This is a genomic window from Streptomyces sp. MJM8645 (genome assembly GCF_001625365.1).
Lineage (GTDB): Bacteria > Actinomycetota > Actinomycetes > Streptomycetales > Streptomycetaceae > Kitasatospora.
In genome coordinates this window covers 170,995-401,680 of sequence record NZ_LJJF01000002.1, presented here as the reverse complement: position 1 = coordinate 401,680, position 230,686 = coordinate 170,995, and the positions used below count along the sequence as shown (strand labels likewise).

158 protein-coding genes and 5 pseudogenes (2 of these 163 running past the window's edge) are annotated in these 230,686 nt (G+C 71.7%); 87 read left to right on the top strand and 76 right to left on the bottom strand.

The genetic code is table 11. From position 1 onward, the window contains the following. Positions 1-658: the 3' portion of a hypothetical protein gene (locus A6F73_RS32550; protein ID WP_079136459.1), read on the top strand. 467 nt of this gene lie to the left of the window's left edge; the window shows 658 of its 1,125 coding nt (coding positions 468-1,125); its start codon lies beyond the left edge, outside the window; its stop codon occupies positions 656-658. Between the two features lie 212 nt (positions 659-870). After that, positions 871-1,797, top strand: coding sequence for a CAP domain-containing protein (locus A6F73_RS32545; RefSeq protein WP_063351964.1), 927 nt, complete (start codon positions 871-873; stop codon positions 1,795-1,797). A 261-nt stretch (positions 1,798-2,058) separates the two neighbouring features. On the opposite strand, the gene A6F73_RS32540 is transcribed toward A6F73_RS32545, so the two are convergent. Next, positions 2,059-3,342 (bottom strand): amidohydrolase family protein, encoded by a 1,284-nt coding sequence (locus A6F73_RS32540; RefSeq protein WP_063351963.1) that lies wholly within the window; start codon positions 3,340-3,342, stop codon positions 2,059-2,061. A 518-nt stretch (positions 3,343-3,860) separates the two neighbouring features. On the opposite strand from A6F73_RS32540, the gene A6F73_RS32535 reads away from it, so the two are divergent. After that, entirely contained in the window at positions 3,861-5,078 is a 1,218-nt protein-coding gene (locus A6F73_RS32535; RefSeq protein WP_063352707.1) for a type III PLP-dependent enzyme, read from the top strand. Beyond that, entirely contained in the window at positions 5,075-5,635 is a 561-nt protein-coding gene (locus tag A6F73_RS32530; protein ID WP_063351962.1) for a GNAT family N-acetyltransferase, read from the top strand. Before A6F73_RS32535 ends, A6F73_RS32530 begins: the two co-directional genes overlap by 4 nt. 143 nt (positions 5,636-5,778) lie before the next feature. Here A6F73_RS32530 and A6F73_RS32525 read toward each other — a convergent pair whose 3' ends face one another. Further along, on the bottom strand, positions 5,779-7,119 hold the full coding sequence (locus A6F73_RS32525) for a glutamine synthetase family protein (RefSeq protein ID WP_063351961.1): 1,341 nt from the start codon (positions 7,117-7,119) through the stop codon (positions 5,779-5,781). Between the two features lie 526 nt (positions 7,120-7,645). Between A6F73_RS32525 and A6F73_RS32520 the strand changes: the two genes are divergently transcribed. From A6F73_RS32520 to A6F73_RS32490, 7 genes and pseudogenes are all read left to right on the top strand, one after another. Next, positions 7,646-7,981, top strand: a complete 336-nt coding sequence (locus A6F73_RS32520; RefSeq protein WP_063351960.1) for a DUF5132 domain-containing protein — start codon at positions 7,646-7,648, stop codon at positions 7,979-7,981. A gap of 355 nt (positions 7,982-8,336) precedes the next feature. Then, positions 8,337-8,852 (top strand): annotated as a pseudogene (locus tag A6F73_RS39840) (ATP-binding cassette domain-containing protein); the annotation flags it as partial. Between the two features lie 103 nt (positions 8,853-8,955). Beyond that, positions 8,956-33,051 (top strand): non-ribosomal peptide synthetase, encoded by a 24,096-nt coding sequence (locus tag A6F73_RS32510; RefSeq protein ID WP_063351958.1) that lies wholly within the window; start codon positions 8,956-8,958, stop codon positions 33,049-33,051. Between the two features lie 3 nt (positions 33,052-33,054). Beyond that, complete coding sequence (locus tag A6F73_RS32505) at positions 33,055-33,270, top strand: MbtH family protein (RefSeq protein ID WP_063351957.1); 216 nt, start codon at positions 33,055-33,057, stop codon at positions 33,268-33,270. Positions 33,271-33,281: 11 nt separating this feature from the next. Next, positions 33,282-34,529 (top strand): cytochrome P450, encoded by a 1,248-nt coding sequence (locus tag A6F73_RS32500; RefSeq protein WP_063351956.1) that lies wholly within the window; start codon positions 33,282-33,284, stop codon positions 34,527-34,529. Between the two features lie 30 nt (positions 34,530-34,559). Continuing rightward, positions 34,560-35,309, top strand: a complete 750-nt coding sequence (locus A6F73_RS32495) for an SRPBCC family protein (protein ID WP_063351955.1) — start codon at positions 34,560-34,562, stop codon at positions 35,307-35,309. 12 nt (positions 35,310-35,321) lie between these two features. Further along, complete coding sequence (locus A6F73_RS32490) at positions 35,322-35,522, top strand: hypothetical protein (protein ID WP_063351954.1); 201 nt, start codon at positions 35,322-35,324, stop codon at positions 35,520-35,522. Positions 35,523-35,972: 450 nt separating this feature from the next. Here A6F73_RS32490 and A6F73_RS32485 read toward each other — a convergent pair whose 3' ends face one another. Together A6F73_RS32485 and A6F73_RS43615 are read right to left on the bottom strand one after the other, a co-directional pair. Further along, the gene (locus A6F73_RS32485) at positions 35,973-36,329 is read right to left on the bottom strand and encodes a beta/gamma crystallin domain-containing protein (RefSeq protein ID WP_063351953.1); all 357 of its coding nucleotides are present in this window, start codon (positions 36,327-36,329) and stop codon (positions 35,973-35,975) included. 505 nt (positions 36,330-36,834) lie between these two features. Next, positions 36,835-36,987 (bottom strand): annotated as a pseudogene (locus A6F73_RS43615) (pirin family protein); the annotation flags it as partial. A 21-nt stretch (positions 36,988-37,008) separates the two neighbouring features. On the opposite strand from A6F73_RS43615, the gene A6F73_RS32480 reads away from it, so the two are divergent. Both A6F73_RS32480 and A6F73_RS32475 read left to right on the top strand, forming a co-directional pair. Beyond that, on the top strand, positions 37,009-37,416 hold the full coding sequence (locus tag A6F73_RS32480) for a hypothetical protein (protein ID WP_347878571.1): 408 nt from the start codon (positions 37,009-37,011) through the stop codon (positions 37,414-37,416). Between the two features lie 78 nt (positions 37,417-37,494). Further along, positions 37,495-37,989, top strand: a complete 495-nt coding sequence (locus A6F73_RS32475) for a hypothetical protein (protein WP_063351951.1) — start codon at positions 37,495-37,497, stop codon at positions 37,987-37,989. On the opposite strand, the gene A6F73_RS32470 is transcribed toward A6F73_RS32475, so the two are convergent. The 5 genes and pseudogenes from A6F73_RS32470 to A6F73_RS43610 all read right to left on the bottom strand — a co-directional run. Continuing rightward, positions 37,955-39,319, bottom strand: a complete 1,365-nt coding sequence (locus tag A6F73_RS32470) for a nitrate/sulfonate/bicarbonate ABC transporter ATP-binding protein (RefSeq protein WP_063351950.1) — start codon at positions 39,317-39,319, stop codon at positions 37,955-37,957. The two genes, A6F73_RS32475 and A6F73_RS32470, sit on opposite strands and share 35 nt — an antisense overlap. Positions 39,320-39,349: 30 nt before the next feature. Next, positions 39,350-41,026 (bottom strand): ABC transporter permease subunit, encoded by a 1,677-nt coding sequence (locus A6F73_RS32465; protein WP_244293785.1) that lies wholly within the window; start codon positions 41,024-41,026, stop codon positions 39,350-39,352. A 494-nt stretch (positions 41,027-41,520) separates the two neighbouring features. Next, entirely contained in the window at positions 41,521-42,129 is a 609-nt protein-coding gene (locus A6F73_RS41855) for a hypothetical protein (protein ID WP_159398649.1), read from the bottom strand. A 121-nt stretch (positions 42,130-42,250) separates the two neighbouring features. Continuing rightward, positions 42,251-42,778, bottom strand: a complete 528-nt coding sequence (locus tag A6F73_RS41850) for a transposase (RefSeq protein ID WP_279634981.1) — start codon at positions 42,776-42,778, stop codon at positions 42,251-42,253. Between the two features lie 292 nt (positions 42,779-43,070). Continuing rightward, positions 43,071-43,250 (bottom strand): annotated as a pseudogene (locus A6F73_RS43610) (pirin family protein); the annotation flags it as partial. Here A6F73_RS43610 and A6F73_RS41845 point away from each other — a divergent pair. Further along, a complete protein-coding gene (locus tag A6F73_RS41845) occupies positions 43,228-43,440 on the top strand; it encodes a hypothetical protein (RefSeq protein WP_063351947.1) in 213 nt (70 codons plus the stop codon). The pseudogene A6F73_RS43610 and the gene A6F73_RS41845 overlap by 23 nt on opposite strands. A gap of 49 nt (positions 43,441-43,489) precedes the next feature. On the opposite strand, the gene A6F73_RS40925 is transcribed toward A6F73_RS41845, so the two are convergent. After that, positions 43,490-44,377: a serine hydrolase gene (locus tag A6F73_RS40925; protein WP_063352706.1), complete on the bottom strand. Its 888-nt coding sequence runs from the start codon at positions 44,375-44,377 to the stop codon at positions 43,490-43,492. Between the two features lie 71 nt (positions 44,378-44,448). Then, positions 44,449-45,396 carry a LysR family transcriptional regulator gene (locus A6F73_RS40920; protein ID WP_063351946.1) on the bottom strand — a complete coding sequence of 316 codons (948 nt, stop codon included), beginning with the start codon at positions 45,394-45,396 and terminating at the stop codon, positions 44,449-44,451. 115 nt (positions 45,397-45,511) lie between these two features. On the opposite strand from A6F73_RS40920, the gene bla reads away from it, so the two are divergent. Next, on the top strand, positions 45,512-46,447 hold the full coding sequence (gene bla / locus A6F73_RS32435; protein ID WP_063351945.1) for a class A beta-lactamase: 936 nt from the start codon (positions 45,512-45,514) through the stop codon (positions 46,445-46,447). Between the two features lie 111 nt (positions 46,448-46,558). Next, complete coding sequence (locus A6F73_RS32430; protein WP_208869229.1) at positions 46,559-47,626, top strand: MBL fold metallo-hydrolase; 1,068 nt, start codon at positions 46,559-46,561, stop codon at positions 47,624-47,626. Positions 47,627-47,635: 9 nt separating this feature from the next. Here A6F73_RS32430 and A6F73_RS32425 read toward each other — a convergent pair whose 3' ends face one another. After that, positions 47,636-48,196: a MarR family transcriptional regulator gene (locus A6F73_RS32425; RefSeq protein WP_063351944.1), complete on the bottom strand. Its 561-nt coding sequence runs from the start codon at positions 48,194-48,196 to the stop codon at positions 47,636-47,638. Positions 48,197-48,311: 115 nt separating this feature from the next. Here A6F73_RS32425 and A6F73_RS32420 point away from each other — a divergent pair, with 115 nt between their 5' ends. After that, on the top strand, positions 48,312-49,808 hold the full coding sequence (locus tag A6F73_RS32420; RefSeq protein WP_063351943.1) for an MFS transporter: 1,497 nt from the start codon (positions 48,312-48,314) through the stop codon (positions 49,806-49,808). A gap of 190 nt (positions 49,809-49,998) precedes the next feature. On the opposite strand, the gene A6F73_RS32415 is transcribed toward A6F73_RS32420, so the two are convergent. Continuing rightward, positions 49,999-51,441 carry a DUF2079 domain-containing protein gene (locus A6F73_RS32415; protein ID WP_244293784.1) on the bottom strand — a complete coding sequence of 481 codons (1,443 nt, stop codon included), beginning with the start codon at positions 51,439-51,441 and terminating at the stop codon, positions 49,999-50,001. 130 nt (positions 51,442-51,571) lie between these two features. Between A6F73_RS32415 and A6F73_RS32410 the strand changes: the two genes are divergently transcribed. The 3 genes from A6F73_RS32410 to A6F73_RS32400 all read left to right on the top strand — a co-directional run bounded on the left by A6F73_RS32410 (position 51,572) and on the right by A6F73_RS32400 (position 54,700). Next, positions 51,572-52,246, top strand: coding sequence for a response regulator transcription factor (locus tag A6F73_RS32410; protein WP_063351942.1), 675 nt, complete (start codon positions 51,572-51,574; stop codon positions 52,244-52,246). Further along, positions 52,239-53,726, top strand: a complete 1,488-nt coding sequence (locus tag A6F73_RS32405; protein WP_079136456.1) for a HAMP domain-containing sensor histidine kinase — start codon at positions 52,239-52,241, stop codon at positions 53,724-53,726. Before A6F73_RS32410 ends, A6F73_RS32405 begins: the two co-directional genes overlap by 8 nt. 179 nt (positions 53,727-53,905) lie before the next feature. Then, on the top strand, positions 53,906-54,700 hold the full coding sequence (locus A6F73_RS32400) for a hypothetical protein (RefSeq protein ID WP_063351941.1): 795 nt from the start codon (positions 53,906-53,908) through the stop codon (positions 54,698-54,700). A 6-nt stretch (positions 54,701-54,706) separates the two neighbouring features. Here A6F73_RS32400 and A6F73_RS32395 read toward each other — a convergent pair whose 3' ends face one another. Beyond that, positions 54,707-57,349 carry a BTAD domain-containing putative transcriptional regulator gene (locus A6F73_RS32395; RefSeq protein WP_079136455.1) on the bottom strand — a complete coding sequence of 881 codons (2,643 nt, stop codon included), beginning with the start codon at positions 57,347-57,349 and terminating at the stop codon, positions 54,707-54,709. A gap of 225 nt (positions 57,350-57,574) precedes the next feature. Here A6F73_RS32395 and A6F73_RS32390 point away from each other — a divergent pair, with 225 nt between their 5' ends. The 3 genes from A6F73_RS32390 to A6F73_RS44215 all read left to right on the top strand — a co-directional run bounded on the left by A6F73_RS32390 (position 57,575) and on the right by A6F73_RS44215 (position 61,939). After that, positions 57,575-58,147, top strand: a complete 573-nt coding sequence (locus A6F73_RS32390; RefSeq protein WP_063351939.1) for a hypothetical protein — start codon at positions 57,575-57,577, stop codon at positions 58,145-58,147. Between the two features lie 515 nt (positions 58,148-58,662). Then, positions 58,663-60,330, top strand: coding sequence for a hypothetical protein (locus tag A6F73_RS32385; RefSeq protein WP_063351938.1), 1,668 nt, complete (start codon positions 58,663-58,665; stop codon positions 60,328-60,330). Positions 60,331-60,439: 109 nt separating this feature from the next. Continuing rightward, entirely contained in the window at positions 60,440-61,939 is a 1,500-nt protein-coding gene (locus A6F73_RS44215) for a transglycosylase family protein (protein ID WP_063351937.1), read from the top strand. A gap of 218 nt (positions 61,940-62,157) precedes the next feature. Here the strand turns inward: A6F73_RS44215 and A6F73_RS32375 are convergent, their stop codons facing one another. Then, positions 62,158-62,826 carry a TetR/AcrR family transcriptional regulator gene (locus tag A6F73_RS32375; protein WP_063351936.1) on the bottom strand — a complete coding sequence of 223 codons (669 nt, stop codon included), beginning with the start codon at positions 62,824-62,826 and terminating at the stop codon, positions 62,158-62,160. 89 nt (positions 62,827-62,915) lie between these two features. On the opposite strand from A6F73_RS32375, the gene A6F73_RS32370 reads away from it, so the two are divergent. Further along, positions 62,916-65,198: a DPP IV N-terminal domain-containing protein gene (locus A6F73_RS32370; RefSeq protein WP_079136453.1), complete on the top strand. Its 2,283-nt coding sequence runs from the start codon at positions 62,916-62,918 to the stop codon at positions 65,196-65,198. 459 nt (positions 65,199-65,657) lie between these two features. Beyond that, positions 65,658-65,828, top strand: coding sequence for a hypothetical protein (locus A6F73_RS41840; RefSeq protein WP_159398647.1), 171 nt, complete (start codon positions 65,658-65,660; stop codon positions 65,826-65,828). A 759-nt stretch (positions 65,829-66,587) separates the two neighbouring features. Here A6F73_RS41840 and A6F73_RS32360 read toward each other — a convergent pair. The 7 genes from A6F73_RS32360 to A6F73_RS39820 all read right to left on the bottom strand — a co-directional run bounded on the left by A6F73_RS32360 (position 66,588) and on the right by A6F73_RS39820 (position 77,300). Then, positions 66,588-67,844 (bottom strand): MFS transporter, encoded by a 1,257-nt coding sequence (locus tag A6F73_RS32360; RefSeq protein WP_063351934.1) that lies wholly within the window; start codon positions 67,842-67,844, stop codon positions 66,588-66,590. Positions 67,845-67,979: 135 nt separating this feature from the next. Continuing rightward, the gene (locus A6F73_RS32355; RefSeq protein ID WP_063351933.1) at positions 67,980-68,222 is read right to left on the bottom strand and encodes an acyl carrier protein; all 243 of its coding nucleotides are present in this window, start codon (positions 68,220-68,222) and stop codon (positions 67,980-67,982) included. Between the two features lie 102 nt (positions 68,223-68,324). After that, positions 68,325-69,572 (bottom strand): aminotransferase class I/II-fold pyridoxal phosphate-dependent enzyme, encoded by a 1,248-nt coding sequence (locus A6F73_RS32350; RefSeq protein WP_063351932.1) that lies wholly within the window; start codon positions 69,570-69,572, stop codon positions 68,325-68,327. Then, positions 69,569-71,572, bottom strand: a complete 2,004-nt coding sequence (locus tag A6F73_RS32345) for a condensation domain-containing protein (protein ID WP_063351931.1) — start codon at positions 71,570-71,572, stop codon at positions 69,569-69,571. The genes A6F73_RS32350 and A6F73_RS32345 overlap by 4 nt, the downstream gene beginning before the upstream one ends. A 10-nt stretch (positions 71,573-71,582) precedes the next feature. Beyond that, entirely contained in the window at positions 71,583-72,860 is a 1,278-nt protein-coding gene (fabF, locus tag A6F73_RS32340) for a beta-ketoacyl-ACP synthase II (RefSeq protein ID WP_208869228.1), read from the bottom strand. A 25-nt stretch (positions 72,861-72,885) separates the two neighbouring features. Continuing rightward, positions 72,886-74,574 carry a thiamine pyrophosphate-binding protein gene (locus A6F73_RS32335; protein WP_063352701.1) on the bottom strand — a complete coding sequence of 563 codons (1,689 nt, stop codon included), beginning with the start codon at positions 74,572-74,574 and terminating at the stop codon, positions 72,886-72,888. Between the two features lie 32 nt (positions 74,575-74,606). After that, on the bottom strand, positions 74,607-77,300 hold the full coding sequence (locus A6F73_RS39820; protein ID WP_079136451.1) for an aldehyde dehydrogenase family protein: 2,694 nt from the start codon (positions 77,298-77,300) through the stop codon (positions 74,607-74,609). A 162-nt stretch (positions 77,301-77,462) separates the two neighbouring features. On the opposite strand from A6F73_RS39820, the gene A6F73_RS41835 reads away from it, so the two are divergent. After that, a complete protein-coding gene (locus tag A6F73_RS41835; protein ID WP_159398646.1) occupies positions 77,463-77,768 on the top strand; it encodes a hypothetical protein in 306 nt (101 codons plus the stop codon). 4 nt (positions 77,769-77,772) lie between these two features. Here the strand turns inward: A6F73_RS41835 and A6F73_RS32325 are convergent, their stop codons facing one another. Both A6F73_RS32325 and A6F73_RS32320 read right to left on the bottom strand, forming a co-directional pair. Further along, a complete protein-coding gene (locus tag A6F73_RS32325) occupies positions 77,773-78,438 on the bottom strand; it encodes a response regulator transcription factor (protein ID WP_063351929.1) in 666 nt (221 codons plus the stop codon). 36 nt (positions 78,439-78,474) lie between these two features. Further along, positions 78,475-79,485 (bottom strand): sensor histidine kinase, encoded by a 1,011-nt coding sequence (locus A6F73_RS32320; RefSeq protein ID WP_079136450.1) that lies wholly within the window; start codon positions 79,483-79,485, stop codon positions 78,475-78,477. Between the two features lie 267 nt (positions 79,486-79,752). On the opposite strand from A6F73_RS32320, the gene A6F73_RS32315 reads away from it, so the two are divergent. The 4 genes from A6F73_RS32315 to dacB all read left to right on the top strand — a co-directional run bounded on the left by A6F73_RS32315 (position 79,753) and on the right by dacB (position 84,416). Further along, positions 79,753-80,532 (top strand): ABC transporter ATP-binding protein, encoded by a 780-nt coding sequence (locus A6F73_RS32315; RefSeq protein ID WP_244293782.1) that lies wholly within the window; start codon positions 79,753-79,755, stop codon positions 80,530-80,532. Then, positions 80,529-81,869: an ABC transporter permease gene (locus A6F73_RS32310; protein WP_063351927.1), complete on the top strand. Its 1,341-nt coding sequence runs from the start codon at positions 80,529-80,531 to the stop codon at positions 81,867-81,869. Before A6F73_RS32315 ends, A6F73_RS32310 begins: the two co-directional genes overlap by 4 nt. Positions 81,870-81,895: 26 nt before the next feature. Next, on the top strand, positions 81,896-82,690 hold the full coding sequence (locus tag A6F73_RS32305; RefSeq protein WP_244293780.1) for a DUF4097 family beta strand repeat-containing protein: 795 nt from the start codon (positions 81,896-81,898) through the stop codon (positions 82,688-82,690). A gap of 64 nt (positions 82,691-82,754) precedes the next feature. Continuing rightward, positions 82,755-84,416, top strand: coding sequence for a D-alanyl-D-alanine carboxypeptidase/D-alanyl-D-alanine-endopeptidase (dacB, locus tag A6F73_RS32300; protein ID WP_079136448.1), 1,662 nt, complete (start codon positions 82,755-82,757; stop codon positions 84,414-84,416). 189 nt (positions 84,417-84,605) lie between these two features. Here the strand turns inward: dacB and A6F73_RS32295 are convergent, their stop codons facing one another. Beyond that, positions 84,606-85,874: a phosphatidylserine decarboxylase family protein gene (locus A6F73_RS32295; RefSeq protein WP_079136447.1), complete on the bottom strand. Its 1,269-nt coding sequence runs from the start codon at positions 85,872-85,874 to the stop codon at positions 84,606-84,608. A gap of 475 nt (positions 85,875-86,349) precedes the next feature. On the opposite strand from A6F73_RS32295, the gene A6F73_RS42660 reads away from it, so the two are divergent. The 3 genes from A6F73_RS42660 (at position 86,350) to A6F73_RS44210 (ending at position 90,202) form a co-directional block, all read left to right on the top strand. Further along, complete coding sequence (locus A6F73_RS42660) at positions 86,350-86,949, top strand: hypothetical protein (protein ID WP_244293779.1); 600 nt, start codon at positions 86,350-86,352, stop codon at positions 86,947-86,949. A 136-nt stretch (positions 86,950-87,085) separates the two neighbouring features. Beyond that, positions 87,086-89,986, top strand: a complete 2,901-nt coding sequence (locus A6F73_RS32285) for a M48 family metalloprotease (protein ID WP_063351924.1) — start codon at positions 87,086-87,088, stop codon at positions 89,984-89,986. 87 nt (positions 89,987-90,073) lie between these two features. Then, the gene (locus A6F73_RS44210) at positions 90,074-90,202 is read left to right on the top strand and encodes a hypothetical protein (RefSeq protein WP_279634965.1); all 129 of its coding nucleotides are present in this window, start codon (positions 90,074-90,076) and stop codon (positions 90,200-90,202) included. An 80-nt stretch (positions 90,203-90,282) separates the two neighbouring features. Here the strand turns inward: A6F73_RS44210 and A6F73_RS32280 are convergent, their stop codons facing one another. Both A6F73_RS32280 and A6F73_RS32275 read right to left on the bottom strand, forming a co-directional pair. Next, positions 90,283-91,245, bottom strand: coding sequence for a phosphotransferase (locus tag A6F73_RS32280; protein ID WP_063351923.1), 963 nt, complete (start codon positions 91,243-91,245; stop codon positions 90,283-90,285). Positions 91,246-91,302: 57 nt separating this feature from the next. After that, entirely contained in the window at positions 91,303-92,355 is a 1,053-nt protein-coding gene (locus tag A6F73_RS32275) for a TetR/AcrR family transcriptional regulator C-terminal domain-containing protein (RefSeq protein WP_079136446.1), read from the bottom strand. 166 nt (positions 92,356-92,521) lie between these two features. On the opposite strand from A6F73_RS32275, the gene A6F73_RS32270 reads away from it, so the two are divergent. Then, positions 92,522-93,631, top strand: a complete 1,110-nt coding sequence (locus A6F73_RS32270; RefSeq protein WP_063351922.1) for an FAD-dependent monooxygenase — start codon at positions 92,522-92,524, stop codon at positions 93,629-93,631. A gap of 453 nt (positions 93,632-94,084) precedes the next feature. Here A6F73_RS32270 and A6F73_RS32265 read toward each other — a convergent pair whose 3' ends face one another. Next, complete coding sequence (locus A6F73_RS32265) at positions 94,085-94,582, bottom strand: MarR family transcriptional regulator (RefSeq protein ID WP_063351921.1); 498 nt, start codon at positions 94,580-94,582, stop codon at positions 94,085-94,087. A gap of 18 nt (positions 94,583-94,600) precedes the next feature. Between A6F73_RS32265 and A6F73_RS32260 the strand changes: the two genes are divergently transcribed. Together A6F73_RS32260 and A6F73_RS32255 are read left to right on the top strand one after the other, a co-directional pair. Beyond that, positions 94,601-95,503, top strand: coding sequence for an alpha/beta hydrolase (locus A6F73_RS32260; protein WP_063351920.1), 903 nt, complete (start codon positions 94,601-94,603; stop codon positions 95,501-95,503). Positions 95,504-95,642: 139 nt separating this feature from the next. Then, positions 95,643-96,191 carry a histidine phosphatase family protein gene (locus tag A6F73_RS32255; RefSeq protein WP_063351919.1) on the top strand — a complete coding sequence of 183 codons (549 nt, stop codon included), beginning with the start codon at positions 95,643-95,645 and terminating at the stop codon, positions 96,189-96,191. Between the two features lie 60 nt (positions 96,192-96,251). Here A6F73_RS32255 and A6F73_RS32250 read toward each other — a convergent pair whose 3' ends face one another. After that, the gene (locus tag A6F73_RS32250) at positions 96,252-96,947 is read right to left on the bottom strand and encodes an alpha/beta hydrolase (protein ID WP_063352698.1); all 696 of its coding nucleotides are present in this window, start codon (positions 96,945-96,947) and stop codon (positions 96,252-96,254) included. A 360-nt stretch (positions 96,948-97,307) separates the two neighbouring features. Then, positions 97,308-97,451 carry a hypothetical protein gene (locus tag A6F73_RS41830; protein WP_159398645.1) on the bottom strand — a complete coding sequence of 48 codons (144 nt, stop codon included), beginning with the start codon at positions 97,449-97,451 and terminating at the stop codon, positions 97,308-97,310. A 413-nt stretch (positions 97,452-97,864) separates the two neighbouring features. Between A6F73_RS41830 and A6F73_RS32245 the strand changes: the two genes are divergently transcribed. After that, entirely contained in the window at positions 97,865-98,284 is a 420-nt protein-coding gene (locus A6F73_RS32245; protein ID WP_063352697.1) for a hypothetical protein, read from the top strand. Between the two features lie 560 nt (positions 98,285-98,844). Here the strand turns inward: A6F73_RS32245 and A6F73_RS32240 are convergent. Then, on the bottom strand, positions 98,845-99,186 hold the full coding sequence (locus A6F73_RS32240) for an SDR family oxidoreductase (protein WP_208869227.1): 342 nt from the start codon (positions 99,184-99,186) through the stop codon (positions 98,845-98,847). Here A6F73_RS32240 and A6F73_RS32235 point away from each other — a divergent pair. Further along, complete coding sequence (locus A6F73_RS32235) at positions 99,167-99,706, top strand: MarR family transcriptional regulator (RefSeq protein ID WP_063351917.1); 540 nt, start codon at positions 99,167-99,169, stop codon at positions 99,704-99,706. The genes A6F73_RS32240 and A6F73_RS32235 overlap by 20 nt on opposite strands. 61 nt (positions 99,707-99,767) lie before the next feature. On the opposite strand, the gene A6F73_RS32230 is transcribed toward A6F73_RS32235, so the two are convergent. The 3 genes from A6F73_RS32230 to A6F73_RS32220 form a co-directional block, all read right to left on the bottom strand. Next, positions 99,768-101,162: a DJ-1/PfpI family protein gene (locus A6F73_RS32230; protein WP_159398644.1), complete on the bottom strand. Its 1,395-nt coding sequence runs from the start codon at positions 101,160-101,162 to the stop codon at positions 99,768-99,770. 165 nt (positions 101,163-101,327) lie between these two features. Continuing rightward, complete coding sequence (locus tag A6F73_RS32225) at positions 101,328-102,308, bottom strand: DJ-1/PfpI family protein (RefSeq protein ID WP_063352695.1); 981 nt, start codon at positions 102,306-102,308, stop codon at positions 101,328-101,330. A gap of 96 nt (positions 102,309-102,404) precedes the next feature. After that, positions 102,405-103,286: an amidohydrolase family protein gene (locus A6F73_RS32220; protein ID WP_063351916.1), complete on the bottom strand. Its 882-nt coding sequence runs from the start codon at positions 103,284-103,286 to the stop codon at positions 102,405-102,407. 200 nt (positions 103,287-103,486) lie between these two features. On the opposite strand from A6F73_RS32220, the gene A6F73_RS32215 reads away from it, so the two are divergent. Further along, positions 103,487-103,843 (top strand): hypothetical protein, encoded by a 357-nt coding sequence (locus A6F73_RS32215; RefSeq protein ID WP_063351915.1) that lies wholly within the window; start codon positions 103,487-103,489, stop codon positions 103,841-103,843. 138 nt (positions 103,844-103,981) lie between these two features. Here the strand turns inward: A6F73_RS32215 and A6F73_RS32210 are convergent, their stop codons facing one another. Next, positions 103,982-104,467 (bottom strand): hypothetical protein, encoded by a 486-nt coding sequence (locus tag A6F73_RS32210; protein WP_063351914.1) that lies wholly within the window; start codon positions 104,465-104,467, stop codon positions 103,982-103,984. A 273-nt stretch (positions 104,468-104,740) separates the two neighbouring features. Here A6F73_RS32210 and A6F73_RS32205 point away from each other — a divergent pair, with 273 nt between their 5' ends. The 3 genes from A6F73_RS32205 (at position 104,741) to A6F73_RS32195 (ending at position 106,839) form a co-directional block, all read left to right on the top strand. Then, positions 104,741-105,106, top strand: coding sequence for a hypothetical protein (locus A6F73_RS32205; RefSeq protein WP_063351913.1), 366 nt, complete (start codon positions 104,741-104,743; stop codon positions 105,104-105,106). 521 nt (positions 105,107-105,627) lie between these two features. After that, a complete protein-coding gene (locus tag A6F73_RS32200) occupies positions 105,628-106,044 on the top strand; it encodes a hypothetical protein (RefSeq protein ID WP_159398643.1) in 417 nt (138 codons plus the stop codon). A 114-nt stretch (positions 106,045-106,158) separates the two neighbouring features. Continuing rightward, complete coding sequence (locus tag A6F73_RS32195) at positions 106,159-106,839, top strand: hypothetical protein (RefSeq protein WP_063351911.1); 681 nt, start codon at positions 106,159-106,161, stop codon at positions 106,837-106,839. A gap of 49 nt (positions 106,840-106,888) precedes the next feature. On the opposite strand, the gene A6F73_RS32190 is transcribed toward A6F73_RS32195, so the two are convergent. Next, positions 106,889-107,374 (bottom strand): FBP domain-containing protein, encoded by a 486-nt coding sequence (locus A6F73_RS32190; protein WP_063351910.1) that lies wholly within the window; start codon positions 107,372-107,374, stop codon positions 106,889-106,891. A gap of 71 nt (positions 107,375-107,445) precedes the next feature. Here A6F73_RS32190 and A6F73_RS32185 point away from each other — a divergent pair, with 71 nt between their 5' ends. Next, positions 107,446-108,015: a TetR/AcrR family transcriptional regulator gene (locus tag A6F73_RS32185; protein ID WP_063351909.1), complete on the top strand. Its 570-nt coding sequence runs from the start codon at positions 107,446-107,448 to the stop codon at positions 108,013-108,015. Positions 108,016-108,184: 169 nt separating this feature from the next. Continuing rightward, positions 108,185-108,838, top strand: a complete 654-nt coding sequence (locus tag A6F73_RS32180) for a GAP family protein (protein WP_063351908.1) — start codon at positions 108,185-108,187, stop codon at positions 108,836-108,838. 58 nt (positions 108,839-108,896) lie between these two features. On the opposite strand, the gene A6F73_RS41825 is transcribed toward A6F73_RS32180, so the two are convergent. The 4 genes from A6F73_RS41825 to A6F73_RS32160 all read right to left on the bottom strand — a co-directional run bounded on the left by A6F73_RS41825 (position 108,897) and on the right by A6F73_RS32160 (position 113,865). Beyond that, on the bottom strand, positions 108,897-109,769 hold the full coding sequence (locus A6F73_RS41825; protein ID WP_159398642.1) for a universal stress protein: 873 nt from the start codon (positions 109,767-109,769) through the stop codon (positions 108,897-108,899). A 212-nt stretch (positions 109,770-109,981) separates the two neighbouring features. After that, positions 109,982-110,728, bottom strand: coding sequence for a hypothetical protein (locus A6F73_RS32170; RefSeq protein ID WP_159398641.1), 747 nt, complete (start codon positions 110,726-110,728; stop codon positions 109,982-109,984). An 18-nt stretch (positions 110,729-110,746) separates the two neighbouring features. Then, a complete protein-coding gene (locus tag A6F73_RS32165; RefSeq protein ID WP_063351906.1) occupies positions 110,747-111,895 on the bottom strand; it encodes a tryptophan 7-halogenase in 1,149 nt (382 codons plus the stop codon). Further along, positions 111,895-113,865, bottom strand: a complete 1,971-nt coding sequence (locus A6F73_RS32160) for a LodA/GoxA family CTQ-dependent oxidase (protein WP_063351905.1) — start codon at positions 113,863-113,865, stop codon at positions 111,895-111,897. The genes A6F73_RS32165 and A6F73_RS32160 overlap by 1 nt, the downstream gene beginning before the upstream one ends. On the opposite strand from A6F73_RS32160, the gene A6F73_RS32155 reads away from it, so the two are divergent. From A6F73_RS32155 to A6F73_RS32145, 3 genes are read left to right on the top strand one after another with little or no spacing between them, the layout of a single operon-like run. After that, entirely contained in the window at positions 113,788-115,737 is a 1,950-nt protein-coding gene (locus A6F73_RS32155; protein WP_159398640.1) for a hypothetical protein, read from the top strand. The genes A6F73_RS32160 and A6F73_RS32155 overlap by 78 nt on opposite strands. Positions 115,738-115,754: 17 nt before the next feature. Then, a complete protein-coding gene (locus A6F73_RS32150) occupies positions 115,755-117,356 on the top strand; it encodes a hypothetical protein (RefSeq protein ID WP_063351903.1) in 1,602 nt (533 codons plus the stop codon). Beyond that, the gene (locus A6F73_RS32145) at positions 117,353-120,154 is read left to right on the top strand and encodes a hypothetical protein (protein WP_063351902.1); all 2,802 of its coding nucleotides are present in this window, start codon (positions 117,353-117,355) and stop codon (positions 120,152-120,154) included. Before A6F73_RS32150 ends, A6F73_RS32145 begins: the two co-directional genes overlap by 4 nt. Before the next feature lie 179 nt (positions 120,155-120,333). On the opposite strand, the gene A6F73_RS32140 is transcribed toward A6F73_RS32145, so the two are convergent. After that, complete coding sequence (locus tag A6F73_RS32140) at positions 120,334-120,990, bottom strand: hypothetical protein (RefSeq protein ID WP_063351901.1); 657 nt, start codon at positions 120,988-120,990, stop codon at positions 120,334-120,336. A 357-nt stretch (positions 120,991-121,347) separates the two neighbouring features. On the opposite strand from A6F73_RS32140, the gene A6F73_RS32135 reads away from it, so the two are divergent. From A6F73_RS32135 to A6F73_RS32125, 3 genes are all read left to right on the top strand, one after another. Beyond that, the gene (locus tag A6F73_RS32135) at positions 121,348-122,622 is read left to right on the top strand and encodes an MFS transporter (protein ID WP_063351900.1); all 1,275 of its coding nucleotides are present in this window, start codon (positions 121,348-121,350) and stop codon (positions 122,620-122,622) included. Positions 122,623-122,781: 159 nt separating this feature from the next. After that, entirely contained in the window at positions 122,782-136,221 is a 13,440-nt protein-coding gene (locus tag A6F73_RS42655; RefSeq protein ID WP_208869226.1) for a non-ribosomal peptide synthetase/type I polyketide synthase, read from the top strand. Continuing rightward, on the top strand, positions 136,218-137,687 hold the full coding sequence (locus A6F73_RS32125; protein WP_063351898.1) for a condensation domain-containing protein: 1,470 nt from the start codon (positions 136,218-136,220) through the stop codon (positions 137,685-137,687). The genes A6F73_RS42655 and A6F73_RS32125 overlap by 4 nt, the downstream gene beginning before the upstream one ends. Before the next feature lie 106 nt (positions 137,688-137,793). Here the strand turns inward: A6F73_RS32125 and A6F73_RS32120 are convergent, their stop codons facing one another. Continuing rightward, positions 137,794-138,720, bottom strand: coding sequence for a DUF4232 domain-containing protein (locus tag A6F73_RS32120; RefSeq protein ID WP_079136443.1), 927 nt, complete (start codon positions 138,718-138,720; stop codon positions 137,794-137,796). Between the two features lie 267 nt (positions 138,721-138,987). Here A6F73_RS32120 and A6F73_RS32115 point away from each other — a divergent pair, with 267 nt between their 5' ends. Then, the gene (locus A6F73_RS32115) at positions 138,988-139,893 is read left to right on the top strand and encodes a hypothetical protein (RefSeq protein WP_063351896.1); all 906 of its coding nucleotides are present in this window, start codon (positions 138,988-138,990) and stop codon (positions 139,891-139,893) included. An 84-nt stretch (positions 139,894-139,977) separates the two neighbouring features. Here A6F73_RS32115 and A6F73_RS32110 read toward each other — a convergent pair whose 3' ends face one another. The 3 genes from A6F73_RS32110 to A6F73_RS32100 form a co-directional block, all read right to left on the bottom strand. Beyond that, positions 139,978-141,102, bottom strand: coding sequence for a catalase family protein (locus A6F73_RS32110; protein WP_063351895.1), 1,125 nt, complete (start codon positions 141,100-141,102; stop codon positions 139,978-139,980). A 55-nt stretch (positions 141,103-141,157) separates the two neighbouring features. Then, positions 141,158-142,513 carry a Dyp-type peroxidase gene (locus tag A6F73_RS32105; RefSeq protein ID WP_063351894.1) on the bottom strand — a complete coding sequence of 452 codons (1,356 nt, stop codon included), beginning with the start codon at positions 142,511-142,513 and terminating at the stop codon, positions 141,158-141,160. A 321-nt stretch (positions 142,514-142,834) separates the two neighbouring features. Continuing rightward, positions 142,835-143,425: a hypothetical protein gene (locus A6F73_RS32100; protein ID WP_244293777.1), complete on the bottom strand. Its 591-nt coding sequence runs from the start codon at positions 143,423-143,425 to the stop codon at positions 142,835-142,837. A gap of 180 nt (positions 143,426-143,605) precedes the next feature. Here A6F73_RS32100 and A6F73_RS32095 point away from each other — a divergent pair, with 180 nt between their 5' ends. Both A6F73_RS32095 and A6F73_RS32090 read left to right on the top strand, forming a co-directional pair. Next, on the top strand, positions 143,606-144,352 hold the full coding sequence (locus A6F73_RS32095) for a GAP family protein (protein ID WP_244293776.1): 747 nt from the start codon (positions 143,606-143,608) through the stop codon (positions 144,350-144,352). Between the two features lie 100 nt (positions 144,353-144,452). Next, positions 144,453-146,027, top strand: a complete 1,575-nt coding sequence (locus A6F73_RS32090; RefSeq protein WP_079136442.1) for an IS1182 family transposase — start codon at positions 144,453-144,455, stop codon at positions 146,025-146,027. A gap of 201 nt (positions 146,028-146,228) precedes the next feature. Here the strand turns inward: A6F73_RS32090 and A6F73_RS32085 are convergent, their stop codons facing one another. Continuing rightward, a complete protein-coding gene (locus tag A6F73_RS32085; RefSeq protein ID WP_063351892.1) occupies positions 146,229-146,684 on the bottom strand; it encodes a MarR family transcriptional regulator in 456 nt (151 codons plus the stop codon). Between the two features lie 239 nt (positions 146,685-146,923). Between A6F73_RS32085 and A6F73_RS32080 the strand changes: the two genes are divergently transcribed. Together A6F73_RS32080 and A6F73_RS44450 are read left to right on the top strand one after the other, a co-directional pair. After that, positions 146,924-147,553 carry an isochorismatase family protein gene (locus A6F73_RS32080; RefSeq protein WP_063351891.1) on the top strand — a complete coding sequence of 210 codons (630 nt, stop codon included), beginning with the start codon at positions 146,924-146,926 and terminating at the stop codon, positions 147,551-147,553. 137 nt (positions 147,554-147,690) lie between these two features. After that, entirely contained in the window at positions 147,691-148,599 is a 909-nt protein-coding gene (locus tag A6F73_RS44450) for a DUF4240 domain-containing protein (RefSeq protein ID WP_347878568.1), read from the top strand. Between the two features lie 111 nt (positions 148,600-148,710). Here the strand turns inward: A6F73_RS44450 and A6F73_RS32070 are convergent, their stop codons facing one another. After that, positions 148,711-149,592: an SDR family oxidoreductase gene (locus A6F73_RS32070; RefSeq protein ID WP_063351890.1), complete on the bottom strand. Its 882-nt coding sequence runs from the start codon at positions 149,590-149,592 to the stop codon at positions 148,711-148,713. 84 nt (positions 149,593-149,676) lie between these two features. Between A6F73_RS32070 and A6F73_RS32065 the strand changes: the two genes are divergently transcribed. Then, a complete protein-coding gene (locus A6F73_RS32065; protein ID WP_063351889.1) occupies positions 149,677-150,258 on the top strand; it encodes a TetR/AcrR family transcriptional regulator in 582 nt (193 codons plus the stop codon). 292 nt (positions 150,259-150,550) lie between these two features. Beyond that, positions 150,551-151,114 (top strand): DoxX family protein, encoded by a 564-nt coding sequence (locus A6F73_RS32060; protein ID WP_079136441.1) that lies wholly within the window; start codon positions 150,551-150,553, stop codon positions 151,112-151,114. A 137-nt stretch (positions 151,115-151,251) separates the two neighbouring features. Here the strand turns inward: A6F73_RS32060 and A6F73_RS32055 are convergent, their stop codons facing one another. Continuing rightward, the gene (locus tag A6F73_RS32055; protein WP_063351888.1) at positions 151,252-152,451 is read right to left on the bottom strand and encodes an FAD-dependent monooxygenase; all 1,200 of its coding nucleotides are present in this window, start codon (positions 152,449-152,451) and stop codon (positions 151,252-151,254) included. Positions 152,452-152,619: 168 nt separating this feature from the next. Here A6F73_RS32055 and A6F73_RS32050 point away from each other — a divergent pair, with 168 nt between their 5' ends. Both A6F73_RS32050 and A6F73_RS32045 read left to right on the top strand, forming a co-directional pair. Then, complete coding sequence (locus A6F73_RS32050) at positions 152,620-153,147, top strand: MarR family transcriptional regulator (RefSeq protein ID WP_063351887.1); 528 nt, start codon at positions 152,620-152,622, stop codon at positions 153,145-153,147. A gap of 195 nt (positions 153,148-153,342) precedes the next feature. Further along, positions 153,343-153,897, top strand: a complete 555-nt coding sequence (locus A6F73_RS32045; protein ID WP_063351886.1) for a hypothetical protein — start codon at positions 153,343-153,345, stop codon at positions 153,895-153,897. 1,580 nt (positions 153,898-155,477) lie between these two features. Here A6F73_RS32045 and A6F73_RS32040 read toward each other — a convergent pair. Continuing rightward, positions 155,478-156,176, bottom strand: a complete 699-nt coding sequence (locus A6F73_RS32040) for a C1 family peptidase (protein WP_079136440.1) — start codon at positions 156,174-156,176, stop codon at positions 155,478-155,480. 2,250 nt (positions 156,177-158,426) lie between these two features. Here A6F73_RS32040 and A6F73_RS32035 point away from each other — a divergent pair. Together A6F73_RS32035 and A6F73_RS32030 are read left to right on the top strand one after the other, a co-directional pair. Next, a complete protein-coding gene (locus tag A6F73_RS32035; RefSeq protein WP_063351884.1) occupies positions 158,427-158,873 on the top strand; it encodes a nitroreductase family deazaflavin-dependent oxidoreductase in 447 nt (148 codons plus the stop codon). 297 nt (positions 158,874-159,170) lie between these two features. Further along, positions 159,171-160,121: a MerR family transcriptional regulator gene (locus tag A6F73_RS32030; protein WP_063351883.1), complete on the top strand. Its 951-nt coding sequence runs from the start codon at positions 159,171-159,173 to the stop codon at positions 160,119-160,121. Positions 160,122-160,149: 28 nt separating this feature from the next. Here the strand turns inward: A6F73_RS32030 and A6F73_RS42650 are convergent. After that, positions 160,150-160,296 (bottom strand): annotated as a pseudogene (locus tag A6F73_RS42650) (IS256 family transposase); the annotation flags it as partial. A 337-nt stretch (positions 160,297-160,633) separates the two neighbouring features. Here A6F73_RS42650 and A6F73_RS41820 point away from each other — a divergent pair. The 3 genes from A6F73_RS41820 (at position 160,634) to A6F73_RS32015 (ending at position 163,765) form a co-directional block, all read left to right on the top strand. Continuing rightward, entirely contained in the window at positions 160,634-160,771 is a 138-nt protein-coding gene (locus tag A6F73_RS41820; protein WP_159398639.1) for a hypothetical protein, read from the top strand. A gap of 252 nt (positions 160,772-161,023) precedes the next feature. Beyond that, positions 161,024-162,367, top strand: coding sequence for a VCBS repeat-containing protein (locus A6F73_RS32020; RefSeq protein ID WP_079136439.1), 1,344 nt, complete (start codon positions 161,024-161,026; stop codon positions 162,365-162,367). A 57-nt stretch (positions 162,368-162,424) separates the two neighbouring features. Continuing rightward, positions 162,425-163,765 (top strand): VCBS repeat-containing protein, encoded by a 1,341-nt coding sequence (locus A6F73_RS32015; RefSeq protein ID WP_063351880.1) that lies wholly within the window; start codon positions 162,425-162,427, stop codon positions 163,763-163,765. A gap of 272 nt (positions 163,766-164,037) precedes the next feature. On the opposite strand, the gene A6F73_RS32010 is transcribed toward A6F73_RS32015, so the two are convergent. Continuing rightward, positions 164,038-164,649: a hypothetical protein gene (locus A6F73_RS32010; protein WP_063351879.1), complete on the bottom strand. Its 612-nt coding sequence runs from the start codon at positions 164,647-164,649 to the stop codon at positions 164,038-164,040. Between the two features lie 470 nt (positions 164,650-165,119). Here A6F73_RS32010 and A6F73_RS32005 point away from each other — a divergent pair, with 470 nt between their 5' ends. Next, a complete protein-coding gene (locus tag A6F73_RS32005; RefSeq protein WP_159398638.1) occupies positions 165,120-168,008 on the top strand; it encodes a trypsin-like serine protease in 2,889 nt (962 codons plus the stop codon). Between the two features lie 567 nt (positions 168,009-168,575). Here A6F73_RS32005 and A6F73_RS32000 read toward each other — a convergent pair. After that, on the bottom strand, positions 168,576-169,166 hold the full coding sequence (locus tag A6F73_RS32000; protein WP_063351877.1) for a hypothetical protein: 591 nt from the start codon (positions 169,164-169,166) through the stop codon (positions 168,576-168,578). Between the two features lie 85 nt (positions 169,167-169,251). Here A6F73_RS32000 and A6F73_RS42645 point away from each other — a divergent pair, with 85 nt between their 5' ends. Both A6F73_RS42645 and A6F73_RS31995 read left to right on the top strand, forming a co-directional pair. Continuing rightward, a complete protein-coding gene (locus A6F73_RS42645) occupies positions 169,252-169,800 on the top strand; it encodes a hypothetical protein (RefSeq protein ID WP_159398637.1) in 549 nt (182 codons plus the stop codon). A gap of 97 nt (positions 169,801-169,897) precedes the next feature. Further along, positions 169,898-170,803 (top strand): alpha/beta fold hydrolase, encoded by a 906-nt coding sequence (locus tag A6F73_RS31995; protein WP_063352689.1) that lies wholly within the window; start codon positions 169,898-169,900, stop codon positions 170,801-170,803. 26 nt (positions 170,804-170,829) lie between these two features. On the opposite strand, the gene A6F73_RS31990 is transcribed toward A6F73_RS31995, so the two are convergent. The 3 genes from A6F73_RS31990 to A6F73_RS31980 all read right to left on the bottom strand — a co-directional run bounded on the left by A6F73_RS31990 (position 170,830) and on the right by A6F73_RS31980 (position 173,709). Next, entirely contained in the window at positions 170,830-171,741 is a 912-nt protein-coding gene (locus A6F73_RS31990; protein ID WP_079136438.1) for an MBL fold metallo-hydrolase, read from the bottom strand. A gap of 217 nt (positions 171,742-171,958) precedes the next feature. Next, positions 171,959-172,885 (bottom strand): LysR family transcriptional regulator, encoded by a 927-nt coding sequence (locus tag A6F73_RS31985; RefSeq protein WP_063351876.1) that lies wholly within the window; start codon positions 172,883-172,885, stop codon positions 171,959-171,961. Positions 172,886-172,977: 92 nt separating this feature from the next. Continuing rightward, positions 172,978-173,709 carry an SDR family oxidoreductase gene (locus A6F73_RS31980; protein WP_063351875.1) on the bottom strand — a complete coding sequence of 244 codons (732 nt, stop codon included), beginning with the start codon at positions 173,707-173,709 and terminating at the stop codon, positions 172,978-172,980. Positions 173,710-173,904: 195 nt separating this feature from the next. Here A6F73_RS31980 and A6F73_RS31975 point away from each other — a divergent pair, with 195 nt between their 5' ends. After that, positions 173,905-174,495, top strand: a complete 591-nt coding sequence (locus A6F73_RS31975) for a TetR/AcrR family transcriptional regulator (RefSeq protein WP_063351874.1) — start codon at positions 173,905-173,907, stop codon at positions 174,493-174,495. 1,637 nt (positions 174,496-176,132) lie between these two features. Beyond that, positions 176,133-181,430 (top strand): glycosyl hydrolase family 18 protein, encoded by a 5,298-nt coding sequence (locus A6F73_RS42640; protein WP_159398636.1) that lies wholly within the window; start codon positions 176,133-176,135, stop codon positions 181,428-181,430. Between the two features lie 335 nt (positions 181,431-181,765). On the opposite strand, the gene A6F73_RS31965 is transcribed toward A6F73_RS42640, so the two are convergent. Further along, positions 181,766-182,137, bottom strand: a complete 372-nt coding sequence (locus A6F73_RS31965; protein WP_063351872.1) for a hypothetical protein — start codon at positions 182,135-182,137, stop codon at positions 181,766-181,768. A gap of 608 nt (positions 182,138-182,745) precedes the next feature. Between A6F73_RS31965 and A6F73_RS31960 the strand changes: the two genes are divergently transcribed. After that, on the top strand, positions 182,746-183,114 hold the full coding sequence (locus A6F73_RS31960; protein WP_063351871.1) for a hypothetical protein: 369 nt from the start codon (positions 182,746-182,748) through the stop codon (positions 183,112-183,114). A gap of 368 nt (positions 183,115-183,482) precedes the next feature. On the opposite strand, the gene A6F73_RS31955 is transcribed toward A6F73_RS31960, so the two are convergent. The 5 genes from A6F73_RS31955 to A6F73_RS31940 form a co-directional block, all read right to left on the bottom strand. Further along, complete coding sequence (locus A6F73_RS31955) at positions 183,483-184,961, bottom strand: cytosine permease (RefSeq protein WP_063351870.1); 1,479 nt, start codon at positions 184,959-184,961, stop codon at positions 183,483-183,485. Positions 184,962-185,326: 365 nt separating this feature from the next. Further along, positions 185,327-186,148, bottom strand: a complete 822-nt coding sequence (locus A6F73_RS31950; protein ID WP_063351869.1) for a hypothetical protein — start codon at positions 186,146-186,148, stop codon at positions 185,327-185,329. Further along, the gene (locus A6F73_RS31945; RefSeq protein WP_063351868.1) at positions 186,145-186,777 is read right to left on the bottom strand and encodes an RNA polymerase sigma factor; all 633 of its coding nucleotides are present in this window, start codon (positions 186,775-186,777) and stop codon (positions 186,145-186,147) included. The genes A6F73_RS31950 and A6F73_RS31945 overlap by 4 nt, the downstream gene beginning before the upstream one ends. A gap of 92 nt (positions 186,778-186,869) precedes the next feature. Then, positions 186,870-187,007 (bottom strand): hypothetical protein, encoded by a 138-nt coding sequence (locus A6F73_RS41810; protein WP_159398635.1) that lies wholly within the window; start codon positions 187,005-187,007, stop codon positions 186,870-186,872. A 61-nt stretch (positions 187,008-187,068) separates the two neighbouring features. Beyond that, positions 187,069-188,298 (bottom strand): FAD-dependent monooxygenase, encoded by a 1,230-nt coding sequence (locus A6F73_RS31940; RefSeq protein WP_063351867.1) that lies wholly within the window; start codon positions 188,296-188,298, stop codon positions 187,069-187,071. 150 nt (positions 188,299-188,448) lie between these two features. Here A6F73_RS31940 and A6F73_RS31935 point away from each other — a divergent pair, with 150 nt between their 5' ends. Next, the gene (locus tag A6F73_RS31935) at positions 188,449-189,033 is read left to right on the top strand and encodes a TetR family transcriptional regulator (protein ID WP_063351866.1); all 585 of its coding nucleotides are present in this window, start codon (positions 188,449-188,451) and stop codon (positions 189,031-189,033) included. A 78-nt stretch (positions 189,034-189,111) separates the two neighbouring features. Here the strand turns inward: A6F73_RS31935 and A6F73_RS31930 are convergent, their stop codons facing one another. Then, positions 189,112-189,822 (bottom strand): hypothetical protein, encoded by a 711-nt coding sequence (locus A6F73_RS31930; RefSeq protein ID WP_208869225.1) that lies wholly within the window; start codon positions 189,820-189,822, stop codon positions 189,112-189,114. 380 nt (positions 189,823-190,202) lie between these two features. On the opposite strand from A6F73_RS31930, the gene A6F73_RS31925 reads away from it, so the two are divergent. Both A6F73_RS31925 and A6F73_RS44445 read left to right on the top strand, forming a co-directional pair. Further along, a complete protein-coding gene (locus A6F73_RS31925; protein WP_063351865.1) occupies positions 190,203-191,252 on the top strand; it encodes a hypothetical protein in 1,050 nt (349 codons plus the stop codon). A gap of 71 nt (positions 191,253-191,323) precedes the next feature. Then, positions 191,324-191,548 carry a helix-turn-helix domain-containing protein gene (locus tag A6F73_RS44445; RefSeq protein ID WP_347878567.1) on the top strand — a complete coding sequence of 75 codons (225 nt, stop codon included), beginning with the start codon at positions 191,324-191,326 and terminating at the stop codon, positions 191,546-191,548. Positions 191,549-192,176: 628 nt separating this feature from the next. Here the strand turns inward: A6F73_RS44445 and A6F73_RS31915 are convergent. The 3 genes from A6F73_RS31915 to A6F73_RS31905 all read right to left on the bottom strand — a co-directional run bounded on the left by A6F73_RS31915 (position 192,177) and on the right by A6F73_RS31905 (position 197,156). Then, a complete protein-coding gene (locus A6F73_RS31915) occupies positions 192,177-194,993 on the bottom strand; it encodes a hypothetical protein (protein WP_063351863.1) in 2,817 nt (938 codons plus the stop codon). A gap of 324 nt (positions 194,994-195,317) precedes the next feature. Beyond that, complete coding sequence (locus A6F73_RS31910) at positions 195,318-195,866, bottom strand: hypothetical protein (protein ID WP_063352686.1); 549 nt, start codon at positions 195,864-195,866, stop codon at positions 195,318-195,320. 51 nt (positions 195,867-195,917) lie between these two features. Further along, a complete protein-coding gene (locus A6F73_RS31905) occupies positions 195,918-197,156 on the bottom strand; it encodes a methyltransferase domain-containing protein (protein ID WP_063351862.1) in 1,239 nt (412 codons plus the stop codon). Positions 197,157-197,680: 524 nt separating this feature from the next. On the opposite strand from A6F73_RS31905, the gene A6F73_RS31900 reads away from it, so the two are divergent. From A6F73_RS31900 to A6F73_RS31890, 4 genes and pseudogenes are all read left to right on the top strand, one after another. Then, positions 197,681-198,334 (top strand): hypothetical protein, encoded by a 654-nt coding sequence (locus A6F73_RS31900; RefSeq protein ID WP_159398634.1) that lies wholly within the window; start codon positions 197,681-197,683, stop codon positions 198,332-198,334. A 33-nt stretch (positions 198,335-198,367) separates the two neighbouring features. Next, positions 198,368-198,552, top strand: a pseudogene (locus A6F73_RS43590) (DUF1768 domain-containing protein); the annotation flags it as partial. Between the two features lie 471 nt (positions 198,553-199,023). Further along, the gene (locus A6F73_RS31895; protein ID WP_063351860.1) at positions 199,024-199,518 is read left to right on the top strand and encodes a hypothetical protein; all 495 of its coding nucleotides are present in this window, start codon (positions 199,024-199,026) and stop codon (positions 199,516-199,518) included. Positions 199,519-199,891: 373 nt separating this feature from the next. Then, on the top strand, positions 199,892-200,749 hold the full coding sequence (locus A6F73_RS31890) for a siderophore-interacting protein (protein WP_063351859.1): 858 nt from the start codon (positions 199,892-199,894) through the stop codon (positions 200,747-200,749). Positions 200,750-201,176: 427 nt separating this feature from the next. Here the strand turns inward: A6F73_RS31890 and A6F73_RS31885 are convergent, their stop codons facing one another. From A6F73_RS31885 to A6F73_RS31875, 3 genes are all read right to left on the bottom strand, one after another. Next, positions 201,177-203,099: a hypothetical protein gene (locus A6F73_RS31885; protein ID WP_063351858.1), complete on the bottom strand. Its 1,923-nt coding sequence runs from the start codon at positions 203,097-203,099 to the stop codon at positions 201,177-201,179. Between the two features lie 32 nt (positions 203,100-203,131). Next, complete coding sequence (locus A6F73_RS31880; protein WP_279634964.1) at positions 203,132-204,217, bottom strand: tryptophan 7-halogenase; 1,086 nt, start codon at positions 204,215-204,217, stop codon at positions 203,132-203,134. Between the two features lie 194 nt (positions 204,218-204,411). Next, on the bottom strand, positions 204,412-207,453 hold the full coding sequence (locus A6F73_RS31875; protein WP_063351856.1) for a LodA/GoxA family CTQ-dependent oxidase: 3,042 nt from the start codon (positions 207,451-207,453) through the stop codon (positions 204,412-204,414). Positions 207,454-207,736: 283 nt separating this feature from the next. Here A6F73_RS31875 and A6F73_RS31870 point away from each other — a divergent pair, with 283 nt between their 5' ends. Beyond that, positions 207,737-207,964 carry a hypothetical protein gene (locus A6F73_RS31870; RefSeq protein WP_063351855.1) on the top strand — a complete coding sequence of 76 codons (228 nt, stop codon included), beginning with the start codon at positions 207,737-207,739 and terminating at the stop codon, positions 207,962-207,964. Between the two features lie 741 nt (positions 207,965-208,705). Then, the gene (locus A6F73_RS31865) at positions 208,706-210,859 is read left to right on the top strand and encodes a DUF11 domain-containing protein (protein WP_063351854.1); all 2,154 of its coding nucleotides are present in this window, start codon (positions 208,706-208,708) and stop codon (positions 210,857-210,859) included. Positions 210,860-210,922: 63 nt separating this feature from the next. On the opposite strand, the gene A6F73_RS31860 is transcribed toward A6F73_RS31865, so the two are convergent. After that, positions 210,923-211,216: a hypothetical protein gene (locus A6F73_RS31860; RefSeq protein ID WP_347878566.1), complete on the bottom strand. Its 294-nt coding sequence runs from the start codon at positions 211,214-211,216 to the stop codon at positions 210,923-210,925. Between the two features lie 190 nt (positions 211,217-211,406). Between A6F73_RS31860 and A6F73_RS31855 the strand changes: the two genes are divergently transcribed. From A6F73_RS31855 to A6F73_RS31845, 4 genes are all read left to right on the top strand, one after another. Continuing rightward, a complete protein-coding gene (locus A6F73_RS31855; RefSeq protein WP_063351853.1) occupies positions 211,407-211,718 on the top strand; it encodes a hypothetical protein in 312 nt (103 codons plus the stop codon). Continuing rightward, complete coding sequence (locus A6F73_RS39785; protein WP_208869224.1) at positions 211,715-212,140, top strand: hypothetical protein; 426 nt, start codon at positions 211,715-211,717, stop codon at positions 212,138-212,140. The genes A6F73_RS31855 and A6F73_RS39785 overlap by 4 nt, the downstream gene beginning before the upstream one ends. 1,048 nt (positions 212,141-213,188) lie before the next feature. Further along, complete coding sequence (locus A6F73_RS31850; RefSeq protein ID WP_063351852.1) at positions 213,189-213,728, top strand: GNAT family N-acetyltransferase; 540 nt, start codon at positions 213,189-213,191, stop codon at positions 213,726-213,728. Positions 213,729-214,139: 411 nt separating this feature from the next. After that, a complete protein-coding gene (locus A6F73_RS31845) occupies positions 214,140-214,892 on the top strand; it encodes a hypothetical protein (RefSeq protein ID WP_079136433.1) in 753 nt (250 codons plus the stop codon). Positions 214,893-215,318: 426 nt separating this feature from the next. Here the strand turns inward: A6F73_RS31845 and A6F73_RS31840 are convergent, their stop codons facing one another. Then, positions 215,319-216,059 carry a winged helix-turn-helix domain-containing protein gene (locus tag A6F73_RS31840; protein WP_063351851.1) on the bottom strand — a complete coding sequence of 247 codons (741 nt, stop codon included), beginning with the start codon at positions 216,057-216,059 and terminating at the stop codon, positions 215,319-215,321. 131 nt (positions 216,060-216,190) lie between these two features. Here A6F73_RS31840 and A6F73_RS31835 point away from each other — a divergent pair, with 131 nt between their 5' ends. Continuing rightward, entirely contained in the window at positions 216,191-216,667 is a 477-nt protein-coding gene (locus A6F73_RS31835; protein WP_063351850.1) for a GNAT family N-acetyltransferase, read from the top strand. A 246-nt stretch (positions 216,668-216,913) separates the two neighbouring features. Here the strand turns inward: A6F73_RS31835 and A6F73_RS40855 are convergent, their stop codons facing one another. Beyond that, positions 216,914-217,609: a DUF4241 domain-containing protein gene (locus A6F73_RS40855; RefSeq protein ID WP_063351849.1), complete on the bottom strand. Its 696-nt coding sequence runs from the start codon at positions 217,607-217,609 to the stop codon at positions 216,914-216,916. Positions 217,610-218,117: 508 nt separating this feature from the next. Here A6F73_RS40855 and A6F73_RS31825 point away from each other — a divergent pair. Next, positions 218,118-220,418, top strand: coding sequence for a hypothetical protein (locus tag A6F73_RS31825; RefSeq protein WP_159398633.1), 2,301 nt, complete (start codon positions 218,118-218,120; stop codon positions 220,416-220,418). A gap of 84 nt (positions 220,419-220,502) precedes the next feature. Here A6F73_RS31825 and A6F73_RS31820 read toward each other — a convergent pair whose 3' ends face one another. Both A6F73_RS31820 and A6F73_RS31815 read right to left on the bottom strand, forming a co-directional pair. Continuing rightward, positions 220,503-220,910, bottom strand: a complete 408-nt coding sequence (locus tag A6F73_RS31820) for a hypothetical protein (RefSeq protein ID WP_159398632.1) — start codon at positions 220,908-220,910, stop codon at positions 220,503-220,505. Between the two features lie 398 nt (positions 220,911-221,308). Next, complete coding sequence (locus A6F73_RS31815; protein ID WP_063351846.1) at positions 221,309-221,701, bottom strand: ribosomal protein L7/L12; 393 nt, start codon at positions 221,699-221,701, stop codon at positions 221,309-221,311. A 325-nt stretch (positions 221,702-222,026) separates the two neighbouring features. Between A6F73_RS31815 and A6F73_RS31810 the strand changes: the two genes are divergently transcribed. Further along, positions 222,027-222,689 carry a hypothetical protein gene (locus A6F73_RS31810; RefSeq protein ID WP_159398631.1) on the top strand — a complete coding sequence of 221 codons (663 nt, stop codon included), beginning with the start codon at positions 222,027-222,029 and terminating at the stop codon, positions 222,687-222,689. 93 nt (positions 222,690-222,782) lie between these two features. Here the strand turns inward: A6F73_RS31810 and A6F73_RS31805 are convergent, their stop codons facing one another. The 3 genes from A6F73_RS31805 to A6F73_RS42635 all read right to left on the bottom strand — a co-directional run bounded on the left by A6F73_RS31805 (position 222,783) and on the right by A6F73_RS42635 (position 226,798). After that, positions 222,783-224,273, bottom strand: a complete 1,491-nt coding sequence (locus A6F73_RS31805; protein WP_063351844.1) for a trypsin-like serine protease — start codon at positions 224,271-224,273, stop codon at positions 222,783-222,785. Positions 224,274-224,375: 102 nt separating this feature from the next. Beyond that, positions 224,376-226,190, bottom strand: a complete 1,815-nt coding sequence (locus A6F73_RS31800) for a trypsin-like serine protease (RefSeq protein WP_063351843.1) — start codon at positions 226,188-226,190, stop codon at positions 224,376-224,378. 89 nt (positions 226,191-226,279) lie between these two features. Then, on the bottom strand, positions 226,280-226,798 hold the full coding sequence (locus A6F73_RS42635) for a hypothetical protein (protein WP_063351842.1): 519 nt from the start codon (positions 226,796-226,798) through the stop codon (positions 226,280-226,282). Between the two features lie 502 nt (positions 226,799-227,300). Here A6F73_RS42635 and A6F73_RS44205 point away from each other — a divergent pair. Further along, positions 227,301-230,686: the 5' portion of a polymorphic toxin-type HINT domain-containing protein gene (locus tag A6F73_RS44205; protein ID WP_079136431.1), read on the top strand. It continues 592 nt past the right edge of the window; the window shows 3,386 of its 3,978 coding nt (coding positions 1-3,386); the start codon lies at positions 227,301-227,303; the stop codon falls past the right edge of the window.

Sequence of the window (230,686 nt, the reverse complement as noted above, 5' to 3'; positions counted from 1 at the left end):
GGCGCTGCGCGCGGACGGCACCGTGTGGGCCTGGGGCCACAACATCAACGGCCAGCTCGGGGACGGAACTTCGGCGAGCCGCAACGTGCCGTCCTTGGTGAACAACCTGGCCGGTGTGGCCCGGATCGCCGCCGGCGCCGACCACAACCTGGCCCTGATCGGCCCGCCGAGCAGCTCCACCAAGCCCACCAGCGGCAACGCGGTGAAGGCGTGGGGCTACAACGCCACCGGCCAGCTCGGCGACAACACCACCATCAGCCGCTTCACCCCGGTCGACACCCAGGGCAGCTGGTTCGGTGGGGTCTCCGGGATCGCGGCCGGAGCCCACCACAGCCTGGCCGTCACCGACAGCGGCAACCAGCTCAAGGCCTGGGGCCGGAACACCTCCGGCCAGATCGGCGACGGCACCACCGACTACCGGAGCACCCCCGTCGCGGTCCCCGGCCTCACCGGCATCCAGCTGATCGCCGGCGGCCGCGAACACACCATCGCCCTGCTCGGCGACAACACCGTCCGCGCCTGGGGCAACAACGGCTCCGGCCAACTCGGCAACGGCACCACCACGGACAGCAGCACCCCCGTCACCTCGCTCACCGCGTTGACCGGTGTCGACAAGATCGCCGCACCCCTCGGCGGCGACTTCAGCCTGGCCAACTGAACCCGGCGCGCGGCCCCGGCTCCCCGCCGAGGCCGCGCACGGCAGCACGATCCGGCTGACACACGTGTGGGCCTGAGATCCGCGCAGCCTCCATGGGCAGCGCACATCCAGTTCGTCAACGCGCTGCTGATCAATTGTCAATCCAGCCCTGGTGTCCTGACCGCGTTCCGCAGTCTCATCCGCACGCGGTCCATTGACAACAGGAGATTCCCGTGTCCCACCCGTCCACCCCCACTCCCACCCCCACCCTCCGCCCGAGCACCGGCACCCGCCGCCGCACCCGGCTGGCAGGCCTGGCGCTCGCCGTCTCCGCGATATCCGCGAGCAGCGTCACGCTGCTCGCCGCGCCGGCGAACGCCGCCGTGGTCGAGCAGATGATCACGATCCAGGACCACCAGAACCACAACTCGCTGGCCAGCTCCGACGGCGAGGGCTCCCGGATCGTCGCCCGCAACTACCAGAACGCCTCCACCTCGTTCTGGATCTCCAACAAGCCCGGCGACCGGGTCGACTTCGCCCGCAACGTCAACGGCACCGAACGCGTGCTGGAGATGGACACCAACGACGGCCGGTCCACCCAGTTCATCCACTGGTGGGCGGGCGACAACCAGCAGTGGACCCTGGAGCCCGCCGCCGGCGGCGGCACCTACCTCCACAACGCCCGCGACAACCGCTGTCTGACCTACCACGGCCTCGACCGGGAGGTCACCGTCGAGAACTGCGACGGCAGCATGGCCCAGCGGTTCGACCTGATCGGGTCGGGCACCGGCCCGGGCCCGGGCACCTCCGTCGAGCAGCGCTTCCTGGACCGGCTCAACACCGTGCGCGCCCAGAACGGCAGGCCGGCGGTGCGCCTCAACCAGACGCTCTCCCAGGCCGCCAAGTGCAACGCCGACCAGATGGACCAGCGCCGCGTCTCCGGCCACTTCTGCGACTCGGGCAGCATCGCGCGGGGCCTCGGCTACACCGGGAGGGGATTCGGCGAGATCGCCTTCTACGGCCCCACCGACATCGACGCCGCCGTCGACGGCTGGATCAAGTCGCCCGGCCACCTGGGGATCATGCTCGGCGACTACAACGAGGTCGGCCTGGCCCGCACCGGCAACGCCTCCTGGAACGCGGACTTCAGCACCCGCTGACCCCCGCCGCGACCGCTCCGCCGGGGCCGCTCCACCCGCGACCGCCCACCCCGGCGGAGCGGCCCCGGCCAGAACCTCCGCCAGGGATGGCACTTCCGGGAGGCCGGCCAGCGCACCGAGGTGCTCCCGGGGAACACCCACGTGCTGTCCGGGATCGGTGCGGGATTCCAGTGGGGGAACCCGCTGTCTCCGGCATGCCTGACCGGGCCACAGGGCGGTGATGGACCGCCCGAGCCGGGGGCAGGCGGAGGCCGGTGCGGGTCAGTCGAGTTCGTTCTTGTGGACGACGCCGTCCTTGACGATCAGCTTCAGATTGCGTTCGGGGTCTGCGAGGACGGAGAGGTCGGTGGTCGGGTCGCCGTCGACGACCAGGAGGTCGGCCCATGCTCCCGGCGCGATGACGCCGAGCGGCGCGGCGCGGTAGGGGTCTCGGCGGCCGGACAGGCGGAAGAGTTCGGCGTTGCCGGAGGTGGCCGTCCGCAGGGCCTCGACCGGGCTGAGGTAGCTGCCGAGCCGGACGAGCATCTCGTTCTGCCGGTGGGCCTTCCCGGGGTCGAACACCAGGTCGGTGCCGAAGGCCAGCCGCACACCGTGCTTCACCGCCCAGCCGATGGTGCGGGCGACGCCTTCACAGACCTCGTGGTTCTTGCGGTTGCTGTCCGGAAATGCGTAGTGGTGGTCGTCGACCGCGAACGGCTGGGTGCTCAGCCACACGTCCTGCTCCGCGAGGTAGCGGATGGTGTCCTCGTCGACGAGGTGCCCGTGCTCGATGCAGCGCACCCCGGCCCGCACCGCGCGGCGGACGCCTTCGGAGGTGTAGACGTGCACGGTCACGTAGGTGCCCCAGTCGGAGGCTGCGGCGACGGCGGCCTCCAGTTCGGCCGTGGTGAACTGCAGGACGTCCAGCGGGTCGAACTCGGAGCTGACGCCGCCGCCGGCCATCAGCTTGATCTGGGTGGCGCCCTTCTTGAGCTGCTCGCGCACCGCGGCGAGCACCCGTTCCGGCCCGTCGGCCACCCGGGTGAACCCGATCTGTTCGGTCCGGGCCGGTGGCCCGCCCAGGGCGGTCGGGGCGTCGTGGACCGTCCCGAAGTCGCCGTGGCCGGCGGTTTGGGAGACGGCCGCCTGGCTCGGGTAGATCCGCGGGCCCGGGAACAGCCCGCGGTCCAGCACGCGCCGGAGCGGCTCGGTGTCTCCGGCCATGTCCCGCACGGTGGTGAAGCCGCGCATCAGCATGTCGCGGGCCGCGGCCAGGGCCTGGTAGTGGAGGGTGCCGGTCGGTGCGAGCTGGAGCTCCGCCATGGTGCCGCCGATCGCGAACAGGTGGACGTGCGCGTCGGTGAGGCCGGGGAGGAGGGTGCGGCCTCCGCCGTCGATCACCGTCGCGCCTCCGGGGAGGCCGGGCGGGAGGGTGCGGCCCAGCACCACCTCTGCGATCCTGTCCCGTTGGACCCGGACGTGCCCCGGCACCGCTTCCCCTCCGATCCCGTCGAAGACGCGCACGTTCGTCACCAGCAGCCCGGCACCCGGGTCGTCGACACCCATGCCGTCATCTTCGGCTGGTCACGGGACCGGGACCAGCGGGACGGGCCGATCCGCCGAGGCGTCGCTCTCACCAGTTCATCGACAGCGTCCGGTGGGACCTGGTCGTCAAGGCCGTGGAGGCCGACGCCGACGTCGTTCGGGTGGTTCTGTATGGCGAGCGGTGGCCCGGGGCGGGGCGCGGAGGGATGGGGATCGGCACGGAGATGCCGAGCAGCGGTCCGCGCTCGTCGGCCTTCGCGTCGGTCAGGCCGTGCGGGGTGCGCAACGGGTGGTGGGGCAGGCCCTGGAAGTACGTAGAGTGCGGTGGGAGAGGGAGTTCGGGTCAGGCGTCACAGCCGACCTTCGGACTCCCTTGCTTCATTTCACGCGTGCCAGCAATCCCGTGGCATCAATCGTCTAGTCGGACCGGAAGTTCACACGTGAGGCCTCAGAGCATCGACATGCGCCAGACCGCCGAACCGCGTCGGACGGCCGACCACGGTAGAACCGGCCACCGCGCCCCGACCGCGCCGGCCACCGTGCACGCATCCACCACGCGCCTTCCCGGACAGCGCGACGGCACCGCCCTGCGCGCCGCGCTCGCCGATGCCACCGAGGACACCATCGTCTACGACCTGGACGGCATCGGCCGTCAGTACGCCGCACTGTGCGCCGAACTTCCCGGCGTGGCCGTCCGGTTCGCGATGAAGGCCTGCCCGGTGGACGAGGTGCTGGACCATCTCGCCGCGCTCGGCTCCGGCTTCGACGCGGCCAGCCCGCAGGAGATCGCCCAGGCGCTGCGCACCGGCGTCGCACCCGAGCTGATCCACTACGGGAACACCGTCAAGTCGGACCGCAACATCGCCGAGGCGTACCGGCTGGGCGTGCGGGACTTCGCCACCGACAGCCCGGAGGACGTCGCCGCGATCGCGGAACACGCCCCCGGATCGCGGGTGTTCTGCCGGATCGCGACCACCGGCGAGGGCGCGCTGTGGGGCCTCAGCCGCAAGTTCGGCTGCTCGCTCGAGGACGCCGTGCGGGTGCTCGGCGCCGCCCGGACCGCAGGGCTGGTGCCCTCCGGCCTGTCGGTGCACGTCGGCTCGCAGCAGATGACCGCCGGGGCCTGGGTGGCGGCGATCGAATCGCTGGCCGCCGTCCTGGAGGCGCTCAGCCGGCGCGGCATCGTGCCGAGCCGCATCAACCTCGGTGGCGGGCTGCCCGCACTCGGCGTCCTCGACCGGCGCGGCCGGCCGCTGGAACCGCCGCTGGACAAGATCTTCGTGGTGATCCGGGAGGGCATGGACCGGCTGCGCGCCGTCAACGCCGCGCCGCTGGAGTTCCTGCTTGAGCCCGGCCGGCACCTGGTCGCCGACCACGGCGCGATCCGCGCCCACGTGGCGCGGCTCTCCTCCCGCCACCGGCTCGACGGTACCCGCGAGGACTGGCTGTACCTGAGCTGCGGCAAGTTCAACGGCCTGTACGAGATGAACCAGTTGCAGTACCGGCTGGAGTTCCCGACCCACCAGGGCGGGCAGTTCGTCGACGCCGTGGTGGCCGGCCCGACCTGCGACAGCGACGACGCGTACGCCCAGGAGGACGGCCTGGTCCGCGTCCCGCGCGCGATCGCCTCGGGAGACCCGGTGTGGGTCCACTCCTGCGGCGCGTACGCCGCCGCCTACGCCACCCAGGGGTTCAACGGCTTCGCGCCGCTGCCGTACACCTGCATCGGCGGGCGCCGCAACGGAGGAAACGCATGAGCGAGTACCGGATCCGGCTGCTCCGGGAAGAGGACTGGGACGCCGTGGTCGCGCTGGAGGAACGCGCCTACGCCGCCAGTGGCCTGTCCGAAGGCCGCGAGGCCCTGCAGTCCCGGCATCGCGCCTCACCCGACACCTGCTTCGCGCTGGAGCACCCGGGCGGCCTCGGCGGCTACCTGCTCGCCCTGCCGTACCCGCTGTTCCGCTGCCCGGACCTCAGCCGCAGCGAGGACGCGGACGGGGACGGCACTGGCGGGCGGCCCGCCAACATGCACGCGCACGACCTGGTGATCGCCGAGCAGCTGCGCGGCCGGGGTCTCGCCCCACGGATGATGCGCCACCTGGACGACACCGCGCTGGCGGCCGGCCACCGGACGGTCTCGCTGGTCGCCGTCCTCGGCGCACAGGCCGTGTGGGCTCGCCTCGGGTACCGCGCCCGGCCCGAGATCGGGCTGCCCGCGAGCTACGGTGCCGATGCGGTCTACATGGCGAAGCCGCTGGAACCCGAGGTCACCGATCCGACTCCCGAGTCCTCACCCAGAGCCGAAGTGGGTTGATAGAGCCATCTCCCGTACCCGGCAGGGTTCCGCCGCTTCCGACCGGCCATCGGCGGGCCGCTCCTGGCTCCTCACTCCCCGGCGACCAGGGGGTCTGCGATCGACCCGTCGCCGGGGAGCCGGTGGAGCAGAACCGGTGCTCGTCAGTAGCGCCAGCGGACGGCCTCGATGACGTCCGCATCCGTGTGCATCGCGAACAGCTCCGCCTCCGCCCGACGGACGGCCAGCACGGTCTCGTACAGTTCGGGGCCGAGCGCCTGCCGCAGCACGTCGGACTTCTCGTACACGTCGATGGCCTCCGGCAGGCTCGCCGGGAGGCGCTCGGCGGAGTCGAGGGTGGCGGGGTCGCTCGTGGTCTCGGGCGGGAGGGGCAGACCGGCGTCCAGGCCGGCGAGTCCGGCGGCCAGCACGCCGCCGATCGCCAGGTACGGGTTGGCGGCGGCGTCGAAGCACTTGAGCTCGGCGTTGGCCTGCCGGGCCGTGGAGCCGGCGATCAGGCGCAGTGCCGCCTCACGGTTCTCCAGGCCCCAGCAGCGGTAGGCCCCGGCGAAGTGGGAGGGGACCAGCCTCAGGTAGGAGGCGACGCCGGGTGCGCCGATGGCGAGCAGGGCGGGCAGCTCGGCCAGGACGCCCGAGAGGAACTGTTCGGCCTCCGGGTGCAGCCCGTGCCGGCCGGGGCCGCCGTGCCCGAGGTTCAGGCCCTCTCGCCAGAGGCTGAGGTGCAGGTGGCCGCCGTTGCCGATCGAGCCCTCGGTGAAGACGGGCGCGAACGAGACCCGCAGGCCGTGCCGGGCGGAGACGGCCCGGACGGTGTGGCGCACCAGCATTGTGGTGTCGGCCGCCTCGACAGGCCCCTCGGCGGCGACGGAGACCTCGAACTGTCCGGCGGCGTACTCGGGGTGGACCTGGAGCACGGCCAGTCCTTGGGCGGTGAGGGCGCGCAGTACCTCCCGCAGGTAGTCGGAGTGCTCGATGAAGCGGGTCATCCCGTACGCGGGCCCGGTCGTCGCGGGGGCTCCGGCGGAGTCGGCCACCACCCACTCGATCTCGATCCCGGCCCGCACCGAGAGCCCGCGCCGCTCGACGGCCTCGGTGAGCCGGCGGGCGAAGTGGCGCTGGCAGCCGGGGTGCGGGGTGCCGTCCTGGGTGTAGCGGTCGGCTGGGGCCCAGGCCCAGCCGGGCTGGGCGGCGAGCGGGGTGAGCCGGTCGAGGTCGGGGACGAGCCGCAGGTCGCCCACCGGGCCGGTGCCCGAAGGCATGGTGGCGAAGGAGTCGTCCACCAGGGAGACGTCGAAGCAGGGTACGGCGCCGACACCGTACTCGGCGGCGTGTTCGAGCTGGGCGAGCGGAACGGACTTCACCCGGGTGAGGCCGGCGTTGTCGACCCAGCCGAACACCACCCCGTCGATTCCTGCGGCGGCGAGTTGGGCTTCGGCTTCCCGGGCCTGGGCGGCCCGCTCGGCTGGGGGGTGCGTGGTGGTCATGCCGCTCATGCTGGCGTTCGCGGCAGTCGGCGGGCCAGCCGCCGGCCGGGAGTTCACTCGTCCGTGATCGGCCGGAGCTGCGGAGTGACACAGGAACCGCCCGGTGCGTCTTCGGACGATTGCCGGGGCCGGCCCGGCGTTGTGCCGGGGGGCGCCGACTCGATGGGCTGGGACCGGCCGAGCGCGGGAGGATGGCACGAGAAATCGGCGATCGCCATTGATCTAGAAATGTGATGATCGGTCTAATTGGGCGGCAAACCTTTACTGAGTTCGTAGCGATTGGTAGTTCGGATTGCACTCGGCCGGGTGAATCCCGTTGAGGATGTTTGGTTTTGACGGGAGCTATTCGACTACGGTGGCGGAGGATCGGGCGGTTGGCTCATCGGTGAGGAAATCGGTTCGGCGGGAAATCCGCGACGTGCGCCGACAATCCCGAAGAGGAGTTCTACCGCCGGTCCTGCTGTGCGTGCTCCGGCAGTTCGCCGTGCCCGGGGTCCCCTGTCATACGTAGAGAGGTTGGAACACCATGCCGCCCGTAGTTCCGCCGTTCCTGATCGGTCTCGTCGTCTCGCCACTGGTCAAGCGTCTGCTGAAGCCGCTGGTGCGAGGCGTCGTCAAGACGTCCGTCGGGCTCGTCATGGAGGTGAAGAAGGCGGCCCACGAGGCCGGGGAGAACATCCACGACCTCGCGGCCGAGGTCGCCGCCGACGTGTCGGCGGCTCAGGTCACGTCCGGTGACGGCCATCGTGCGGCCGGGAACGCGACCCCGAACGCCGAGAGGGGCGAGGCCGCCGCCCGGGCCGAAGCCGAGGCGAGGGCCTCGAAGATCCGTACGACCGTCGGCGCCGGAAGGGCACACTGACGCACCGGCGCGACCTGACCCGCCGCCTGGACGCACACCGTGATCGAGCTCGCGAGCTGTGTCCGCGCGGTGGTCGGCCGCGGGCCTTCCGGCCCCATCGGCCGCCCCTTCAGAATTCCCGCTCCGCCACATTGATCCGTCGTGCCCGATGCCGGATCGCTCATGACCTCCGCAAACAGGTGATCGTACACATGCCATCTCTGCTGGGTTCCGCAGCCGGATTCCGCTCCATGGATCCGGACGCGAGCCCGCGCTCGATCATTCCGGGCCGCCAGCGCTGGGACGTCAGGCTGGTTCTCGGACGGCCCCGGACGGCCGAAGTCCTCGCCGCGGTCCTGCGGCGCGTCCCCGGGTCCTGCGCGACGCGATCGGGTTCGTCGCGCAGGACCCGTTCCTCTTCGACGGCAGCATCGCCGACAACATCCGCTACGGCAGCTTCGCGGCCTCGGACGAGGCCGTCGTCAAGGCCGCCTCGATGTCCGAGGCGCACACCTTCATCGCGGCGCTGCCGGACGGCTACGACACGGTGATCGGTGAACGCGGTGCCGCGCTGTCGGGCTGCCGGCGGCAGCGGATCGGCCTGGCGCGGGCGATCCTCAAGGACGCGCCGGTCGTGATCCTCGACGAGGCGACCTCCACGGTGGACAACGAGACCGAGGCTGCCATCCAGCGCACGCTGCGCGGCTTCGCGGTCGGCCGGACGATGGTCGTCATCGCCCACCGGCTCTCCACCGTCCGCCACGCCGACCGGATCTACGTCATGGACAGGGGCGGCGTCGTGGCCGAGCAGGGCACCCACGACGAACTCCTCGCCCGGCACGGACTCTACGCATCCCTCTGGCAGCTCCAGGCCGGCGAACGCGCCGCCTGACCGCAGAAAGCCGCACCGCCCGCTGACCGTGTGACGTCACCGCGGTCGGCGTGGCCCGGCGCGTCCTGCGCGCCTGCCCGCCCACACTTCTGGAGGTACCCCCATGTCCCGTCGCGACGGCGACGTCCTTGCCCTGACAGCGGCCCAGCGCGAGATCTGGCTCGCCGAGCAGCGCTCCCGGACACCGATCCCCGGTTACCGGGTCGGTGAGTGCCTGGAGATCCACGGGCCGGTCGACCCGGACCTGTTCGAGACCGCGCTGCGCCGCGTCGTCGACGAGGTCGACGCCCTGCACGTGACCTTCGTCGACGGCGGTGACGGCCCGCGCCAGATCCTCCGCGAGACCTGGGACTGGGCACCGGCACACCTGGACCTGAGCGGGGAGCCCGCACCCCGTGCGGCGGCCATGGAGTGGATGGAGCGGGACCTGATGCGCCCGCTGGATCTCGCGCGCGACCCGCTGTTCGGGCACGCGCTGGTCAAGCTGTCGCCGACCGAATTCCTCTGGTACCTGAACTACCACCACGTGGTGCTGGACGCGATCAGCAGTTCCATGGTCCGCCAGCGGGTCGGCGAGGTGTACTCGGCGCTGTCCGAGGGCGGCGCGGTGCCGCCGTCGCCGTTCGGCTCGCTGCGGGACCTGGTCGACAGCGACGCCGCCTACCGTTCGTCCGCCGACTTCACCGCCGACCGCTCCTACTGGACCGAGCGCTGTGCAGACCTGCCCGCCCCGACCCGGCTCACCGACAGCGCCACGACTGACCCGCACCGGGCCCTGCGTCTGGCCGAGGAGCGGGAGCTGCGGAGCCCGGACGCGCTGCGGGCGGCGGCAGGGAGGGTCGGTGTCCGGTGGTCCCGCCTGGTGATCGCGGCGGCGGCGCTCTACGCCCACCGGCTGAGCGGTACCCAGGACGTGGTGCTCGCCCTCCCGGTCACCGCCCGTCGGGGCTCCGACCGCGACTTGATGTCAGTGCCCGGCACGATGTCGAACGTGGTGCCGCTGCGGCTGACGGCACGACCGGACATGCCGTGGCGCGAACTCGTCGCCCAGGTGGCACGGGAAGTCGAGGCGGCCGTCGCGCACGAGCGCTACCGCAGCGAGGACCTGCTGCGGGATCTCGGCGCGCCCGGGAGCATCGGGACGGTGTTCCCGCTGATCGTCAACATCATGGCCTTCAACGCGAGGCCCACCTTCGCCGGGCACCCCGCCTCCGTGCACCACTTCGTGTCCGGGTCGACCACCGATCTCGCCGTCTGGGTGTTCGACTACCGGGACGGCAACCCCCCGCTCCTCAGGCTGCACGGCGCGCCCGAGGCATACGGCGACGACGACCTCGCCGCGCACCAGCAGCGGCTGCTCGCCGTGCTCGACGCCGTCGCGGACTGTGACCCTGACGAGGTGCTGGGCCGGATCGACCTGCTCACGGCCGCAGAGCACCGAGAGGTGGCGGCCCTCGGCACCGGGCAGGTGGCGGCGGATCCCGCCACGAGCCTGCCGGAGCTGTTCCGGGAGCAGGTCCGGGCGACTCCGGACCTCGTCGCGTTGGTGTGCGGTGACGTCTCACTGACGTACGCGGAGCTCGACGTGCGGGCGAACCGGCTGGCGAACGCCCTGATCGACCGGGGTGCGGGGCCGGAGCGGCTGGTGGCGGTGGCGCTGCCGAGGTCGGCCGAGCTGGTGGTGGCGATCCTCGCGGTGCTGAAGACCGGCGCGGCGTACGTCCCGGTCGACCCCGAGTACCCGGCCGACCGGATCGCCTACCTGCTCGACGACGCCCGACCGATCCTGCTGGTGACCGACTCCGGCAGCGCGGACCGCCTGCCCGACGGCGGTCCGGTCGACCGGTTGGTGCTCGACGCCCCGGAATCGGCCGCCCTGGTGGCGGGCTGCCCGCCGACCGACCCGACGGTGGTCGTCGATCCGGGCCACCCGGCCTACGTCATCTACACCTCCGGCTCCACCGGCCGGCCCAAGGGTGTGGCGCCGACCCACGGCGGCCTGCTCAACCTGCTCACGGACCTCCGGGAGGTGCACTTCCGGGCGGTCCTCGGGGAACGGCAGCGGCTGCGGGTGGCCCTGACCACGTCGGTGTCGTTCGACGCCTCCTGGAACCAGCTGCTCGCCCTGTTCGCGGGCCACGAGCTGCACGTCCTGGACCACGAGACCTGGACCGACCCCGACGCCTTCGTCGGCTACGCGGCGCGCCACGGACTGGACTACATCGAAGCCACCCCTTCCTACCTGCACGTCCTGGTCGCCCACGGGCTCCTGGGCGACCAGAGGTGGCGTCCGGCGCTGGTCGCGGCCGGTGGCGAGGCCGTCCCGGAGCGGCTGTGGGGAGAACTACGGTCGGCGGACGGGGTCTCCTGCCTCAACCTCTACGGACCGTCCGAGTGCACCGTCAACCCGGTGATCGCCTCCGTGGGATCGAGTCCACTCCCGGTCATCGGCCGGCCCGCCGGCAACGTCCGGCTGTACGTGCTCGACGGCGCCCTGCGGCCGCTGCCGGCCGGTACGCCGGGCGAGCTGTACGTCGCCGGGTCCTGCCTGGCGCGCGGCTACCTCAACCGGCCGGGCCTGACCGCCGGGCGGTTCGTGGCGGACCCGTTCGGTCCGAGTGGCACGCGGATGTACCGCACCGGGGACCTGGTGCGCTGGGGTGCAGACCGGAACCTCGAGTTCCTCGGGCGCACGGACGACCAGGTCAAGGTCCGCGGCTTCCGGGTGGAGCTCGGCGAAGTCGAGGCCGTCCTCGCCGAGCACCCGCAGGTCGCCCGGGCCGCCGCCGTCGTGCGCACCGAGGACGAGCCCCGACTGGTCGCCTACGCCGTCGCCGAGCCCGGTGCCACGGTCACCGACACTGCCCTGCGCGAACACCTCCGGGCGCGGTTGCCCAAGCACATGGTGCCGTCGGCGTTCATGGTGCTGGACGTCCTGCCGCTGACCCCGAACGGCAAGCTCGACCGGCGGGCTCTGCCAGCGCCCGAGCGGCAGCCGGCCGTGCCGGGACGCGCTCCGCGCTCCGCGGTCGAGCACCTGCTCGCAGGCCTGTTCGCCGAGGTCCTCGGAGTGTCCGAGCCGGGGCTGGACGACAGCTTCTTCGACCTCGGCGGGCACTCCCTGCTGGCCACCCGGCTGGTCGCCCGGGCCCGGTCGGTGCTGGGCGTGGAGCTGGGGCTGCGCGACCTGTTCGACGCGCCGACGGTGGCGGAACTGGCGGCGGCGGTGGACATCGCCGGCCGGGCGCGCCCGGCATTGAGTCGGCACGAGCGGCCCGAGGCCGTCCCGCTGTCCTTCGCGCAGCGCCGGCTGTGGTTCCTGCACCGCATGGAGGGACCGAGCGCCACCTACAACATCCCGCTGGCGCTGCGGCTGTCCGGCGAGCTGGACCAGCGGGCCCTGGAGGCCGCCCTGGCGGACCTGGTCGAGCGGCACGAGAGCCTGCGCACCGTCTTCCCCGTGGCCGGCGGTGTTCCGTACCAGCGGGTGCTGGAAGCCGACGAGGCCCGGCCGCGGCTGCGGGTCACCGAGGGCGGCGAGCGCGACCTGCCGCACCTTCTGGCGGAGGCGGCGCGGCACGGTTTCGAGCTCTCCGACGAGCCGCCGCTGCGTGCCGAGCTCTTCCGGCTCGGCACCGAGGAGCACGTGCTGCTGCTGGTGGTGCACCACATCGCCGGTGACGGCTGGTCGGCGGGCCCGCTCCTGCGGGACCTGAGGACCGCCTACGCGGCCCGTACCGAGGGCGCGAAGCCGGAGTGGGCCCAGCTGCCGGTCCAGTACGCCGACTACACCCTCTGGCAGCGGGAGCTGCTGGGCGACGGCGCAGACCCGGACAGCCTGCTGAGCGGCCAGCTCGCGTACTGGCGGGAGCAGTTGGCGCACCTGCCCGACCAGGTGGAGCTGCCCTTCGACCGGCCCCGGCCGGCCGCGATGTCCTACCGGGGCGCCCACCTGCCGGTGCGCATCGACGCCGAGCTGCACCAGGGCCTGCGCGAACTCGCCCGCGACGGTGGCGTCAGCCTGTTCATGGTGCTCCAGGCCGGGCTGGCCGCCCTGCTCGGCAAGCTCGGCGCCGGCACCGACGTCCCGGTCGGCACGCCGATCGCCGGGCGCACCGACGAGGCCCTGGACGACCTGGTCGGCTTCTTCGTCAACACCCTCGTGCTGCGCACCGACCTGTCCGGCGACCCGTCGTTCGCCGAACTGCTGGGCCGGGTGCGCTCCAACGCGCTGGCCGCATACGCGCACCAGGACGTGCCGTTCGAGCACCTCGTGGAGGCACTGAACCCGACCCGGACACTGGCGCACCACCCGCTCTTCCAGACCATGCTCGCCCTGCAGAACGCCCCGCTCGGCGCCTTCGACCTGCCGGGGCTGCGGGTGACGACCGACCTGGTGCACACCGGTACGGCCAAGTGCGACCTGACCTTCATCCTGGCCGAACAGCCGGGTACGGAGGGGCTGTCGGGCGTGGTCGAGTACAGCACCGACCTCTTCGACGAGGCCACCGTGGCGGGGATCGTCGACCGGTGGCTGCGGCTGCTGCGCGCCGTCGTCGCCGACCCCGGCCGACGGATCGGCCGGGTGGACGTGCTGTCCGCCGAGGAATTCCGCGCGCTGCTCCCGGCCCGTACCGAGGGGGAGGACGCGCCGGGCAGCAGCCTGACCGCGCTCTTCGAGCGGCGGGTCCGGACCAACCCGGCCGCCGTCGCCCTAACGGATGGTGAAGTAACCCTTTCCTACGGCGAGTTGAACACCCGCGCCAACCGGCTCGCGCACGCGCTCATCGACCGGGGCGTGGGCCCGGAGCGGCTGGTGGCCCTGGCCCTGCCGCGCTCGGCGGACCTGGTCGTCGCGGTGCTCGCGGTGGTCAAGGCCGGCGGCGCCTACGTTCCGGTGGATCCGAAGTACCCTGCGGCCCGGATCTCCTACCTGCTCCAGGACACCCGGCCCGCGCTGCTCGTCACGACGAGCGGTATCGGCGAGCTGCCGGGGGCGGACCACCTGGACCGGCTGCTGCTGGACTCCGCCGACCTGGACGGGCTGCCGGACACGGACCCGGGGGTCACCGTCGATCCCGGCCACGCCGCCTACGTCATCCACACCTCCGGCTCCACCGGCAACCCCAAGGGCGTCGTGGTTCCGCACCACAACGTGGTGCGGCTGTTCCGGACGACGGAGGAGCTGTTCGGCTTCACCGCCGAGGACGTCTGGACGCTCTTCCACTCCTACGCCTTCGACTTCTCGGTGTGGGAGCTGTGGGGCGCGCTGCTGCACGGCGGCCGTCTCGTGATCGTGGACCACGAGACCAGCCGCTCGCCCGGCGCGTTCCTGGAGCTCCTCGCCCGCGAGCGGGTGACGGTGCTCAACCAGACGCCGTCCGCCTTCTACCAGCTGATGCAGGCGGAAGCCGAGCACCCGCGTGAACTCGCCCTGCGCACGGTGGTCTTCGGCGGTGAGGCACTGGAGCACGCCCGGTTGGTGAGCTGGTACGAGCGGCACCCGGAGGACGCGCCCCGGCTGGTCAACATGTACGGCATCACCGAGACCACCGTGCACGTCACGTACGCGGCGCTCGACCGGTCCGGCACCGCAGCCGGCCAGATCGGCGCGGGCCTCCCGGACCTGCGGACGTACGTGCTCGACGACGGCCTGCGGCCGGTGGCCCCGGGCGTGCCCGGCGAGCTGTACGTGGCGGGCGCCGGGCTGGCGCGCGGCTACCTGAACCGGCCGGGCCTGACCGCCGGGCGCTTCGTCGCCGACCCGTACGGGCCGGCGGGCAGCCGGATGTACCGCAGCGGCGACGTGGTGCGCCGGGCCACGGAAGGCAGCCTGAGCTTCGTCGGCCGGGCCGACCAGCAGGTGAAGGTCCGCGGCTTCCGGATCGAGCTCGGCGAGATCGAGGCGGCCCTGGTCGTGCACCCCGGCGTCGCCCAGGCGGCCGTCCTGGCCCGGCAGGACCGGGCCGACGACACCCGACTGGTCGCCTACCTGGTCCCGGCCGCCGGTGCCACACCGCGCCCGGCGGACCTGCGCGCGTACCTGACCGAGCGGCTGCCGGAGCACATGGTGCCGTCGGCGTACGTCCTGCTGGACGCGCTGCCGCTGACCGCCAACGGCAAGCTGGACCGCCGGGCCCTGCCCGCCCCCGACCTCGCCCCGCCGGCCGCCGGCCGCACGCCGCGCACCCCGCAGGAGCAGGTCCTCTGCGAGCTGTTCGCCGAGGTTCTGGGCGTCGCCTCGGCCGGCGTCGAGGACGGCTTCTTCGACCTCGGCGGGCACTCGCTGCTCGCCACCCGGCTGGCTGCCCGGATTCGCGCGACCCTCGGTGTCGAGATGCCGCTGCGCACCCTGTTCGAGGCGCGGACCCCGGCTGCCCTGGCCGCCACCCTGGCGGCGGCCGGACCGGCGCAGGCCGCCCTGGCACGGCGCGAGCGCCCCCACGTGATCCCGCTGTCGTTCGCGCAACGCCGGCTGTGGTTCCTGCACCAGCTGGAGGGCGCCAGCGCCAACTACCACATCTCCCTGGTCTGGCGGCTGTCCGGAGATCTGGACCGGCGGGCCCTGGAGGCCGCGGTCGCGGACGTGGTGGCCCGGCACGAGAGCCTGCGCACCGTCTTCCCGGCCGTGGACGGCGTGCCGCACCAGCAGGTGCTGGACGTCGTGGCCGGCCGCCCGCGGCTGGACGTGAGCCGGACCACCGAGGACGGGCTGCCGGGCGCGCTGACGACCGCGAAGGCCCGTCCGTTCGACCTGGCGGTCGATCTGCCGCTGCGCGCCTGGCTGTTCGAGATCGCGCCGGACGAGCACGTGCTGCTGCTGGTCATGCACCACATCGCGGGTGACGGCTGGTCGTTGGGCCCGCTCACGCAGGACCTGACCGCCGCCTACGCGGCGCGCTGCCAGCGCGAGGAGCCGCAGTGGGCGCCGCTGCCCGTGCAGTACGCCGACTACACCCTGTGGCAGCACGAACTGCTCGGCGACGCCACCGACCGGGACAGCCTGTTCGCGGGCCAGGCGGCCTACTGGACCCGGCAGTTGGCCGGGCTGCCGGAGCAGATCCAGCTGCCCACCGACCGGACCCGCCCGGCGGTCGCCTCCCACCGGGGCGGCTCCGTGCGTGCAGGGCTGGACGCCGAGCTGCACCGCGGTCTGCGCGAGCTCGCCCGTGAGCACGGGACCAGTCTGTTCATGGTGCTCCAGGCAGGACTTGCCGCGTTGCTGAGCAAGCTCGGCGCCGGCGACGACATCCCGGTGGGCAGCCCGGTCGCGGGCCGGACCGACCAGGCGCAGGACGAGCTGGTCGGCTACTTCGTCAACACCCTGGTGTTCCGTACCGACACCTCGGGCGATCCGACCTTCGCCGAGCTGCTGGGCCGGGTCCGGGACACCGCGCTGGCCGGGTACGCCCACCAGGACCTGCCGTTCGAATACCTGGTCGAGGTCCTGAACCCGTCCCGGTCGCTGTCGCACCACCCGTTGTTCCAGGTCATGCTGGTGCTGCAGAACGCTCCTCGGGCCGACTTCGCGCCTCCCGGGCTGCGCGTCGAGGACGTGCCGTCGACGTCGACCACCGCCAAGCTCGACCTGATCTTCACCATGTCGGAGCGGCACGGACAGGACGGTCCCCCTGGACCCGGCGGCCCGGGAGGTGCCCCCACCCCGGAGGGGATCGACGTATTCGTCGAGTACACCAGTGACCTCTACGACCCGGCCACCGTCGAGACGATGATCGGGAGGTGGGAGCGGCTGCTCCGCGCCGCGGTCGCCGACCCGCGGCGGCGGCTCAGCCGGATCGGCCTGCTCAGCGCCGAGGAGCACGCCGAGCTGACGGCGCTGGGCACCGGCCCGGCGGCCCAGGCCTTCACCGAGAGCCTGCCGGAGTTGTTCCGGGAGCAGGTCCGGGCGACTCCGGACGCCCTCGCGGTTGTCGGGCCGGAAGTGTCGCTGACGTACGCGGAGTTGGACGCGCGGGCGAACCGGTTGGCGCATGCGCTGATCGCGCGGGGTGCGGGGCCGGAGCGGTTGGTGGCGGTGGCGCTGCCGAGGTCGGCCGAGTTGGTGGTGGCGATCCTCGCGGTGCTGAAGACGGGCGCGGCGTACCTCCCGGTCGATCCGGAGTACCCGGCCGCGCGGATCGGGCACATGCTCGACGACGCCCGGCCGGTCATGGTGGTGACCGACACCCGTACCCGGGATCGGCTGCCGGCCGGTCCGGCCGGTCGGCTGGTGGTCGACGACCCGGAGACGGCCGAGCTGGTCGCGGGCTGCCCGGTGACGGACCCCGCGGTGGCCGTCGACCCGGGCCACCCGGTCTACGTCATCTACACCTCCGGTTCGACCGGCAAGCCCAAGGGCGTGGTGGTGACGCACGGAGGCCTGTTCAACCTGTTCGCCGACCAGCGCTCGCTGGTCTTCCGGATCAAGGAGCGCATGCGGATCGGGCTGACCACGTCCGTGTCGTTCGACGCCTCCTGCGACCAACTGTTCGCCCTGTTCGCCGGGCACGAGCTGCACGTCCTGGACGAGGCGACCTGGACCGACCCGGACGCCTACCTCGAGTACGCCGCGCGGGCCGGGCTGGACACTGTCGGCGGAACCCCGTCCTACCTGCAAGTCCTTGTCGATCACGGCCTCTTGACCCACCCGCGGTGGCGTCCCTCGATGGTCGGGTTGGGTGGTGAGGCCGTTCCGGAGCAGCTGTGGGAGCGGCTGCGGGCGGCCGGCGAGGTGTTCTCCCTGAACTACTACGGGCCGGCCGAGTGCACGGTGGACTCGGTCTACGCGCCGGTGGAGTCGAGCGCGCGCCCGGTGATCGGGCGGCCGCTCGGGGGCGTCCGGCTGCACGTGCTCGACGCCGCGTTGCAGCCGGTACCCGCCGGTGTGCCGGGTGAGCTGTACCTCGCCGGTGCGGGCCTCGCGCGCGGCTACCTGAACCGGCCGGGTCTGACCGCGGGACGGTTCGTGGCGGACCCGTTCGGTCCGAGTGGATCTGGGCCCCTCGCCCCCAGCCTGGCGGCTGGGAGGTGCCCCCAGCCCGAAGGCGGGCAAGGAGGGCGGATGTACCGCACCGGTGACCTGGTGCGGTGGAACCCGGAGGGGAACCTGGAGTTCCTCGGCCGTACCGACGACCAGGTCAAGGTGCGCGGCTTCCGGATCGAACTCGGCGAGATCGAGACCGCACTGGCGGAACACCCGCAGGTCGCGCGGGCCGCCGTGATCGTCCGGCAGGACCGGGCGCGGGACACCCGCCTGGTCGCCTACCTGGTTCCCGCCACCGGGGCGGCGCCTCGGCCGGAGGACCTGCGGGCGCACCTGCGCGAGCGCCTGCCGGACTACATGGTGCCCGCCGCGTTCGTCTCCCTCGACGCCCTGCCGTTGAACGCCAGCGGCAAGGTGGACCGGCGCGCCCTGCCCGAGCCCGAGTCCACCGCGACGCAGGCCGGCCGGGCAGCGCACACTCCTCAGGAACAGGTGCTGGCCGGACTGTTCGCCGAGGTGCTGGGCCTGCCCGGGGTCGGCGTCGACGACGACTTCTTCGACCTCGGCGGGCACTCCCTGCTGGCCACCCGGTTGGTGGCCCGGGTCCGTGCGACGCTGGGCGTGGAGCTGCCGCTGCAGGCCCTGTTCCGCAGCCCGACCGTGGCCGGGCTGGCCGCCGGGCTGGGCGGGGCGGACCGGGCCCGGCTGGCCCTGGTGCGGGCGGAGCGGCCCGACCGCGTGCCGCTGTCGTCCGCACAGCGAAGGCTGTGGTTCCTGCGCCAGTTGGAGGGCGCCGACTCCGTCTACAACATGCCGCTCGCGTGGCGGCTCTCGGGACCGCTGGACCCGGCGGCCCTGGAGGCGGCGCTGGGCGACCTCGGCGCCCGGCACGAGACCCTGCGCACGGTCTTCCCGTCGGTGGACGGTGTGCCCCACCAGCAGGTGCTGGCCGCCGGAGAGGCGCGCCCGAGGCTGTCGGTCAGCCCGACCGGCGAGCCGGCCCTGCCGGAACTGCTGACGGCGGCCGCGGCGCGCGGATTCGACCTCGCCACCGAACCGCCGCTGCGCGCCGAGCTGTTCGAACTCTCGGCGGACGAGCACGTGCTGCTCCTGGTGATGCACCACATTGCCGGCGACGGCTGGTCGCTGGGCCCGCTGGCGGCTGACCTGGCCACCGCGTACGCGGCCCGCCGCCAGGGCGAGGAGCCGCAGTGGACGCCGCTGCCCGTGCAGTACGCCGACTACACCCTGTGGCAGGACCGGCTGCTCGGTGACGCGACCGACCGGGACAGCCTGTTCACCCGTCAGGCGGACTACTGGACGCGGACCCTGGCGGGCCTGCCGGAGCAGATCCCCCTCCCGGCCGACCGCCACCGCCCTGCGGCGCCCTCCTACTCCGGCGGCCACCTCGCGATCGAACTGGACGCCGAACTGCACGCCGGGCTGGTCCGGTTGGGCCGGGAGCACGGCGCCAGCGTGTACATGGTGCTGCAGGCCGCTCTGGCATCGCTGCTGGACAAGCTCGGCGCGGGCACCGACATCCCGGTCGGCAGTCTGATCGCCGGCCGGACCGACGAGGCGCTGGACGGCCTCGTCGGGTTCTTCGTCAACACCCTGGTGCTGCGTACGGACACCAGCGGCGACCCGTCCTTCGCCGAGCTGCTGGTCCGGGTCCGGGAGGGCGCGCTCGGCGCGTACGCGCACCAGGACCTGCCGTTCGAGCACGTCGTCGAGGCCCTCAACCCGTCCCGGTCGCTCACCCGGCAGCCGCTGTTCCAAGTGCTGCTCGCGCTGCAGAACGTGCCCCGCACCGAGTTCACGCTGAGCGGCCTGAGCGCCGAGATCGTCCTGGTCCGGACGCCCACGGCGATGTTCGACCTCGGCATCCACCTGCTGGAGCGCGGCGGCACCGGCGGGCCCGCCGAGGGCATCGTCGGGCGGGTCGAGTACAGCACCGACCTGTTCGACCACGCCACGGTGGAGGTACTGGCCGCCCGGTGGCTACGCCTGCTGGCGGCGGTCGTCGCCGAGCCGGACCGGCCGCTGAGCCGGATCGACGCCCTCACCGCCGGGGAGCGGCACGAGCTGCTGATCGCCCGCAACGACACCGCGCGTCCGGTCCCGCCCGAGGGCCTGGCGGCCCTGTTCGAGGCACAGGTCCGGGCGACCCCGGCGGCCGAGGCGGTGGTGTTCGAGGACACCGCGCTGACCTACCACGAGCTGAACCGCCGGGCCAACCGCCTGGCCCACGCGCTGATCGCGCGTGGGGTTGGGCCGGAACAGATCGTCGCCCTGCGGCTGCCGCGCTCGGCGGAGCTGGTGGTCGCCGTCCTCGCGGTGCTCAAGACGGGGGCGGCCTACCTGCCGGTCGACCCGGACTACCCGGCCGCCCGCATCGCGTACATGCTGGAGGACGCCCGGCCGGCCGTGGTGCTCGACGACCTCGCGGACGTCACACCTTCCGACGAGCAGCCGGAGCACGACCCGGCCGTCCCCGTGGACGCCCGGCACCCGGCCTACGTCATCTACACCTCCGGCTCCACCGGCCGGCCCAAGGCCGTGGTGATGCCCGCCGCCGGACTGCTGAACCTGCTGGCCTGGCACCACGAGGCCGTCGGCGGCGAACCCGGCACGCGCACCGCGCAGTTCACCGCGCTCAGCTTCGACGTCTCGGTGCAGGAGATGCTCTCCGCGCTGCTGTACGGCAAGACCCTGGTGGTGCCGACCGAGGAACAGCGCCGCAGCGCCGAGCAGTTCGCCCACTGGCTGGACCGGCACGAAGTCGAGGAGCTGTTCGCACCCAACCTGGTGATCGAGGCGCTCGCCGAGGCCGCGGAGGAAGCCGGGCTGGAGCTGCCGGGCCTGCGGCTGATCGCGCAGGCCGGCGAGGCGATGCGCCTGAGCGGTGCGGTGCGCCGCTTCCAGGCCCGCGGGCCCGGCCGGGTGCTGCACAACCACTACGGCCCGGCCGAGACCCACGTGATCACCGCCTTCCCGCTGCCGGCCGACCCGGCGGACTGCCCGTCGCCGGTGCCGATCGGCCGTCCGATCGCCAACTGCCGGGTGTACGTGCTGGATTCGGCGCTGCGGCCGGTCGCCCCGGGCGTGCTGGGCGAGCTGTACCTGGCCGGGGCCGGGCTGGCGCGCGGCTACCTGAACCGGCCGTCTCTGACGGCGGGTCGGTTCGTCGCCTGCCCGTTCGAGGCGGGCAGCCGGATGTACCGCACCGGGGACCTGGTGCGCTGGCGGGCCGACGGGGAGCTGGAGTTCGCCGGCCGGGCGGACCACCAGGTGAAGGTGCGCGGCTTCCGGGTCGAGCTCGGCGAGATCGAGGCGGAGCTGACCGCGCACCCGGGCGTCGCCCAGGTCGCGGTGCTCGCCCGCGAGGACCGGATCGTCGCGTACGTCGTCCCCGTGGCCGGGAGCGGGGCGACCGCGGCGGCGCTGACGGCGTACCTGCGCGACCGGGTGCCGGACTACCTGGTGCCGTCGGCGTTCGTGCTGCTGGAGGCGCTGCCGTTGACGCCGAACGGGAAGCTGGACCGGGCGGCGCTGCCCGCGCCCGAGGCCACGACCAGGGAGACCGGCCGGGCGCCGCGCACCCCGCAGGAGCAGATCCTGTGCGAGCTGTTCGCGGAGGTGCTGGGCCGGGGCCAGGTCGGTGTCGACGACGACTTCTTCGACCTGGGCGGGCACTCGCTGCTCGCCACCCGGCTGCTCTCGCGGATCCGGGCGACCCTCGGGGTCGAGCTGGAGCTGCGAAGCCTGTTCCGGACGCCGACACCGGCCGGGCTGGCGGCCGGGCTGCACGGCGCCGACACCGCTCGGCAGGCCCTGGTGCCCCGGCCGCGCCGCGAACCGATGCCGCTGTCGTTCGCCCAGCGCCGGCTCTGGTTCCTCCAGCAGTTCGGGGCACCGAGCGCCACCTATCACATGCCGCTGGCCCTGCGGCTGTCCGGAGATCTCGACCGGGCCGCGCTGAGCGCAGCGCTCGCGGACGTGGTGGCCCGGCACGAGACCCTGCGCACGGTCTTCCCACACACCGCCGGAATCCCGTACCAGCGGGTGCTGGACAGCACCGAGGTCGCCGTCCCGCTGAGCGTACGCGCGGCCGGCGAGGCGGAGCTGCCGGGGCTGCTGCGCGAGGCGGCGGTGCGCGGCTTCGACCTGACCGCGGAAGTGCCACTGCGGGCTGAGCTGTTCGAACTCTCGGCGGACGAGCACGTGCTGCTGCTGGTGATGCACCACATCGTCGGGGACGGCTGGTCCATGGGCCCGCTGGCCCGTGACCTGGCCACCGCCTACACCGCCCGGCGGGGCGGCGGGGCGCCGGCCTGGCCGCCGCTGCCGGTGACGTACGGCGACTACACCCTGTGGCAGCACGAGATCCTGGGCGACGAGCACGACGCCGACAGCGTGTTCGGCCGCCAGGTCGCCTATTGGAAGGAGGCGCTGGCCGGGCTGCCCGAGCAGCTGCAGCTGCCTGCCGCCCGGCCGCGCCCGGCCACCATGTCGTACGGCGGCGACCTGCTGGAGCTCCGGATCGACGCCGAACTGCACGCGGCGCTGGTGGAGTTGGCGCGGCGCTCGGGTGCGACCCTGTTCATGGTGCTGCAGGCCGCGCTCGCGGCGCTGTACACGCGGCTGGGCTCGGGCACGGACATCCCGATCGGCAGCCCGATCGCGGGCCGGACGGACGAGGCGCTGGACGAGTTGGTCGGGTTCTTCATCAACACGCTGGTGCTGCGGACGGACACCAGCGGCGACCCGAGCTTCGCTGAGCTGCTGGGCCGGGTGCGGGAGACGGCGCTGTCGGCGTACTCGCACCAGGACGTGCCGTTCGAGCACCTGGTGGAGGTGCTGAACCCGTCCCGCTCGCTGTCCCACCACCCGCTGTACCAGACCGGGCTGGTCGTGCAGAACGCGCCGGGCGGTGACTTCGAGCTGCCGGGCCTCCAGGTCTCCGGGGTGAGCGTGCTCACCGGGACCGCGCGGCTCGACCTGACCTTCGGGTTCGCGGAGGAACACGGGTCCGACGGCGCGCCGGCCGGGCTCAGCGGTGCGGTCGAGTACAGCACCGACCTGTTCGACCGCCCGACGGTCGAGTCGATGGTCACCCGGTGGACCAGGCTGCTGGCCGCGGTCGTCGCCGCGCCCGACCAGCCGATCGGCGGGATCGAGCTGCTGTCGGCCGAGGAGCGCCGCGAGCTGCTGCCCGTCGCCGAGGGCGGGGCGGCTCCGACCAACCTGCCGGAGCTGTTCGCGGCGCAGGTGGCGGCGACGCCGGACTCGGTTGCGCTGGTGTGCGGTGATGTGGAGTTGACGTACCGGGAGTTGAACGTTCGGGCGAACCGGTTCGCGCATGCGTTGATCGCGCGGGGGGTGGGCCCTGAGCTGGTGGTGGCGGTGGCGTTGCCGCGCTCGGTGGAGTCGGTGGTGGCGGTCCTCGGTGTGCTGAAGGCCGGTGCCGCGTACCTGCCGGTGGATCCGGCGTACCCGCGGGCGCGGATCTCGTTCATGCTCGACGACGCCCGTCCTTTGGTGGTGGTCGACGACCCGGGGATGGTGGGCGACGGAGACTGGCCGGACACGAATCCCGATATCGCGCTCGACGTCCGGCATCCGGCGTACGTGATCTACACGTCGGGTTCGACCGGTCGCCCCAAGGGCGTGGTGGTGAGCCACGGCGGGGTGTCGGGTCTGGTGGCGGCGCAGGTCGAGCGGCTCGGCCTGGCGCCGGGCAGCCGCGTCCTCCAGTTCGCCTCGCCCAGCTTCGACGCGTCGTTCTGGGACCTGTGCAGTGCCCTGCTGACCGGTGCCGCCCTCGTGCTCGCCCCGTCCGGGGCCCCGCTGGAGGCCCTGACGGACCGCCGGCTCGGCGTGACCCATGTGACGCTGCCGCCCTCGGCCCTGGCCGCGCTGGACGGCGCCGACCTCGCGGCCGGCACCTTGGTGGTGGCGGGTGAGGCGTGCCCGCCGGAGCTGGTGGCGCGCTGGGCGCCGGGGCGGCGGATGGTCAACGCGTACGGGCCGACGGAGACGACGGTGTGCGCGACGATGAGCGCCCCGCTGGCGGCGGGCACTGGCGTGCCGCCGATCGGCCGGCCGGTCGCGGGCTTCCGGGTGTACGTGTTGGACGAGCGGCTGCGCCTGGTGCCGCCGGGCGTCGCGGGGGAGCTGTACGTCGCGGGGCCGGGGCTGGCGCGCGGCTACCTGAACCGGCCGTCCCTGACGGCGGGCCGGTTCGTCGCCTGCCCGTTCGGCGGGGCGGGCGAGAGGATGTACCGCACCGGGGACGTGGTGCGGCGCCGGGCGGACGGAGAGCTGGAGTACGTCGGCCGCGCCGACCAACAGGTGAAGGTGCGCGGCTTCCGCGTCGAACTCGGCGAGGTCGAGGCAGCACTGGCCGAGCACCCCGGGGTCGCCCAGGCCGCTGTCGTGGCCCGGGAGGACCGGCTCGTCGGCTACGTGGCGGCCCGTCCCGACGTGGCCGTCCGTCCGGCGGAGCTGGCGGCGCACCTGCGCGACCGGCTGCCCGACTACCTGGTGCCGGCCGTGTTCACGGTGCTGGACGTGCTGCCGCTGACGCCCAACGGCAAGTTGGACCGCGCCGCGCTGCCCGCTCCCGACCTCGGCTCGGCCGAGGTCGGGAGGGCGCCGCGCACGCCGCAGGAGCAGATCCTCTGCGAGCTGTTCGCCGAGGTGCTGGGCCGGGCGCAGGTCGGTGTCGACGACGACTTCTTCGACCTGGGCGGGCACTCCCTGCTCGCCACCCGGCTGACCGCGCGGGTGCGCTCGGTGCTCGGCGTGGAGCTCGGGCTGCGCGCGCTCTTCCAAGCGCCCACCGCTGCGGGGCTGGCCGAGGCACTGGCCGGGGCCGGCCGCGTCCGTCCGGCGCTGACCGTTCACGAGCGGCCGGAGGCGGTGCCGCTCTCCTTCGCCCAGCGTCGGCTCTGGTTCATGCACCGCATGGACGGCAGCGCCGCGACCTACCACATCCCGCTGGCGCTGCAACTGACCGGAACGCTCGACCGGGCGGCGCTGGACGAGGCGCTGGCCGACGTGGTGGCCCGGCACGAGAGCCTGCGGACGGTGTTCCCGGAGGTCGACGGCGTCCCGTGCCAGCGGGTCCTGGACCCGGCCGAGGCCCGGCTCCGGGCCGGGCTGACCGAGGTCTCACAGGCCGAACTGCACGACCGGCTCGCCGAGTTCGCCCGGCGGCCCTTCGATTTGGCGGCGGAGCCGCCGCTGCGGGCGGAGCTGTTCGCGGTCGCGCCGGACGAGCACGTGCTGCTGTTGGTCATGCACCACATCGCCGGTGACGGTTGGTCCACCGGCCCGCTGGCCCGCGACCTCGCCGAGGCGTACGCGGCCCGCTGCGAGGGTCGGACGTCGAGCCGGGCGGCCCTGCCGGTGCAGTACGCGGACTACACGCTGTGGCAGCGCGAGCTGCTCGGCGACGCCGCCGACCCGCAGAGCCGGTTCGCCGAGCAGCTCGACTACTGGAAGCGCCAGCTGTCCGACCTGCCGGAGCTGATCCAGCTGCCCGCCGACCGGCCCCGGCCGGCCGTCGCCGGTTGGCACGGAGACCACGTCGGTCTGGAGCTGAGTCCCGAACTGCACGCCGCTCTGACCGAGTTGGCGCGGAACACCGGCACCAGTCTGTTCATGGTGCTGCAGGCGGCGCTGGCAGCGTTGTACACGCGGCTGGGGGCGGGGACGGACATCCCGATCGGGAGTCCGATCGCGGGGCGCACGGACGAGGCGCTGGACGAGCTGGTCGGGTTCTTCGTGAACACGCTGGTGCTGCGGACGGACACGAGCGGTGATCCGAGCTTCACCGAACTGCTCGGGCGGGTGCGGGAGACCTCACTGTCGGCGTACGCGCACCAGGACGTGCCGTTCGAGCACCTGGTGGAGGTGCTGAACCCATCCCGGTCGCTGTCCCACCACCCGTTGTTCCAGACGATCCTGGCCGTGCAGAACGCCCCGATGGGCCGGTTCTCGCTGCCCGGCCTGGAGGTCGCCACCTACGCGGTGGCCACCGGAACCGCCAAGTTCGACCTCGGGGTGAGCCTCGTCGAGCAATTCGGTCCGGCCGGGGAACCGGCTGGGATCGCCGGCGCGGCGGAGTACGCCACCGACCTGTTCGACCGGGACACGGTCGCCGCCCTCGTGCGGCGCTGGACGCTCCTGCTGGAGGCGGTCACCGCCGATCCTGACCGGGCGATCGGGGGGATCGACCTCCTCGACTCCGACGAGCGGATTCGGCTGCTGGAGCGGGGCAACGCGACTGACCGTGAGGTGGGCGCCGTGCCGGTGCCGCAGGCGTTCGCGGCGCAGGTGGCGGCGACGCCGGACGAGGTCTCCCTCGTCTGCGGCGACGTCCAGTTGACGTACCAGGAGTTGAACGCCAGGGCGAACCGGTTCGCGCATGCGTTGATCGCCCGGGGCGTGGGTCCGGAGCAGGTCGTGGCCGTGGCCTTGCCGCGTTCGGTGGAGTCGGTGGTGGCGGTCCTGGGTGTCCTGAAGGCTGGGGCGGCGTATCTGCCGGTGGATCCGGCGTACCCGCAGTCACGGATCGAGTTCATGTTGGCGGACGCCCGTCCGGCGCTGATGATCGACGACCCGGCCGCGGTGGTCGAGGGCGACTGGCCGGAGACCGATCCGGAGGTCGCTCTCGATGTCCGGCATCCGGCGTACGTGATCTATACCTCGGGTTCGACCGGGCGCCCCAAGGGCGTCGTGGTTGCCCACGGTGGCGTGGCCAGTCTGGTGGCCGCCCAGATCGAGCGGTTCGCGATCGACTCCGACAGTCGGGTGCTGCAGTTCGCCTCGCCGAGCTTCGACGCCTCGGTGTCGGAGGTCTTCACCGCCCTGCTGTGCGGTGCGGCCCTGGTGCTGCCTCCGGCGGCGGAGCCGGTCGCCGCGCTGACGGACCCGGGGCTCGCGGTGACCCACGCGACCGTGCCCCCGTCCGTCCTGGCGGCCCTGCCGGAGGGCGCGGTGACGGTGTCGACCCTGGTGGTGGCGGGGGAGGCGTGCCCGCCGGAGCTGGTGGCGCGTTGGGCGCCGGGGCGGCGGATGGTCAACGCGTACGGGCCGACGGAGACGACGGTGTGCGCGACGATGAGCGACCCGCTGTCCCCGGGGGCGGGCGTGCCGCCGATCGGGCGGCCGATCGCCAACGCGCGGGTGTACGTGCTGGACGAGCGGTTGCGGCCGGTGCCGCCCGGCGTGCCCGGGGAGCTGTACGTCGCGGGCGCGGGGCTGGCGCGTGGCTACCTGAACCGGCCGTCCCTGACGGCGGGTCGCTTCGTCGCCTGCCCGTTCGAGGCGGACGGCGCCCGGATGTACCGCACCGGGGACGTGGTGCGCTGGCGCGCTGACGGGCAGTTGGAGTACGTCGGTCGCGCCGACGATCAGGTGAAGGTGCGCGGCTTCCGGGTCGAGCCCGGCGAGATCGAGACGGTGTTGGCCGAGCACCCCGCCGTCGCCCGGGCCGCCGTCCTCGCCCAGGACGACCGGCTCATCGGCTACGTCGTCCCGCGCCGGGACACCGGCCGTGACGACAGCCGCGAAGCCGACCACGTGGGCGAGTGGCGGGACATCTACGACGCCCTGCCCATCACCCCCGAGGAGAGCGCCTTCGGCCAGAACTTCGTCGGCTGGAACAGCAGTTACGACGCGAGCCCGATCCCCGTCGAGCAGATGCGGGAATGGCGGGACGCCACCGTGGCCCGCATCCTGGCCCTGCGCCCCCGCCGGGTGCTGGAGATCGGCGTCGGCACCGGCCTGCTCCTCTCCCAGATCGCACCGCACTGCGAGACCTACTGGGCGACCGACTTCTCCGCCACCGCGATCGACGCGCTGGCCGCCCAGGTCGCCCGACAGGAGCAGCTGGCCGACCGCGTCGTCCTCCACACCCGCCCGGCACACGACACCGACGCCCTGCCCGCCGGGCACTTCGACACCATCGTCATCAACTCGGTCGTGCAGTACTTCCCCTCCGCCGACTACCTCGCCGACGTCATCGGGAAACTGATGCGACTGCTCGCCCCCGGCGGCGCACTCTTCGTCGGCGACGTCCGCAACCTGCGACTGCTGCGCCCGCTGGCCACCGCCGTCCAACTGCACCGGGCCGCCGACGGCGCCGACCTGCCCGCCGTGCGGCGCGCGGTGGAGCAGTCCCTGCTGGTGGAGAAGGAGCTCCTGGTCGACCCGGACTTCTTCACCGTCCTGCGCGACCGCGACCGCGAGAGCGGCGCCGACGCAGGCACCGACGCAGGCGCCGGCATCGGCGCGGTGACCGTGGAGGTCAAGCGGGGCCGCCACCACAACGAGCTGACCCGCTACCGCTACGACGTCACCCTGCACAAGCCACCGGTCACCCCGGCGGGCCCGGACCGGTCGGTCGAGCTGGCGTGGGGGCAGCAGGTCGCCGGACCGGCCGAACTGCGCGAGCTGCTCGCCCAGCCGCCCGCCGACGTGCTGCGGATCACCGGGGTGCCGAACCGCCGCGTGGCGCGGGAGGCCGCTCTGGCCCTGGCGGTGCAGAACGGGGACGGCGGTTCGCTCGTCGAACTGCTGGAACGGTTGCACGCCCCGGAGGACGGCGACCTCCCTGACCCGGAGGATTTCCACGCCCTCGGGTCGGAGTTCGGCCGCTCGGTGTCCGTCACCTGGTCGGCCACCGCGGCGGACGCCGTGGATGTCGTCTTCACCGACCCGCAGGGGCTTCACGGCTCCCCGGTCGAGCCGTACCGGCCGGCCGGGACCACCGGCAGGCCGCTGGCGGCGCTGACCAACCGCCCGACCGGCAGCCGGGGTACCGGTGCCCTCATCGGCGAAATCCGTGACTGGCTGCGGGGCCGGCTGCCCGACTACCTGGTCCCGTCGGCGTTGGTGGTGCTGGAGGCGCTGCCCCTGACGGCCAACGGCAAGCTCGACCGCCGCGCGCTGCCCGCCCCCGACCTCGGCCCGGTCGCCGTCGGACGGGCGCCGCGCACCCCGCAGGAGCAGCTCCTCGCCGAGCTCTTCGCCGAGGTGCTCGGGCTGGCACAGGTCGGCGTCGACGACAGCTTCTTCGACCTCGGGGGGCACTCCCTGCTGGCGACCCGGCTCGCCTCCAGGGTCCGGACGACCCTCGGTGCGGAGCTGGAGGTCCGGACCCTGTTCGAGACCCCGACCGTGGCCGCCCTGGCGGCCCGCCTCGACGGCTCCGGAACGGCCCGGCCCGCGCTGACCGCCCAGCCGCGCCCCGACCGGGTTCCGCTGTCCTTCGCCCAGCGCCGCCTGTGGTTCCTGCACCGGATGGACGGGCCGAGCGCCACCTACAACATGCCGCTCGCGCTGATCCTGACCGGTGAGCTCGACCGCCCGGCCCTGCACGCCGCGCTCGCGGACGTGGTCGCCCGGCACGAGAGCCTGCGGACGGTCTTCCGCGAGACGGACGGCGTGCCCCACCAGGTCGTGCTGAGCGCCGCGCAGGCGCACCCCGCACTGCCGGTGGTCGAGCTCGACGAGAGCCGGTTGGCGGAGCGCCTGGCGGAGACGGCGCAGTGCGGCTTCGACCTCGCGGCGGAGCCGCCGGTCCGGGCGGAGCTCTACGCCCTCGCCCCCGAACGGCACGCGCTGCTGGTCGTGGTGCACCACATCGCCGCCGACGGCTGGTCGATGGGCCCGCTCTCGGGTGACCTCGCCGCGGCCTACGCGGCCCGCTGCCGGGGCGAGGCCCCGCAGTGGTCCCCGTTGCCGGTGCAGTACGCCGACTACAGCGCCTGGCAACGCGACCTGCTCGGTGACGCCGCCGACCCGGACAGCCTGTTCGCCCGGCAACTGGCCTACTGGAAGGAGGAGCTGGCCGGCGTCCCGCAGCAGCTCCAACTGCCCGCCGACCGGCCGCGGCCGCCGGTGGCGTCGCAGCGGGGCGACCGGGTGGTGGTCCGGCTGGACGTCGACCTGCACCAGGACCTGCGGGCCCTGGCCGCCGCGCACGGCGCCAGCATGTTCATGGTGCTCCAGGCCGGCCTCGCCGCCCTGCTCACCCGGCTCGGCGCCGGCACCGACATCCCGGTCGGCAGCCCCATCGCCGGCCGGACGGACCAGGCGCTGGACGAGCTCGTCGGCTTCTTCGTCAACACCCTGGTACTGCGCACCGACACCGGCGGGGACCCGGGCTTCGCCGAACTGCTCGGCCGGGTGCGGCAGAAGGCGCTCACCGCGTACGACCACCAGGACGTGCCGTTCGAGTACCTGGTCGAGGTGGTCAACCCGGCCCGGTCGCTGGCCCACCACCCGCTGTTCCAGATCATGCTGGCCCTGCAGAACGCGCCGCTCGGCGAGTTCGCGCTGCCGGGGCTGGAGACCGGCCACCTGGAGGCACCCACCGGCACCGCCCGCGTCGACCTGACCGTCAGCCTGGCCGAGCAGTTCCGCCCGGACGGCACCCCCGACGGCCTGGTCGGTGCGGTGGAGTACGCCACCGACCTGTTCGACGCGCCCACCGTGGAGCTGCTGTTCGAGCGCTTGGCCCGTCTGCTGCGCGCGGCGGTCGCCGACCCCGACCGGCCGATCAGCCGGATCGACATCATGCCCGTCGAGGAACGCCGCCGACTGCTCGCCGGGTCCAACGGTGCCGCGGCCGAGCTGCCCGAGGCCGCGGTGCCGGAGCTGTTCGCCCGCCAGGTGCGAGCCACCCCGGAGGCGGTCGCGGTCGTGGCCGGCGGTATCGAGCTGACCTACCGGGAGCTCGACCTGCGGGCCAACCGCCTGGCACGGGCACTGGTCCGCCAGGGCGTGCGGCCGGAGACGCCGGTCGCGGTCATGCTGGACCGCTCGGCGGAGCTGGTCGTGGCGATCCTGGCGATCATCAAGGCCGGTGGCGCCTACGTGCCGCTGGACTCGCGCTTCCCCTCCTCCCGGATCGACCTGATCCTGCGGGAGAGCGGGGCGGCCCTGGTGCTCACCCAGGAGGTGATCACCGCGCTGGTGCAGTCCGAGGCCGCCGATCCCTCCGGCGTCGAAGTTCGCTGTGAACCAGGGCAGTTGGCGTACATCATGTACACCTCCGGCTCGACCGGTCGACCGAAGGGCGTGGCCGTCACCCACCATGACGTGGTGGGCCACGCGCTGACCCCCGAGTTCCGCGGCGGCGGACACGAGCGGGTGCTGATGCACTCCCCGACGGCCTTCGACCTCTCCACCTACGAGCTGTGGGTGCCGCTGCTCAACGGCGGCCGGGTCATGGTCGCGCCGCCGGAGCAGCTCGACCTCGACCTGCTCCAGCACACGATCACCTCGTACGGGGTGACCGGACTGTGGCTCACGGCCGGACTGTTCCGCCTGGTCGCCGAGGAGCGCCCGGGGCTGCTCGCCGGGGTGCGCGAGGTGTGGACCGGCGGCGACGTGGTCTCCCCGGCCGCCGTCGCCGGGGTGCTGGCGGCCTGCCCCGGCATCGAGGTGGTCAACGGCTACGGGCCCACCGAGGCCACCACCCTGGCCACCTGCCACCCGGTGGGCGTCCTGCCCGAACACGCCGCGACCGTGCCGATCGGCCGGCCGATGGCGAACATGCGCGCCTACGTGCTCGACGACAGGCTGCGCCCGGTGCCGACCGGCATGGTCGGCGAGCTGTACCTCGCGGGGACGGGCGTGGCCCGCGGCTACCTCGGGCGGGCCGGCCTGACGGCGGAACGCTTCACCGCCGACCCGTACGGGCCGCCCGGGAGCCGGATGTACCGCACCGGCGACCTCGCGTCGTGGCGGACCGACGGCACACTGGACTTCGCCGGACGTGCCGACCACCAGGTCAAGCTGCGCGGCCTGCGGATCGAGCCCGGAGAGATCGAGGCGGTCCTGGCGGGCTGCCCCGGCGTCGCCCAGGCGGCCGTCGTCGCCCGGGAGGATCGGCCGGGCGACAAGCGGCTGGTCGCCTACCTGGTGCCCGCTCCCGAGGGCGCGCCCGAGGCGGGCGAGCTGGCCGGCCGGCTGCGCCGAGAACTGCCCGATTACATGGTGCCGGCGGCGTTCGTCACCGTGGACGCACTGCCGCTGACCGCCAACGGCAAGCTGGACCGGGCCGCCCTGCCCGCCCCCGAGTACGGGGCCTCGGCCGCCGGGCGCGGCCCCCGGACGCCGCAGGAGCAACTGCTGTGCGGCCTCTTCGCCGAGGTCCTCGGCCGGGAGCAGGTGAGCATCGACGACAACTTCTTCGACCTCGGCGGGCACTCGCTGCTGGCCGCCCGCCTGGCCTCGCGGGTCCGCGAGACCCTCGGTCTGGAGTTGGGCCTGCGCATGCTGTTCGAGGCGCCGACCGTGGCCGGTCTCACCGAGCGTCTGCTCATGGACGATCCCGACGACGCGTTGGACGTGGTGCTGCCGCTGCGTTCGACCGGGACCGGCACACCGCTGTTCTGCATCCACCCCGGCGGCGGCATCAGCTGGTCGTACAGCGGACTGCTGAACCACCTCCGCCCGCAGCACCCGGTCTACGCCATCCAGGCGCGCGGCCTCGGCCGGCCCGAAACCCTGCCGACGTCCTACGAGGAGATGGCGGCCGACTACGCCGACCAGATCCAGAAGATCCAGTCGGAGGGCCCGTACCTGCTGCTCGGCTGGTCCGCCGGCGGGCTGATCGCCCACGCGATCGCCTGCGAGCTGCAGTCGCGCGGCGAGCGGACCGCACTGCTGGCGATCCTCGACGCCTACCCGGTGAAGGACGTGCAGTTCGAGGTGGCTCCGGTGCCCACCGTGCGGGACGTGCTCGTCGGTGTGCTCGACGTCGACCCGGACGAACTGGGCGAGCGGGAGATCACCTACGCCGAGGTCGCCGAGGTGCTGAACCGGCGGGGCAGTGCGCTGGCCGGCCTGAACGAGCGGCAGGTCGAGGTGATCGTCGAAATCATGATCAACAACGCGAAGCTGTCGGTCGACTTCGTCCCCGGCGGCTTCGACGGAGACCTGCTGCTCTTCAACTCCACGATCGACCGGGCCGAGGACGACGCCGGGCCCGAGACCTGGCGCCCCTACGTCACCGGCCGGATCGAATCGCACGAGATCACCACCCGGCACGACCGGATGACCCAAGCCGGCTCGCTGGCGCAGATCGGGCCGATCCTGGCCGCCAGGATCACCGAGGCCACCAGTGACACCGATGGTGCCGAGGCCACCGATGGCGCCGACGGCACCACCACCCTTTCCCACCAGGAGGACTGACCCATGACCAACCCCTTCGACGACCAGGACGGCGCCTTCCTCGTGCTCGTCAACGACGAGAACCAGCACTCGCTGTGGCCGCAGTTCGCGGACATCCCCGAGGGCTGGACCATCGCCCACGGCCCCGACACCAACGCCGCCTGCCTGGAGTACGTCGAGAAGTCCTGGACCGACATGCGGCCCAGGAGCCTCGCCGACGCCATGGACGCCAGGAAGTAGCGCGGCCCGCAGTGAACCTGACCGACACCACGGACGAGGCCCGCCCCACGGCGGGCCTCGCCCCGCCCCACGACCTCGCCGCCGACCTGCTCACCCCCGAGGCCCGGTGGGACCCGTACCCGTTCTACGCCCGCATGCGGCGCGAGAGCCCCGTGCACCGCAGCGACCAGGGCATCTGGTACCTCACCCGGTACGCCGACGTCGAGGCCGCCCTGAGCGACCTGCGGCTGTCCAACGACCGGGACCGGATGACCCGCGCCCTCGGCGGCCTGGGCGGCGACCTGAAGGCCCTCAGCAGGCTCTCCGACCGGCTCGGCCGGGTGATGTCCAACACCGACCCGCCGGACCACGCCCGGCTGCGCAGGCTGGCCAACCGGGCGTTCACCGCCCGGCGGGTCGAGGCCCTGCGCGACGGCGTCCAGCGGATCGTCGACCGGCTCATCGACGAGGCGGTCGCGGCCGGGCCCACCATGGACCTGATCGAGGCGGTCGCCTCCCCATTCCCGATGTCCGTGGTCTGCGAGCTCTTCGGCATCCCGCCCGAGGACCGTCCGCAGGTCGAGACCTGGTTCCGCCGCTTCGGCCGGCTGGGCGAGGACATCGACAAGTCCGAGGAGGCGATCGGGCAGTACGAGGAGTACCTCGCCCGGCTCGTCCGCCGGCGCCGGTCCGAGCCAGGTGACGACCTGATCAGCGCCCTGGTCGCCACCCAGACGCAGGACGACCGGCTCACCGACTCCGAACTGCTGTCCACCTGTTTCGTCCTGATCACCGCCGGTGGCGAGACCACCACCCACCTGGTCGGCAACGGCATGCTCGCCCTGCTGCGCCACCCCGACCAGCTGGCCCGGCTGCGCGCGGATCCGGGGCTGGTCCGGGGCGCCGTCGAGGAACTGGCCCGCTACGACACGGTGACCCAGGCGATCGTCCGGGTCGTCGCGCAGGACCTGGAGATCGGCGGGCAACTACTGCGCGAGGGCGAGCTGGTGTACCTGTTCCTCGGCGCGACCAACCGCGATCCCGAGCGCTTCGAGGACCCCGACCGGCTCGACCTGACCCGCCCCGGCAACCGGCACCTGAGCTTCGGCCACGGCCCGCACTTCTGCCTCGGCGGCCCGCTCGCCAGGCTCCAGGCGGAGGTGGCCGTCGGCACGCTGGTCCGCCGGCTGCCCGAGCTGCGGCTGGCCGACGACGCTGTGCTCGATTGGCGGCCCAACCCGCTGCAACGGCGCCTGAGCGCCCTCCCGCTCACCTACTGACCCATGAACGAGGACGAAGGAGCACCGACCATGGCCCGAGAGTTCGAGGTCCGCCGGGAACAGGACCTGCCCGCCACACCCGAGCAGGTCTGGGACGCGGTCGCCACCGGCGCCGGCAACCTGGGCTGGCTGTACCCGATGGAGGTCGAGCCGCGCGTCGGCGGAAAGGCCACCCGGGGCGACTCCACCGTCGTGGCCTGGGAGCCGCCGCGGCACTTCGCCGTCCGGGCAGCCCAGGACGGCGGCTTCTCCAACACGCTCAGCTACCGCATCGAGCCCGCCGACGGCGGAACGAGCCGCCTGCGGATGGGGATCCACTGGGTGCACACGGGCATCGTCGACGAGGCCTGGAGGTGGGACGCCAAGTCGGACGTGGCCGAGAAGTACGTCGACTTCTACCAGCACGGCCTCGCCGAGTACCTCCGGCACTTCGCCGGCCGCCCCGCCGTCTACGTCAGGGCCCACCGCCCCGAACCCACCGCCGACCCGGCCGACTTCGCCACCCTGCGTCGCCGCCTCGGCCTCCCCGACGACACGGCCGTCGGGGACCGGCTGCCGCTCCACCTCCCGGGCCCGGACGGCCGTCGCCAGGAGGTGGTCGTGGACTGGCTCAGCATCGACTTCGTCGGTCTGCGCGGCCCGGACGCGCTCTACCGGTTCTTCAACGGCAGCACCTGGAACGTGCCGATCTGGCTCGGCCACCACCTGTTCGCCGAGGGCGCCGACGAGCAGCAGGCCACCGCGGCGTGGACCGCCTGGCTCAACGACACCCGAGCCTAGCCAGGGCCCCTGATGGAAACCTCAACGGGAACACTGCTCTACGCCGCCGAACTCGTCGAGGAGAACGGCACCTACACCCTCGTCCTCCAGGACGTGCGGCGGGACACCGTCCAGACCACCCCGGTCCCCAAGGCCATGGTCGACAGGCTCCCGACCTTCCTCTCGGCGCTCACCGCCAAGCTCAACCCGGCACCGCCGCGCCGCCGCTGGTAGACCTGCTCGCCCCCACGAGGCCGGTGCCGTCCGGAAGCCACCGCTCCCGGACGACACCGGCCTCGCCACGTCCGGCGGCGGCACCGCTCACGCCGCCGCCTCGGTGAAGCCAGGCGGGGCCGTGCTGTCGCACCCGGTTTCCGAGACCTCCGTTGCTGCCCGAGAGCTACGAGGAGGTGTGCTCGTGCCTCGGGGTCGAGGACAGGCCCGAAGGATGGGCTCTGTGGAACACCTGGGGTTCCCCCTTCGGGGTGCGGAAGTTGGGGCTCGGCGGGCAGCCGTGACACCACATGCCGGCGCCGGCCAGCCCCTGGAGGGCATGGCCGGCGCCGGTGGACCGGAATTGAGCGAATTCACGTCACAGAAAATTCGACGGCGATCAAAGCGCTGCGGGGACTTGCGGTGATGCGGCCGGACAAATTTCCGTTCGGGTCCCGCTCCGCCGGTTCGTCAGAGAATTTGGATGGAGTTGACCCTCGGCGGGCGGTTCGGGTACGTGATGTCGGTCCAGCGGTTGACCCTCACCGAGTCGCCGTTGGCGTCGGAGTAGACCAGGTCGTTGTTCCCCGTGGAGATCCGGTCGATCCACCACCCGCCGAAGCCGATCGTCCCCCCGTTCGCGTAGCAGTCGACGCTGTCACGGCCGTCGAGGTGCGACCAGATCTTCAGGAAGTCATTGCGGCTCCCGTCACACTGGACGTGGTCGATGGCGAAGGCGTTGCCGGACGGCACGGCCACGGTGAGCGTGGCCGCCGCGGCGAAGGCCATCGCCAACGAGCTCACGACCTTCTTCGCTTTCGAGATCATGGATTCTCCTCAGCCGGATGAAATTTCGAATCGGAGTTCGCTTCGCAACGAGTTTCGGTTGCGTCGTGCTCGATCAGTATCCAGACCGCCTTTGTGAGGGTCAATCGAACAAGCCTCGACCTTACTTGTTCTCGGTCATTTCCATCCGGACTTTCGGCGAGGCGTGGGGTGTGTTGTTCTGGTGTGTCGCAAGTGGTTCCGGGGCCGGGCGGATGGGCCGTCGACCGAGATCGCCTACCGGCTGCTCTGACGTGGGGTGATGGTCCGACCGCCGACTGCGCGCGACAGGTGTTGGGGGCACCTGGCTGGGAGAGGGGGGTGGGGCTGGCGAGTTCGCGCATGACGTGTCGGGTGTTGCCGGGTGAGGGCGGGGTGGCGTCCTCACGCCCCCGGCCGACCGCCGGGGCGTGAGGATGAACCGGCCGGGCGGTGAGGTGGCCGAACTCGCTGAGGGTTGTCCCGCAGCCAAGGCACGCAGCGACTCCGTGCCCGTCGAACGCGCGGGTCAGCGGGTGCGGCCGCGGGGCTTGAGGGGGGTGCCGGGGAGCTCCGGGGCGGGGAGGCGGTTGCCCGGACAGCCCTGGACGGCGCCGCAGCGGTCGGTGGCGGCCTGCCACTCGTCGCGGGCCTGGACGATGCCCTCGTGGGACTGCCCGATACGTCGCCGCCGGTCATCTCCATGGCCGCAGAGACGGGACCACCGGCAGCGTCGAGGATCCGGTCGCCGGCGGGGCGCTCCATCTTCGAGGGTGCGACCAGGACGCAGCGGATCCGGGCTTCCTCAAGGGCGCGGGCCCCCGACTCCACCATGCGCGCGGCCGTCCACCTGGAGTGCGAACGTGGCGCCGAGGCATACATCCGTGCGCTGCTTCTGCAGGCCCTCAGTGCGTCGGGCCTCGCACCGACCGGGCTGCGTGCCCGGCGTGAGCGCGGCGAGGTCGCCAGCCTGCGGGCCACGGTCGCCGTCAACGGCGACGTCGCCCAAGCACTGGAGCCGGTCATCTCGCGCCTCTGCCTGGAGCCGGGCGTCAGCGACCTGCACTGGCACCTGGAGGAGGGCGACACGAAGCACCAGGCCCTGGCCTGACCACGCGTCAGTGGCGCGTCAAGGACCCGACGCCTCCCCGGGTGCCTGGCAGACTGATCGGAAGGAGAGGTGATCCGAATGAGAGCGGTGCCCCGCCCGCGAACCGGTGAGGGCGCGGTGGTGCTGGGTGTGATCGCCCTGCTCCTGCTGGAGGTCGTCGCGCTGGTGGTGCTGCCGGCCCGCGACCGGCCGGTGGTCGGCGGCGCGTTGTTCGGTGCCGGCGTCGCGGGCCTTGCCGTGGCCGGCGTGCTGTGGCAGCGGCTGCGCAGACGACGCCACCCTGTTGTGCCGCAGGCGGAGGCGGACCAGGATTCGTGGTTCAGCGCCCACAGCCTGGAGGGCTTCCCGATGGAGGCGGTCCGGCCGCTGGTGCTGAGCGCGCACGCGCCCAGCCTCAATACGCTCTACACCGCGTGGGTGTTCGCCACCCACGGCCACGACGCCGGCTGGATCGCGCGCCACCTGAGCCTTCCCGCCGGCGTGGTCCGCCTGCTCGCCGACGCGCGGCCCGCCGGAAGGACTGAGGCACGCACCCCGCCTACAGGGCGTCCTGCGCGCCGGGTTCCAGAGTGAGTTCGCCGTCGCCGGAGTCGTAGTCGAACAGTTCGGCGTAGCGGCCCCAGTCGATGGCGGTGTCCAGCTGGCGGCGCGCGTCCTCGGCGGAGAAACCGCGCCGCAGCAGGTCGAGGAACAACCCTTCGCGCAGGGTGTGATCGTCGGTGGCGGCCAGGGCCTGGACGATGGCCCGCACGAGCGGGGCGCGGCTGGCGGCGTGGTGGGCGAAGAGCTGCTTGCTGGTGAGGATGTCGGCGGCGGCGAACTCGCGGCCGGCGTCGGTGACGCGGATGCGGGGGCCGTCTGTGCGCGCGAGGTCGAGCAGTTCGGCGGCGTCGACCAGGGGCAGGAGGTCGTCGATCTCGAAGTTGAGTTCGTCGGCGATCTCCGCCAGGCCGTCCTCGCCGCCGCGGGCGACGAGGATTTCCAGCAGGCCCGCCAGCCCGCCGACGCTGACCTCTGGCAGCGGCGCGCTGGTCGGGGTCGGGGCGGGCCGCTCGGCACCACCGGTCGTCGCAGGCTCTACTGCGGCGACGGCAGCTTCCTCCCGGCCGGTGAGGATGCCGTAGACGGTGTCGACGATGGATTCGAAGTGCGGGTCCTGGCGGTTGCGGGGGCGGGGCAGGTCGACGCGCAGTTCGGCCTGGATGCGGCCGGGGTTGGCGGCCAGCACGAGGATGCGGTCGGCCAGCAGGACGGCTTCCTCGATGTTGTGGGTGACGATCAGGATCGACTTGACCGGCGCCTCATGCCCTTCCCACAGGCCGACCAGCTCGTTGCGCAGGTTCTCGGCGGTCAGCACGTCCAGGGCGGAGAACGGCTCGTCCATCAGCAGCGCGTCCGGTTCGACGACCAGGGCGCGGGCGAAGCCGACGCGCTGGCGCATGCCACCGGACAGTTCCTTGGGGTAGGCGGACTCGAAGCCGTCCAGACCGATCAGGTCGATCGCCTTCAGCGCCCGCTCGCGCCGCTCCTGTTCACCGACGCCCTGGGCGTGCAGGCCCAGTTCGACGTTCTGCTGCACGGTGAGCCAGGGCAGCAGAGCGAAGGACTGGAAGACCATCGACACACCCGGGTTGGCACCGGTCAGCGGCTCGCCCCGGTAGGCGACGGTGCCCGAGGACGGGGCGATCAGCCCGGCGATGCACCGCAGCAGGGTCGACTTGCCGGAGCCGGACTTGCCCAGCAGCGCGACGATCTCGCCCTCCGCCAGGTGGAAGCCGATGTCGTCCAGGACCGGCAGCTCCCGGCCGTCGGGGGTGGTGAACGTCTTGGTCACCCGCTCGGCCCGCACGATCGTGGCGCCGGTCGGACGGGGGCCGGGGGTGCGCGGGTGGTCGGTGGTCACGGGTCCTGCCTCGCTCGCTGGTACGAAAGGTCAGAGGGAGTAGCGGGTCTCGGCGATGCGGTAGAGGCGGCGCCAGAACAGCCGGTTGAGGGCGACGACGTACAGGCTCATCACCACGATGCCGACCAGGATCTTCGGGAAGTCCCCGGTGGCGGTGGCCTGGGTGATGTAGGAGCCGAGGCCGGTGGCGGTCAGCGTGTGGGAGCCGTAGGTCACGACCTCCGCGACGATGGAGGCGTTCCACGCTCCGCCGGCCGCCGTGATCCCGCCGGTGACGTAGGAGGGGAAGATCGCGGGCAGGATGAAGGTGCGCCACTTCAGTCTCCCGCCGACGTGGAAGGTGGTCATCGCCTCGCGCAGGTCGGTGGGGATGGCCGAGGCGCCGGCGATCACGTTGAACAGGATGTACCACTGCGCGCCCAGCGCCATCAGCAGAATCGCGCCGACGTTCAGCGAGATGCCCAGCGCGACGAACGCGGCGGTGGCGAACGGGAAGACGAAGTTCGCCGGGAAACTCGCCAGGACCTGCACCACGGGCTGGGCGAAGCGGGTCACCCGCGGGTTCATGCCGATCCACACGCCGATCGGCACCCACACCACCGTCGCGAACGCGATCAGGATGATGACCCGGCTGAAGGTCGCCGCTCCCAGAGCCAGCGCGTGTCCGAACTCCGCGAGCCCCACCGTGGATCTGACGTAGGCGAACGCCTTCCAGGCCCCGAAGAGCACCAGCACGCTGACCGCACCGGCGAAGAACACGTCCCCCGTCCGCTCGCGCGCCGCCGACCCGCCGATCGGGTGCTCGGCCAGCCCGAACGGCCGGCTCGCCCGGTCCAGCGCGCGGCCGATCGGCAGCAACGGGCGCCCGAGCCGTTCGGGGACGCTTGAGCGGCGCAACAGGTCGAGCATCAGACTGCGGGGGCGCTCGGCGGCTTCCGACTCCTCCACCCGGAACCGCTCCGACCAGGCGACCATGGGCCGCCAGAACAGCACGTTCACGCCCATCACCATGACCACCATCACGGCGATCGCGATGCCGACCTGGCCCAGGTTGCCGGCGGCGATGGCCGCCGCGGCGTATGACCCCATGCCGGGCAGCGCGTAGCGGTGGTTGAGGACGCTGATGGTCTCGGAGGCGGCGAGGAAGAACCAGGCGCCGCCGAAGCTCATCATGCCGTTCCACACCAGCGGGATCATCCCGGAGGGCACGTCGAGCTGCCAGAACCGCTGCCACTTCGTCAGCCGCATCACCCGCGCGGCCTCGTCCAGCTCCTTGGGCTGGGAGACGAGGGAGTAGTAGAAGGCGAAGGTCATGTTCCAGGCCATCGCGGTGAAGATCGCGAAGATCGAGGCGCACTCCAGGCCCAGGATCGAGCCGGGGAACAGGGCGATGAACGCGGTCACCGTCACCGACAGGAAGCCCAGCACCGGCACGGACTGCAGGATGTCCAGCACTGGCAGCAGCACTTTGTCCGCCCGCCGAAGCCGTGCCGCGGCGGTGGCGTACACGAAGGTGAACACCACCGACGCCACCAGCGCCGCGAACATCCGCACCAGCGAGCGCACCGCGTAGTACGGCAGGTTCGCCGGGTCCGTCGACACCGTGTCAGGAGCCGTGCTGGGCAGGAACGGCGCGTTCAGTGACGGGGCGAGCCGCAGCAGACCGTACAGGAACGCGACCAGTGCCACGACCACCAGCACGTCCACCCACCGGAATGCCGGCCGCCGCCACACCCCCCGCGAGGGGAACCCGCCCGGACCCGCCACCTGGCCTCCCGTGTCACCGTCGGCTCGCTGCCTCGGCCAGGAAACCATGCCCGGGAAACTCCGGACGGGTCCCCGCCGAGCGACACGCGAACACTCACCGACAAAAGATCCAGAGCAGCCGAGGCGTTCCTCACCCGGGGCCCGGGATGCCGAAGTGCAGATGTGGGCCGTCAGCGTAGGTCACGGCCTTTGGCAGCAGGTAGTTCGCTACCCGTGGAGCCACGCTGGCCTGGATCGTCAGCCGGTGTGGCGCGGGCATGATCCACTCGACGTACCCGGCGAGACCACGGAAAGACCTCCCGCCGCGGTGGTCCCACGGATGAGAGTGACTGGGGCTGAACAGCAGGTCTCACAAGAGAGCTTGGAAGTTCTCCTGGCCGGCGTCTCTGGTATCCAACTCGATCCGTCCGTTGACCGTGGCCGCCCGCAGCACATCACGGGGCACGGACAGCAGATTCTCGTACTGCTTGAGGCGCGCACGGTCGTTGACATGCGGCATTGAAGATCCTCGCTGGCGACAGCCCGGACTGCGCCGCGAAGTGAGACTGTCGTCTGCTGGCACGGCGAATCGCGAGGAGGTTGGGCATCCCACCCGCCGGCTCACGGGCACATTTCGTCCGGGCGAACGGCCAGCCGTGGACCACCCGAACAGGGTGATGCCGTGCACCCGGCGGGTGCGGTTCGATGTGCGCGGGGCTGGTGTAGGCGGCGTCGACTACGTGCTCGGCTGGGGTGAGGCTGATCGCGGCCAGGTCGTTGTTGATCACGGGGGTGAGTTCGCCGTCCTGGACCGGGGCGATCGTGGTGGCCACGTGTACGACCACCTCCGGCAGCTCTGACGTGCACGTCTCGGTGAAATGGGTGCGGTAGCCGGACCGGGCGGTGTCTCGTTTGACGCAGTAGTGCGCGTCTGTGTCGTACGGGGAGTCGAACCGCAGCGAGGCGGGCGGCAGGGCGTGGCCGTCGCGCCAGCACAGCCGCCCGCGGGCGTCCCAGACGTAGTGGTGGACCCAGACCCGGCGCAGGATCTCTACCTGCGCCAACGCCTTCAGCCGGGGCGGGGCGTCGGCGCTCCAGGCTGCGGTGAGGATCCTCTGCCCGTCCCGGCCGAAGGTCTCGGCCAGAGCGGTGACCCCGGCCTTCCCGTCAGGGACCCTGCCGATCTCAACCTTGCGACCGTAGCGCTTGTCCCACTCCGGCTCGATCAGCGGCAGCAGCCAGTCTGGGGCCGCCTGGGCGAGCTATTCGAGTGCGGCCCGCAAGCTCTCGCCCACCAGTTCCAGCCGGCTGCGTACGCACACCCGCGAGCACGTGGGTGGCGTCGGTGTGCTGTCGGCCGCCGGCCTTCAGCAGTCCGGCCTTCACGAGCCGACGCAGCATCACCCGCAGCAGCCGGTCTGCCGCGTCGCCCTCGGCCAGCCGGGCCCGGAACTCGCACAGCACCGAGTGGTCGAACCCGGGATCGTCCAGGTCCAGGCCCAAGGCGTACTTCCAGTCGATCCTGGTGCGGACCGCGTTCGCGGCCGCGCGGTCCGACAGGTTCTCCGCGAACTGCAGCGCCGACACCAGCGCCAACTGCCCGGGTGACAACCCCGGACGACCGGCTTCGGATACAGGTCGGCGAACTCCCCGTCCTCGAACGCCACATCCAGCCGGTCCCGTATCAGCATCGCCGGCGTGCCCTTCGGGCACGCCGCCCACGCCGTCACCACCGTTCGCCGGGGAATGCCCTGGAAACTCCAGACCCGCAAGGACATCTCCGCCCCTCTCCCCGAAACCACCCCGCTCCACTCCAGCGAACCGCCGAGCGAACGACCTGTCAGCACCCCACACAAGATCGCCAATAGATTCCTGGTATTGGACCAATTAAGTTTCTGATCAATAGGGAGGAAGGATGCCCCGCTCTCGTGAGGGTGCCGAGAGTGCTGCAGGTGGGGAGTGCGGCAGTCGGGCTGCCGCACTCCGCGCCCGTCGAATGCGCAGGTCAGCGAATGCGTCCGCGCGGCTTGAGGGGGATTCCCGGGAGCTCCGGGGCGGGGAGACGGTCGCCCGGGTAGCCCTGGACCTCGCAGAAGCGGTCGAGGTTCGCAGAGCTCATCCATTCCTCGCGCGCTTGGGTAATGTCTTGGTGAGATCGCCCGATGAAGTTCCACCACAAGGCGATCCTGCGCCTGGTCGGCGGGGAAGTGCACGTGAGCACCATGCACGAACGGACCGTCCCCAACCCCGGAAAGCAGTTCCCGGTGGCGATCGTCGGTGGCACCGGGAACTACCGGGCCATCACCGGCGACGGCACCCTGGAGTACACCACTTCCGACGGCACCACCAGTGTTCTGAACTACAGCGTTCAGTAGGGCGCCGGGAGTTGAACCGCGAGTCGAACTTGTCGTGTGACCTCGCAGGTCACCGGACCTGCTGATCTGCTGGCGGGCCGTCGCCCCTTCCGGTCGCCATCGCCCGTAGGGCGTCGACGGCGAGGCGGGCGGTGGTGCCGATGGCGGCGTCGGCGGCGGGGAGGGTGATGGTGGTGGCGGCGGCGCGGGTGAAGATGGCGAGGGCGTAGCGGCCGCCGTCGGGGTATTCGACGACGCCGACCTCGTGGCGCAGGGTCGGGAGGGTGCCGGTCTTGCCGTGGACGCGGACGTCGTCGTAGGGGAAGCCGGAGGCGAGGCGGTGCGGCCAGACCTGGAGGCCGAGCAGGCGGCGGAGGGCGGCGCCGTGTTCGCCGGGGCAGGCGTCGCCGTGCCAGAGGGCGGCGAGCAGGGTGGTCATGTCGCGGGCGGTGCTGCGGTTGGTGAAGGTGGGGTCGAGGACTCTGAGGCGGGCGACGACGGCGGGGTCGACGGGGGAGTCCCGGCCGGTGTCCTCGGCGAGGGCGGCGATGAGGTCGCGGAGCTTGTGGACGGCGACGGTGCGGGTCAGGCCGAGGTCGGCCATGGTGCGGTTGACGGTGTCGAGGCCGATCTCGTCCCAGAGGACGTCGGCGGCGGCGTTGTCGCTGACGGCGACGGTCAGGTAAGCGAGGTCGCGCAGGGAGAGCCGGGCGGCGTCGAGCATGGCGGCCAGGCCGGTGCCTCCGGAGGTGCGGCCGGCGGCGGGGACGTCCACCTGCCGGGTGAGGTCGATCCGTCCGGCGGCGGCCTCGCGGAAGAGCGTGACCAGGAGGCAGAGCTTGTGAACGCTGGAGGTGCTGACCGGGGTGTCGGCGTCGAGGGCGATCTCGGTGCCGGTGTCGAGGTCGCGGACGTGCAGCCGGCCGCTGACGCCGGCGTCGGCGAAGGCGGCGGCGATGCGGGCGCGCGCGGTGCGGGCGCCGGCGGGGCGGTCGCCGGATGCGCGGTTGCCGAAGGCGCGGTCGCTGGTCACAGCGGGAACTCCATTGCGGGCCGGGGGAAGAGCGGGGGGTTGGGCGGCTGGGGCAGGAGGCCGCCGTGTTCGGTCAGCGCCTCGTGGGCGGCTTCGGCGAACAGCCGGACGGCGGGCCCGCCGCTCCCGGTCGGCCAGGCCGTGGAGGTGCGCCAGGCCAGCGGGGTGCCGGTCAGCGGACGCCAGACTGTACCCGGTGGCGGCGCGGTGCGTGGCACCAGGGCGACGGCGCTGCCGGTGAGCACGAGTGCGCCCGCGACGTCCGGGCCGGGCGGGTCGACGACGGCCTCGGGCGTGCAGCCGTGCCGGGCCAGGGTGGTGAGCATCTCGTCGTACAGCGCGGGGGCGGTGGCGCGGGGGAAGAACACCAGGCGCCGGCCGGTCAGTTCGGCCACCGCCAGCTCCGGGCGGTCGGCGTCCGGGCTCCCGGCGGCGAGCAGGACGCCGAGCGGCTGGTGTAGGACCGGCCCGAACGCCAGCCCGGCGGCCGGACACGGGTGGCGGACGACGGCGACGTCCACCGTGTGCTGGGCGAGTTCGCGCGCCATGACCGCGACCGGCAGTTCCCGCAGTTCGAGCCGGGTGCCGGGGGAGGCGCTCTCGAAGCCGGTGAGCAGCGCGGCCAGGACGGCCGGCCCCAGCTCGGGCGGCACGGCCGCGCGCAGGGTGCCCGCCCGGCCGGTGCGCAGGTCGGCGGCGGTGGCGAGGAGGCGGGCGGTGCTCTCCAGCACCTCCTTCGCCTCCGCGAGCAGCAGCAGGCCCGCCGGGGTGAGCTCGACTCCGCGCGGGCCGCGGTCGAACAGGGTCACGCCGAGCTCGCGCTCCAGACGCTTGATCCGCTGGGAGAGCGAGGGCTGGGCGATCCGCAGGCGCTCGGCGGCGCGGCCGAAGTGCCGGTCCTCGGCGACAGCGCGGAAGTGGCGTAGGTGCCCCAACAGGTCCATGGCCAGCAATCATAGGCATTCTTATATTGATCTCTTCACCATAGTCGTCTTGGACTGATGGCCCGACGGCCTGTTTAGCTGAGGGTGACGACACGAACCACCTGGGAGACCACCGATGACGACTGCCCTCCGCCGCCCCCGTACCGTGCTGCCCGCCGTGGCCCTGCTCGCGGCCACCCTGCTGAGCGGGTGCGGCTCTGCGGGACTCACTAGCCATGCGGGTGCCGGCACGCCCGCCGCGGTATCCAGCGCGATGCCTGCGGCGGATACGACGAGCGCTTCCTTCAAGGGACTTGAGCAGCAGTTCGGTGCCCGCCTCGGCGTGTACGCGGTGGACACCGGCAGCGGCCGGGAGATCTCCTACCGGTCCGACGAGCGGTTCGCGTTCGCGTCCACGATCAAGTCGCTCGCCGCCGGCGCCCTCCTGCGCAAGGCCTCCGACGCGGAGCTGGACAAGGTGGTCGCGTACCGCCAGGAGGACGTGCTGTCGTGGGCGCCGATCACCTCGCAGCACGTCGCCACCGGCATGAAGGTGCGTGATCTGGCCGCCGCCGCGATCCAGTACAGCGACAACACCGCCGCCAACCTCGTCATGGCCGAGCTCGGCGGCCCGGCGGCCGTCCAGCAGTCGCTGCGCGACCTCGGGGACCAGACCACCAGCGTCGACCGCAACGAGCCCACCCTCAACGAGGCGACCCCGGGCGACACCCGCGACACCAGCACCCCCAGCGCCTTCGCCGCCGACCTGCGCCGCTACGCCCTCGGCGACGTCCTCGCGGAGGACCGGCGCCGACTGCTGACCGACTGGCTTGTCGGCAACACCACCGGCGCCCCCTACATCCGCGCGGGCGTGCCCACCGACTGGAAGGTCGGCGACAAGACCGGCAACGGCGGCTACGGCACCCGCAACGACGCCGCCGTCGCATGGCCCTCCGGCGGCCGGAGCCCGGTCGTGATCGTCGTCCTGTCCGACCGCGGCAAGGCCGACGCCACCTCCGACGACGCGCTGATCGCCCAGGCGACGAAGACCGTCGTCGGCGCCCTCGGCTGAATACCCCCGAGCAGCAACACCCCTGACCACCAAGAGCCCTGACCACCAACACCCCCGACCACCAAGAGCCCTGACCGCCATGAGTGCCGACCACCAGGAGCCCCGACCGCCGTGATCCACCCCACCCGCCGGACCGCCACGGACGCCGACTTCACCAGACGCCGCTTCGCCCAGCTCGCCGCCCTGGGCATCGCCGCCGGAGCCGCGCCGATCGCCGCCTCGGCCCCGGCCTCCGCCTCGGCCCCGGCCTCGGCCCCGGCCTCGGCCCCGGCGTCCACCGCCGCGAGTGCGCCGTCCGCCTCCCGCCCGCACTACGACCGCGCCCGCCGCCTCGCCGGCGACGACCCCGTGCTGCGCGCCCTGGTGACGGCGCTGACCCCCGGCTCCGACCTTCCTGACCTGCCCGCGCCGGCGCCCGTCAAGCTGTTCGACAACCTCGTGCTCCTGAGCGCGGGCTGGGTCTCCGCGATGGCGGTGCTGACGGACGACGGCATCGTGCTGATCGACGCACTCACCTCCCCGGCCGACGCCGACGGCATCATCGTCCCCGGGCTGCGCGCGGTCGGAGCCGATCCGGCGGCGATCAAGCACGTCGTCCTCACCCACGGCCACTCGGACCACTTCGGTGGCGCGCAAACCCTCGCCGACCGCTACGGCGCCCGCGTGCACATGTCCCCGGCCGACTGGGACCTCCTCGCCCGCACCCGCCCGGCCGACGCCCCCGCCCGGGACCTCGACATCGCGGACGGCGAGCAGCTGACGCTCGGCGGCACGACGATCGAGCTGCACCACACTCCGGGCCACACCCCCGGCACCGTCTCGCCGGTCATCCCCGTCCGGGCCGGCCGCAGGCACCACAGCGCGATGCTGTGGGGCGGCCTCAACCCGCCCTCGACGGTGGAGGAGCTGCGCACCTTCCTCGCGTCCGTCCACGCCTTCCGGGCCGTCATGCGCCGGGTGAACGTGGAGGTCGAGCTCTCCAACCACCCGAACGACCACGGCCTCGAACGCGCCGAACAACTGCGCCACCAGCCGCCCGGCGCCGCGAACCCCTTCCTCCTCGGCGGCCCCCGGACGCAGCGGTACATGGCGGTCATGGACGCGATGCTGCGCGGCCGGATCGCCGACGCCGAGGCTCCGACGGCCCGGGGCGTCGCGGCACCGCTCACCTGCTGCTGAGCGTCCGGATCATTCCCGACTGGGGGCGGACGTGCCGGGGGCGGAGGCGCCGGGGGAGTGCGACGCCTTCGAGTCCTGCTCCCCGAGGTGGGTGTCCAAGGCGGTGTTCAGGTCGGCCATGAACGCTTCGAACTGCTCCAGGAGCCGGGGCGGGTAGTTCGACATCGCGGCGTCGAGGCGGTGGGCGACCGGGTCGAAGAACTCCTCCGCCCGTTCCCGGATGTGTCCTCCGCCGCGCAGGGTGACGATGCGCCGGTCGGTGTGTTCACGGGCGCGGGTGATGTGTCCCGCGGCTTCGAGGCGGTTCAGGAGTGCGGTGGTCGCTCCTGTGGACAGGGAGATCCGCTCGCTGAGCCGGGCCGGTGACAGGGGGGTTCCGCGCTCCTCGGCGGCGGTGATCTGGAGCAGCGCGATGGCGTCGGTGGAGTGCAGGCCGAGCCAGGCGGCGAAGCGGCGGCCGAGCTCCGTGTAGTGGGTGCCGTAGATCCTCAGCGCTTCCGTCAGGCGCTCGCGCTGTTCCGCGACCTTGTCGCGTTGTTCCGCGGTCTTGTCGCGCTTGGCCTCTTCCACGGGACCCTCCACCCTCGTCGTCCGCCGCGCGGTCACATCGGCATTCCAGGTTGACAACCTATCTCCATCATTTTACCTTCACTGTGAAATTACTTCACCATGGAGGTATCTGCTCGTGTCCGCCCCTGCCCCCACCCTCGGCACCACCACCGAGCCCTACCGGTGGCGGTGGTTGATCCTGGCGGTCATGATCACGGCCGAGATCATGGACCTCCTGGACGCTTCGATCGTCAACGTCGCCGGCCCTGACCTGGAGGAGTCCCTCGGCTCCGGCCCCGTCGGACTGCAATGGGTCATCGGCGGCTACGCCCTCACCCTGGGCGCCGGCCTGGTCCTCGGCGGCCGCCTCGGCGACCGGTACGGCCGGCGCCGGATGTTCCTGGTCGGCCTGGCCGCCTTCACCGCGAGCTCGCTGCTGTGCGCGCTCGCGCCGAACATCGAGTCGTTGATCGCCTTCCGCCTGCTGCAGGGCACCGCCGGGGCGCTGCTGCTGCCCCAGGGCCTGGGCCTGCTGCGGGAGAACTTCTCCGGGCCCGAGCTCACCAAGGTCTTCGCGATCTTCGGGCCCGTCCTCGGTCTGGGCGGCATCATCGGCCCGGTCCTGGGCGGCTTCCTCATCGAGGGCGACTTCTTCGGCCTCGGCTGGCGATCGGTGTTCCTGATCAACCTGCCCATCGGAGTCGCGGCCCTGATCGTCGCCGCGAAGTTCGTCCCCGGCAGGGCGGGCAGTCGCACGGTACGGGTCGACATCACCGGCGCGGCCCTGATCGTGGCCTCGTGCGCCCTGCTCGTGCTGCCGCTGAACCAGGGACAGGAGGACGGCTGGCCGCTGTGGACCTGGCTGAGCATGGCCGCCTCCGCGATCGGCTTCGCCCTGTTCGCCCTTCAGCAGCGCCGAACGGCCGCCGCGGGCCGCGAACCGCTGGTGACCCCCGCCCTGCTCCGCAAGCCCGCCTTCACCGTCGGGCTCGGCGGCATCGCCCTGTTCTTCGGCGGGATGATCGGCACCCAGCTCGTCCTGACCCTCTACCTCCAGATCGGCAGGCACTTCACCGCAGGTGAGGCGGGACTGGGCAACCTGCCCCTCGCGGTGGGCACCGCGATCGGCGGCGCCGTCAGCGGCGCTTTCCTCGTGAACAGGATCGGCCGTGGCGTGCTCCAGATCGGACCGCTGGTCCAACTCGCCGGTGCGGCCGCGCTGTGGTTCGAACTCGACGGCCTCGACACCGCCACCTTCTCCATCTGGGACATCGTTCCCGGCACCGTCGTGGCGGGCATCGGCGCTGGCATGGTGATCGCCGCCCTGTTCAGCTTCATCCTCGCCGCCGTCGACGACCAGGAGATCGGCTCCGCATCCGGAGTCCTGACCGCGGTCCAGGCGGTCGGCGGCTCCATCGGCGTCGCCGTCTTCGGCTCGGTCTTCTTCGACCAGGTCAAGACCGGCGACTTCACCACCGGCTTCCACCACGCGCTGATCGTCCAGGCGTGCCTGCTGGTGGCGTTCCTCGCCATCACCTTCCTCCTGCCCAGGGAGGCCCGCCCCGACGAGGAGCAGCACGGCACCACCCCCGAGGCCGCCACCGACCCCGGCACCAGGCACCTCACCGTCTGACGCCGGGCCGGGAGACCGCGCCGCACCGACGACCTGAGCGGCCAGGTCGGTGCCGAGACCCACGTGCACAACGACTACGTCACCGGCGGCCTGGAGCCGGCCCGGGTGGCCGGGGCCGGCTACCTGGTGCCCGCCGCAGCGCACGTGTCCTTCGCCCGTACCCCGGTGGCCGACACTCCCGCGGAGGCCGTCATTCCCGCGTGCCGAGGTGGTAGACGGTGACGCCGCCGGCGCTCGCGACGGGACGGTAGCCGGCGGCGGGGAGGGCGCGAAGGGCTTCGGCCTCCTGGCCGGCGGGGAAGAGGCCGTCCCGCGGGTGGTCGGGGGCCGCGACCCAGTCGGGCTTCGCGCCGGGGCCTCCGGGGTAGTACGGGAACAGGAAAACCCGGGTGCGGTCGGTGAGTTGGGGCGCGATGCCGTTGGCGGCAGCCACCTGCGCACCGTCCGGGATCACCCGCAGCACCCCGCGCACGGCGTCGGCCGTCGCGTCGCGCTGCCAGGTGGCGGGCCGGGCCAGCTCGGCGAGGGGGCGGAAGGGCAGGGCGGCAACCGTCACCGCGAGCCCGACGGCCACGAGGCCGCAGGCCGTCCACCGCCGCAGGCCGTGCCGTGCGCGGAGCCGGGCCAGGGCGTCGGCGAAGGCGACGAAGATGATCGGCATCAGGACGGCGCCGTAGTGGAAGCCCGTCCCCCAGTAGGCGGGGTTGGTGGACCAGAACCGCCAGGCGAGGGTGGGGAGCGCGAGCAGGATCAGTGGAGAGCGCAGCGCCAGGAACGCGGTGGGGGCCAGCAGTACGGCGACGGTCCCCCACTTCTGGGCGGGCAGGAGCAGCCTGGTCACGGGGTCGTCGGACGGACCGCCCACGTTGGACAGGTAGGTGTAGACGCCGTCGGGATTGAGGGCCGGGATGACGACCAGCACCACCAGCGCCACGGTGGCGGCGGCGAGCGCGACGACGGCCACACCGAGTCGGCGGCGGCCGTGCCAGAACAGGTAGCAGCCGACGGCCACGACCGTCGCCGCCTGGTCCTCCTTCACGAGCAGCAACGGCAGCACGCACCACGCGGCCGCGCGCCACCTCCGCAGCGTCAGCCGCTCCAGGGCGAAGGCCAACAGCGGTACGGCGAAGGCGATTTCGTGGAAGTCGAAGGACACCGCCTGCTGCAGGCCGACCGACAGCCCGTACCCCACGCCGATGCCCGCGCCCGCCCACGGACCGGCCGCCCGCGCCGCCACCCTGGTCACCGGGACGGCGGACACGGCGAGCAGCGCCGCCTGGGCGACCAGCAGGGTCAGCGGGGAGGGGAACACCCGGTAGAACGGTGCGAGGGTGGCCAGAATCGGGTGGAAGTGGTCCCCGAGCAGGTGGAACCCCGGCCCCTTCAGCTCGGAGACCGGCGCGCGGCCCTCGGCGTAGCCGCGGACGGCCTGCTCGAAGATCCCCAGGTCGAAGCCGGACGTGCGCAGGTGCAGATGGCGGGAGACGGACAGCGCGCCGTAGGCGGCGAACAGCACGGCGGCGAGCGCCCAGGGCAGCAGGGCGGTCCGGCCCGGCCGGGCCTGGGGCTGGGACTGGGCCTGGAGCTGGGGTTCGACCGTGGCGCGGGGTGCGCGGGTCAGGGTCAGAGTCACGGGGCTCACCTCGCGGTAGGGCGGACGTGGGGCGACCCCCGAAGCGTCCGACCCGCCCTCTGAAGATCCGCTGAAAGAGCCTGAAAGCACCTTCAGGAACCGCGACACCCCCCGTGACATGCTGAGACGCATGCGCGTACTGGTGGTGGAGGACGAGACCCGGATGGCCGACGCCCTCCGGGACGGGCTCGAAGCGGAGGGCTACACCGTGGACGTCGTCCACGACGGCCGCTCCGGCCTCTGGTACGCGCGCACCGGCGACTACCGGGCGATCCTGCTGGACGTCATGCTCCCCGGCCTCAACGGCTACCGGGTCTGCGCCCAGCTGCGCCAGGAAGGCGTCACCACCCCGATCCTGATGCTCACCGCCAAGGACGGCGAGTACGACGAGATCGAGGCCCTGGACACCGGCGCCGACGACTACCTCGCCAAGCCCTTCTCCTACCCGGTCCTGGTCGCCCGGCTGCGGGCCCTGGTCCGCCGCGGCGGCGCCGAACGCCCGCCCGCGCTGACCGTCGGCGACCTGGTCCTCGACCCCGCCGACCGCTCCTGCCGCCGCGCCGGCACCCCGATCGCCCTCACACCCCGCGAGTACGCCGTCCTGGAGTGCCTGGCCGAACGCCCCGGCGAGGTCGTCGCCAAAACCACCATCCTCGACCAGGTCTGGGAGAGCGGCTACGAGGGCGACCCGAACATCGTCGAGGTGTACGTCAGCGCGCTGCGCCGCAAGATCGACGTCCCGTTCGGCCGGAACTCCATCCTCACCGTGCGCGGTACCGGCTACCGGCTGGACTCCCGTGGCTAGGCCGCCGCGGCTGCTGCGCTCACTGCACTCTCTGCGCTCGCTGCGGGCCCGTTCCGCCGCAGCGGCCGGCCTGGCCGCTGCGGCCGCCTTCACCACGGGCGCGTTCTGGCTCAGCCACAGCCTCTACGACTCCCAGTTGAACGACGCGAAGGTCGCCGCACAGGCCCGCCTCGACGTGGCGGTCGCGGACATGCGCACCGGCCACGTCCCGGCGAGCGGCCTGCTGCTCGGCGACCGCGTCTACGCCCTCGTCCTGGACTCCGGCCGGCTCCTGGAGGTCAGCCCCGACCTCGAACCCTTCCGTGCCCAGGTCGCCGCCCAGCTCACGCCGCTGCCCGAAGGCGGGCAGGTCTCCCGCATCCTCACGCTCGACGCCCCCGCCCCCGCCACCGCCACCGGCGCTGCGAACCGTCTGGCCCACCGCACCCTCCCCCTGTACGGGCAGAGCGCCGGCGGCATCGACGGCCGCGCCCTGCTGTCCGGCTTCGGCGAACCCGACCGGGGCGAGCGCACCGTCACCGCCTACCTGCTCGTACCGCCCTGGGACGCCGAACGCGTCCAGGAGTCCGTCCAGCGGCTGCTGCTGGTCGCCGGGCCCTTCGCCGTCCTGCTGGTGGCCGCCATCGCCTGGGCGGTCACCGCCCGGGCGATGCGCCGGGTCGAGGCGATCCGCGCCCAGATGGCCTCCATCACCGCCCAGCACCTCGACCGGCGCGTCCCCGTCCCGCCCACCGCCGACGAGATCACCCACCTCGCCACCACCACCAACCAGACCCTCGAGAAGCTCGACCACGCCGTCACCGCCCAGCGCCGCTTCGTCGCCGACGCCTCCCACGAACTGCGCAGTCCCCTCGCCGGACTGCGTACCTCCCTGGAGGTCGCCCTCACCCACCCCGACCGCACCGACTGGCCCACCGTCGTCCGCGCCGCCCGCGCCGACACCGTCCGCCTCCAGCACCTCGCCGACGACCTGCTCCTGCTCGCCCGCCCACCCGTCGCCGCACCGGCCCACCACACCCGGGTCGAACTCACCGACCTCGCCCGCGACGTCGCCGCCGAACTCCCGCACGGCACCAGCCGGATCACCGTCCACGCCGACCGCCCGCTGGAAGTCCCCGGCAACGCCGCCCAACTCCACCGCCTGCTCCGAAACCTGCTGGAGAACGCGCTGCGCCACGCCGCCGACCACGTCACCGTCACCCTCACCGAGGACCACGGCCCCGACGGCCACTGGGCCGTCCTCGAAGTCCTGGACGACGGCCCCGGCATCCCCGCCCCCGACCGTGAACGCGTCTTCGCCCCCTTCACCCGCCTCGACGAGGCCCGCACCCGCGACACCGGCGGCGCCGGACTCGGCCTCGCCATCGCCCGCGACCTGGCAACCCGCCACCACGGCACCCTCACCCTCGCCGATTCCCCCGCCGGCGCCCGCTTCCTCCTCCGCCTCCCCCTGCCACCCCACCCCGCCCGCACTCCGTGAGCCCGCCCGACCCAGCGCTTGACCAGGTCGTCAACCGACTGCTGCGGCTGAGTGACAAAAGGAGGGCTCCCCAGGGAGGCTCACGATGTGACGAGTCGACTCCTCTTAACTTCTCCTGAGATTCGGACGCGTCGCCCAGCGGGCGGTCCAGCGCGTTCGCCACCCATGGAGGTCGTTGGATGAATCGCCGTCCCCGGGTCGCAGCGTCGCTGGCGGGCGCGGCCATCGCCCTCGCGTCCCCGTCGGCGGACGTCGCCGCGCAGGCGTCCGCACGGCATGCGTTCGGCTCCCTGTGGATTCAGGACGGGGACGGCGTGGGGGAGGGAGGACACCACGACCACAATCCCCCGCGTGACTGCCACAGTGCCCGCCGTGTCATCCTCATCGACCAGAGCTTCCGAATCATCCTGAAGAACGGCCGGCACGGGCCGGAGGCTCTCGTTCTCCAGGGGTCCACGTCATCCCCGTCCTCGTCGCCGGCAGCACCATGGGACAACTTCGCTCCTTCAACGTATTTGGACGTGAACTATCCCACCCAGACCAGTAACCAGTATGAGTGGAAGATCCGTGACTTCTTCAGGGAGCACCCGCTCTTCGTGGTGAAGGCGTTCGACCGCCACGAACGGGTCTTCTCCTTCCCGGCCACCCACTGCATCGACAAGCACGACGGCGGTGAGCGCGGTGAGGGCGACCGTGGTGACGGCGCTCTTCTGTACGGGGGCGGAGCTGCCGACGGGAGCGACCCGTCCGGCTCCCCGTCGCCCCAGGCGACGGACAGTCCTCAGGACGGCCAGTCTGCGTCGGAAACCCCCAGCTCCGGGGCCACCATCCCCCCTCCTCCGCGCTCCGCCGCGGCCGAGGGCAGGCACAGCCGTCTGCTGAGCGCGGACCACGTCGGCATCGCGGTCGGCGGTTTGCTGGTGGTTCTGGGAGTGCTGGCCACGGCATGGATCCGACGTCGTTCCGGCACGTGACACGCCTCAGGGTCGCCGGTCGGTCGTGGCGGGCGGAGTGAAACCCAGTGCGGCCAGGATCGGCAGGTTCGAGGTCAGCTGGTGCGCCGGCAGCTCCGTGTAGATCTCGTACGCGGCGTCCCAGGCCTGACGGGAGCGCTGTTCGCGCCCCAGTGCCCGGTGGGCGGCGGCCAGTCCTGCCAAGGCGTGGGCCCGCTGGGCGGGATAGCCTGTCAGGCGGCTGCTCACGGCGAGGGACCGTTCGTAGTGCCCGACCGCCTCCTCCGGCCGCCCGAGGGCGTGCTGCGCCGCGGCCAGGGTGTTGAGCAGAGAGCAGTCCATCGGCCCGTTCCGCTGGGCCCTGGGCCGGGCGAGCACGCGGCTCGCGTGGTCCGATGCTTCCTGGTAGCGGCCCAGGAGCAGGTAGGTCGGGGCCAGGCTGGTACGGCAGAGGTCGGCCGTCCAGTCGTCGGTCTCCGGGCCGTCGGCCGTCAGCAGGTCGAGGGCCTGCTCGTAGTACTCCCCGGCGTCGGCGTAGTGGCCCGTGAAGTAGTGGTAAGCGCCGAGGTTGGCCAGGGCCCGGCCTTCGGCGCACCGGTCGCCGGCGTTGTGGGCGAGACCCCTGGCCCGCTGGAATGTCCGCCGGGACAGGGTGAGTTCGCCCAGGGCGCCCCAGACGTGGCCCAGGTCGTTGAGGCCGTGTGCCTGGGCGCTCAGGTCGCCCAGGCGGCGGGCGGCGGCTACGGCCGTCCGGCCCAGGGCCACCCCTTCGGTCTGCGGCGAAGCGCGGTGGAGGTAGCTCCACAGCAGCGCGGGCAGTTTCCAGGCCGTTTCGTCGTCCCCGCGTTCGTGAGCGTGGCGGACGGTGGCGAGCAGGTGGGCGGTGGTCAGGCGGCCGAGGAGCCGGTCGCACTCGTCGACGGCGTACGCGGACAGGGTCGCGGCGACGGGGGCGCTGATGTCCACCCCCGGGAACAGGCCGAGCCGGCGGAACAGGCGGCGGGCGGCGGGGTCGAGCGCCTGGTAGGAGAGGCCGAAGGCCGATCGCAGGGAGGAGCGGTCGTCACCGTCGGCCTCCAGGGCGCCCAGGCGGTCGGTGGAGGAGGCCAACTCGTCGGCGAAGGCGACGAGATCACGCTGCGGCCGATCGCGTAGCTGGGCCGCGGCGATGCCGAGCGCCAGCGGGAGGTGCCCGCAGGCGTCGAGCAGCCGGGCGCCGGCCTGCCGCTGCGCCTCGGCGGTGTCGGCGGTGTCGGCGGTGTCGGCGGTGTCGGTGCCCAGGATGCGGGCGAGCAGCGCCTGCCCCTCGGCGGGGGTGAAGCCGTCGAGCGCGACCCGGTGGGCGCCCTCGCGGGCGACGAGTCCGGTGAGACGGTCCCGGCTGGTGATCACGACGGCGCAGCCGCTGCCGCCCGGTAGCAGTGGCCTGACGTGCTCCGGGCCGGCGGCGTCGTCGAGGACGACGAGCATCCGCCGCTCCGCCAGCAGCGACCGGTAGAGCGCGGACGCCTCGTCCAACTGAGCCGGTATGGACTCGGCCGTCACGCCCAGCGCGCGCAGGAACGCCGCCAGCACCCCGTGCGGGGAGCGGGGGCCGGCGGCGGACCAGCCCCGCAGGTCCGCGAACAGCCGTCCGTCGGGGAACCGCTCCCGCGTGAGGTGGGCCCAGTGCAGCGCCAGCACGGACTTCCCGACCCCGGCGGCACCCGTGATCACGGCGCACGGTGCCGCCGTTGGGCGGGCGCCGGGCTCCCCGGTGGCCAGCACCCGGTCCAGTACGAGCAGTTCGGGGGCGCGGCCGACGAACACGGAGAGGCCGGAAGGGAGTTGCTCGGGTCGCGGGTCCGCCGGGGACGCCGCAGGGGCGACGCCGGTGGTCGGGGCGGTCCGGTCCGGACGGGCGGTCGGTGCCGGATGGGCGGTCGGTGCCGGTGAGGGTGTCGGTGTCGTACGGGGGAGGAGGAGGGCCCGTTGGAGGTCCTGGGCCTCAGGTGTCGGGTCCAGCCCCAGGTCCTCGGAGAGTCGGGAGGCATGGCGCCGGTAGGCCTCCAGCCCGTCGCCGTGTCGGCCCGAGCGGTGCAGGGCAGTCAGCAGCTGCCGCACCAGGCGGTCACGGAGCGGGAAATCGGCGACCAGGCCGGTCAGTTCCGCGGCGACCTCGCGGTGCCGCCCCGCCTCCAGCTCCAGTTCGTAGAGCCGCTCCAGCACGGCCATCCGCTGCTCCTCCAGGCCGGCCGCGAGAGCGGCGAAGACCAGGCCGGGCAACCCGTCCAGCGCGGGGCCGCGCCACAGCTCCAGGGCTTCGCGCAACCGGGGGACGGCCTGCGCCGCGTCCAGGTCCGCTGCCGCCGCGACCCGGGAGGCGAACAGGCGGTGGTCCACCCGGGCGTCGTCCGCCACCAGCCGGTAGCCCGCGCCGTCGGTCACGATGGGGGAGGCCGCCCCCGTGCCGAGCATACGGCGCAGCAGGCCGACCATGTTGCGGATCTGGCGGTCCGCCGTGGCCGGAGGCTCCTGGTCCCAGACCGTGTCGACCAGTCGGGCGACCGGGACGGTCCGGTTCGAGTGCGCCACGAGCATCGCCAGCAGACTCCGCTGACGGCGTCCACCCAACCGTACGGGAGCGGCCCCGGCCCACACCTCCAGGGACCCCAGGATCCTGAACTCCATGTCCCCCCACCGGCGATGCCGAGGCACCTCCCTTGGGAGGCACCGGTGTTGACGAAGCGTCACACCGCGCCCGGGTGTGTCACCTGAGCTGTCACGTGCCGGCACGCGGCAGCGCGCGTCACGACAAAGCAGTGATCAGATCATGCCAGAATCGTGCAGCCGATTGAGAGGGTTGCCGTGCACCGGCCGAAAGGCGCCGGTCTTCGACCCAGGAGTTGATCAACCATGGCACGCTCCCTCAAGCGCATCGGAGCCGTCCTCGCGGCGACGGCGATCGCACTGTCCCTGTCCGGCGCGGCCACGGCCGTCGCTCAACCCACGACGGCCGCAGACTCGACCCGACACTGCGTGGTGAACGCGCAGGGCGGCCAGGCGCAGTGCTTCGGCACCTACCGGGAGGCCATCAGCCATGCCACCGGCGGGCGGGTCGCCGACGCCCCGCCGACCGCCGCCGAGGCCGCCCGCGACAGCGCGTTCGCCAAGGAGCTGAACAGCCCGGCCGGCCTCTCCGACCTGGTGGTCCTGGGGACGATCTACCAGGACTTCTTCTTCGGCGGCCAATCGGTGACCTTCACCGGCCCGCACGCGTGCTACAACGGGAACGCCGCCGACTACTCCTTCGACATCCCCGCCCCGCTCCAGGACCACGTCTACTCGGTGCGCCCGTACGCCAACTGCTGGTTCAACCTGTTCACCGGATTCCAGGCCACCGGCTACGAGAGCCCCAGCTACAAGGGTGAGACCGTCTCGGTGGACGAGGCCTGGCGGACCCACGCCAAGTCGTTGACGCTCGGCTGAGCCACGGTCCCGACGTCCTTCCCCGGCAACCTCGGCAACCCCCCGTAGCCGCAGGGGCAAGGCCGGGGCAGGGGCGTATGACTGCCACCGGTACCTGTCCCGCCTCGTCACCAGCGATGGCGGGACAGAGCCGTTGGTGCAGAACTGGTCGCCAGGTGATCAGGACGTAGCCGTCGCCCCGCGGGCTCCGGAGGCGTTCTGGGCGTTGGCGCCAGCGGCGGCGCCGGCGCTGTCGAGGTGAGGCTGCCGGCGGGGTCGAGTCCGGCCAGGGAGAGCGCCGGAACCTCCGGGCTGGCCGGAACGGGCCTGGGCCGATTCAGGCCAGCCGAAGGCCCTTTCGAGGCTCCTGACCTGTGGTGAGACTGGTGACCGCCGCCAGGGAGCACCTGCCCGGGGCAGCACACCGGACCAGGTGTCACCGACCGCTGCTCCTGGAGGGCAGCCGTCACGGCCCGGTGTGTGCCGAGCACCACGCACGGCCGATCCCACCCCTCTCTCCCCGCTGGAGCACCGTCATGCCTTCGAAGACGTCCAAGCTGCTGCGCGTCACGCTCGCCGCCGCCATCGCCGCCTCCGGTGCCGTGGTCGTCACGGCCGTCACCGCCGGGAGTTCGTACGCGGCGACGACCTCCTCGGTCGGCGGCCAGATCACCCGCTCGGAGATCCTCGCCCGCGCCCAGTTCTGGTACGGCAAGAACATCGGCTACGACCAGGGCGGCTCGTACCCGGACTCCTCCGGCCGCGGCTACCGCACGGACTGCTCGGGCTACGTCTCGATGGCCTGGCACCTCGGCACCAGCGCCAACACGCAGGGCCTCGCGGACAGCTTCACCTACCAGATCAGCCGCAGCGACCTGATGCCGGGCGACATCCTGAACTCGTACTACGACCACGTCATCCTCTTCGAGAAGTGGGACGACGCCGCCCACACCACCTTCTCGTACTACTCCTTCGGCAGCACACCGGTGAAGCACCGGACCGGTATCTCGATCAACGCCGCGTCCCTCGACTCGCACCCGAACGGCGACTACAAGGCGCTGCGCTACAAAAACGTCGTCAACGACCCGGCGCCGGGTTCGGCGTGGGTGCCGGCGTTGGGTGACGGTGGTTCGGTGAGTGGTGCTGACGGTACGGCTTACACCTTCACCCGTAGTGCCGATGGTCATCTTCAGGGGACTGCGAGGTATCCGACTGACAAGTGGGCGACGGTTGACCTCACCAATGTCGTTGGCACTCCGGTTTCGGCGGGTGGTGCGCCCAGTGCGTTCGTTCAGCAGAACGGCACCGTCGGTGTGGTCAGTGCCAATGCTGCCAACGGCCATCTGCAGATCACTTACAAGAACACCTCCGGTCAGTGGGCCACCAGCGATCTCACCAACCAGGTCGGCACCCCGGTCACCGGGGGTGCGGTTCGTGCCACGACGGACCCTGACGGCACTCTCGCCATCTACTCCCGCGGTTCGGCCGACGGCGGTCATCTGAGTCTCACCGCCCTGCAGTCGAACGGCAGTTGGGCGACCGTCGACCTGACCAACGTCGTCGGCACGCCGATTTCCGCCGGTGGCGCACCCTCGACCTTCACCCAGAAGAACGGCACCGTCGGTGTGGTCAGCGCCAATGCCGCCAACGGCCACCTGCAGATCACCTACAAGAACACCTCCGGCCAGTGGGCCACCAACGACCTCACCAACCAGGTCGGCACCCCGGCGACGGACGGCGCTGTCAGCGCCACCACCGACCCTGACGGCACGCTCGCCATCTATTCCCGGGGTTCGGCCGACGGCGGTCATCTGAGTCTCACCGCCCTGCAGTCGAACGGCAGTTGGGCGACCGTCGATCTCACCAACGTCGTCGGCACGCCGATCTCGGCGGGCGGTGCGCCCAGCTCGTTCGTTCAGAAGAACGGCACCGTCGGTGTGGTCAGTGCCAATGCCGCCAACGGCCATCTGCAGATCACCTACAAGAACACCTCCGGCCAGTGGGCCACCAACGACCTCACCAACCTGGTCGGCACACCCGCCACCGACGGCGCTGTCAGCGCCACCACCGACCCCGACGGCACGCTCGCCATCTACTCCCGCAGCTCCCTCAACGGCGGCCACATCAACCTCACCGCCCTGCAGTCGAACGGCAGCTGGGCCACCGTCGACCTCACCAACATCGTCGGCACCCCCACCAGCTGACCCCCCAACCAGACCGACGGCTGACCATCGGTCCTGACGTCGGCCGGGGGTTTTCCCCGGCCGACGCCCATCCCGCCACCGCGCCGCCCCAATGCCAACGGAGTTGACCGTGACCACCCGCACCCGCCGCACGTCCGCCCTCGCCCTGCTCGCCTCCAGCCTCCTCGCCTGGGGAACCTCCGCCCTCACGACCGGGCAGGCCTCGGCCGCCTCCGTGTCGACCTGGGACAAGGTCGCCGCCTGCGAGAGCGGCGGCAACTGGTCGGTCAACACCGGCAACGGCTACTACGGCGGCCTGCAGTTCACGAAGAGCACCTGGCTCGCCTACGGCGGCGGCCAGTACGCCCAGTACCCGAACCAGGCCACCAAGGAGCAGCAGATCCTGATTGGCGAGAAGGTCCTTGCCGGGCAGGGCGAGGGCGCCTGGCCGAGCTGCGGTCCGAAGGCGGGCCTGGGCTCCGACCACGCCAACCCGTACCCGTCGACCACCACTCCGCCGGGTTCGGCGTGGGTGCCGGCATTGGGTGACGGTGGTTCGGTGAGTGGTGCTGATGGTACGGCTTACACCTTCACCCGTACCGCCGCGGGCCATGTTCAGGTGACTGCCAAGTCTGCGGCCGGCAACTGGGCTACGGCCGATCTGACCAACGTCGTCGGCACGCCGGTCTCTGCGGGTGGAGCGCCCAGCGCGTTCGTTCAGCAGAACGGCACCGTCGGTGTGGTCAGTGCCAATGCTGCCAACGGCCATCTGCAGATCACTTACAAGAACACCTCCGGTCAGTGGGCCACCAGCGATCTCACCAACCAGGTCGGCACCCCGGTCACCGGGGGTGCGGTTCGTGCCACGACGGACCCTGACGGCACTCTCGCCATCTATTCCCGGGGTTCGGCCGACGGCGGTCATCTGAGTCTCACCGCCCTGCAGTCGAACGGCAGTTGGGCGACCGTCGACCTGACCAACGTCGTCGGCACGCCGATTTCCGCCGGTGGCGCACCCTCGACCTTCACCCAGAAGAACGGCACCGTCGGTGTGGTCAGCGCCAATGCCGCCAACGGCCACCTGCAGATCACCTACAAGAACACCTCCGGCCAGTGGGCCACCAACGACCTCACCAACCAGGTCGGCACCCCGGCGACGGACGGCGCTGTCAGCGCCACCACCGACCCTGACGGCACGCTCGCCATCTATTCCCGGGGTTCGGCCGACGGCGGTCATCTGAGTCTCACCGCCCTGCAGTCGAACGGCAGTTGGGCGACCGTCGATCTCACCAACGTCGTCGGCACGCCGATCTCGGCGGGCGGAGCGCCCAGCGCGTTCGTTCAGAAGAACGGCACCGTCGGTGTGGTCAGTGCCAATGCCGCCAACGGCCATCTGCAGATCACCTACAAGAACACCTCCGGCCAGTGGGCCACCAACGACCTCACCAACCTGGTCGGCACACCCGCCACCGACGGCGCTGTCAGCGCCACCACCGACCCCGACGGCACGCTCGCCATCTACTCCCGCAGCTCCCTCAACGGCGGCCACATCAACCTCACCGCCCTGCAGTCGAACGGCAGCTGGGCCACCGTCGACCTCACCAACATCGTCGGCACCCCCGCCAGCTGACCCCCCAGCCAGACCGACGGTGAAACGGCCCGGCCCTGAAGAGGCCCTGTCCCATCATCAGTGGTACCGAAGCGTGACGGGCCCGTCGCTGACGGCTCATGCGAGATGTCAACGAGCTTGTGAGTGTGGTGTTTTCGGGATTACGGGGCAGCGCCCGGTGACCGGTGTGTCTCCCAATCACGGAAGAGCAGCTCATGAGCGCCGCCGGCGTCAGGGCGTCAGGGCGATCGTGGGAGCGAGGCGAGGATGGCGTCGAGGCCGAACTCGAAGACGTCCCGCTGGGTGAAGGTCGGGAAGTCGACGGTGGTGGCGTGCATCGCCGGGTACACCTCGGCCGGGAGGCGGGCCCACTGTTGGCGGACCCGTTCCCAGTGCTGCGGGTCCTCGTCCCAGACCCGGCGGACGGGGTAGAGCGTGGCGCAGCCGAGGACGAAGCGGATCAGCGTGGCCAGCAGGCCGATCGCCGTCCGGTGGTCGACCTTCAGTCGGGCCAGGCGGGCGTAGATCTGTTCGGACATGCGGGCCTCGACGTCGCCGACTCCGTCGGAGGGGGTGTTGATCTGCAGGAGGGCCGGGTGCGTGATGAACAGCTCGAAGTAGGCGTGCATCACCTGCCGGAGCCATGCGACGTCGTCGAGGTCGGGGTCGGGCCACTGGAATCGGCTCAGCAGTTCCGCGGTGACGGCGAGGAGGATCGCGTCCTTGTCGCGGAAGTGCGTGTAGAGCGACATCGGGCGGACGCCGAGGTGGTCGGCGAGCCGACGGATGGTCACCGCGTCCAGTCCGTCGCGGTCGATCAGTTCGATCGCCGCGTGGACGATGGCCTCGGGGCTGAGGGTGCCGCGGGGTGCGCGAGCGGGCGCTGTCTTGTGCCTGGGCGATGACATTGGGGTTCCTGATTCGTTCGGGACCGCAGTTCCATCAGCGTACCGTACGCTGTACTGTTCCTGGATCGAGACTGATTCCAGGAGGCCGGATGTCCATGAACGCACTCCCCGCCATCGCCTACGACCGAGCTGAACGGATGCTGCTGCACAACCGATCCCGGCTCGCCCTGCGGGCCAAGGCGAAGCCCGTCTGGATCGGCGGCGGCGAGAGGTTCTGGTACCGGGTCGAGACCGAGCGGGGCGGCGAGTTCGTGCTGGTCGACCCCGCCGCCGGGACCCGGGGGCCGGCGTTCGACCCCGAACGACTCGCCGCCGCGCTGGCGTCCGCCGCCGGCCAGCCGGTCCAGCCGTACGCACTGCCGTTCCGGGCGGTCGAGTTCGCGGACGGGACGGTCGCGTTCGACGCGTTCGGCGCGCGCTGGACCTGCCGGCTGGCCGACTACCGGTGCGCGCGGGACGAGAAGCACGCCGAACCCTCACCGCTGGAAGTCGCCTCGCCGGACAAGAAGTGGGCGGCGTTCCGCCGCGACCACGACCTGTGGGTGCGTTCGGCCGAGACGGGCGAGGAGTTCGCGCTCACCGCCGACGGCACCGCGGATCGCAGCTACGCGGCCCACCCCGACGCGGCGGTCCCCACCCACCTGCTCGGCAAGCTCGGTCTTGCGGACATGCCGCCGGCGCTGCTGTGGTCGCCGGACTCGGCGCGCATCCTCACCCACCGCACCGACCAGAGCGATGTCGCCCTGATGCACCTGGTCGAAGCCGTCCCGCCGGATGGCGGCCGGCCGCGCCTGCGCAGCTACCACTACCCGGTCCCCGGCGAGCCGATAACCTGCGGCGAGTGGATCGTCTTCGACGTCGCGTCCCGGACCGTGACACCCGCCAAGACCGACCCGTTCCTGCTGCCCTACATGTCGCCTGTCACGCTGAAGAAGGCGTGGTGGGCCAAGGACAGCACGGCCGTCTACTACCTGGATCAGCCCCGTGACCTCCGGACGCTGCGGCTGCACGCACTCGACCCGGCGACCGGCGAGGTGCGCACCCTGGTCGAGGAGCACGGCGACACGCGGGTGGAGGCCGCGCAGGAGATCACCCAGAAGCCGATCGTGCATGTGCTCGCCGGCGGCCGCGAGACGCTGTGGTACTCCCAGCGCGACGGCTGGGGGCACCTGTACCGCTACGAGGACGGGGAACTGGTCGAACAGCTCACCCGAGGGCCGTTCGCGGTGCAGCAGATCGTGCACGTCGACGAGGCGGAACGGGTCGCGTACGCCGTCGTCTCAGGACTGGTCCAGGCCGACCCGTACCGACGGTCGCTGGTCCGGGTCGGCCTGGACGGCGGCGGGATCGCCAAGCTCACCGACGACGATCTGGACCACGTGATCACCGCGCCGGAACACGGCCGCTGGTTCGTCGACTCCGCGTCGACCGTCGACACCCCGCCGACGATCACCGTGCGTGACCGGGACGGAGCCGTGCTGGTCGAGCTGGAACAGGCCGACATCACACCGCTGCTGGCCGCCGGCTGGACGCCGCCGGAGCGGGTCAGGACCCTGGCCGCCGACGGCGTCACCGAGATCTACGGCGTCCTCTACAAGCCCCACGGCTTCGACGCCGCGCAGCGCTACCCGGTGATCGACCACCCCTACCCGGGCCCGCAGATCCACCGGGTGGCGGCCTCCTTCGACCCGGGCACCTACGGCTACGACGCCGAGGCGGTGGCGGCGCTGGGCTTCGCGGTGCTGGCCGTCGACGGCCGCGGAACGCCCGGCCGGGACAAGGCCTTCCACGATCACGCCCACCGCAACATGGGCAGCGCGGGCGCGCTCGAAGACCATGTCGCGGCGCTGCGCCAACTCGCGCAGGCGCGTCCGTGGCTGGACCTGGACCGGGTCGGCGTCTTCGGCGTCTCCGGCGGGGGATTCACCACTGCCCGCGCCCTCCTGGCGTTCCCCGACTTCTACAAGGTCGGCGTGGCCGAGGCCGGCAACCACGACAACCGCCACTACCACGCGCTGTGGGCCGAGGCCTACGACGGACCGTTCGACCCGGACGCCGGGGCCCGGCTGTCCAACACCGAGCTGGCCGGGAACCTGGTCGGCAAACTACTGCTCGTCCACGGCGACATGGACGACAACGTGACACCGCATCTGACGATGCGGCTGGTCGACGCGCTGATCGCCGCGAACAAGGACTTCGACCTGCTGATAGTCCCCGGCGTCGAGCACAGCTTCCTCGGCCGCAGCGGCTACGTCGCCCGACGCCGCTGGGACTACCTGGTGCGCCACCTCATGCACCGCGAGCCGCCGGCCGGCTACCGGCTGGCGGACGTCCCGCTCTCCCTGGAACTGCTCGAAGCCCTCTTCAGCTGACCTGGAAAGGACCTTCCCCATGCCCACCTTCTCTGCCCGGGCCCGGCCCTTCTTCTTGAACCGCGAGTAGCCGCCGGCCCGGCCGACACGACGGCCCGGCCGGCGAGTCGAACCAGTTCCCGAACGCCGTGTCCGCATCGATGAACGCGGACTGGAACGCGTCGGTGGATACCTCATGCCACCACGGACACGGCGCCGGCGGACCATGGAAGCTGCCCTCACGGTCTCGGGGCACCTCGACCTCGACCGGGCCGGCGAGCACGTCGGCGGGTGCGACGGGGAGGTGGTGGCCGTAGGAGGTGTCCAGTTCCAGGTCCGTCATCAGGTCGGCGAATCGCCGACTCTCTCCTACGGCCCGACGGGGCTCATGAGAAGGAGCTGCTGCTTCCGGCGAAGGGGCTGGGCTCCGTCGAGGGGCTGAGCTCGCCCGGAGCGCTGGACGCGGCCGGGGAACCGGGCGTGGCCGAGAGGCTGGGCACGGCGGAGGGGCTGAGCTCGTCCGAGCGGTTGGGGGTGGCCGAGGGGCTGGGTACGGCTGGGGAAGCGGGTGCGGCCGAGGGGCTGAGCTCGTCCGAGCGGTTGGGCGTGGCGGAGGGGCTGAGCTCGTCCGAGCGGCTCGGGTACGGCTGAGGGGCCGGCTGTGGGGCCGGCTGTGGTCGAGCGCCGGTGGGCGTGGCGGACGGGCTGGGTGAGGCTGGGGAACTGGGCTTGGTGGAGGAACTGGGCTTGGCGGAGGGGCTGGGCTTGGCCGAGGCGCTCGACGTTGCCGAGGGACTGGCCGTGGCCGAGGGGCTCGGGCGGGGGTCGTGGGGGCAGAGTACGTCGGGGTCTTTGAACCCGTAGCTCAGGCCCCAGTCCCTGTCGCAGCCGCCCCAGTAGGCTCTCACCCAGCCGCAGTAGGGCCCGCCGTAGCTGAAGCAACGGGGCACCGAGTCGTCCGAGTCCGGATCGGTGGAGGGTGACCAGGATGATTCGGCTTCGCTCTGCGAGGTGCCGAGGGCGTTGACCGTGCGGACCTGCGTGGCATCGGAACTCTGGGACGTCCCGCCCATGAAGAGGACGGTCAGGCCGAAGGCTGAGGCGGAGGCCGCCACGATGGAAGCGGCGAGAGCGCGGCGGGTGGAGCGCATGACTGGTCCTCTTGGCTTCGTGGTCTGTGGCACGTGGGATTGCACTCCGGGCACGAGCACCGCCGCTGTGAGCGCCGGAGTTAAACATATGGTCGGAAGACCGTTCAATAGTCGGCGAAGCGCCGCTCAGGCGGCCTTGCCTCGGATTTTCACTCGAAGAGACTCGCCTCGACCCACGTGCCGAGACCGCGCGCAGATCTTCGCCGACGGGGGCCTCTGCAGGGCCCGGTGACCGGCGGATGACCGGTGATCGACACGGTCAACGCAGGGAGCGGATCGCCGGGCTCGTGGCGACCAGGCCGGCGCACGCCAGGACGGCGCTGCCGCAGACCAGGAACAGGGCCGTCGTGCCGTAGGGGAGCAGGGCGCCGGCGATCACGTAGGAGAACGGGTCGAACGCCACCGTGGCCAGCACGACGAGACTGAGCACTCGGCCCAGCAGTTGCTCGGGCACCCGCTCCTGCAGAGTGGCCACGACGACCACTCCGAGGAACCCGGATCCGAGGCCGATCAGCGAGACGACGGCGGTTGCGGCGACGACGTGGGTGACGGCGGCGAGTGCGGCCATGCCTGCGCCGATCGCCGCGACACCGCCGACCACGGTCCGGCCGCGCCGGGCGGGCGGCCGCCACCCGGCCATCAGTGAGCCGGCCAGTGAGCCGGCACCGAAACCGGAGAGCACGACGCCCAGGGATCCCGCGCCGCCGAGGCGTTGATCGGCGAGCACGGCGCCGCCCACCAGCACGGGGCCCACGACCGCGATGTTGATCAGGGCGATGGCGGCCAGCATCCCTCGTACCAGTGGTTCGTGCCAGGCGTATCCCAAGCCCACGCCGAGGGCACGCGCACTGCTGAACTGCTCGCCGTCGACGGCGGCCGGACCGGCGTCGACCCCGGCACCTTCGCCGCGCCGTACCACCCGGATCAGCGTGCTGAGGACGACGGCGGCCAACGCGGCCATCGCCACGATCCCACCGAGCGTCGCGGCGAAGCCGACTGCGGCGATGCATCCGGCGGCCACCGCCGGGCCGACCAGGTCGCCCCCCGACTCCGCGCCCTGCACCAGCCCGTTGACCCGGGAGAGCTTGTCGGTCGGCACGACGGCGGGTAGCAACGCCAGGGCCGCCGGGAAGTACGCGGCGTCGGCGGCGCCGAGCAGCCCGCCGAGCAGCGCGACCGTCGTCAACGACGGTGAGGTGAAGGTGACCAGGGCGCCGAGGGCGAGCAGGACGGCGACCCGGAGCCAGGCGGCGCCGGCCACGACACGGGCGGGACCGAGGCGGTCGACCAGTACTCCCGCAGGAGGCAGGAGCACCGCTCGCGGCAGCGCCACGGCCACCAGAACCAACCCCGTGGCGATTCCGGGTTCCGACAGGTCGAGCACGAAGAGCGTGAGCCAGACGATGAACAGCGCATCGACCACGGCCGCCAGCCCTTGACCCGCGATCAGGCGGCGCAGGTGCGAATCGCCGAGCGGTTCGCGCGGAAGGGGCGGGGCAGTCGGCTCCGTCGTCATCGGTGGCTCTCCGGGGCTCGGGTACGGGGCATCAGCCATGGCGTGGCGGCGGCCCACCGGCAACGCCGGCGGGTCCGGCGCCGGGTGTCACTATGCGATGTGGGTGCCCCCATCGAAGAGCCGTCCCGGCGGCGGTCACCGGTGCTCGGCGACGTAGTTCACCGCGTCGCCGACGGTCCTCAGCCCCGTGACCCGGTCGTCCGGGATCTTCACCTCGAACCTGTCCTCGACCGCCACGGCGATCTCCATCATGGCCAGGGAGTCGACGTCGAGGTCGTCGGTGAACGACGTCTCGGCGCTCACCTCGGCGGAGTCGATGCCGAGGACCTCCTCGACGATCTCGGCAATGGCGTTGAGGATGTCGATGTAGTCCACCACGGGTTCCTCTCTCTGGGGATGGGGATGGGGTCGGCGTCGATCATCGGTCGGTGAGGAGCCCCGGTGGGGCGGGCCCCGGTGCGGCGGGCCTTGGTGGGGACGTCAGAGCCCGAGGCGTCGTCGGTAGGCGAGGAGGGTGCGCAGGAAGCCGTCCAGCTGCTCCTCGGTGTGGCCCGCGTGCGGGAACAGGCGCAGGAGCGCCTGGTTGCGTGAGACGGCCGGGTAGGAGAAGACGGGGACGAGGTAGCCGTCCTCGACGAACCACTCCCGCATCTGCAGGGCGGCGGCGTCGCTTCCGATCGGCACCGAGAGCATGTACGACTCGGTCGGCGTCGTCGCCGTGCCGGCCTCGTGCATCTGTTGGCGAAGGCGGGCGGCATGCGCCAGGTAGTCGTCGACGATCCCCGGAGTGCCGGCGAGGACGTCGATCGTGCGGTCGGCGGCGTAGGCGGTCGGCGGCTGGATGGCAGCCGTGAACATCGAGGTGCCGGAGAGCAGTTCGAAGGCGTCGATGGCCGCCGCCGGCCCGGCGATCGCGCCGCCTTCCAGACCGATGGCCTTCGACAGCGACACCATGACGAAGTCGGCCCGCTCCCGGATCGCGGCCGCCTCCCGGGCGTAGGGGCGGTTCTCGGGTCCGTAGACCATGAAGCCGTTCGCATCGTCGATCATGCTGACGGCGCCGTGCCGGTCGCACTCGTCGAGGATCTCCACGATCGGCCCCATGGTGCCGTCGGCCGAGTAGATGCTCTCGGCGATCACCACGGTCTTGCGGGTGCGGGCCCGGTCCAGGACGCGTGCCAGGTCGGAGACGTCGTTGTGCCGGAACGCGTGGACGTTGCGGCCGTAGTCAAGTCCCTGGAGGCCCTTCCAGATGCTCCAGTGGACGTCGCGGTCGACGACGAACACGGTGTCGTGGTTGCGCACCTCGATCCCGGCGTCGAAGTGCGCGGAACTGCTCATGGCGTGGACGAACCCGATGTTGGCCAGGAGCCCCGTGGCGAAGCTGATGGCTCGTTCCTTGCCGGTGTGACGGGCGATCGTCGCCTCCAGCACCTGGTGCGGGCGGCAGATCCCCTGGGTCATCCTGGACCCGCTGGTGCTCAGGCCGTGGGCGAGCGCCCCCTCCGCGAAATGACGCCGTACCGGGACGTGGCGCTCCAGATCGAGGAAGCTGATGCTGGCGAAGTTCACCAGCTCGCGGCCGTTGCGGACGATGGTCGGCCCGACCGGACCGTCCACCACCGGCGGGCGGTACGCCGTGTCGTGGGTGTTCGCCTCGACGAAGGCGGCGAAGGCCCACGGGGCCAGGCGGTCCGCGGAGGGTCCAGCGGTGCGGGACGCGGTCATGGCGAGGTGTCTCCTCCACGATGGGCGCGGGGCGGTGAGGGCTCCAGGGCGGTGGCAAGGTGGCCGAGCGAGGCCGTTCCGGCCAGTTCGTCCGGCGCGATCCCGGTGAAGCCGAACCGGTGGAGCAGCGCCAGCAGACGAGGGACGGCGACCAGGGTGACTCCGTGGTCGGCGAGGCAACGGTTCATGTCCACCGCGTCAGGGCTGTCGGAGGAGCCGTCCGGCGGACCGCCGGGTGCGGCGGCGGCCACGGCGGCGGCCAGCGCCCGTTCGGCGCCTGTCGCGGGCGGGCGCGGCGGGATCCGCAGCGCTGCCGTGCCGGTGGTGGAGGTGATCGCGGTGCGGGACCGGTCGGACCGACGGCCGGATCCGGGACCGGCCGGGGACAGGACGTAGCGGCCCGGGGCCGCGATGCCGGGCACTTCGTCGAGGTGGTCCAGGACGTGGCGGTACAAGTCGTCGGGGGTGACACCGGGGGCGGTGCGAGCGCGTGCGACGAGGTGCGGTTCGCCTTCCCCCGCGGCATCCCCGCTGGGCGCCACCGTCACGTCGAGCACTCCGGGGTGGCCGCGCAACACGTCCTCGACCTTGGCCGGGCACACCCACCCCTGCGGGGCGCGCCACCATCCGGAGGCGGCCGGTGTCAGCGGGCGCGCCGGAACCGGGCACTCGGCACCGCCGGCGAGCGCGCGCAGGAAGGCGCACAGACGGACGGGCAACGCCACGGCCTGCCCGGCGTCGAGCAGGTGGTCCCCGACGGTGACATCGAGGGTGACGGCCCCCGCGTCGAGGCTGAGGTCGACGTAGAGCGTGTCGCAGGGCTCGTCGGGCGCGCTGCGGATCCAGGTGGCGGACGCGTCCGGCAAAGTGTCGTGCGCGGGGGCCGGGTACCCGGGGACCAGGTAGTCGCGCGGCCACGAGTAGCAGTTGTACTCGATGGTGGGCACGGTCACGACACCGAGGCGACGGTGCATCCGCGCCTCGGCGGCGACCAGTTCCGCGGGGCGCCACTGACCGTGCCGGTAGGCGGCGGCGGAGGCGGCGGCCACCGAGGCGACCACCTCGCCGAACGCCGCGCCCGGGCGGAGGTCGATCTGCACCGGAACCGTCAGGGCCCGGACGCCGACGCTGTTGCGCAGAGCGGCCCGGGCCCGGTTGGAGACGACCACGGACGCGAGGAACCGGTGTTCACCGGTGCGGCCGACGACGTCGTGGGCCAGCGCCGCGAGCACGACGACCTCCGGGCTGACCCGATGGCGCCGGGCGACGCGGTGGAGATCGTCGTACGCACCCACCGAGCGGTGCTGGAGGCGGTGGCGCCCGGCGCCGTCGTCGGCCCCGCCGAACGGTGCCAGCACGCCGGTCGGATTGCTCGCGCGCCGCGCGAGCCACTCGCGCTCCGCCGCGCGGGCGCGTTCCAGGGGCTGGGCGGCGACCGTGTCGAGCGGGTGCACGGGCGCCTCCGCCGGCGCGCCGACGCCGCGCAGTTGATCGTGCAGTTGGTCGTGCAACTGGTTGATCAGTACCGCCAGCCCCCAACCGTCGATCAGCACGTGGTGGGCGGCCAGCAGGACCGCACGCGGCCTTCCCGCCACGAGCAGCACCCTGGCGAGCCAGGGCGGATTCCGCTCGGGATCGATCGGGCGGGCGGCCAGCGCCGCGGTGGCGGCCTCCAGGGTGCCGGCATCGACGGCCGGGACGTCGAGGTGGTCGACCGGCAGCGGGGCCCAGTCCGCGCGGTGGACGTGCTGGATCGGGCGGAGCGGGTCGACCGTGGTGCGCAGCGCCTCGTGACGGGCGGTGAGGGAGGCCAGCGCCACGTGGACGTCGGCGAGGGTTGCCGGGGGCGGGACGTGGCAGTGGTCGGCGAGCGGCGTCGGGTTCACCCGCCGTGCTGCGGGAATGGTGCGTTCGAACCAGTGCCACTGCTGGACCCAGGTCAGCGGCCCGCTGCGGGTGACGGCGGCGGCGCTCGGGGTCGGCTCCGGGAGGCGGTTCACGGCCGGGCCCTCACACCGCTCGGACCACGAGAGCGGCATTGTGGCCGCCGAAGCCGAACGAGTTGCTGAGAGCGATCCGCATCCGCTCGTGGTGCTGCGCCCGGTGCGGCACGAAGTTGATGTCCGGGTCGATCGGCTCGTCGCAGTTGATGGTCGGTGGGACGTCACCCGTGCGCAGGACCTGGATCGAGGCCACGAGCTCGACCGCTCCGGCGGCACCGATCATGTGCCCCGTCATCGACTTGGTGGAGCTGACCGGGATCCGGGTGACACGATCACCCAGCACCTTGCGCAGGACGGCCGTCTCGGTGGCGTCGTTCAGCACCGTTCCGGTGCCGTGCGCGTTGACGTAGTCCACGTCCGCCCCCGTGATCCCCGCGTCGCGCAGCGCCGCCTCGACGGCGAGGCACGCGCCCCGCCCCTGCGGATGTGGGGCGGTCCAGTGATGAGCGTCGGAACTCGCTCCGTAACCCGCGAGTTCGGCCAGAGCCGTCGCCCCTCGCCGGTCGGCCACCTCGGCGGCCTCCAGCACCACCACGGCGGCCCCCTCGCTCATCACGAACCCGTCGCGGTGCGCGTCGAACGGCCGGCACGCCGCAGTCGGGTCGTCGTTGCGCCTGGACAGCGCGCGGGCGTTGCCGCTGCCCGCGAGGTCGACGGTGGTGACGCAGGCGTCGGCGCCGCCGACCAGGACGACGTCCGCCTCCCCGTTGCCGATCATGCGCATCCCCGCGCCCACCGCGTCCGCGCCGCTGGCGCACGCCGTGCTCTGGGCCCGGCTGGGCCCCTGGGTGCCGAGACGCATGCTGATCTCGCAGGCTGCGCTGTCCATGGCGGTGGTGACCTGGGTGAACGGGCTGATGCCCCGCGGCCCCTTGTCGCGCAGCGTGTTCGCGGCGCGGTAGATCGCCCCGACCGGGCCGTAGCCACTGCCGATGATCACGGCGACCCGCGGCGCCAGGCGGTCGTCGACGACGAGTCCGGCGTGCTCGCACGCCTCCAGCGCCGCGGCGAGGGCGTACTGCGCGTACGGGTCGGCGCGGCGGCTGACCGTCGGCGGCATGTAGCGGCCGGGTGTGAAGCCGCGCACCTGGCCGCCGATCCGGACGCCGAGACCGGTCACGTCGATCGCGTCCACGGTGGCGATGCCGCTGCGGCCGGCGAGCATCGCCGCCCAGGTCTCGCCGACACTGTGGCCGAGCGGCGTCACCGCCCCGTACCCGGTGACCACCACCTGTCGCCGGGGCCGGCTGCGCCCGGCACCGCCCCGCTCTCCTGCGTTCGTCACTGGGGAACCACCTCGGCTGCGTTCGTCACTGGGGAACCACCTCGGCGTCGCGGATGCAGGGGAGGATGTCGTCGGGCGCTACCGGCACCATGAGCACGGCCGTGCCTCCCCGGGAGCAGAACCGTCGCGCGGCAAGAAGCTCAGCGGTCAGCGCGGCCTTGTCGCGCAGCACTCGACAGTGGATGTCCGGCCCGTCCACCACGGGCGGCGGCGCGCCCGGGCGGGCGAAGGGGTGGTGTTCGGCGTCGAGCCCGAGGCGGGCGCGCTGGGCGTCCAGCCAGCCGTAGCCGCCGTTGCACAGCACCACGTACAGCACGCCGCCGTGGGCCGGAGCGGTGACGGCGATGTCCGCGCGGGCCGCGAGGAATGCGCCGTCCCCGATGAACGCGGTGACCTGGTGGCCCGGGGCGGCCCGCTTGACCCCGATGGCCGCGGCCGCGCCGAAGCCCAAGGGGGTCTGCTCCGACGGCACGACGGACCCGCCACCGACGTGGAAGGGGAAGCCGTAGGACCACATGTCCTGCAGCCCGTTCTCCTGGACCAGCACGCGGGGCTCGCCCGCGGTGGCGTCGAGCGCGGCGAGCAGCTCGGCGATGCGGATCCCCGGCAGCGTCGCCGCGCGGGCCAGTTCCGCCTCCACCTCACGTGACATGGCCTTGCGGGCGTCGGCGATCCTGTTCGCCCACACCTCGGTCGCGTCCGCGCGTTCGGCCTCGCCGCCCTCCTCCAGCGCCCGCGACCAGCCGAGCACGGCGTGCCGGGCGTCCCCGAGCACCCGCGGGCCCGCGAACTCGGCCGACAGGCCGCCCGGATCCACGTTGACCTGCACCACCGCGACCGGGGGCCACGGTGTTCCGCCTTCGACGACCGTCTCCTCGAGTCGCCCGGCGAGCGACACCACCAGGTCGCAGGACGACCACAGTTCGCGGGCGGGGGCCGCGGCGTAGAGGCCTGCCACGCCGCAGAACAGCGGGTGGTGCTCGTCGACGGCACCGCGGCCGGACGCGGTGGTGAAGAGCGCCGCGCCGAGGCGTTCGGCGAAGCGCTCGACCACGCCGCCGCCGTTGCGGTGCCGCATTCCGCCGCCCACCAGCACCACCGGACGCCGGCTCTCGCGGATCGCCGCCAGGGCCGGCCCCGGCGTCACGGGAACGGACTCGAGGACCAGTGGTTCGGGCAGCGTCGGCCATGCTCCGGTGACGAGGATCTCGGCCGTGCGGACGTCATCGGGCACCTCCAGGTACACCGGTCCGGGCGGCGGGCCCAGAGCCCGGGTCAGCGCCGTCACCGCCGCGGGGACGACCCGGTCCGGATGCCCCACCCGGTGCGCCCACCGCACGAGCGGCGCTGTCACGGCGACCTGGTCGAGTTCCTGGAACCCGCCGCTGCCCCGGCGGCGTTCGGGCACGCCGGCGGCGAGCACGAGGACGGGTGCACCGGACTCCCGCGCTTCGAGCAGTCCCGTGGCCGCGTGTGTGACAGCCGGGCCCTTGCCCAGTGCGCATACGGCGAGCCGGCCCGACTGCAGCGCGTAACCGGTCGCCATGTACATCGCGTTGCGCTGGTCACGGCACGGCACGAGGTCCAGTCCGGCGGCGTCGAGGGCGCGAAGCAGCTCCAGATCGTCGCCGGGCAGTCCGAAGCAGATGTCCACCCCGTTGGCCACCAGCAGGTCGACGATCGCGGACCACGCGTCGGCGTACCGTCTGCTCATCTGGGTCACCTTGCTCAGCTGGCTCACCTGGGTCACTCCCCGCTCACCGTGACGGGGGCAGCCGCCGGGAGGGTCTGCGCCACGGCCTGCGACATGAGCAGCGGTTCGGCGCGCCGCTCGCCGCCGTAGGAGATGTAGTTCGCCCGCATCCCGAATCCGCCGAACGGGCGGTTGCCGTCCTCGGCGTCGAGCAGCGTGTGGTCGACACAGGTCTGGTGACGCCTGGCCAGCACATCCACCGTCTCCGGATCGTTCCCGTAGACCATCGCTCCCAGCGCGCGCTCGCTGAAGTAGGGGTTCGACAGCCGTTCACGCAACAGCCTCGCGCTGGGATAGGCCACGACGTTGAACACCGGGGCGAACATCTCTTCGAGGGGGATCTTGTCGTCGAAGCCCCAGAGCAGCACGGTCGGCTCGATCTTGCGGGACGGCAGGTCGATGCGCCCGCCGTGCCGGATACGACGTGCGTGGTGCACCAGGTAGCCCGAGCAGTTCACCAGCGCCGAGTCGTAGAAGATCGGGCCGTAGTCGGCGGCGGGGTCGCCGTTCCGTCCGAATCGCAGCGAAGCCAGTTCGGCGGACAGCAGGTCGACGAAGTCCTCGGTGCGGCCCTTCGGCGTGAACACGACGTCGGGACCGAAACAGTCCTGGCCCGAGTTGTAGAGCCGGATCCTCGTGAGGTCGTGCACGGCGCGGGTGAGATCGGCGTCGGGTGCGATCACGAAGGGGTTGATGCCGTTACCGAAGAAGAGGAGGAGTTGGTCTTCCGCCAGCCCCTCGCGGACGGTCTCGGCATTGACGTAATTGCCGGTGAAGACGACAAGGTCCGCCTCGCGTACCGGCCCTGTCACGAATTTGCGCTGACTGAGCTCGGAAAGGCTGATGGGCAGGCCGTGAACCGGTGCCAGCAGGTCGTGCAGGTGTTGCACCTGGCTTTTGATCTCGGAGGACGGTCGAAAGGTGATTCTTTCGCTGTAAAGGGATGCTATGAGCATGTAGAGCGCGTAGGAATGGAGCGGCATGTTGGAGGGCATGAAGACCGCGACCCGAGGCACGCAGCCGGGCCGGACGCGACGGATCTCCTCCTCCGCTCCGTCCAGGGTGGCGAGGAAGGAACGGATCTCCGCGCCGGCGGTGTGGTGGGGCGAGATCTCGGTGAGGATTCCCATCACCGCGTCCTCGTTGTCGGCCACGTACTGGCGCACTGCGCGCAGCGCGTCGACACGGCCGGCGAAGGGGATGCGGTAGCCGGTCGCACCGACGGTCGCACCGACGGTCGAGCCGGTGGTCGAGCCGACGGTCGAGTCGGATGCGGTGACGTCGGTGGTCGTCCTGGGCGATGCGGGCAGCGAGCTCATGGCGATCTTCTCCAGAACGGCCCGGTCGGGCTTTCCCGTGTTCGTGAGGGGCAACGAGGGAAGCACGACGATGTGGTCGGGCTGCTCGTAGCGGGCGAGCACAGGGCGCAGCAGCCGTTTCCAGTGCGCGGGCTCGTGAGCGTCCGGGTCCGCGATCACGAACACCAGACGACAGCCCAGACGTGCGTCGGGGACCGCGACGACCTCGGTCTGCGCGCCGGCCGACTCGGCCAGCTTGGCAAGGTGGTCGGGATAGAGCGTGTGGCCGTCACGGTGCGCGGCGTGCTTGCGCCCGACCGGGAAGACACGGCCGGCATCGTCGATCAGGCCGATGTCGCCGGTGCGGTGAACGGGACTCGAAACCGGAACGATCTCACCGTCGGTGCCGAGGTGGCCGGTCATCAGGCCGTCACTGCGGACGACGAGCTCGCCGAGCCGGCCGGGGGGAAGCGGCCTGCCGTGGTCGTCGTGGACTTCGACGACCACACCGGGCAGCGGCGTGCCGCACCCGACCGGATCGGTCGGGGGCGCCAGCGCGATGTTTCCGGCCTCGGTCGCTCCGTAGCCGTCGAGCAGGTGCCGGCCCGTGCGGGCGTGGAACCGGGCCGCCAGGCTGCTCCCCAGCGGCGCGCCGCCCACGCACCAGGCTCGTACCGTCTCCAGCGCGTTCACGAGGGCGGGGCGGCGGTCGAGCACGTTGAGCAGGCTGTAGTAGGTCGACGGGGCTCCGTCGACGATGGAGAGGCCGTGGTCGACGCCGACCGCGAGCGCACGGTCCAGGCGCGTGGTCGGCCCGTAGACCACGAGCGTGCCTCCGCCCAGCCACCAGCAGAGGACCAGGGACAGGCCGTACTGGTGGGAGTACGGCAGGATGGGCAGGAAGACGTCGTCGGGCCGGTACCCCATGCGTTCCGCACTGAGCGCGAGGTTGTCCAGAATCGAACGGCCGGAGCGGACGATGCCTTTGGGGCTGCCGGTCGTACCCGACGACCAGGAGATCGCGGCGTCCTGGCGCCGTGCCCAGCTCGCGACATCGGGCACGGCCGCGGTGTTCGAAGCGGGGCGCGGCGCCGCGGTGCGGCCCGTACCGTCGCCGATTTCGAGCACCACGCGCGCCTGGGCGCGGATCTTCGACCGCTGTGACGGGGTGGCGCGATGATCGGCCAGGACCACCGAAGCGTCGAGGTGAATGAGCGCGAGCAGAGCGACGACCCATTCCGGGGAATTGGCCCCGCTCATCATCACCCGCGAACCGGGTTCGACGCCACGGCGTGCGAGGAGTTCGGTGGCGGCGAATACGTGGGCCGTGATTTCGTCGGTTTCCCAGATGTGTCCATCGGGCGAGATCAATCTCCTGGAAACGGGCAACTCGTGCTCCTCAAAACCAGGTGGTTCAAATTGACTGTCCCATACCTGAAGAACGGTGTCGAGTGCTTCGACGAAATTCCGCTACCTGTGAGGGGTGATTGAGTGTGTAGTGACGAAAGAGGCTTATGGGGTGTGAGGTATTCTCAATAGAAATCATTTAATATGGCCATTGAGGGCGAAGGTGGAGCGGGCAACGCCGCCGATCAGGTCACCACCGCCACCGGCACACACGCCGCCGGACCCGACTCCTTGCTCGGACCGATCGGCCGGATGGTCCTGGACAACCTGCTGCCCACCGCGCGGCGCCAGCGCGTCAAGGCCCGCAGCCGCAAGAACCCAACGAGCAAGTACGGGCCGAACGCAGGAGAACACCCGCAAACCACCCAGACCCACGCCCTTTCCGTCGAGATCCACGTCATGGAAGACGGACTTGCACCACGCCGCGGCCGGCAAACGCAACGGCGTTGAAGTCCTAGTTGTATTCGAACCAGGTCAGGATGGCCTTCACCCGGCGGTTGTCCTCGCCGGAGGGCATGCCGAGTTTCAGGAAGACGTTCCCCACGTGTTTGGCCACGGCGGCGCCCGAGAGGAACAGCTCTGCCGCGATCTCCGCGTTGGAGCGGCCTTCGGCCATGAGAGCGAGCACCTCCTGTTCGCGGGCCGTGAGCCGGGCGAGCGGGCCCCGCGGCGGGTCGGCGCGGGTGACGTGGCGAACCACCTCGGGGTCGATCACCACTCCGCCGCCGGAGACCGTCTCGACGGCCCGCAGGAAGTCCGCCACTCTGCCCACCTTCTCCTTGAGCAGGTAGCCGACTGCCCCGTCGGCGCCCGGGCCGTTCAGGAGTTCGCGCACGTACGGGCCCGTGACGTAGGCGGAGAGGACCAGTACCGGCAGGTCCTGGTGCCGCGACCGAATGTCGATCGCGGCCCGGAGTCCGTCGTCGGTGTTCCCGGGCGGCATGCGAACATCCGTGATCACCAGGTCGGGGGCGGCTCCGGCGGCGGCGAGGTCGTCGACAGCGGCGACCAGTTCGTCGGCGTCCTCGCATTCGCGGATCACGTCGTGGGCACTGGAAACCAGGATCTCCCGGATTCCGGCGCGTATCAGCAGACTGTCGTCCGCCAGGATGATTCTCACAATCGATTTCCCATCGCTTTTCCCTGTCGAATTCCGTCACCACGGGGGTTGGGCCGGGGCGGATGCCACGACCTCCGTTCCGCCGCCCGGCGGGCTGATGATTTCGAGGTTCCCACCGACGCTTCGCATCCGCTCACGCAGCCCGGAGAGCCCGGATCCGGTGCTGATCCGCGCGCCGCCGGCGCCGTCGTCGCCCACCCGGACGCGGACGCCGCTCTCGGTGCACCGCATCTCGATCCGGGCGCTCCCGACGCCCGCGTGCTTGGCGATGTTCGTCAGGGCTTCGGAGACCGTGAAGTACACGGCCGTGGCGATCGTCGAGGAGAGCCAGGCGTCCGTACCGGTGCTGGTCAGTTCGACCTGCAACGGTGATCTGGCCACCAGTTCCCGGACGGCGGCGATGAGACCGAGATCGCTCAGTTCGCTGGGGTGGATGTCGCGCACCGTCTCCCTCAGCCGTTCGAGCGCGCGCTCCGCCTGGGCCTGGGCCTGGCGGGCCAGCTGGACGATCCGTTCCTGGTCGGTGGCCGTCGCTGCGGCTTCCAGGATTCCCAGGCGCATGACGAGGGCGACGAGTTCCTGCTGGGCGCCGTCGTGCAGGTCACGCTCGATGCGCCGGCGCTCGTTCTCGAAGGCCGCCGTCAGCGAGGCCCGGCTGGCGCGGACTTCCTCCAGTTTCGCGAGCAGGTCGGGGTTCCGGCTCCCCGAGAAGGCCCGCAGGAGCAGGTCGCGGAGCAGGGAGATGCCGGCCAGCGCGCCCACGGTGACCGCACCGAGGGCGATTCCCGCAGGCACCGCCACGAGGGTTTCCCACAGGGCGGCCGGGGTGAACGGGCCGACTTTCGCGGCGATGCCGAAACCCCAGAGGACGGGGGAGAAAACCAGCGCCAGAGCGCCGAAGAATCCGAAGAAGCCCACCAACAGCGAGAGCGCGGACAGGAGCGCGGCGGTGACGAACACGGGGAGGTCGGTCCTCCACACCGACCGTGTCCGCAGCCGACCGGCCACCCACTGCGGCCAGCTGCGGCCGGCGGGTCGCAGCGGCATCGTCCGGACTCCGCACCACTGCGCCCTGGCGCGGTCCAGTTCGGCCACCACCGGAACCGAGACCGGCGCAGCGAGAACGGAAATCAGGAGAATCGGAAAGGCGGCCACTGCGACGAATTCGGTCAGCAGCCTCCGGGCAACACGAATCTGCGCCATGATCAACATTTTCGCACAGTTCGGATCGGTCAGGCGGTAGATCCAAGTCTACCTCCAATAGCAGTGCAGGAACCCGTGCACTCCACTGCCCGGCCCTGCTTTCCTTGATTCATGCCAGTTTCCACTACCGCTCCCGTGCCGTGCATTCGTTTGCGCGGCCTTCGGACGGAATTCCCCATTCCCGGCCGCCGGGGCGAGACGACGCGCGTCCTGCACGACATCGACCTGGAGATTCCCGAAGGCCGGCTGACCGCCGTCGTCGGCCCCTCCGGTTCGGGCAAGTCGACGCTCCTGCTCTGCACGGCCGGGCTGGAGCGGGCGACCGCGGGGTCCGTCGAGATCCTCGGGACGGACGTCCGCTCACTCAGCCCCCGCAAGCAGGCCGCGTTCCGCAGCGAGAACATCGGCTTCGTCTTCCAGGAGTACAACCTCGTCAGCTCGCTGACGGTCGAGGACAACATCGCCCTGCCGGCGCGGCTCGCCGGCCGCCGGGTGCCCAGGGCGCGGGTCGAGGACGCCATGGCGCGGCTCGGCATCGCCAAGCACGCGCGGCGACGCCCCGACCGCCTCTCCGGTGGCGAGCGCCAGCGCGTCGCGGTGGCCCGGGTGGTGGCGAACCAGCCGCGGATCGTCTTCGCCGACGAGCCGACGGGTGCGCTCGACCTCAAGTCGGGTCATGTGGTGCTCGACTGGCTGCAGGCGCTTCCCGCGCAGGGGAGCACGGTGCTCATGGTCACCCACGACCCTCATGCGGCCGCGCGGGCCGATCAGGTCGTGGTGATGGGGTCCGGGCGGGTACACGCCGTCATCCCCGGTGGCGACTCCCGCGCGGTGGGCGACGCCGTCCTCGCGGCGCAGTCGGCGGACGAAGCGGGCGGGGAGGAGTCGTGATCCGGCTCGTGCTGTCGGACATCCGCCTGCAGGCGTCGATGTGGTGGTGGACGCTCCTGTGCGCCACGGTCGGCGCGGCGTGCTCGGCGGGCTCGGCCATCGCGATGTTCACCGCCGTCTCGGCGGCGCGGGCGGCGGGTGACGCACGGATGGTCTCCGCGTCGATCGCCCTCGGCGGCAACATCGTCTTCTTCACCGTGCTCGCCGCCGTGGGCGTCGTCGCCTCCGCGGTCGGTCTGACGCTGACGACCCAGCGGCGCGAGCACGCCCTGTGGGTGATCCTCGGGATTCCGCGCCACCGGGTCAGGTTCATCCTGCGGACGGAGATGGTGGTGCTGGGCGCGGTGGCCGGCGCGCTGGCCGCACCGCTCGCCCTGCTGGTCGCGGGTGTCGCCCTCGCGCAGTGGAAGGGGACGGGTCTCGAACTGCACGGGGCCTCGGTCGGGTTCCGGTTCTGGTACGTCGGCGTGAGCGTGCTGTTCGGACTGGTTCCGTGCCTGCTCGGGGGCTGGGGCGTCACCCGGCGGGCCGCCAGGACGCCGGAGATGCGCGCCTTCCGGGACCTCTCCGATCCCCCGGCGCGGCCGGGCGTAGCCCGCGGTGGCCTCGCCCTGTGCCTGCTCGCCGGTGTGGTCGGGATGTGGGTCCCCGGCCTGGGCCTCGAACTCAAGGGCGGGCTCGCCCAGCGGACGGCCTTCGCGTTCGCCGGGAACCTCTTCCTCCTCTGCCTGCTGCTGCTGATGGGGCCGTGGGTGCTCACCCCGCTGATGAAGCTCTGGACGGCGCTGGTGCCCTCGCGCGGCGTCGCCTGGCACCTTGCCGTGCAGTCGTGCCGGGCCCGCGCGACGAGGAGCGTCACCACGGTGCTGCCCTTCGCGCTCTCCCTGTCGTTCGTCGGCCTCTTCATGGTGATGGGGAAGGTCATGCCCGGAGGCAGCGCCGGGCTGGACAACATCCTGGTCGTGCTGGGCTGGGTCTTCGTCGTGTCCTGGGTCGGGGGCCTCGCCGTGATCGCCCTCGTCGGGCGGGAGCGCGCCCGTGACTCCTCCGTCGTGACGGTGGCCGGTGCGCGGCCGGGGGTGGTCACCCGGTCGATCGTCTACGAGGGGGCGATCTACGCGGGGACGGCGATCGTCTTCGGCGCGCTGTTCGTCGCCGTGTCGAGTCTCACCATCGCCCTGGGAGCCCGGATCGACGTCGTCCGGGTCCTGGCGGGCCTCCCCTGGGCCACGCTCGGGGCGCTCGCCGCCGGGACGCTGGTCACCACCTGCCTCGCGCTGGTCCTGCAGGCGGCCCGGGTGTCGCGCACGGTCGCGGTCCGGGCGCTGCGCTCGTGAACCGGGGTGCGGGAATCCACACCACCATGTTCGTTGACGAAGGAAGAATTTCGATGAAACCGACCACGCGCACGCTTCTCGCCTTCGGCGCAGCCGCGCTCCTCGGCCTCGCCGCCACGGCCTGCACCACGGACGGCGCATCGGCCGACGCGACCGTGGAATCGAAGTCCTTCGACTTCGCCGGTGGCAGCCTGACCGTCAACTCCGGTTCCGCCGACCTCGCGCTGGTGGCCGCCGACATCGAGGGCGTTCAGGTGGAACGACGGGTCAGCGGCAGGAAGGTCGGCGGGGAGGTGGGGTCCGGCTGGCAGCTCGAAGGGGGCACGCTCACACTCTCGCTGGACTGCACGGGGATCTCGGTGGGCTGCAGCGCGAAGTACACCGTGAAGGTGCCGCGCGCCGTCGCCGTCACCGCCGAGAGCGGCAAGGGGCGCATCGAGGCCACCGGCTTCACCGCGGACTTCTCGGCCAGGACCGCCGGCGGCGACGTCCGGTTGTCGGACCTCCACGGAGCCAAGCTGGCCCTGGAAGGCGGCGACGGAAGCATCAAGGGCGACGGGATCTCCGCCCGGTCCGTCAGCGTCACGTCGCGGAACGGCAACGTCGACCTGGGCCTGGCCGCCGTGCCCGACCTGGTCGACGTGCAGAGCAGGGACGGCAACGTCGAGCTGGGCCTGCCGGAATCGAAGTACGCGGTCCGCACGGCCGCGAAGAAGGGCGACGTCACCGTGAACGTCGCGAAGGACGACGCGAGCGGCCATTCCGTGGCCGTCCGGACCCGCAACGGCAGCATCGCCATCGGCAAGGGCGGGAAGTCCTAGCCGCCGCGCAGCAACCAGGCCGGAAGCGTTCGATCGAGCGCGAAAGTCGAACAGGAAAGAACGAATGTCAAGCAACTCCCTCTCAAGCAACTCCCTCTCCGGAATCAAGACACCTCGGGTACGGCGGCGTACAGCCCTGGCGCTCGCCGCTTCGATGACGGCTGCCGTGGCGATGACGGCGTGCTCCCACAACTCCACGGACAACTCAGCCTCTCCGGCACCGGGTGTCACACGGGTAAGCGCCGACCTGCAGAAGCTCATGAGTGCCGCGCCGTGGTCGTCGGGCCAGTGGGGCCTGCAGGTCGCCGATCTGCAGACGGGGAAGGTCGTCCAATCCAAGGGCGCCGATTCCCAGTTCATGACCGGTTCGACGGCCAAGACCTTCGCGGTCAGTGCTGCGCTCGATGTCCTGGGTGACGACCATCGCTTCCGTACGCCCGTGGTGCATTCGGGTACGGTCTCCGCGGACGGGCGGCTCTCCGGCGATCTCATCCTGGTCGGGAGCGGCGATCTGGCACTCGGCGGGCGGACCACCGCGTCAGGCGGACTGGACGTCCCCGACTTCGACCACTACGACGCCAACGCCGTACCCGGCATGGCGACCATCACCGAAGAGGATCCGCTGGCGGGTGTCAACGAGCTGGCTCGACAGGTCGCGGCCAGTGGAGTCCGCCATGTCGACGGCGACGTGGTGATCGACAACCGACTCTGGGATCCGGTGTCGATCGGCGGGGTGCCGGTCACTCCGACCATCGTCAACGACAACCTGATCGACGTGCTCATCACGCCGGGCGCGCCCGGCGAGCCGGCCAAGGTCGACTGGCGCCCGAAGACGGCCGCCTTCGGCGTCGACGCGCAGGTGACGACCACACCCGCCGGAAGCAAGCCGACGGTGACGACCGAAAGCGTGAGTCCTGGTCATATCCGGGTCCGAGGTTCCGTGCCCGCGGACGTGAAGGCTCCCTTCGTGACGACCTACCAGGTTCCCGACCCGGCGGCGTTCGCCCGTACCGTCCTCATCGAGGCACTCGCCAGAAACGGTGTCAACGTATCCGCCCCCTCGCTGGGAGCGAACCCCGACAGCAAGCTTCCTCCGTCGGCGGAAGTGAGCTCGCTGCCCGTATCGGCGACCTACACTTCTCCGCCCTTCAAGGAGTACGCAAAGCTGATCAACAAGGTCAGCCACAATCTCGGGGCGAACCTTCTGCCGCCGCTGATGGCAGCACACAACGGGCAACGAACCTATGCGGACGGCATGAAGATCGAGAAGGAGTTCCTCGCTCACTCAGGTGTGGATCCGAATTCGGTGAGCCTCGTCGATGCCCAGGGCCTCCCCGGCGACAAGGCGACGCCGACTGCCCAGGTGGCGCTGCTGCGGCACCTGGCACGACAGGACGACTTCGACGTCTTCTACGACTCCATGCCGAGCATGGGCGTCGACGGTTCGCTTGCCGACGTCATCGAGCGCACCGATCCCGCCGCAGGACACATCCGTGCGAAGACTGGCACCCTGGTCAGTTCCTACCAGGGCAAGCTGGCTCTCGGCACGAAGGCGCTCGCAGGCTATATCGATGCGAAGGACGGCCGCCGCTACGCCTTCGCGATCTACGTGAACAACATTCCGGTGCCCAGTGACTCCGTGAGCGATGCCATCGACCTCGCGCTCAAGGCCAACAAGCAACTGGGAGCGATGGCCGCCACCATCTACAAGTCGCCCAAGGCGTGATGGGCAGCCCGAGCAGGTGATCGATTCAGCAGCCGGAGACCAACGCCGTTGCGTTTGCCGGCGGCGGCGTGCAGCGGGACCCCTGGTTCTTGATCATCTTGCTCGACACAAGTGATCTACCAGAGGTCCCGCTCCTCGTCGTCAGGGACTTGACCAGCCGCCGAACAGCCAAACGCAACGGCGTTGAGCTCAACGGGTGTGGGCGATCTGCGAGTTGACCGCGCACCACTGGCCCTTCTCCATGTCTCCGGTCGTGTTGTCCGGCACGTCGAAGGCGGCTACGGCACCCGGCTGGAAGACCAGGACCATGCTGGAGCCGCCGTAGCTGAAATATCCCAGCTCGTCGCCCTTGTCGACGTGCTGCCCCGGCGTGACCCCGATGGTGAGCGAGGAGATCTCGGTGATGCCGATGGGCATCACGCAGACGATGCCGACGGGGTCGGGGCTCTTGACGAAGATCAGGGCGCGGGCGTTGACCGAGGCCTCGTAGATCTGCGACTGAACGCCGGCATCCTCGTCGTGGCCCGCCGATTCGAGTTCGGTGAACGTCAGCCCCTCGACCACCCGTGCGCTGATGACCGTACCGCTGACCGGGGTGTGCCAGCGGTGGTAGTCGCCGCCGGAGAGGAACGACTGGTAGACGTCGCCTCCGACGAAGCCGTCCGTCAGATCGCTGCCGTCCAGCATGTCGTAGAGGGAGTAGCGCTGGCCCTTGACCCAGAACTCGTCGGTGCGCTGCACGTTCCCCTGGATCTTGACCACCCTGCCGTCGTTGGGGGCGACGATGACCTTGGGATCCGTGCTGCCCGCGACCGGGCGTTTGCCGGGCCTGACCTCCCGGTGGAAGAAGTCGTTGAACGAGGCCAGCCCACCGTAGGGCTGGGTGAAATCGACTTCGAAGTCGTCGAGCTTGAGCTCCTTCCTCGCATCCGCTGACAGCCACTGGTCGGTGGTCAGCACCTCGCGGCTGGCAGGGCTGTCCAGGTACGTGCACCACTCCCGCAGGATCCCCACGAGCGCCCTGTTGAGGTCCCTGTTGCGGAAGACGGCCTCTCCGGCCGGCGTGTACATCATGTCGACGAACAGGGCGGACATCGGAAAGTGGATCTTGTCGGTGTAGCGCGGGGCCCAGGTGACGATGGCGTCGAGGTGGTCGAGCAGGTCGGGAATGTCGCGCACCTTGCCCTTCCAGCTCTCCGCAGCCTGCTCGATCATCAGGCTCACGTACATCCGCACCACGGGATCCCGGTCGATCAGCCTCGCCAGCTCGGCCACCGAGTTGTGCCGGACGATGGCGCCCTGTGCCTGCTGCCGCTCGACGTACCCGCCGAGTTCGTCCAGCCAGGCGTGGACGACGGCCCGGTCCGGCGGAAGGTACCCGGCGGCCCGGCCGAACGAGTTCTGGTAGCGGGCCTCAATGGCCTGCTCGGTGCATTGGTTACCGTTACTGTGCGTCACTGGGTTCCCTTCGCCCTGGCTGGTGAACTGAACGCATAGGGAGGGCCTGACTCCGCGTCCACATTCGGCAGCACGACCTCGATCTGCGGCGCGCGGTGCTGTGCGGCCCGAACGAGGTTCTTTCGGAGCGACCTCGAACCCGCCCACTCCCCGATAGCATTATCTGCACACGATCTATCTGATGTCCACTTGAGCCGTTACGCAGAGTCACTCTCATGCGCGCCGCTGGTGTCGGCGGCCAGGCGCGCGGTCTGCCCGTAGTGGACGAGCCAGGCCACCTGCTTGCTTCCCCGCCGGCCGACCTTCTGGCACCGGCGTCCGCCAGGCTGCGCCGCCGCGCACGGCCGGTCGGGCGCAGCGGCTCCGCATTGTACGGGGAGTGCCGCCGGGTATTGCCCCGTCGGATTCCTTGGGTCAAGGTGAGACCGGTGCGGCAACCGGCCTGGGCGTGCCGCGAGTTGGCCACGGAGGTGCCATGGGTTCCGAAGCAGCTCACTCCGAAAGCCGCAAGGCCGCGCCGGGCGGGGCACGAGTGCGCGATGTGGTCCGTGACGTGGTGGCCGAGGTCGCCGCAGAGGAACTGCCGCTCGTGGCGTGGCTGACTCGGTTCGACGACGCGTCGGCCGTGCGCCGGCTCGCGGGCCGCAGCCGGAGCGAACCACTGGGCTTCGGCCTCGGCGAAGTCGCCGCGCTGGTGACCCCCGTGGTGTGGCTGGCGCTGGACCAGGTGGGGCAGAGGATCGCGGACGCTGCGGTGGACGGCGCCGCCAAGGGGCTGAGAGCCGGTCTGCGCAAGGTCTTCCGCAAGGGGGCCGCGCCGGTGACGATCCCTCCGCTGACGCGTGGGCAGCTCGTCGAGGTGCGGCAGTCGGTGCTGGACTCGGCCGCGCAGCGGGGCCTGGCGGAACAGCGCGCGTCGGCGATCGCCGACGCGGTGGTGGCCCGGCTGGCCCTGGCCGACCCGGGCGACACCGGACACGAGTCGGCCGAAGCCGCACCGCACCGCACCGCACTGGACCCGGCCGAACCCGACCCGGCCGAACCCGACCCGGCGGCCGACGGCGAGGCGCGATGACCGACGCGCCCGCCGACGCCGCCCCGAGGCAGGCCCACGGCAGGCCCCGGCTCCGCCCGACGAGCGGGTCCTCGCCGCCGGCACCACCCTGCGCTTCGTTCTGCTCCTGCTCCTGTTGGCGGCGGCCGGCGCCAGCATGGTCCCGAGGACCGTCTGGCAGCTCCTCGCCTCCTCCCAGCAGGCCGACAAGGAGATGGCCTGCTGGCTGGCCGCGGGCCTCGACCCCGGCGCACCCATGAATGCCGGCTACGTCCTGTCCACCCGGAACCAGTCCGCGCTCAAGGTGTGCGCGGCGCGCTACGTCCAGAACTTCGACGGGGTGTCCGTCGCCGTGGGCGCGCTGCTGGTCGTCGTGGTTCTCACGGTGTACTGGTTGCTGCCGGTGTGGAAGGCACGCCGTTCCCGGGTCGTCGCCCTGGCGGAGCTGGACACGACCGGACGGCTGCGGCAGCAGCTCGACGAGCTGATGGACACGGCCGGGCTCGCCCGCACGCCCCGGTTCGTCGTCGACCCGGTCGTGCCGGAGGTCGGCGCCGTCGTGTTCGGCCGCTGGCGCAACCCCACGGTCTGCCTGTACGGCGGGCTGTTCGCCACAAGCGGCACGGACCGGGACCGGTTCCGTGCCGTGGTCCTGCACGAGCTCGCGCACCTGCGGAACAAGGACATCGGCATCACCTACGCCACCGTCGCCCTGTGGCGCGTCTTCCTTGTGCTGGTCCTGCTCCCGTGGGCCGCAGTGGGCGTGAAGAACCTCTTCTTCACCGGAACCGCGGACGTCCGGGGGCAGTTCGCCCCGTTCAACACGCACGAACTGGTGCTCGGCCTCCTGATCGCGGTGTCCGTCCACCTCACGCGGGCCGGGATCCTGCGCAACCGCGAGATCTACGCCGACCTCATGGCGGCCCGCTGGGGCGCGAGCCGGGAGTCCTGGAACGTCCACGTCCGGCCGGGCTCCGGCCGCGCACTGCCGCGGGCCCTCGCCGCGTTCGTCGAACTCTGGCGCACCCACCCGTCCTGGGAACTGCGCCGGACCTCCCTGACCGACCCGAAGGCATTGTTCGCGCTGGACGCCCTGCCCCTGTTCCTCACCGGGCTCGCCTCCGACATCCTCGTCTGGCAGCTCGGAAGCCTGCCCTACGAGGCTTTCCCCGCGAAAGCGGTCCTCATCGCGACACTCGTCGTCGGCATCGGCGGCGTCGCCCTGTGGCGTGCCGTGGTGTACGCCGTCCTCACCGGCCGGCCGACTCCACCGGGATGGCCCGTTGGCCTGTGGCTCGGCACCGGCGTCGTCGCGGCCGAACTGCTCGGCCCAAGGGCGGCCTGGAACCACTGGTGGCCCAACCACCCCGAAGCCCTGCTGATCCTTGTCGCCGCGCTGGTGCTGGCGATGACCTGGACCGCTCAGAACGCCGAGTGGTGGATTGCCTCCTGGCGCGGGCGCTCGCTGCGCCCCGTCATGGTCGTGGGCCTGGCCGCCGCCTCGCTGGCCCTCGCCTGCGTGCTGTACTGGTGGTACGCGCAGGGCGAGGTCCTGACCGACGGGTGGCCGTTCACCACGGCCGGGCTCCTGGGCTCGTACGGTCTGTCCGGGCTGCCGCCGGCGCACATCGGCCCGCTGCTGGAGGTCGTCGCGGTGGTGGGCGTCCTGCCCGGCGCCGACAGCGAGGCCCACAGCCTGTGGTGGGCCGAGGCGCTGCTCTGGATGCTGCCGTTGCTCGCGCTGGCGCTGCGCCGGCCGGGGCGCCGCGCGAAGTGGCTCGCCGAAGCGCTGCCGGGGGCGGCTGACGCACAGCCGAACATGGACGCACAGCCGAACACGGACGTACCGCCCGGCCCGGACGCACCGCCGCCCTCGCCCTCGCCCCTGTCCTTGGCCGTGTCACCGAACGCCGCCGCGCTGCCCGGCCCGGGCAGGCTCCTGGTCGCCGGCCTGGCGGGCGGGCTGCTCTGCTGGGCCGCCCTGGCCGCGGCGAAGGCCCACATGCACACACCGCGCCCGGCGGCCGTGCGGATGACCGGCCCGTTCCAGATCACCTACCTGATGTGGCCGATCCTGGTGATCTGCGCCGCGATGGCACTGACCGCCGTGGTCGTCGCCGCCGTGACGAGGGCGGCCTGGCTGCTCGCCGGGCTCGTCACAGCCGGCGTCGCCGGCCTGATCGGGATGGTGGGCGCCTTCGTTCTGGCGAGTGCGGACGGCTGCCTCGGCCCGTTCAACGTCATGACCAACACCTGTGGGTGGAGGCCGGGGGCGGTGTGGAGGCTGGTGGAGATCGCGGCGGCCTACACGCTGACCCTGGGGATATTGGTGGCGGCCCTGGCCGCCTTCGTGGGCCGGGGGGCGGGCCTGCTGTGGCGGCGCGTCCGGGCCGGGCTGCGCTCCGCCGCGGTACCGCCTGACGTCGCGCCGCCCGTCGCGGTGGGGCCGCCCCGCCGGAGGCGGCGGCGGTATGGCGCCCGGGTGGCGGCCGTCGCGGCTGTCGCGGCCGTGGTGGCCGGGGCCGCCGGCGCAGCGGTGACCGTCGCCCAGCTGCCCGGCTCGGGCAGCGGGAACGCCCAACGCGCGGAGTCGATGCTGGACCAGACGAGGAGCGCTCCCTCGGCGGCGATCGCGCTGGCCCAGAACCAGGCCTGGGCGGCGGTCGGAGGCCTGGACCACATCAACGAGTTCAACGCGGCGCAGCGTGACTTCGCCGCCGCAATGGGCGGCGCCGCGAACGCCACCTCCGACGCTCAGGTCGAAGCGGAGCTGCGCACAGTGGGCGGCACCTGCGAACAGCTCGCCGGGGCGACCCGGCGGGCCGACGAGTATTTCACGGTGCCCGACCCGACGGGACAGCGGCTGTGGTCCCGACTGCTGGTCGGTTACCAGCAGTTGACCACTGCGTGCCGGAACCTCGTGGACCGGCCGGACATCGTCGCGAACGGCTATGCCGCCGGGGCGGCGCAGCGCGCCGCCGTCGACTCGGGGAGCCGGATGGTCTCCTGGCTCGCCGGATCGGGCGCGGTGGTCCGGCGAACCCCACCACCCCGATGACCCGCGACCACCGCGGCCCAATCATGACCGTGCCCGTCGCCCCTGCCGCGCTTGGTGCCGGCCGTCGGCGGGGCTCCGGGAGGCGTCGTGGGAAACCTGGATCGGCTGCCGATCCAACTGGATGACGTGGAGGCGGCACGGGTCGTCTACGTGGAGGCGTATGGGGCGGCGCCACGGGACGGCACCGCGGAGTCCTGCGAGCGTGCGGAGCGGTGAGCCCTTCGATCTGCTCGACGAGCGTCACCGCGGTGCAGACGCCGTTCGGCGCCCGGCCCCCGCTCCGGACCGGCCCTGGCTCAGTCCCAGGCGTCCATCAGGGAGGTGACGTAGGCGTCCAGCCGCTGCTCCACGGCTCGCGTCGTCAGCTCCGTTCTCCCGGCCTCACGCCAGGGCTGCGCCACCGACTGCACCTCCTCCGAGCACGCCAGTCCGTCCCGTACCCGCCAGTACAGCCGCTCGCTCGCGGTCGCGGCCAGCACCCCGCCGGCCTCCTCGTACGCCTCGGCGAACCGCTGACCCCACGCCGGGCCGTGCAGCAGCGCGAGATTGGTGGAGCAGTGCGCCACGTCGAGATCCGCCGGGCCCCAGGAGGCCGCCGCCCAGTCGACGACGCCGGTGATCCGCACACCTGCCGGCCCTGGGGGCGGCACGTCGAACAGCACGTTGCCGGGTTGGAAGTCCCGGTGCAGGAACCGCCCTTCACCGGGCGGCGCGGGCCTGCGGATCACGTCGATCGCCGCGGCCCATGCCGCCGCGTCGGCGTCCTTCGGCACGACGACGGTGTCGGCGGTCGTCAACGCCACATAATCCCGGGGCCGTTCGGCGGGCCGCAGCGCGTGGATCGCCACGAGCTGACGGGCCAGCAGCGGGACGCGCGTCTCCACCCCCTCATCGTCGAGGACCGTCCGGCCCGCCAGATGGGTCATGAGGAGCGACGGATACTCGCACTGCGCGGCGCTCGGATCAACCGCGACCAGCGTGGGAGCCGGCACGCCGGTCCCCGCCAGCAGGGTCAGGGCGCCGGCCTCCCTGCCCAGCCAGTCCTCGGCGCGCTCCACGGAGAACGGGTCGACGAAACTCCGCAGCACCAGGTCGCGGGTGCCTCCGTCCCGCGTGCCGATGGTCAGCCTCCGCATCTCGGCAGTGATGCCGCCGTGCAGCGCCTCGATTCCGACGATCCGTTCGCCGGCCTCCAGGTGCCGGCGCACCCAAGCCAGCGTCAACGGTCGGGTGGCTGACGCTTCGTCATGGTTGGTCACCGTGCCACCTCATCATCCGGGCAGCAGCGCGCGCAAAGGACTTCAGCGGCATGACGGTCAACGGTCAGCCGCAGGCAGCCGCGATTCCGCCGGACGGTGAGGTCCCCCGATCGCGGCGGTACCGCCCGTGACAGCCTCCTGGCCTTCGACAATGGACGTCAGGCCGTCGAGGAGCGTCTTGAGACCGAATTCGAAGAGGGCGTCGAGGCGCAGGTCGTAGCCGTCCTCGAAGGCTCCGACCACCTTGGTGAAGGCCGGGAAGCGGCCGGATTCCACCAGTTCCTGGAGGGCGGGGGCGCGGCTGTCCATCCACTGGTCTTCCGACTGGCCCGTGGCGGCTTCGGCGTGCGCTTCCATCTCCAGGTGCACCGCCAGGCCCTGGACATGGCTGTAGAGCAGGACGTGGATGTCGAACAGCGTCGTGGGGTCGAGTCCGTGGCCGTCGAGGGCGCTCAGCACCCACTCGCCGTGGACCATCAGATTGGGCACGAGCAGCGGGCGCGTGAGGGAGCCGAGCTGGGCCAGCCACGGGTGCCGCCGGTACAGGCTCCACAGGGTCCGGGCGCCCAGCTCGATGCGGGTACGCCAATCCTCGGAGGCGTCGGGGGCGTCGGGGGCTTCTGCGGGGTAGGACTTCTCGCCGAACGCGGCGTCGGCCATGCGCAGGACGAGGTCTTCCTTGCTCGGGACGTACCGGTAGGTCGACATCGCCGCGACGCCGAGGCGGGCCGCGACGCCGCGCATGGAGAGCGCCGGGAGCCCTTCGGCGTCGGCGATCTCGATGGCGGTACGGACGATCCGGTCGAGGCTCAGCTCCTGCTCCTGCTCGGGGTCCGGGACGGGTGGCGGGCGCCTGCGGGCCGGTGCGGCGGGGGCGGTTCCGGCGACGACCGTGCCGATCCGGGGCCGGGCCTCGACAAGTCCCTCCAGGCGCAGGGTGGTCAGGGCTTTGGTGGCGGTGGCGAGCGCGACGCCCCATTCCGCGGCGATCTGCCGGGTTGAGGGCACCCGGTCCCCGGGGGCGAGTTCACCGTGCGCGATGCGTCGCCGGATCGCGGCGACGATGCGCAGATAGGGCGGATCGCCGGCTGTCCCTGTGGTCTTCGTCACGACCTGCCGCCTTCCTTCTGTGTACTAGGACAGAGGGTAGCAGCGGCAACGCCGAACGGAAGGGGCCTGCTCTAGTACACGTCGCGCAGAGGGCTGGTTGAAGGCTCTGCGCGTACGGCGTACGTTCAGGGCGCGTACACCGTACATAGCACTGGAGGAGCCCCTCATGCAGACCGTACTCATCTCCGGCGGCGGAATCGCCGGGCCCGTCCTCGCCTACTGGCTGCGCCGCCACGGCTTCGCGCCCACTGTCGTCGAACGCGCTCCGGGCCGGCGCCCCGGCGGACAGGCCGTGGACATCCGCGGTGTCGCGCTGGAAGTCGTGGAGCGGATGGGCCTGCTGGAGCAGGCGAGCCGCGTACGGACCCGGATGCGCGGCATGTCGATCCTCGGCCCCGACGGCCGCGAGGTCGACCGCTCCACCGAGGCGACCTTCAGCAGCGGACGGCTCGACAGCGAAGACATCGAGGTGCTGCGCGAGGACCTGGTGAGGATGGTGTACGAGCACACGCGCGCAGGCGTCGAGTACCTCTTCGGCGACAGCATCGCCGCGCTCGACGAGGACGACACCGGCGTGCGCGTCGACTTCGCGCACGGACCGTCCCGCACCTTCGACCTCGTGGTCGGGGCTGACGGCCTGCACTCCACCGTACGGCGCCTGGCCTTCGGTCCGGAGAAGCGTTTCGCCCACCACCTGGGCAGCTACCTCTCGGTGTTCAGCGCGGACAACTTCCTCGCCCTGGACAACTGGCAGGTGTGGCTGCGGGACGGCGACGCGGGCTTCGGCATCATGCCCGTACGCGACAACACCGAACTCAGGATCGCCTTCGGCTTCGAGTCCGCCCCCCTCGCCCACGACCTCCGCGGCGGCGGCGCCCTCCGGCAGCTCGTCGTGGACAAGCTCGCGTCGATGCGTTGGGAAGGGACCCGCTTGGCCGAGGCCGCCCGGAAGGCCCCCGACTTCTACTGCGACGCCATGGCTCAGATCCGCATGGACCCGTGGTCGCGGGGCCGGGTGACCCTGCTCGGAGACGCCGGCTACTGCCCTTCCCCCCTCTCGGGGCAGGGCACCAGCCTGGCCCTCGTGGGCGCCCACGTGCTGGCCGACTGCCTTGCCCGGGCCGGCGGCGACCACCGCGCCGCATATGCCCGCTACGAGCGGCGGATGCGCCCCTTCGTCACCCTCAACCAGGCCCTGGCCACCGAGAGCCCCGGCGGGCCCGCCTCGCAGGAATCCGTCGCGCACGCCAAGAACGCACTCTCACTGGACGGCTGAGCCCTACCCGGCGCAGGCGTCGGCCCCCTCTACCAGGAGGGGGCCTCTACTGCTCCTGCGACTTACACTCTCGTTCTTGACGCCTGTTCATGCTTCGTTGGTTGCCGTCCGTGCTCACTGGCCGGACGGAGCGAGCGTCGCGTACGACGCGGCGTGATGTTGTTCCGAGAGAGACCCCCTCTGGGGCCTCCGTCCGTGCGCAGTCGGATCGGACGGTTCGTTTCACCCGGGTTTGCTCGGGGTGGGGCCGCTCCTCCGGATGGGGCGGTGATGCTCCCGAGCTCCCTGCTTTCCGTGGGGCTCTCGCCCTACGCGGCTTCCAGGGGACACCCCCCAGCGTGCGCCTTGTCGGCCGCGGAGGCAACCCCAGCGGGGCCTTCGCCGAAGGTGACGGCGGAAGGGCGTGGTGTCGCCGGGCCGCGCGTAGGCGAGCAGGTGGCCGGGCTTGCGCCTTCAGCCGGTGGGGGTGCCGATCTGGTCGCGTTCGAGCGCGGAGCGCAGCCGGCGGAGGGCCTGGGCGGCGGCGGCCGTCGTGGACTGGTCGAGGGTGCCTTCGACCAGTTCGCTCAGGCCCGCGGTGAAGGTCGCCTCGGAGGCGTCGAGGAGCTGGGAGCCGTCGTCGGTCAGGGTCAGCAGTGAGGACCGGCGGTCCGCCGGGTTGGCCTGGCGGACGATCCAGCCCTGCTTCTCCAGGCGGTCGACGCCCTTGCTGGTCGCGCCGGCTCCGATGGCGAACTCCGCGGCGAGGTCGGCTACCCGGGCCCCCGGGTGCTCGCGCAGGAACCGCAGGAACTCGAACTGCGAGGTCACGATGCCGTGCCGCTCGCGCAGGCGGTCGTTCAGCGCGTTGTACAGGCGCGTCTCGCAGCGGACGAGATCCGCGAAGAATCCCTGGAGGTCGGCGGCGCCATCCGATGTATATTCCACGGCATATAGTGTAGAGGAAGCCATTTCATAGGAGGAACGCAGATGAGCAAGGAACAGCTCGCCAAGATCGACGCGATGCTCCGCCGGCCCCGACCGGAGGGCCAACGCTCCGTCGAGCAGCTGCGCGCCGGGTTCAGGGCGCTCATGGACACGATGATCGTGCCGGACGACGTCCGCACCAGTCAGACCGCGCTCGGCGGCCGGCCTGCCCTGCACGTCACACCGGACAACGGCGCGCGCCCGGGCACGATCCTGTACTTCCACGGTGGCGGCTTCGTCTTCGGCTCTCCCGAGACCGCGCTGTCGCTGACCGCGCAGCTCGTCTCGAAGACCGGGCTCGACGCGTACTCGGTGGACTACCGGCTGGCCCCCGAGCACCCGTTCCCGGCCGGTCTGGAAGACAACCTGAGCGCCTACCGCGCCCTCCTCGACAGCGGCCTGGAGCCGTCCGCCATCGCGTTCGCCGGGGACTCCGCCGGCGGCGGTTTCGCGGTCACCACCGCCCTCGCCGCCCGCGACGCGGGCCTGCCGCTGCCCGCCGCGATCGTGGTCTTCTCCCCGGGCCTGGACGCCACCCGGAGCGGGGAGAGCATGACGACCAAGGAGGGCATCGACCCGATCTTCACCCGCGAGGCCGTGACGCACACCGGGGCCATGTACCTCGCCGGCCAGGACCCCGAGCAGCCCCTCCTCAGCCCGGCCCTCTTCGCCGACCTGACCGGCTTCCCCCCACTCCTCATCCAGGTGGGCGCCAACGAGATCCTCCTCGACGACTCCACCCGCCTCGCCGCCCGCGCACGCAACGCCGGAGTCGACGTCATCCTCGACATCACCGCCGACGCCCCCCACGTCTTCCAGGCCTTCGCCGGCGGCACCCTCGACGAAGCCGACCAGGCACTCGACCGCGCCGCCCTCTTCCTCACCCAGCGGATCCCGACCCCCTGACGTCCCGACCGCACCGGTGTGACGGGGCACCACCCGGAGACCGCGGCTGTGCGGACCTACGGCCGGATAGTGTTCGGATGCAAAGGATCAAGCGATTCCGCCGAGCCGCGCCACGGCCCGCGGACATGGGGAGGTCAACGTGATCGTGGGTACCGGCCGCAGGCTCGTCCTGATCCGTCATGCGCAGGCCGAACGGGAGACGGCGGTCGACAAGGAACGGCGCCTCGACGAGCGGGGGCAGGAGGAGGCGTCCCGGGCCGGACGATGGCTCGCGGGTTCCGGCATCACGCCCGATCTCGCGCGGGTGTCCGGCGCCCGCCGGACCAGGGAGACCTGGGAACGCGTGGGCGCCGCGTTGCCGCGCCTCCCCGAGACGGTCCACGAGCAGGGGCTCTACGACCTCAGTGTGGAGATCCATCGGGGGGAGGCGGGGATCGGCGAGCTGGTCGCGATGGTGCGGGGGAGTTCGGACGACGTGGGCGACCTGGTCGTCGTCGGACACAATCCGAGCCTGCCCGAGCTGGTCCGGCTCCTCGTCGGAACGGCCGACGACGACCTCTCGCGGCGGGTGGAGGAGTCCGGGTTCCCGACGGCCTCCGTGGCCGTCCTCGAGTTCGACGGTTCCTGGCAGGGGATCGGGCCCGGAGCCGCGAGGATCACCGCGTTCTGGACGCCGTCGCAGGGTTGAGACGGTGCGCCTCGGGGCGTCGGTGCGTTCGGCGTCCCAGGAGGTGTTCAGTCGCCGCCGTCACAGGCTCAGCAGCAGGTCCCGGATCGCTGCCGGCTGGGACAGGAACGGGTGGTGGCCGGCGTCGAGCTCGACGACGCTGCCGGCCCGGCGGGCGAACTCGCGCTGCAGTCGCGGCGGGGTGCCCCGGTCCTGAGCACAGACGAGGTAGGTCGAGGGCACCTGCTGCCATGCGGCAGCCCGGACCGGCTGCCCGGTCACCCGCACGCTCTGCCGGGCGAGGTGGACCGCCGCCTGCGCCTGGACCTCGGGGTCGCAGTCCTGGAGGAACGTGTCCACGAGCAGCTCGGAGCGGACCCTGAACGTGCCGGCGTCGGGGTCGACGTCGAGGAACGGGGCGGGGCGGCCGTCCCCGAACTCCGACAGGCTCTGTCCGACCTCGGGCAGGTAGCTGGAGACCAGCAGCAGGTGGCGCACCGACCCGACTCCCGCGGCGGCTTCTGCGGTGACGACACCGCCGTAACTGTGGGCGACCACGACGGTCGGCTCGTCGCCGGCCTGCAGCACCCGCCGCACCGCGGCGACGTCCTCGCGCAGCCCCGGACCGCCGACGCCGCCGGGCGGGCCCGCCTCGCCGCAGCTCGGCAGCGCCGGGGCGACGCTTGGAACCCCTCGCTCCTGAAGCAGGTCGGCGGCGCGGTGCCACCACCACGAACCGTCCCGCACGCACGCCCCGTGCACGAACACGACCCTCATCGCCACCTCCGCGTCGACCTCGATCATGTCGTCGGTGGTCGCCGCGACTCGTGGCCCCGTACGGGCTGCGCGAGATCCCGCACGCCTGGATCCCGTCAGGCCCGCCCCGGAGTGCTGATCCTGGCCCCCTGGGCCACCCACTACAGCAACCTCGACGCCCTGCTGCGCCTCACCGTCCACGACGACACGGCCGCCTCCGGGCTGTTCCTGGAACCAGTGTGGAGGGCGAGCCTACGGCCTGCGGAAGCCGCAACGGAAAGGGCCCTTCCGGTGGCGACCGACGGGGCCCTTCTCGTAGCTGGGCAACAACGCTCCGTTCCAGCACGGGCGAAGATCAGCCCGGATCGAAGCGTGGGCGTATCACTCGGTTTCGGTGGCTACCGGAACCTCGTCCTCCCGAATGATGATGTGATCCTCGCCCTCGATCTTGATTTCAGTGCCTGCGTACTTGCCAGACGGAGTCTTGCCCTCGGCGGACGCCGTCGCCTTGCTGTCCTCGGCCATGTCTCCTCCTTCCGGCCGACGCGGTGTCGACCCGTGCTGATCCTGTCATGACCAACCGTCACCGGGCTATCACCCTCGACAGATCGAAGGAGCCGTTTCGGCGCCAACTGGGCGATGCCATCAGTTACCTGACGTGGCATGAGAACGTTGAGAAGTCCAAGGTGTGATCGGCCCGACAGGCGCCAGAGGGCGGCCGGCCGACCGGCAAGACGGCGCCCCTGAAGATCCGCCGTGTTCGCTGAGAATGGGCGAAACGGTGGCCGAGCCGGGACGGGCGCCCGAGGCCCTGAGGGTGTTCAACCTGACACGACTCGCCGAAGTCCGGCTGGTACCAACGAAGTTGACCGGCGTCTCGGTAGAGCCGGGTCGAAATGCGCATGCGCTTCCGCAGGGCGTCTGCCATCCTCGGGCGCATGCCAGCCCGTAACCGCCGCCTGCCGCGCGGCCTGTCGTGGCCGCTCACCCCGACGGACATCCGCACCGTCCTCGGCGCGCAGGAGGCGGATGCCGTCGACCTGGATTTCGGCGACCGGCTCTGGGGGGACGGGACCGCGTTGCACGCCGAGTGGGTGCCACCCATCTCCGCCAACTACGGTGGCGGCATCCATCCCAGCTGGTGGTGCACCGTGCGGGTTCGTATTGCTCCGCTCCCGGCCACCGAACGGGCGGCGGCTCGACACGTCCTGCGGGAGATCGCCGTTCCCGAACTCGCGGCCTGGATCAGTGCCACTCGGCACGCGCCGGAAGCCTGGACCCTGTCCCGGCACAGTCGTTCCTGGCGGCCTGAAGGCAGCACCACCGCTTACCGCGACGACCTGCGGCCGTACCTGTGAACCCTCGATCGACGGCCACGAACCGCCGTGCGGTCAAACCTCGGTGAGATCGGTCGAGGCAGGTTGAGGTGGGTCGCCGCCGCGTGGCCCAGGTCCGTCCTCGGACTTGGCCTGTCTCACCGGAGTTCGGCCGCCTGTCGGTGCGGGCCGGCATCGCGTGCGCGGGGAACTGTCGAAGCCGTCGATCGCCAACCTGGACCTCGCAGACGTCGCCGATGCCGCGCAGGCGCCCAGGCCGACCCCGCAGAGGTCTTCCGGTCCTTCTGAAGCGGTGGGAGTGTTACGGCCCTGCGGGGTCGGCGAGTTGGTGAGCAAGCGCTCCTGCGAAACGGCGGGACCTGGCCCCGGTGAACGGTCGGCGGCCGGACGGCACCGCGACCTCCGCACCGAAGCCGACCTGCTGCCCGGCCACCGGATCCCACAGTCGAAAGGCTCCGTCGGTACCGCAACTGACCATGCGGGTCCGCCCTTTCGCCGCGGCCCGTCGGCGTCGGTGAAGGCCTGCCCGTCACCGACGCCGAGGCTCCTGCCGGTGGCACCGGTCCGGCCGAGCGCGTTGTTCAGCGCCCGGCCAGCGCGCCGCCGTTGACGTGCAGGGTCTGGCCGGTGATGTGCCCTGCGGCCGGTGAGGCGAGGAACAGCACGGTGCCCGCGATGCCCGCCGGGGTGCCGGCCCGGCCGTTGGCCGTCTGGGCGAGCAGGGCGGCACGGCGCTGGGGGGTCATCCCGCCCTGGAAGAAGTCGGTGGACTCGATGTAGCCCGGGGCGATGACGTTGGCCGTGATCCGGTCCTTGCCGAGGTCCTGGGTGATCGTGAGGTTCCAGGCCTCGACGGCGGCCTTGGCGGAGCCGTAGGAGCCGGATCCGCCGCGGTGGGCCGCGATGGAGCTGACGCTGACCACACCGGACCAGCCCCGCACCGACCGCGCCGATGAGATCTCCCAAGCCTGGCGGTGCGAGCAGCCCGGGCTCCCGGTCGACTGGATCGGCATCCTCACCCGGATCCACGACGCCGCGAAACTGCTGGCCGACGAGCGGCGCCGCGTCCTGACCCAGGTCGGCATGGACGCCGCCACCCTCGACCTGCTCAGCACCCTCCGCCGTTCCGGTCGGCCCTACCGGCTGTCCACCCGCGAGCTCGCCAGCCGCTGCCTGATCACACCCGGGGCCGTGACCCAACGGGTGGACCGAGCCCAGCACGAGGGGCTCGTCCGCAGACTGGCTGCGGACCCCGGGACCCGCGCCGTGCCCGTGGAGCTGACCCCCGAGGGGCACCACGCAGTGGAGAACGCCGTCGACGGCCTCCTGAACTACGAGCGGGGCCTCATCGAAGCCCTGGCGCCCCAGGAGCAGCGGGAACTGGCCCGCCTCCTGGCAGTGCTGCTGCAGGACCTCAGCGACCGCGCCCACCGCCGCGCCTGAACCACGCGCCCACGGGAACGCTCGAACCGGCGCGCCCGGAAGGCGCGGAGCTTCAGGAGAGCTACGCCGCGGGGCGCCGTCGTCGAACCGTGTGTCGGATCGCCGTCGGTGCCAGCCCCACCCCCACGCTCAGGACGACCGCCGCCGCGGCCAGCAGGGTGGACCGCCAGGGCCAGGACGCGCCGGTCAGCTCCAGGTGGGCCGAGGGGTACTCGGAGAACTTCGCGGTGGCCAGCGCCGTGCGACGGTCGCTGTTCTCGGCAAGGTCCCGCAGCACCGGATCGAAGCCGAACTCCCCGGACCGCCTTCCTCCGCCGGGCAGTTCGGCGGCGAGCCCGTTGCGGCGGGCCCAGCCGTCCAGCGTACTGCCGAGGTCGGAGGTGTTCCTGACGCCGGGCACCACGAAGCGATCCGCCCCGTGGGCGCCCCCCTTCGCCGACCGGGTGACGAGGACCAGGCCGTGGCGGGTGGTGACGGTGTCACCGGCGCCGATCACCAGCGTCCGGGTGGCGAAGGAGACCCCGCCGTACCCCTCGAAGGCGGCGGCCGCGTCGATCTCCTCGACCCCGTCGACCAGTCCGATGGCCGTGGTGGGGCGCAGCCACGGGAATGCGGCGTTGAAGGCGTACGGGAGGTCGCCGAGGGCGAGATGGTTGGCCGGTATCGCGGTCGGTCCGTCCGGAGTCCAGCCGGGGTAGGACAGGCCGGTGCCGATGCGGGTCGCCTCCGCTGTGCCGGCCAGTTCCTCGACCAACCGCAGCGCGCCCATGGTGCCGGAGGTGACGCCCGCGGTGGTGGTCACCCGCCCGTCCTCGACGTAGCGCAGCCCTCGCTTCCACGCGACCTTCGGGTAACTGCGTTCCAGGGAAGTGATGTTGGACCAGAACGAGGTGGCGTCGCGGCCGTCGAGCAGACCGGAGGCGGCCAGCAGTTCGGAGCCCGCGCACACCCCGAGGATCCGGGCGCCCTTGTGGTGGCGTTCGACGATCCACCGGCGCAGGCGCTCCTCGCCCGCGCCGGTGGGGTCGGTCACGGCGGGCACGACCACCACGTCGGGTTCCGGCAGAGTGCCGTCCGCCACCTCGGCCAGCGTGTGGTCGGGCAGCAGGTGGGCGCCGCCGGACAGCGGGGAGACGCGGCGTTCGGCCGCCACCGTGTAGACGAACATGTCCGGCGACTCGGCGAACACCTGGTAGGGCGCGAGTACATCGGTGGCCACGGAGCCCTCGTTGCCGACCGCGACCGCCACCGTGATCCTGCCCTCCGGTACCGGCCGGGCGGCAGGCCACACTCCGGCATCGGATCCGCGAGGGGCGGCGGCGAAGCTGTCGGCCATCGACGCGCTCACCCCCGCGAAGGCGATCCCCGCGAAGGACGCGGTCGCCAGAGCTGTGCCCAGCAGTACCCAGCCGGTGCGGCGTAGCGCGCGGTGCCCCTTGCGCGCCTCGGAACTCATCTTGAGCAAGACATACCTCAACAATCCGGGCACGTTTTTGGCAGCACGGTGCCGTCGGCCCTCGTGGAAGTGGGAAAAGCGAAACAGGAAACGGGAAACGGGAGAGAGGAAGGGAAAGATGGGGACGGCCGGGAAGGAGGCCCCTTCGCCGAGGAGGCCAGTCCGTCAGGCAGTCGGCCGCGCTGGTGCGCGCAGCAGCGAGGGCGGCGCTCCGAAGGCGTCAGCGACCACCCGGCGTAGTTGCCGAGCGTCACGGAATCCGCACCGGAGCGCGACCGCCTCCACCGTCAGGTCGGTACCGGACAGCAGGGTGCGGGCCCGCTCCAGCCGCAGTTGCCGCTGGTAGGCGAACGGGGTGATGCCGGCAGCCGTGGTGAAGGCCCGCGTCAGACCGCGCGGGGACAGCCCGGCGATGCCTGCGAGTTCACGCAGGGTGAAGGCGACGTCCAGATGCTGCGCCAGATGGTCCTGCACCCGGTGCACCGCGGGCTGGACATGGTCGCGGTGCCGCAGGAACGGACTGATCTGTGCCGCGTCCCCGTCCCGCCGCAGGTACAGCACCAGTTCACGCGCGACTCCCGCGGCCAGTTCGGGGCCGCGCTCCCGTTCGACCAGGGACAATGCGAGATCGATCCCCGACGAGATGCCCGCGCTGGTGCTGATCCGCCCGTCGTGCACGTAGAGCGCGGCCTCACGCACCCGGGCCCGCGGGTACCGGTCGCGCATCGCCGAGGTGAGCGACCAGTGGGTCGTGCACGCCCTGTCGTCCAGCAGCCCCGCCTCCCCCAGAACGACTGCACCGCTGCACACGGACGCCACCCGGGCACCCGCGTCGTGGGCCTCGCGCACCCAGCGCACCACGGCGGGTGCCACCGGCCGGTCTGATCCGGTCAGCCGGGGGCCCGGCACGAGCACCAGGTCGCCGGCTGCCGCCCGGCTCGTCGACAGCGGTGCCAGCCCCGCCAGCCGCAGGCCTTGCGCGGACCGCAGACCGTCCGTCTCGGCGACGAACTCCAGCCGGTAGCCGCCGCCGAGATGCGCCGCAGCGTCGAACACCTGCACGGGACCGCCGAGGTCCAGCAGATTCACCTCGGGCAGCACCAGGACCAGCACCCGTCCGGTACGCCCGTTCGTCTCCTCGCTCACCCCGCCACGGTAGGCCGCCACGAACCGTCCGCACGAGGTCTCCCAGGGACGGGCGGCGGACAGATCTGGCACTGCCGTCCGAGCTGTGGACTGCGCCTACGCCGACAGCTGCGCCCCGGTTGCTGCTCGCCGCCGGGGTGACCAGTTCAGCAGCCGGGCCGGGTTCGTGGTGATGGCGGCGCGCAGGACCGACGGGTCGACGTGCTCGGCCGGCCAGGCGAGGCACTCGGCGAACGTCCTGCTGTGTTCGTGGCGCGTCCAGGGCCAGTCGCTGCCCCACAGCAGGCGCTGGTGGCCCGCCTCCTCCAGCACGCGCCGCAGCATGCGGCCGGGCGCGTCGGGCGCGTCGGGCGCGCAGCGGTAGGGCGCGGAGGCCTTGATCCACACGTGGTCGCGCGTGGCCAGATCCAGCACCGTGCGGTTGGCGCCCTCGGATGCGCCCGGCAGGCCGAGGTGGTCGATCACCACGGGGGACGGCCAGCTGTGGCGGGCGGGTGCGATCGCCGCCCACTGTTCGCCCGCCGCGTGCACCTCCAGGTGCTGCCCGCGCTCGGCCAGCAGCGCGGCCACCTGCCGCCAGTGCGGCCCGGCCAGGTCGGGCACCCGCCGGCCGATCAGGTTGAGGCGGATGCCCACGACGCCGTCGAGGGCGAGCGGGGCGAGCGCGCCTGGTCGGCAGGGCCGGTCGTGGTCCAGCACGATGACGGCGCGGAACCTGGCGGGGTGCCGGGCCAGGCAGTCGAGCAGGAAGTCGTTGCGCGTTCCCAGGAAGCTCGGCTGGACGAGGACCGCGCCGCCGATGCCGTGCCGGTCGAGCAGCGCCAGGTACGTTGCCGGGAGGGCGTCGTAGTCCGGCACGTAGCGGGGGCGGTCGGCCCTGGGCAGGCCGCGGTGGAACACGTGGGCGTGGGTGTCCACCGACTCCACCGGCTCCACCGACGCGGTCAACTCGGCGGACTCGGCCGATTCGCAGATCACCCGCCGATGGTAGGCCCGGGGGGTCCAGGACCGGGGGCCTCTGGACCTTCACCTGACTGACTGTCATATTGGCCTGCGTGTTCGACGACGTACTGACGTGCTCACGCTCAGGGCGGCCGGTGCCACGGAGGCGCTGCCGCTGCGCCGCGCTGGCCGTTGGTTCCTTCCGGCACCGCATGGACCTCAGGTAAGGAGCGAGCATGCGTCAGTGGTACCGCTCGGCGTCGCCCGGGGGCCGACGGACGGACGGCGTCTACACCGGTGTCAGCTTCTACCGGAACGACACCAAGAAGGTCTGGTTCGAAGGAACCGGACACCTGCTGGTCGCCTACCACGCCCGCGCCAACGGCACCGACCCCGTCGAGGCCAACAAGCTTCTCACCACCCTGGAGACGGCCCAGACCAGTGCCCCGAACACCGACGGCAGCGGCATCGTCGCGGCCTCCGGCGACCGCCTCGACACCGGCCAGGGCGACTACTACTACGCCGCCCTGCACACCGGAGCGACCGCCTGGTACGTGATCGCAGCCCAGGGCGGCAACCCGTTCCGCCTCTGATCCCCGCTCCCGGCGACACACCCTGAACGTGAAGACGGTGCCGGCCCCGACCTTTCAAGGTCGGGGCCGGCACCGTCTTCACGTTCGAAGGCGGTTCGCGACCGGTCGCGCGAGACCGTCGTCTCGCTCGACCTCGGGTCACAGGTCCCGAAGCCAACGGTTGGCCTGCTCTGGGGTGGGGGAGTGGACGAAGCCGTAGCGTTGACCGAGCGACTTCGCGCCGGCCGGGGTTCCCATGTTCGTCTCGATCCGCGTGAATCCCGCTTCGCGCAGCGTTTGGAACATCCGCTCCACGAAGGTGTCGATCATCGCTCGCCGGTGGTCTCGGTCGAGTTCCGGAACCGAGAAGAACCAGCCGATATCGGTTGCCTCCTGGCCTTCTTCGCGTTCCGTCGGGATGCAGAAGAAGCCGCCCATGAGTTGCCCTGAGCCGTCCAGTGCCACCAGGTGTTTGATGCCGGGGCCGAGTGTGCCGTGGACCGCGGCACGTGTGAAGTCCACGGGGTTGTCGATCGTGTAACCGGCGTCATTGAATGGCGAGTCCTGGAACGTGCGACGCAGCGTCGTCTCGATGTCGTCCCATCGGGCCTTCATGAAGTGCTCGTCCACGAGCTTGATCTCCATGTGCGCCTCCGTGCGGTGAGTACCTCGTGTGCACCGACGAACCGCTGGCCAAGGTTCACGACCATGATGACAACGCGTGGAGCTGCCCGCGATCAGGCATCCGCCGAATGGCTGACGCGGGTCGAGGTCCGGCCTTGCGGCCGTGCCCGCGCGAGTTGCACGGCGACGCACCGGAGGTTCACTCGCACGAGTGATTGTGATGCTTAGTACATAAATGGACACTCAGGGTATTCGAGGGCTCGTGGGGGCTCTCCCGGAGCGAGGGGGGCCGTCATGGCCGCAGTCGAATCCTCCTCCATCGAGGTGCCGTGGATCGCGAGCAGTTCGCAGCCCGCCGACCGGGACCAGGGCCTCGCGGCGATCGGCGGCAACGTCGGCGCCGTGTGGCGGGGGTGGTGGACGTGGACCCCGGGGAACGGGACGTTCAACCTCCAGACCGCCTGGAACGTCATCGGGATCGACTCGACGGTCGTCATCACGGCCTCCGAGATCGACGGCAACAGCGGGAACCGGTTCGTCGGTGCGGCGCCCTTCCAGGTGTCGAGCATCGCCCCCGGCAACGGTGTGGTGACGTTCAAGATCAACATCGGTTGGGGCAGTGCGCTGCCGATGCGCACCGACGTCGTGGTCTTCAACTGAGCACCGTTCCCCGGCCGCCCCGGCCACGCAGGCCACGCAGGCCTGGGGCCGCACCGATCCGCTGACAACCGGCACGAACCGCCCCGTGGCGGCTCCGGGTTCGCCCGAGCCGCCACGGGGCGCCCGTTTTCCCGCAGGAGCCGGTTCCGCCGACAGGGCCCAGCCGAGCCCGGGCTGTCTTCCGGGCGGCAGATAGTGGCGGCACGAACTTCCTTCGCGTTGCGATGCTCTCAGGTCGAGTGGGGATGTGCTCCACTTAATCGTCACACTGTGTAGTCAATCGGATGTCTGATGTCGTGCAAGGCTGTCGGGAGCTCCTGGCATCGCTCCCATCCTGTCTCTCGGTCTCTCGGAAAGGTTCGTGAGGCTTACGGATTCGGCCCGGCCGGAGCGGCCCTTCGCGACGCGCTCCCCACGACACCGTGAAGGGGCCCCCGCGCAGAGACACCCCGCCTACCCCGGCGGCACTCCACAACGGTGACGGCGCACGTCGCCGACAACGACCGCGAACAGGAAGACCCATGAGAAATCCGCTGTCCGCCAGAGCTTCGGCTATCGCCGCGGCGAGCGTGCTCGTCTGCTCGGTGTTCACAGGCATCGGCGCAGCACCGGCCGGGGCCGTACCCGCCGCCCGGGCCCTCGCCGCGCAGGTGGCGTTCTGGGCGGGGCAGGAGGTCCAGCCGTGTCTGGCGGAGGACCCGCTGACCTGCCCGCGGGACCTCAGCGCGTTCACCGACACCGTGTGGAACACCCTGGCCGCCGGCCACAGCCCGCTCTACCTCGACCTCGTGTACGGCTCGGACTTCGGCCCCGCGCTGCCGGGCGAGAACCAGCGCACCGACGCTCTGGCCCTGGTCGAGCAGGCGAACACCCGTGGTGTGCCGGTCAGCGCCTGGATCACCGTGCCGCTGTCGGACGGCACCTTCGACACCGAGTAGAACGCCGCCCTCGTCCAGAGCGCCGTCGAGGACTTCCACGTCTGGTCGCTCGCCCACGACCTCCAGTTCTCTCAGGCCGTACTCGACCTGGAATCCCCCACCGGCGACCAGGCCGTGGCCCAGGCCCTCACCCGGAACGACCTGACCGGCTTCAACGCCCTGCTGAACGCCAACAGCCTCGACCCCGCCGCACAGTGCCGCGCGATCCACACCTACGCCGACACCATCGCCTGGGCGCACCAGAACGGGATGCGGATCTCGGGCTCGCCCGTGCCCTACGCGCTGGACGACCTGGACAACGGCAGCATCGCCCTGCAGGCCGCGCTCGGCATCACGGCGTTCCCGCCGACCGGCTACGACCAATACTTCCTTCAGGCCTACCGCGCCTTCGGGATCGACCTGGGATCCGGCTACGTGGCGTCCTACTTCACCGACATCCAGCGCTACTTCGGCACCGCGGGACAGGTCACCATCGGCAATGCCGGGATCCCGCCGTACGACAACCTCACCACCGTCGTCGACGACATCAGAATGCTCACCGGCCTCGGCGCCACCACCGTCCCGGTGTTCGACCTCGAAGGCACCGTCAAGGCCTTCGGCGCCGACGGCGTGTCCGCCCTTGTCCAGGCCGGCCGCAACCCCATGGCCGGCAGCGAACTCACCGCCGCCACCCAGATGTCCGTGACCGGCGCCGCCGCACGCGCCCCCTTCCACACCCTCGACACGGCCGCTACCACCGCAACCCCCCTCACCACCGGACAGCAGCCCAACTCCTACCCCGGCGCCTGCATGTAGTAGCGGCACAGGGGGGGGCTGGTGACTCGGGGTGAGGCCCCGCCGCGGCTCACGCGGTGACCTTGGCGACGAAGGCGGCGAGGTTGGCCGCGGTGCGGCGGATCTTCTCCTCGACGGTGAGCGACTCGTGCAGCCGGGTGCCGGTCTCCCGTTTGCCGCGCACGTAGAGCGAGCAGGCGAGGTCGCTGCACATGTAGGCGCCGACGGAGTTGCCCTGCTTGCCGGCCTTCCCGGCCAGGGGAGCGACCAGCAGCGAGACGCCTCCAGTGTGGGTGGTCACGCACAGCGAACAGATGCTGCGGCGGGCCTGCCAGGAGGCGGCGCCGGAGGAGCGCAGCGCGACCGCCACCACGCGGCCGTCCGACTCGGCGGCGAGGTAGGCGCGATCGGGCGCCTGCGGGTCGCGCCACCCGAGGAAGTCCAGGTCGTCCCAGGGCTGTTCGGCCAGGTCGCGGGGGATGTGCAGTCGCTTCGCCTCGCCCTTGGTGCAGTTCACGAAGGCGGCGCGGATCTCTTGCTCGGTCAACGGCTTCATAGGAGCCAACGTAAATTACCTAGGACTATTAGGCAAATGTATAATGGCCTCAGTCGATCGGAGGGAAGGCCATGGCGCGCGTAGGACTGAACGCGGAACGACTCACCCGGGCGGGAGCGGAACTGGCCGACGAGGTCGGCTTCGACAAGGTCACGGTCTCGGCGCTGGCACGACACTTCGGCGTCAAGGACGCGAGCCTCTACTCGCACGTCAAGAACTCCCAGGACCTCAAGACCAGGATCGCCCTGCTCGCACTCGAGGAACTCGCCGACCGGGTCGCCGCCGCCCTGGCCGGACGCGCCGGCAAGGACGCCCTGGCCGCCTTCGCCAACGCCTACCGCGACTACGCCCGCGAACACCCCGGTCGCTACGCCGCCGCGCAGCTCGAACTCGACCCCGAGACCGCGCGCGCCAGCGCCGGCGTCCGGCACTCCCAGATGACGCGCGCGATCCTGCGCGGCTACGACCTCGCGGAACCCGACGAGACCGACGCCGTCCGGCTGCTCGGCAGCACCTTCCACGGCTACGTGGCCCTGGAACGGGCCGGGAGCTTCCAGCACACCCCGCGCGGCACCGAGGACACCTGGGCGCGCATCCTCGACGCCCTCGACGCACTGCTGCGCAACTGGCCGGCGGCCTGACCGCCCGCTCCGCGCGGCTCCGTGCGGCTCCGTCGGCCGGGGCCGGCCCCGGGGTGCGGCCAGGTGACCGTTCCCGCCCGGGACTGCGGGCGGCGGAGCCCGTCCGGCGGGAGAATTGAGGTCGACCAGGCCGCTCGGGCCCTGTGCAGCGGCGGGAGGAAGGTGGTCCGTGAACGTCGTGCTGAGCGAGGTGGCGCCGCTGGCCCTGGCCATCGCGTTGTCGCCGTTGCCGATCGTGCCGGCGCTCCTCCTGCTGTTCACTCCCCGGCCCAGGGCCACGGCCGGAGCCTTCCTGGCCGGGTGGGCGGCCGGAATCCTCGCGGCGGCGTCCGCGTTCACGGCGCTCGCGGCCGTCATCGAGACCCGCGAGGAGACCCCGACCTGGGCGTCCTGGACCAAAGTCGTCCTCGGCGCGGTGCTCGTCCTGCTCGCCGGGCGGCAGTGGCTCTCCGGCGGCAAGAAGGGGACCCCGGCCTGGATGCGGAGCCTCACGGACGCCACGCCGGCCAAGGCCCTGCGGCTGGGGCTCCTGCTGTCGGGGGCCAACCCGAAGACCATCCTGCTGTCCGCGGCGGCAGGGTTGACCATCGGCTCCGCCGAACTGGGGCCGCCCCGTACGGTCATCGCCGTGGCGGTGTTCACCGCGCTCGCCGTCTCCACCGTCGTGCTTCCCGTGCTGCTCCACATCGCGCGGGGGGAGCGTGTCCTCACTCCGCTGGGCAGGGCCAGGACCTGGTTGGAGACTCATAACAGCACCGTCACCGCTGTGGTCCTCGCCGTGATCGGGGTGCTCCTCGTCATCGACGGTGCCAGCGGGCTGTGAGCGGCGTCGGCCCCGCTCACCTGGACGGATGAGGGCCTGGGGCGACCCCCGCGGCTGGTCAGGCGTCCGGGACGACGGCGACCGGGCAGCGGACGTGGTGGATCGCGGCGTGTGCCACCGGGCCGAGGTGCGCGCCGAGAGGCATCCGCCGGACGTGGCGGCCGAGGACGACCAGCCGGGCCGTCTCCGACGCTTCCACCAGGACGATGGCGGCGTTGCCCCGGACGAGTTCGGACGTCACGGTCACCTGGGGGTAGCGGGCCAGCCAGAGGGCCAGGACGTCGGCGAACTGCTTCCGCTCGGAGGCGGACAGCTCCTTCTCCAGCCCTCCGATGGCGTCGAACGCCATGTACTCGCTGCCGGCCGGTGGCGCCCAGACGTGGACGATCCGCAGGGGGGCCGAGCGGTGGGCGGCCGCCTCGAAGGCGAACGCGAGGACGTCGTCCGGCGGATGTGCGAGGTCGACGCCCACCAGGACGGGGTCGGTGGCGGCGCCCTGCTCGCCCTCACCGGCCCGGACCAGCACCACCGGGCAGGTGGCTCGGCGCAGCACCTCCTGGCTCACCGAGCCGACCAGGAAGCCGCGCACGGGCCCCAGCCCCCGGGAGCCGAGCACGAGCACGGCGGAGGTCCGGCCGGCGGTCACCAGCGCCTTGGCCGGGTCGTCGGGGACCTGGCGGGAGGAGACCTGGAGGCCGGCGTGCGCGGCGCGCAGCTCCGCCTCGCGGGCGGCCAGGGCGTCCCGGCTGCGGTTGTACACCTCGTTGGTGCCGACCGAGTCCCGCTTGGGCCAGGGCCAGGCCTGGAGGAGTTCGAGGGCGAGCCCGCGGCGCAGCGCCTCCCGGGCGGCCCACGCGGTGGCGGCGAGGCTCTCCGGCGAACCGTCGAAGCCCGCGACGACGGGACCGTCCACGGTGACGGGACCGTTCACGGTGACCTCCCAGCGGTCGGGTCCGGGCCGGTCAGGCCCGCTGTGGGTCGAGGGCGGCGGCGACCGTGGTCCATGCCGCGTCCCGCGGGTCGTACGTGGCCCGGGCGCCCCGGCCAGTATCGGCGGGAGCCGCTGCGGGCGCCTCCCGGCGCAGGGCCGGTGGGCCCCAGCCGGTTCAGGACGGTTCAGGACTGTCCGAGGCGGTGGGCCTCCTACTTCTTGTTGAGACTGGTGCTGTTCCACCAGCGCTGTTCGGCTGCGGTGAAGGACAGGTCGGAGCTCGCGCCGCCATCGCGCGGCGTGAGTTTCGCCTGGTAGGTCGTCTTCTCGGTGAACGGGCTCTGCTGCTTGTTCGGGTCGACTCCCGTCTCCAGGGTGTCGCGGACGGAGGGGACGGTCACCAGGGGGACGTCGTTCAGCGTGTTCTGGGTCGGTTGCGGGGTGACGGCGGTGGCCTCGCGGACCTCGTCCCAGTGATCGGCCTTGGCAAGTCGGTGCGCGAGGAAGGTCTCGGTGGGCGTGCCGAAGAGCATCCCGGTGAAGTGGGCCGGGTAGTCGGAGGTGCCGATCGGCTCGAAGTACAGCACGCCGGAGGCGGTGATCCGCACCGTACCGTCCGTCAGTTTCTCGAACTGGCGCTCCCCGGTGGTGGTGTCGGCCAGCACGCGTTCCACCTCGGCGGTGAAGGACGTCCTGGTGCCGGACTTGATGTCGCTGAGCGGGAACGGGTCCTTCGGGCTCGAGTGCAGCGAGTGGTAGCGCCTCTTGCCCTGCGGCACCGGCTTCTTGAGGTCCTCCAGGTAGGCGGTTCGCGCGGTGTCGTCGAGTTCCACCTTGAGGACCATCTGGAAGGCGTGCGCGGGCACGTGGAACATGGCGAGGTGGTAGGCGAAGAGCGTGGTTCGTCCGAGCAGGATGAACCGGTGGTCGGCGCTCAGGGGGTCGGTGTTCGGGGACATGTTCACAGGGCCTTCCGGTTACGGGGTGTTGAGCGGCAGCGGTGATCGGCGGCGCTGCCAGAACGGGCGGTCGGACCAGCGTTCCTCGCAGACGTGGATCTCGCGGTGGCCGTGCAGGTAGGCGTCGAAGGTCTCGCCGAGTCGTGCGGCGTAGGTGTCGAACGCGTGGGTCTCGCCGCGCAGCCGGGCGTCGATCGCCTGGCCGGCGCACAGGCCCGAGTAGAGGGCGGTGAGGACGCCCTGCGAGGAGAGCGGGTCGAGGGCGATCGCCGCGTCCCCGGCCGCGATCCAGCCCTCGCCGGCCGTCGGCTCCAGCCGTGCGGTGTGTGCGGCGCACCGGCGCGGGGCTGCCCCGGCGAGGGCCTGGCGGCCTCGGGTGCGTTCGGTGGTGTGCCGGGTGGCGGCGAGCCGGTCGAGGAACGTCCCGGTCGCCCGGAGACCGGTCGGCGCGAGGTCGGTGTCGGTGAAGTAGGTGACCAGGCGGTGGGCGGGGGAGTGCGGCGCGGTGTACCACCAGCCGTCGGGGACGGACTCGACCAGGGAGGCTTCCTCGGCGTCGGAGGGGTCGGGAGCCAGCCGCAGGTGGACCGCGACAAGCCGGTCGTAGCGGCGGCGTCGGGCGCCGCAGCGGGTGGCGAGCGAAGCCCGGCGGCCGGTGGCGTCGATCAGCCAGCGGCACCGCACGGGGCGCGCCGCGCCGTCGGCGCGGAGCGTCACTTGCCATCCGCCGTCCGGTTGCGGCACGGGGTGGCTCACCGTGGTCCGTTCGGCCACTCGCGTCCCGGCCGCTGCGGCACGGGTGCGCAGCAGGCGGTCGAAGACGGGGCGGTCGAGGTGCCAGCCGTGCCCGTACGGGTCGATGAGGAAGTCCGTCCGGTGCAGGTGCGGTGAGCCCCAGGCCGAGAGGGTGGCGTGGCAGGCGCGGTGGTCGGAGTCGAGGGACCGGACGTCGACGCCGAGGTCGTGGAGCAGCAACCGGGCGGCGGGGACGAGGGATTCGCCCGTCTTCGGCGGGCCGCTGCCGGCGTCGGCGAGCAGTACGGTGCGTCCCGCCCGGGCCAAGGTGAGGGCGGCGGCGGCGCCCGCCGGGCCGCCGCCCGCGACGACGGCGTCGTACCGGCCGTGCTGCCGTGCGGTCTGGTCGTCGGTGGGCGCCGCCGTGGTCATCAGACGTCCCGGAAGGGGTCGACCTTGGCGATGTAGCCGGCCGAGATCTCCTCGGGCTGGAACCCGGTGGTCAGGGCGATCTCGTTGGCGGCCTGCTCGTTGACGGCGGTGCGCTGGCTCTCGGCGAGTTGGGGTTGTCCGGTCTCGCGCACGTGGACGTTGACGAGGTTCTGGCGGTCCTTGACCTGGGGGAGCGAAGGGTCGGGGGTCGACTCCACCAGGATCGCGGCCGGGAACTTGCCGTCTGCCACCGTGTAGGCGTTGGTTTCGATGACGCCGAACTTGGACCAGTTGTCGACCATGTTCTGCAGGCCCGTCTGTTTGTCCGGGCTCAGGAACCGCAGCCACACGGCGCGGTTCTCGAAGGCCTGCGCGCGCTCGTCCTCGGTGACGGTGGTGTTCGGCTTCTGGTTGACCTTGTCGAAGTCGGTCTTCTTCAGCACGTGGTTGGGCACCCGGGCCGGCCAGAAGGAGGGCAGGTAGGGGCTGTAGCGGGGGCCGATGTTGGCCCGGAGCTCGTAGCCGGAGCGGCAGCTGGCGGTGTCGGTCTGCCAGGGGACGCCCATCCAGCGGGTGAGGCCGCCGGGCCCCTGGCCGTGCAGGGGGCCGTTGCCCGAGAGCGCGAGCTGCGGCGTGAGGTGCGGGCCGTAGTCGCGCTCGGCGGTGCCGGCCGGGCGGTGGAGAATGCGGAACGGCTCTGCGTACAGGGTGTCGTGGCGGATCGGCCAGGTGACCTCGCAGCCGGGGTGGAAGGCGTCGGCGAGGCAGTAGTCCAGGGCTGCGCGGTCCAGCAGTCCGGGCTGCAGTGCGACGGGCGCGTCGTCCAGCGAGGGGTAGGAGGTGTACTTGGTCTTGTCGTCGAAGTCCCCCTTCACCCACTGTTCCAGCATCTGCTCCTGCGTCGTGGTCAGGACGCCGTACTGGCGCGGGGACTGGGCAGGGACGGCCATCGCGTCCCCGTAGAGCCAGGGCCAGGGCAGTGGGGAGAGGCCGTCCCGGTCGTAGCTGCGCATCTGGTAGTACACGCGTTGCCGCAGCTCCCGGTACTGGTCCTTCTTGTTGCCGAGGATGGCGAGGAGTTGGGGCGAGGTGAAGTCGTTGGGGCCCTGCCAGCCGAATTCCGCCGCGAAGCCCTGGTTGACCCACTGGTGTCCGGTGAACCGCTGGAGCAGGGGCTTGATGTGCTCGTCGAAGACGACGGTGGAGGGGGCGGGCAGGTACCCGCCCTGGACGAAGAGGTCGTACAGCAGGTCGTAGAGGGTCACGATGCCCTTGACGTCCGGCGCGTAGTTCGGGGGCCCGACCACCACCCAGGCCGGCTGCACCGCGACCTCCTTGCCGTCGATCCTGACGGTGGCGGTCACGGGGCCGTCGGAGATGTCGTCGTGCCAGCCCTCGTTGTTGCCGAAGGTGGTCAGCGGCGTCGGGGTCGTGGTGAACGAGGCCGAGCTGCCCCTGCCGCCCAGAACGCGGAGCCGCCCCTTTTCGTCGGTCTGCAACTCGCCCAGGTAGACGGCCTTGCCGTTGATCTTCCCGGTGTCGAACTTCTGGCCGCTCTGGTTTGTCCCCGAGATCTTCCGGGAGCCCGGATCGATCCGCAGCTGGCCCCTGTCGGTCCCCGCGTTGCGCTGGCCGTACTGGTCCTGTGACAAGCGCTGGGCTTCGGGAATGTCCAGTGCGAGCGAGAACTTGTACCAGGCGGCCTTGTGATTGGCGAGCTGGACCGCCCATTCGACGCTGGCACCGCCCTGCCCGTGCAGGATCTCCCGGACGACCTTGCCGTCCTTGTCGTAGCCGTAGACGCGGAACCGTGCCGCCTGCCGCTTGATCTTGCCGGTGCCCTCTTTGTAGGAGCCCGGGGCCAGGGGCTTCTCGTCCGGACTCTCCGGTCCGTGGAAGAACTGCTCGCCGTTGCCGACCCGCGCGATGCCGATCGCGGGGTGGATCTTCACGTGGTCGATCTCGGTCATGCCCGGTGCCTCTCTGGTGCGTTCGACAGCCTGCGGGAGCGCGGGGTGCCGGATGGGGGCGCCCGTGAACGGGTTGAGGCCCGGTCGCGACCGAACTCGAAGTGGGGCGGGGTGTCGTCCTCGTCGCGGACGCACGGAGCCGTGCCGCGCGGAGCGCCCACCACCCATGGTGCGGGCGAGGCCGTCGAACGTCTAATCGTGTACGACCAAATGAGAAATCGCGCTGCGGGCCAAGTCTGCTACAGGTTTTCGACACAGCAACACGGACAAAAAATGGTCCGTACAGGAACGAAGTATTCGGCTAGGCTGCCGGCTGCCGGCGGCCGGATGTTACGGGTGCCGGCCTCCGTCCGATGGGTATTCGTGAAAGGTGGCACCATGCCTCAGGCGTCTCTCTTTGATCTGACCTCCAGCATGAAGAAGGGGCCGTCGACCGACCGGTGGGACTTTATCGTCTCATATTCGGAAAAGCAGCTGAATGAATTTCTGCAGAAGAGTTATCGAGACAACAGGCTCGTCCAGAACGTGAAGCTTCAGGCTCACGGGAAAGATCCGATCTACGGCAAGAATTACACAGTCGACTATGTGATCAATTTCAATCCCCCGACCATCGAGTTCGCGCTCGGTCAGCCCAACGTGGCTGTCCTTCTGATGCCAATCGGCGCCGGGTCAACCTTTTCGGTGACGCCGGACGGGGATTCCAAGCCCGCGCGAACAGGTGATTTCCCCACGGGTCTGTCCGTGCGGGCTGAGGTTCCTCTCGCCGCGATCGCCGGAGACACCAAGGAGGTGACGAAACAAGGCGCGGTGGTCACTTTCGCTCATGGCAAGACCACGGACCAGCACATCGTCCTGCATTTCAAGAACCAGACCGGGACCCGTTTCGGCTTCCAGCCCGTTCAGAACGAGGACGACCTCGATCCGCTGCTGCCCAAGCTGACGAAGCACTTCCAGGAGGAGGTCGATGAGATCGCCTATGTGCTCGGTGGGGTCAACAACAAGAACCAGTCCGGTGGCGACATGGCCATGACGCCGAAGTCCTTCGCCTTCGCGTCGACCGGAGACAAGGACGCCGGTTGTCTGAGCCTCTTCATCCAGACCGACGAGAGTGGTAACCCGCAGGGCGCTTCCGCGCCCGTTTTTCACCCGGACGGTACGCAGGTGCCGCCGGTGCCCACCGGCTACACGGCGAGCATCATTCTCTCCCAGGACCTCATGGTCAATACCTTCATCAAGAAGCAGCTCGCTCCCCGCGGGTTCACTGTGAGCGGCGAATCCAAGGACGGAAGCTGCACCTTGGAGCTCAAGAAGGACACCTCGGTGATTGCCCAGGGGGAGAAGGGGTCGGGATTCGACGGCGGAAATGGCTACTACTACGGAGGAATGCGGGTCAGTCTGCAGGATCATCCAGTGAAGCTCATCATCACCGACGGCAAGGCGGAGGTCAAGTGGTCGGGAAAGATGACATCAGAGTGGCATCGGAACGTGAGTGGACCCCATCCTAAGACATTCTACGGAACGGTCTACGCGGACATCGCGTTGAACAAGGGGGCGAAGGGTGTCGACGTGTCCAACACCGGAATCACCTTTCCGGACTTCACCTTCACGAACGACGACTTCAAGCCGAACTTCAGTACAAAGGACTGCAGTTTTTGGGAACGGGGGAACGGATGCGATGATTCGGTTCAGCCCTTCTATCGTAACGAGATGAAGTTCCACATGCCGGAGATCAACGTCCAGCTGAAGGGCCTGAACTACTTCCTGGAGACCAATCTCCTGGAGCCCTCCAAAACAATGATCAACGTCGACAGCAGCGCCGGCCTCCACACCCCGTACGACTTCCTGGTCGTCGGTCACGTCGCCAACTCCTGATCCTGAAGGGGATTTCGATGCCGAAGCTGCTGAGACCCGACCTCTACCAGTCGGTCTACGAGGCCGCGCACGCGTTTCTCCAGACCGAGGACGACCTCGTCGCCCAGTGCCGCGTCGCCATGGAGACCGGCGATCCTCTGTACCGCTATGTGGGTTATCGCAACTTCCTCGGCCAGAAGGAACAGGCGGGCCGGACGGTCTGGCTGGACCTGGGCAAGGACCTCGCCAACCGCTGGACCGGGTCCGACCTGGACGAGGGCGGGCGCCAAGGCCTCTACCTGTCGGCGGAACGCCCATCCGAGAAGAACACCGAATTCCCGGAGCTGACGCACTATCAAGACCCGGAGGTGCCGCCCGAGCAGCAGGTTGCGTACTTCGAGTACGAGAAGGGTGCGGAACCGGACTGGGTCACGGCGAAGGTCTCCGAGCTGCGGACGATGTTCCTTTTCACGCTCGACCTCTCATCCTCGTCCAAGGAACTCAAGGGGCTGGACCTGACCTATCCGAAGAGCGAACCCCTGCTGGAAAAGATCCTCGGCACCGCCCGGAAGGCAAATCCGCAGGCCTTCCACGCCGACGACACGGTGGAGAAGCTCTACATGCATCCGGACGACGCGAGCTTCACCCGCGCTGTCGGCAACGCCGCGCTCGAAAGCGGCTCCGAGTTTTTCCGGGCCACCTCGGTGCGTGACGGCTCCTCGGTCAACGTGGTGCTGAGCGCCGAACCCGGACACCCGATCGCCGTGCTGAAACCGGAGGGCCGGGCGACTTTCTTCGTCAAGAGCGGCAAGAGCACGGGCGTCGTCACCATCGACGACATGGTCTACAACAACGAGTTCGACGTCGACGGCCCGGGTGGGATCCCCAAGGACATCGTCAGCGCCGACCTGGAACCCTTCCGGGAGCGGGCGGAGCGCATGGGAGCGAGGCTCGACTGGTCTCTTGCGGAGAAGAGCGTGGACCATGCCGTCAGCACCGAGGTGCGGCGCGCCTTGAAGGGCGATCCGGCCCTGTACACGATGCCGGCCGCCGATGCCGTGCGGAGCGTCCTGGAGGCGGGGCTGAGCGGTCGGATGATCGACGCCCTGGGGCCGTACGCTCTGGCTGCCACCGCGACCGACCAGGAGTATCCCGACCTCGCTCAGGCGCTGGGCGCGGAGGGCGTGGACACCCTGATGCGGACCTACGCGGTGGAGCCCAAGATCACTCAGGGCGGCTACATCGAGGCCGCGGTCCGGGCGGAACTGCTGAAGGAGCGCACGCACTACTTCACGCAGAAGAGCGCCGACATCCAGAAGGAGATCGCGAACGCGCAGAAGGAGACACAGAAGACGGCAGAGGAACTTGAGGCCCAGCAGTCCGAGCTGCAGAAGACCGAGGACAAGTTGTCCCGCAACCCGGACGATGCCGATCTCAAGAAGGCGAAGGAGCGGCTGCAGAAGGAAGTTGACGAACTGAAAAACAGACAGGAGGAGCAGGAGAAGGAGGACGGTCGGAAGGAGGAAGAGAAGAACGACGCCGACCGGGAGAGCACTGACAACGGGAAGGACCTCAAGGACGCCGAGCACCGGCGTGGCGAGGAAGGCAAGAAGTTCTTCACCAAGGGAGGCGGGGCGTGAACGACGACTCCGAAGCGCTGCTCACCAGCTCGCTCGAACGCTTCCAGGAGGTAACGGTCGACGGCGTGAAGGTGGTCGTCAGTGTCATGGATGCGTTTTTGCTGGGAGAAGGTTCGACCTTCGGCGGAAACCACGAAGCGGACGAGATCTTCCTGTTCGCCGAGTCGGTTGTCCTGAAGGGCCGCCTCGCCTGCAAGAGTGCTGTCATCTCTGTGAATTCACTCGCAGGCAAGGGGCAGATCTCGACGTCCGGCGCCGTGGGCGAGTCCGTGATGACCCAGAACCTGGACAAGAACAAGCCCGGCAAGCCCGGCGGCGACGGTACAGCGGCGGGCGCACTCTCGCTGTACCTGGAGAACGCCTTGGGCGATGCACCGTACGCGACCCTGGCGGCAGCGGGCGGGAAAGGTGGGGACGGCGAGGTCGGGGTCAGCGCCCCGGGCGGCAAAGGTGGCAACGGTGGTGACGGCGGGAAGGCGACTCTCTTCGCAGGCACCCGTTCGGCCGGATACCTGGTGGCGCTCCGGGGTGTGCTGGGGCAGAAGACCCTGGCGGCGAAGAAGCAGGCCGTCAAACGCCTGCTGGACGAGATGCAGGCGGCCGTCGGCACCACGTCGAAGTGGCAGAAGACGCTCGACACCCTGAAGAACGCCCAAGCCGCGGCGACGGACGCTGCGTTCGAGGGCCTGATCCGCCAAGCAGGCGAGTACCTCGGGGCCCTGCAGGACAATGACATCCGCAAAGCCCTCGCGGCGATCGATGTCGCGGGCGGAGCCTACGGCGCCTATGGCCCAGGCGACCCATCGGGCAACGGCGGTAAGTCCGGCAGCAAGGGTTCGAGGAAGGTCATCTCCTTCGGCACAGCGGAGGATATCGCGGTCGGTGACCTGCCGGCCTCGATCCTGGTCCACCCCAGCCAGTGCGCCCGGCTGCTGGAGGTCATCCGTTTGCGGTATCTGACCCTGGACCCCGTGCAGCACCCGCAGGGCGTCCGGGATCTGGCAGCCGTACTGGTTCGCCTGGAGGCCCGCACCAGGCCGTTCGCCGCCCTCAAGGAGGGTAGTGAGCTGGCCGGCCACTACGCGAAGTACGAACGGAAGGCCGGAGCGGTCGACTCGGTCGCGCAGCTCCGCGGGATCAACCAGCAGTGCACCGTCCTCCTGGCACAGTTGCGTGGCGGGCAGGACAGTTTTGGGTACGACGCGCACTGGTCCCCGCTAGCCTCCTTCGACTTCTACAAGAAGCTGCTCGGCGACATGATCGACAACTTCTCGGCCATCGAGCAGGACTATCTGAAGTACTTCGCCGATCTGAAGCAGAACAAGGCGTCGATGGAGGCCGTTCGGACGGCGCGGGGGAAGTACGCGTCCGCCGCGTCGGAAGCGGAGGAGGAGCTCAAGCTGATCGGCGAGGCGCTGTCGGAGACCGCCCGACTCATCTCCCACTACGCCATCACCCTGCCACCTCTCAAGTCGGATCTGGAAGAAAAGATCCGGAAGTTCCAGAGTGATATCGAGAACCACTTCAGCTTCGACTTCAAGCAGTTGATCAGTGCGTTGTCGACGGTGGCCTTCGCGCCCCAGTCGAAGTTCATGATCGCGACCCAGTTCGGCGGCCTCCTCTACCAGGCCGACTCCTCGATCACCCAGGACACCGGTGTCCCGGTGGACAAGTCCTATCTGGTCGATCAGATCAAGGCGGTCGGATCCTCGGTCCACGACCTGATCGAGGGCTTCAAGTCGCTCGACAACGGGATGCTCCAGCCTGATGACCCCGGTGCCGCCAAGCTCCTGGCGGTCGAAAGCACCTTCCGACAGGAGTTCGACAAGCTCAAGTCGGAATTCGGCGTCGATCTGAAGGAGGTCGAGGACGCCTTCTCCGCCTACATCGAGCAGATCCTCGCCCGCAACCAGCAGATCCTTCTCTACAACGCCCATGTCCTGCTCGCCGCGCGCGACCACCGAACCATCCAGGACGCCAGGAACCACATCGCCGCCCTCAACGACAAGGCCCTGGACGAAATGCGGCCAGACCTTCCGGACCTGGTCAGCTTCGTGTCGCGGCTCTACTACGCGAGCCGCGACCAGATCATGCGCGCGCTCAGCCTGACCACCCATGCCTACCGGATGTGGGCGCTGTCGGACCGCGACCTGATCGCCGAGGCCTACGGGGGGCGAACGATGGCCACGATTGACCACGGGGTGCTGGCCAGCGCCGCCAACACGGTCCTTGATGCCTACGGAAGTGCCGTGGAGTCCTTCGGCACGCAGGCGCAGCGGTTCCCAGCGAAGCCGGAACAAGAGGGCCTGGTCGTGAAAGCTTCCCAGGCCCAGATCGACGTCTTCCGCACCGGCAACGTGCTGATGGTCAAGTTGCAGGCCGTCGCTCCCGCGACGGACATGGCGACGAGTCCCTTCGCGGGAAAGGCCAACGTCCGCGCCAGCAAGGTGCGGGCCTGGATCAAGGGCGCCGCGACGACGAACGAGCACAAGCGGCTCAACGTGCAGATCACCCAATCCGGAACGGAGCAGATCGTCAACCCGCATGGCGACGTCTTCGATTTCACCCACGCGCGGATCACCAAGACGTTCAGCTACGACCTGGGGGACCGCACGGTGTTCCAGGAGGCGGACTTCGAATCCGAATCGGACTCGCCGCACAAGTCCTATGCCACGGTCGGCCCGTTCACCACCTGGCAGATCGAGGTGCGGCCGGAGGACAACTCCGGCCTGGATCTCTCCGGCGTGACGGAGGTGTCCCTCGAATTCCACGGGACGAGTTACGCCTTCACCGTCTGACCCGGAGGCCGCCGGGGGCGGCCCAGCCCGAGGACCACAACACCCGCTCCCACCTGGGGGTTGGCGGGCAAGGGAACGAGTGGCGGCCTGCGGGAAGCCGCCCCCGATGTTCTGCACCCCGGCTACGTGCCGGCCCGCCCGCATCACCCCGGGTCAAGTGACAGCGTCGTGCTGGAGTGCTAGGCGAGTGGGGCGGGGTGCAGGGCGGCGAACAGGCCCCGTGTGCGCGTGCCGTCGGGCAGCTGCCAGGCGCCGCCGAGGTGGCCGGCCGTCTCCGGGGCGGGGAGGGGCGCGTCGTCGGCGGCGGGGTGCAGCACTCGGTGCAGGCGCAGGGTCGTGCCCTGGGGCGTCGTCAGCTTGGTGCCCTCCTGGTCGTCGTCGGCGGCGGTGGGGCTCAGGGGGGTGTCGCCGCGGTAGGAGCGGGTGACCTCCAGGTCGGGGGTGTCGCTGATGTTCTGGTCCTGGGCTTGGACCCGGCCCTCGATCAGGGCCGACAACTGGGCGACCAGCACCGGGTCGTGGCAGCCGTCGTAGGCCCAGCGCCGCCCCAGCTCGCCGTGCTCCATGGTGCCGACGAGCGCGTGTTCCGCCCCGTCGAGCGGGGCGCCGCGGTAGGTGAGCGGGACGAAGTAGGTGGCGGGGGCGGGGCCCGAGGTGTCGGTGACCACCATGAACTCGATGCCGACCTCGCCCTGGGGGTCGTCCAGCCGGAAGCCGCCGGCCTTGGCCAGGTCCGGGGCGCCCGAGCCGCCGCGGTACCAGGGCCGGGAGGGGAGCCAGGAGGCGAGCAGCTCCAGCTTGCTCGGCTGGAGGGTGGTGTGGTGGATGACGGACATGCCGGGGGTGCTCCTCCGTTGTACGAGTGCGATGGTCATACCCTCCCACCCGTGCGGGGCTGACGGACAGGCAGGTTCCGCTGCGAGGTTCGTCGCCGTTCCGGCCTGGTCCCGGCCTTGGCCCAACTCGCCTCCCTGTCCTCGGTCGTCCACCGGCGGGCCTCCCGCCCGGCCGTCGGGCGGTAGGGCGTACCGGCACCAACTCGCCAGTCTGGCTGGAAAGATGGTTCCGGGTCGGCCGAACTTGCGATCTTTCGGACAAGCAGGCGATCAAGGTCTTGATCTGCTGCGGGGTCGCCCTTAGATTGCAGTGCAATGTCACACTGAACCGACTGACACGGCGTGCCTGGGGGACCGGTGCCGGACACTGCACAGCAAGTACCGCACCAGAGCGCCGACAAGCTGCCCCGGGTGTTCTACCGGCTGGCACTGGGCGACGCCCTGTCCACGTACGGGAGCCAGCTCGACCTGGTGGCGCTCAGCCTGTTCGCCTACGAGGCGGCCGGGAACGCGCTCGGCACGGCCGGGTACCTGATCATCCGACTGGCCGGCGGCCTCGTCGGCGGGCTGGTCTCCGGGCGCCTGGTGGCCCGGACCGACCGGCGGCGGCTGATGACGGGCTGCGCGCTGGCCCAGGCGCTGGCCCTGGTCGTGGTGGCCCTCGCGCCCGTCCCCGCGCGCATCCCGGTGCTCTACTCGCTCGCGCTGGTCTTCGGCGGCGCGGCCGCGGTGTGCGCCGTCGCGCTGCGGACCAGCATCCCGGAGATGGTCGGCTCCGAGCGCCGGGCCCGTGCCAACAGCCTGATGGCCAGCTGCCGTTCGGCCGCCATGGTGCTCGGCTTCGCCTCCGCCGGTGTGGTGGTGGCCTGGGCCGGGTTCCGCGCGGCGCTGCTCATCGACGCGTCCAGCTTCCTGGTGTTCGCGGCGGTGGTGCTCCGGCTGCCGCTGCGCACCCGGGCCGAGCCCGCCGAGCAGGGCGCCGAGCAGCCTGCCGTGGAGTCGGCTGATGCCGCCGGGGGGACGAAGTGGCGCGGGAGCCGGTGGCAGGCGCTGATCGTCCTGCGGGCCGCCCCGGTGGTCGGCGCGATGGCGGCGATCCGGCTGCTGGACGCTTTCGGCTCGGCCGCGCACAACATCAGCCTGCCGGTCTTCGCCAACCAGCACTCTCCCGGCAACCCGGCCGCGCTGCTGGGCATGTTCTGGGCCACCTGGGCGGTCGGCAACCTCGGCGCCCAGCAACTGGTCTCCCGGCTCCTGCTGCGCCGGGGCATCGAACCGGGCGAGCGCGCCTTCGCCCTGGGCACCTGTCTGATGTCCGGCTGTTTCATCCTGGTCTTCACCGGGCTGCCGACCCCGCTGTTCCTGCTGGCGGCGATCGGCGCCGGGCTCGGCGACGGCTTCACCGAGATCTCGTACACCACCCGGATCCAGGCCCTCGCCGACGAACGGCGCGGCCAGGCCTTCGGGTTGCTGGCCTCCGCCGAGAACGTCGGCATGGGCACCGGGATGCTGCTGAGCGGATCGCTGCTGGCGCTGCTCAGCCCGCTGACCGTGGTCGGCGTCTCGCACGCCGTCCCGATCGTGCTGGCGCTCGGCTTCCTGGTCGTGGTCGCCCGGTCCCGCAAACGCTGAACCCCCCACCCCAACGCACCTGCCCCGACACAAGCACCGCGCCACCGGATCCGCCGGCGCCACCGCGCCGCAGGCACCAGCCCGATCCGCTCACCCTCCGTACCCCGGGGCGGTCCGTACCCGCGCGCCCCGGCACCGATCCGAAAGGTGCCGTACCTGATGAGCTCCACCGGTCCCGACCGCGCCCGGCTGCGTGCCCTGGAGGCCCGGCTGCTGCTGCGTCCCGAGGTCGCCGACTGTGCGCTGCTGCCGGTCGAGCGCGCCGACGGCCGCCGCGGGCTGCTGGCCTACCTGGTGCCCGCCGCCGACACCGACACCGCCGCGCTGCGCCGCCGGGCCGCCGCGGCCCTGCTGGACGCCGACCCGAGCGCCGAGGTGCACCTCCTGGACGGCATCGTCCGCACCCCGCAGGGCGAGCCCGACCGCGCCGTACTGGCGGCCGCCGCCGCCCGGCCGCCCGCCGAGCCCGGGCCAGCCCTGCGCCACCTGCGCGAACTCACCGCGCACTGGCGGCCGTTCGGCGACGCCGGGACGGCGGCGGGCCCCGCCCCGGACGGCCCGACGGCCGCCCCCGAGGGCACCGGGACGGAGGCGGTCGGCGCCCCGCTGCCCGATCCGGCGCCGGACGCGCCCCGGACGCTGCCCGAGGCGCTGCTGCGCGCCGCCGAGCGGCACCCCGGGCGCGGCCTGCACCTGGTCCGGGCCGACGGCGGGGCGACCAGGCTGACCTACCGCCGACTGCTGGAGCAGGCCCGGGAGACCCTCGCCCTGCTGACCTCCGCAGGACTGCGGGCGGGCGACCGGGTGATCCTCCAAGTCCCCGACCCGGAGCGCTACTTCCCCACCCTGTGGGCCTGCCTGCTGGGCGGGGTGCAGCCGGTCACGGTGGCCCGCCCGCCGGCCTACGACGAGCGCAACCCCGTACTGGAGAAGCTCTGGCACGCCTGGCAGACCCTGGAGGAGCCGCCGGTGCTCGCCTGCGGCCCGGCGGTGGCGGGCCTGGCACGGCTCGGGGAGCTCTACCCGGCGCCCGGCCTGCGGGTCATCGCGGTCGACCACCGGCCCGCCGATACCGGTGCCGCCACCGACACCGGCGCCGCGCCCGACACCATCGGCGTGCCCGACACCGGCACCATCGGCGCGCCAGGCGCCGAGCACGCTCCGGACCCCGGCGACGTCGCGATCCTCCAGCTGTCCTCCGGCAGCACCGGCCGGTCCAAGGCGGTGCAGATCACCCACAGGGGCATCCTGGAGTACGTGGCCGGCGCCGCCTCCCAGGGCAGTTCGCCCGAGGACGTCACCGTCAACTGGCTGCCGCTGGACCACGTCGCCGGGCTGCTGATGTTCCACCTGCGGGACGTGGCGCTGGCCGCCGACCAGGTGCAGGTGCCCACCGAACTGGTGCTCGCCGACCCACTGGTCTGGCTGGACACGCTGGAGCGCTACCGGGGCGCGCACTCCTGGTCGCCCAACTTCGGCTTCCGGCTGGTCGCCGAGGCGGTCCGGGCCGCCGGTCCCGGCCGGCACTGGGACCTCTCCGCGCTCAAGTCGCTGATCAACGCCGGGGAGCAGTGCACCGAGGCGGTGCTGGACGAATTCCTGGCCGCCACCGGGCCGTTCGGCGTTCGCGCGGACCACGTCCTGCTCGGCTGGGGCATGGCCGAGACCTGCACCGTGATCACCTACAAGCGCTACCACGAGGACGGCGCCCGCCGCCTGGTGCGCACCGACTCGCTGAGCGGCCGGCTGGAGCCCGCCGACCCGGCCTCGCACGAGCGTGGCACCGGCTTCCTCAGCATGGGGCGTCCCGCGCCCGGCACCCGGATGCGGGTGGCGGGCGAGGACGGCCGGGCCCTGCCCGAGCACTGGGTCGGCCGGCTCCAGGTCAACTCCGGCCGGGTGACCCCCGGTTACCTGAACAACCCGGCCGCCGACCGGGAGTCCTTCGTGGGCGACGGCTGGTTCGACACCGGAGACCTGGCCTTCCTGGCCGACGGGGAGGTGGTGCTCACCGGCCGTCGCAAGGAGATCATCATCGTCAACGGGGTGCACTACTTCTGCCATGAGCTGGAGGACGTGGTGGCCTCGGTGGCGGGGGTGCGCTCCGGGCACGTCGCCGCCTTCGGGGTCCCGGACGACCGCACCGGCACCGAGCAACTGGTGGTCGTCTACGTGCCGAACGACCAGGACGCCCCCGCACCGCCCGTGGCCGCCGAGGTCCGGCGACTGCTGGCCGCCCGTAGGCAGCCCGCCCCCGCCCTGGTGCTGCCGGTGCCGCCGTCGGAGTTCCCGCGCACCACCAGCGGCAAGATCCAGCGCACCGCGCTGCGCCGGCGGCTGCTCGACGGCGAACTCGACGAGCACCTCGTGGCCCTGGACCTGGCGGAGGCCAACTCCCGGACCCTGCCGGACTGCGTGCGCCGACTCGCCTGGGAACCCCGCCCGGTGCCGGAGGCCCCGGCGGCCGGAACGGTCCCGGCGGAGGGCGCTCCGGCGGGGCCGACCCTGCTGCTCGGCCCCGCCGGCCCCGGCACCCTCGCCGAGGCGCTGCGCGCCGCCCTGCCGCAGGCCGTGGTGGTGGACCGGCCGCCGACCACCGACCCGGGGGAGTGGCTGCGGGCGCTCGGCGAGGAGCGCCCCGCGCGGGTGGTGCACCTGTGGGGCGCGGGGCCCGAGGACGCGCCGCGGCCCTCGGACGCGGCGGCGCGGGACGAAGCGCTGCTCGCCCTGCTGCAGGCCCTGGCCGGCCGGCCGCCGATCGGCGAGCTGGTCACCGTCAGTGCCGGGCTGCACGCCGTGCTGCCCGGTGAACTCCCGGACCCAAGAGCGGAGTTGACGGCTGCGCTGACCGCCGGCGCCCGGGCCGAGCAACTGGTGCCGGCCGCCCGGCACATCGACCTGCCGGCGGGCGCACCGGCCGCCGAGCAGGCCGCCGCGCTGCTCGCCCTGCTGGCCGAGCCCCGGCCGGAGCCGGAGTGCGCCTGGCGCGAGGGCCGCCCGTGGGTGCCCCGGCTGGGACCGGCCGAGACCGTAAGCGTGCGCGACGCCGTGACCGCAGCCGAGGGCTGCTCACTGCTCACCCCCGGCGCCCGCTACCTGGTCACCGGCGGCCTCGGCGGGATCGCCGCCGAGCTGCTGCCCGGCCTGCTCCGCGACCACGGCTCCCGGCTGCTCGTGATCGGCCGCACCGACCTGGACGCGCCGACCGCCGAGGCGGCCGAGCGCCGCGCGGCGCTGCACCGGCTGTCCTCCTACGGCGGCCGGGTCGACTACCGCCGCGCCGACGTGACGGACCCCGAGCAGCTGGCGGAGGTGGTCGCCGAGGCCGAACGGGACTGGCAGGCGCCGCTGGACGGCGTGCTCCACCTGGCCGGCAGCTACCGGCTCGCGCTGCTCGCCGACACCGGCCCCGACGGCTGGCGCGAGGCGGTGCGTGCCAAGACGACCGGCACGGACCACCTCGTCGAGCTGGTCCGGAAGCGGCCCGGCGCCCAGTTCGTCGGCTTCTCCTCGATGGTCGGCTTCCAGGAGGCCGTCGGCTCCACGGCGTACGCCGCCGCCAACCGCTACCTGGAGAGCGCCGTCGACCGGCTGCACCGGGAGACCGGGGCCCCGGCCTGGACGATCTCCTGGGGCCTGTGGAGCGGGGTCGGCATGAACCGCGCCACCGACCACGAGCAGGCCGCCGCCGACCGGGGCATCGCCGTGCTGAGCGCCGCGCACGGCCGCCGACTCGCCTCGCTGCTGCTGGCCGCCGCCCCGGGCCGCTGGTACGCCGGGCCCGACCCGAGCGCCCCCGCCGCGCGCCGCCGCCTGCTGGCCACCGCACCGCGACCGGTCCGCGAAGCGCCCTCCGCACGGCCCTCCGCACGGCCCGCCGGACGGCCGGCCGACGAGCGGGCCACCGCACCGGCCGCAGCCGTACCGCCTGGCCCTGGCAGTCCTGCCCACGCCGCCCCCACCCCTGCCACCGCCGCCACCGCCGCCACCCCTGCCACCGCCGAGCTGCGCCGGGCCGTCCTGGACGCCTTCGAGGCCGTCCTCGACACCCCGCTCGACCCTGGCCGCCCGCTCGCCGAACTCGGCATCGGATCGCTCCAGTTGATGCGGGTGCACGGCGCGCTCGGTGCCGTCCTGCCGGCGCCCCCGGCGCCCACCGAGCTGTTCCGGCACCCCACCGTGGACGCCCTGATCGCGCACCTGACCGAAGTGCCCACCGCGTCCACCGCAGCCACGGCCGCCACCGCCGCGCCCGGCGGCCGGGACGGCGGCCCGGACGGCGGCGACCGCCGGGTGGCCATCGTCGGCCTGGCCCTGCGCTTCCCCGGCGCCGACACCCCCGAACAGTACTGGCGCAACATCGTCGACGGCGTCCGCAGCACCACCCGCTTCACCGAGGACGAACTGGCGGCGGCCGGCCTGCGCCCGGCGGAGTATCGCCACCCCGACTTCGTCCCGGTGACCGGCGCGCTGCCCGACACCGACCACTTCGACGCCGAGGCCTTCGGCATCAGCGGCACCGAGGCGGCGCTGATGGACCCCCAGCAGCGCCTGCTGCTGGAGATCTGCCGGCAGGCCCTGGAGGACGGCGGCTACGACGCCCCGGACCCGCGCCGCCGGGTCGGGGTCTTCGCCGGCACCGGCATGACCCTGTACGCGCTGCGCAACTACTACCAGCACACCCTGGCCGCCACCGCCGACCCGGCCGAGCCGGTGGCCGCGCTGCAGACCGCGATCGGCAACCAGGCCGACTTCGCCGCCACCAGGGTCGCCTACCGGCTGGGCCTGACCGGGCCGGCGATCGGCGTGCAGACCGCCTGTTCCACCTCGCTGGTCGCGGTGCACCTCGCGGTGCAGTCACTGCTGGCGGGCGACTGCGACCTGGCACTGGCCGGGGCCGCCGCCCTGCACACCCCGCAGGCCGCCGGATACCGCTACGAGGAGGGGTCGATCCTCTCCCCGGACGGCGCCTGCCGGGCCTTCGACGCGGCGGCCGGCGGCACGGTCGGCGGCAACGGCGTCGCGGCCGTCCTGCTCAAGCGCCTGGACCGGGCGCTGGCGGACGGCGACACCGTGCACGGCGTGATCCTCGGCTCGGCCGTCAACAACGACGGCGGGCTCAAGGTCGGCTACACCGCGCCCAGCGTGGACGGGCAGGCGGCTGTGGTCGGCCGGGCCCTGGACCTGGCCGGGGTGCCGGCCGAGAGCGTCGGCTACATCGAGGCGCACGGCACCGGCACCCCGCTCGGCGACCCGATCGAGTTCCGGGCGCTGGCCCAGGCGTTCCGCGCCCGCACCGAGGCCGCCGACTTCTGCTCGCTCGGCTCGGTGAAGCCCAACATCGGCCACCTGGACACCTGCGCGGGAATGGCGGGGCTGATCAAGGCCCTGCTGGTGCTGCGGCACGGCACGATCCCGCCGCTGGTCAACTTCAGCCGCCCCAACCCTGCGCTGGAGCTCGACGGAAGCCCGTTCCGGCTCTCCGCCGAGGGCCGGGACTGGCCGGCCGGCCCCACCCCGCGCCGGGCCGGGGTCAGCGCGCTGGGCGTCGGCGGCACCAACGCCCACCTGGTGCTGGAGGAGGCGCCGGCGGCCGCAACCGGCATCGCCGACCCGCGCCCCGCCCCGACCGTGCTGCCGCTGTCTGCCCGCACCGAGCAGGGCCTGACCGCCCTGGCCGGCCTGCTCCGCGACCGGCTGGCCACCGGGCCCGCCCCCGCCCCCGGCGACCTGCCGCTCACCCTCGGCGGCGGCCGCCGCGCGCTGCGCCACCGCCTCGCCGTCACCGGCGCCGACCCCGACGAGCTGCGCCGGGGCCTGGAGGCCCACTTGGCGGGCCGTACCTCCGGCGCCGTGCCCGTTGCGGGCCGTACCTCCGGTGCAGCACCTGTTGCGGGCCGTACCTCCGGCGCCGCGCCCGTCCACCGCGAGGCCCGGCGCGGCGACGTGCAGCCGGTGCTGCTGTTCACCGGCCAGGGCGCCCAGTACCGGGGCATGGCCGCCGAACTCCACCGCGCCTTCCCGGTCTTCCGGGCCGTGCTGGACGAGTGCGACCGGCTGCACCGCGACGCCTGGGGCGAGCCGCTGCTGCCGCTGCTGCTCGACGCCGTGCCCGAGGGAGCCGACGACGCCTGGACCACCGAGGCGGCGCAGCCCGCGCTGTTCGCCCTGCAAGCGGCCTACCTTCGGCTCTGGCAGGAGCTCGGGCTGCGTCCGGCCGCGGTCGCCGGGCACAGCGCCGGCGAGTACGCGGCCTTCCACGCGGCGGGCGCGCTCGACCTCGCCGACGGGATGTTCCTCACCGCGGTGCGCGGACGGCTGATGCACCGGGCGACCGAGCCCGGCGCCATGACGGCGGTGATGGCCGGCCCGCAGCGGCTCGCCGCACTCGGCGACTGGCTGCCCGGGGTGGAGCTGGCCGTGGTCAACGGCGCCGGCCAGTGCGTGCTGGCCGGAGCGCCGCGCGAGATCGCGGCAGCCGAGGCCGTGCTGGCCGCCGACGGTGTGACCACCGAACGGCTCGCCACCGACCGGGCCTTCCACTCCCGGCTGCTCGACCCGGTGCTCGACCCGTTCCGCGAGCAGCTCGCCCGGCTGCGCCTGCGGCCGCTGACCGTACCGCTGGTGAGCAACCTGGGCGGCGAGGTGCTGGCCCCCGGCACCGTGCCGACGCCCGACTACTTCGTCCGGCAGACCCGGGAGACCGCGCGCTTCGACCTGGTCCTGGCCGCCCTGGACGGGCAGGGCCACGAGCTCTTCCTTGAGCTCGGCCCGCACCCGACGCTCACCGGCATGGGCCGCCGGGAGCTGCCGCACCGCCACTTCGTGGCCGGCGCCCGGCGCGGCGCACCGCCGGAGCGGCAGTTCGGCGTCGCGGCCGCCGCGTTGTGGTCCCACGGCGTCCCGCTCGACTGGGCGCGCTTCGCCGCCGCCCGCGACTGGCCGGACGGCCCGGCCCGCCGCGTACCCCTGCCGACCACCGTCTTCCAGCGCCGCCGCCACTGGTTCACCGCCCCCGACCGGCCGACCACCGAGGACTCCGCCATGCACCAGGCACCGCCGCCCCAGCAGCCCGTTCCGCCGTCGGCCATACCCGAGGCCGCGTCGGCACCCGGCCCGGCGCCCGCCGCAGTGACGCCCGTATCGGCGCCCGCAGCGAGCCCCGAGCAACTGGCCGAGGAGGCCGTGCTGCGCCAGGTACTGGAGCAGACGGCCCGCCAGCTCGGCCACGACGAGGGGTCGGTCGGAGCCGACGAGCCCTTCTTCGACCTCGGCGCCGACTCGCTCTCGATGATCAACATGATCCGGGACCTGGAGCGGACCTTCCGGGTACGGGTCTCGATGCGCGAACTGTTCGAGGCGGCGGACACCCCGGCCCGACTGGCCGGGCTGATCGCCGGCCGGCTGGAGCCCGCCGTCCGGGACGCGCTGCTGCCGGCCGCCGCACCCGAGCCGGCGGCGGCTCCGGCAGCGGCTCCGGCGCCGGTCCCTGCCGCCGCCCCTGTTCCCGCCCCGGCAGCGGCACCGATACCGGCCCCCGCACCCTCGCCCCAGGTGATCGCGCCGCCCGTCCACCTCGCTCCGCCCGTCCCCCCCGCTCCGCCCGTCCCGTCAGTGCCCGCGTCGCCGCCCGTGCCCGCCCCGGTGGCCGACGGCACCGGCCTGATCGAGCGCCAGCTCGCCTTGCTCGGTCAGTTCTCCGACCTGATGCGCGACCAGCTCGGCCTGCTGGCCGGGACCGGGGTGGCGCCGCCCGCGCTTCCCGGGGCTGCCGCCCCCGTAGCCCTGCCACCGGCCGCCGCACCCGCGGTCACCCCAGCCGCCGTCACCCCGGTCGCCGCCCCCGCACCCGCGTCGGCCACCCCGCCCGCCCCGCAGGTACACGGCCCCCGGGTGACCGTCTCCCGGGAGTCCGGCATGGCCTCCGGCGGCCTGACCGAGCAGCAGCGCGCCCACGTGGACGAGCTGGTCGCCCGCTTCACGGCCCGGACCGCCGCCTCCAAGGCGGTCACCCGCCGCCACCGGCGCACCCTCGCGGACAGCCGCGCCGTGGTCGGCTTCCGCTCCGCGACCAAGGAGATGCTCTACCCGCTCGCCGCCCGCCGGGCCCGGGGCTCCCGCCTGGAGGACCTCGACGGCAACACGTACGTCGACATCACCATGGGCTTCGGCGTCCTGCTGTTCGGCCACGACCCGGAGTTCGTCTCCGACGCCGTCCGCGAGCACCTGGCCGGCGGACTGCGGCTGGGCCCGCGCGGCCCGGAGACCGGTGAGGCCGCCGAACTGCTGGCCGAACTGACCGGTACCGAGCGGGTCGCGTTCGCCAACTCCGGCACCGAGGCGAACGCCGGGGCGATCCGGTTGGCCCGCGCGTACACCGGCCGGGACAAGATCGTCATGTTCGAGGGCTCCTACCACGGCCACTTCGACCACACCCTGGGCCGGACCGTGGGCCGCGGCGCCGACCGGGAGACCGTCCCGGTGTCGATCGGCATCCCCGGCAGCGCGGTCGCCGACCTCGTGGTGCTGCGGTACGGCGATCCGGAGAGCCTCCAGGTGATCGAGGAACTCGGCGACCGGATCGCCGCCGTGCTGGTCGAACCCGTCCAGAGCCGCCACCCGGGCCGCCAGCCGGTCGAGTTCGTCCGCGCGCTGCGCGAACTGACCGCCCGCCGCGGCATCGTGCTCATCTTCGACCAGATGCTCACCGGCTTCCGCCCGCACCTGCGCGGCGCCGAGGGCTTCTGGGGCGTGACCCCGGACGTCTCCACCTACGGCAAGGTGCTCGGCGGCGGCTACCCGATCGGCGCGATCGCCGGGCGCGCCGACATCCTGGACGGGATCGACGGCGGCCACTGGGACTACGGGGACGACAGCTACCCGCCCAAGGACACCACCTTCTTCGGCGGCACCTACATCCAGCACCCGCTGGCGATGACCGCCGCGGGCGCCGTGCTGCGCCACCTCAAGGAGTCCGGCCCCGGCTTGCAGGAGCGGCTGAACGCCCGCACCGACGAGCTGGCCGCGACCCTCAACGGGTTCTTCGAGGAGGAGGAGTTCCCGCTGCGGCTGGCCCACTTCGGCTCGCTGTTCCGGTTCGAGCCGCGGGCGGACATGGAACTGCTCTTCCCGCAACTGCTGACCCGCGGGGTCTACGTGTGGGAGTGGCGCAACTTCTTCCTCTCCACCGCGCACACCGACGGCGACCTGGAGTTCGTGGCCGACGCGGTCCGCGACTCGCTGCGCGACCTGCGGCGCGGCGGCTTCTTCCCGGCCTCGCCCGGGGTACGGCTCCCGGCCCCGCGCCCGGCGGCCGCACTGCCGGAGCCCGCGGCGGACGACCGTACAGGCACCGGCACCACGGGCACCACCGGCACCGGCACCGGCCAGACCGGTACCGGCCACACCGAGCCCGCCGGGATGCCCTACCACCCGGTCAGCGACCCGCAGCGCCCCGTCGACTTCAGCCTCTACTTCTTCGGCGACTACCCCCTGGACTCCCCGGAGGACGAGAAGTACCGCATCGTCCTGGAGAGCGCCCGCTTCGCCGACCGGCACGACTTCCACGCCGTCTGGCTGCCGGAGCGCCACTTCCACTCCTTCGGCGGGATCTTCCCCAACCCCTCGGTGCTGGCCGCCGCGCTGGCCCGGGAGACCACCCGGATCCGGCTCAACGCGGGCTGCGCGGTCCTGCCGCTGCACCACCCCGTCCGGGTGGCCGAGGAGTGGTCGGTGGTCGACAACCTGTCCGGCGGCCGGGTCGGCCTGGGCTGCGCCAGCGGCTGGCACCCCAACGACTTCCTGTTCTTCCCCGAGAACTACGGCGGCCACAAGGAGCTGATGCACCAGCAGATCGACACCGTCCGGGCACTGTGGCGCGGCGAGCCCTACCGGGGCCGCAACGGCAAGGGGGAGCCGATCGAGGTGACCCTGCACCCGCGCCCGCTGCAGGAGCAGCCGCCCATGTTCACCGCGATCGTCGGCAACCCGGACAGCTTCCGCGAGGCCGCCCGGCACGACCTGGGCATCATCACCAACCTGATGACCCAGGACGTCGCCCAGCTCGCCGAGAACGTCGCGCTCTACCGGCGCACCCGGGCCGAGCACGGCCTCGACCCGGAGGCCGGCCGGGTGGTCGTGCTCGTCCACACCTACCTGGGCGCCGACCTCGCCACCGCCCGCGAGCAGGCGTACCGCCCGTTCTGCCACTACCTGCGCTCCTCGCTCTCGCTGTTCGGGCAGATGGCCAACAGCCTCGGCCTGACCCTGGACTTCGAGAACACCCGCGAGGAGGACCTGGAGTTCGTGCTGGAGCGCGCCTACGAGCGGTACTGCGCCTCCCGCGCGCTGATCGGCACCCCGGAGAGCGTGCAGTCGGTGCTGGCCGAGCTGCGGGCGGCCGGCGCGGACGAGATCGCCTGCTTCGTGGACTTCGGGCTCGCCCCCGACCAGGTGGCCTCCGGCATGCCGCACATCGACGCCCTGCGCCGCTCCGCCCAGCGCGGCGCCCCGCTGTCCTACGCGCAGCAGCGGATGTGGTTCCTGCACCGGATGCTGCCCGACACCGGGCAGTACAACGAGGTCAAGGCCATCGAGCTGGACGGCCCGCTCGACCCGGCCGCACTCGACACCGCGCTGCGCGCGCTGGTCGAACGGCACGTCGGGCTGCGCACCGCCTTCCGCGAGCAGGACGGCGAACCGTTCCAGCAGGTGCTCCCGGTGCCCGAGGGCCCGCTGCTGGAGCGGGTCGCGGCCGACGGGCCCGAGCACGAGGCGGTGGCCGCGCTGGTCGCCGCCGAGGGCACCCGCCGCTTCGACCTGACCGAGGGCCCGCTGTTCCGGGCCCGGCTGCTGGAGACGGGGCCCGACCGGCAGGTCCTGGTGCTGTCGATGCACCACATCGTGATCGACACCCTGTCCACCGTGGTGATCACCCGGGAACTGGGCGAGCTGTACCGGGCCGCCCGGGAGCAGCGCCCCGCCCGGCTGCCGGTGCTCACCACCACCCCGGCCGCCGAAGCCGTCCGGGAGCGGGCCGCGGTGGCCGCCGGGGCGTACGACGAGAGCCTCGCGTACTGGCGCAAGGTGCTCGGCGGCGACCTGCCGGTGCTGGCCCTGCCGACCGACCGGCCGCGCCCGGCGGTGCCGGACGGCCGGGGCCGCTCCCACGTCCGTCAACTGCCCGCCGAACTCTCCGACGGCCTGCGGGACTTGGCCCGCAGCCGCCGCTCGACCCTGTTCATGGTGCTGCTCACCGCCTTCGCCGGGGTGCTGCAGCGCTACGGCGGCCAGGACGAGGTGGTGCTGGGCACCCCGGTGGCCAACCGGACCGAGGGCACCGAGGACCTGGTCGGCTTCTTCGTCAACACGCTGGCGCTGCGCCTGGACCTGTCCGGGGAGCCGGACTTCGCCGAGGCGCTGGACCGGGTCCGCTCCAGCGCACTGGACGCCTACGAGCACCAGCAGCTGCCCTTCGAGGTCCTGGTGCAGGAGCTGAACCCGCAGCGGGACACCAGCCGCAACCCGATCTTCCAGGTCCTCGTCGAGTTCGAGAACCACGCCGTCTTCGAACTCGACCTGCCCGGGGTGACGGCCCGCCCGCTGGACGACGTGGTGGACCGCTCCGCCTTCGACCTGTCGCTCTTCCTCACCAACCTGCCGGACGGCATCCGCTGCCACGTCGAGTACGCCGAGGCCCTGTTCGACCGGGTCACGGTGGACCGGCTGTTCGACGCCTTCGAGCGGCTGCTCACCGCCGCCGTCGCCGACCCGGCCCGCCCGCTCGCCGAGCTGACGGCCGCCCCTGCCGACCCCGCCCTGGAATGCGGGCCCGAGGCGCAGCGGGCGCCCGCACACCCGCTGGCGGCGGTGGCCGCCGTCGCGGCCGCCCGTCCCGACGCCCTCGCGGTGGTCGCCGCCGACGGCACCGGGACCGACTACCGGACGCTGCACGCCCGGGCCGGCGAGCTGGCCGGCCGGCTGCTGGCCGCCGGGGTGCGGGAGGGCAGCCGGGTGGGCGTGCTGCTGCCGCGCTCGGTGGACCAGGTGGCCGCGCTGCTGGCCGTGCTGCGCCTCGGCGCCGTCCACGTGCCGATCGACCCGCTGCAGGGCCCGGAACGCTGCCGGCTGATCGCCGCGGACAGCGCACCGGCCGTGCTGCTCACCGCCTCGGACACGGACCTGATGGGCCTGTCCCTGCCGACGGTCCTGACGGACGCCGAGGCCGATGCCGTCGCCGCCTCCGCCGAACTGCCGCCGCTGCCCGCCCCCTCCGCGCAGGCCCCCGCGTACCTGCTGTACACCTCCGGCTCCACCGGCCGCCCCAAGGGCGTGCTGATGCACACCCTCGGCCTGTCCGCGCTGCTGGCCTGGAACGTCGCCGAGCACCCGGCCGCCCGCACCCTGCAGTACGCCTCCTGCGGGTTCGACGTCAGCGTCCAGGAGGTGCTGACCACGCTGGCCGGCGGCGGCACCCTGCTGCTGATCGAGGAGGAGACCCGCTACGACGTGACGGCGCTGGCCGCCGTGGTCCGCGCCACCCGGGCCGAGCGGCTGCACCTGCCGTACACCCCGCTGGCCGCGCTGGTCGACGCCCTCGGCGACGAACCGGTGCCCCACCTGCGCGAACTGATCACGGGCGGCGAGCAGTTGCTGCTCACCCCCGGGCTGCGGGCCTTCCTCGCCCGTAACCCCGGCTGCCGGCTGATCAACCACTACGGCCCCACCGAGACCCACGCCGTCACGGCCGGCGAGGTCGCCCCGGACGGACCGGACCACGCGCCGATCGGCCGCCCGGTGCCGGGTACCCGCATCCTGCTGCTGGACGCCGCCGGGCGCCCCGTCCCGCCCGGCGCGGTCGGCGAGATCCACGCGCTCGGCGTCCAGGTCGGGCTCGGCTACCCCGGCCGGGAGCAGGAGAGCGCCGCCGCCTTCACCGACACCCCGGACGGCCGCCGCTACCGCACCGGCGACCTCGGCCGCTGGCGGCCGGACGGCACCCTGGAGTACCTCGGCCGCGCCGACCGCCAGGTCAAGGTGCGCGGCTACCGGATCGAGCCGGGCGAGGTCGAGACCGTGCTGCGCTCCGTCCCGGGCGTGCGCGGCGCGGCCGTGACGGCCCGCCGCACCGGGACGGGCACCATGCTGGCCGGGTACGTGCAGTGCGCCGCCGCCGAACTGCCCAGGGTCCGCGACCACCTGGCCGACCTGCTCCCCGAGCACATGGTGCCGGGGCTCTGGGCCGCAGTGGCGGCGCTGCCCTTCACCGCGCACGGCAAGCTCGACGTGGCTGCTCTGCCGGAGCCGCTGCCGTTGGGCGCGGGCCGGGCCGCCGTCGCCCCGGCCACCGAACTGGAACGCACCGTGCAACGGCTGTGGGAGGAGGAACTCGGCCGCCCCGCAGGCGTGGAGACCTCCTTCTTCGACCTCGGCGGGCACTCGCTGGCCGCCACCCGGCTGCTGAACCGGGTCCGCGAGGCCACCGGGATCCGGACCGGCGTCCTGGACTTCTTCCGCCGCCCGACCATCCGCGCGATGGCCGCCCAGCAGCCGCAGACCGAGGACCGCCAGGCCCCGGCCTACGAGGAGGGCACGTTGTGACCGCTATCGACGATGGCTGGCACCGGCTCGTCCGGCTGCTCGACGAGCGCGAGATCGTCCTGCGCACCACCGGCGACCGGCTCGGCTACCTGGCCCCGCCCGGCGCGCTCGACGAGGAGGCCACCGGGCTCGTCCGGGCCCACCGGGAACGGCTGCTGGCCACCCTGACCGGCTCCGGCACGGCCCTCGCCGCCGCACCCGCCGGGGTGGCGCAGCGCCGGATGCACCGGGCGCACGCCCGGGCGGCGGACCCGGCGGTGTGGAACATCACCCAGCGGATCGCCCTGCGCGGGCCGCTGGAGCCCGAGCGGCTGGCCGCCGCGCTGACGGCGCTGACCGGGCGCCACGAGAGCCTGCGCACCAGCTACCGGGACACCGACCTGGGCCTGCTCCAACAGGTGCTGCCGAACGCCCCGGTGCAGCTCCCGGTCGCCGACCTGCGCGCGCTCGCGCCCGGGGCTCGGGACGCGGCGCTCGCCGAGGCCGCCCGGGCCGAGAGCGACCGCCCCTTCGACCTGGCCACGGCCCCGCTGCTGCGCGCCCGGCTGCTGCGGCCCGCCGACGAAGCCTGGGTGCTGCTGCTGACGCTCCATCACATCGCGGTCGACGGCTGGTCGTTGGCCACCCTGCTGGCCGACCTGGGCACGCTGTACGGCCCGGACGGGCGGCCGCCGGAGGACCCGGGCCGGATGACCGACCACGCCTGCTGGGAGCGGACCGTGGTCACCCGCGCCGCCGTCGCCGCGGCCGCCGACCACTGGGCCAAGACCCTGGACGGCGTCGCGTCGACGGCGGAGCTGCCCACCGCCCGGCCCCGCCCCGCACAGCGCTCCGGGCGGGGTGCCACGGCCGCCTTCCGCCTCCCCGCGGCACTGGCCGAGGCGGTGGGCCGCTACGCCGCCGCCCGCTCCACCACCGCCTCGGCCGTCCTGCTCGCCGCCTTCGCGCGGCTGCTGGGCGAGCTGAGCAGCGCGGCGCAGACCCTGGTGGTGCTCTCCCACGCCAACCGCACCCGGCCGGCCGACGAACGGGTCGTCGGCCTGCTCACCTTCGGCCTCCCGATCCGGCTGCCCACCCGCTCCCCGGGCGGGTTCGGGGAATCGGTCGACACGGCCGCGACGGCGATCGCCACCGCCCTCGACCACGCCACCGTCCCCTTCGGCCTGCTGGTCGAACCGCTGCGCGAACGCGGCGTCCGGCTGCCCGACGCGTACCCGCAGGTCCTGCTCACCGTGCAGAGCACCCCGCCCGCCGTCCTCGACCTCCCCGGCCTGACCGCCGAGGTCGAGGACGTGCCGGGCCCCTCGGCCCGCTCCGACCTCCTGCTGGTCCTCACCCCGGACGCGGACGGCTACGCGGGCCTGGCCGAGTACGACGCCGACCTGTTCGACCCGGATACCGTGCGCTCCTGGCTCGACGCCCTGGTGAACGACCTGGCCCGGCACCTGACGGACCGGCCAGGCTGACCGACCGGACGGACCGCCCCCGGGCGGGGCGGTCGGGGACCAGAATTTTCCGTGGAAAATTCTCCCAGCACGAGAGCACGCTGGGGGAGGACCGCCGGCGCCCCGCTCACGGCCGGCTGTCCTCCCTGGCCCAGGCGCCGACGCCGAGCCGCCCCGTGGTACCCAGGTCGATCTCCGGGACGACCATCACCGGGGCCGCGTCAGGGGTGGCCCGGACCCGCACGTAAGGGGCGTTCACCGGGTTGCCGCCCTCCACGGTGTTGCGCCACACCAGCGTGGAACGGGCGCCCTCTCCCGGGCGCAGCACGATCTCCTGCGGCGGGTCGTCCGCGCCGGTGCCGCCGGCGATCCCGGCGCCGCCGGACAAGAAACGCACCCCGTCGACCGGCCGGTGCTCCACGTCGAGCAGTTGCAGCTTCGGGTAGCCGTTGACGGACACCGCGGACGTCCCGCAGTTGCGCAGGTGCAGGCCGACCACGCGCAGGCCCATCGCGGCGTCGCCGTCGTCCGCGTACAGCCGCAGGCCTGAGGCCGGGCAGGGGCCGCCCGGCTGCGAGGCCTCGGCGCTGGGCACACTGCGGACCTGGACGATCTTCACCAGCGGTCCGGCGCCCGGCCGCGCCTGCCCGTGCCCGTCCAGCTCGATCCGCCCCTTCGCGGTGGCCCCCGGAGCGAGCGCGGTGACGACCTGCGTCACGTTGTCCAGCGCACCTCCGGCCGCCGAGAGGCGGCTGAACACCGCTGTGACATCAGAGGTCTCGTCCCCCGGATTGGTGACCTCGTACTCCGCGCAGGCCGTACTGGCGGCCGTGATCCGCACCCCGCCCTGCGCGAGCCCGGGCGACGCCTGCCCATTGCGGGACGCCGACGGCAACGGCGCCCCGCACGGCCCGGCACCGCCGGTGGCCGGCGAAACCCCGGTCGCCCGCTCTCCGCAGCCCACGAGCAGGGCTGCGCAGACCGCGGCCACCGCAACCGCGGCAGCCGGCCGGCGGGCCGTCAGGTGATTCCCGGCGTTCTCGAACTGATGCATCAGCCGATGCGATCACGAACCACCCGCAACGCCTATGAGCTGCGCCACTGCCCGCGCAACAGGATCGCAACGATCCGCCCGGCGCCCGCCGAACCGAGGCCGGCCAGGCCTCCGGGCGCCCCTTCGCGCCCGCCGGCACCATCGCCATCGCTGGCCGGGCCCCGCTGCCCGATGGTCCGAACCGGTCGCCTTCCGGTGCGGGGCGTGGTCTGCCGCGCGCGGTGGGGGATGTTCCGCGCCGGAGGCCACCCACAGAAAGGATTCTTCATGGTGGAGCACGTGTTCGCGCGCATGGTACGGACGGTGACCGTCTCGGCCCTCGCCCTGGCGACGAGCGTCGGTGCGAGTGGTACGGCCGGCGCCGCCTCGCCGGAGGAGCACCCCGTCGAGGTGAGCATCGGAGCCTCCGGCCTGCAGGCACCGGACACCGCGAAGGGCGGCCTGGTCAGCTTCCGGGTCAAGACGGACGACCCGAACGGCCGGCAGCTGCAGCTGCTGCGTCCGCACGAGGGAGTGACCATCGACCAGGTCCTCCGGGACCTCGCCGACGCGGTCAGCCCGTCGCCGGCCACCGCGGGCGCCGGGATCCGGGCGGTGAACGGCGAGGCGGACCTGCTGGGCGGGGCGCTGGTCACCTCGCAGGTGCACGAGCAGTTCACCGAGGAGGTCAGCCCCGGGCCGGTCTACCTGCTGGACCTCACCGCGTTCCGGGCGGACCCGGCCCACCCGGTCTCCAGGAAACTGAACCTGGTCGGTACGAACGGCCAGAACGACAACCAGGTCCGCTTCGACGACGGCATCGTGATCGAGAAGGACACGGCCGAGGGCCCGCGTTTCCAGACCGAGGACGTCGACCACGCGCACCTGGCCTACCTGGTGCACGACGAGTCGAAGCAGATCCACGAGATGCAGCTGCGGCCGATCGGTGCGGACACCACCGACGAGCAGATCGGGGAGTACCTGAGGGACGTCGCGCTGGGCGGCCTGCCGGCCCGGTCCCCGTTCACCGGGCCGGCCACCGGCCTCGGCGCCATGTCCGGCGACCGCACCGCCTCCGTGCAGGCCCACGGCCTGCAGCCCGGACGGTACGTCCTGCTCTGCATGATTCCCGACGAGCGGACGGGCGTCCCGAACGCCGGCCTGGGCATGCGCAAGATCGTCACCCTGAAGTGACCGGCCGGGCCCTGGCACGCCGGCGGCAGCGGGCTGTCAGGGCCGACCGCCCCGGTCGACGCACCGTCGCGGTGGTGGGCCGGGTCAGGCGCCGAGTACGTCGTCGGCGCTGCGGGGTTCCGTGCGCGGCTGCCGGTTGAGCTTGTGGCGCGCGATGGAGGACTGCCGGTAGACCTCCTTGCGGGCCCGCATGATGTTGCCCAGGGGCGCGTGCTCGGCGGTGACCCGCCAGGGCGTGAAGGACAGCGAGTCCATCTTCTCCAGGTTCTCGGGGCCGGAGATGTCCTGCTGCGGCAGCCGCAGCTTCGCCACGGTGACGGACGGCGAGAGCTGCTCGGGCCACTCCACGGTGGTGTCCTCCACCGGCATGCGCTCCAGGTCGGTGCAGAGCTGGACCTGGATGTCGAAGGCGTAGGGCCGTTCCTGCAACTCGGCTTGCAGGGCCGGGCGGAAGAACTCCGCCCCCGAGGCCGGGTCGATGGTGCGCCGCACCACCGCCGCGGCGAAGGACGGGTCGGGGGTGATGCGCACCTTGGCGATGTAGTCCCCGTGCCGGACCGCGCCCATCGTCCAGTAGCTGGACAGCAGCAGGTTCGCCGGAGGCGTCTTCGACAGGCGCAGGAAGGCCAGGAACTCGTCCCAGGCCCAGTCCTCCTGGTCCAGCGTTCCTTTCCCGGTCACGAATTCGGTGAAGAACCGATGCGCGCCGGGTCGGCCCTGGGAGAAGTACGCCGGCGCGTTCAGGAACAGTTCCTGGATGAACAGGTAGTGCTCGACCGTGTTGCAGAAGAAGACCGGTCCGTTGATGTTGGCGTAGTCGAATGTGCCCGTGTCCGGTTCGTCCTCCAGCAGGGTCGGGCCGGGGACGTCGAACATCTTCAGCGCCAGTCCGGTGGCGGCACCCAGCCGCGCGTCGGCTCCCGCGTGGGGCGAGCCGTTGGAGAAGCGGATCAGCGCATCGTGGGTTCCCGCAGTCGCGTAGATTCCCTGGGCGTACTCGGGGGGCAGCCCGGCCAGGATCTCCACTTCCCCTCGGACCAGCCCGTAGCCCTTGGCGTGGGCGTCGCGCAGGGCCCGTCCGGTGCCACCGGCCTCGACCGACTCGGCGATGTAGCTCTCGGTCTTCTCGATCACCGTCTGCACGTTGCGGTCGAAGTGCGGGTCGTCGTCTTCGACGTCGGGCGTGTAGCGGACGAACTGTGCTGTCATGACTCCGACCTCTCCTCGGAGAGCGTGATCGGACCTCAGGGGGTGGGAATCGCCCTCAGTCCTCCAGCTCGGCGAGCCAGCGCAGGGCACGCAGACCCGGCAGGAAGCAGTACTCGCCGCCGCGGGTGACCACGAAGCTGGGCAGGTTCTTCAGGCGGCGCCGGACCGGCTTCTCCGGGATGGTGACGCTGCCGGTTCCGCCGTGATGTCCGGCCACCGGGTCCTTCTCGCCGGGGTAGCCGATGAAGTTGCCGTCGTTGACCCATTCGGCCTTGATGAACTCGAACTGCCGTTCCAGATGGGCCCCCATGAACACGCCGACCAGGCCCCGCTCCGCGCCGTCGTCCTCCAGCACGCCCTCGGGCAGCGGCGGGCCGTAGGTGGTGCCGCGACGGATGAGCCGGTGCATCCGTGCGTCGCCGATGATGGTGGCATCACGGGGGTTGGTGCGCCGGATGTGCGCCCCGGCCGGGCACCGGAAGCCGCGATCGTCGTTCTCCCGGTACAGGAAGTCGTTGACGCGGCGCGGATCGGCCGCCAGCTCCGGATCATCGTGCTCCGGCGCCAGCGTCAACGGCGCCCCGCTCGGCCAGCGCCCGACCATCTTCGCCGCCAGCAGTGTCTCCTCCTCGGCGCTGGAGCTGTTCGCACGAAGGTACCGGCGCCAGGCCGCCACGTTGGTGTGGATCTTGCGAACGGCCACGTAGGTCCCGTTGCGTCCCAGCACGTCGGGGCTGGGCACGGGCGGCAGGCCGCCGGTCTCGTCGGGGTAGCCGAGGATGAACTCGCCGGCCTTGATCGGGGCTTCCTGCGGGTTGGAGCCGGGCAGCCCGACGCCCTCGATGTTCGGATGGCTGATGCCGTCACGGAATCCGAAGGTGGTACGCCCGGTCGGGAGCTGGTGGACCTCCTGCTGCCAGATCACCTGGACACCGGGCGTGCCCTCGTAGGCGACACGGGCCCGCCCCAGCTCCCTCTCCAGCTGCGCCGCATCGGAGGACAGGGCGCTCAACGCGATGTGGACCTCACCGGTTCCGAACGGGGCCTCCCAGCGGGCCGGTGCACTCTCGCCCACGTCACCGATCAGCTCCGCCCGAGCGGCCATGCCCTCACGGAACGCCCGCGGAAAGCTGTCCAGGGACTCCTGGGGCACCCCCAGGGCCCGCAGCCCCTGGTGGGTGAACGCCACGGTCACCCAGGCATCCCGGTTCGGGTCCACACTGGGCAGACCGCCCGAGGTCAACGGGAGCAGTTTGCGCAGCAGGGCGCGCCCGACGTGCCGGTCATCCACGCGCAGGAAGACGAACCGTCCCTCGTAGGGCACGGGCCGTGGACGCAGGGCCCCGCTCTGGACGTCGTCGATCTCGACGCGCACGCCGCCCGCCGCGCTGCCGCTGTCCGCTGTGTTCATGGTCGCTTGTGCCTCTCCACATCCGTCTCCACATCTGTCTCTCTGCATATGTCCCTGCGCATCTGTCTCCGCCTGGACAGCCCGGCAACGGCCGGCTCGCACCGGCCGACCTGGTCCACCGATGGTGGGTGGGCTCCGATGGTCGGCCGTGCCCGGGTGCTAGGGGCTCTCTTTCGGATCACGCCGGGCGCGCGACGCCGGAGCACGCACCTCGCCGCGTTGTCGTCGGTCGCCGATGCTCCGCATGGACTCCCTCCTCCGCCTTGCGATGCACGCACTCCGACGCCGCGCGCTGATCCGACGTGATCCGAAAGAGAGCCCCTAGGCCGAGGCTTCCTCCAGCAGCTTCTGGAAGGCCGGCGTGGCCACCAACTCCGCGTTGGCCGGGTTGTCCAGCGCCGCCCGGAACTGGGGGGTGTCCAGCACCTCCTGGAACGCGTCGTCCACGCGGTGGTCCTTGTAGATCTGCTGGACGGTGAGGTCGGGATAGGCGCTGACGAAGACCCCCGCCGGCTCCTGGTGGGCGACGAACCAGTCCTTCACCCCCGGATCGGCGACGCCGGGGAACCCTTCGCTGTGCGAGAAGACCTTGTCGAAACGGGACCCGACCACCGTCTTGGCGAAGTCGTCGATGTAGGTGTCCCAGGAGCCGTCGAAAACGCTGGCGAACATGAACCGGGTGTCGTCGTCGAAGATCACGTGCCGTGCGTCATGCAGGGTGCCGATCTGGCGCACCGCCGCATGGGCGCTCTCGTCATGCGCCGCGTCGGCGAGCGTCGCGAGATCCTCACGCAGCGCATCCGCATGGCCCGGCTTGATCTTGGTGAAGACGGTGAACTCACTGCAGACCCCATCCGACCTGCCCGGGCGCTCGGGGTGAGCCGATTGGGTAGCGCCTGTCATCGCGGTCATCGTGACGTCCTCCTGCCGTGGTCGGTGCGAGGGACGCCAACCGCCCGAACATGAGGCGCCATCGCCCTCACCTCTTCATCCTGACCCGAGCGCGGTGGGGGCACCACTGGGCGACGAGCAGGCCAAGGCCTTCAGAGCTCCGAGAAGCTCATGAGGACAGCTTCGTCAGAGCGCAGGATCATGGAACTGGAACATGGGCCTGCCGGGTTCGTCGTCGTCACGCGCTCTGACTCCCCTCTGGAGGCAATCATGGGCAAAGTTCTCGGTGACATCCTGGGTCTCGCCGCCGGCGTCGCGATCAGCCCACTCCCGATCATCGCCATCATCCTCATCCTCGCCACGCCTCGGGGACGCCTCAACGGAGTCCTCTTCACCGTCGGCTGGATCCTGGGACTCTCGGCGCTGGGCGCGGTGATGCTGGCGATCGCTTCCCCCGCAGGCGCCTCCGCCCACCATCACCCGGCCACCTGGGTGGGAGTCCTCAAGCTCGTCCTGGGCCTGCTCCTCGTCCTCTTCGGCGCCCGGCAATGGCACCGGCGCCCGAAGGATCCGTCGCAGGCCCAGCTGCCGAAGTGGATGAGCGCGATCGACCGTCTCACGCCGGTCAAGGTCCTCGCACTCGGACTGGCCCTGTCCGCGCTCAACGCCAAGAACGCCCCGCTGACCCTCGCCGCGGGCGCCGCGATCGGCTCGGCCGGACTGCCGGCAGGGCAGCAGATCGCCTCACTGGCGATCTTCGTCGTGATCGCCACCCTCGGCCTGTTGGCCCCACTGGGAGTCTTCGTGCTCGGGGGAGAGCGAGCCCAGACCACGCTCGGTAACTGGAAGGACTGGGCAGCTCAGCACAACGTCGCCGTGATGGCGGTCCTGTTCTTCGTCCTCGGGTTGAAACTGTTCGGAGACGGGATCTCCGTCCTCACCTCCTGACAGGCCGCTCTCATCGACAGGGCACGCCCTAGAAGACTGATGAAGATGTTGGGTTCTGGCCCCGCCGCGTGAGCGGCGGGGCCAGACTCGTGTTGTGGCGATGGGGGAATGGTCCGGAGAGACTGTCGGGCCGGATGTCTGGGAGACCTGCCGGGACCTGATTCCGGCAGGGAGTGTGTTCGCGTTCCTGGCCGAGCATCGCGGCCGGCTGTTTCCTGCGGTGATGTTCACGGACATGTACCCGTCGGCGAACGGCCGCCCGAGCATGCCGCCCCAGATCCTGGCAGCCGCGATCACTCTTCAGGCCCTGCACGGGCTCTCGGACTTCGAGACGGTCCAGGAACTGCGCTGCGACCTGCGGTGGAAGGCCGCGTGCGGACTCGGCCTGCACGACACCGCGTTCGATTCCTCACTCCTGGCCTACTTCCGCCGCCGCCTGGCCCGCTCCGCCCAACCAAACCGCGTGTTCGAGGCCGTGCGGGAGGTGGTGAAGGCGACCGGCGTCCTCAAGGGCAAGCACCGCCGGGCGCTGGATTCGACCGTGCTGGACGACGCGGTCGCCACCCAGGACACCGTGACCCAGCTGATCGCCGCCGTGCGTGCGGTGATCCGCGAGGTCCCCGGCGCCGACGAGGTCGCCACCCGCCACTGCACCGCACACGACTACGCCGACCCGGGCAAGCCCCGCATCGCCTGGAACGACGCCCAGGCCCGCGCCGACCTCGTGGACGCCCTGGTCGGCGACGCGCTGTTGCTGCTCGGGCACCTGCCCGAGCAGCAACTCGGAGAGAAGGCCGCCACCGCGGTCGGCCTGCTGGCCCTGGTCGCCGGACAGGACGTCGAGCCCGCCGACGACTCCGACGGCCGTGACGGCCGCTGGCGCATCACCCGGGGCACCGCACCCGACCGGATCGTCTCCACCGTCGACCCCGACGCCCGACACGTCCACAAGACCCGCACCCACTACCAGGACGGATACAAGGCCCACCTCGCCATCGAGCCCGAGACCACGATCTACACCGAGGTCGAGCTCACCCCGGGCGCAGGGCCCCAGCACCACGAAGCCGCCGTCGCCGAGAGCCTGCTCGCGGGCGAGGACGAGCCGGTGGACGCGTTCGGCGACACCGCCTACTCCACGGGAGGCGCCCGCCAGGCCCTCGGCGGCGCAGGACACCGCCTGTTCTTCAAGCCCGCCCCTCAACGACCCGCCATCGCGGGCGGTCTCGTCCTCGACGACTTCCGGATCGACACCGCCCGCGGGACGGTCACCTGCCCTGCCGGCCGCGCCGTCCCGCTCTCACCCGACCGCGGCCCCGACACACCCCGCTCGGCGGCCTTCGGTGACCGCTGCACCGGCTGCCAGCTCCGCGAGCGGTGCACCGCCTCCAAGACCGGCAGGACCCTTCGGATCCAACCCGGCTACGACCTCCAGCACACCGCCCGCCGACAAGCCGCCGACCCCGCCTGGCAAGCCGCCTACCGCCGATGGCGACCCCCGGTCGAACGAGCCGTGGCCTGGCTCGTCGGACACCGAAGCCGCCGCCTGCGCTACCGAGGAACCATCAAGAACAACACCTGGCTCCACACCCGCGCAGCCGCCCTCAACCTGCGAACCCTGCTCAACCTCGGACTCACCCACAACGGCACGACCTGGCAAATCCAGGCCACCACCTGACAGCACGGCCCGGATCAACCCAAGATCTTCATCAGCCTTCTAGGGGCTCTCTTTCGGATCACGCCGGGCGCGCGACGCCGGAGCACGCACCTCGCCGCGTTGTCGTCGGTCGCCGATACTCCGCATGGACTCCCTCCTCCGCCTTGCGATGCACGCACTCCGACGCCGCGCGCTGATCCGACGTGATCCGAAAGAGAGCCCCTAGTCTTCGCGCCGGGTCTCGCGCTGGAGATCGGCCACGTGGTGGAGGGCGGTCTTGAAGGCGGCGTACTCCCGCGCGCCCAGGGCCTTCGCGTGGCGCTCCTCGATCGAGCGCATGATGGCGGCGGCCGCCGCCATCTGGAGCAGGCCTCGTTCGGTGGGGTGGATCAGTTTGGCGCGGCGGTCCGCGGGGTCGGGTCTGCGTTCGACGTAACCCAGGCGTTCGAGGTCGTCGACGAGGGTCCCGATGACCTGCTTGTGCTGTCCGGAGGCGCGGGCGAGTTCGCTGGCCCGGATGCCGTCGGTGCGCAGGTAGGCGAGTACGGCGCCGGCGCGGGGCTGGATGTCGTCGAAGCCCTGTTCGGCGAGCACGGTGAACAGCTCGCGCTGGACGGAGAAGAGCACCCGGGCGGCGAGCACGCCGAGGTCCGGTTCCGCCGCCTGGTGTCCGCTCAACGCCTCTCCCGCTTCCGCCGTCTTTGGGCCCGTCCCGCGTTCCACCCTGTGACCAGCAACTTTAGTCGCCCGCCCGGTGGGCTCGGGCGGCACCCCAGGCGCTCCGGCGCCCCGCCCTGACCAGTGCTTGCGCCCCGGGGGACAGGGGTATAGCGTCGAAGTAGTCACTAATCTTGACTATCAAGATTAGTGACTACTGGCCGCCAACGGAGCCGTGGTTCAACCCGAAGGAGCGCACGATGAGCGAGCACAGCAAGTTCCTGGAGCCGGTCACCCGGGAGAACGCCGCCGTGGTCCTGGTCGACCACCAGGTGGGCCTGCTGTCCGGCGTCCGGGACATCCCGCTCGGCGAGCTGAAGCACAACGTGGTGGCGCTGGCACGAGCGGCGACCGTGCTCGGCATCCCCCTGGTCGTCACCACCACCGCGGCCGACAGCATGTGGGGGCCGACCACCCCGGAACTGGTCCAGGCCCTGCCGGCCGGACAGCGGATCATCGACCGCAGCACGGTCAACGCCTGGCACGACGCCCGGGTCCGCGAAGCCATCGAAGCCACCGGGCGGCAGAAGCTGATCTTCGCCGGAGTGTCACTGGAGGTGTGCGCGGCGCTGCCCGCGATCGCCGCGACGGCCGCCGGGCACCACGCGTACGTCGCCGTGGACGCCTCCGGCACCTTCAGCCAAGCCAAGCGCGAAGCGGGACTGCTGCGCATGCAGCAGGCGGGCGTCACCGTCTCCGACTACGCCACCCTCATGGTCGAGGCCCTGGCCGACAACGCCGCCCCCGAGGCCGGCGACCTCTACGCCGCCCTCGACATGCCCTTCGCCGTCCTGGTCGGCCAGATCTCGGCGGCCGCCCGCCCCGCGTAACGGCCGGCACACCCACCTCACCCGGCCATCGCCGACCCACACCACGGGGGGATGTGCCTCGCTCCGTCGCTTGTCAGTGCCAGCTGGCATGCTGCCGGGCAGAAGAGGACGGCAACGGGTGGCAAGGGCTGTGTGCGATGGGTTTTGAGGGCGGGGTCTGGCGTCTGGTGCGCGGGGAAGAGCTGGTGGGCGAGATCGTGGTCGAGGAGACGGACTTCCCCTGGCTCCACGGGCGCTTCGTGCCGGGAACGGCGTTCCCCGCCGTCCAGCCGCTCTTCGCCCGTTCGTTCGCGCTGTCCGAGGCGGAGGACTGGGAGGCCTTCGACGACGCGTACGACGAGATCACGCGCACCGTGTCGATGCTCTCGCCCTCGGGCCCGGTCGCCGAGTTCCTGCTGCACATCCAGGACGACAGGGCTTGGTTCCGGTGGAGTGACGAGCCGTTCGAGGACGTGGACGGGCCGTTCGAGGGCGTGGACGGGCAGGGCGGACGTGAGGCGGGCAGTGCCGGACCATCCGCGGGAAGTGACGTCGACGTCGACCACGGCCTCGACCTGCCGGTGATGACCTGGGAGCGGTTCTGGCGGTTGATCGAGGTCCTCGGGGGCGAGGCCGGTACCGAGACGTGCGAGCGCCTCGAAGCCGCCTGCGCCCGCCTCACCGAGGTTCTCGCACGCGAACCGCTGGGCCAGATCATCGGCTTCGGTGAGCGTCTCGCCGAGGCGCTCCACCGCCTGGACCAGGAGCAGTTCGGGACGCTGCCGATCACCGGGGCGGTGTTGCCCGACGGCTCGCCGTTCCCTCAGTCGAGCGACCACTTCCTGTACGCGCGAGCTGCGGTCGTGGCTGCGGGCCGCGACGTGTACGAGAGCATGTTCCACGATCCCGAACGGTTCGCTCCGTACACCGCGCGACAGTGTGAACCGCTGCTCTACGTGCACGAGGAGGCGTTCGAGCAGGTGACCGGGACGGAGTGGGACCGGCTCACCCGCTACGACTACGAGTCCTGCTCGAACGCGGACGGTTGGCCCGAGCTCCGCGGCTGAGCGCCGCCCGTCGCAGAGCACCGTTCGCCGCAGGCCCGGGCCCCGCTCGGCGGGCGAGCGGGGCCGGGTTCCCTGGCGGCTGCCGGTCCGTCCGGCAGCCCGGCAGGCGGCTCAGGCTTCGATGTTCTCCAGGTCCGCGAGCAGGCCCGGGTGCGTCGGCTTCCAGCCGAGGGCGGTACGGGTGTGAGCGCTGGAGGCGGGCTGGTCGGCCGCGAAGACCGGGCCGAGGGGGCCGAAACTCTCCTGCGGCACCGGCTCGACCGGAAGGCCGAGTCGCCGTCCGATGACCGAGGCGATGTCGCGTACCGCGTCGCCTTCGTCGGCGACGGCGTGCCACGCGCTTCCGGCCGGGGCCTTCTCCAGGGCGAGCCGGAACAGGGCGGCGGCGTCGAGCGCGTGGACGGCGGGCCAGCGTTGCGCGCCGTCTCCGGGGTAGCCGACGACGCCGGTGCCGCGGGCGATGCCGGTGAGCAGCCCGGCGAACCCGCCCTGGCCCTGGTTGTGGACCGTGCGCGGCAGCCGTACCGCCGAGCTGCGCACGCCGCGTGAGGCGAGTGCGAGTGTGCGGTTCACCGACAGGCTGCGTCCGCTGACGGGGCCGTCCAGCGGCAGCGGGTCTTCCTCGGTCGAGGCGCGTCCCGCCACGAGGGGCGTGCCGGACGCGGTGACGAGAGGCCTGTTCGTGCCGACGAGGGTGTCGCCGAGGGCCGTGAGTGCGGCGCTCTCCTCGGCGATCCCTCGCGCGAGTGCGTCGGGCGAGCTGAAGTCGTTGCTGAAGGCGAGGTGGATGACGCCGTCCGCCTGTTCCGCGCCGGCCCGCAGCACGTCGAGGTCGGCGAGCCCGCCGCGGAGCACGTCGGCGCCGGCGGTTTTCGCGCTGGCCGCGGAGGCGTCGGATCGGGCGAGGGCGGTGACCAGGTGGCCTGCGGCGAGCAGTTCGGCGACGACGGCAGAGCCGATCAGGCCTGTGCCGCCGGTGATGAAGACGCGCATGGTGAGCTCCGAGGAGTGATGCGACTGTTGTCCCATCACTGTACGACGCGATGCGACACTTGTCCCGTCATCTAGACTGGCAACATGCCGCGATGGAAACCCGATGCCCGACAGCGCCTGGTCGTGGCTGCGCTAGGCCTGTTCGCCGAGCAGGGCTACGACGAAACGACCGTCGCTCAGATCACCGAGCGGGCAGGGCTCACGCGGAGCACCTTCTTCCGCCACTTCACCGACAAGCGCGAGATCCTCACCATGGGACAGACGGCGCTCAGCCGCCTGCTGGCCGAGGGCATCGACGGCGCCCCCGCGGACGCGACGCCGATGACGGCCGTCGCGGCCGGACTCGAACGCGCATCGGGCGAGATGACGTCGTTCAACCGCGAGCTCAGCCCGCTGCTGCACGCGGCGATCGAGGCGAACGCGGAGTTGCAGGCGCGCAACGTGCTGAAGTGCATCGGCATGGCCACGGCGATGGTCGACGCGCTGAAGCGACGGAACGTCGCGGAACCCACGGCGCAGGTGGCCGCCGAACTCGGCGTCCTCGCGTTCAGGCTCGGCTACGCCCGGTGGACCGACCCCAGCCACGACGAGGACCCCGGCGGGCTGGCGCCCCACACGCGCGCCGCGTTCGACGAACTCCGCGCGGCAGTCGCTGTGCTCCACTGAGCTCCGCCGATCTCCGCTGAGCCCCGTATCGGCCGCTACGAGGAATCCTGCCGCCGTTTGCTGCCGCGTAGAGTGGATACGGAGAGTGCTGGATCACGGCTTCCCTTCTCGGAGGGTTATCGGTGAGACACGCGGATGCCTCCGGCGAGGCGGTGTCGGTCCGGCTGTTCCTGGACTTGGTCGACGGCGGCGCGAGTCGCGCCCGGCCGATCTGATCTGCGCGTCGACGCCTCGTCTCGGGAGAGGCGATCCTGCTCGCGGCGGTTGCGGCGCGCGGGAGGAGACCTTCGCCATGAAACTGACCGCCGAGCGGCTGCGGACCTCCGTCCGCAGTGCCGCTCCGACCTCCACGCATCCACCGCCGGTGTCCGCCGCCGACGTCGGCCTGCTGGTGCTCCGGCTGGCCGGCCTGCTGCTGGCCGGCCACGGTGCCCAGAAACTCTTCGGCCTGTTCGGTGGCGCCGGTCTGCATGCCACCAGTAAGGGCTTCGAGGCCCTGGGCTACCGGCCCGGCGTCCTCTTCGCCACGCTGGGAGGAGCCTCAGAGCTGTGCGGCGGCCTGGGCCTCGCCCTCGGGCTGTTCACCCCGCTGGCCGCCGCCGCCGTGATCGGGGTGATGATCAACGCGATGTCCGTCACCTCGGGCAGAGGCCTGTGGGCCGACAAGGGCGGCATGGAGTACCCGCTGTGCCTGGCGCTGATCGCGATCGCGGTCTCCGCCATCGGCCCCGGACGCCTGGCACTGGACCACCCGTTCCGGTGGGGCCAGGGCGGGTGGTGGAGTGCGGCCGTCGCCCTGGGGATGGGCGGCATCGGCGCGGGCATCGTGCTGTCCCTGCAAGGGGTGACTCTCTAGCGCCGCGTCAGCACCGCGTTGGACCACCACTACGTGCGCGAAGCCAGGACCAGCAACCCGTCGCATCCCTCAGCAGGTGTGGCCGCTGGGCAGCGCGGAACCGCCCGACTCGCTGAGCCCGGCACGCGGGCGCGCCGTCATCCGGCGTGGTCGTAGTCCGGCAGGATCACGCCGCTGTAGGCGGCACGTCCCCCGGCGCCCGCCGGGTGGGTGGGGTTGCGCAGGGCCGCGTTGCGGGTGTCGAGCATGTCCTGGGTGCCGGGGATGAGGCTGGTGCCGCCGGAGCCGGCCAGCGCCTGGTTCCGCTCCACGAAGGGGCGCGCCTTGCGCTCGTAGGCCGCGAAGGCGGCCGCGTGGTCGGTGTGGCCGGCCAATTCCCCGGCCAGGAGGTAGGCGCCGACGAGCGAGACGCTGGAGCCCTGGCCGGACAGGAACGAGGTCGCGTGGGCCGCGTCACCGGCGAGGGCGACGCGGCCACGGGACCAGGTGGGCATGTGGATCTGGCTGACGACGTCGAAGAACAGGTCGTCGGCCTCGCGCAGCGCGTCCACCAGGCGCGGGATGTGCCAGCTGCGCTCGGGGAAGGCGGCGGCGACGAGTTCGCGCTGCGCCTGCGGGTCCCGGAAGGCGTCGACGGGGGCGTCCTCCCGCTTGAGGACGAGGAACCCGTGCACGCGGTCGGCGGGTTCGTGGGCGTACAGGACGGCCGCCCGGCCTGGCGTGTTCCAGATGGTCCCTTCGTGGGCGAGGCCCAGGTCGTTCGCGAGGGTGAAACCGGCGAAGACGTGGCCGAGGTAGCGGTGGAACGCGTCCTCGGGGCCGAAGACCAGCCCGCGGGTGTTGGAGTGCAGCCCGTCGGTGCCGATCACCAGGTCGAAGGCGCGATGGGCGCCGCTGTCGAAGGTGATGTCGACGCCGTCCGCCCGGTCGTCCAGGGTGGCGATGGAGTCGCCGAAGAGGAACTCGACCCGGTCGCGGAGCGGGGCGTAGAGGGCGCTCGCCAGGTCGCCGCGCCGTACTTCCAGGTCCAGGCCTGCGGCGCCTCCGGTGACGGCCTCGGGAGCGACGGAGCCGATGAGCGCCCCGTCCGCGTCCACGAACGAGAGCTTGCGCGTGTCCACGTGGGCCTCGCGCAGCTGCGGGAGCAGCCCCATGCGGTCGACGACCTCGCGGGCGGCGCCGCGGATGTCGATGGCGTACCCGCCGCCCCGTACGGCTGACGCCCGTTCGACGACGGTGACGTCGAAGCCGTAGCGGTCGAGCCAGTAGGCGAGGGCGGGGCCGGCGATGCTCGCGCCCGAGATGAGGACCTTGCGGTTCGCGGAGTGGTTGTTCACGGTGTGCTCTCCTCCTGGCGGCGCAGCCCGGCGGTCGCCTCCTGGCGGCCACACCGAAGATGCGTACCTTAGGTATCTTTATGGACGGCACAGTGCACCCGCGGAGAGCGGGTACAGCCCCAGGATATAGATACCTAAGTTAGGTATTCAAGTGGAGGTGGTGGTCCGATGACCGCGGACTCGCCGGACGACCCCGGCGCGGACGAGCAGGCGGCAGCCGTCTGGGCGGCCCTGCCCCGGCTGGCCCAGCTGAGCAACGCCATGACCCGCGGCCGCCTGGCCGAACGGGCGGCCGAGGCAGCGGGACTCGCCCTGGAGCGCCCCGCGCTGAGCGCGCTCATGACCCTGCACATGGCGGACCGGCCGCTGCGCATCGGGGAGATCGCCGAACGGATGCAGGTGGTCGGCCCGCACGTCACGCGACAGGTCCAGGCGCTGGAGCGGCGCGGCCTCGTCCATCGCGTCGGCGATCCGCACGACCGGCGTGCCAGCCTCATCGAGGCGACCGCTGAAGGGACGAGGGCGGCGAACGCCTACGCGACGTCCATGATCGGCTGGTTCACGGACGCGATAGCGCACTGGCCGGACCAGGACCGCGGGGACCTGGGCCGCCTGCTCGCGAAGCTGGCCGACGACGTCATCGCCCGCCTGGCCCTCCTCGACGACGGCGGAGGCGCGCCACCGCCCGCCACCTGACCGGGCCCGCCCCAGCCTCAGGAGGGCCGCGCCGGGTGCCCGCGCGAGCTGAACGCGCGGCTGGCATCCACCCCGCGAGGGCGGCGCCTGAACGGTCAAGGTGGTACCTCGAAAACCCGTCCCACCTCACCTCGTTCGGGTGAAACCTCCGAGGCCACCGGCATCGGAGGGCCCGGACGGCGACATCATGCCTCCATGATCACTTCTCCTCCTCGGCCCGCCCGCCGGCTGCGTGCGGGCGCTGCCGCCCTCGCCGCCCTCGGCGCGCTCGCCCTCACCGCCACAACTGCCGCCGCCGCCCCCGCGCCACGCCAGGCCGCCCCGTCCACGCGTACAGTCGCCGAGCCGCACTGCGGCGAATGGGTCGACTACAACGGCAACGAGGACCGCCGGATGAAGAGCTGGCTGTGCCTCTACGACAGCGGGGACGGGGGGATCTACCCGACGCTGTGGACCGAGTGCGGCTGGTGGAAGATCATCGGCTGGGCGGACCCGCCGAACGGCTGCCGCATCTGGGAGCCCAGCTCCTACGAGATCACCTTCCCGGACGGCACCAAGACCAAGGACGCGCTCTTCCCCGGAGCCTCCGGCAAGAACAGTGCCGCGAGCAACGGCAGCACCTACCCCTGCCAGAACGGCACCTGGAAGCTGTGGTCCTACTACGGCGTCCAGATGAAGGACATCCTCGGCAACTGGGGCAGCAACGTGGCCGCCACCCACGAGGTCACCTTCAACGTCACCTGCCCCTGACCTGGCATCCGCTGAGAAGCATCGATCAGGGTGGGCGCGGATTCGAATGTGCCTGCCCGGTCGGGTGATTCTTCGGCGGTCACCGTGACATGAGGGCAGGGCCTCCCGCGCGGCTCGCGGGTGACGAATCCATCCGAGCGTCAGGACGCGGGAGGCGGAGGCGTGCGGTGGTTCGATGCTGGCGAGGCGCGCTTCGACGACTGCCTCCAGGGCGCGGGCGTAGCCGTCGTGTTCGGTCTCGCGGCCCCGACCCCAGTCCCGGAAGCCAGGCCGGTCAGAGCGGCACCGCCGGAGGGGCCCCCGCCACCAGCGGCCACAACGGCGGACCGGGCTACGTCCTGCCCACCTGGTAGCAGCCTGTCACCCTCGAACGCGGTCCCGCTTCGGGTACGGACCGCGGGCCGGGCGGGGTCTGCTCGGTGTCGGCTGAAGTCCGGTCGGCCTGGAGGCGGCGGCCGCGGTCTGCGATGCCTGCCGTCACAGGATGCGGTCCGTCCGCAGGGGACCACTTGAGTAGTGGCTGCCCGACCGGTGGTGATGCGGGCAGGCGGGCTGCTCGCGGAGATGAGCCGAGTACAGGCCGCCGGCCGCGCACGGACTCGTCATGAAGAGGACACCGGGGTACTGCGGATGCCCCGGCGACGGTGGCGGTGTGGTGGGCGGCGGTAGGTGCACTGGCGTTGGTGGGTGGCCTGGTGATGATGGCCGGTGTGTTTCCGGCCTCGGCGGTCGCCGCCGGAGGGACGCTCCCGCGCGTAGCGCAGCCCTCCGGGCAGAAGGAGTACACCCGACCGGGAGACTTCGCCTTCTATGTCCCGGCGGGGGTCACGTCGCTGACCGTCTATGTGGTGGCGGGCGGCGGCCCCGGCGGTGTGGCCGGTGGGGTGGCGGCGGCGGGGCCAACCGCTGCACCGGGACCGGGGCCGTCCTGGTGAGTGGCAACGGGGGCAGTTCCGGTCAGGCCGGGACATCCAGCTGTGCGGCGCGGGCGGGCGGCACCGGGATCGCGGGTTCGGTGGGCGGCGGCTCGGCGAGGCAGGGCGGTGACGGGGGCTCCGGTGGGTTGGGTGGCGCGGCGGCGCGGCCTCCCGCTTCCCTGCCGATCACTCTGCCTGCGGGCGTCGGCCAGGGCGGCACCGGGGCTCCCGGCGGTGCGGGCGGCAGGGGCGGCCATCGCGGAGGGCCGGCCCCCAGTCCCGGAAGCCAGGCCGGCATCAACGGCACGGCGGGCCTGTCCCCAGCCGCCAGTGGCGGCGACGGCGGCCCCGGTTACGTCCTGATCACCTGGTGGGTAGCCGAGGGCCCTGGCATGAGGTGCGGGTCGGTCTGGACCGTGTGCGTCGCCGTCTCCGGGGATGTGGTCTCAGGCAATACCGCTGGGACGGGGCCCCAGCACTCGATGCCTCAGGTGACCCGTCTGCCGGCCGGTCTCATGCCTTGCACAGCCAGTCGCCGCCCTGACTGCCTGTGCGCCGTCCTGGGACGACGCGGCCCCGTACGGCTGAGAGGTCGGACCAGGCGCAGCGCTCAGTTGCGCCGGCTCGTGGCGGTGTCGTCCCTGGCGGCTGCGTGCCGGTCGTTCAGGGTTGGATGGGCCAGGGGTTGTGGGCTGTGCCGCCGGGCGGGTTGAGGACGGGCTGGTCGGCCTGGGTGGCGATGCCGCACTGGTTGATGCCGCGGGCCATGAGAACGTAGCCGCCCAGGCCCCAGGTGGGGCCCCAGTTGTTCTTCACCAGCCAGTAGTCGCCGGCCGAGTTGGTGCCGTAGCCCACGATCGTGACCGCGTGGTCCAGGTTCGTGGACGAGCAGGAGGGATCCGCGTAGAGGCCGCCCCTGTAGTACGCGAGGGTGCTGCGCGAGGCGTTGATCATCGCCCGGACCGGGCCGGTGGCGACGGCGGCCATCAGAGCTGTCTCGTCGCGCGTGGGCACGGGTGCCCAGTGGTTGAACGCGGTCTGGTCGAACTCGGCTCCCCCCGGGGTGGAACAGCGGTCGGACGGAAGCTCCTGGCCGGCGGGGTTGTAGATCCGGGGCTTGAACTCGGTGAGCAGGTTGTGGTTCTGCAGTACCCACGCCCCCTCCAGGGTGTCGGCCGCGGCGAATGCCTGGCTGACATAGGGGTCCTCGCACTGGCGGATGTCCTTGACCCCGGTCACTGCCAGATGCTCTCGCCAGTCCACGGAGCTCGGCAGGGCCGTGGACGACGCCACCGTCCTGGGAGTCGTCACGGCGCTGCTGGCAGCAGCCGGAACGGCCACCGATCCCAGCAGAGCCAGCATGGCCAGCCCTGTACGGGCGGCCACGCGCCGTCCGCGGCCTGACGCGGAGAAGGGGGTGGAAGGACGCTGCGGTGTCACTGTTTTCCTCCGGGAGACGAGGCGCCGCAGTCCATGACCCGGCCGTACAGGGCGCCTGGGGGCTGGCGGTCACCGCGTCATCCGTACCCCCCAGATGCCCGCCCGGCCGAGCCGTCAGCCGAACAGAGGCACCTTGAGCCGAGCCGCGGCGGCCGGACAAGGCGGCGGTGAGACCGTCGGTGCCGCGCGCCGCCGCCGGGTCGGCCCCGCCGCCGATCAGCCCGTGAACTTCACACTCCGGAACTGGGCCCAGGCAGGCAGCCTGGATCACGTGCTGGGCACGTGCTCGGAAACTCCCGCGGCTGGGCCTTCGCCGGGTATCAACCGGTGAAGGCTCGGCCGCAGGAGTGATGGCGGGCATCCGGATTTCATAGTCGCCGCCATCTGTCGGGCAGGTGAAGTTCCACCCTGTTCTCGAACACGCCGGGCTTGGGCTCATCGGGCTCATCGGGGAGGTCGTATGTGCCCTGGGTGGTCCTGTCGGCGTGGCGGGGGAGGTGGAAGTGTGAAACATGGGACGTATGCATACGTTTCGCAGTTGTGTGACTCCTCTGAGTCGCAGGGTCGCTGTTACCGCGGCCGGCTTGGCCGTGCTGCCGTGCAGCCTGGCCATGACGGCGGCGCCCGTCGCTCCCGCCGCGGCACCTCACGGTGAGCAGGGCTTCACGCTGGGCATCGCCAGGTTCGTGGTTCCGGCAGGGGTGACCGAGATGACCATTCACGCCTGGGGCCCCGGCGGCAACGGGGCGGGTGGCAGCGGGGGAGGCGGCGGGGGCGGAGGTGGCGGTGGCGGAAGCTATCCGCCCTTGGTTCCTAACCCCGTCGGTGGCGGCGGCGGAGGAGGCGGCGCGGGCGGCAGCGGTGGTGGTGGCGGCGGCAGCGGCGGCAGCGGTGCCTACACGGAGTGCACGTTCACCGTCACCGCGGGCGAGAGGTACGACATCCTCGTGAATGCAGCCAGCACGAACCGGATCGGCGGCGGTGGCGGCGGGGCGGGCGGTGGCGGCGGCGCGGCCGGCAGCACCCTCACGAGCGGACAGGCCGGTGCTGCCGGCGCGGGCGGCAGCGCGGGCGGCGGCGCCAGCAACGACAGGCCGTTCACCCAGGTCGCGGGGCCCCGGGACCTGGTCACCGCAGATGGCGGCGGTAACGGGGGTGCCGGGGGCTCGGGTCCCGGCGGCGGTGCCGGGCGGGGCGGGGAGAACGGCAAGCTCGACCGGAGCGGTGGCGCCGGTGGCGCTGGTGGCGCTTCCGGCGGCACCAGCGCAGGGGGAGCGGGTGGCGCGGCGGCCCCCGCCGACCAGGAGGAGTTCTGCACCGGAACAGGCACCAGACTGCCCGGAAATCCCGGAAGTGCAGGTCAGTCCGGTGCCGCGGGTTTCGACGGTGTCACCGGCGGCCAGGGCTCGTCGGGCAACGCCGGTTCGGGCGAGCGTGGCGGTTCGGGCGGTGCCGGCGGGACAGGGGCCGCCACAGGGGCCGAGCCTCCGGCGGCCCCTGTCACCCCGCCCGCCGGTACCGGTGCCGGAGGGAGCGGCGGAAGCGGCGGCGCCGGCGACACGGGAGGCAGGGGAGGGAGCGGCGGTGCCACGGGGGCCTCCAGCCCGAGTTCACAGCCCGGTAGCAGCGGGACCGGCGGCCAAGCCGGCCAGACGGGCAGCCGAGGCGGCCCCGGCTACGTCCTGATCACCTGGTAGGAAACAGCCGCGACTGGGCCTTCGCCGGGCACCAACCGACGAAGGCCCAGCCACAAGGCGGCACTCGCGCATCGCCCTGGTGTGGGGCGACGGCGGCTACACCGGACGCCTGATCCGAAACGGCCTCCAGCCCGAGCGCCACCGCGAGCTGCCGGCAGTCCATCACCGCCTCGCCCGACCTGCTCCCCCCGGGTCAGGACCTCCATGATCCGCCGGTAGTCCGGCGCCAGCACGCAGGCATCGAGCCCGTCCGCCAGTGCGGCACCACCGAACCGGCCGCCGCAGCCGCCGCCGCACCGTTGACCGCTCGTCACCACCGGCCCGGTCCGCGGCGGTACGCCCCGCCGTCGCGCCGCCTCCTACCGGGCCGCGGCCTCGTGGTGAATCATGGAGGCGGCCGAACGGAGCGAGGGCCTCGGGGCGGACGGCACCAGGTCGGCCGCCGGCGGTCCTCATCGAGTGGGACGGGAACAGCATGCCTCTTAGCGGCGAATACCAACCGAGCCCGGAGAAGTGGGTCAGCGACCAGGTCGCGCTGTACGAGGGCTCCGGGGGCACCGAGGGCACGACCCTCCGGGGCGTGCCGGTGGTCGTCCTCACCAGCCTGGGGGCCAAGAGCGGCAAGATCCGCAAGAACCCGCTGATGCGGGTGGAACACGAGGGGACCTACGCCCTGGTGGCCTCGCAGGGCGGCGCGCCCAAGAACCCCACCTGGTACCACAACCTGGTCGCGCACCCGCAGGTCGAGCTCCAGGACGGCGCCGTGCGCCAGGACATGACGGCCCGTGAGGTCGAGGGCGCGGAGCGGGAGCTGTGGTGGTCCCGCGCGGTCGAGGTCTGGCCGGACTACGCCGCGTACCAGACGAAGACGGACCGGGTGATCCCTGTCTTCGTGCTGGAGCCGGAGACCGCCGGCCGTTGACCCCGAACGGCTCGGGCGGGGCCCGGAGCACCAGAAACCGCCCTCCCGCCCGAGCCCTTCGCCCGGCACGGCAGCTCCCGTGCACGACGCGACGTGTCATGACGCGACATGACACGAACGGAGAACCCGGCCGGAGCGGGCGAACCGACCGGTCCGTCGAGGCGTCCCGATCTTCGACGAGCTCCAGTACCTGATCGACGAGACCGACGCCCGCTGAGCGGTCCCGTGGGGTGGCGGGTGGTGGGTGGAGGGAAGATGACTTGAGTCTCCACCAGGGGGAGACGTGAGGGTGGGGGCATGGACGGCGACGGACTTTTCACGATCGGGGCTTTGGCCCGTAGGACCGGACTGACGGTCAAGACCATACGGTTCTACTCCGACATCGGGATCGTGCCGTCGACTGACCGAAGCCCGGCTGGCTACCGGCTCTACGACCTCACTGCGCTCGCACGCCTGGATCTGGTGCGCACTCTTCGCGACCTGGGCCTGGAACTTGCCGTCATTCGGCAGGTGCTGGACCGGGAGGTCTCGGTGTCCGCGGTCGCGGCGGCCCACGCCGACGCACTGGAGGTGCAGATCCGCACCCTCCGGCTGCGACGCGCGGTGCTGCGGGCGGTGGCCAAACGGGGCTCTACTCCCAAGGAGATGGACCTCATGCACAAACTCGCGAAGCTCTCCGACGACGAACGCCGACGCCTCGTCAACGACTTCATCGACGACGCCTTCGGCGGTCTCGAAGCCAACCCCGACTTCGTGGCCCTGATGCGCTCGGCCATGCCCGAACTGCCCGACGACCCCGAGCCCGAGCAAGTCGACGCCTGGGTCGAACTCGTCGAACTCACCCAGGACCCGGACTTCCGCGCGTCCGTGCGACGGATGGCCCAGCACCAGGCGAACGAGCGCGCCCAGGGCGACACCACCGGCCTGCACCAGGAGCTCACCGAAGCCGTCCGCGACCGGGTCGGCGACGCCCTCGACGCCGGCATCGCCCCGGCCTCCGCCGAGGCTGTACCCGTCGTCGGTGACCTGACCGCCCGCTATGCCCAAGTTTTCAACCGTGCGGACGACGGCGAGCTGCGCGAGTGGTTGCTGACGCGTCTGGAGACGGCCAACAACCCTCGGGCGGAACGCTACTGGCACCTCCTCGCCGTGATCAACGCATGGCCCGCCCCGCCGAGCCTCGCGCCCGTGTTCGCCTGGCTCATCGCAGCCCTGCGCGCCGGGACCAGCAGCCCCACCACCGCGTAACCTCCCGCCCGGCCCTCGCAGCCCCTGATCAGGCTGCGAGGGCCGCGGCACGTTCGACGAGCAGGCCGCGGTCGAAGCGAGCACCGGCGCGGACGAGCGCGACCAGGTGGGCGCCGTTGGCGGCGCGCCACCGGGCCTGGGCGGACTCGACCAGCTTGAACACCATCGCGAGTCCGGTCCACGCCTCGGACGATTCGCGGTGGCCGTCGGCCATGGCCACCACGTTCAGGGCCGCAGTCCGAACCGTCACCGGCCGCATTCCGGAACGTCGATCGCCCTGCAGTCGTATGCGTCGGCCCGAGGCGCTGGGCGTCCGCATCCGACCACGGTGGACGGCTTGGGCCAAGGCCGGTTCAGGCCAGCACAGAACCCTAGTTGGGCCACTGGTCGGCGGGCAGGATCGTACCCAACGGCAGCGACAAGCAGCCGAAAGGAACCGGGGCAGCGTCACCGTGGGACGCACCGGATCCGGGCCACTCCCTGTTGCGCGTGAGTCCCGAAGGAGCCCTGCCATGATCCGCACCCGCATCGCGAAGACCGCCGCGGTCGCCGCCCTCGTCACCCCGCTCGTCACCGCCACCTCGCTCGTCACCGCCACCCTGCTTCCGACGCCGCCCCTGGTGAGCATCGACACCATGGGCCGGCAGTAGCAGCCCACTTCGGGCCCACCCGCACGTCACCGGCCCGGGCACCGCGCCCGTCGCCGCGATGGCGCCGCGCGGCCGGGGCGGTCGCCGAACCGGGGCGTTCTCACTCCGCTCTCACGTGTTGCGCGCCGGGCTTGTCCATGCCCTGTCCGGCGCACGGTCAAAGGCGAATTCCCTCAGTGCCCTTGAGACCTGTCGTGGCCCAGGTCTCTGGCGACGACACATCCGACCTGCGAACGAAGGAAACGTTTCACCATGAAGAGGACTGTGCGCAACGCCCTGCAACTTCTCGCGGTGAGTGCGGTCCTGGCCGGCGGGATGATGATTGCGACGAGCCCCGCGCACGCGACCCTGCCCGATGTGTCCTGCGGCACGGTCACCTCCGCCGACACCACCGCCGCCGCCCAACTGAACCAACAGCTCACCGGCAGCCTGCGGAACGCGATGAACGCGTACCGGATGTCCTGCGCCCGGGCCATCGTCAACACCGTGCGGGCCAACGGCTTACCGCAGCAGGCCGAGGTCATCGCGATCACCACGGCGATCGTGGAATCCACCCTGCGGAACAACCCGAACATGGAGGACCACGACAGTGTCGGCCTGTTCCAGCAGCGGGCCTCGTGGGGCACCACCGCGCAGCGGCTCGACCCGGCGACGACGACCCGCAAGTTCATCAGCGCGATGCTCTCGACGTATCCGAACAACACGTGGCAGAGCAAGTCGATCGGCGAGGTCTGCCAAGGCGTCCAGCAGTCGGCCTATCCCAGCCTCTACCAGGGGCAGGCGGCCGACGCGCAGAAGATCGTCAACGCCATCGGCCAGAGCCCCGCTATTCCGGTGGGGATGACGGGTTTTGCGTCGGCTGACTTCAATGGTGACGGGAAGACCGATCTGGCGGCGGTGGACGCGGCGACGGGGAAGATGTACCTGTACCCGGGTACCGGTGTCGGTACGTTCGGTGAGCGGAGTCTGATCGGTACCGGTTGGGACACGGTCAGCAATGTGACGCCGGGTGACTTCAACGGGGATGGGAAGGCCGATCTCGCCGCGGTGAACACCGCTAACGGGAATCTGTACGTCTATCCGGGCAATGGCGCCGGCGCGTTCGGCACGCCGTGGTTGGCGGGCACCGGCTGGAACAACTTGGACCACCTCATCGGCGGTGACTTCAACGGTGACGGGAAGTCGGACATCGCCGCGGTCGGTACTGCTGACGGGAATCTGTACGTCTATCCGGGTAACGGTGCCGGCTCTTTCGCGGCCCCGATCAACGCCGGTACCGGTTGGAACACCGTGGGTAAATTCGCGAGCGGTGACTTCAACGGTGACGGGAAGTCGGACATCGCCGCGGTCGGTACCGCTGACGGGAATCTGTACATCTATCCGGGCAACGGCGCCGGTTCGTTCGCAGCCCCGATCAACGCCGGCACCGGCTGGAACATCATGCGCGACCTCATCGGCGGCGACTTCAACGCCGACGGGAAGTCGGACATCGCAGCCGTCCAGGCTCCCCAAGGATCCACCGGCGACATGTACTTCTACCCCGGCACCGGCCAGAACACCTTCGGCAACCGCACCAACATCGGCACCGGCTGGTAGCCACCCCCCCAACCCAGCAGCCGACACACACCATTGACCAGATCGAGGTAGACAGCCATGCCCAAGAACAGCCGCTTCCGCCGCGCGTCCGTTCTCGTTCCGTTAATCGCCGCCATGGCCGCCGTGGGCCTGACCGCGCCGCCCGCCCAGGCCGGCTCCTCCCTCGGAGGCCCCGTCAACCGATCCGAGATCCTGCAGCGCGCCCAGTACTGGGACGCCCAGAACGTCCAGTACAACCAGGGCGCGACGTACGGGGACGGCGACGGCCACACCTACCGCACCGACTGTTCAGGGTTCATCTCGATGGCTTGGCACCTGTCGGCCACCGGGCTCGGCTCGCCGACCACCAATACCCTCGACAGCCGATCGCTGAGCACGCGCATCAACAAGAGCGAACTCCGCCCAGGCGACGCGCTGGACAACATCAGCGACCACGTCGTGCTCTTCGTGAGGTGGAACAACCAGGCGACCGGGGACTTCACCTACATCCACCAGTCGAACCCGAGGACCGACGTGACCTATGGGAACGGGAACGTCTACAGCGGAAACATCTCGAGCTACCCGGCGAGCAGCTATGTGGCCCTCCGTCTCAACAAGGTCGTTGAGGACAACACCACGCCTCCGCCGGCGACTCCGGTGGGGATGACGGGTTTTGCGTCGGCTGACTTCAATGGTGACGGGAAGACCGATCTGGCGGCGGTGGACGCGGCGACGGGGAAGATGTACCTGTACCCGGGTACCGGTGTCGGTACGTTCGGTGAGCGGAGTCTGATCGGTACCGGTTGGGACACGGTCAGCAATGTGACGCCGGGTGACTTCAACGGGGATGGGAAGGTCGATCTCGCCGCGGTGAACACCGCCAACGGGAATCTGTACGTCTATCCGGGCAATGGCGCCGGCGCATTCGGCACGCCGTGGTTGGCGGGCACCGGCTGGAACAACCTGGACCACCTCATCGGCGGTGACTTCAACGGTGACGGGAAGTCGGACATCGCCGCGGTCGGTACTGCTGACGGGAATCTGTACGTCTATCCGGGTAACGGTGCCGGTTCCTTCGCAGCGCCGATCAACGCCGGCACCGGTTGGAACACCGTGGGTAAATTCGCGAGCGGTGACTTCAACGGTGACGGGAAGTCGGACATCGCCGCGGTAGGCACCGCTGACGGGAATCTGTACATCTATCCGGGCAACGGCGCCGGTTCCTTCGCAGCCCCGATCAACGCCGGCACCGGCTGGAACATCATGCGCGACCTCATCGGCGGCGACTTCAACGCCGACGGCAGGACCGACATCGCAGCCGTCCAGGCTCCCCAAGGATCCACCGGTGACATGTACTTCTACCCCGGCACCGGCCAGAGCACCTTCGGCAACCGCGCCAACATCGGCACCGACTGGTAGACCCTGGGTGACGAACCCGCTCTGACGCGAGAACCCGCCCCGGGCCCGGCGGGTTCTCGCGTCAGAGGCGCACTGCTTCGACACGACCGCCGGCTGACCCTGTGTCGAGACCGTCGTACGGGCGGTCCGCCGCTGCCGGATCATCGGGGCGCGGAGGTGAAGGCCTGCGAGGTAGCTCTCAGGTGTCTTGCCGTACCTGGTGCGGGACCTGCGGCAGCGAGGTGACGCCCTGGAGGGGGCGGGTGCGCACCCATCGACAGGGCGCGCCGCTGTCAGAGTTCGGGGAGCGGACAGCCCCGGCCGCTGCCGATCAGCTTGTTGACGACGCTCAGCGCGTCCTCGTGGCGGAACAGCACGGCGTACGGCAGTGCCGCCGCCGAGTGCCGTCGTACCAGTGTGGTCTGGTCCTCGGGAAGTTCCGGGTCCGCGACCAGCTCGGCCTGTGCGAGCAGCTCGGGTTGGTCGGTGCGGACCAGCTCCGCAGCGCAGAACCGTTCGAGTTGGTCCGGCCACGCCACGGCGACGCTCGGGCGCGGCCCGGGGGCAGCCGCCGGCGTCGCCAGCCAGGCCCGCACCGGGTCGTCGGAGGGTACGCGGCCGGGTTCGAAGAACGACCAGAACGTTCCCGGCCACATGGCGGAGGCGCGGTAGGCGGTGATCGACACATGGCTGCCCGTGGTCAGGTCGACTGCCAGGTGCACCGGCACGCCTTCCTCGTACCAGTGCGCTCCGTACTCACAGACGGCGAAGCGACGTCCGTCGTGGTCGAGGAGTACGAACGAGGTGTTACGGCGGCGCTTGGTGGCCAGGTCATGCCGTGTCACCAGGACGTCCAGCAACTCCTGGTGCCGTTCCGGTAGTTCCTCGCGGGAGAGGTTGAGCACGGGAGCCTCCAGGTCGACTGTTCGGCGGATCGGGTTCCCACTCTGCCCGTCCGGGAGCGATGAGGTGTGCGAATTAGATGTTTCCGGGACGTCCCGTCGCAGCCGATCCGGTCCGAACGCCCGGCGGTGGCCAAACGGCGAACCGGCCGGTGGCATCCGGGCATCCGGGCGTCCGAACCACGGACCGGCAAGCGTTCTCGGCCGACCCGCACCTGCTCTGAACTGCGCGTTCACCCCCGCCCGTAGGCACGGGTGAGAGGGCGCCGAGGCGCCCCACAGTTTCGAGCCCCGAGGAGTTCCCGTTGGTCCACCACATCGAAGATCCGGCCCGCCGCAGGGGCAGGTGGCGAAGGCCGCTCGTGGCCTTCGCCACCGCGACCGCCGTCGTGGGAGTGCTCGCGGCTCCCGGCATCGCGCCCGTGGCGAACTCCTTCGGGAGCCCTTCACCCTTCTTGTCCTGGCATCAACTGATGGACATCCAGGGCAAGATGAACGAGACCGCTTCGGCCGTGGAACAGGTGTCGGGTCAGATCGGCAGCCAGGCCCTCGCCGGCGTGGTCGCCGCCCCCGAGACGAAGCACCTCACGATCTACTGGCACGGCGAGCTGGCGCCCGAGGTCCGGGCGGTCGTCGCGCACAGCCCGGTGCGCGTCGACGTCAAGTCGGCGCCGCACAGTGCGCAGGACCTGAAGGACGCCTCGCGCGAGGTGACGCGCATCGCCGATTCCGTCGGAGTGCGGATCACCGACGTGGCGATGCCGCAGGACGGGAGCGGCCTCACCGCGACCGTGGTGGGCGGCGAGGCCGACGCACAGCGGCTGCGGCGGGCGGTGGCGTCCGTGAGCGTTCCGGTGACGGTCGAAGCGAACGGCACGGAGTCGATCAGCCTCGGCGAACCCTCGCGCCGGAGCGATCCGAGTGCCGGCGGCGCGCAGATCATCGCACCGTTCTGCAGCACGGCGTTCGCGATCAAGTACCGCGACGAGAACGCCATGCTCACCGCGGACCACTGCTTCATGCCGAACAACGAGACCAACGTCCGGTACGGCGTGGACGATTCGGGCGGACAGGGGCCGGCGATCGGCACCCGGATCTCGCCCCACATCGTCCGCCAGGACGAGAGGGGGCCCGTCTACCTCGACGCGGCCGTCATCAAGCCGTCTTCGAACATCACGATGGACCAGCAGATCTGGACGGGCGGCGCGGCCGACCAGTCCAGCATCTCGCAGACCAAGAAGTGGGTGAGCGCCGCGCAGGTGGCGCACGAGGGGAACTGGATCTGCAACGAGGGCTCCCGCTCGGGCGAGATCTGCAACATCCAGGTCACCACCAAGGTGACCGACTACTACGCCAAGGGTCCCGACAACCTGGGCGGCGAGATCGAGCACCACTACATGTACGGGTGGAAGGCCCTCAAGCAGTTCACCGCCGCCGACAACTCGTCCATCGCGGCCCGCAGGGGTGACAGCGGAGGGCCCGTCGTGCTGGGAGGCGGCCCGGGCCTGCCGGGGGCGCCGCCCAACATCACGGCCCTGGGCATCGTCTCGGCCACCACGGGTGGAACCTGGAGCTGCAAGACGCCGGGGAAGACGATGGCGACCACCTGCTCGGGCGGCATCATGTTCGTCGGCCTGGAGGACGCCCTCCCCATGCTGGGCGCCAAGATCGGCGTTCGCGACTGGAGCACCGGGCACGTGAGCTGGGAGGACTACGGCAGCGGCGGCGGGGGCGTGGCGATGGGCTCCGACCCCAAGCCGCACGACCACACCGAACTGGTCGACGGCAACGGTGCGGCGATGGCCTACGACCTGCCGAGCGGCCGGCTCGTCGGCAGCCAGCCCGGTGACCCGCGGGCCGACTGGGAAATCCTCCAGACGACGGACGGCGGCTGGATGTTCCGGAACCTCGCCGCCCCCAACGAGTACCTGGGCCAGTCCGCCGACGTCGGACTCCAGATGTCGGACTGGGAGGGCGGCCACTGGTACTTCCACCTCCAGATCAAGGGCGGGAACTGTCTCGCACTGTGGCCCGGCGCGAGTGTGCCGAACAGCATCGCGACACCCGGCAACGCCCCGTGCGACCACAACGACGAGAACCAGCTCTTCAAACTGGTGCCGGTCGGCGACGAGGACGCCGACCTGCCGAGCACGCCCGGCCCCCCGCCCGCGGACAGCCTGCACCTGCCGTCCCAGCAGCCGCCGGTGAAGCCCTCCGGGCCTTCCGTGGACGCGGCCTACTCCTTCCTCGCCCAGCGCCTCGACGCCCACGGCACCGGCAGCACGCTGCGCGTGCCCCGCAGCTACCAGGGCGGGCACTTCGAGGACCCGAAGCTGTTCGGCCCGGACGGCTTCCAGGCCTCCTTCACGTACGACAACGCGCTCGTCATCACCGCGTTCCTGCAACGCGGCGGAACCGACGACGTCGCCCACGCCACGGCGCTCGGCGACAGCCTGCTGTACGCCCAGGCCCACGACATCACCCCGGACGGCCGCATCCGCGCCTCCTACGAGCCGGACCCCTTCGTCAAGACCCCGTCCGGCGAGCCGTACGTCGGCGGGTTCTCCGTCTACACCGGGAACATGGCCTGGGCCGGCATGGCGCTCACCCGGCTCTACCGGGTGACCGGCCAACAGCGCTTCCTGGACGGGGCGTTGAAGGCCGCCAACTGGATCCAGAACAACACCGCGGACACCCGCGGCGCCGGCGGCTACACCGGCGGCCTGCGCAACGACGACGGCACCGGCCAGACGATGGTCCCGCTCACCTGGAAGGCCACGGAGCACAACATCGACACCGGCGCCTTCTTCGCCATGCTCGCCGGCGTCACCGGCGACGCGGGCTGGGCGCAGCGCTCCACCAACGCGTTCCGGTTCGTGAAGTCCGTGCAGGCCGCCAACGGCCACCTGTGGACGGGCACCGGCCTGGACGGGGTGACCACCAACGACGACGTCGAGCCGGAGGACGTGCAGACCTGGAGCTACCTGGCCACCCTCGACCCGTCCTACGCGCCCGCCGTCGACTGGGCGGCCGGGCGGATGGCGGCCACCGACGGCCCGTACAGCGGGGTGGGCTTCAGCGGCAAGGACACCAGCGGCGTCTGGTTCGAGGGCACCGCCCACCTGCTGGCCGCCTATCAGGTCCGCCGCGCGGACGGCGACGCCGCGAAGGCGGCGACCCTGATGGCGACCCTGCAGAAGGCCCAGAGCGGTGCGGCCAACACGGACGGCAAGGGCATCGTCGCCGCCTCGCACGACGGCCTGGACACCGGGGAGGGCGACTTCTACTACTCCTCCCTCCACACCGGGGCGACCGCCTGGTACGTGATCGCCGCACAGGGCGGCAACCCCTTCCGCCTGTGACTGGCAGTCGCGGCCGCCGCACCGACGGCGGCCGCGACTCGCGGGACCGCAGCGTCAACTCCCCAGCGACCAGCCCGACGACTACGACCGGGCCTGCGAGGTCGAGGCCCTGGCTGAGGTGATCGGCCTGCGCGGCCACGGTCCCGTCAACCTTTTCGCGGGCTGTGGGTCGGTTGCCAGATGAGTGGGCTCCGGCCGATGACCGGAGCCCACTCATCTGGCGTCGGTGAGTTGCCGGTGCCTTCGCCTGACGGGGCGAAGGGCGTCTTCGGGGTCGGTGAGCGCCGCCTCTGTGACCGGTGATCAGCCTCCCCGTGATGCCCGACTATTCGCCCGTCCCGGCCTCGGGATCGGAGGCGGTCACGAACGAAAGCAGCTGACGCCCGAGACCTCTCCTCTCTCCCCCGGCCGGGGCGGCTGTGGGAGGGTTCCCTGGCCCGCCGTCGGCTCTGGTGCCGGCGGCAGGGGCCTGAGGTCTCGGGCAGCCGGCAACTCGGACGGGCGGTGTCCTTATGCGGGTTCACCAAGCTGTCCGTTGTCCGCATCGCGAACCTGGCAACCGCCCTACTACGGCAGACGATGGTCGTCGAAGGGGTTGTCGGGCTCGTGGGGTTCGTACCGCTCGAAGTCGGGGCGGTCGATGAGCTCAGCGACTGAGAAGGGGTGCCGGTGGTCGGTGAGGAGCCGGTGGACGAACTCGGCGGTGGAACCCTCGAACCGCGCCCAGCTGTCGCCGTCCTCGTTGCGGGCGATGACCGGCCACCGGTTCGGGTCTGCGTCCTCCGTCAGCCAGTAGAACTGGTCGGCCTGGACGGAGCCAGCCCACTGCAGGAGCCCGCCCGGGGCCGGGTGGAGCTGGTGAGGCCGGTAGAGGTCGGCGATGCCGGGGTCGGCGGCGGCGAGTTCGGCAAGGTGGAGGGTGTGCTCGACGAGGCACAGGAACTGCGGGAACGGGTCGTCGTGGCCGGGCGGGGGGCCGGGCAGGGAGATGTCGAGGAAGCCTGCGAACGTGCCAGGGCCGAAGTGCTCCGCCAGGTGCCGGTAGTCGGGGGGGCAGGGCGGTACCGAGCCTGGCCTCGGCCGACGACCAGTCGACGGGCCACTGCCGCGACTTCGGCCGGCCCGTCGCGGCGGCGAGCCGCCGAACCCAGCGGTCACCCGGCACGTCGACCTCTTCCTCCCCGTCCTCGGCGAGCAGGCAGGCCGTCGCCGGGTCGGCCCGGCGGGCCGTCACCGCGACCAGGTGCGGCGCGCCGCCGTCGTTGTCCCGGACGATCCCGCAGCCGATCCAGCGCTCGCCCACCGCCCACCCGCACAGCTCGACCAGACGCCCGGCGAACGGGGCTACCAGCGGCAGCCCGCTGTCGCCGTCGAGCGTCGGGTCGACGAAACCGCCGGTCGCGAGGTTGCGCGACGACCCCCAGCGCGGGCGCAGCGCCTCAACGAGGCGGCGGTGGGCGGTGGTGAGGTCGCCGTCGGCGGGCAGGCGGGCGATGTCCGGGGCCGGGCGGGTCAGCAGGGCGTCGATGCGGTGCAGGTGGTCGGTGGTGTCATTCATGGTGTCAGTCAACCGTGGGCCGCTGACAGGGGTTTCGGTAGTTCTCGCCGCTGGCGATCACAGGTCGACGGTCAGCCGGCGGATCGCCTCGGTGTAGATGCGGACCAGCTTGCTCAGGTCGCTGTTCTCTCGTCGTCGCCCGGGCGCGGTCCTTCGCGGGCGTGGACGAGCGGTGTCATGCGGCTGGCGGAGGTCGAGAGCCTCGAATGGCCTACCTGGTCGACCAACTCCTGAAGCCCGCGAACTATTCAGTATTCTACCATAATTCGATGGAAAGTCATATTCATTGGGGATGTGGAAAATTGGCAACTCGTTCGCTATGTTGGCGCCCATGACTGCTAGCGCTGAATTAATTGTCGAATCCGGCGAATTGCGCCTGTGGACCGAACGGGTCGGCAACTCGAACGACCCGGCGGTCCTCCTGGTGATGGGGACCGCCGCACCCGGCATCGGATGGCCGGACGAGCTGGTGGATGTGCTGGCCGCCAGCGGTCGCCAGGTCATCCGCTACGACCACCGGGACACCGGCCGCTCCACCTGCCTGGACTTCGCCACCCACCCCTACACGCTGGCGGACATGGCAGCCGATGCGACGGCCGTGCTCGACGGCCACGGAGTCGCCGCCGCGCACATCGTCGGGGCCTCCCTGGGCGGTGCGATCGGCCAATGGCTGGCCGTTCACCGCCCTGAACGCGTACTGACTCTGACCGCGATGATGACCGGCCCGATGGGCCACAGCGCGGGCCCGGCCTGGGCGCGCGCCATGGCCGGTCGGGCACCCGACCCCAGCGACCTGCCGCCACCCGCAGCACGCTTCCTGGCGCACCTCGCACAACGCGCCGCTCTCCCGCAGGGGACTCGCGACGAGTACGTCACAGCGAACCTGGAGACGTGGCGCGTGCTCAACGGCGACATCCTTCCCTTCGACAAGCCTGCCGCTCGCCGCTTCGTGGAAGCCTCCTTCGACCGGACCGGTAACCACAGTGCGGCCCTCAACCACGATCTGGCTGGACGCCACATGACCGAAGACCGCCTTGCTCCGCTGTCCTCGATCAGGGCCCCGACACTGGTCATGCACGGCACGGAAGATCCCCTGCGCCCGCTACCGCATGGCCGTGCCCTCGCCGATGAAATCCCTCACTCCCGATTCCAGCCGATTCCCGGTATGGGGCACACACTGTTCTCCCCCGGACTTCCCCAGCAGATCGGCGAAATCATTCGCGAGCACACCGTGTAGGGAGCGGAACGTCGGGTAGGCAGCGGTCAGTCGGCGACGGCTCGCCAGGCGGGGCCGTCACCGTCGAGGTGAACCCGGCCGAACACCACGTCCGCGAAATGGACGCCGAAGCCGATCGTGCCCGGTCGGGCCAACTCGGCGACCAGGCGCCGGCGTTCCTGTGCGGCCCGGTCGGGGTCGAGGTCGGCGGCGGCCGACCATTCGGGGTGGTCCACCTGGACCGGTGAGTGCATGGCGTCGCCGAAGGCGATCAGCCGCTCGCCGCCCCCGGCGATGACGTAGGACGCGTGCCCGGCGGTGTGGCCGGGGGTGAGCAGCACGTGCACGCCGGGGAAGATCTCGTCGCCGTCGAGGACGGTGCGCACCTGTGGTGCCATGATCCGGAGGATCTCGTCGGTGATGCCGCGCGCCGCCAGGAGGTGGCGGTGTGCCCATTCGGGTGCGGCGACCAGGAGGTCGCGGCCGGCGAACGCGGGCAGGTCGCGGTCCGGGGCGGGGTTCCAGGCCCAGCCGATGTGGTCGAGGTGCAGGTGGGTGATGGCGACGGCCTCGATCGTGGCCGGCGGACGGCCCAGTGCGGCCAGGTTGTCGAGCAGCGCACCGCCGTGAATGGCCCCGCGCGGATTGCCCGGCTGAGCCGGGATCGACTGCGGGCCGAAGCCCGTGTCGATCAGCAGCGCACGGTCGCCGTGCTCCACCAGCAGCGCGCCGATGCCCGCCGCCAGGTTGCCGGAGTCGTCGAGGTACTGGGGGTGGGCGGCCCAGTCCTCCTCCGTGCTGCGGGGGAACCAGCCGCGCGCGCTGAGTTCCACCGCCCCGTCCGGCACGTAGGTCACCTTCGTGTCGCCGAGTCGGAGTGATCGTGTCATCGCCGGTCGCCGCAGTCGCTCGGCCAGCGGCGTCCGGTCCGTGGCCTGTTCCTTCGGGGTGTTCGTCATGGTCGCTCTCCTGGGGCGTGGCGGTGAAGGCGCGTTCGGTCGGTTTCGGTCCGACGTGGCGCCGGCCCGGTGGCGGGCGTGCCGAGCAGGGCACGGCCCGCGGATCGAGTGGGGAACCGTGGTCGGCGGTACCGGCCGCATCGGCGGCAGTGACCGCGGGTGTCCAGTTCACTCCGGTTGGAGCTCGCGATCCAGCAGCACTTCGAGTTCGCGACGATCACGAATCGCGATCGTCGCGCGCCGCCTCCCGACAGGCCTCCAGCAGGAAGCGCACGCGCTCGGGGGCGGCGGCACCGTGCACCGCCAACACGGTGGGCAGGGAGAGTGCCGCCTCGGCGCTCCGCGCTCCGGCCGGGGAACGCACCGGCAGGAAGGCCACCTGGTCGCCGCGCAGCTGGTGGGCGTGCGCCGCGTACACCACCGTCCAACCGGCAGCACCCGCGCCCAGCGCCGCAAGGGTGTCCTGGAGTGAACTGTGCGGTGGTCCGGGCACGGGCTCGAACCCGGCGTCCCGGCAGGCACCCATGACCAGATCGACCAGCGGCGGGTTGCTCCGGCGTTCCGTCAGGTGAAGCGGTAGCTCCGAGAGCCGGACGAGGTCGACCTCGTCCGCCCCGGCCAACGGGTGGCGGGCCGGCAGGGCGACCACGAGTTCCTCCTGCCACACCGGGATCAGCCGCACGCCTTGCGGCGTCGTCACCTCCCCGCGCACGAAGGCCGCGTCCCACTCCCGGTCGGCGACCCGCCGCAGGCGCTCCTCCGGCGCCGCCGACGCCAACTCCACCCGGGTGCCGGGCGCGTTTCGCCCCAGCGCCGCCAGCACCCGTTCCAACCGCACGCCCATGCCCCGGCTCGTCCCGACGCGCAGCACGGTCTCCCGCTCGGCGACGAAGCCGCCGACCAGGTCCAGGGCCCGTTGTTCGGCCGCCAACACCTCACGGGCGCCGGGCAGGAACGCCGCCCCCGCGGCAGTCAGCCGCACGCGGCGCCCCGAGCGGTCGAACAGCTCGACGCCCAGCTCACGCTCCAGCCGACCGATCTGCTGGCTGACGGCCGACTGCACGATCATCAACCGCTCGGCTGCGCGACCGAAGTGCAACTCCTCCGCCACCGCCACGAAGTACCGCAACTGACGAAATTCCATGACCTCGACCGGATCGGGAGCAGGGCACCGCCAGGCTACGGCAAGCACCGGTGCCCCGGTCCGACCGCTCACCTCACCCCGTCGCGGGGGGCCTATCCCTGGGCGGTGGGGCGAACGACGATGTCGCCGACGTCGACACCGTCCGGTTGTTCGATGGCGAAGGCGATGGCGCGGGCCACTGCGGCCGGCGGGAGGGCGATCTCCATCAGCTTGTCGATCTGGGCCTTCGCTGCCGGGTCCATGTGCTCCGCGAAGTCGGTGCGGACGGCGCCGGGTGAGACGACGGTCACGCGCAGGTTGGGGCCGGCCTCCTGGCGCAGGCCTTCGGAGACGGTGCGCACGGCGTTCTTGGTGGCGGCGTACACGGACTGGAGCGGGACGATGCGCAGTCCGGCGGTGGACACGGTGTTGACGAAGTGTCCGAATCCCTGCTCCCGGAAGAGGGGGAGGGCCGCCGCGATTCCGTACAGGACGCCTTTGAGGTTGACGTCGATCATCTGTTCCCAGTCCTCGACGCGCAGGTCGTCGAGGGGGGAGATCAGGCCGATCCCGGCGTTGCTGACGAGGACGTCGAGCTTGCCGTATCGGTCGCATGCCAGCTTGACGAGGTTGGGGAGGTCTTCGCGCCGCGTCACGTCCGTGCGGATCCAGGCGGCCTCGCCACCGGCCTGTTCGATGCGGGCGGCCAGGGCCGCGAGACGCTCCGGACGGCGTGCCCCGAGGACGACCTTCGCGCCGCGCTCGGCCAGCAGAAGCGCGGTCGCCTCGCCGATGCCGCTGCTGGCGCCTGTGATCGCCACGACCTTGCCTTCGATTCCTGGCATGCTCGCCTGTCCTTCCAGAGTGCGGATTGCGGAGTTGGAGTGCGGAGTGTGGAGTGCGGAGCAGAGGGGGCGTCCGGGCAGGTCGGACCATGCCCTAGAGTGAAAGTGGAGGCTCCGCCACTTCGCCCAGGTTAAGTGGCGGAGCCTCCACTTAGCAACGGAGAATGAGCAACGGAGAGAGGGAGCGAGCCGCCGATGACCCGAGAGGCAGGGCGCCCGCTGAGGGCCGACGCGCAGCGCAACCGGGACAAGATCCTGGCCGCCGCGGTGCGCGTGTTCAGCGAGGAGGGGCTCGACGCCCACTTCGAGCGCATCGCCAGGGAAGCGGGCGTGGGAACGGGCACGCTCTACCGCAACTTCCCGACCCGAGAGGCGCTGATCGAGGCGGCGTACCGCAACGAGGTGGCCCGGCTGTGCGAGGCCGCCTCCGGTCTCCTGGCGACGATGCCGCCCGCCGAGGCCCTGCGGGTGTGGACTCGCCGCTTCATCGACTATGCCACCGCCAAATTCGGCATGGCCGATGCCCTGCGAGCCGTCGTCGCCTCGGGCAGCAACCCCTACGCCGACAGTCACGAGATGATTCAGGGCGCCCTCAACTCCCTGATGGAGGCCGGTGCCGCCGCCGGAACGATCCGCTCCGACATCCGTCCGACCGACATGTTCGCCGCCCTCGCCGGAATCGCCCTCACCTCGGCCAAACCCGAGCAGCGCGAGCAGGCCGAACGCCTCCTCGACCTCACCCTGGACGGGCTGAGATCCGGGCCGCCCCAGCTGCCCGGTAACTGACGACAGGACCCGGACGTCACCAGGCCGCGGTTCGCCGCCCGCGCTGACGAGCGACGGACGAGCGACGGACGAGCGACGGACGAGCGACGGACGCCGCCCCGGACAGCGGCACCACCGGGATCCGCTCGATGGGGGAGCGGTTCGACCCGGACAGCGCTCCCCACCCGTCTGCAGCGGCGAGGCGCCCGAACGCCCGCAGGACTGCGTAGACAGCGCATCAACGCACCGCTGACCCCGGCGTCCCAGACGGCGGAGGGCGTGTCCAGGCCCGCGCCGACCCCACGGGCCCTCCGGGCTCGCACACGGCCTTCGGCGTCAACACAAGCGTTGATCAAGTGTCAATTCCTGCTTCGCAAAGTCTCGACTTCCCTGTGCCGTCAACGGAAGGGAAGACCTGGAACACACGTCAATGCGCGGCAGTCACCCCCCGAGCGGGATTCCACGATGTCGACCGGCCATCTGGCGTCGAGTCGCCGCGGCACTCGTCCTCACCCTGACCGTGGGCCTGTTGCAGGCCCTCGCGGTCACGCAGGGGGCGCCCGCCGTCACTGCCCCATCTGCCACCGAGACGTACCCAAATCCATACAAACCTGACCAAGTCCTACTAGAGATGCCGGGGGCCGGGCCTGCAGGAGCGACCTGCCGGCCCGGCCGCTGCTGTGGGGAGCGGGCGCCCTACTCGGAGCTCCGCCCCGCGTTGACGTGACGTATACCGCCCACTGCTTCGATCGAGCGTCACTCGACACCCGGTGTCTCCTGATGAGGCGCCGTGAGATATGAGGAACGGAATGCTTGACCGTCATATACGTTCACAGTTGGGAAAAAGGTCGCCGATGACGCGATCTTTCCCGGCGCGCGTAGCTGTCGTCCTGGTGCTCGCTCTGATCGCCGTGCTCGCGCAGACACTCCCGACGTTCGCACCTCCCGCCTCCGCCGCGATCACAGATGTCACGGTGGCGACCTGGAACATGCGCGGGGGCACGGCGAAATGGTCGAACCCCGACGACCTGCCCCACCTCCTGGACCGGTATCACGTGGTCGCGTTGCAGGAGCATCCCGACACCGTGCCGCCCGGCATGGTGCAGACGGACATGAAGTTCGTGCGTCCGGGGTTCGACACCGATACGCCCGGGTGGAACGACGACGCAGACGGCGCGTTCCGCGTCGTCACGTACCAGTGGACCCACCCACAGAACGGCCGTGTCTACTACGTCTACTACCTGGAAACCCCTCGAAATGGCCGGGCGCTGGTGACGGTCAGCGATCGGGAGGCAGTCGCAGTCGGTGTTCTTCCGGCGGTGGGGGGTGTTGCCAATCCCCGCCCCGCGTTCGGTATCCGCCGCGATGACGCTTGGTTCTACAACATTCACGCGGACTCCCCAGGAGGCCCGGATGCCCCTGGCCTGGTTCAGGCCGTTGCGAACAAGTACCCAGGTCCGGCGGCCTCGTGGACAGTGATGGGCGATTTCAACCGGGAGCCCGACACACTTCCGCTGGGGCTGGGCGGGCCCGGGACTCAGATCATCGACTCCGGACTCCCGACGTACAAGGTACCGAACCCTGAGTCGGAATACGACTACATGGTTGCCCACGGGCTTCAAGCCGGCCATCAGTACGCGGCACGCCGCCTCACGTATATGGAGAGCTCCGACCACTACCCCGTTTCCTTCGCCGTCGACCCGAGCGGTCGGGGTCAGGTCTGCAACCGACCAGGTCCTCCGGTCCCCGCGCCCGCTCCCGCCCAGGCGCCGGTCGTACCCAGGTCGGCTCCGGCCTCCGAGGCCGGTGCCGACACCGCCGGGTCCACGTCTGCGGCGGACTGCGCTCCGTCCAAACCCAAGGCGATCGTCTCGCTGGGGGACAGCTACATCTCCGGCGAGGGCGGGCGCTGGGCGGGCAACGCGAACACGAAGGAGGAGGGGGACGTCTGGGGGACCGACCGGCGGTCGCGGTGCCAGACGGGGCAGGACTGCGTGTACGACGCGACGTCCTACGACTTCAACGGCAACCGGTGCGATCGCTCGGACGTGGCGCCGATCAAGGGGACGGAGTACGCGGACGTGCCGCCGGAGCGACGCTTCAACCTCGCCTGCTCCGGGGCGACGACCAAGAACATCCTCTCCGACGGGTTCAAGGGGCAGAAGCCACAGGTCGAGCAACTGGCCGACCTTGCCGCCGTTTACGACATCCGCCTGGTCGTGGTGTCCATTGGCGGCAACGACCTGGACTTCAGCGGCATCGTCGCGAACTGCGGGGTGGCCTACTTCGTCGCCGACGCCACCCTGAAACAGCCCTGCTCCCGGGCCAAGGAGGGCGAGTTCGCGGGCAAGCTCAACACCGTACGGGCCGAGATCGTCAAGACGCTGACCGCGGTCCGAGCCACGATGCTCCGGGCCCGACAGTCGAACTACGAGCTGGTGCTCCAGTCCTACCCGAACGTGCTTCCCGGCAAGGACGCACTGCGTTACGGCGAGGGCCAGACCTCGGAAGGCGGGACGGGCGACCGGAGCCGCTATGTGACGGGCGGGTGCCCGTTCCTCAAGGTCGACGCGGACTGGGCCCACACCTCCGTCGTGCCCCGGATCGGCGAGATGCTGCGCCAGGCGGCCGGGACGGCCGGGGCACGCTTCCTGGACGTGCAGAACGCCTTCGCCGGACACGAGCTGTGCGCCAACACCGCGCAGCAGGCGACGAGCGCGAACAGCAACGGCGCCCCACTGCCGATGGACAAGGCCGAGTGGGTGCGCTGGGTCCCCTACCTTCCGGGCTGGGAGAAGTGGGCGACGGCGAAGCAGGGAGACGTCCAGGAGGCCATCCATCCCAACGCGTTCGGGCAGCAGGCACTGTCGCGCTGCCTGACCGAGTTCGGCAAGGCGGCGTCCGGCTCCGATCGGTACATCTTCAACTGTGCCGGTTCGAACGACGGTATGAAGGTCACTCCGGACGCCTCCGCGGTGCGTGAGGGCATCGTCCGACTGCGCAACGCCCGGACGGGGGAGGTGCTGGACACCGAGACCGACAAGTTCGACGACTACCTCGTCACCCGCCCGGACAGCGGGAAGGCCAGCCAGCGGTGGCTGCTCCACAACGTGGGTTCGCAGATCTCGTTGCAGTCGGTGCAGCACGACGGGCGCTACCTGGACCGCTACAACAACTGGACCAACATCGGCCCCAAGGAGACCGGCTGGTACGTGTCGAAGGCGGCCGACGGCCGGGTCGCGCTGTCCATCGGCGAGAACAGCAGGTGTCTCACACAGGACCCGGGGAACCGCTCCAGGGACCTCAACTGGGTCAGTAACGATTTCTGCGCCAAGGGTGTCCAGGAGACCCAGTACTGGAACATCGAGTACCCCGGGGACGTAATCATCACCCCCCGCGACCCGGCCTCCGGCACGGATCCGCGTGAAGGCCAGCAGGTGGAGCTGCGTTCGGCCACCGGCATGGCCGTGGACCTCAGCGGCAGCAGCACCGCCGCCGGTACGAGTGTCCAGGCGTACGAGCCCAACGGCTCCGGCGCCCAGCGTTGGGTGATGCGCTCGCTCGGCGGCGGGAACTGGCGCATCGCCGCGTCGGCGAAGCCCGACATGGTCGTCGACCACGATCCCGGGCCACACACCACCCACCTCATCCAGACCCAGGAGGGCAACGCCAACCAGGTGTGGCAGCCCAAGGGCACCGGCACCGGCTGGTACACCCTGGTCAGCGGTGCCGACGGCGGCTGTCTGACCGCCGGCGCCGCGGGCGCCGCGCTCGCGGTGACGGCCTGTGACGCGAACAACCAGGCCCAGCGGTGGAAGTTCCGGGAGAGCGGGACGGGCACGCAGGTGGGCACGATCCGCGGGTTGGGCGGCAAGTGCGTCGAGCCGCGCGGCGGCAGCCGGGACGACCGGACCCCGATCCGGCTCGCGGACTGCGCCGGCTCCGACGGCCAGGCGTGGACGGTCGCGGCCGACGGCACGCTGCAGGCCCTGGCCAAGTGCCTGGACGTCGACGCCGGGCGCGCCGACAACGGGACGGCCGTCCAGCTGTACGCGTGCAACGGCTCCGCCGCCCAGAAGTGGATCTACTCGGCGCGCCAGGAGCTGCGGAACCCGAACTCGGGCAAGTGCCTGGACGTCCCCGGCTCGGACACCGGCCGGCCGCTGCAGATCTACGACTGCAACCGGTCCGACGCCCAGAAGTGGCAGCTGTCCGCCCGCCCGGTGGGCCAGCCCGACGGCGGTGACGCGGGCGACCCGTTCGACGCCTCCCCGGACGGGCGCGGCACCAAGCCGGCCGCCTCGGGGGACTGCCGTCCCGAGGGCATGACGCCCACTCCGGGCGTGGCGGCGCGGTACTGCGACGTGTACGACGGCGCGGGCCGGGAGTGGGTCGGCAACGACCGGACCCGGCGCGTGGTGGGCTACTTCACCGGGTGGCGCGCGGGCGTGAACGGCGACCCGAAGTACCTGGCGTCGAACATCCCCTGGTCGAAGGTGACGCACGTCAACTACGCGTTCGCCGACGTCCAGGACAACCGGATCAGCATCGGTGACCCGAACGACCCGGCCAACCCGGCGACCGGCCTGAGCTGGCCGGGTGAGAAGAACGCCATGGATCCGTCCCTCCCGTACAAGGGGCACTTCAACCTGCTGAACACGTACAAGAAGCAGCACCCGGCGGTGAAGACGCTGATCTCGGTCGGCGGCTGGGCGGGCACCCGGAACTTCTACGCGATGACCACCAACGCCGACGGCTCGGTGAACCAGCCGGGCATCGACGCGTTCGCCGACTCCGTCAGCGCCTTCCTGGACCAGTACGGGTTCAACGGCGTCGACATCGACTACGAGTACCCGACGGCGCTGCCCAACACCGGCAACCCGCTGGACTGGGACGTCTCCAACCCGCGCCGCAAGGGCCTCCAGCAGGGCTACAACGCGCTGATGAAGACGCTGCGGACCAAGCTGGACCGGTCGGGCGCGGACAAGGGCCGCTACTACCTGCTGACCTCGGCCGGCTCCTCCTCCGGCTACCTCGTGCGCGGGCTGGACGCCGGGCAGGCGCTGCAGTACCAGGACTACGTCAACGTCATGACCTACGACCTGCACGGCTCCTGGAACAAGTTCGTCGGCCCGCAGGCCCCGCTCTACGACGACGGGAAGGACAACGAACTGGCCGACGCCGGGATCTACAACGACCAGGCGCCCAACACGAAGGACTTCCAGAAGGAGGGCTACTTCAACACCGACTGGGCCTACCACTACTACCGCGGCGCCCTGCCGGCCGGCCGGATCAACCTCGGCGTCCCGTACTACTCCCGCGGCTGGCGCGACGTCCAGGGCGGCACCGACGGGCTCTGGGGCACGGCCGCGATGGCGGACCAGGCGCAGTGCCCGCTGGGCACCGGCGGCCGCGGGCCCGCCAACGCGCAGTCCTGCGGGCGGGGCGCGGTCGGCATCGACAACCTCTGGCACGACCTGGAGAACGACCGGGAGGTCGGCGCCGGGTCGAACCCGCTGTGGCACACCAAGAACCTCCAGGACGGCCGCACCCCCGGCTACCTGAGGTCCTACGGCGTCGACACCGGCCTGCCGACCGGGCAGCTGACGGGCACCTACGCGCCGAAGTACTCGGACGCGCTCCAGTCGCCCTGGCTGTGGAACGACGCCAAGAAGGTGTTCCTCTCCACCGAGAACGAGAAGTCGATCGACGCCAAGGCCCGCTACATCGTCGACAAGGGCATCGGCGGCGCGATGATCTGGGAGCTCGCCGGCGACTACGCCCAGCGCCAGGGCGGGGAATGGGGCATGGGCTACGACCTGACCACCCGCCTCGACAACGCCTTCAAGGGCGCCGGCGCCGCCGGCAGCACCAAGGCGGGCGGCCGGCCGCAGCCGGCCGAGGTGATCGACGTGAAGGCCGAACTGGTGGACTTCCCCACCGGGGAGAACGACTTCTACCCCGTCCAGCCGAAGCTGCGGATCACCAACAACTCCGGCGTCACCCTCGCCCAGGGCACCGAGATCGCCCTCGACCTGCCCACCTCGATGCCGCCGATCGTCAAGGACAACGACTACAAGGAGATGAAGGGCCTCGTGCCCGGCCACACCGGCCCCAACACGGGCGGCCTCAAGGGGGACTTCCACCGGCTCACCCTCACCCTCGGCTACTGCGAGGACCTGGCGCCGGGCAAGTCCCGGGACATCGACCTGAAGTACTACCTGCCGGTCACCGGGCCGTCCAACGTGACGTTCAAGATCGGCGGACGGGAGTACGGCTCGACCGGGGACCAGCGCCGCGACGTGCGGACGGTGGCCCCGCCCGCCCCCGCGGCCGGCAGCTCCTGCCAGGCCCCGGACTGGAAGCAGGGCCAGGTCTACCGGCCCGACGGCGGCCGGCTGTGGCGGATGTACGACAAGGGCGACAAGGGCTGGATGTTCGAGTACGGCGACAGCCAGACCGGGAAGCCCATGATGATCGACAACAACCCCGACCAGTCCCGCGCGCACCTCGTGGAGCTGAACGACCAGAACCCCAACCAGTACTGGCGGATCCAGGACGCGGGCGGCGGCCTGTACACCGTCTCCGGCGGCGGCAGGTGCCTGACCGCCACCGCCTCCCGGCAGGACATCGCCTCGCTCGCGTGCAACGGACGCAACGAGCAGAAGTGGCGGCTCGTCCCGATCGCCGACAACGGCAGTGAGGGGGCCCCCGGCGGGCCGAAGCACAACGGCCTGTTCAAGCTCCGCTCCGCGAACGGCAGCGACATCGAGGTCGCCGGCGGAGCCACCGTCCGGGAGACCCACCTCCTCACCGGCGACCCGGCCGCCTCGACGGCCGCGTTCGTGAAGTACCAGGGCTACTACTGGTACGCCCAGTGGTACACCACCGCCACCCCCGGCACGGCGGAGGCCAACGGCGGCCGGCCGTGGAAGAAGCTGAGCCCGGCGCCGTAGCCCCGTCTCCCGGGACACAGCCGGCCGGGAGCCGGCCGGGCACCGCGTTTCTGCCGGTGCCTGGCCGGCTCCTTCGTCGTCCAGGCCGGTCGGACCGCACCGCCGGGCTGTTCAGCGGGCGCCGCGCCCGGTCGGTGACGGCCCCGGGAGACACCCGGTGCCGTCACCTCCGGAGTGCGTCCCACAACGACCGCAGCGGGGATCGGTGCAGGTATTGGTACAGGTATCGGTGCAGGGGCGAGGCCGGCCGGCGGTGAGGAAGTACCAGCCGGCGCGCGGCGCTCAGCCGCCCGTCGTGCCGCCGGGCAGCGGGATGACGGTGTCTGCGACGTGGATCATCGCGAGACGGTCCGGCCGGACTGGCTGCCGTTGTTGGTCGGGTACAGGTTCGCCCATGACAGGTTGCACGCGAACTGCCACCACGCGTTGTTCGTCCCGGCGTCGGCCACGTCGTTCCAGTTCCAGCTGTAGGTGTGGCCGCAGGTGTCTCCGGCGGTCAGGTAGAACCGCTCGTCGGTGCGGCCCGCGTTGACGTGCCACCCGACGGTCGGGCCGTTCGCGTACACCTGGTACCACGCGCCGTTGTTGCTGGTGGCGCTGTCGGAGCCGCTGTCGGAGGCGGACGCGGTGCCGACGGATGCGACGCCCACGCCGACCATCGTCGAAGTGACGACGGCCAGGGCGGCGAGAGTCTTCCTGATGCGCATGCTGTGCTCCCTTGGTGGATGAGCGTGTCGATGGCCCGCCCCCGGTGCGTGGACGTCATTGCGTCAAGTGGTGCAGCCGATCACGATGAGGGGGGTGCGCCGGGGGCGCGTACCCATGCCGCTTCCACTCCCTGCCCGCACAGTGGGCCGCCATGCAACTCTCCTTGGTGAACGGCCAGTTCGACGAGGGGGGGTGCGGGGCGGCCCGGTCTCAGCATGACCTACTCCGACCGCCGGAGTCACTGCATTCGGCAGACGGACTCGAACTCGGCCGCAGTGGCGCGGCGCCTGCGCTGGTGAACCGGCTTGCCCGGCGGCCGGACGGTCGTCGGGCGCGGTCGTCACCGTCACCGGCGGACACGACGGTGGTCCCGGCTACATCCTGCTCGCCTGGTAGAACCCGACGATCGTCTGACGCGGCACGAGCGGCTCCGGGCGGGTGACCCCGCCCACCCGTCCCTGGGTCGCGACACCCCAGCTCAAGGCGCGGGGCGCTGGGACCGGACCTGGACCGGTAGCCCCCGGACCTGGAAGCCCCGGGCGGACAGGCGTGCGAATCCAGGGTAGCGTCTCAAGTACTCGGAGTGACTGTACAGAGAGGTGAAGCCATGAACCCGATCGGCATGGGAGCCGCAGCGCTCCTCCTTGCCACCGGGACGGTGACCGCCGTTCAGGCCCCGGCCCGTGCCGCCGACCCGGCCTACGGCTACACCTGCCCTACCGGCTACTACAGCGAGGAGGTCACGATCGAGGGAGTGTTCTTCGGCGGGGCCTGCATCCCGGATCCTGCCAGCACCGGACCCCGCTACACGTTCCGCGTCGCCGTGCTCACGGAGAGCTTCCCGAGTGGGGACCGTGAGTACGTCGACGCCACCTTGAAATGCGACGAGTTGCAATCCGCCGCCCCCGACGTCGTCGCGTCGCACTGCGACTTCGTCGACACCGGCCTCACGGCCCGGGCGACGACGAAGGCGTAGGGCCGGCAGGGCATGGACTGATCCGGGGACCAGGGACCGGTCGTCGCGGCGTAGCGGGAGCGAAACAGACCCCCGGGCGGGCGTTCGGGTCACGTCGGGGAGTGCGGTCAAGGCGCCGGAGGCGACGTCGGCGGCCCGGCCGGAGCGGGGGTGTCCGGATTCCGTCGCCGTGGTGATCGCCTGCTGCACGGTGGCGAAGCCGCCAAGGCCCCCGAACGGATGCTGGTCGCCGTCGGCAGGGCCTGGCCGGCTGTCGGCCGGCTTCCTGGGTGTGGTGGCAGAACGGGACCGCCCGGTCGCCGGCTCGGGTGAGGCGGCGACCGGGCGGTCGAGGTGTGTCGGGTTGGGTGGTGGGCCGTGCCTCGGGATCAGGCAGTGGCCGGTTCGGGCTGCTCCGCCTGGCGGTCGGCGGGCTGTCCGGTGGTGGCGGGGGTGTTCTCCCGGGGGGTGGGGAGTGCGGCCATGATCGCGGCGGAGATCACGATGGTCGCTGCCCAGGCGAGCCCGTACCTGCCGACGGGGGTGTCGGAGAGCGGGCCGGCGAACCAGTCGCACTTGGTGAAGGCGAGCCCCAGCAGCAGGGCGAGCACCCAGGACACCATGGCCTGCCAGCAGAAGCCGCCGGTGTACCAGTAGCGGCTGTTCCTGCTGGTGTCCATGAGCCCGGCGGCGTCGTAGCGCACCGCGCGTGAGCGGCGCCGGAACATGTCCACCGCGTAGACGCCGATCCAGGCCGAGAAGGAGACGGCGAGCAGGATCAGGAAGGTGATGAAGGAGCCCAGGAAGCTCTTGGCGACCAGCATCAGCAGCAGGCCGCCGACCAGCGAGATCACGGCGTTGATGCTGACGGCCGTGGCGCGCGGCAGCTTGACGCCCATGGTCTGTGCGGTGAAGCCGGCCGAGTACATGGAGAGGCTGTTGATCAGCAGCATGCCCACGATCGCGGTCAGCAGGTACGGCACGGCCAGCCAGGTCGGCAGCAGGTCGCCGAGGAAGGAGACCGGGTCGGCGGCCTGGGCGAGGCCGGGTGAGGCCACCGCCATCACGGCGCCCATGAGCACCATGGGCACCATCACCAGGCCGGCGCCGGAGACCGTCACGCCGACGATCTTCCTGCCGGAGGCGGAGTGCGGGAGGTAGCGGGCGAAGTCCGGGCCGGTGGGGACCCAGCTGATGCCGCCGGCGGCGATGGTCCCGATGCCGGCGATCATCATCGCGGTGGTGCCCGCGGGCTTGGCGAAGACCTCGCTCCAGTGCATGGTGGCGACCAGGTAGCCCAGCACCAGCACGCTGAAGACACCGAAGAGGTACGTCGACCAGGTGTTGCAGACGTTCAGCGCCTTGCGGCCCATGCCGGAGACCAGGAAGGTGCAGGCGACGAAGGCGAAGAGCGTGACGACGATCAGCGCGGTGTTGGCTTTGACGCCGAAGAGCAGGTCGAGGACGGTCAGCACGGCGTAGGCGCCGGTGACGGCGTTGATCGTCTCCCAGCCGAACCGGGCGATCCAGAGCACCGCGCCGGGGAAGAGGTTGCCGCGCACCCCGAAGGTGGCCCGCGAGAGGGTCGCGCCCGGCGCCCCGCCCCACTTGCCGGAGACCGACAGCACGCCGACCAGGCCGAACGAGACGAGCGCGGCGCACGCCGCGACGATCAGGACCTGCCAGAAGTTCAACTGGTTGAACACCACCAGGGCGGCGCCCATGGTGAGCAGCAGGACGCTGATGTTCGCGGCGACCCAGGTCGGGAAGAGCTCGCGGACTCTGCCCCCGCGCTCGTGGTCGGGGACGGGTTCGATGCCGCGGGTTTCTATCGCGCCGCCGGTGTCGGCGTTCGACGGGTTGTCCATGAGGGTGGCTCCGTGCGTGTGAAGCGGAGATAAATCGAACAAATGGGGCATTTATGGAACTCTTCGCGCGTAGCGCGGGAGTTGAGTCATCCTACTTTGTCCGCTTCGGTTCCCGGGCCTGGCCGGTACCGGAGGGGAGGACGTCACCCCCGCCCGCGGCCACTCCGCAAACGCTGCGAACGCCGTGAACAGCGCGAACGCCGCGAACGGCGGACCCGGCCCACGGCCAGGTCCGACGCGCTCGCGGCGTTCGCCGAGGAGGAGATCAGGGCCGGGATGCGCCGCCGGCCCGGGAGCGCGCAGGCCCGACCGGGCGCCGCCTGGTCCAGGCGCTCAGCGCGCACCCGGGAGGTCTCACCCGGGTCTCACCTGGTGAACAGCGAGCTGCCGCCGACGACGCGGGTGGTGCCGTCGGCGAGGGTGACGGTGACCGTGTCGGGGACGGCGCGGTGTGACATCGTCCCGGGCCACCAGACGGTCCAGCGGCCGTCCGCCACGGTGACCTGGAAGGTGCGTCCGGCGACCTGCATGGTGATCGCCTTCACGCCGGCCCCCACGGAGCCCTGCGCGTAGTTGAACATGGCGTCCCCGTCACCGTGGGAGCCGCCCGTGTCGTACGTGACCGCATCGGCCGCCACGTTCTTCACCGGGTCGATCGCCTCCCACAGGCCGCTGGTCTCCGAGGCGACGTAGCAGAGCATGGCCTTGCCGCCGCGGTTGACGACCATGGAGGCGACCTTGCCCCGCAGGTCCGCATTGGTGATCTTGACGGGTGCCCCGGCGCCCGGGCCGTCGGCCATCCGGTCCAGGCACCACTTCTCGGCGGTGGCTCCCGGGCCCGTCGAAGCGGCCAGCGGTGTCGGGACACCGGTCCAGCTGGCCAGTTCCGCAGAGCTCAGCGGCCCGCTGGCCCCGCCCCGCGAGGACTGCGTCACGGCCACGGCCACGACCGTACCCACGGCGAGCGCACCGGCGAGGGTGACGGCCAGCCGCCGCCGAAAGCGCGGCCTGGCGGGGGCCGGGGCGGGGGCGGAGGTTGGGGCGGGGGTGTCGAGGTCGATCTGGCGCATCAGGCGCTCCCGGTGTAGGGCGTGGCGTCCTGCGGGGAGGTCGCGCTCGGCCGGCACGGGCACCTGCCCGAGCAGTTCCGCGCGCTCGACCGGCTCCGGCCGCTGTCCGGCGTTCACTGGTGTACCTCCTTCGTGGACGGGGCCGCACTCGCGGACCCACCCTGGATCTGGTTCCGGTCACGGCCGGGTTCCACTTTCTTCCGCTGCGCCCGGCGCTGGGCCGTCTCGGCGAGACGGTGCAGCCGGGTCCGGGCCCGGGACAGGCGTGAGCGTACGGTGCCCACCGGTACGCCCAGGGCCTCGGCGGCCTCCTGGTAGTCCAGGCCCGCCCACACGCACAGGGCCAGCACCTCGCGGTCCGGGCGGCGCAGCCGCGCCAGCGACTGGTGCAGGACCGCGATCCGCGCCGCGTCGTCGATCCGCCCGGCCACCTCCTGCGCGAAGTCGGGAACGTCCTCGCGGGCCGGCGGGAGCTGCGCCAGTACCTGCCAGTGCCGCCGGGCGGCCCGGCGCTGGTTGCTGACCAGCTTCGTGGCGATGCCCAGCAGCCAGGGCCGCAGCGACCCGCCCTCCGCCTCGACCCGGTCGTGCCGGCGCCAGGCTTCCAGGAACGTCAACGACATCACGTCCTCCGCCGTCGACCAGTCCCCGGTGAGCCGGAACACGTGGTTGTACACCGCGCGCGCATACGTGTCGAAGAGCCGGCCGAACGCGTCCCGGTCACCGGCCCGCACCCTCGCGCGCACATCTCGATCTGAAGAGTCCACGCCCCCTATCTGGTGCCCCGCCCGCTCGGGTTCCTATGACCTGCGTCACCCGCGGAACGCGCCTGGCCGCTCTACCGGCCCGCCCGCCCGGCCGTCGTCGGAGCGATCGCCTGCACGGCGATCCCGCACATCCGGACGAAGGCCTCCGGCGGATCGTCGTGGTCCCCGAACTCGCAGGCAAGGCCGCCCCCGGGCGCTTCGACCCGCATGCCCGCCGCCTCGGTATCCAGCCCGTCGGCTGGTCCCGGGCGAGTGGCGGGCGGTCCGTGCTCAGGCGGTTGCGTCGAGGGCCGGGGGCTGCCAGTTGTACGTCCGGGCGGAGCGGTTGAGCAGGGTGCGGGCCGGGAGGAGGCCGGCGAGGGTGAGGGCGGCATCGCGCAGGCGGGTGGCGGCGGGGGTGTGGAGGGCGACGAGGTCGCCGGTACGGCGGGAGCCGGTGACGATGGCGGTGGTGCGCGGGAGGCGTGCGGCGGTGTAGGCGGGGAGGGTGGTGGCCGGGTCCGCGCCGGGGGTCAGGGCGGAGGCGAGGACGACGGCGTCCTCGATGGCCTGGCAGGCGCCCTGGCCCTGGAAGGGGCACATGGCGTGGGCGGCGTCGCCGAGGAGGGCGACCCGGCCGTGGTGGTAGGCGGGCAGGGGGTCGGCGAGGTCCCAGACGTCGTGGCGCAGGACGCGCTCGGGTTCCGCGAGCGAGAGGAGTTGGGGCACGGGCGCGCACCAGGTGCCGAACCTGCGCAGGAGTTCGGCCTTCTCGTCGCCGTCGGCGGCGCGGGCGCCGGCCGGGGCGAGGGCGGCGCCGTACACGTAGACCCGGCCGTCGGCGAGCGGGACGACGCCGGCGAGCTGTCCGCGTCCCCAGACCTCGCCCACGGCATCCGGCCGGCGGGTGGGGGACACGACGGTGCGCCAGGTGGTGAAGCCGCTGTAGCGGGGGCCGGGGTGCCGGGGGAAGAGCAGCGCGCGGGTGGCGGAGCGGAGGCCGTCGGCGGCGACCACCAGGGCGGCGGGCCGTTCCCCGTCGGGGGTCCGGACGACGGCTGGTCCGGTGGTGCTTCCTGGGGTGCCCCCGGTGGCGCTTCCGGTGGTGCCTCCGGGGGTGCTTCCGGGGGTGACGAGGGCGGCGGGCGAGTTGGTGCGGACGGTGCCGTCCGGAAGGGCGTCGACCAGGGCGGCGATGACGTCGGCGCGGGCGACGGCGGCGATCGTGTCGCCGAAGCAGGCCTCGAAGGTGGCGGTGTCGGTACGGGCGAGCCAGCGTCCGGAGGGGTGGCGCAGGCCGACGGCGGGATGGGGGGTGGCGAGGGCGCGCAGGCGTTCGCCGATGCCGAGCCGGTCGAGGGCGCGCAGGGCGTTGGGGGCGAGGGCGAGTCCGGCGCCGACGGGTTCGAGCGAGGCGGCGCGCTCGTGGACGGTCACGGGGATGCCCTGGCGGTGGAGGGCGAGGGCGGCGGAGAGTCCGCCGATGCCGCCGCCGATGACGATTGCCTGGTACGCGCCCATGAGTGAACCCCTCTCCCGACACTACGGCTGTAGTGACCATGTCCCGCACCGTACTACACCTGTAGTTGGGATGGGATAGTGTTGGCGTGAAGGGGGTTCGGGCCTGCCCCGGGTCGGGACCCCCTGAAGAGAGAGGCCAGGACCGGATCCATGACACCGCCGCGCCCGACGCTGATCGCCGACGCCGCCATCGCCCTGATCGCCGAGCGCGGCCTGCGCGGGCTGACCCACCGCGCCGTGGACGAGGAGGCCGGACTGCCCGCCGGCTCGACCTCGAACCTCGCCCGGACCAGGGCCGCCCTGCTCGACCTCGCCCTCACCCGCATCGTCGAACGCGAGACCGGAGGCCACCCGCTCATGGCCGGCGGGCCCCCGCCGGACTGCTGCCCGCGCCACCTGCTCACCCAGGGAGTGGCCGAGCTGCTGTACGGCGCGCTCACCACCGGGCGCAGGCTCACCCTGGCCCGCCTCGAACTCGCCCTGGAAGCCACCCGCCGACCCGAACTGCGCGCCGGCTACGACCGGCTGGGCGCGCGCTTCACCGACACTGCTGCCGCCCTGCTGGCGCAGAGCGGCTCGGCCGACCCGGCGGCCGACGCCCGGCGGCTGATCCGCTGGTGCGACGGGCTGCTGTTCAACGCCACAGCGGGAAGCGGACACTGGCACGTGCCGACACCGGAGGACCTGTGCGGCGAGGTGGCGCACTACCTCGCCGCACTGCTCGACCAGGACTGACCGGCTGGCCGGTCGGGACGGACCGACCGCCGCAGACGCAGGCCCTCGACGCGGCGGGCTTCGGCTACCACCACTGCTTCAGCTGGGTGTTCGCTGTTTCCGCCAGCGGGCCTGGTGGAAGATCGGTTCGACGGCGACCACGCAGAACGCGTGCATGGGCTGGTCCGTGCCCCTGGGGTCGAAGAAGCCCACCATGTCGCCGAGGAAGCTCTCGCCGTGCTGATGGACGTGGGGGTCTTGGGCGACGCGGTCGCCGGCGGCGGTGAGCCAGTCGCCGATCCAGAACAGCAGCTCGGCACGGGCGGTGATGACGATCGTCGCGGCGTACTCGGCGAAGCGGGCGGGGTGGCGATCGGCTCGGCGACGGACGTCGTCGGGACGGTCGGGAGATCGTGCCGCTGGGGCGGTCACCCTCAACGGCACCGAGGCGCGGCGCATCCTGTGCCGCAGATCCGGCCAGTCGGACGGCCGCAGTCCCGTGTCCTCACGGGCCAGGAGCATGGGCATCGGATGGGTGTCGCCGCCGGCGGAGGCCATCGGATGGGCGCCCGGTGGGACCGGAATGTAGATCGCGCTGTGCGGGCTCGCCGCGGCGACGCGGAACAGAGCGCCGAGCCGAAGGAGATCGGCGCGGCTTGCGCCCAGATACCCGACTCGGTAGTCGGGCGGGCGGACGAAAGTGTTGCGGAGCATGGGACCAGTGCTCAGGATCCGGCTGAGCCCGGATTCGGGATCGGCAACAGGGTGGCTCGTCACCCGCAACCGCATCCGACCGTCGCCAACCCCCATGCGCCAAGTACAACACGCGCGCCAGTGGCCTCAAGCTCCTTTTTTGCGAAGCCCTGGGAGCCCCTCGCGGTGCGGAGCACAACCATGGTCCCGACGGACCTCGACAAGCCCGTCGGCCGCCTCTCCGTCGGCCGTGAACTGCGGCTGGAACCGGGTCGGAGCGCACACCCGGCACCGGTACGAGGATGAGACGTCGTTACCGGAACCTGACGGTACCGATGGAAGAGCGAAACGCGCCCCAGACCAGGACCTGACGTTCTGTTCCTACAGTGCCGGATATCCGCGACGCGCGGGGCGGACCGCGGCCGCCCCCGCGTACGGACCGCACCCGAACGCGAACCGCACCCGATACGAACCGCACCCGACCGAGATGGGCAACGATGTCAGCCACACGCCGAGAACTCCCCCGCGGCCTCTCCGCCGCAGCCGCCCTCCTGCTGAGCGCGACCACGGCAGCGGCGGTGCTGCTGCCCACCGCGGCCTTCGCCGCGGAACCGGACTCCGTCACCTCGCACGCCGGCGCCACGACCGCCCAGGAGCGCAGCCGGATCGACGCCTACTGGACCGCCGCGCGAATGAAGCTGGCGGGCGCCATGGTCCCCGAGATCACCCCCGTGCCCGAGGACGACACCACGCCCGACGATCCGCGTCCGCTCCCGCCGAACACGCCGGACCCCGGCGCCGTCTGGACCCACGGCGGTGCGGTGGACCGGAGCGTCGGCCGGCTCTTCTTCACCTTCTCCGACGGCTACGACGGCAGTTGCACCGCGACCGTCGTCAACAGTGCGAACCGCAGCACCGTCGTCACCGCGGCGCACTGCCTGCGGGGCGTCGGGGCTCCCGCCGCCGACGACACCTGGCAGCACAACCTCTACTTCGTGCCCGGCTACCGCAACGGGACGAAGCCGCTCGGCGGATTCAGCATCAAGTCGATGGCCACGTCCTCCCGTTGGGACGCCGATCCGGGCAGCACGACCTCGAACGACGTCGCTGTCGCCGGCTACGACACCGGGGTCCTCGTGGCGAACCCGTCAGCCGAGGGGCGCCGGATCGCGGACGTCACCGGAAGCCAGCGGATCGCGTTCACCGAGCCCGCGGCGGGCGAGTTCATCCACACCTTCGGCTACCCGAAGGACCGGCTCAACGACCCCAGCGCCAAGTACGCCGGTTCACGCATGATCCACTGCGCCGGACCGGACCGGCCGGCCCCCAAGGCGCCCCTGCTGTGGGGCGAGTCCTGCGACATGACCCACGGGGCGAGCGGCGGCCCGCACTTCGCCCGCTTCGACACCCGGACCGGCGCCGGCACCGTCGTCGGCGTCACCACCACCACGGATGACCTCGCGGGCGGGCAGCCCGGCACGCTGTACGCCACCCGCCTCGGTGACAGCGCCCACCGCCTCTACAACTGGGCCCAGGCGCGCTACTGACTTCGGCGCTTCGGGGTGATTGGCCTGTTCATGTAGCTGACCGATGGTCATCTGCACGCTATGCCGTAGGTATGCGATATGCGGATGGGGGCGGGCTGACGGCGAAAGGTCGCCAGCGTCGCGAGGAGGTGCGGCTGGAGGCCGTCGGGTTGTTCGCCGATGGGCTGGGGCCGCCGGAGGTTGCCCGCAGGTTGCGGGTGAGCTCGAAGTCGGCCTGCCTGTGGCTCTGCGGCCCATTCGTGAACCGACCTGATGACCTCAGCCATTGCTCTCCTCTTGATCGGAAGTTGCGGTAGTTCTCGCCAGAAGCCCGGCGGGGTAGGCCCCGAACTGTGATTTCGGGGTAAGCGCCATCCCCTTGGCTCAGGGCAATGACACCATCCGCGTCCGGGCCGGCCTGGACTCGCAGCTGTTCGACCTGACACTTCGTGTCAGCAATGTGCCGCAGGCTCTCCTGCAGGCCGGCGAGTTCGCCGAGCCACTGCATTCGTTGGGTCTCCCCGGGGCGGCGGGTGTTGATCTCGATCTCGAGCAGCCTGGGCTCTTGGACGAGGTCGAGACGGAGCATGGGGCACCTGACACGGGCTCATCCGAACTATGGCCTGTTGTGAAAGTGCTGGTCACAGCCATTCGTTGATGGCTGTGACCAGCACGGTCGCTTCGTAGTGGACGGCAGGTTTGTCGTATCTCGTAGCGGCGGCCCGTGGCGCTTGAGTTGGCGGCTCCTTCTGGAGGCCCCCTTTTCGCCGCCCCGGCGGCCTGCTGATGGGTCCGGTACGGAGGCCGCCCTGTCTTCTACCCGCCGGCAGCAACTCCTCCAGTCGGATCCACTGTTCGTCCGTCAGGCCTCCGCGCCCCGCGCCAAGATCATCACAAACCGCGATCAGAGTTTCCAGGGTGTCGACGAACGGCTCCTCGCCGGCGTCATCGCCCGTCCCCGGCACGTAGCTCGGTGGCGATCTGGCGCCGGCCGGCGACCAGCGCCTCCAGCACCACCGCGACGCAGGCCACCAGCGCCAGGCCCACCGTGGGCAGTAGCACCGGCACCACCGTGGGCGACAGGGCGTTGCCGACCTCGGCACCGACCAGCGTGGAGATGTCGAAGGCCGAGCCGAGCAGTCCGACCGCCGCCGCGGCGACCAGACCGCCGCCAACGGCCGCCGCCAGGGCCTGTGGCAGTGCCTCGGCGATGATCAGTGCCAGCCCCTGCCGGGGCCGCAGACCCATGGTCCGCAACCGGGCGAGCACCGCCGCGCGGTCGGGCGCGGCCTGGAACAGCGTCAGCAGGACGGCGAGCAGGGCGAACCCCGCGCCGGCGAACGCCGCGTACCGGAACAGCCGCCCGGCGGCCTGCTGCAACGGGTCCTCGGCGAGCTGCGCGGCGTACTCGCGGCTGCTGCCCACCGTGTACCCGGGAGGCAGCCCGTGGGTGCCCCGGCCCGCGGCCGCGGCGTCCTCCGCGATCAGCTTCGTGATGCCCGTCGGCTGGGTCAGGCCCCGCTCCAGGAGCGTCGCCCTGACCTGGTCGGGGTCGAAGTCGCCGACGCCGAGCCACTTGTTCATCCGGCCGAGTTCGGGCAGGCGCTGCGCGGCGGGACCGGCGGGCACCACGACGAACGGCAGACCCGGGTCCGGCAGGGCCGGGGTGGCGGTGACGACCCCTGCGACGGTGGTGAGCAGGTCGTTACCGGTGAGCAGGTGCACCTTGGGCGTGCCGGTGGCCAGCCGCCCGGCCAGGTCACGGCTGAACAGTGCGGGCACCGGAGTGTCGGCGCCGCCGGGGGCACCGGCGAGCTGCGCCGCGTTGAACTCGCCGGCCCCGATGCTCCGGGCGATCTCCGCGTACGCCCGCGGCTCCGCGACCACCAGGACGGCCTTGGTGTAGTCCTGGTCGGCGCCGATGAACAGGGCCCTGGAGTCGACGCGGACCCCGGTCGAGGTCCGGACTCCCGGCAGTTCGGCGGCGGCCTTGGTGAACGACTCCGGCAGGGTGGCGTAGTCCGGGACGGTGATGGCGATGTCGCCGCCGGTCGCGGCCCGCGCGGCACGCATCCGGCTGTGCTCCACGGTGTCGAGCACGGTGGCGCCGAAACCGGTCGTGGTGACGGCGATCAGCAGCGCGAGCACCGGCAACGGGGACCGCCGCCGACGACCCGAGCCGTCGCGGGCGGCACGGGCCAGGCCCAGGAACCCGATCAGGCCGCGGCCGCGCTTCGTGAGTGCGGCCAGCCGCCCGAACACCACCGGCACGATCCGGGCCAGCAGCAGCCCGCCGGTCACGGCGAGCAGCAGCGGGGCGGCCGCCAACAGCGGGTCCACGTCGGACCCGGCGTGGCCGACGCCGCGTCGGCGGACCTCGGCCACGGCCACGACGGTGACGGCCACAACGGCGAGTTCGCCGATCACCCGGCGCAGGGTGCCGATCACCCGGCCCCGGCCGCGGGCCACCCGCTGACGCGACCACAGCAGGGCGACACGGGCCGGGAAGGCCAGCAGGGCGAGCAGCGTCGCGGCGAGGGCCGCCAGTACCGCGTGCCCCCACCGGGGGGTGGGCAGCAGCAGCACGGCGAGCAGCGTCCCGAGCGCGGCGGCGGGCAGGACGGTCACCGCACCCTCGCCGAGCAGACGCAGCACCACCCCGCGGCGTGAACCACCGCGGGCGTACAGCAGCCGGATCTCGGTGGCGCGCCGGTCGGCGCCGAGGACCGCGGCCAGGAGCAGCACCACGGCGGCGACGCCCGCGGCACCTGCCGGTCCGATCGCGCTCAGCGCCATCGCCGCGTGGTAGCGGGCGGCCGCCCGGGCGAGGACGTCGGGCAGGAAGGAGCTGATGCGCAGGTCCGCGCGCTTGGTCGCGGCGACCAGCGCCGTCGCGGCCCGTCCGGTCAGGAAGGGCTGGACGGCGGCGCGGATCCGGTCGAGCCGGTCGGCCCGCAGGGAGCCGGGGTCGACGGGCAGTCGCCAGAAGTCCTCGACGGTTTGGCCCCAACCGGTCAGCGCAGACAGGCTTGCGCCGTCGACGAAGCCGGTGGTCCGCCAGCGGTTGTCGCCGTTGGTGCCGAGGTTCAGGCAGGCTCGGTCCGGGCAGCCGAGGCCGTCCCAGAACGGGTCGAGCGGATCGTTGACGCGGTAGAAACCGGTCACCACGGCGGTCCGCCGCCCTGTGGGTCCGCCGGTGCCGCTGTCGACTACATCGCCGAGCTTGATGCCGACGGTGTCGGCGGCCGTCCGGCTCAGCACGATCGGCAGCGGGCCGGCGGCGGGCGCGTTGCCCGGCCACGTGCCGTCGGTGAGGGTCACGCGGTCGGCAAGGCCGTGCAGGTAGGCCAGGGAGAGCCCCGGGGCGGTCTCCTCGGCGAGCCGTGCGTACCCCGGGTTGTACATGTCGTTGAACGCGGTGCGGGTGCCGTGGGCCAGGCCCGACCGGGAGAGCGGGAGCTCCCTGCCGACCCGCGCGACGAGCTCCCGCTGCACGGCGTCGAGGCCGTCGGCGGTGTCGGTCGGCCGGGCTCGGGAGGCGGCGTGCAGGCTGGTCGGATAGATGCCCTGGTGGCTCACGTAGTCCGCGAGCGCCGCGTCCGCGTTCCGGTCCGCGACCCGGGGGAAGGCCGCCGCCAGGAAGACCGTGACGAGCACGAGGGCCGCCGTGAACAGTGCCGCGAGCGGGCTCGCGCGTAGCCTGGCGCGGACCCAGTGCGCGGGGCGGAGGGCGGGCCCGGGGGTGCCGGCTTCGGTGGTCACATCTCCTCCACGTGATGCGGCCGGGCGACCGCCTTTCTGCTTCCTACGGTGGAGTCCACCGGGCGCGTTCATCGCTTCGGTCCGTGCGCAGTTCAGCTGCGGACGGACAAGGCCGAGGGGCACGTCGGCGTTCGGATCAACGCCGACCGATCGCCGGATGACCGACGATGCTGTCAGATCCGACCGGGAGGCGGAAGGGATCTTCGCGAATCAATTCCGATCCCGCCGGGATCCGTTGGACTTCTCTCCGCTACCTACAGGTCGAGCGGACAGCCCTTGACACTGACACCAGCCGACATGTCGTCGGACGGCCAGCCACCCGGGTCAGGGGAGAAGCGGCCGGACGGCCAGCCATTCCTGAAGCTGGTCGCGACTGCGACCGGGGCGTAGGTGTCCGATGATCAGGTCGAGGTGCCCGGTCAGGTTCTTGAGGCGGCGTAGCTCACCGATCTGCTCGGCAGGCAGGGCCCGCCAGCGGGCGCCCAGAGCGCAGGCCTTCGCAGGACTCAGGGCGAGCTCGGCGAGGGTGTCGGCGGCAAGAGCGTCAGGGTCCCAGTCGGGGTCCTGGGCATCGGGACCGAGGTGGTCGATGATCCACGCCCGGAGCATGAAGTCGTTCTGGGCCATGCGTGCCTGTTCCCAGGGGGCGTCGCCGTGCAGGCGCGCGTTGACCCGCAGGGACAGTTTCGCCCATCGCTTGCGCTCCGCCGGTCCGAGGCCATCCTCGGAGCGGTACGCGCGCAGGGCGCTGATCTCCCGGATGCCCTCCAGCTCGCCACGATGCCGACCAGGACGCTCGGCGAACGCGGTGAGCTGGTCGAACGTCAACACGCTGAGGTCTTCGGCCGGTTCACTTGCCGAGGCGGTGTCCATCGACATCAGCCTGTACCACTGAACGACTGACCGCTCGGCCGGCCTCCCCGGTCAGCGTCCGAGCGGGGCGACCGGGGTGGCCGGGGCGGCCTGTGCGACCGGGGCGGCCGGGGCGGCCTGTGCGACCGGGGCGACCGGGGTGGCCTGTGCGACAGGCCAGCGGGGGCCGCCCGGGCTGCCCTGCCACGCCCACTGCTTCTCGGGGGTGACGGTGATCCCGTAGTCGTACAGCTCCGGCGAGCCGAGCGCCTCCCACTGGGACCAGGCGGTCATCACCTCGTCGCCGATCCGCCGCGGCCCGCCCTGGAACAGCACCGCGCCCCCGTCACCGTCCGCGGACAGCGCCGCCCACGAGCGGTCGCCGTCGTGGAACCAGACGTTGGCACCGTCCTCGCCCCGGCCCGTCAGAACGACGGCGTCCGGGACGGCGACCCGCACCGCGAAGCGCAGGTGCCAGTCGTCGGCCAGCGGCGCCGGATCGCGTTCCACGACCTGCCGCACCTCGGGCCCGCCACCCTCGCGCACCGCCGTGTACGTGGCGTGGTCACCGCGCGTCGGAGCCGGCCCGCGCCGGTCGGCCATGAACTGCGCCAGGCCCTGCACCCAGCCCGTCGCGCTGCGCCCGTCGTCGGCAACGGTGAGGGCGACGTGGCCGAGCCTGCCCCAGGGGTAGACGATCCGGCCGCCCGGCTTCGTCGCCTCCACCCAGCCCCACGGGACGGCCTCGACGGCGTAGGTGGCGTGGAGCCGGTCGACCCTGGCGCCGTCGGGCGGCCCCGCGTGGGTGGCGTCGCCGGCCAGCACCTCGGCGTCGACCCCGGCGGCCGCCAGGCGCCCGCGGGCGAACGCCGCCAGCCGCTCGTCGACCTCGGTCGACACCACCCGACCGGGTCCGGCCCGCCAGGCCGCCAGAGCACAGGTCCAGCCCTGCCCGCCGCCGACGTCCCACACCGTGTGCCCGGGTTCCAGCATGAGGCTGTCCAGCATGTCCGCCACCACGCCGGGCGCCGACAGACTGGAGGACGGCAGACCGTCGGTGACCTGGGTGATCGCCGCGCCGTTGACGTCGCCGTACAGCTCGTCCGCCCACCCGCCCGCATCAGTGGCGCGGTCCATCGCCACGTAGGCGCATTCGTCCCAGCGCCACAGCCGATCCGGTGCGAACAGGTCGCGCGGCAGCGCGGCCATGGCCTCCCGTAACCACGGCGAGTCCTCGGGCCACGCCCCGCCCTGCTCCATCGCCGCGTCCATCCGCACCCGACGCTCCACCAGGTCGGCGTCGGGGCTCACGACTTCTTGTGCTTCCCGCCCGACGGCGGCGCGGGAGGCACCTGCCCGTCCTGGTTGCCCGGCGGCGGGCTCCCCTTCTCAAGCGGCGCCGGCGGCTTCTGGTGATCGCCCATGCTGCTCCCCTTCCACGTACACGCTGACTGGCCGACCATCCTGGCGCAGCCCGGCGCCGGCCGGTAGACGGCGTGCGGTCGCACTTCGAGGGCGTGCGGGTCTCGGGCGCGCGCATCCCGGGAGCGCGGCCAGGTACAGGCAGAGCCGGAGCCCGATGTGCCGCAGACAGCTCCCGCCGGGCGCCTCGCCGCACCGCAAGTACGGCGACGGAGCCCGCCGGGCCGCGGCAAGCCGTCAGCGGCGGTGGGCCGCACATGTCATCGCCCTCGTGCTGCCGGCGGCGCAGGCCCGCGAGGCACGGTGGCTTCGCTGGGCAGCGGGACTGGTGCCCGGTGTGCGGCGGGATCCTCCAGGCCGGGTTCGGGACCGGCTCTCGCTCAGTTCGCCGGCCGCGTGGGATGCTGCCCGGCATGATCGACTCTCCCGATACCGAAGCGCCGGGTGGTGCCTGGTCGTTCGCGGCGGCGCGTGAGCCGGCCGAGTTCCCCCTCGTCGGGGTCAACGGTGTACCCGGTGTCGGGCACGCCGGGGACGGGAGGCGGACCCTGTGCGGGATCCGTGGCCAGTACCTGACGTTCTTCCTGCACCACTTCGAGCCGCAGGACCTGGCCTCGTGCCGGAAGTGCCGGGCGCTGGCCGAGGCGGCACCGTCACGGCCGTGCGGGCAGGAACGCCTGCACGACCTGCTCCTCCAGGAAGCCGACGACGGACCGCTGCGGACGGACCTGCTCGCCGCGCTGCGCCGGGGCGCGCGGATCGCGTTCTGGGGCACCGGCCCGGCACACGGCCCCACCCGGTCCTACGCGCGGCTCGACCGGATGACGGAGGAGGCCGGCCCGGCCGCCGAGGCGCTCACGGCGGCCGGCACCTCCGTCACGCTGGCCCGCGTCGAGGACACCGACCAGCAGTACCTCGTCGTCCTGCCGCCCGACGACCGCGCCCGCATCGCGCGCGGTCCGGCGACCGCCTCTCCAGCCTCTCCCGCCGCTTCGCCCAGCCCTCCTGCGACGCCACCGCCCCCTCGGAACGCAGCGCAACCGGGCGACGGGCGGGACGGCCCGTGAGGCCTGCCCCGGTCCCGGCCGGCGCGAACCGTTCGGACCGACTCGACCGGCCGTTGCCTGGCCGCCGTCGACCCTTTCGTCGCCGACCGGACCGAGGAGAACCGGACCGTGGTGCGGGAGGCGTTCCTGGCCATCCCGGCGCTTCGTAGCGCCGATACGCGCTGGGCGACGTGGACAGAAAGGACGCACCGCTTCGGGTGCTGGTGACAGGGCCCGGGCGTGGCAGGGCAGCCCGGCTCCGGTCGGGAGCTGTCCGATACTGCGCAGGGCGGTAGTCACGGGATGGCCATGGGCGACGTGGGTGGTGTCTACGTCTTCGTCTGCCGTGCTTGCCCCCGCTGGCCCACGATCCACCGGTACGACTGCTGAACTCCCGCGAGTCGTGGCGTTGCCGGCCTGCGGTGCTGGCACACCGGCCCGAGCGCTCCCGCAGTCGCTCGGGGTGCGGGCTGAACCTGCCGACCGGCAGGTGGGGCTCGATCATCGTCCGCTGGTTGTCCGCGAGTTGGCGACGCGTCACAGCCCACAGTCCTCCCTGTTCCGCTCTCGGAGGAGGGTGGAACCACAAGGCTGGTCACGACCTCACACAGGCCCTCATTCCCGTACGTCGTGGCGGTTGGTGAACCAACGAGGTCCGCCATCCCGTTGAGACATGTACCTGACCGCCCTCCGATCGAGAGTTGGCTGCCATGACCTCGAAGCGTGTTGTCCAGTCCTCCGTACTGACCGCCGTCCTGGCGCTGAGCGCTGCCTTGGCCCTGGCTCCCGCGGCGCAGGCCGCGGCCCCCTACGCCGGAACAGCGCAGTCGGCCACCCCGGCGGCGTCCGCCGGCTACGCGGTGCGCAGCACCAAGGTCACCCTGTCGAACCAGACCAGCAGCATGCTCTACCTCGGCTCGGCCACCCTGGCCCACGGGTGCTGGACCGCCGGCAGTCCCCTGCCCCCGAGCTACATCCTGCCGAACGTCGCCCCCAGCTGGAAGACCGAGTCGTGCGGGTTCCTGACGGGCACCGAGGGGCAGATCAGCTTCGGCGTGGACACCTGGAACGGGTTGATCCACTGGAGCAATCCCTATGCCGGGTCGAACATCAACGAGTGCACTGTCGGCGCGGGCCTCACGTGTGAGGTGATCGGCGGCAAGGGGAACACCGCCGAGGTCACCTTCGTGGTGCGGCGCGCCTGAGGCCCGACCACACCTGGTCGTGCGGAAGCCGCCGTCCTCGCCGTCGCCGCCCGCCATCCGTTCTGCCGTGATCGTGACTTGACTGAGCGTCAGGTCCACTCGGGCGGCCTGTCGGAACCGTCTCGGACAGCGCGCCGGTTCTGAGCGGACCTCTGCGGGCGGCGACCGTGGTCTGGCTGCGCCGCACCGGCCGCGGAGGCATCCGCGAGCCCTTGCTGCGTCCGCGACCCGAGGCGGGGCTGCCAAGGCGTGACGTTCCCGGTCGTGGACGGAATGGGGATCGGTTGCCGCCCCTGAGTCGAGCACCGCCTCAAGAGTGCTAACTTAGGCAAGCCTAACCAAGAAGCGCGATCACACAGCCCAGGGGGGCACCATGGCAGACCAGCCGACCCGCCGGACACCGCAGGCCCGTGAAGCACAGGTGCTGCGCACCGAGCGGATCACACCGCACATGGTGCGCCTGGTCCTCGGCGGTGCGGGGTTGGAGGACTTCGACGCCGCCGAGTTCACCGACCACTACGTCAAGGTGCTCTTCACGCCCGAGGGTGTGAGCTACCCGGAGCCCTTCGACATGGCGCGGATCCGCGAGGAGTTCCCGCCCGAGCAGCGGCCGATCACCCGGACGTACACCGTGCGGGCCTGGGACCCGGCGCTGCGCGAGCTGACCATCGACTTCGTGGTGCACGGTGACGAGGGCCTGGCCGGGCCATGGGCGGCCCGCGCACAGCCCGGCGAGACGGTGCGCTTCCTGGGCCCCGGCGGCGGCTACGCCCCCGACCCGAGTGCCGACTGGCACTTGCTGGTCGGCGACGAGAGCGCGCTGCCCGCGATCGCCGCGGCGTTGGAACGGATGCCGGCCGATGCCGTGGTGCACGCCTTCGTCGAGGTCGCGGATGCCGCGGAGGAGCAGAAGATCGTCTCGCCCGCCGGGGCCGAGATCAGCTGGCTGCACCGCGGCGCGCGCCCGGTGGGCGAGGCGCTGGTCGAGGCGGTGGGCGCGCTGGAATTCCCCGCCGGGGCGGCATCCGCGTTCGTGCACGGCGAGGCAGGCTTCGTGAAGGAACTGCGGCGCCTGCTGCGCGTGGAGCGGGGCATCCCGCGCGAGCGGATGTCGGTCTCGGGCTACTGGCGGTCAGGTCAGAGTGACGAGGCCTGGCGGGCGGCCAAGCGCGAGTGGAACGCCCAGGTGGAGGCCGAGCAGGAGCAGGCCGGGCGGGAGTCGACCGGCTGATCCGCGCCGCCGGGTAGCCGCCCGTGCTGCGTGGACGCGGAGACCGTGGTCGCCCTGCGCGAGTTCGCCGGCGACGGCCACCGTCGGAACGCGGAACTCGTCGAGTACACACCCGACGGGGAGGCGGTCCTGGCCGGCGGCATGGCGCTGCTCGGAGCGCGGGTGGAGGCGACGGCCGCCGGTTTCGTGACGGGCCTGAGGTTGGTCAGGGCGGCGCTCGGGTTCTTCGGCGGCCAGGAGCTGCGACTCGACCTGGCGGAGTTCGGCTTCAACCTGACGGTCCCTCTCCGTCCGGGCCCGTCGGGATGTCCGACGGGCCCGAAGGGTGCTGGCGAGCGCAGGCATCCACCTGGTGTGGGGACCGGTCCCGGGCCGGGTGCTCCCGGGGCCGGGGTGCGCAGTCCAGCCGGGCGGCGGCAGGGCGGGTTCACACCTGGAAGCTCTGGATGTCCGATGTCGTGCTCGTGAAGCCGTTGGTCGAGATGACCCTGACCTGAACCTGTGTCCCCGGGGGGAACTGGCTGTGGTCGATCGTGATCGTCGGGTTCTTCAGGCCGACCCCGACGGTCTGCCAGGTCCGTCCGCCATCCGTGCTCACCTGGGTCGCGAAGGTCTGACCGTCCTGCGGGGCCGGGCCGAAGTCCAGGGCCAGCCCGACGTTCCCGTCCTGTGCCGTCGTCGGACGGGCGCCGCGCAGGGCCGGGGCCGGGGCTCCGGGGCGGAAGGTGTCCACGACCTGCCCTCCGACGAGCAGTTCGACGGACGCCGGATCGGCCCCCATCGGGAGGACCTCGTCGACCAGGCCGGTGCGGTCCTGCCCCGGCTCCGGGTCCGACGACAGCTTGACCGTGACCGGGAAGTCCTGCGGCGGTGCACCGCCTGCCTGCTGGATCCGCAGCACCACCGGCACCTCGCCGTCCGGGCCGGCGCCGTCCGGCTGCCCGGCCCGTCCGGCGGGGGCCGGCTGGGCCGGTTGTCGGGCCGCGGCCGACACCGGATTGACGAAGCGGATGTCACCGGCGCGCTGGGTGAGGTTGACGGTCCCGATCACGCTGACGAGCTGCCCGGTGTCGGGCCCCGCTCCCCGTGCCGCTTCGTCGGCCGCCGGCATCGGGGCCGCCGCGGTGGTCACCGAGAGTTGCGGGAACCGGTCGTCGGGGCGGCCGCCGGTTCGTGTGGTGACTCTCAGTTCGTGGGTGGCCTCGCGCAGCGGAGCCACCGGGGTCGGCGCCGGGGCGCCGGCTGCGAGGGAGTCCTCGGCCAGCAGGCGCTGGCGGATGCCCTCGTAGGTGTAGCTGCAGGGCCACTGGGAGTTGCAGTAGGTCATGACGTCGTGCCACGGCATGCCCGGCCGGGCGGCCATCGGCAGATTCAGCTGGGGGTCGCCCACGTCGAATCCGGCGTAGCTGTTCGCGTCGTTGGCCAGCTGTCCGTTCTGGAACGGGTAGTTCTGCAGGTCGTCCTTCGATTCTCCGCAGAATCCGGGGTGCTTGCGGCCGTAGGTGTGGCCGAGTTCGTGCCCGCCGTACCAGTCGGCGTACGTGCCGTCGAAGTCCCAGCCCCACGTCGCGGCACCGCACGGCGCCGAGGCGACGGTGGTGGGGTCGGGTGTGGCGGGCACCCCGGAGGCGCATCCGCGCATGAAGAACCCGCCGTCGGCCGCCTGGCCGAGGTAGTGGGTGCGCCGGTCACCGCCGGCGCTGATGTCGAGCGCGCGGATGGCGGCGAGCTGGGCGTTGGTGTCGGTGCACTGGAACGGCGGGGTGGCGGTGACGTCGATGATGGTGTGCGGCGCTTCGATGACATCGGCCACCGGGTAGGCGCGCTTGAGCCAGCTGATCAGGAAGGTGTAGTCGATGTCCCGCGGGGTGTAGGTCACTGGCGGGTTGCCCATGGTGTAGCGCAGCCCCAGGACTCGGACCCGGAGCGGCGGGGACTGCGTGAACCAGACGGCGGTGGCGCCGGGTGGCGTGTTGAACGGGACATCGGCGCCCGTCATGGTGTCGGTCAGGGAGATCGAGCTCACGCTGAGTGCCCCTTCGGCCGTCAGTGCGCTCGGCACGACGAAGTTGAGGCTCAGGCCGGCGTCGGCTCGACGGGTGGGTACGTCCTTGGGCGCGGTCGGATCGAGGGAGACGGTATTGGCCGAGGAAACGGTGATCGGGGTGTCGGTGGGTGATCGGAGCAGGGTCACGGTGCCGTTCACGCCGGTGGCGGGGCCGCTCGCGCCGCTCACGTAGGCGCGGATCACGGTGACCTTGCCGGCGATCAGGGTGACGCTGTGCTGGAGGTCCTGAATGGCTTGGGTGACCTCCGTGGCGTCCAGCACGGCGAGCGTCTGAGTCGTCATGGCTGACTCCTTGGACGAGCGTTCCGGCCCTTTCAGGCTATGCCGCTCAGGGGCCGTTCGCCTGTACGGCGGCGGCGCCAGAAGGGGCTCAGGGGCCAACGTTGCTCCTGGGTATAGGCGTACCCGTGATTTCTTCGGTAGGCCGCCGCGATCCCGCCCAGGAAGGCCGTGTAGTCGGCGAGCGCTGTCGTCGTCCGTCCCCCGTCGGCGAGGCAGTCGGCCACGGCCCGTCCGGCGCGGGCACCGGTGTGCAGCGCGGTGAGGATGCCCTGCGAGGAGAGCGGGTCGAAGGCGAGGGCGGCGTCCCCGGCCGCCACCCAGCCGGGCCCGGCCGCCGGGGTGAGCCGCAGGCCGTGAGCCGGCGCCCAGCGCGGCACGGGTGTCGCGGCCGGACCGTGCCCGGTCAGGCGGCGCCGGACGTGGACGGTGCGACTGAGCGCGTGCCAGAAGCCCTGTGGGGTGCGCAGGGACGGGGTGGCGAGGTCGGCGTCGGTCAGATGGGCGACCAGGCGCCCGGCCGGGATCCGGGTGGTGTACCACCAGCCGTGCGGCGCCGCCTCCACCAGGGTGCGGGCCTCGGCGTCCGCCGGGTCCGACGGTTGCCCCGAGCGTGAAGGGCGCGAAGGGCGGCGGTCGGGGAACACGACGTACGCGGCGACGAGCCGGTCCTGCCGCCAGCGGCGGCCGTTGCGGCGGCCGATGACACAGCGTCGGCCGGTCGCGTCCACCGTCCAGCGGGCGGACAGCTCCGTCACGGCGCCGGTGGCCGGCTCGCGGACGGTCAGCCGGTCGTCGAGCCGGTCCAGTACGGTGGCCTGCCGCAGTTCGGCACCGGCCGCGACGGCCGCGTCCCGCAGGAAGGCGTCGAAGCGGAGCCGGTCGAGGTGCCAGCCGTGGCCGTACGGGTCGAACAGGTGGCTGCGGCCGTGCAGCGCGGCCGATCCCCAGGCGGCGTACGTGCCGGTGGAGACGGGGTGACCGGAGGCCAGGAAGGCCTCCAGCAGCCCGAGGTCGCCCAGCAGCGGTCGGGCGGCGGGCGGCAGGAACTCCCCGATCTTGAACACGGGTTGGGCGGAGAACACGGCGGCGGACGCGACCGGGGACGCTGTGGCGGACATGGCCGGGGACGCGACCGGGGACGCGCCTGGCGACGCGGCGCCCGGCCGGTGCCGGCCGCCTCCGCCGTCCAGGAGCGTGACGCGGTGGCCGGCCCGGGCGAGGACGAGCGCCGCCACGGCGCCCGCCGGTCCGCCGCCCGCGACCACGGCGTCGACCGGACCGGACGGGCGCACGCGAACCGGCGGGTGAGGGGTCACCGGTTGGGCCGCAGGCGCTTGACCTTGTCGATGAACCCGACCGAGACCTCCTCGTCGGGGGCGTCCGCCATGGTGGCCGCGGTGGCCAGCGCGGCCGCGCCCAGGGCCGGGTCGGCGCCGCGGTCCACGTGCACGGTCATCAGGTTGCGCCCGGCCGGCGGGGCGGGCTCGGCGGGGAAGCTCACCTCGGACTCCACCAGGACCTCCGCCGGCAGCCGGGGGTCGTCGGTGGGGCCGACCCGGCGCTCGACCACCCCGAGCTTGCCGAAGTCCTGCACCATCGCGTTGATGGCGGCCATGTAGTCGCGGGGCAGCCAACGGAGCCAGGTCCGCCGGTTCTGGAACGCGGCCAGGCGGTCGGCGATCGGGCGGGTGGTGTCCATCACCACCTCGTAGTCCTCCTCGGCGAGCACGTGGTTGGGCACCCGGGCCGGCCAGAAGGTCGGCAGGTACGGGTCGTACGGGCCGAAGCCGAGCGAGACGCTGTACTCGTAGCCCGACCGGCAGCTCGCCGTGTCGGTCTGCCACGGCACCGCCATCCACCGGGTCAGGCCGCCCGGGCCCTGGGCGTGCAGCGGGCCGTCGAGGGAGAGCGCGAGCTCCGGCGTCAGCGTCTGGCCGTAGTCGGGCGGGGCAGGCGCCAGCGGGTCGCGGTGCCGCACCCGGAACGGGCTGCTGTACAGGGTGATGTGGCGCATCGGCCAGGTCAGCTCGCAGCCGGGGTGGAAGGCGTCGGCGAGGCAGAACGACAGGGCCGCCCGGTCGAGGGTCCCGGGCTGTTCGGCGAACGGGACGTCGTCGAGGGCGGCGGGCGGCGCGGCCGTCGGGTCGTAGTCGTCGGCGAAGTCCCCGCGGGCCCACCGCTGCAGGAGGCGGTACTGCAGCGCGGAGAGCGTCATGTGCTGGCGCACGGACTGGGGCGGCAGGTTCATCGCATCGCCGTAGACCGCAGGCCAGGGCACCGGCGACATGCCGTCGCGGTTGTAGTCGCGGACGGAGAGCCAGATCTGCCGGCGCAGCTCCCGCTGGACGGGCGAGGGGTCGGCCAGCGCGGCGACCCGGGCGGGGTCGAGGAGGTACTCGCGCCCGCCGAAGCCGAACTGGGTGGACAGGCCCTTGTTGACCCACTGCAGGCCGGACAGCCGGCGCAGCACGGGCAGCACGTCGCGGGTGAACGAGACCTGCTGCGGCTCGGGGAGCTGCCCGGCGCTGAAGAAGGAGTCGCGCACCAGGTCGTACATCGTGCGCACCGAGGCGAGTTCGGGCGCGTAGTTGGGGGGCGCGGTCACCACCCAGGCCGGCTCGACCGGGATCGGCCGTCCGTCGATGCTCACCTCGGCGGTGACCGGGCCGTCGGAGGTGTCGTCGTACCAGCCGTCGTTGTTGGCGAAGGTGTCGGCGGGGGTGCCGGTGGAGGAGGCCGAGACGCCGTGGCCGCCGAGGAAGATCAGCCGGCCGCCGTCGTCGGTGCGCAGTTCCCCGAGGTAGACCGGTTTGCCCATGAAGGTGCCGGTGTCGAAGCGGTACTCGGGTTTGTCGGAGCGGTTGCGGCCGCGCACCGAACGGGGGCCGGGGTCGATGACCAGGAGGTCCGTGCGCTGGTCGGCCTGGATCTTGGGGTTGCGCAGGTTGCTGTCGTCGGCCTGGTTCGCCTCCGGGATGTCGAGGGCGATCTGGAACTGGTACCAGGCCGCCTTCGCGTTGGCGACGTGTACGGTCCAGCGCAGGTCGGCGTTGTCGGCGGTCAGTTCGGCGACCGGCTCGCCGGCGGCGTTGTAGCCGTACACCCGGAACCGGACGCCCTGGCGCTTCAGGGCGCCGGTGACGTCCTTGTAGCTCCCGACCGGCAGCGGGGCCGGATCGTCGACCTCGGGGCCGAGGACGAAGTCGTCCATCGTGCTGTCGCCGACCCGGGCCACGCCGATGGCCGGGTGCACGGCGGCCCGGACGATCCGGGTGTCGCGGGCCGCCGGCGGGGTGATCTGCGGGCGGGCGGGGCCGGGCTCGGCCGTCGGGACGCCGTTCACGTCGCGGCGCTGTTCGGCCGAGGCCAGGTACACCGTCCTGCGCACCTCGGCGATGCTGCCCACCGGGGTGTGCTCGGCGAGAGCGTGCCACGGGTTGAGGGAGAGGTTCTCGCCGTACGCGGCCTGGCCGCGGGCCGTGACGTCCTGCTGCTGGAAGGTCAGCCGGGCCACCTTCACCGGGGCGCTCTCGGACTCCTCCCACCGCACCGTCGCCTGGTCCAGCGGCATCTTCTCGTCGTCGGTGCGGAACTGGAGCATCAGGTCGAAGGCCGCCGGACCGGCCTTGAGCCGGTGGACCAGGTCGGCGCCGAGGTAGGTGGGGTCCTCGTCGGGCGGTGTCGCCGCCGGGTCGGCCGGCTCGCAACCGGCGGGCACCAGCTTGTACTTGACGAAGCGGTCCGGTCCGAAGGCGTAGGGCAGCACGCCCCAGTAGGTGGCGGTCAGCACGCTCTGCTCGAACGTGGCCATCGCGTCGAGGATCCCGGCGGTGACCGGATGGGCTTCCAGGTACTTGTCGTAACTTCCGTCGATGACACCGGCCTTGGTGAACTCGCACATGTCCTGGGCGGTGTCGACGAAGAAGACGTCGAAGTTCTGCAGCAGGAGGTCCTGGGTGCCGGCCTCGGCGTAACCCTCCAGCAGCTTCGGGCCGGGCACGCCGAACAGCTTGATGCCGACGCCGAGGGTGGTCTTCAGGTCGGGAGCGCCGGGCACGGTGTCGCTGGAGAACCGCACCCAGGCGGGCAGGCCGCCGGCCTGGGTGCGGGCGCTCTCCAGGAACCCGACGCGCAGGTCCGACGGCAGGTCGTCGGCGACGGTGAGCGTGCCGCGGGCCACGCCGTGCGGCTTGAGGAACACCGGCCGCTTGACGGGGTCCTGGCCGCGGGCCATCCGCACGCCCTGGGTCAGGTCCACGAACATCTGCTTCAGTGCGCCGGCCGCGTCCTCGGCGCAGCCGGGCAGGGGCGGCAGCCCCGCGGTGTCGTCGAAGGGCTCGGGGGTCCCGGTCATGTTGTGCTCCCGTCGGTGCGCTGGTGGAGGGGTCCAGGCCGGTGGAGCACCTCGGTCGACGTCGCGCGGCTTCCGGACCCCGGTCAATCGTGCACAGACCTTCGAGGGGCTGCGCGCCGACGTACGCCCGAAACGACCACGCGGCGGGCCCGCTGCGCGCCGCCTCACTCCAACCGGCCAGCAGCGCTCGCCCGCCCCGGGGTCCCCGTGGCAGCGTCTTCGGTGACCGGTGCCGTCAGTGGCCCGGTCGGCCCGGCCGACTGCCCCGAGGAAAGGAAGGTCCATGACCAGAAGAGGATTCAGTGTCACCGTCCAGGGCGACCTGGAGGGGGACGTGCTGCAGCGGATCGGGGACACGGTGCGAAGGCTCATCCTCGACCAGGTCGCCGAGCTCGACCTCGCGCCGCCGCTGCGCGAGGTGCCGCTCGGCGGGGCCGGTTCTGCCGGCGACGCGGTGGACGCGCTGCTGAAGCGGCCGGGGCCGATCGGGTTGCAGATGGAGCAGGAGTAGTAGTGACCGAGACCGAGGCCGGCCCGGCCCGAGCCGGGGCGACCTGCCCGAGCAGCCTGTGCGCCCCGGGCCACCTGCTGCTCGGCATCGTCCGGCAGGACGGCACCGTCGCCGCACTGCGCCCGCCGCTGACGGTGGACGCCGAGTTCACGGCCCGGGCCTCCGCCCCCGGTCTGCGCCCGCCCGAGGCACGGTTCCGCTTCGCCGGGCCCTGCGTCGAAGCGGCCTGCGGCCAGTGGGAAGGGTCCCGCTGCTCGCTCGGCGACGCGGTGGCCCATGCCGCGTACGAGGTGGGCGCGGACGACCCGGACGCTCCGCTTCCCCCGTGCGCCGTCCGCTCCACCTGCCGCTGGTGGCAGCAGAGCGGTTCCGCCGTATGCCGAGTCTGCGACCGGATCGTGCACACCACCAAAGCGCCCGCCGAGACCACCAGTTCGAGGACACTCTCGAAGCCTGGGATGTCTCCGTCCTGGCCCGGGTCTCCTCATGGCAGTGAGGAATGCACCGCTGATGCTTCAAGTTCCCGTGCGGCCGGATCGGGCCCTGTCGCCCGCGGGAGCGCCCCCGCGGCAAATCAGCGGAGTCACCGAAGGGCAATTTCATAACAGCCTGTCTTCACTATGAATACTCAGAGTGACTGCTATATGTGGGTACATGACACATGAACAGCACTCAGCGCCTCCTGGGCAGCGCCCGCGGCGCGTCCGGACGGCCCGGCTCGCCGCAGGGGCCCTGGCCCTGATGGTCGGCGCCGCAATGCCCCTGTGCCTGGACACCGGCACCCAGGCGCAGCCTCGGGCCGGCGGCTCGCCCCTGGTCAGCGAGACGTTCACCCAGGCCACCGCCCCGGAGTTCACCGGCGTGGGGTCGGCCTGTCTCACCGGCGCGCCGGCTGCCGCCGCGCCCGGCCCCGGGGACCATCCGCTGGGCGGCTGCCCGGGCGGCGTGGGCCCGGTGCCGCCCCCCGACGGCGCGCCGCACGGCTATCTGCGGCTGACGGACGCGTCCAACGACCAGGCCGGCGCGGTCCTCTACAACAACGCGCTGCCCGCCAACCAGGGCCTCGATGTCACCTTCGACCAGTGGCAGTACGGGAGCACGACCCCGGCCAACCCCGCTGACGGCATCTCGTTCTTCCTGGTGAACGGCGACGGTGCGCTGGCCCACCCCGGCGCCTTCGGCGGCAGCCTCGGGTACGCGCAGAAGCTTCCAGACGACGACCCCACCGCCACCTTCCTGCCCGGTGTCGACCGCGGCTACCTGGGCGTGGGGCTCGATGTCCTCGGGAACTACTTCGGCGACTGGGAGCACCGCGGCAACGGCTGCCCCACCCGCTCGCCCGCGGGGACGGCGTTCCGCGTCCCCGGTCCCGGGGCCAACATGGTCACAGTGCGCGGCCCGGGCGACGGGATCGAGGGCTACTGCTTCCTGACCGCCACCACCAGCAACTTCAGCACCACCGCACCCTGGCCGTCGACGCTCCCGGGCACCCTGCAAGGGCCGCTCACCGCGCTGCCCCCGGGGGCCACCCCCGCCCAGGCCGAGACCGCGCTCGAACCCTCGCGCCGCCGGGTCCATGTCGAGCTCACCCCGACGCCCGCCCCGGTGCTCACCGTGTCGGTCGACTTCAACGACGGCACCGGCTCCCACCAGGTGCTCAGCACGCCCGCCCCGCAACCGGTGCCCGCCACCTACAAGTTCGGGTTCGCGGCCTCCACCGGCCTGTTCACCGACGTGCACCTCATCCGCAACGTGGTGGTGAGCAGCAACCAGCCGCTGCCGCAGTTGAACCTCGTCAAGCAGGTCCGGCAGCCGCTGCCCGGTGACCTGGTGGCCGGGACACGGGTGCCGTACGACTTCGTGGTCACCAACTCCGGTGCCACGGACATCACCGGCCTCGCCGTCAACGACCCGAAGGTCGGCCCGGTCTCGTGTCCCACGACGACGCTCGCGAGCGGCCATACGGTCACCTGCACCGCCACCTACACCGTCACCACCGCCGACGTGACCCACGGTTCCATCGACAACACGGCCACCGCGACCGGCACCTCGGGCGGCCAGCCGGTCTCCTCGCCGCCGTCCTCGCAGAGCGTGCCGATCGAACGGCCGCCCGGCCTCGCCATCGAGAAGCAGGCGCAGACGCCCGGCCCCTACACGGTCGGGCAGACGGTCACCTTCCGCTACACCGTCCAGAACACCGGGGGCACCGAGCTGACCGGCCTCCACGTGACCGACGACCACGTCACCGACATCACCTGCCCCTCGACCACGCTCGCCCCGGCGGAAAGCCCGGGCGACCGCACCACCTGCCACGGCACGTACACGATCACCGAGAACGACGCCACGGCCGGCTCCGTCACCAACACCGCCACCGCCACCGGTACGGCGAACGGACAGCCGGTCACGTCCCCGCAAACCCAGCTGACGCTGCCGATCGGGGCGCCGCACCTCACCCTGAAGAAGCGGGTCCTCTCGCGCGGCCCCTTCGCCGTCGGAGACACGGTGGAGTACTCCTACACGGTCACCAACACCGGCAGCACCGACCTGCACGGCGTGCTGGTCGACGACGACCGCATCGCCGACGTCAGCTGCGCCGCGACCACGCTGACACCCGGGGCCGGCACCACCTGCCACGGCACCTACACGATCACCCTGGCCGACATCGAAGCCTGCAAGACGGCCCACAACCGCGGCGGCGGCGAGAAGGGCTGCGACATCACCAACGTGGCGTTCGCGGCGGCCACCGACCCGCACGGGAACCCGATCGTCAGCGAACCCGCCAAGGCCACCATCACCGTGGGAGAGAAGAAGGACTCCTACTGCCACAAGCACCCCGGCCACGGCCACTGCCGCAAGGGACTCACCGAGCCCGCGCCCGACCAGGAAGACGACTGACGACACCTCGCCACCCCCGGCCCTCGCGCCCCCGTCCCGCACCGCGTTCAGGCGCCGCTTCGTCTAGAGTCCGGGCCGGTCGGCGTTCCACCCCTTCGGTAGGGCCTCGTCGCAGAAGACGCAGACGGAGTCCTCCTCGCGCACGATGTTGAGCTGCCGGCAGGACGGGCAGCGGCGGAACAGCACCTCGTGCGTGAAGCCGGACGGGCGAACGACCCCGGCCTGGTCCAGGGCGCCGGCGACGGCCGGCCACGAGCTGACGTCCGGGCAGTAGTCGGTCGACTGGTTGCCGACCTCGTCGACCAGCCACCGCCCGGACCCCTCTCGGAAACCGGCCTCACCGGCGCCCAGGACCATGTCTCCACCGGCACACACCACGTGCTCACCGCGGCGCAGGGCCTCGGCCCGGCCTGATCGACAACGAAGGTGAAGGGCTCGGATAATACGCTCCCCGGTTCCACCACGTCGGTGTGTTCTCCGGGTGTTCGGAGATCTGCTGCTGACGTCGTCGACCCCGACGCGGCCCAGTCTGAGCTAGGTTCTCCCCATGGCAGACATAGACCCGCTGGTACCTGTCCTTGCCGGGATGGTTGTCGACAGCGTCTGGTTCCTCGACAGCTGCGACGACGACGAAGTGGATCCCGACTCCGCGGTGAGGATGCTGGAGAGCGTGGCCTCGGTGCTCAAGGGCCTGCCGTCCGAACAGCTCGACCGGTTCCTGGTGGTGCTCAGGAGTCTGGCCGAAGTGGAGCCCGAGCCCAGTCGGCGGGAGTTCTTGGAGGCGTTCCCCTTCACCTGCGGCTTGGTCGAGGAAGAGTCCTGCGCAGTCGAGACGTCTCCTGGCACGCTGGTGGCATGAAAGGTTTCCAGGACCGAGAGCCGATTGATTCGCTCGTTGCCGCGGACTCTCCCTCATGGAGCGTCGGGGCCGCTGCAGGGCGTCGGCTGGCGGTAGTACCTCATATCGAGGACGTCGCCGAAGTCCTCCACCGCCTTTTGCTCGATGTTCAAGACACCGGAGTGACCTCGGAGACAGCCGTGGCCTTGTTGGCACGTGAGGACCTACCGGGTCTACGCGCCGTGCTCGCCGCCCTAGCCAACGCGACCAACCAGGGAACCGCTGACCAGCTCAGCGCAGAGCTTGACTGTGACCCGCGCTGGATGACCGGCAACGGCATGACCGAGCTCATCCGGCAACTCAAGACGCTGACGTCGGACGCAGATTCAGGGGTTCGCGACGAGGCCCAACGGCGACTCTCACTCCTACGACAGAACAACTGATCTGCGGTGGTCCGTCATTACTGGCGCAAACCGCCGTCGGCCCACCTTCGGTGACACGCGGTCCAGGTTCCCTGGCACAGGTCAGGGGGCGTTCAAATGTACGCAGCTGAGGAGAGCGAAGGCCGTAGGCCGAAGCTGGGTCTGATGACGGCACCGACGCCACCTCGCCGTGTGCGCACTCACTGGCTTCCCTGTCTCCGCGCTCCGGTCCGGACCGGGGCCGGTGTGGATCGTGTCCGTGTCGATGGCGTGGGGGAGCACAGCGTCGGCGGGTTCGGTGTTGTCGGATTCCGTGAGGCCCGCCGTTCCTGTTGACTCCTTCGGTTCCGTCGGGACCGGAAATTCTTCGGTGTGTTCCCGTCCGGGTAACCCCGTTCAGGGCTCCGGGACAGGAAGATTTCCTGTCCCGCATGTCGGTGCCGTCACCGCAGGGGGCTTGTGAGACGAAGCCAGTCCGGCTGCTGCTCCGTTCGGCGCCGGGTTTCCGAGGGCGCAGGCCCGTTGGGCTGTTCGCAGGCGCTGGTGGCGACGGCGGTCGCGCCACCATTCCAGCCGGTCGTGTGAGGCCTGGGGGAAGACGGCGTTGAGTACGGTCCAGGCCCCGGCAGGTGCGGCAAGGAGCAGGATCGCCCACCAAGGGGTGTGGTTGTGGAGCAGGAGGACCGGTGAGATGACACCGGCGGTCCCGGCCAGGGGCAGGGTCCGGTTGCGTTTGTCCACCTGAAGCCTCTCTCCTCAATGACGGCGGGGGCTGCTCGTCACGCGTGTGACAGCGTTCCTTCACCGAGTCAGGGGCGATGCAGTGTTGGCCTGTTGTGTGCCCCGGGTGGAGAGGTCTCTTCCACCGTGGTGGAGAGGGATGGAAGGTGTCGTCGGTTGCTCAAATCCATCGTCGAAGGGGTTGTCGATGCTGAGGGACTACTCGGTGAGGTCGCTGGCGAGGAACTCGCAGGCCTGCCACCAGCTGTTCCGGCGGTGCCCGCCGCCCTGGCGCGCTGTGTCCCGGGGTGCTGGGCCGGTTGGGTTGACCACCTGTTAGCGTGCGCGAATGGAAGATCTGGGAGCTGTGGTTTGGCCGCCTGAGCCGGTCAGGACCGGGAGGCTCGTGCTCCGTGAGTCCGAGGTCCGGGACCGTGCGGCGTTCATCGAGCTGCTCGCCTCGCCGGAGGTGCACGCCTACCTCGGTGGCCCCCGGCCGCGTGACGAGCTCGAGCGCGAGATGCCCGGGGCGCCCGAGCGGTGGCCCGGGAGTTTCGTCGTCGAGCTCGACGGATCGATGATCGGCCAGATCCTGCTCAGGAGGGCGACGGGGCACCGCCGTCTGGCCGCCGCGGGGAAGGTCGATCTCGGCTACCTGTTCCTGCCGCGGGCGTGGGGACTCGGGTACGCCGCCGAGGCCTGCGCGGCGGCACTCGACTGGCTCGCCGGCGCGCTTCCCGGCGAGCCGGTGGTGCTCACCACCCAGAGCGCCAACGTCGGCTCGATGCGTCTGGCGGCGAAGCTGGGGTTCACCGAGGTGGAGCGGTTCGAGGCCTGGGGCGCCGAGCAGTGGCTCGGCATGCGCTCCCCGGCCGCGCCGTCCGATTGAGCCTGCGTCGCAACCGCAGGGGAGCACCCGCCCGCCTGCGCGCGGGAGGCGCTGCTGTGGGTTCTCGTCCGAATGCCGTCAGGAGCCGGCGCACCTGTCGTTCTCTTGTGGCGGAGAGGGGCGCTTCTCGCGTGTCCAGGCGGGCGTGGGCCCGGCGCGCGCGTGTCGGTAGTGGTCGTCGCGACGGATGCGCCGTCCGCGAACTGGCGCGGAGCAGCACGGGCCCCTGTCCCGGTACTCCAACGGGCTCGGCATCCGAGCGCAATCCCGGCCCTTTGGAAGGACCGTCAAGTACTCTGCCCGGCATCGTTCTCGACCGGCTGTTCTGTCGGTGGCGGCGGCTAAGGTCCGTATGCCTGTCCGCCGTCCGAAAGAGATGCCTTGATGGTCCGTGTCACACCGCCGCGCCGAGTGGATATCGCCGCGGCCTTCCCGGAACTGGTGCCGTTGGCGCGGCAGACGGCGCGCCTGCACCCACGGTTGGGCGAGCCGACCGTCCACGACAGTTCGGTCGGGGGCCCGTTGCTGTGGCCGGTCAGTGAGCCGTGGCCGGTGTGCGAGGGCCCGCACCCGGAGGAGGACGAGGGCGATCTGCCGGTGTCGCTGGCGGACATCCGGCGGCGCCGGGAGCTCTATGAGACCCATCCCGACGACCGGGAGGAGGCGGCCCTGGACGCGACGTCCGCGGGACATCCATGGAGCCGGAAGCCGAACGCCCTGCTGCCGGTGGCCCAGCTCTACGCGCGCGACATCCCCTCGCTGCCGTGCCCTGAGGGCGCGGACATGCTGCAGGTGCTGTGGTGTCCGCTGAACCACGATCCGTCCTGGATGCCGACGGCCAGGGTGGTGTGGGGCTCTTCCACGCAGGTCGACGTGCTGCTGACCGATCCGCCGCTGCCGGCTGACGTGGAGAATTACGGCAACTACGTGCCCGAGCCGTGCGTGCTGCACCCGGAGGTGGTGACGGAGTACCCGGCGCTGCTGGAGCTGGAGGCCGACCTCGCGGACCGGATCGAGGACTGGTGCGAGCGGGAGTTCACCGGCACCGATCCGAGGTACCGGTACGCCGAGGAGTTCCGGGCCTACTACCAGTACGAGCTGTCGGTCGCCCTGGCTGGAAGGTCGGCGGTTGGGGGCCGTGGAGCTTCCGCGATCCGTCGGTGATCCGGTGCACCGCTTGCGAATCCGCCATGGTGCCGTTGCTGACGATCGCTTCCGGCGTTCTGGACGGCAGCGGCTGGGACCCGGTCGAGGACCGCGACGCGGACGGCGACATCGGCATCCAGATCGGGCGGAGCTACACATGCAGCTCTACTACTGCCCGCTCTCCTTCGAGCACCCGTGCCGGGAAGTCATGCAGTAACGGCCTTGGGTGAAGTCGGGGTCGGGGCGTGGCTGTTGGCGGTTCGACCGGTGGGTGAGCAGCAAACGGCGTCGCGGGCGAGGACGAGTTCGGCGCTTGTCCGGCGGCGGCGGCGGGCCGGGCGTCGTGCGGAGCGGTCGGAGAGCAGGCGTCACAACTCACCCAACCCGTGCGGCCCTTCCACCGTCACGGTCCCACCAGCACCGGGACCGTTCATCCCAAGGCCGCTAATCCGCCTCGCGGTCCCAGGGCGGCAGCTCGGTGGTCGCAGGCTGTCCGAGGTGGTCGCGCAGTTCGTGTCTGCCCAGGTCCGTGAGGGCGAGGGCACGGGTGGTTCCGATCCGGGTCAGCCACCCGGAGGCCAGGGCGTGCCCGCAGATGGCGGCGCCGACGGCCCCGCCCAGGTGCGGGCGTCGTTCGGTCCAGTCCAGGCAGGTGCGTACCAGCGGTCTGCGGGAGGCGTCGGGCAGTGCGATGCCCAGGTCGTGGAGCCAGGCCGCCCCTTCGGCGGTGAGCGACGGATCGGCTCCCCACTCCAACAGGCCGCGGGCGGCCATCGAGTCGGTGACGGCCAGGCCCAGTTCTCCGGCCAGGTGGTCGTAGCAGAGCCGCGCGCGGGCCAGGGCCCGCTGCCGCCCTGAGCCCGACAGCGAACGCGGCCTGGGGGCGTGGCGCGGCGCGAGTGCGGCGAGGCTCTCGATCAGGGCCATCACGCGCGGATCGGCCATCCGCAGGTAACGGTGGCGTCCGTGGCGTTCCTCGACGAGGAGTCCGCCACGTGCGAGCACGTTCAGGTGCTCGGTCGCGGACGAGGCCGCGACATCGGCATGGCGGGCCAGTTCCGTGGCCGTCCAGGCCCGGCCGTCCAGCAGGGCCAGGCAGAAGTCCGCCCTGGTGCCGTCGGCCAGCAGCCTGGCCACGGCGGCCAGGTCCACGCCGACGTCCCGGCCCTCGCGCTGATGGTCCATGTCCCCGATTGTCGTCGATCTCGCTTCGGGCTCGGCCGAAGCGTCCGCGCCCTAACGTCCCGTACCGGCCGAGGCCACTGTGCCCCGCGCCCTGTGCCCGCACACCGTCCGCCAACCGCCCTGGGAGCCTCATGCCCGCCACCGACAGCACGCCATCGAACCTCTGGCCCGGCATCGGCTTCACGGTCACCGACGCCCCGAAGCCCACCGACGTATCGCTCATCTCCGACGCCCTGGACCGGTTCAACACCGACTCCACAGCCGTCGACGACCGCCGCCCGCTGGCCGTCCTGGTACGTGACCGCGTGACCTCCCAGGTGATCGGCGGCCTGACCGGTCGCACCTCACTCGGGCTGTTCTTCCTCGACCTGTTCTTCCTGCCGGCCGAGTTGCGCCATGGCGGCCTGGGCAGTGAGATCCTGCGCCGGGCCGAAAGCGAGGCCCGCGCACGCGGCTGCCGCACGGCTGTCCTGTACACGATCAGCTTCCAGGCTCCCGGCTTCTACGCGAAGCACGGCTGGCGACGCCTGGGCGAAGTCCCGTGCGACCCGCCGGGCACCAGCAGGGTCTTCATGACAAAGGGCCTCGACCCGCCGTCAGCCCCCTGAATCCGCAGCACCGCGGTGCTGCATGCCGTGTTCTGCCCGATCCTCAAGGACGGCAGTAGCGGGTGAGCATGCGGCCCCTGCCCGAGTAGCCGACGGGCTGGGCCTCCGCGGCCGGCAGAGCGGCGGCGGGGGCCTGCCGTCAGGTCGCCTCCGTCCGGCCATCGGCTATGCGTGGCCCGGAGTCGCGCTGGTCGGTAAAAGACCTCGACGCGGCGGCAGGGCCGGGCTGGCTCTCACCAGGCCCTCTCAGTCCCACGGGCTGGTGGGCACCGGGCCCGGGACGACGACCACCGCGATCTCGCCGTCGCGCGCACGGCCCGCCCAGACCTGGCCCCAGCCTTCCGGGACACCGAAGGCCAGCAGGTCGGCCCGGCATCCCTCGTCGCGGGCGAGCTCGAAGTAGCCCTCGCAGAGGTCTTCGGTGCCCCGCCCGACCGGCGGGCCGCCGAATCCGGCGGCGGTCACGTCGGCCAGGTAGCGGCGGAAGGGTTCGGTCAGCGGTTGCCAGGCGGTGGTGTCGGCGAAGCAGCCCATTGCGTCCTCCGCCGCGAATCCCGCGCCGGCAGCGCGCAGGGCCGGGTCCTCGCCCACGCCGAGGGCGAGCTCCCACGTGACCACCGGCTCGTCGCGCACGCGCAGGCGTGTTGCGGCGCACTCCCGATGTTCGGTGTAGTAGCCGTCGGAGAGGTGGGGCCAGTTGGCCCAGGAGACGTCCACCGGGTACTCGCCGGGCGGGATGCGGAACGCGAGCTCGCGCGGCGGCCCGGTGATCCAGGGCGAGTCCACGACCAACCGGCCGCTCGGCAGCCGGATTGCGGTGACCTCCTGCACCTCGGCGATCTCGATCCAGCTGTACGGGGTGTGCGGGTCGCCGCCGATCCGCAGGCCCGGTATGAACAGTCCGTCGAGGTACTCCCGCGTCTCCGGCCTGACCTCGTCCATTCCCGCCCCTTCCTTCTCACTCCTGTGGCACCTGTTGCCCCGGACGATACGCACCGCCGCAGACAACCCCCGGTGCCGCGGCCTGCGCGTGGGGTGGCCCGGGGTCGGCGGCCGCGAGGCGTCCTTCCCCGGCCGTTCGTGCGGCGAATGCCGCGCTGCGCCTGTGCTGGACGTGCCGGGGCTCGATCGGCGACCAGGCGGATGCGTTGCCGGAGCCGCGGGAGAAGGCCGCCCGGGCCGGTCGGAGTGCCTGGGGTGTGTCGGTCCGCACCGTCCGGTGCCAGATGGCGGCCCTGATGGAACGCCTCGAAGCCGCCGGCCGTTTCGGGGCCGGGCTGAAGCCCGCCCGGCGCGGCCGGTTCTGACCGGGCCGCAGGGGCACGGGCGCGCAGGCCGGTTACGGGGAGGCTTCCGAAACGAGAACCGTTTCCAAAAACCCCGCCATCGATCGGTCAAGGTCTGTCGGAACGCGGCCGTAGCGACCGCCCGCTGCGCCAGGGTGGGCGCCATGAGACTCCTGAAACCCCGTCCTGCCCCGCGCGCGGGCCGGACGCCGTTCCGCGCGTTGCCGCTGATCGCGCTGGTCGTGGCCGGCGCGGTGATATCCCTCGGTACGGTCGTCCCGGCCGCGGCCGGGACCTCCCGGGTCGACCTGAACGTCCTCGTCGTCACCGACGGCAACCCGTGGGTCGAGGGTATCCACAAGCAACTGGTCTCCGAGGGCGTGCCGACCACCGTGGTCGACCTCACCAGCAGCAACCGCGCCACCCTCACGGCGTCCTTCCTCGCCGACGCCCTGGCCGACGGCACACCGCACGGCCACTTCGAGGGCGTCGTCCTGCCCAACGACGCGCCGAGCCGGCTCTCCACCGCCGAACTCTCCGCCCTCACCGGCTACGAGCAGGCCTACCACGTCCGACAGGTCGACTCCTACGTGTGGCCGGGCACCAACACCGGTCTGAGCACGCCCGCGTGGACCGGTTCGCTCGACGCGACCACCGCCACCGCGTCCTCCTCCGCCCGGGCCGACGCCTTCCGCTACCTCAACGGCCCGGTGCCGTTCGAGGGCACCGCGGGCGGCAGCGGCTCGTACGGCGCGCTGGCCACGCCGGTGCCCGACAACCCGGCCACCGGCTCGCACTTCGAACCGTTCCTCACCGAGACGGTGCCCGGCACCTCGACGCAGGGCGTGCTCGCGGGCGTCTACACCAGCAGCGGCCGCCAGCAGTTGGTCCTCACCTTCGCGTACAACTACGACCAGCAGCAGTTCCGGCTGCTCGCGCACGGGATCGTCGACTGGGTGACGCGGGGTGTCCACCTGGGCTACTGGCGCAACTACTTCTCGGCACACGTCGACGACCTGTTCAACGCCAACTCCCGTTGGAGCCAGAGCGGCAAGTGCACCCCGGGCGAAGGCGACTGCGCCGCCGGCGTACCGGACACCACGCCCATCCGGATGGCCGCCTCCGACGTCACCGACACGGTGAACTGGCAGCAGCAGAACGGCTACACCCTGGACTTCCTGTTCAACGCGGGCCCGGGTGTCGAGTACCAGCAGGAGCAGGGCGGCGACGACCCGCTGAGCGACGCGCTGCTGGCGAACAAGAACAGCTTCCGGTGGGTCAACCACACCTACGACCACCCGTTCCTGGGCTGCGTGCAGGACTTCTCGGTGATCCCCTGGCGGTGCCAGACCGATGCCTCGGGCGTCATCGAATACGTCGACCAGGCCACCATCAGCTCCCAGATCACCCAGAACATCCAGTTCGCCCAGGCCAACGGCCTCCCGTTCCGGCCGAACGAGCTGGTCGCGGGCGAACACTCCGGCACCGTGATGCTGCCGCAGCAGCCCGCCGACAACCCGAACTTCCTGGCCGCGCTGAGCGCAAACAACATCCAGTGGCTCGGCGTCGACGCCTCCCGCGAGAGCGGGCAGCGTCAGATCGCCTCCGCACTCGGCACCCCGCGCCACCCGGTCAACGTGTTCTACAACGTCTCCACCCAGGCCGACGAGGTGAGCGAGTACAACTGGCTCTACACCTCCAAGGCGAACGGCGGAAGCGGCAACTGCGAGGCCAACCCCGCCACCACGACCTGCATCGCACCGCTGGACCCGAACACCGCCTGGTCGAGCTACGTCCTGCCGCTGCAGGTCAGGATCACCCTCGGGTACGTGCTGTCCAACGACCCGCGGCCCTTCTTCATGCACCAGTCCAACCTGACCGACGACAAGCTGGCCCTGCAGACCCTCACCGGCATCCTGTCCACCTACCGCACCTGGTTCACCGCGGACACCCCGGTGGTCAACCAGACCCTCACCGACTCCGGGACGGTCCTCCAGCAGCAGGCCGGCTGGCAGCAGGCCCAGAACGCGGGCTCGGCCACCGGCTACGTCCAGGGCGGCGTGGTCACCCTCCAGGGGACCTCCGGCACCGCCGTGCCGGTCACCGTGCCCGCCGGCACCACCGTCACCACCGTCACCGGCGGCGCCACCTTCGGCGCCGCGTACGGCGGCGAGCAGTCCGCGAACACCACGCTCGGCGCGACGGCTACCGCACTCACGCTGCCCACGAACGTGTTCGGTACGGTGGCCGACTCGACCCCCACCGGCCCGGGCGCGGAGCTCGCCTCCTACGCCAAGGGCTCCCCGCACGACGTGCGCCGCGACGGCGATGCCATCGTCATCACCGACCCGACCGGCACCCACGTCCTGCCCAAGCTCGCCGGCGCGCCGGAGGAGCAGCTGCACATCGGCGACCACCACCACAACCCGTACAACGCCGTCCCGAAGGCACCGGCCAAGAAGTAGCCCGCACCGCGCATCTCGTACCGCGGCGGCGGCCCGCACGAGCGCTCCCCGGCCCGTGCGGGCCGCCGCCCGCAGCCGGCCCGGCTACGCGGTGCCGACGGTGAGCCGGGTGATGCTCCCGACCACCTCGGTATCGGTCGCGTCGAGAAGTGAGGCCCGCACGGCCGCCGTGTCACCCGCGGCGTAGCGGCTCTGGTTCAAAGTTGTGACCGGGACGGTCACTTGGACATTCGTGCCCGTGCAGTTCGGGGTGAAACGTGCGTAGCCAAGGGCGCCGGACGTACGGTCCTCGGCGGTCACGGTCGCGGACGCGACGAAATCGCCGGCGTCGCAGGAGTACGCGACGGTGACGTTCACCGTCGCCGAGGCGCCACCGGAAACGGTCGCGCCGTCGACCCGCACCCCGGTGCCGGCGTGCGCCGGGGCCGCTGCGAGCACCGCCCCCGCGAGCAGTACGGGTACGCCGAGCAGAGTCACGATCCTGCCGTTCATGATGCCCCTCCCAATGCCGATCACCGGTGTCACACCGTCGACGACGGACCGGTCAGACGGCGGTCGATCCCGGAGTCCATCCCGGGGTGATACGCCGGGACCGGCACCACCGGCAGCGTCACCGTCGTGACCTGCAAAACTGACCTGACCATACATCATCAATACCAACTGGCAAGGAAGTTGACTCAGGTCGCGGAGTCACTCCACCTGACCTCTGCGGCGCCGCTGGACCCGTCCTCCGCCCGCGAGGCCGCCGCCAGATAGCCCGGCGGCCTCGCAATCCGGCCTGGCACCCACCCCCACCCCCACCCCCACCCCGTCTCGTCGCCCTGCGACAGCGAGGACCGCAGGCCGCCGCCGCCCCGATGTGCCTGGCCTGTGTACAGGTGACAGGGAGCTCAGGTGCCGTGGTGGGCGGTGTGCCCGGGAAGGGGGCCGTAGGCGGTGCAGTAGCCGCAGTCGCAGGTGGTGAGGGAGTTGGCCTGGCAGTGGGCGGTGGGCCAGGCCCAGGAGGTACAGGGCCCGGGGTCGACGGGGGTACCGTCGTCGGGCAGGGTGCGCCGGCACCAGTCGCACCGGACGGAGGCGGGCACGCCGGCCCGGCGCAGCTGGCGGGCTGCGGGGGCGGCGATCTCGAACGGAACGTCTTCCCGTACGGTGGCGGGTGCGCTGTCCAGGAGCCGCTTGCTGTGCCACAGACTCAGGCCGGTGACCGCGCGTACCGCCTTCAGGGCCGTCGCCCCGCCAGGCGAGCCACCGCTCACCACGATCGTGAACTGCGGATCCTCCACGAACCCCCCTTGGTCGGTCAGTGTCGTGTCCGGTGCCAGTCAACCGCCCGTGCCCGCGCCCGGCCACAGGTTTTCCACACCGGCCGCGCCGTCAGACCCCGACACCCGGCCGTACCCGGTACGCCGTGCCGTAGCTGATTGCGTGACGTGGCGAGCTCTGCCTCGTTGTGCTATCCGGATCGTGCGGCGACGGTCCCGGCTGTGCTCTCTCGGCCCGTGAACGAAGAGCAGCGAAGCCCGAAGGTGCTCCGCATCCTCGCCGGACTTTGTGACCCCGATTCGCTCTGCGCGTCGGATCACGGGGCCGGTGTGAGACGAGTGAGCAGTGCCCAAGGACCACGCACGCAAGAAGGAAGTACGACGCCGCATGAAGGAAACAGGCCGGGGCTACCAGAGCACCGCGCGGGAGCGCCACCAGGAGAACGCCCACGACATGAGCGACAGCTCGTCGCTGCCGAACGCAGATCGCCGTGAGGACTACATCGACGCACTGTGGGACGCCGATCTGCCCCAGAAGGTCAAGGTGCTGCTGTACGAGCTGGCGTCCCGCCTTGACGTGAACGCCTCCGACTGGACTCCGGACAATCACCACGTTCGCTTCGGCGAGGAGGAACTCGCCAGCGCGGTGGGACTCGATATCGAGGCCGCGAACCTGTGCCGCTACCTGGCGATCGAGGCGAATTGGCTGGTGGAGGTCAACGACGAAGTGGTGGAGCTCCGCCAGCCGCACGAAGACTGGAACACCTTCCAAAGCGCCTTGGCGGGGCTCAAGAAACCGATCATCGATCAAGGCCGTTACCGCAGCTGTCTGGACGCCCTCGCAAAGGACGTTGAGCGTTTGCGGACAGAGCCGATGATGTCCGTCCGCCGCATCCAGGAGGCCATGGTGACCGTCATCGGACACACCTACCTGCCCAAGTGCATCGGCGGAGAGCTCAGCAAGAACACCATGGGGCTCGGCTCAGGGCACCAAGCCGGCGAGCTGTAGTCCCGCATCGCACGGCGAGATGAGGTGGGTCACCCGCACCCGGTGACCCACCTTTGGCGGCCAGGAGGTGCTGCTGGCCGGGGTGGAGGTGGTTCAGCGGCCGGGGACGACGATGCCCTGGGTCGACCTGCCGTTGCCGCTCCAGTCTCCCGTGACCGGGAACCCGCTGTCGCCGTAGGAGACGAGGGTGGTGGATCCGTCGGCGGCGGCGCCGCGGAAGCGGAAGACACTGCCGGCGGCGTGGTAGACGCCGACCTGGGTGGTGCCGCTGCCGTTCCAGTCTCCGGCGATGGGTGTGTCCCCCCGGTCACCGAACCTGAACGTGATGTCGGCCTCGCCGTCGTGGATGGAGTTCACGAGGTAGAAGGTGGCGGTGTCGGGGTTGAACAGCCCCGGGGTGTCGAAGCCCTTGTGTGTCCAGTCTCCGGCGATCGGCTTCCAGTTGCCGCCGTCGCCGAGCCTGAAGGACGTCACGGTGCCGTCGTGGTGGCGCAGGTGGAACGCGCCTGTGCTGGGGCGGTAGATCCCGATCTCGCTGGTGCGTCCGCCGTCCCACCGGCCGACCACGGGGACGTCGCCCGGATTTCCGAACCCGAAGTCGGTGCTGCTGGGGCCACCGTCGAGCGAGTTCGTCAGGTAGAAGTGGGCGGTGGTGGGGTCGTAGGCGCCGGGGGTGTCCCCGCCGATGCCGTCCCAGTTGCCCGTCAGCGGCAGCATCGGGCTCCTCCCGAAGTCGAACGTCGCCCGGGTGGAGAGATCCGACTGGGCGGAGTCGGAGAGGAACCAGCGTAGGACGCCGGGTGCCTGGGGCGGCATCGTGCCGGACCGGACGAACTTGATCCAGTCGACGAGGTCGTCGGTGCGAGTGCTCACGGCGCCGTCGCGGGCGGTTTCGGTGCTGCCGAGGCAGCCCTTCTGCCAGGAGGTGCTGCTGACGGCGACGAGTTGGACGGTGCCGCCCGTCTCGCGATCGGCGGGGCCTCCGGTGTCGCCCTTGCAGACGGTCGCGCCGGCCGGTGCGACGCCCGTGATGGCGATGCCGGTGGCGGTGACCGCGTTCACGCCGAAGGTCGCGCCGTGGAGTTTGTCGGGCACCCATTCCGTCCGGGTCCGGCCGTAGCCGACGACGTGCAGGGTTTCACCCTGGACGGGTGCCCCGGTGGCGACGGACAGGGGAGTGATGTCGGTGACGGGGGCGGCGAGCCGGGCCAGCACGAGGTCGCGGTCGGTGCGGGGGACGAGTTCGGCTACGTCGCGGACCTGGCCCGTGGTGGTGGGGTCGGTGCGGCCGAGGGTGACGGTGGTCTTGAGTGCGGGCGCGCCGGCGGGCAGGGCCGTCGGCTGGTCGGGGTTGTCGGCGAAGCAGGAGGCGGCGGTGACGACCCAGAACGGGTCGATCAGGGCGCCGCTGCAGGCGCGTCTGCCATCGCCGATGTCGATCTTGGCGGTGAACGCGTAGGAGCCGGTCGGCGCGATGTCACCGCTGACGGCGGGCGCGGGCGTGCCGGTGAGCAGGGCACTGGTGAGGACGGCGGCGGTGACGGCCCCGGTCGTCCAGACAGTACGTGAGCGTGAGCGAAACATCAGGATCTCCCCCTGCCGGCCTTGACGGCGTGTGAGCCTCGACGGTCGAGGAACTGCGGACACGGGCTGAGGGGTACAGGGCCCTCGGGTGGTCGGCTACGGTCACTTGGGTGCCCGGCGGACCATGATGGACCAGTCGGACCAGCCTGCGCCGTTGGCGTTGGATGCGTGGGCCATGAGGCCGGTGATGCGGGCGAAGACCTCTGCGGTCTTGGTGTCCGGGTTGTAGACGGTGGTGGGGCTGCCGCTGAACTTCCAGCCGCCGGTCATCGTCCAGGCTTCCCAGCCTTTGGTTCGGGTCCAGGTGGTGCGGTACAGCGATCGGTCCGTGCCGGTCGCGAAGAGTTCGAGGGCGTTGGTGATCGGGTTGTACAGGACTGCGGGGGTACCGGCGAACTTCCAGTCGCTGGGGCCGATGAGTGACCAGGTGGACCAGCCTGCGCCGTTGGTGTTGTAGATGTGGGCCATGGTGCCGTCGACGGTCAGGGCGAAGACCTCTGCGGTCTTGGTGTCCGGGTTGTAGACGGTGGTGGGGCTGTCGGTGAACTTCCAGTCGCCGGTCATCGTCCAGGATCCCCAACCGGTGGCACGGGTCCAGGTGGTGCGGTACAGCGATCGGTCCGTACCGATCGCGAAGAGCTCAACGGCATTGGTGACCGGGTTGTAGACGACGGCGGGAGTGCCCGTGAAGTGCCCCCCGGCGCCGATGAGTGACCAGGTGGACCAGCCTGCGCCGTTGGTGTTGTAGATGTGGGCCATGGTGCCGTCGACGGTCAGGGCGAAGACCTCTGCGGTCTTGGTGTCCGGGTTGTAGACGGTGGTGGGGCTGTCGGTGAACTTCCAGTCGCCGGTCATCGTCCAGGACCCCCAACCGGTGGCACGGGTCCAGGTGGTGCGGTACAGCGATCGGTCCGTACCGATCGCGAAGAGCTCAACGGCATTGGTGACCGGGTTATAGACGACGGCGGGAGTGCCCGTGAAGTGCCCCCCGGCGCCGATCGTGAACCAGCCGGACCAGTCTTTGCCGTCGGTGTTGTAGTGGGCGTTGGTCATGGTGCCGTCGGTGGTCAGCGTGAAGATCTCTGCGGTCTTGGTGTCCGGGTTGTAGACGGTGTTGCGGCCCCCGGTCCGACTGGCCATCACAGCGGACCATGCTGAGGTGGTCTGTTGGATCCAGGTGGCGAGGTCGTCGGTGCGGGTGTCGTAGGCGCCGGTGTGGGTGGTTTCGGTGGAGCCAAGGCAGCCGTTCTGCCAGGATCGGCTGTTGAGGGCGGCGAGTTCGTAGTGGTCGCCGACCGGTCGTAGTGCGGGGCCGCCGGTGTCGCCCTTGCAGACGGCGGCGTCCGCGGGGGACTTGGCGGTGATGGCGAGGCCGGTCGGGTCGACGGCGCCGACGGTGAAGGCGGCGCTGTGGAGCTGGTCGGGCACCCACTCGGTCTTGGTGCGGCCGTAGCCCGCCACCCGGAGTTCCTCACCGGCGGTGGGGGCGGTGGTGGACAGGGCGAGTGGGGTGATGTCGGTGACGGGGTTGGCCAGGCGGAGCATGACCAGGTCGCGGTCGGTGCGGGGGACGAGTTCGGCGACGTCGCGGACCTGGCCCGTGGTGGTGGGGTCGGTGCGGCCGATGGTGGCGGTGGTCTTGAGTGCGGGTGGGCCGGCGGGGACGGTTGCCGGTTGGGCGGGGTTGTCGGCGAAGCAGGAGGCGGCGGTGATGATCCAGTACGGGTCGATCAGGGCGCCGGAGCAGGCGCGTGTGCCGTTGCCGATGTCGATCCTTGCGGTGAACGCGTAGGAGCCGGTCGGCGGGGTGTCACCGCTGACGGCGGGCGCGGGCGTGCCGGTGAGCAGGGCACCCGTCAGGGCGGCGGCCGTGACGGCCCCGGTCGTCCAGGCGGTACGTGAGCGTGAGCGAAACATGGGATGACGTTCCTTCGTTGCCGTTGCGACCGGTGGGTGACTCTGTAACGGGTCGGTGCCCGCTCGGCAGTGGCCCGACGGGCGCGGGGTCAGCCGGTGACGCGGAGTTCGACGAGCATGGTCGACTTCTGGCCGGCGCCCTCGCCGACGCCGGTGATCCCGCCCTTGGGGATGTCCACGGTCTGGGCGACGCCGTCGGCGGTGAGGTTGGCGCGAACCGCGCGGTCGTTGGTCTGGATGAGGAACGTCTGCGGCAGTTCGAGGGTGAGCTGGCCGACGGTGCCGTTCACCCGGAAGCAGACTGAGGGACCGCCGGCCGGGTTGGGGACGGCCCGGCTCCAGAGCTGGATCTGGGTGGCGGTGTTGCAGTCGGCGAGGAGGATGTGGCCGTCTCCTCGCAGGAGCTTCAGGCTCGGGAAGGGGCTGGCGCCCGGGTAGCTGAAGTCCTCGACCGCTGGCGGCGGGGTCGGGTCGGCGGCCGCGGCAGCCGGGGCGGCGGCGGGCCGGGTGGCGGAGGAGGAGTCGGCCGAGGCGGCGGCCACGGCGGTGAAGGTGACAGCGACGGCAAAAGCGGCAGCCGTCAGCCGGCTGAGCGTGCGGCGGCTCATCCGATTCCCTTTCTGGGCTGATCATGCAGACAGATCTGCAGATGCCAAAAGTATCGAGGATGCGTCCGTTTTCGTCTGGAAACTCAGGGCGCCGGGACGCGAAGAACGCACCGTCCACCCTGAGGGGATCATCAAGGGAAAGTCAAGGGTCACTATTGTGCCTCGACCCTGAATATCGCCGACACGTGTGGAAATCCGTGCATGGCGCCCCATAAGGCCCGATGTCCGGCAAGGTTTGGCCGCCTACCTCACCCGTCCCACCAGGAGCAGGGGCCCCGGTTCTGTGAATCCGGAACTCCTGTCATCGGCTCGGGGACTGGAGCGGGGAACTCCATTTTCGGACCCTGGTTCCGGCCGCTCGAAATATTTCTGCCAGGGGTGGACCGGGCCCATGAATTCGTGCTCTTCTTTCACGTAATGCCAATAGCCAGGCCGTGCTCGAACGAGGCCTGAGTGAGATCCGGGGGGTTTTCTCGTGACGCAGGGGTGGGGTGGTTATGCCATGCGCAGAAGGCGACGCCGAGTACTGGCGGGCATGAGCCGGGTGTGGCTGGGGATGTTGCCGCTGGCCCTCGTCGCGGGGCTGCTGGGGACGAACCCCGCCTCGGCGGCCGACGGCGACGGGCAGCCGGTGCCGCTGACGGACCGCGCCCGGGTGGTGGCGTTTTGGAAGGACGGCGGTCCGGCGGTCAAGGCCGCGGCCGAGACGGCGCTCACCAGCTCGGACGGCGGGGCCGTACAGAACTTCCTGAACAACGGTCGGTCGGCTGCCCAGGTGCAGGACGACCAGGTCAGCGCCGCGCAGATCTTCACGCTGGGCGGGGCGGCCGTGCGGGAGGCGGCGCGCAAGGCGCTGGTCGGCACGCCGGACGAGCTGCGCACCTTCCTGGAGGGTGGCTGGCAGGAGCCGCTGAAGGCCGATCAGCAGGTGAAGGCCGCCTCGCTGATGAACGGTGCCGGGGCGGGCGTGCAGGCGGCCGCGAAGACAGCGCTGAACGGCACGGCCGACGACGTGCAACTGTTCCTCAACGAGGGCCAGTACTCCGCACGCGAGGCCGATGACCGGGTCAAGCTCGTCCAGATCCTCAGCGACGGCGGCCCCAACACCCAGGCGGCCGCGCGCCTGGCCATCAACGGCTCGATCGACGACGTACGCGAGTTCCTCACCGTGGGCGTGCACGTGGCCCAGGCCCGGGACGCCGAGCGCGCCACCATCGCGCAGTTGACGCAGCAGGCCAAGGACGCCTCCGCACAGGCGGTGCGCGAGACCGAGGCTGCGAAGGAGTCCTCCGCGCAGGCGGTGGCGGCCTCGCAGCTGGCTAAGGAGTCGGCCGCGAAGGCGGCGGCCGAGACCGAGGCCGCCCGCAACGACACAAACGCTGCGGGAGCGGCGGCCGGACGCGCGGCCGACGCCGCTGGCCGGGCCGCGGAGGCCGCTCAGAGGGCGGTGAAGGCCGCCCGCAGCGCGACCAACTCTGCCCGGACGGCCGCCAGTGCGGCTTCCCAGGCGGCCTACGCAGCCGCAGGCGCGGCGCAGGCCGCGACCGCCGCCCGCAGCGCGGCAGCCGGCGCGGCGTTGGACCGTTCCAATGCGGACCTCGCCGCGCGGGCCGCTACGGCGGCCGAGACCGCGGCGAACGAGGCTGCCACGGCCGCGGGCTCGCTCACCCAGGCCAACGCCGCTGCCGCCGCCAGCCAGCAGGCCGCCGATTCCGCGATCAGCGCGGGCGGCAACGCTGCGGCGGCCGCAGAGTCGGCAGACCAGGCCGGCGGCTTCGCCTCCGCGGCGAGCGCCCAATCGGCGCGGGCCAAGGCCGCCGCCGCCGCGACCCGCCGCCAGGCTCAGGAGGCGACCCGCGCCGCGACCGCCGCCAGGTCGCTGGCCGGTGAGGCCGCGCAGGCAGCTGCCGCCGCCAAGGCCCTCGCAGACTCGGCGGCTACCCACGCCCGCAACGCCGCAGCCGCTGCCCGGGACGCGGCCCAGCACGCGGGAGAGGCTGCGCAGGCCGCCGAGCGGGCGAAGGCCCACGCCGACGCCGCGGTGACGGCCGCCCAGGCGGCCAAGAACGCCGTCGACAAGGCCAACCAGGTCCATGACCTCGCCCAGCGCGCCGAGGACGAGGACCGTACGGCCCGGACCGCCACCGCAGTGGAGAAGGCGCGTACCGCCAAGGCCGCCTACGACGACAACCAGACCGCGATCGGCGAGGCCGTCCAGCAACTGCGCCGCGTCAAGGACGACGCCGACCGCCTCGCCACCGCGCTCACCCGGCCCAACCCGGACACCGCGGGCATCGCCACCGACGGGCGCAAGCTCGCCGTCATGTCGATCAAGATCGCTGGCCCATGGGAGAACGCCGCCGCAGAGGTCGCGCTGTCCGGCGATGACACGGCCGTGCTGGACTTCGTGCGCACCGCACGGAGCCAGGCGATTGCCCTCGACGACCGAGCCCGGGTGTCCAGCCTCGCCATCGGCTCCGAACTACCGGCCGTGCGCGCCGCAGCGACCGAGGCCCTCAAGGGCGACGCGAACGCGGTCGGCCTCTTCTTGACCACTGGTCAATACCAGGCTGCCGTCCCGGACTTTCAGGTCAGCGTCGCCAACATCGTCAGCGAGGGCGGCCCCGGCGTCCAGGCAGCCGGACGCGCCGCGCTGAACGGAAACGCCAACGCCCTCCGCGATTTCCTCAACAACGGCCGCTACCAGGCTCAGCTCTCCGACAACCAGGTCAAGGCTGCAGCTCTGCTCCAGTCCGGCGGCAAAGAGGTCAAGGCCGCCGCCCAGGTAGCGCTCGAAGGGCCGCCCGGGGTCCTGCGCGCGTTCATCGCCACCGGACAGTACACCGCCGCGCGCAAGGACGCCCTGGCTGCGACCTACCAGGCTGAGATCCAGCGGATGATCGTCGAGGCATCGGCCGTCACGGCCTACGCCCAGCAGAGCGCCGCCGAAGCCGTCCAGGCCGCCGCCGTCGCCCGGGACGCGGCCGGCGACGCCAAAACCGCCTCAGAACAGGCCAAGGCCGCCGCCGACCAGGCCGCCGGCTACGCGGCCGACGCCCGCACCAAGGCCGCCGCAGCCGCCGCCAGCGCGCAGAAGGCTGCCGAATCAGCCAAGACCGCCACGGCCGCCGAGACCTCGGCCCGGCACTCCGCCGCGTCCGCCGCGTACTCGGCACAGCGAGCCCAGGTCTCGGCCGACATGGCGAACTCCTCCGCACAGGGCGCCTACGCGGCGGCCGCCCAGGCCCAGGCCGACGCCCAGGCGGCCGGGCAGGATGCGGAGAAGGCCGCCCAGGCTGCGATCAACGCCTTCCTGACCTACACGGCGAAGGACACCGCGGAGAAGGAAGCGGCCCGGCAGGCTGCCGAGGCCGCCGCCGCCGACGCCGAGATCAAGGCCTACAACGAGCAGGAGCAAAAGGACGACATCGCCGCTTTGGAGGCCGAACTCCGCAAGCAGGCCGATGACGACAGCTCAGGATGGCTGAAGGACCTCGCCTTCGACATCACCCACGGCCTGCTGGACCTCGTCTCGATGGCCCCCGGCGTGGGTACCCCGGCAGCGCTGGCCAACTGCGGCATCTACGCCCTGCAGAAGGACGTCGAGAACGCAATCCTGGCCTGCACCAGCGCCATCCCGCTGGCCGGGGATGCCGCCGAGGTCGCCAAGCTCGCCAAATGGGCCGAGAAGGTACCCGGCGGCAAGAAGGTCATGGACTTCTTGGAGAAGCTCTTCTCCAAGATCCCCGGTACCTGCCTGCTCAGAAGGAACAGTTTCCCGGCCGGCACCCGTGTGCTGATGGCGGACGGAACGACCCGGCCGATCGAACGGGTGAGGGTAGGCGACCAGGTCCTGGCCACCGACCCGGATCTCGGACGCACGGTAGC

Excerpts from the sequence above, each read along its gene's own strand:
- A6F73_RS32540 (WP_063351963.1), bottom strand. The coding sequence starts at position 3,342 with ATGGGTGTCGACGACCCGGGTGCCGGGCTGCTGGTGACGAACGTGCGC.
- A6F73_RS32530 (WP_063351962.1), top strand. The coding sequence starts at position 5,075 with ATGAGCGAGTACCGGATCCGGCTGCTCCGGGAAGAGGACTGGGACGCC.
- A6F73_RS32525 (WP_063351961.1), bottom strand. The coding sequence starts at position 7,119 with ATGACCACCACGCACCCCCCAGCCGAGCGGGCCGCCCAGGCCCGGGAA.
- A6F73_RS32520 (WP_063351960.1), top strand. The coding sequence starts at position 7,646 with ATGCCGCCCGTAGTTCCGCCGTTCCTGATCGGTCTCGTCGTCTCGCCA.
- A6F73_RS32510 (WP_063351958.1), top strand. The coding sequence starts at position 8,956 with ATGTCCCGTCGCGACGGCGACGTCCTTGCCCTGACAGCGGCCCAGCGC.
- A6F73_RS32505 (WP_063351957.1), top strand. The coding sequence starts at position 33,055 with ATGACCAACCCCTTCGACGACCAGGACGGCGCCTTCCTCGTGCTCGTC.
- A6F73_RS32495 (WP_063351955.1), top strand. The coding sequence starts at position 34,560 with ATGGCCCGAGAGTTCGAGGTCCGCCGGGAACAGGACCTGCCCGCCACA.
- A6F73_RS32490 (WP_063351954.1), top strand. The coding sequence starts at position 35,322 with ATGGAAACCTCAACGGGAACACTGCTCTACGCCGCCGAACTCGTCGAG.
- A6F73_RS32485 (WP_063351953.1), bottom strand. The coding sequence starts at position 36,329 with ATGATCTCGAAAGCGAAGAAGGTCGTGAGCTCGTTGGCGATGGCCTTC.
- A6F73_RS32480 (WP_347878571.1), top strand. The coding sequence starts at position 37,009 with ATGGCCGCAGAGACGGGACCACCGGCAGCGTCGAGGATCCGGTCGCCG.
- A6F73_RS32475 (WP_063351951.1), top strand. The coding sequence starts at position 37,495 with ATGAGAGCGGTGCCCCGCCCGCGAACCGGTGAGGGCGCGGTGGTGCTG.
- A6F73_RS41845 (WP_063351947.1), top strand. The coding sequence starts at position 43,228 with ATGAAGTTCCACCACAAGGCGATCCTGCGCCTGGTCGGCGGGGAAGTG.
- A6F73_RS40920 (WP_063351946.1), bottom strand. The coding sequence starts at position 45,396 with ATGGACCTGTTGGGGCACCTACGCCACTTCCGCGCTGTCGCCGAGGAC.
- bla (WP_063351945.1), top strand. The coding sequence starts at position 45,512 with ATGACGACTGCCCTCCGCCGCCCCCGTACCGTGCTGCCCGCCGTGGCC.
- A6F73_RS32410 (WP_063351942.1), top strand. The coding sequence starts at position 51,572 with ATGCGCGTACTGGTGGTGGAGGACGAGACCCGGATGGCCGACGCCCTC.
- A6F73_RS32400 (WP_063351941.1), top strand. The coding sequence starts at position 53,906 with ATGAATCGCCGTCCCCGGGTCGCAGCGTCGCTGGCGGGCGCGGCCATC.
- A6F73_RS32395 (WP_079136455.1), bottom strand. The coding sequence starts at position 57,349 with ATGGAGTTCAGGATCCTGGGGTCCCTGGAGGTGTGGGCCGGGGCCGCT.
- A6F73_RS32390 (WP_063351939.1), top strand. The coding sequence starts at position 57,575 with ATGGCACGCTCCCTCAAGCGCATCGGAGCCGTCCTCGCGGCGACGGCG.
- A6F73_RS32385 (WP_063351938.1), top strand. The coding sequence starts at position 58,663 with ATGCCTTCGAAGACGTCCAAGCTGCTGCGCGTCACGCTCGCCGCCGCC.
- A6F73_RS32375 (WP_063351936.1), bottom strand. The coding sequence starts at position 62,826 with ATGTCATCGCCCAGGCACAAGACAGCGCCCGCTCGCGCACCCCGCGGC.
- A6F73_RS32370 (WP_079136453.1), top strand. The coding sequence starts at position 62,916 with ATGTCCATGAACGCACTCCCCGCCATCGCCTACGACCGAGCTGAACGG.
- A6F73_RS32360 (WP_063351934.1), bottom strand. The coding sequence starts at position 67,844 with ATGACGACGGAGCCGACTGCCCCGCCCCTTCCGCGCGAACCGCTCGGC.
- A6F73_RS32350 (WP_063351932.1), bottom strand. The coding sequence starts at position 69,572 with ATGACCGCGTCCCGCACCGCTGGACCCTCCGCGGACCGCCTGGCCCCG.
- A6F73_RS32335 (WP_063352701.1), bottom strand. The coding sequence starts at position 74,574 with ATGAGCAGACGGTACGCCGACGCGTGGTCCGCGATCGTCGACCTGCTG.
- A6F73_RS41835 (WP_159398646.1), top strand. The coding sequence starts at position 77,463 with ATGGCCATTGAGGGCGAAGGTGGAGCGGGCAACGCCGCCGATCAGGTC.
- A6F73_RS32320 (WP_079136450.1), bottom strand. The coding sequence starts at position 79,485 with ATGCCGCTGCGACCCGCCGGCCGCAGCTGGCCGCAGTGGGTGGCCGGT.
- A6F73_RS32315 (WP_244293782.1), top strand. The coding sequence starts at position 79,753 with ATGCCAGTTTCCACTACCGCTCCCGTGCCGTGCATTCGTTTGCGCGGC.
- A6F73_RS32305 (WP_244293780.1), top strand. The coding sequence starts at position 81,896 with ATGTTCGTTGACGAAGGAAGAATTTCGATGAAACCGACCACGCGCACG.
- dacB (WP_079136448.1), top strand. The coding sequence starts at position 82,755 with ATGTCAAGCAACTCCCTCTCAAGCAACTCCCTCTCCGGAATCAAGACA.
- A6F73_RS42660 (WP_244293779.1), top strand. The coding sequence starts at position 86,350 with ATGGGTTCCGAAGCAGCTCACTCCGAAAGCCGCAAGGCCGCGCCGGGC.
- A6F73_RS32285 (WP_063351924.1), top strand. The coding sequence starts at position 87,086 with ATGGTCCCGAGGACCGTCTGGCAGCTCCTCGCCTCCTCCCAGCAGGCC.
- A6F73_RS32270 (WP_063351922.1), top strand. The coding sequence starts at position 92,522 with ATGCAGACCGTACTCATCTCCGGCGGCGGAATCGCCGGGCCCGTCCTC.
- A6F73_RS32265 (WP_063351921.1), bottom strand. The coding sequence starts at position 94,582 with ATGGCTTCCTCTACACTATATGCCGTGGAATATACATCGGATGGCGCC.
- A6F73_RS32260 (WP_063351920.1), top strand. The coding sequence starts at position 94,601 with ATGAGCAAGGAACAGCTCGCCAAGATCGACGCGATGCTCCGCCGGCCC.
- A6F73_RS32250 (WP_063352698.1), bottom strand. The coding sequence starts at position 96,947 with ATGAGGGTCGTGTTCGTGCACGGGGCGTGCGTGCGGGACGGTTCGTGG.
- A6F73_RS41830 (WP_159398645.1), bottom strand. The coding sequence starts at position 97,451 with ATGGCCGAGGACAGCAAGGCGACGGCGTCCGCCGAGGGCAAGACTCCG.
- A6F73_RS32245 (WP_063352697.1), top strand. The coding sequence starts at position 97,865 with ATGCCAGCCCGTAACCGCCGCCTGCCGCGCGGCCTGTCGTGGCCGCTC.
- A6F73_RS32235 (WP_063351917.1), top strand. The coding sequence starts at position 99,167 with ATGGAGCTGACGCTGACCACACCGGACCAGCCCCGCACCGACCGCGCC.
- A6F73_RS32230 (WP_159398644.1), bottom strand. The coding sequence starts at position 101,162 with ATGAGTTCCGAGGCGCGCAAGGGGCACCGCGCGCTACGCCGCACCGGC.
- A6F73_RS32215 (WP_063351915.1), top strand. The coding sequence starts at position 103,487 with ATGCGTCAGTGGTACCGCTCGGCGTCGCCCGGGGGCCGACGGACGGAC.
- A6F73_RS32210 (WP_063351914.1), bottom strand. The coding sequence starts at position 104,467 with ATGGAGATCAAGCTCGTGGACGAGCACTTCATGAAGGCCCGATGGGAC.
- A6F73_RS32205 (WP_063351913.1), top strand. The coding sequence starts at position 104,741 with ATGGCCGCAGTCGAATCCTCCTCCATCGAGGTGCCGTGGATCGCGAGC.
- A6F73_RS32200 (WP_159398643.1), top strand. The coding sequence starts at position 105,628 with ATGAGAAATCCGCTGTCCGCCAGAGCTTCGGCTATCGCCGCGGCGAGC.
- A6F73_RS32190 (WP_063351910.1), bottom strand. The coding sequence starts at position 107,374 with ATGAAGCCGTTGACCGAGCAAGAGATCCGCGCCGCCTTCGTGAACTGC.
- A6F73_RS32185 (WP_063351909.1), top strand. The coding sequence starts at position 107,446 with ATGGCGCGCGTAGGACTGAACGCGGAACGACTCACCCGGGCGGGAGCG.
- A6F73_RS32170 (WP_159398641.1), bottom strand. The coding sequence starts at position 110,728 with ATGTCCCCGAACACCGACCCCCTGAGCGCCGACCACCGGTTCATCCTG.
- A6F73_RS32165 (WP_063351906.1), bottom strand. The coding sequence starts at position 111,895 with ATGACCACGGCGGCGCCCACCGACGACCAGACCGCACGGCAGCACGGC.
- A6F73_RS32160 (WP_063351905.1), bottom strand. The coding sequence starts at position 113,865 with ATGACCGAGATCGACCACGTGAAGATCCACCCCGCGATCGGCATCGCG.
- A6F73_RS32150 (WP_063351903.1), top strand. The coding sequence starts at position 115,755 with ATGCCGAAGCTGCTGAGACCCGACCTCTACCAGTCGGTCTACGAGGCC.
- A6F73_RS32140 (WP_063351901.1), bottom strand. The coding sequence starts at position 120,990 with ATGTCCGTCATCCACCACACCACCCTCCAGCCGAGCAAGCTGGAGCTG.
- A6F73_RS42655 (WP_208869226.1), top strand. The coding sequence starts at position 122,782 with ATGAGCTCCACCGGTCCCGACCGCGCCCGGCTGCGTGCCCTGGAGGCC.
- A6F73_RS32120 (WP_079136443.1), bottom strand. The coding sequence starts at position 138,720 with ATGCATCAGTTCGAGAACGCCGGGAATCACCTGACGGCCCGCCGGCCG.
- A6F73_RS32115 (WP_063351896.1), top strand. The coding sequence starts at position 138,988 with ATGGTGGAGCACGTGTTCGCGCGCATGGTACGGACGGTGACCGTCTCG.
- A6F73_RS32110 (WP_063351895.1), bottom strand. The coding sequence starts at position 141,102 with ATGACAGCACAGTTCGTCCGCTACACGCCCGACGTCGAAGACGACGAC.
- A6F73_RS32105 (WP_063351894.1), bottom strand. The coding sequence starts at position 142,513 with ATGAACACAGCGGACAGCGGCAGCGCGGCGGGCGGCGTGCGCGTCGAG.
- A6F73_RS32100 (WP_244293777.1), bottom strand. The coding sequence starts at position 143,425 with ATGACCGCGATGACAGGCGCTACCCAATCGGCTCACCCCGAGCGCCCG.
- A6F73_RS32095 (WP_244293776.1), top strand. The coding sequence starts at position 143,606 with ATGGAACTGGAACATGGGCCTGCCGGGTTCGTCGTCGTCACGCGCTCT.
- A6F73_RS32090 (WP_079136442.1), top strand. The coding sequence starts at position 144,453 with ATGGGGGAATGGTCCGGAGAGACTGTCGGGCCGGATGTCTGGGAGACC.
- A6F73_RS32080 (WP_063351891.1), top strand. The coding sequence starts at position 146,924 with ATGAGCGAGCACAGCAAGTTCCTGGAGCCGGTCACCCGGGAGAACGCC.
- A6F73_RS44450 (WP_347878568.1), top strand. The coding sequence starts at position 147,691 with ATGGGTTTTGAGGGCGGGGTCTGGCGTCTGGTGCGCGGGGAAGAGCTG.
- A6F73_RS32070 (WP_063351890.1), bottom strand. The coding sequence starts at position 149,592 with ATGCGCGTCTTCATCACCGGCGGCACAGGCCTGATCGGCTCTGCCGTC.
- A6F73_RS32065 (WP_063351889.1), top strand. The coding sequence starts at position 149,677 with ATGCCGCGATGGAAACCCGATGCCCGACAGCGCCTGGTCGTGGCTGCG.
- A6F73_RS32060 (WP_079136441.1), top strand. The coding sequence starts at position 150,551 with ATGAAACTGACCGCCGAGCGGCTGCGGACCTCCGTCCGCAGTGCCGCT.
- A6F73_RS32050 (WP_063351887.1), top strand. The coding sequence starts at position 152,620 with ATGACCGCGGACTCGCCGGACGACCCCGGCGCGGACGAGCAGGCGGCA.
- A6F73_RS32045 (WP_063351886.1), top strand. The coding sequence starts at position 153,343 with ATGATCACTTCTCCTCCTCGGCCCGCCCGCCGGCTGCGTGCGGGCGCT.
- A6F73_RS32040 (WP_079136440.1), bottom strand. The coding sequence starts at position 156,176 with ATGCTGGCTCTGCTGGGATCGGTGGCCGTTCCGGCTGCTGCCAGCAGC.
- A6F73_RS32035 (WP_063351884.1), top strand. The coding sequence starts at position 158,427 with ATGCCTCTTAGCGGCGAATACCAACCGAGCCCGGAGAAGTGGGTCAGC.
- A6F73_RS32030 (WP_063351883.1), top strand. The coding sequence starts at position 159,171 with ATGGACGGCGACGGACTTTTCACGATCGGGGCTTTGGCCCGTAGGACC.
- A6F73_RS41820 (WP_159398639.1), top strand. The coding sequence starts at position 160,634 with ATGATCCGCACCCGCATCGCGAAGACCGCCGCGGTCGCCGCCCTCGTC.
- A6F73_RS32020 (WP_079136439.1), top strand. The coding sequence starts at position 161,024 with ATGAAGAGGACTGTGCGCAACGCCCTGCAACTTCTCGCGGTGAGTGCG.
- A6F73_RS32015 (WP_063351880.1), top strand. The coding sequence starts at position 162,425 with ATGCCCAAGAACAGCCGCTTCCGCCGCGCGTCCGTTCTCGTTCCGTTA.
- A6F73_RS32005 (WP_159398638.1), top strand. The coding sequence starts at position 165,120 with ATGGACATCCAGGGCAAGATGAACGAGACCGCTTCGGCCGTGGAACAG.
- A6F73_RS31995 (WP_063352689.1), top strand. The coding sequence starts at position 169,898 with ATGACTGCTAGCGCTGAATTAATTGTCGAATCCGGCGAATTGCGCCTG.
- A6F73_RS31990 (WP_079136438.1), bottom strand. The coding sequence starts at position 171,741 with ATGACGAACACCCCGAAGGAACAGGCCACGGACCGGACGCCGCTGGCC.
- A6F73_RS31985 (WP_063351876.1), bottom strand. The coding sequence starts at position 172,885 with ATGGAATTTCGTCAGTTGCGGTACTTCGTGGCGGTGGCGGAGGAGTTG.
- A6F73_RS31980 (WP_063351875.1), bottom strand. The coding sequence starts at position 173,709 with ATGCCAGGAATCGAAGGCAAGGTCGTGGCGATCACAGGCGCCAGCAGC.
- A6F73_RS31975 (WP_063351874.1), top strand. The coding sequence starts at position 173,905 with ATGACCCGAGAGGCAGGGCGCCCGCTGAGGGCCGACGCGCAGCGCAAC.
- A6F73_RS42640 (WP_159398636.1), top strand. The coding sequence starts at position 176,133 with ATGGAGAGCTCCGACCACTACCCCGTTTCCTTCGCCGTCGACCCGAGC.
- A6F73_RS31965 (WP_063351872.1), bottom strand. The coding sequence starts at position 182,137 with ATGCGCATCAGGAAGACTCTCGCCGCCCTGGCCGTCGTCACTTCGACG.
- A6F73_RS31960 (WP_063351871.1), top strand. The coding sequence starts at position 182,746 with ATGAACCCGATCGGCATGGGAGCCGCAGCGCTCCTCCTTGCCACCGGG.
- A6F73_RS31955 (WP_063351870.1), bottom strand. The coding sequence starts at position 184,961 with ATGGACAACCCGTCGAACGCCGACACCGGCGGCGCGATAGAAACCCGC.
- A6F73_RS41810 (WP_159398635.1), bottom strand. The coding sequence starts at position 187,007 with ATGCGGGTCGAAGCGCCCGGGGGCGGCCTTGCCTGCGAGTTCGGGGAC.
- A6F73_RS31940 (WP_063351867.1), bottom strand. The coding sequence starts at position 188,298 with ATGGGCGCGTACCAGGCAATCGTCATCGGCGGCGGCATCGGCGGACTC.
- A6F73_RS31935 (WP_063351866.1), top strand. The coding sequence starts at position 188,449 with ATGACACCGCCGCGCCCGACGCTGATCGCCGACGCCGCCATCGCCCTG.
- A6F73_RS31930 (WP_208869225.1), bottom strand. The coding sequence starts at position 189,822 with ATGGGGGTTGGCGACGGTCGGATGCGGTTGCGGGTGACGAGCCACCCT.
- A6F73_RS31925 (WP_063351865.1), top strand. The coding sequence starts at position 190,203 with ATGTCAGCCACACGCCGAGAACTCCCCCGCGGCCTCTCCGCCGCAGCC.
- A6F73_RS44445 (WP_347878567.1), top strand. The coding sequence starts at position 191,324 with ATGCGATATGCGGATGGGGGCGGGCTGACGGCGAAAGGTCGCCAGCGT.
- A6F73_RS31910 (WP_063352686.1), bottom strand. The coding sequence starts at position 195,866 with ATGGACACCGCCTCGGCAAGTGAACCGGCCGAAGACCTCAGCGTGTTG.
- A6F73_RS31900 (WP_159398634.1), top strand. The coding sequence starts at position 197,681 with ATGATCGACTCTCCCGATACCGAAGCGCCGGGTGGTGCCTGGTCGTTC.
- A6F73_RS31895 (WP_063351860.1), top strand. The coding sequence starts at position 199,024 with ATGACCTCGAAGCGTGTTGTCCAGTCCTCCGTACTGACCGCCGTCCTG.
- A6F73_RS31890 (WP_063351859.1), top strand. The coding sequence starts at position 199,892 with ATGGCAGACCAGCCGACCCGCCGGACACCGCAGGCCCGTGAAGCACAG.
- A6F73_RS31885 (WP_063351858.1), bottom strand. The coding sequence starts at position 203,099 with ATGACGACTCAGACGCTCGCCGTGCTGGACGCCACGGAGGTCACCCAA.
- A6F73_RS31880 (WP_279634964.1), bottom strand. The coding sequence starts at position 204,217 with ATGTCCGCCACAGCGTCCCCGGTCGCGTCCGCCGCCGTGTTCTCCGCC.
- A6F73_RS31875 (WP_063351856.1), bottom strand. The coding sequence starts at position 207,453 with ATGACCGGGACCCCCGAGCCCTTCGACGACACCGCGGGGCTGCCGCCC.
- A6F73_RS31870 (WP_063351855.1), top strand. The coding sequence starts at position 207,737 with ATGACCAGAAGAGGATTCAGTGTCACCGTCCAGGGCGACCTGGAGGGG.
- A6F73_RS31865 (WP_063351854.1), top strand. The coding sequence starts at position 208,706 with ATGGTCGGCGCCGCAATGCCCCTGTGCCTGGACACCGGCACCCAGGCG.
- A6F73_RS31860 (WP_347878566.1), bottom strand. The coding sequence starts at position 211,216 with ATGGTCCTGGGCGCCGGTGAGGCCGGTTTCCGAGAGGGGTCCGGGCGG.
- A6F73_RS31855 (WP_063351853.1), top strand. The coding sequence starts at position 211,407 with ATGGCAGACATAGACCCGCTGGTACCTGTCCTTGCCGGGATGGTTGTC.
- A6F73_RS39785 (WP_208869224.1), top strand. The coding sequence starts at position 211,715 with ATGAAAGGTTTCCAGGACCGAGAGCCGATTGATTCGCTCGTTGCCGCG.
- A6F73_RS31850 (WP_063351852.1), top strand. The coding sequence starts at position 213,189 with ATGGAAGATCTGGGAGCTGTGGTTTGGCCGCCTGAGCCGGTCAGGACC.
- A6F73_RS31840 (WP_063351851.1), bottom strand. The coding sequence starts at position 216,059 with ATGGACCATCAGCGCGAGGGCCGGGACGTCGGCGTGGACCTGGCCGCC.
- A6F73_RS31835 (WP_063351850.1), top strand. The coding sequence starts at position 216,191 with ATGCCCGCCACCGACAGCACGCCATCGAACCTCTGGCCCGGCATCGGC.
- A6F73_RS40855 (WP_063351849.1), bottom strand. The coding sequence starts at position 217,609 with ATGGACGAGGTCAGGCCGGAGACGCGGGAGTACCTCGACGGACTGTTC.
- A6F73_RS31825 (WP_159398633.1), top strand. The coding sequence starts at position 218,118 with ATGAGACTCCTGAAACCCCGTCCTGCCCCGCGCGCGGGCCGGACGCCG.
- A6F73_RS31820 (WP_159398632.1), bottom strand. The coding sequence starts at position 220,910 with ATGAACGGCAGGATCGTGACTCTGCTCGGCGTACCCGTACTGCTCGCG.
- A6F73_RS31805 (WP_063351844.1), bottom strand. The coding sequence starts at position 224,273 with ATGTTTCGCTCACGCTCACGTACTGTCTGGACGACCGGGGCCGTCACC.
- A6F73_RS31800 (WP_063351843.1), bottom strand. The coding sequence starts at position 226,190 with ATGTTTCGCTCACGCTCACGTACCGCCTGGACGACCGGGGCCGTCACG.
- A6F73_RS42635 (WP_063351842.1), bottom strand. The coding sequence starts at position 226,798 with ATGAGCCGCCGCACGCTCAGCCGGCTGACGGCTGCCGCTTTTGCCGTC.